The sequence below is a fragment of the Streptomyces musisoli genome (assembly GCF_016741855.1).
Lineage (GTDB): Bacteria > Actinomycetota > Actinomycetes > Streptomycetales > Streptomycetaceae > Streptomyces > Streptomyces musisoli.
This window is the reverse complement of sequence record NZ_JAERRH010000009.1, coordinates 114096-315802: the sequence shown is the minus strand read 5'-3', so window position 1 is coordinate 315802 and position 201707 is coordinate 114096. Positions and strand designations below refer to the sequence as shown.

The 201707-nt window shown below is 72.3% G+C and carries 179 protein-coding genes, 1 tRNA gene, 1 rRNA gene and 2 pseudogenes (1 of these 183 only partly in view); 116 read left to right on the top strand and 67 right to left on the bottom strand.

The window, feature by feature from the left end; translation table 11 throughout:
- The first annotated feature begins 83 nt into the window (after nucleotides 1–83).
- Together rrf and JK361_RS24645 are read left to right on the top strand one after the other, a co-directional pair.
- Nucleotides 84–200: ribosomal RNA gene (gene rrf, locus JK361_RS24650) — 5S ribosomal RNA — on the top strand.
- A 1331-nt stretch (nucleotides 201–1531) separates the two neighbouring features.
- Entirely contained in the window at nucleotides 1532–2398 is an 867-nt protein-coding gene (locus JK361_RS24645; RefSeq protein ID WP_201821845.1) for a tetratricopeptide repeat protein, read from the top strand.
- A gap of 82 nt (nucleotides 2399–2480) precedes the next feature.
- Here the strand turns inward: JK361_RS24645 and JK361_RS24640 are convergent, their stop codons facing one another.
- Nucleotides 2481–3764 carry a DUF1015 domain-containing protein gene (locus JK361_RS24640; RefSeq protein WP_201821815.1) on the bottom strand — a complete coding sequence of 428 codons (1284 nt, stop codon included), beginning with the start codon at nucleotides 3762–3764 and terminating at the stop codon, nucleotides 2481–2483.
- A 74-nt stretch (nucleotides 3765–3838) separates the two neighbouring features.
- Between JK361_RS24640 and JK361_RS24635 the strand changes: the two genes are divergently transcribed.
- The 4 genes from JK361_RS24635 to JK361_RS24620 all read left to right on the top strand — a co-directional run bounded on the left by JK361_RS24635 (nucleotide 3839) and on the right by JK361_RS24620 (nucleotide 8080).
- Nucleotides 3839–4867: an HAD-IIA family hydrolase gene (locus tag JK361_RS24635; RefSeq protein WP_201821814.1), complete on the top strand. Its 1029-nt coding sequence runs from the start codon at nucleotides 3839–3841 to the stop codon at nucleotides 4865–4867.
- A gap of 281 nt (nucleotides 4868–5148) precedes the next feature.
- A complete protein-coding gene (locus JK361_RS24630) occupies nucleotides 5149–6192 on the top strand; it encodes a FecCD family ABC transporter permease (protein ID WP_201821808.1) in 1044 nt (347 codons plus the stop codon).
- Nucleotides 6189–7235 carry a FecCD family ABC transporter permease gene (locus JK361_RS24625; RefSeq protein ID WP_201821806.1) on the top strand — a complete coding sequence of 349 codons (1047 nt, stop codon included), beginning with the start codon at nucleotides 6189–6191 and terminating at the stop codon, nucleotides 7233–7235. Before JK361_RS24630 ends, JK361_RS24625 begins: the two co-directional genes overlap by 4 nt.
- Nucleotides 7232–8080: an ABC transporter ATP-binding protein gene (locus JK361_RS24620; RefSeq protein ID WP_201821804.1), complete on the top strand. Its 849-nt coding sequence runs from the start codon at nucleotides 7232–7234 to the stop codon at nucleotides 8078–8080. Before JK361_RS24625 ends, JK361_RS24620 begins: the two co-directional genes overlap by 4 nt.
- Before the next feature lie 239 nt (nucleotides 8081–8319).
- Here JK361_RS24620 and JK361_RS24615 read toward each other — a convergent pair whose 3' ends face one another.
- Nucleotides 8320–8667: a sterol-binding protein gene (locus tag JK361_RS24615; RefSeq protein WP_201821802.1), complete on the bottom strand. Its 348-nt coding sequence runs from the start codon at nucleotides 8665–8667 to the stop codon at nucleotides 8320–8322.
- Nucleotides 8668–8709: 42 nt separating this feature from the next.
- On the opposite strand from JK361_RS24615, the gene JK361_RS24610 reads away from it, so the two are divergent.
- From JK361_RS24610 to JK361_RS24585, 6 genes are all read left to right on the top strand, one after another.
- Nucleotides 8710–8994 carry a hypothetical protein gene (locus JK361_RS24610; RefSeq protein WP_201821800.1) on the top strand — a complete coding sequence of 95 codons (285 nt, stop codon included), beginning with the start codon at nucleotides 8710–8712 and terminating at the stop codon, nucleotides 8992–8994.
- Between the two features lie 76 nt (nucleotides 8995–9070).
- Nucleotides 9071–9886, top strand: coding sequence for a TlyA family RNA methyltransferase (locus JK361_RS24605; RefSeq protein WP_201821798.1), 816 nt, complete (start codon nucleotides 9071–9073; stop codon nucleotides 9884–9886).
- On the top strand, nucleotides 9883–10788 hold the full coding sequence (locus JK361_RS24600) for an NAD kinase (protein WP_201821796.1): 906 nt from the start codon (nucleotides 9883–9885) through the stop codon (nucleotides 10786–10788). The genes JK361_RS24605 and JK361_RS24600 overlap by 4 nt, the downstream gene beginning before the upstream one ends.
- Nucleotides 10789–10929: 141 nt before the next feature.
- Nucleotides 10930–12672 carry a DNA repair protein RecN gene (gene recN, locus JK361_RS24595; RefSeq protein WP_201821794.1) on the top strand — a complete coding sequence of 581 codons (1743 nt, stop codon included), beginning with the start codon at nucleotides 10930–10932 and terminating at the stop codon, nucleotides 12670–12672.
- A gap of 274 nt (nucleotides 12673–12946) precedes the next feature.
- Nucleotides 12947–13762, top strand: coding sequence for a hypothetical protein (locus JK361_RS24590; protein ID WP_201821792.1), 816 nt, complete (start codon nucleotides 12947–12949; stop codon nucleotides 13760–13762).
- A gap of 197 nt (nucleotides 13763–13959) precedes the next feature.
- Nucleotides 13960–15096 carry a glycosyltransferase family 4 protein gene (locus JK361_RS24585; RefSeq protein ID WP_201821790.1) on the top strand — a complete coding sequence of 379 codons (1137 nt, stop codon included), beginning with the start codon at nucleotides 13960–13962 and terminating at the stop codon, nucleotides 15094–15096.
- A 71-nt stretch (nucleotides 15097–15167) separates the two neighbouring features.
- On the opposite strand, the gene JK361_RS24580 is transcribed toward JK361_RS24585, so the two are convergent.
- The 3 genes from JK361_RS24580 to JK361_RS24570 all read right to left on the bottom strand — a co-directional run bounded on the left by JK361_RS24580 (nucleotide 15168) and on the right by JK361_RS24570 (nucleotide 20470).
- Entirely contained in the window at nucleotides 15168–16814 is a 1647-nt protein-coding gene (locus tag JK361_RS24580; protein ID WP_201821788.1) for a PucR family transcriptional regulator, read from the bottom strand.
- A gap of 403 nt (nucleotides 16815–17217) precedes the next feature.
- Nucleotides 17218–18600, bottom strand: a complete 1383-nt coding sequence (locus JK361_RS24575) for an FAD-binding oxidoreductase (RefSeq protein WP_201821786.1) — start codon at nucleotides 18598–18600, stop codon at nucleotides 17218–17220.
- Nucleotides 18601–18667: 67 nt separating this feature from the next.
- Nucleotides 18668–20470, bottom strand: coding sequence for a glycoside hydrolase family 15 protein (locus JK361_RS24570; protein ID WP_201821844.1), 1803 nt, complete (start codon nucleotides 20468–20470; stop codon nucleotides 18668–18670).
- A 541-nt stretch (nucleotides 20471–21011) separates the two neighbouring features.
- Here JK361_RS24570 and pyrG point away from each other — a divergent pair.
- From pyrG to JK361_RS24515, 11 genes are all read left to right on the top strand, one after another.
- The gene (gene pyrG / locus JK361_RS24565; RefSeq protein WP_201821784.1) at nucleotides 21012–22679 is read left to right on the top strand and encodes a CTP synthase; all 1668 of its coding nucleotides are present in this window, start codon (nucleotides 21012–21014) and stop codon (nucleotides 22677–22679) included.
- A 100-nt stretch (nucleotides 22680–22779) separates the two neighbouring features.
- Nucleotides 22780–23406 carry an NUDIX domain-containing protein gene (locus JK361_RS24560; RefSeq protein WP_201821782.1) on the top strand — a complete coding sequence of 209 codons (627 nt, stop codon included), beginning with the start codon at nucleotides 22780–22782 and terminating at the stop codon, nucleotides 23404–23406.
- A gap of 163 nt (nucleotides 23407–23569) precedes the next feature.
- A complete protein-coding gene (locus tag JK361_RS24555) occupies nucleotides 23570–25636 on the top strand; it encodes a tetratricopeptide repeat protein (protein ID WP_201821781.1) in 2067 nt (688 codons plus the stop codon).
- A 136-nt stretch (nucleotides 25637–25772) separates the two neighbouring features.
- Entirely contained in the window at nucleotides 25773–26897 is a 1125-nt protein-coding gene (gene ald, locus JK361_RS24550; RefSeq protein WP_201821779.1) for an alanine dehydrogenase, read from the top strand.
- Nucleotides 26898–27324: 427 nt separating this feature from the next.
- Nucleotides 27325–28458 carry a ParA family protein gene (locus JK361_RS24545; protein WP_201821777.1) on the top strand — a complete coding sequence of 378 codons (1134 nt, stop codon included), beginning with the start codon at nucleotides 27325–27327 and terminating at the stop codon, nucleotides 28456–28458.
- Entirely contained in the window at nucleotides 28443–28991 is a 549-nt protein-coding gene (locus tag JK361_RS24540; RefSeq protein ID WP_201821775.1) for a hypothetical protein, read from the top strand. Before JK361_RS24545 ends, JK361_RS24540 begins: the two co-directional genes overlap by 16 nt.
- Nucleotides 28992–29009: 18 nt before the next feature.
- A complete protein-coding gene (locus tag JK361_RS24535) occupies nucleotides 29010–30167 on the top strand; it encodes a segregation and condensation protein A (protein ID WP_201821773.1) in 1158 nt (385 codons plus the stop codon).
- The gene (scpB, locus tag JK361_RS24530; protein WP_201821771.1) at nucleotides 30164–30817 is read left to right on the top strand and encodes an SMC-Scp complex subunit ScpB; all 654 of its coding nucleotides are present in this window, start codon (nucleotides 30164–30166) and stop codon (nucleotides 30815–30817) included. The genes JK361_RS24535 and scpB overlap by 4 nt, the downstream gene beginning before the upstream one ends.
- Nucleotides 30817–31938, top strand: coding sequence for a pseudouridine synthase (locus JK361_RS24525; RefSeq protein WP_201821769.1), 1122 nt, complete (start codon nucleotides 30817–30819; stop codon nucleotides 31936–31938). Before scpB ends, JK361_RS24525 begins: the two co-directional genes overlap by 1 nt.
- A 54-nt stretch (nucleotides 31939–31992) precedes the next feature.
- On the top strand, nucleotides 31993–33012 hold the full coding sequence (locus tag JK361_RS24520) for an ADP-ribosylglycohydrolase family protein (protein WP_201821767.1): 1020 nt from the start codon (nucleotides 31993–31995) through the stop codon (nucleotides 33010–33012).
- 4 nt (nucleotides 33013–33016) lie between these two features.
- Nucleotides 33017–33766: a nucleotidyltransferase domain-containing protein gene (locus tag JK361_RS24515; RefSeq protein WP_201821766.1), complete on the top strand. Its 750-nt coding sequence runs from the start codon at nucleotides 33017–33019 to the stop codon at nucleotides 33764–33766.
- Here the strand turns inward: JK361_RS24515 and JK361_RS24510 are convergent.
- Both JK361_RS24510 and JK361_RS24505 read right to left on the bottom strand, forming a co-directional pair.
- Nucleotides 33692–34435, bottom strand: a complete 744-nt coding sequence (locus JK361_RS24510; protein ID WP_201821765.1) for a nucleotidyltransferase domain-containing protein — start codon at nucleotides 34433–34435, stop codon at nucleotides 33692–33694. The two genes, JK361_RS24515 and JK361_RS24510, sit on opposite strands and share 75 nt — an antisense overlap.
- 22 nt (nucleotides 34436–34457) lie before the next feature.
- Nucleotides 34458–34934, bottom strand: a complete 477-nt coding sequence (locus JK361_RS24505; RefSeq protein WP_201821764.1) for a Rieske (2Fe-2S) protein — start codon at nucleotides 34932–34934, stop codon at nucleotides 34458–34460.
- Nucleotides 34935–35080: 146 nt separating this feature from the next.
- Between JK361_RS24505 and aroH the strand changes: the two genes are divergently transcribed.
- The 5 genes from aroH (at nucleotide 35081) to der (ending at nucleotide 39524) form a co-directional block, all read left to right on the top strand.
- Nucleotides 35081–35440 (top strand): chorismate mutase, encoded by a 360-nt coding sequence (gene aroH, locus JK361_RS24500; RefSeq protein WP_201821763.1) that lies wholly within the window; start codon nucleotides 35081–35083, stop codon nucleotides 35438–35440.
- Nucleotides 35437–36522, top strand: a complete 1086-nt coding sequence (locus tag JK361_RS24495; protein ID WP_201821762.1) for a prephenate dehydrogenase — start codon at nucleotides 35437–35439, stop codon at nucleotides 36520–36522. Before aroH ends, JK361_RS24495 begins: the two co-directional genes overlap by 4 nt.
- Before the next feature lie 97 nt (nucleotides 36523–36619).
- Nucleotides 36620–37312 (top strand): (d)CMP kinase, encoded by a 693-nt coding sequence (gene cmk / locus JK361_RS24490; RefSeq protein ID WP_201821761.1) that lies wholly within the window; start codon nucleotides 36620–36622, stop codon nucleotides 37310–37312.
- Nucleotides 37313–37365: 53 nt separating this feature from the next.
- On the top strand, nucleotides 37366–37953 hold the full coding sequence (locus JK361_RS24485; RefSeq protein ID WP_236053528.1) for a lysophospholipid acyltransferase family protein: 588 nt from the start codon (nucleotides 37366–37368) through the stop codon (nucleotides 37951–37953).
- A 77-nt stretch (nucleotides 37954–38030) separates the two neighbouring features.
- A complete protein-coding gene (gene der / locus JK361_RS24480; RefSeq protein ID WP_201821759.1) occupies nucleotides 38031–39524 on the top strand; it encodes a ribosome biogenesis GTPase Der in 1494 nt (497 codons plus the stop codon).
- A gap of 77 nt (nucleotides 39525–39601) precedes the next feature.
- On the opposite strand, the gene JK361_RS24475 is transcribed toward der, so the two are convergent.
- Together JK361_RS24475 and JK361_RS24470 are read right to left on the bottom strand one after the other, a co-directional pair.
- Nucleotides 39602–40000, bottom strand: coding sequence for a hypothetical protein (locus JK361_RS24475; protein WP_201821757.1), 399 nt, complete (start codon nucleotides 39998–40000; stop codon nucleotides 39602–39604).
- Nucleotides 40001–40055: 55 nt separating this feature from the next.
- Nucleotides 40056–40847: a DUF8842 C-terminal domain-containing protein gene (locus JK361_RS24470; RefSeq protein WP_201821755.1), complete on the bottom strand. Its 792-nt coding sequence runs from the start codon at nucleotides 40845–40847 to the stop codon at nucleotides 40056–40058.
- 544 nt (nucleotides 40848–41391) lie between these two features.
- Between JK361_RS24470 and JK361_RS24465 the strand changes: the two genes are divergently transcribed.
- Nucleotides 41392–42102 (top strand): LysM peptidoglycan-binding domain-containing protein, encoded by a 711-nt coding sequence (locus tag JK361_RS24465; protein WP_201821753.1) that lies wholly within the window; start codon nucleotides 41392–41394, stop codon nucleotides 42100–42102.
- 558 nt (nucleotides 42103–42660) lie between these two features.
- The gene (locus JK361_RS24460; protein ID WP_201821751.1) at nucleotides 42661–42876 is read left to right on the top strand and encodes an I78 family peptidase inhibitor; all 216 of its coding nucleotides are present in this window, start codon (nucleotides 42661–42663) and stop codon (nucleotides 42874–42876) included.
- 114 nt (nucleotides 42877–42990) lie between these two features.
- Here the strand turns inward: JK361_RS24460 and JK361_RS24455 are convergent, their stop codons facing one another.
- Nucleotides 42991–44013, bottom strand: coding sequence for a phosphatase PAP2 family protein (locus JK361_RS24455; RefSeq protein WP_201821749.1), 1023 nt, complete (start codon nucleotides 44011–44013; stop codon nucleotides 42991–42993).
- A gap of 237 nt (nucleotides 44014–44250) precedes the next feature.
- The gene (locus JK361_RS24450; protein WP_201821747.1) at nucleotides 44251–45435 is read right to left on the bottom strand and encodes a glycosyltransferase family 39 protein; all 1185 of its coding nucleotides are present in this window, start codon (nucleotides 45433–45435) and stop codon (nucleotides 44251–44253) included.
- A gap of 259 nt (nucleotides 45436–45694) precedes the next feature.
- Between JK361_RS24450 and JK361_RS24445 the strand changes: the two genes are divergently transcribed.
- Nucleotides 45695–47470, top strand: a complete 1776-nt coding sequence (locus JK361_RS24445; protein WP_236053470.1) for an MFS transporter — start codon at nucleotides 45695–45697, stop codon at nucleotides 47468–47470.
- 99 nt (nucleotides 47471–47569) lie between these two features.
- The gene (locus JK361_RS24440; protein WP_201821745.1) at nucleotides 47570–48760 is read left to right on the top strand and encodes an acyl-CoA dehydrogenase family protein; all 1191 of its coding nucleotides are present in this window, start codon (nucleotides 47570–47572) and stop codon (nucleotides 48758–48760) included.
- 36 nt (nucleotides 48761–48796) lie between these two features.
- On the opposite strand, the gene JK361_RS24435 is transcribed toward JK361_RS24440, so the two are convergent.
- A complete protein-coding gene (locus JK361_RS24435; protein ID WP_059248508.1) occupies nucleotides 48797–49234 on the bottom strand; it encodes a cell division protein SepF in 438 nt (145 codons plus the stop codon).
- 266 nt (nucleotides 49235–49500) lie between these two features.
- Between JK361_RS24435 and JK361_RS24430 the strand changes: the two genes are divergently transcribed.
- The 6 genes from JK361_RS24430 (at nucleotide 49501) to JK361_RS24405 (ending at nucleotide 60795) form a co-directional block, all read left to right on the top strand.
- Nucleotides 49501–50802 (top strand): DUF5685 family protein, encoded by a 1302-nt coding sequence (locus JK361_RS24430; protein ID WP_201821742.1) that lies wholly within the window; start codon nucleotides 49501–49503, stop codon nucleotides 50800–50802.
- A gap of 794 nt (nucleotides 50803–51596) precedes the next feature.
- A complete protein-coding gene (locus JK361_RS24425) occupies nucleotides 51597–53357 on the top strand; it encodes an FAD/NAD(P)-binding protein (protein ID WP_201821741.1) in 1761 nt (586 codons plus the stop codon).
- A 28-nt stretch (nucleotides 53358–53385) separates the two neighbouring features.
- Nucleotides 53386–54492, top strand: coding sequence for an LLM class flavin-dependent oxidoreductase (locus JK361_RS24420; protein WP_201821739.1), 1107 nt, complete (start codon nucleotides 53386–53388; stop codon nucleotides 54490–54492).
- A gap of 714 nt (nucleotides 54493–55206) precedes the next feature.
- Entirely contained in the window at nucleotides 55207–56106 is a 900-nt protein-coding gene (locus tag JK361_RS24415) for a S1 family peptidase (protein WP_201821737.1), read from the top strand.
- Between the two features lie 202 nt (nucleotides 56107–56308).
- Complete coding sequence (locus JK361_RS24410; RefSeq protein ID WP_201821735.1) at nucleotides 56309–59824, top strand: DNA polymerase III subunit alpha; 3516 nt, start codon at nucleotides 56309–56311, stop codon at nucleotides 59822–59824.
- Nucleotides 59821–60795 carry a DNA polymerase Y family protein gene (locus tag JK361_RS24405; RefSeq protein ID WP_201821732.1) on the top strand — a complete coding sequence of 325 codons (975 nt, stop codon included), beginning with the start codon at nucleotides 59821–59823 and terminating at the stop codon, nucleotides 60793–60795. Before JK361_RS24410 ends, JK361_RS24405 begins: the two co-directional genes overlap by 4 nt.
- Nucleotides 60796–60813: 18 nt before the next feature.
- Here JK361_RS24405 and JK361_RS24400 read toward each other — a convergent pair whose 3' ends face one another.
- Nucleotides 60814–61188, bottom strand: a complete 375-nt coding sequence (locus JK361_RS24400; protein WP_201821730.1) for a cupin domain-containing protein — start codon at nucleotides 61186–61188, stop codon at nucleotides 60814–60816.
- 107 nt (nucleotides 61189–61295) lie between these two features.
- On the opposite strand from JK361_RS24400, the gene JK361_RS24395 reads away from it, so the two are divergent.
- Together JK361_RS24395 and JK361_RS24390 are read left to right on the top strand one after the other, a co-directional pair.
- Nucleotides 61296–61742: a MarR family winged helix-turn-helix transcriptional regulator gene (locus JK361_RS24395; RefSeq protein WP_201821728.1), complete on the top strand. Its 447-nt coding sequence runs from the start codon at nucleotides 61296–61298 to the stop codon at nucleotides 61740–61742.
- 168 nt (nucleotides 61743–61910) lie between these two features.
- Nucleotides 61911–62771, top strand: coding sequence for an esterase/lipase family protein (locus JK361_RS24390; RefSeq protein WP_201821726.1), 861 nt, complete (start codon nucleotides 61911–61913; stop codon nucleotides 62769–62771).
- Nucleotides 62772–62899: 128 nt separating this feature from the next.
- Here the strand turns inward: JK361_RS24390 and JK361_RS24385 are convergent, their stop codons facing one another.
- Together JK361_RS24385 and JK361_RS42115 are read right to left on the bottom strand one after the other, a co-directional pair.
- Nucleotides 62900–63955: a lytic polysaccharide monooxygenase auxiliary activity family 9 protein gene (locus JK361_RS24385; protein ID WP_201821723.1), complete on the bottom strand. Its 1056-nt coding sequence runs from the start codon at nucleotides 63953–63955 to the stop codon at nucleotides 62900–62902.
- A 378-nt stretch (nucleotides 63956–64333) separates the two neighbouring features.
- Nucleotides 64334–64468 (bottom strand): hypothetical protein, encoded by a 135-nt coding sequence (locus tag JK361_RS42115; RefSeq protein ID WP_262418849.1) that lies wholly within the window; start codon nucleotides 64466–64468, stop codon nucleotides 64334–64336.
- Nucleotides 64469–64606: 138 nt separating this feature from the next.
- Here JK361_RS42115 and JK361_RS24380 point away from each other — a divergent pair, with 138 nt between their 5' ends.
- Nucleotides 64607–65224 (top strand): class I SAM-dependent methyltransferase, encoded by a 618-nt coding sequence (locus tag JK361_RS24380; RefSeq protein ID WP_201821721.1) that lies wholly within the window; start codon nucleotides 64607–64609, stop codon nucleotides 65222–65224.
- 20 nt (nucleotides 65225–65244) lie between these two features.
- On the opposite strand, the gene JK361_RS24375 is transcribed toward JK361_RS24380, so the two are convergent.
- Nucleotides 65245–65784 (bottom strand): ribonuclease FAU-1 family protein, encoded by a 540-nt coding sequence (locus JK361_RS24375; protein WP_201821720.1) that lies wholly within the window; start codon nucleotides 65782–65784, stop codon nucleotides 65245–65247.
- Entirely contained in the window at nucleotides 65765–66694 is a 930-nt protein-coding gene (locus tag JK361_RS24370; RefSeq protein WP_201821719.1) for a GNAT family N-acetyltransferase, read from the bottom strand. The genes JK361_RS24375 and JK361_RS24370 overlap by 20 nt, the downstream gene beginning before the upstream one ends.
- Nucleotides 66695–66766: 72 nt before the next feature.
- Between JK361_RS24370 and JK361_RS24365 the strand changes: the two genes are divergently transcribed.
- Nucleotides 66767–67135 (top strand): GntR family transcriptional regulator, encoded by a 369-nt coding sequence (locus JK361_RS24365; protein ID WP_201821718.1) that lies wholly within the window; start codon nucleotides 66767–66769, stop codon nucleotides 67133–67135.
- A gap of 20 nt (nucleotides 67136–67155) precedes the next feature.
- On the opposite strand, the pseudogene JK361_RS24360 reads toward JK361_RS24365, so the two are convergent.
- Nucleotides 67156–67926 (bottom strand): annotated as a pseudogene (locus tag JK361_RS24360) (DUF72 domain-containing protein).
- A gap of 15 nt (nucleotides 67927–67941) precedes the next feature.
- On the bottom strand, nucleotides 67942–69036 hold the full coding sequence (locus JK361_RS24355; RefSeq protein ID WP_201821716.1) for a DUF5925 domain-containing protein: 1095 nt from the start codon (nucleotides 69034–69036) through the stop codon (nucleotides 67942–67944).
- 345 nt (nucleotides 69037–69381) lie between these two features.
- Between JK361_RS24355 and JK361_RS24350 the strand changes: the two genes are divergently transcribed.
- Nucleotides 69382–70188, top strand: coding sequence for an SGNH/GDSL hydrolase family protein (locus tag JK361_RS24350; RefSeq protein WP_201821715.1), 807 nt, complete (start codon nucleotides 69382–69384; stop codon nucleotides 70186–70188).
- Between the two features lie 105 nt (nucleotides 70189–70293).
- On the opposite strand, the gene JK361_RS24345 is transcribed toward JK361_RS24350, so the two are convergent.
- The 4 genes from JK361_RS24345 to JK361_RS24330 all read right to left on the bottom strand — a co-directional run bounded on the left by JK361_RS24345 (nucleotide 70294) and on the right by JK361_RS24330 (nucleotide 76978).
- A complete protein-coding gene (locus JK361_RS24345) occupies nucleotides 70294–71934 on the bottom strand; it encodes a serine/threonine-protein kinase (protein ID WP_201821843.1) in 1641 nt (546 codons plus the stop codon).
- A 27-nt stretch (nucleotides 71935–71961) separates the two neighbouring features.
- Nucleotides 71962–73662: a sulfite exporter TauE/SafE family protein gene (locus JK361_RS24340; protein ID WP_201821713.1), complete on the bottom strand. Its 1701-nt coding sequence runs from the start codon at nucleotides 73660–73662 to the stop codon at nucleotides 71962–71964.
- A complete protein-coding gene (locus JK361_RS24335) occupies nucleotides 73659–75347 on the bottom strand; it encodes a tetratricopeptide repeat protein (RefSeq protein ID WP_236053468.1) in 1689 nt (562 codons plus the stop codon). Before JK361_RS24335 ends, JK361_RS24340 begins: the two co-directional genes overlap by 4 nt.
- An 89-nt stretch (nucleotides 75348–75436) precedes the next feature.
- Entirely contained in the window at nucleotides 75437–76978 is a 1542-nt protein-coding gene (locus JK361_RS24330) for a DUF4331 domain-containing protein (protein ID WP_201821711.1), read from the bottom strand.
- Between the two features lie 158 nt (nucleotides 76979–77136).
- Here JK361_RS24330 and JK361_RS24325 point away from each other — a divergent pair, with 158 nt between their 5' ends.
- From JK361_RS24325 to JK361_RS24315, 3 genes are all read left to right on the top strand, one after another.
- A complete protein-coding gene (locus tag JK361_RS24325; protein WP_201821840.1) occupies nucleotides 77137–77730 on the top strand; it encodes a sigma-70 family RNA polymerase sigma factor in 594 nt (197 codons plus the stop codon).
- Nucleotides 77727–78572: an anti-sigma factor gene (locus JK361_RS24320; protein ID WP_201821709.1), complete on the top strand. Its 846-nt coding sequence runs from the start codon at nucleotides 77727–77729 to the stop codon at nucleotides 78570–78572. Before JK361_RS24325 ends, JK361_RS24320 begins: the two co-directional genes overlap by 4 nt.
- Before the next feature lie 125 nt (nucleotides 78573–78697).
- The gene (locus tag JK361_RS24315; RefSeq protein WP_201821707.1) at nucleotides 78698–78967 is read left to right on the top strand and encodes a hypothetical protein; all 270 of its coding nucleotides are present in this window, start codon (nucleotides 78698–78700) and stop codon (nucleotides 78965–78967) included.
- A gap of 64 nt (nucleotides 78968–79031) precedes the next feature.
- Here the strand turns inward: JK361_RS24315 and JK361_RS24310 are convergent, their stop codons facing one another.
- From JK361_RS24310 to JK361_RS24300, 3 genes are read right to left on the bottom strand one after another with little or no spacing between them, the layout of a single operon-like run.
- Nucleotides 79032–80276 carry a CaiB/BaiF CoA transferase family protein gene (locus JK361_RS24310; protein WP_372448737.1) on the bottom strand — a complete coding sequence of 415 codons (1245 nt, stop codon included), beginning with the start codon at nucleotides 80274–80276 and terminating at the stop codon, nucleotides 79032–79034.
- A gap of 57 nt (nucleotides 80277–80333) precedes the next feature.
- Nucleotides 80334–81113 carry an ABC transporter permease gene (locus JK361_RS24305; RefSeq protein WP_201821705.1) on the bottom strand — a complete coding sequence of 260 codons (780 nt, stop codon included), beginning with the start codon at nucleotides 81111–81113 and terminating at the stop codon, nucleotides 80334–80336.
- Nucleotides 81110–82066, bottom strand: coding sequence for an ATP-binding cassette domain-containing protein (locus tag JK361_RS24300; RefSeq protein WP_201821703.1), 957 nt, complete (start codon nucleotides 82064–82066; stop codon nucleotides 81110–81112). The genes JK361_RS24305 and JK361_RS24300 overlap by 4 nt, the downstream gene beginning before the upstream one ends.
- Nucleotides 82067–82129: 63 nt before the next feature.
- On the opposite strand from JK361_RS24300, the gene JK361_RS24295 reads away from it, so the two are divergent.
- Nucleotides 82130–82840 carry a TetR/AcrR family transcriptional regulator gene (locus JK361_RS24295; RefSeq protein ID WP_201821701.1) on the top strand — a complete coding sequence of 237 codons (711 nt, stop codon included), beginning with the start codon at nucleotides 82130–82132 and terminating at the stop codon, nucleotides 82838–82840.
- A 157-nt stretch (nucleotides 82841–82997) separates the two neighbouring features.
- Nucleotides 82998–83534 (top strand): nucleotidyltransferase domain-containing protein, encoded by a 537-nt coding sequence (locus JK361_RS24290; RefSeq protein WP_201821700.1) that lies wholly within the window; start codon nucleotides 82998–83000, stop codon nucleotides 83532–83534.
- On the opposite strand, the gene JK361_RS24285 is transcribed toward JK361_RS24290, so the two are convergent.
- From JK361_RS24285 to hmgA, 3 genes are read right to left on the bottom strand one after another with little or no spacing between them, the layout of a single operon-like run.
- Nucleotides 83531–84685, bottom strand: coding sequence for a type ISP restriction/modification enzyme (locus JK361_RS24285; RefSeq protein WP_201821699.1), 1155 nt, complete (start codon nucleotides 84683–84685; stop codon nucleotides 83531–83533). The two genes, JK361_RS24290 and JK361_RS24285, sit on opposite strands and share 4 nt — an antisense overlap.
- A 25-nt stretch (nucleotides 84686–84710) precedes the next feature.
- Nucleotides 84711–85460 carry a GntR family transcriptional regulator gene (locus tag JK361_RS24280; protein ID WP_201821698.1) on the bottom strand — a complete coding sequence of 250 codons (750 nt, stop codon included), beginning with the start codon at nucleotides 85458–85460 and terminating at the stop codon, nucleotides 84711–84713.
- A 46-nt stretch (nucleotides 85461–85506) separates the two neighbouring features.
- The gene (gene hmgA / locus JK361_RS24275; protein ID WP_201821697.1) at nucleotides 85507–86841 is read right to left on the bottom strand and encodes a homogentisate 1,2-dioxygenase; all 1335 of its coding nucleotides are present in this window, start codon (nucleotides 86839–86841) and stop codon (nucleotides 85507–85509) included.
- 151 nt (nucleotides 86842–86992) lie between these two features.
- Between hmgA and JK361_RS24270 the strand changes: the two genes are divergently transcribed.
- The 9 genes from JK361_RS24270 to JK361_RS24230 all read left to right on the top strand — a co-directional run bounded on the left by JK361_RS24270 (nucleotide 86993) and on the right by JK361_RS24230 (nucleotide 97679).
- Nucleotides 86993–87550, top strand: coding sequence for a hypothetical protein (locus tag JK361_RS24270; RefSeq protein ID WP_201821696.1), 558 nt, complete (start codon nucleotides 86993–86995; stop codon nucleotides 87548–87550).
- Nucleotides 87551–87794: 244 nt separating this feature from the next.
- Nucleotides 87795–88412 (top strand): TetR/AcrR family transcriptional regulator, encoded by a 618-nt coding sequence (locus JK361_RS24265; protein WP_201821695.1) that lies wholly within the window; start codon nucleotides 87795–87797, stop codon nucleotides 88410–88412.
- A gap of 103 nt (nucleotides 88413–88515) precedes the next feature.
- Complete coding sequence (locus JK361_RS24260; protein ID WP_201821693.1) at nucleotides 88516–90756, top strand: molybdopterin oxidoreductase family protein; 2241 nt, start codon at nucleotides 88516–88518, stop codon at nucleotides 90754–90756.
- 124 nt (nucleotides 90757–90880) lie between these two features.
- Entirely contained in the window at nucleotides 90881–92287 is a 1407-nt protein-coding gene (locus JK361_RS24255) for a CitMHS family transporter (RefSeq protein WP_201821691.1), read from the top strand.
- A gap of 23 nt (nucleotides 92288–92310) precedes the next feature.
- The gene (locus tag JK361_RS24250) at nucleotides 92311–93549 is read left to right on the top strand and encodes an MFS transporter (protein WP_201821689.1); all 1239 of its coding nucleotides are present in this window, start codon (nucleotides 92311–92313) and stop codon (nucleotides 93547–93549) included.
- 103 nt (nucleotides 93550–93652) lie between these two features.
- A complete protein-coding gene (locus JK361_RS24245) occupies nucleotides 93653–94357 on the top strand; it encodes a hypothetical protein (RefSeq protein WP_201821687.1) in 705 nt (234 codons plus the stop codon).
- The gene (locus tag JK361_RS24240; RefSeq protein ID WP_201821685.1) at nucleotides 94344–95036 is read left to right on the top strand and encodes a class F sortase; all 693 of its coding nucleotides are present in this window, start codon (nucleotides 94344–94346) and stop codon (nucleotides 95034–95036) included. Before JK361_RS24245 ends, JK361_RS24240 begins: the two co-directional genes overlap by 14 nt.
- Before the next feature lie 156 nt (nucleotides 95037–95192).
- A complete protein-coding gene (locus tag JK361_RS24235) occupies nucleotides 95193–96581 on the top strand; it encodes an aldehyde dehydrogenase family protein (protein ID WP_201821683.1) in 1389 nt (462 codons plus the stop codon).
- A 15-nt stretch (nucleotides 96582–96596) separates the two neighbouring features.
- A complete protein-coding gene (locus tag JK361_RS24230; RefSeq protein ID WP_201821681.1) occupies nucleotides 96597–97679 on the top strand; it encodes a Zn-dependent alcohol dehydrogenase in 1083 nt (360 codons plus the stop codon).
- Nucleotides 97680–97682: 3 nt separating this feature from the next.
- Here the strand turns inward: JK361_RS24230 and JK361_RS24225 are convergent, their stop codons facing one another.
- From JK361_RS24225 to JK361_RS24215, 3 genes are all read right to left on the bottom strand, one after another.
- Entirely contained in the window at nucleotides 97683–98618 is a 936-nt protein-coding gene (locus tag JK361_RS24225) for a DMT family transporter (protein WP_372448738.1), read from the bottom strand.
- 415 nt (nucleotides 98619–99033) lie between these two features.
- Nucleotides 99034–99747, bottom strand: coding sequence for an ArsR/SmtB family transcription factor (locus JK361_RS24220; protein WP_201821677.1), 714 nt, complete (start codon nucleotides 99745–99747; stop codon nucleotides 99034–99036).
- Nucleotides 99748–99793: 46 nt separating this feature from the next.
- The gene (locus JK361_RS24215; protein WP_201821675.1) at nucleotides 99794–100429 is read right to left on the bottom strand and encodes a TetR/AcrR family transcriptional regulator; all 636 of its coding nucleotides are present in this window, start codon (nucleotides 100427–100429) and stop codon (nucleotides 99794–99796) included.
- Nucleotides 100430–100532: 103 nt separating this feature from the next.
- Here JK361_RS24215 and JK361_RS24210 point away from each other — a divergent pair, with 103 nt between their 5' ends.
- From JK361_RS24210 to JK361_RS24200, 3 genes are all read left to right on the top strand, one after another.
- The gene (locus tag JK361_RS24210) at nucleotides 100533–101684 is read left to right on the top strand and encodes an acyl-CoA dehydrogenase family protein (protein WP_201821835.1); all 1152 of its coding nucleotides are present in this window, start codon (nucleotides 100533–100535) and stop codon (nucleotides 101682–101684) included.
- A 60-nt stretch (nucleotides 101685–101744) separates the two neighbouring features.
- Complete coding sequence (locus tag JK361_RS24205) at nucleotides 101745–102032, top strand: YiaA/YiaB family inner membrane protein (RefSeq protein WP_059196614.1); 288 nt, start codon at nucleotides 101745–101747, stop codon at nucleotides 102030–102032.
- A gap of 149 nt (nucleotides 102033–102181) precedes the next feature.
- The gene (locus JK361_RS24200; protein WP_201821833.1) at nucleotides 102182–102805 is read left to right on the top strand and encodes a TetR/AcrR family transcriptional regulator; all 624 of its coding nucleotides are present in this window, start codon (nucleotides 102182–102184) and stop codon (nucleotides 102803–102805) included.
- Between the two features lie 21 nt (nucleotides 102806–102826).
- Here the strand turns inward: JK361_RS24200 and JK361_RS24195 are convergent, their stop codons facing one another.
- Nucleotides 102827–103288, bottom strand: coding sequence for a MaoC family dehydratase (locus tag JK361_RS24195; RefSeq protein ID WP_201821674.1), 462 nt, complete (start codon nucleotides 103286–103288; stop codon nucleotides 102827–102829).
- Between the two features lie 114 nt (nucleotides 103289–103402).
- Here JK361_RS24195 and soxR point away from each other — a divergent pair, with 114 nt between their 5' ends.
- Nucleotides 103403–103861: a redox-sensitive transcriptional activator SoxR gene (gene soxR / locus JK361_RS24190; RefSeq protein ID WP_201821671.1), complete on the top strand. Its 459-nt coding sequence runs from the start codon at nucleotides 103403–103405 to the stop codon at nucleotides 103859–103861.
- Nucleotides 103862–104196: 335 nt separating this feature from the next.
- Here the strand turns inward: soxR and JK361_RS24185 are convergent, their stop codons facing one another.
- Both JK361_RS24185 and JK361_RS24180 read right to left on the bottom strand, forming a co-directional pair.
- Nucleotides 104197–105264 (bottom strand): RNA ligase (ATP), encoded by a 1068-nt coding sequence (locus JK361_RS24185; RefSeq protein WP_201821669.1) that lies wholly within the window; start codon nucleotides 105262–105264, stop codon nucleotides 104197–104199.
- 193 nt (nucleotides 105265–105457) lie between these two features.
- Entirely contained in the window at nucleotides 105458–106060 is a 603-nt protein-coding gene (locus JK361_RS24180) for a hypothetical protein (RefSeq protein ID WP_201821667.1), read from the bottom strand.
- A gap of 207 nt (nucleotides 106061–106267) precedes the next feature.
- On the opposite strand from JK361_RS24180, the gene JK361_RS24175 reads away from it, so the two are divergent.
- Nucleotides 106268–109057, top strand: a complete 2790-nt coding sequence (locus JK361_RS24175) for a penicillin acylase family protein (protein WP_201821665.1) — start codon at nucleotides 106268–106270, stop codon at nucleotides 109055–109057.
- A 79-nt stretch (nucleotides 109058–109136) separates the two neighbouring features.
- On the opposite strand, the gene JK361_RS24170 is transcribed toward JK361_RS24175, so the two are convergent.
- Both JK361_RS24170 and JK361_RS24165 read right to left on the bottom strand, forming a co-directional pair.
- Nucleotides 109137–110432 (bottom strand): serine-threonine protein kinase, encoded by a 1296-nt coding sequence (locus JK361_RS24170; protein WP_201821663.1) that lies wholly within the window; start codon nucleotides 110430–110432, stop codon nucleotides 109137–109139.
- 83 nt (nucleotides 110433–110515) lie between these two features.
- Nucleotides 110516–111736 (bottom strand): exo-beta-N-acetylmuramidase NamZ family protein, encoded by a 1221-nt coding sequence (locus JK361_RS24165; protein WP_201821661.1) that lies wholly within the window; start codon nucleotides 111734–111736, stop codon nucleotides 110516–110518.
- Between the two features lie 263 nt (nucleotides 111737–111999).
- Between JK361_RS24165 and JK361_RS24160 the strand changes: the two genes are divergently transcribed.
- From JK361_RS24160 to JK361_RS24150, 3 genes are read left to right on the top strand one after another with little or no spacing between them, the layout of a single operon-like run.
- Nucleotides 112000–112773 carry an SDR family oxidoreductase gene (locus JK361_RS24160; RefSeq protein ID WP_201821659.1) on the top strand — a complete coding sequence of 258 codons (774 nt, stop codon included), beginning with the start codon at nucleotides 112000–112002 and terminating at the stop codon, nucleotides 112771–112773.
- On the top strand, nucleotides 112770–114434 hold the full coding sequence (locus JK361_RS24155; protein WP_201821657.1) for a class I adenylate-forming enzyme family protein: 1665 nt from the start codon (nucleotides 112770–112772) through the stop codon (nucleotides 114432–114434). Before JK361_RS24160 ends, JK361_RS24155 begins: the two co-directional genes overlap by 4 nt.
- A gap of 28 nt (nucleotides 114435–114462) precedes the next feature.
- Nucleotides 114463–115056, top strand: a complete 594-nt coding sequence (locus tag JK361_RS24150; protein ID WP_201821656.1) for a TetR/AcrR family transcriptional regulator — start codon at nucleotides 114463–114465, stop codon at nucleotides 115054–115056.
- Here the strand turns inward: JK361_RS24150 and JK361_RS24145 are convergent.
- The 4 genes from JK361_RS24145 to JK361_RS24130 form a co-directional block, all read right to left on the bottom strand.
- Nucleotides 114995–115420: a hypothetical protein gene (locus JK361_RS24145; protein WP_201821653.1), complete on the bottom strand. Its 426-nt coding sequence runs from the start codon at nucleotides 115418–115420 to the stop codon at nucleotides 114995–114997. The genes JK361_RS24150 and JK361_RS24145 overlap by 62 nt on opposite strands.
- Before the next feature lie 136 nt (nucleotides 115421–115556).
- Entirely contained in the window at nucleotides 115557–116771 is a 1215-nt protein-coding gene (locus tag JK361_RS24140) for an acyl-CoA dehydrogenase family protein (RefSeq protein WP_201821651.1), read from the bottom strand.
- A 5-nt stretch (nucleotides 116772–116776) separates the two neighbouring features.
- Entirely contained in the window at nucleotides 116777–117799 is a 1023-nt protein-coding gene (locus JK361_RS24135) for a phosphotransferase family protein (RefSeq protein WP_201821649.1), read from the bottom strand.
- Nucleotides 117800–117967: 168 nt separating this feature from the next.
- A complete protein-coding gene (locus JK361_RS24130; protein ID WP_201821647.1) occupies nucleotides 117968–118267 on the bottom strand; it encodes a hypothetical protein in 300 nt (99 codons plus the stop codon).
- Nucleotides 118268–118381: 114 nt separating this feature from the next.
- On the opposite strand from JK361_RS24130, the gene JK361_RS24125 reads away from it, so the two are divergent.
- A complete protein-coding gene (locus JK361_RS24125; RefSeq protein WP_201821645.1) occupies nucleotides 118382–119386 on the top strand; it encodes an NADP-dependent oxidoreductase in 1005 nt (334 codons plus the stop codon).
- Between the two features lie 221 nt (nucleotides 119387–119607).
- Here the strand turns inward: JK361_RS24125 and JK361_RS24120 are convergent, their stop codons facing one another.
- The 4 genes from JK361_RS24120 to JK361_RS24105 form a co-directional block, all read right to left on the bottom strand.
- Complete coding sequence (locus tag JK361_RS24120; protein ID WP_201821641.1) at nucleotides 119608–119934, bottom strand: DUF202 domain-containing protein; 327 nt, start codon at nucleotides 119932–119934, stop codon at nucleotides 119608–119610.
- Nucleotides 119931–120323 (bottom strand): YidH family protein, encoded by a 393-nt coding sequence (locus JK361_RS24115; RefSeq protein WP_201821640.1) that lies wholly within the window; start codon nucleotides 120321–120323, stop codon nucleotides 119931–119933. The genes JK361_RS24120 and JK361_RS24115 overlap by 4 nt, the downstream gene beginning before the upstream one ends.
- Before the next feature lie 21 nt (nucleotides 120324–120344).
- Nucleotides 120345–120860, bottom strand: a complete 516-nt coding sequence (locus JK361_RS24110) for an NUDIX domain-containing protein (protein ID WP_201821639.1) — start codon at nucleotides 120858–120860, stop codon at nucleotides 120345–120347.
- A gap of 259 nt (nucleotides 120861–121119) precedes the next feature.
- Nucleotides 121120–122016, bottom strand: a complete 897-nt coding sequence (locus JK361_RS24105; RefSeq protein ID WP_201821638.1) for a DMT family transporter — start codon at nucleotides 122014–122016, stop codon at nucleotides 121120–121122.
- Nucleotides 122017–122541: 525 nt separating this feature from the next.
- Here JK361_RS24105 and JK361_RS24100 point away from each other — a divergent pair.
- From JK361_RS24100 to JK361_RS24090, 3 genes are all read left to right on the top strand, one after another.
- Complete coding sequence (locus JK361_RS24100; protein ID WP_201821637.1) at nucleotides 122542–123516, top strand: hypothetical protein; 975 nt, start codon at nucleotides 122542–122544, stop codon at nucleotides 123514–123516.
- A gap of 159 nt (nucleotides 123517–123675) precedes the next feature.
- Nucleotides 123676–124404, top strand: a complete 729-nt coding sequence (locus JK361_RS24095; protein ID WP_201821636.1) for a molybdopterin-dependent oxidoreductase — start codon at nucleotides 123676–123678, stop codon at nucleotides 124402–124404.
- Nucleotides 124388–125014, top strand: coding sequence for a cytochrome b/b6 domain-containing protein (locus tag JK361_RS24090; protein ID WP_201821634.1), 627 nt, complete (start codon nucleotides 124388–124390; stop codon nucleotides 125012–125014). Before JK361_RS24095 ends, JK361_RS24090 begins: the two co-directional genes overlap by 17 nt.
- Before the next feature lie 178 nt (nucleotides 125015–125192).
- Here the strand turns inward: JK361_RS24090 and JK361_RS24085 are convergent, their stop codons facing one another.
- A complete protein-coding gene (locus JK361_RS24085; protein WP_201821632.1) occupies nucleotides 125193–126590 on the bottom strand; it encodes a GntP family permease in 1398 nt (465 codons plus the stop codon).
- Nucleotides 126591–126630: 40 nt separating this feature from the next.
- Nucleotides 126631–127158: a gluconokinase gene (locus JK361_RS24080; RefSeq protein ID WP_201821631.1), complete on the bottom strand. Its 528-nt coding sequence runs from the start codon at nucleotides 127156–127158 to the stop codon at nucleotides 126631–126633.
- A 140-nt stretch (nucleotides 127159–127298) separates the two neighbouring features.
- Here JK361_RS24080 and JK361_RS24075 point away from each other — a divergent pair, with 140 nt between their 5' ends.
- Nucleotides 127299–128000 carry a FadR/GntR family transcriptional regulator gene (locus JK361_RS24075; RefSeq protein WP_201821630.1) on the top strand — a complete coding sequence of 234 codons (702 nt, stop codon included), beginning with the start codon at nucleotides 127299–127301 and terminating at the stop codon, nucleotides 127998–128000.
- Nucleotides 128001–128065: 65 nt separating this feature from the next.
- Here the strand turns inward: JK361_RS24075 and JK361_RS24070 are convergent, their stop codons facing one another.
- Nucleotides 128066–128440: a YchJ family protein gene (locus JK361_RS24070; RefSeq protein ID WP_201821629.1), complete on the bottom strand. Its 375-nt coding sequence runs from the start codon at nucleotides 128438–128440 to the stop codon at nucleotides 128066–128068.
- Between the two features lie 114 nt (nucleotides 128441–128554).
- On the opposite strand from JK361_RS24070, the gene JK361_RS24065 reads away from it, so the two are divergent.
- The 3 genes from JK361_RS24065 to JK361_RS24055 are packed head-to-tail and all read left to right on the top strand — an operon-like array spanning nucleotide 128555 to nucleotide 131307.
- Nucleotides 128555–128851, top strand: a complete 297-nt coding sequence (locus tag JK361_RS24065; protein ID WP_201821628.1) for a dsRBD fold-containing protein — start codon at nucleotides 128555–128557, stop codon at nucleotides 128849–128851.
- 12 nt (nucleotides 128852–128863) lie between these two features.
- A complete protein-coding gene (locus tag JK361_RS24060) occupies nucleotides 128864–130168 on the top strand; it encodes a phosphoribosyltransferase (RefSeq protein WP_201821627.1) in 1305 nt (434 codons plus the stop codon).
- Between the two features lie 8 nt (nucleotides 130169–130176).
- Nucleotides 130177–131307 (top strand): CapA family protein, encoded by a 1131-nt coding sequence (locus tag JK361_RS24055; RefSeq protein ID WP_201821626.1) that lies wholly within the window; start codon nucleotides 130177–130179, stop codon nucleotides 131305–131307.
- A gap of 9 nt (nucleotides 131308–131316) precedes the next feature.
- Here the strand turns inward: JK361_RS24055 and polX are convergent, their stop codons facing one another.
- Both polX and JK361_RS24045 read right to left on the bottom strand, forming a co-directional pair.
- Nucleotides 131317–133044 (bottom strand): DNA polymerase/3'-5' exonuclease PolX, encoded by a 1728-nt coding sequence (gene polX, locus JK361_RS24050; RefSeq protein WP_201821625.1) that lies wholly within the window; start codon nucleotides 133042–133044, stop codon nucleotides 131317–131319.
- A gap of 62 nt (nucleotides 133045–133106) precedes the next feature.
- Nucleotides 133107–133194 (bottom strand) — tRNA-Leu (locus JK361_RS24045).
- A gap of 213 nt (nucleotides 133195–133407) precedes the next feature.
- Here JK361_RS24045 and JK361_RS24040 point away from each other — a divergent pair.
- The 3 genes from JK361_RS24040 (at nucleotide 133408) to JK361_RS42415 (ending at nucleotide 136089) form a co-directional block, all read left to right on the top strand.
- Complete coding sequence (locus tag JK361_RS24040; RefSeq protein WP_201821623.1) at nucleotides 133408–134733, top strand: M20/M25/M40 family metallo-hydrolase; 1326 nt, start codon at nucleotides 133408–133410, stop codon at nucleotides 134731–134733.
- 158 nt (nucleotides 134734–134891) lie between these two features.
- Nucleotides 134892–135125: a chaplin ChpH gene (gene chpH, locus JK361_RS24035; RefSeq protein WP_201821621.1), complete on the top strand. Its 234-nt coding sequence runs from the start codon at nucleotides 134892–134894 to the stop codon at nucleotides 135123–135125.
- Between the two features lie 118 nt (nucleotides 135126–135243).
- Nucleotides 135244–136089 (top strand): chaplin family protein, encoded by an 846-nt coding sequence (locus tag JK361_RS42415; protein ID WP_201821620.1) that lies wholly within the window; start codon nucleotides 135244–135246, stop codon nucleotides 136087–136089.
- Between the two features lie 110 nt (nucleotides 136090–136199).
- On the opposite strand, the gene JK361_RS24025 is transcribed toward JK361_RS42415, so the two are convergent.
- On the bottom strand, nucleotides 136200–136388 hold the full coding sequence (locus JK361_RS24025; RefSeq protein WP_043407302.1) for a DUF5703 family protein: 189 nt from the start codon (nucleotides 136386–136388) through the stop codon (nucleotides 136200–136202).
- A 47-nt stretch (nucleotides 136389–136435) separates the two neighbouring features.
- Between JK361_RS24025 and JK361_RS24020 the strand changes: the two genes are divergently transcribed.
- Nucleotides 136436–137101 (top strand): hypothetical protein, encoded by a 666-nt coding sequence (locus tag JK361_RS24020; RefSeq protein ID WP_201821618.1) that lies wholly within the window; start codon nucleotides 136436–136438, stop codon nucleotides 137099–137101.
- Nucleotides 137102–137191: 90 nt separating this feature from the next.
- On the opposite strand, the gene JK361_RS24015 is transcribed toward JK361_RS24020, so the two are convergent.
- Nucleotides 137192–139714 (bottom strand): helix-hairpin-helix domain-containing protein, encoded by a 2523-nt coding sequence (locus JK361_RS24015; RefSeq protein WP_201821616.1) that lies wholly within the window; start codon nucleotides 139712–139714, stop codon nucleotides 137192–137194.
- Complete coding sequence (locus JK361_RS24010; protein WP_201821614.1) at nucleotides 139711–140694, bottom strand: aldo/keto reductase; 984 nt, start codon at nucleotides 140692–140694, stop codon at nucleotides 139711–139713. The genes JK361_RS24015 and JK361_RS24010 overlap by 4 nt, the downstream gene beginning before the upstream one ends.
- 542 nt (nucleotides 140695–141236) lie before the next feature.
- Here JK361_RS24010 and JK361_RS24005 point away from each other — a divergent pair.
- Together JK361_RS24005 and JK361_RS24000 are read left to right on the top strand one after the other, a co-directional pair.
- A complete protein-coding gene (locus JK361_RS24005) occupies nucleotides 141237–142292 on the top strand; it encodes an LLM class F420-dependent oxidoreductase (protein WP_201821612.1) in 1056 nt (351 codons plus the stop codon).
- Nucleotides 142293–142519: 227 nt separating this feature from the next.
- Nucleotides 142520–143308, top strand: coding sequence for a ferritin-like domain-containing protein (locus JK361_RS24000; protein ID WP_201821610.1), 789 nt, complete (start codon nucleotides 142520–142522; stop codon nucleotides 143306–143308).
- 7 nt (nucleotides 143309–143315) lie between these two features.
- Here the strand turns inward: JK361_RS24000 and corA are convergent, their stop codons facing one another.
- On the bottom strand, nucleotides 143316–144311 hold the full coding sequence (gene corA, locus JK361_RS23995) for a magnesium/cobalt transporter CorA (RefSeq protein WP_201821607.1): 996 nt from the start codon (nucleotides 144309–144311) through the stop codon (nucleotides 143316–143318).
- 61 nt (nucleotides 144312–144372) lie between these two features.
- Between corA and JK361_RS23990 the strand changes: the two genes are divergently transcribed.
- The 4 genes from JK361_RS23990 (at nucleotide 144373) to mshC (ending at nucleotide 147882) form a co-directional block, all read left to right on the top strand.
- Entirely contained in the window at nucleotides 144373–145059 is a 687-nt protein-coding gene (locus JK361_RS23990; protein ID WP_201821605.1) for a histidine phosphatase family protein, read from the top strand.
- A gap of 97 nt (nucleotides 145060–145156) precedes the next feature.
- Entirely contained in the window at nucleotides 145157–145747 is a 591-nt protein-coding gene (locus JK361_RS23985; RefSeq protein ID WP_201821603.1) for a DUF3090 domain-containing protein, read from the top strand.
- Entirely contained in the window at nucleotides 145711–146535 is an 825-nt protein-coding gene (locus JK361_RS23980) for an SCO1664 family protein (RefSeq protein ID WP_201821601.1), read from the top strand. The genes JK361_RS23985 and JK361_RS23980 overlap by 37 nt, the downstream gene beginning before the upstream one ends.
- Before the next feature lie 117 nt (nucleotides 146536–146652).
- Nucleotides 146653–147882 (top strand): cysteine--1-D-myo-inosityl 2-amino-2-deoxy-alpha-D-glucopyranoside ligase, encoded by a 1230-nt coding sequence (gene mshC / locus JK361_RS23975; RefSeq protein ID WP_201821599.1) that lies wholly within the window; start codon nucleotides 146653–146655, stop codon nucleotides 147880–147882.
- Between the two features lie 158 nt (nucleotides 147883–148040).
- Here the strand turns inward: mshC and JK361_RS23970 are convergent, their stop codons facing one another.
- From JK361_RS23970 to JK361_RS23950, 5 genes are all read right to left on the bottom strand, one after another.
- Nucleotides 148041–148961 (bottom strand): PAC2 family protein, encoded by a 921-nt coding sequence (locus JK361_RS23970; protein ID WP_201821597.1) that lies wholly within the window; start codon nucleotides 148959–148961, stop codon nucleotides 148041–148043.
- Between the two features lie 553 nt (nucleotides 148962–149514).
- A complete protein-coding gene (locus tag JK361_RS23965; protein WP_201821595.1) occupies nucleotides 149515–151128 on the bottom strand; it encodes a glycerol-3-phosphate dehydrogenase/oxidase in 1614 nt (537 codons plus the stop codon).
- A gap of 48 nt (nucleotides 151129–151176) precedes the next feature.
- On the bottom strand, nucleotides 151177–152715 hold the full coding sequence (gene glpK / locus JK361_RS23960; RefSeq protein WP_201821594.1) for a glycerol kinase GlpK: 1539 nt from the start codon (nucleotides 152713–152715) through the stop codon (nucleotides 151177–151179).
- Nucleotides 152716–152791: 76 nt separating this feature from the next.
- Nucleotides 152792–153586, bottom strand: coding sequence for an MIP/aquaporin family protein (locus tag JK361_RS23955; RefSeq protein ID WP_201821592.1), 795 nt, complete (start codon nucleotides 153584–153586; stop codon nucleotides 152792–152794).
- 355 nt (nucleotides 153587–153941) lie between these two features.
- A complete protein-coding gene (locus JK361_RS23950; protein WP_201821590.1) occupies nucleotides 153942–154706 on the bottom strand; it encodes an IclR family transcriptional regulator in 765 nt (254 codons plus the stop codon).
- A gap of 274 nt (nucleotides 154707–154980) precedes the next feature.
- On the opposite strand from JK361_RS23950, the gene metH reads away from it, so the two are divergent.
- From metH to JK361_RS23930, 4 genes are all read left to right on the top strand, one after another.
- Nucleotides 154981–158496, top strand: coding sequence for a methionine synthase (gene metH / locus JK361_RS23945; protein ID WP_201821588.1), 3516 nt, complete (start codon nucleotides 154981–154983; stop codon nucleotides 158494–158496).
- Nucleotides 158497–158608: 112 nt separating this feature from the next.
- Nucleotides 158609–159310 (top strand): HAD family hydrolase, encoded by a 702-nt coding sequence (locus JK361_RS23940; RefSeq protein ID WP_201821586.1) that lies wholly within the window; start codon nucleotides 158609–158611, stop codon nucleotides 159308–159310.
- 458 nt (nucleotides 159311–159768) lie between these two features.
- Nucleotides 159769–161373, top strand: coding sequence for an ABC transporter substrate-binding protein (locus tag JK361_RS23935; protein WP_201821584.1), 1605 nt, complete (start codon nucleotides 159769–159771; stop codon nucleotides 161371–161373).
- Between the two features lie 97 nt (nucleotides 161374–161470).
- A complete protein-coding gene (locus JK361_RS23930; RefSeq protein WP_201821582.1) occupies nucleotides 161471–163051 on the top strand; it encodes an ABC transporter substrate-binding protein in 1581 nt (526 codons plus the stop codon).
- 80 nt (nucleotides 163052–163131) lie between these two features.
- Here JK361_RS23930 and JK361_RS23925 read toward each other — a convergent pair whose 3' ends face one another.
- Both JK361_RS23925 and JK361_RS23920 read right to left on the bottom strand, forming a co-directional pair.
- A complete protein-coding gene (locus JK361_RS23925) occupies nucleotides 163132–163803 on the bottom strand; it encodes a response regulator (protein ID WP_010045368.1) in 672 nt (223 codons plus the stop codon).
- Between the two features lie 53 nt (nucleotides 163804–163856).
- On the bottom strand, nucleotides 163857–165017 hold the full coding sequence (locus JK361_RS23920; protein WP_307787316.1) for a RecB family exonuclease: 1161 nt from the start codon (nucleotides 165015–165017) through the stop codon (nucleotides 163857–163859).
- A gap of 179 nt (nucleotides 165018–165196) precedes the next feature.
- Here JK361_RS23920 and JK361_RS23915 point away from each other — a divergent pair, with 179 nt between their 5' ends.
- From JK361_RS23915 to JK361_RS23905, 3 genes are all read left to right on the top strand, one after another.
- Nucleotides 165197–166924, top strand: a complete 1728-nt coding sequence (locus tag JK361_RS23915) for a site-2 protease family protein (protein ID WP_201821580.1) — start codon at nucleotides 165197–165199, stop codon at nucleotides 166922–166924.
- A 125-nt stretch (nucleotides 166925–167049) separates the two neighbouring features.
- Nucleotides 167050–167952 carry a tRNA (adenine-N1)-methyltransferase gene (locus JK361_RS23910; RefSeq protein ID WP_030608343.1) on the top strand — a complete coding sequence of 301 codons (903 nt, stop codon included), beginning with the start codon at nucleotides 167050–167052 and terminating at the stop codon, nucleotides 167950–167952.
- 242 nt (nucleotides 167953–168194) lie between these two features.
- Complete coding sequence (locus JK361_RS23905) at nucleotides 168195–168776, top strand: hypothetical protein (RefSeq protein ID WP_201821578.1); 582 nt, start codon at nucleotides 168195–168197, stop codon at nucleotides 168774–168776.
- A 7-nt stretch (nucleotides 168777–168783) separates the two neighbouring features.
- On the opposite strand, the gene JK361_RS23900 is transcribed toward JK361_RS23905, so the two are convergent.
- Nucleotides 168784–169086 carry a ferredoxin gene (locus tag JK361_RS23900; protein ID WP_201821576.1) on the bottom strand — a complete coding sequence of 101 codons (303 nt, stop codon included), beginning with the start codon at nucleotides 169084–169086 and terminating at the stop codon, nucleotides 168784–168786.
- Between the two features lie 522 nt (nucleotides 169087–169608).
- Between JK361_RS23900 and arc the strand changes: the two genes are divergently transcribed.
- From arc to prcA, 6 genes and pseudogenes are all read left to right on the top strand, one after another.
- Nucleotides 169609–171375, top strand: a complete 1767-nt coding sequence (gene arc, locus JK361_RS23895; RefSeq protein ID WP_201821567.1) for a proteasome ATPase — start codon at nucleotides 169609–169611, stop codon at nucleotides 171373–171375.
- A 232-nt stretch (nucleotides 171376–171607) separates the two neighbouring features.
- Nucleotides 171608–173119 carry a depupylase/deamidase Dop gene (dop, locus tag JK361_RS23890; protein WP_353051235.1) on the top strand — a complete coding sequence of 504 codons (1512 nt, stop codon included), beginning with the start codon at nucleotides 171608–171610 and terminating at the stop codon, nucleotides 173117–173119.
- A gap of 181 nt (nucleotides 173120–173300) precedes the next feature.
- Nucleotides 173301–173519 (top strand): ubiquitin-like protein Pup, encoded by a 219-nt coding sequence (locus JK361_RS23885; RefSeq protein WP_201821565.1) that lies wholly within the window; start codon nucleotides 173301–173303, stop codon nucleotides 173517–173519.
- Between the two features lie 32 nt (nucleotides 173520–173551).
- Nucleotides 173552–174156, top strand: a pseudogene (locus JK361_RS23880) (endonuclease VII domain-containing protein).
- Nucleotides 174108–174953 (top strand): proteasome subunit beta, encoded by an 846-nt coding sequence (gene prcB, locus JK361_RS23875; protein ID WP_201821564.1) that lies wholly within the window; start codon nucleotides 174108–174110, stop codon nucleotides 174951–174953. The pseudogene JK361_RS23880 and the gene prcB overlap by 49 nt, the downstream one beginning before the upstream one ends.
- Before the next feature lie 61 nt (nucleotides 174954–175014).
- The gene (prcA, locus tag JK361_RS23870) at nucleotides 175015–175752 is read left to right on the top strand and encodes a proteasome subunit alpha (protein WP_201821562.1); all 738 of its coding nucleotides are present in this window, start codon (nucleotides 175015–175017) and stop codon (nucleotides 175750–175752) included.
- Nucleotides 175753–175804: 52 nt separating this feature from the next.
- Here prcA and JK361_RS23865 read toward each other — a convergent pair whose 3' ends face one another.
- Nucleotides 175805–176824, bottom strand: a complete 1020-nt coding sequence (locus JK361_RS23865; RefSeq protein WP_201821560.1) for a LacI family DNA-binding transcriptional regulator — start codon at nucleotides 176822–176824, stop codon at nucleotides 175805–175807.
- 138 nt (nucleotides 176825–176962) lie between these two features.
- Between JK361_RS23865 and JK361_RS23860 the strand changes: the two genes are divergently transcribed.
- The 16 genes from JK361_RS23860 to JK361_RS23785 all read left to right on the top strand — a co-directional run bounded on the left by JK361_RS23860 (nucleotide 176963) and on the right by JK361_RS23785 (nucleotide 193764).
- Nucleotides 176963–178222 carry an MFS transporter gene (locus JK361_RS23860; protein WP_201821558.1) on the top strand — a complete coding sequence of 420 codons (1260 nt, stop codon included), beginning with the start codon at nucleotides 176963–176965 and terminating at the stop codon, nucleotides 178220–178222.
- A 9-nt stretch (nucleotides 178223–178231) separates the two neighbouring features.
- Nucleotides 178232–179593: a Pup--protein ligase gene (pafA, locus tag JK361_RS23855; RefSeq protein ID WP_201821556.1), complete on the top strand. Its 1362-nt coding sequence runs from the start codon at nucleotides 178232–178234 to the stop codon at nucleotides 179591–179593.
- A gap of 141 nt (nucleotides 179594–179734) precedes the next feature.
- Nucleotides 179735–180736, top strand: a complete 1002-nt coding sequence (locus JK361_RS23850) for an FKBP-type peptidyl-prolyl cis-trans isomerase (protein ID WP_201821555.1) — start codon at nucleotides 179735–179737, stop codon at nucleotides 180734–180736.
- An 85-nt stretch (nucleotides 180737–180821) separates the two neighbouring features.
- The gene (locus tag JK361_RS23845) at nucleotides 180822–181193 is read left to right on the top strand and encodes an FKBP-type peptidyl-prolyl cis-trans isomerase (RefSeq protein WP_201821554.1); all 372 of its coding nucleotides are present in this window, start codon (nucleotides 180822–180824) and stop codon (nucleotides 181191–181193) included.
- 136 nt (nucleotides 181194–181329) lie between these two features.
- On the top strand, nucleotides 181330–182307 hold the full coding sequence (locus JK361_RS23840; protein WP_201821553.1) for a helix-turn-helix transcriptional regulator: 978 nt from the start codon (nucleotides 181330–181332) through the stop codon (nucleotides 182305–182307).
- Between the two features lie 14 nt (nucleotides 182308–182321).
- On the top strand, nucleotides 182322–183350 hold the full coding sequence (locus JK361_RS23835) for a helix-turn-helix transcriptional regulator (RefSeq protein WP_201821552.1): 1029 nt from the start codon (nucleotides 182322–182324) through the stop codon (nucleotides 183348–183350).
- A 95-nt stretch (nucleotides 183351–183445) separates the two neighbouring features.
- On the top strand, nucleotides 183446–183706 hold the full coding sequence (locus tag JK361_RS23830) for a hypothetical protein (RefSeq protein ID WP_201821827.1): 261 nt from the start codon (nucleotides 183446–183448) through the stop codon (nucleotides 183704–183706).
- A 299-nt stretch (nucleotides 183707–184005) separates the two neighbouring features.
- Nucleotides 184006–184200 carry a hypothetical protein gene (locus JK361_RS23825; RefSeq protein ID WP_201821551.1) on the top strand — a complete coding sequence of 65 codons (195 nt, stop codon included), beginning with the start codon at nucleotides 184006–184008 and terminating at the stop codon, nucleotides 184198–184200.
- Between the two features lie 249 nt (nucleotides 184201–184449).
- The gene (gene tatA / locus JK361_RS23820) at nucleotides 184450–184734 is read left to right on the top strand and encodes a Sec-independent protein translocase subunit TatA (protein WP_201821549.1); all 285 of its coding nucleotides are present in this window, start codon (nucleotides 184450–184452) and stop codon (nucleotides 184732–184734) included.
- A 47-nt stretch (nucleotides 184735–184781) separates the two neighbouring features.
- Nucleotides 184782–185726: a twin-arginine translocase subunit TatC gene (tatC, locus tag JK361_RS23815; protein WP_201821547.1), complete on the top strand. Its 945-nt coding sequence runs from the start codon at nucleotides 184782–184784 to the stop codon at nucleotides 185724–185726.
- Between the two features lie 95 nt (nucleotides 185727–185821).
- Entirely contained in the window at nucleotides 185822–188674 is a 2853-nt protein-coding gene (locus JK361_RS23810; RefSeq protein ID WP_201821545.1) for a DEAD/DEAH box helicase, read from the top strand.
- 471 nt (nucleotides 188675–189145) lie between these two features.
- Nucleotides 189146–190816 (top strand): sensor histidine kinase, encoded by a 1671-nt coding sequence (locus JK361_RS23805; protein WP_201821543.1) that lies wholly within the window; start codon nucleotides 189146–189148, stop codon nucleotides 190814–190816.
- Nucleotides 190813–191217, top strand: coding sequence for a roadblock/LC7 domain-containing protein (locus tag JK361_RS23800; protein WP_201821540.1), 405 nt, complete (start codon nucleotides 190813–190815; stop codon nucleotides 191215–191217). The genes JK361_RS23805 and JK361_RS23800 overlap by 4 nt, the downstream gene beginning before the upstream one ends.
- Nucleotides 191214–191630, top strand: a complete 417-nt coding sequence (locus JK361_RS23795) for a DUF742 domain-containing protein (protein WP_201821538.1) — start codon at nucleotides 191214–191216, stop codon at nucleotides 191628–191630. The genes JK361_RS23800 and JK361_RS23795 overlap by 4 nt, the downstream gene beginning before the upstream one ends.
- Nucleotides 191611–192231 carry a GTP-binding protein gene (locus tag JK361_RS23790; protein WP_201821537.1) on the top strand — a complete coding sequence of 207 codons (621 nt, stop codon included), beginning with the start codon at nucleotides 191611–191613 and terminating at the stop codon, nucleotides 192229–192231. Before JK361_RS23795 ends, JK361_RS23790 begins: the two co-directional genes overlap by 20 nt.
- Before the next feature lie 42 nt (nucleotides 192232–192273).
- Nucleotides 192274–193764, top strand: a complete 1491-nt coding sequence (locus tag JK361_RS23785; protein WP_201821536.1) for a cytochrome P450 — start codon at nucleotides 192274–192276, stop codon at nucleotides 193762–193764.
- A gap of 119 nt (nucleotides 193765–193883) precedes the next feature.
- Here the strand turns inward: JK361_RS23785 and JK361_RS23780 are convergent, their stop codons facing one another.
- The 3 genes from JK361_RS23780 to JK361_RS23770 form a co-directional block, all read right to left on the bottom strand.
- Nucleotides 193884–194846 carry a pseudouridine synthase gene (locus tag JK361_RS23780; protein WP_201821535.1) on the bottom strand — a complete coding sequence of 321 codons (963 nt, stop codon included), beginning with the start codon at nucleotides 194844–194846 and terminating at the stop codon, nucleotides 193884–193886.
- Nucleotides 194847–195027: 181 nt separating this feature from the next.
- A complete protein-coding gene (locus JK361_RS23775) occupies nucleotides 195028–195879 on the bottom strand; it encodes a siderophore-interacting protein (protein ID WP_201821534.1) in 852 nt (283 codons plus the stop codon).
- A 118-nt stretch (nucleotides 195880–195997) separates the two neighbouring features.
- Complete coding sequence (locus JK361_RS23770) at nucleotides 195998–196918, bottom strand: 5'-3' exonuclease (RefSeq protein ID WP_307787315.1); 921 nt, start codon at nucleotides 196916–196918, stop codon at nucleotides 195998–196000.
- A gap of 202 nt (nucleotides 196919–197120) precedes the next feature.
- Here JK361_RS23770 and JK361_RS23765 point away from each other — a divergent pair, with 202 nt between their 5' ends.
- The 4 genes from JK361_RS23765 to JK361_RS23750 all read left to right on the top strand — a co-directional run bounded on the left by JK361_RS23765 (nucleotide 197121) and on the right by JK361_RS23750 (nucleotide 201704).
- Nucleotides 197121–198197, top strand: coding sequence for a quaternary amine ABC transporter ATP-binding protein (locus JK361_RS23765; RefSeq protein ID WP_201821533.1), 1077 nt, complete (start codon nucleotides 197121–197123; stop codon nucleotides 198195–198197).
- Entirely contained in the window at nucleotides 198190–200004 is a 1815-nt protein-coding gene (locus JK361_RS23760) for an ABC transporter permease/substrate binding protein (protein ID WP_201821532.1), read from the top strand. Before JK361_RS23765 ends, JK361_RS23760 begins: the two co-directional genes overlap by 8 nt.
- Before the next feature lie 381 nt (nucleotides 200005–200385).
- Entirely contained in the window at nucleotides 200386–200958 is a 573-nt protein-coding gene (locus tag JK361_RS23755) for a helix-turn-helix domain-containing protein (protein ID WP_201821531.1), read from the top strand.
- 26 nt (nucleotides 200959–200984) lie between these two features.
- Nucleotides 200985–201704, top strand: coding sequence for a helical backbone metal receptor (locus tag JK361_RS23750; protein ID WP_201821529.1), 720 nt, complete (start codon nucleotides 200985–200987; stop codon nucleotides 201702–201704).
- On the opposite strand, the gene JK361_RS23745 is transcribed toward JK361_RS23750, so the two are convergent.
- Nucleotides 201616–201707: the 3' end of a TDT family transporter gene (locus JK361_RS23745; protein ID WP_201821528.1), read on the bottom strand. It continues 1072 nt past the right edge of the window; the window shows 92 of its 1164 coding nt (coding positions 1073–1164); its start codon lies beyond the right edge, outside the window — the gene reads right to left on this strand; the stop codon is at nucleotides 201616–201618. The two genes, JK361_RS23750 and JK361_RS23745, sit on opposite strands and share 89 nt — an antisense overlap.

The following is a 201707-nucleotide window of genomic DNA, read 5'->3' as shown; positions in this document are numbered from 1 at the left end:
AGTTCTGAGGCAACGACTGTTGCCGGCTTCAGAGCAGAACGCATAACTACAAAGTGTGCTTGTTCGCTCGAAACCATTAGGGTTTCGGTGGTCATAGCGTGAGGGAAACGCCCGGTTACATTCCGAACCCGGAAGCTAAGCCTCACAGCGCCGATGGTACTGCAGGGGGGACCCTGTGGGAGAGTAGGACGCCGCCGAACAATCTTTGGAGGACCCCTGGTCCCAGCGTTCAGCTGGGACCAGGGGTCCTTTCGTTTTTACAATGCTTGCGGTACCGAAGACAGGAGTCACCATGTCCACCAACTCTCCCGACGACCGACCGGAGCGCGACCAGCGGCGACGGGACAGTGGTGACCGTGGTGAACGCGGCGGCTACCGCAGTGACCGTGGCGACCGCGGCGGCTTCCGCCGGGACAACGACCGCCGCGACGACCGCGGTTACGGCCGGCGTGACGACCGCGGTGGTTACGGCGCCCGCCGTGACGACCGCCGGGACGACCGGCGTGATGACCGGGACCGTGGTGAGCGTGGCGGCTTCCGCCGTGACGACCGCCGCGATGACCGCCGGGACGACCGGCGGGACGACAGCCGTGGCGGTGGCTACCGTCGCGAGGGCGAGCGGGGTTCGCGTCCGTCGTACCAGCGTGATGACCGTGACCGTGGCGACCGCGGCGGCTTCCGCCGTGACGACCGTGGTGGCGAGCGCCGTGACGACCGCGGCGGCGATCGTCCCTCCTACCGTCGTGACGACCGCGGTGGCGACCGTCCCTCGTACCGTCGCGACGACGACCGGGGCGGCTACGGCCGGCGTGACGACCGCGGTGGTTACGGCGCCCGTCGCGACGACCGCCGGGACGACCGGCGTGACGACCGGCGTGACGATCGGGACCGTGGTGAGCGTGGCGGCTTCCGCCGTGACGACCGCCGCGATGACCGGCGTGACGACCGGCGGGACGACAGCCGTGGCGGTGGCTACCGTCGCGAGGGCGAGCGGGGTTCGCGTCCGTCGTACCAGCGTGATGACCGTGACCGTGGCGACCGCGGCGGCTTCCGCCGCGACGACCGTGGTGGCGAGCGCCGTGACGACCGCGGCGGCGACCGTCCCTCCTACCGTCGTGACGACCGCGGTGGCGACCGTCCCTCGTACCGTCGCGACGACCGCGGCGGTGACCGTCCCTCGTACCGTCGCGACGACGACCGGGGCGGCTACGGCCGTCGCGACGACGACCGCGCAGACCGCGGGTTCCGGCGTGACGATCGCCGTGACGACCGCGGTGGTGACCGCCGTGGTGAGGACCGTGGTGGCTTCCGTGGCCGGGACGACCGGGGCGACCGGGGCGAGCGCGGTGGCTTCCGCGGACGTGACGACCGCGGCGCCCGCGGCCCCCGCAGGGACGACCGTGGCGGTCGCCCCGGTGGCTTCCGGGGCCGTGACGGACGGGACGACCGCCGTGACGACCGGCGCGACGACCGCCGCGGCGGTGGCCGCTTCCGCGATGAGCGGGACCGGGACCGGGAGCCCATCAAGCGGCTGCCGATCCCGGAGGACGTCACCGGCGACGAGATCGACAAGGACGTCCGGCAGGAGCTCCAGAGCCTGCCCAAGACGCTCGCGGAAGACGTCGCCAGGAACCTGGTGATGGTCGCCCGGCTCATCGACGAGGACCCCGAGGGCGCCTACGGCTACTCGAGGGTGGCCCTGCGCCTGGCGTCCCGTGTGGCCGCCGTACGCGAGGCCGCCGGCTTCGCCGCGTACGCCAACCAGAAGTACAGCGAGGCCCTCGCCGAGTTCCGGGCCGCCCGGCGGATGACCGGCACCGTGGAGCTGTGGCCCGTGATGGCCGACTGCGAGCGCGGGCTCGGCCGGCCGGAGAAGGCGCTGGACATGGCCGGCGCCCCGGAGGTGCACAAGCTGGACAAGGCCGGCCAGGTCGAGATGCGGCTCGTCGCCGCCGGTGCCCGGCGTGACATGGGACAGCTGGACGCGGCCATCGTGACCCTCCAGAGCCCGGAGCTGGCCTCCAACTCAGTGCAGCCGTGGACCGCGCGCCTGCGCTACGCCTACGCCGACGCCCTGCTGGCCGCCGGCCGGGAGCGCGAGGCGCGGGAGTGGTTCGCGAAGGCCGTCGAGGCCGACCGGGACGGCAGCACGGACGCCTCCGACCGGCTCGCCGAGCTGGACGGCGTCGAGTTCGTCGACGCGCTGGCCGAGGACGAGACCGACGAGTCCAGCGAAGCCGACGAGTCCGCCGAAGCCGTAGAGGCCAGCGAGGCCACCGAGGCGGCGGAGTCCACCGAGGCGGCGACTCCGGAGGCCACCGAGGCCGCGGAGGCCACCGAGGTCACCGAGGCCGCGGAGTCCACGGACGCCTCCCCGGAGGACGGCGACAAGGACTGACGCACGTCAGCGAGAAGAGGGCAGGCCCCCTGCGGGGTCTGCCCTCTTTCGTGTGTCTGTCCGCCCCCCGTACGGTGCCGGCTCAGATCTCCAGCGCCCGCAGCACCAGCCCCGAAGCCGGTTTCGGGCCGAACGACGTCGACTTCCTGGGCATGGTCACGCCCTGCCGGGCCAGGTCGCGCACGACCTCCTCACGGACCGGGTGCATCAGGACCGCCGTCCCGCCGTCCCGTTCCGCCTTCTCGACCGTCGCCGCCGTGTCGTGGATGTAGGCGATGTGGGCCGGGGAGTCCTCGGGAATGTGCCAGACGTGCTCCAGCAGCGTGGCGTGCAGGACGGTGGCGTCCAGGGAGCGCCAGGCGGCCGGGCGGTCCGCCGGGACCGTGCGGGCCAGCAGGTCCGGATCGGGGCGGTCGAGCAGGTGGAAGGCACCGTCGCCGGCCAGCAGGAAGGCGTTGCCGGCGCAGGACGCGTCCGCCAGGGTCGTCAGGGCGTCCGCCAGCGGCACGTCGAGACGCCGCACCCGGAACAGGTCCTCCACGGCCCGCAGCGCGTCCGCGACCGGCAGGCCGTGGAGCAGGCGGTGGATGGCGCGCACCCGCAGCGGATAGCGGGCGGTGTCGACCAGCAGGACCAGACCGTAGTCCCAGGGGCTGGGGGAGGGGTGCTCCGCGCGCAGCCGCCGGTAGGTGGCCCAGCGGTGGTGGCCGTCGGCGATCAGGGCCTGGCGGCCGGCGAGGTCGGTCTGGATGCGGGCCAGGTCGTCGGCGTCGGTGACGGACCACAGGCGGTGCCGGAAGCCGTCCTCGGTGGTCGTTGCCAGCAACGGAGGCTTTTCCGCCGTGCGCTCGACGACCTCCGCCGCCGAGCCGTCGCCCCGGTACGTCAGCAGCAGCGGTTCCAGGTTCGCGCGCGTGGCGCGCATCAGGGCGGCACGGTCGGCGACCACGGGCGGCATCACGTCCTCGTGCGGCAGCACCACGCCCTCCGCGGGCTCCGAGACCCGCAGGGTCCCGATGACTCCGCGCTGGAGCATGCCGTCGCCGTCCCGCTGCTCGTACACGTACAGGCCGGGCTCGGGGTCGGCGGCGAGGATGCCCTCGTCCAGCCAGCGGCGGAGCGTGTCGGCGGCCTGCTCGGTGCGGGCGCTGGGGGTGCCGGCCTGGGGCAGGATCAGCCGGACGATGTTGTGCGGGTCGGCCGACTGGAGGTGGTGCAGGCCGTCGGGCCGTACGACGACGTCGTAAGGAGGAGAAGTGACGGAGGCGAGGCTGCCGACCCGGTCCGGGTCGTAACGGAGGCCTCGGAACGGGGTGAGTTCCAGGCCGCGGCGCTGCGTTGCCTCCGGGTGACCTGCTGTGTTCATCTCGGCATCGTACGTGTGTCAGTGGCATGGGGGATGATCGGGGGAAAGGCGAGTGAACGAGGAGCGATGTGGACATGAGCCAGAGCGTCAGGACGAGGCCCGAGGCCAGTGGGCAGCCCCTGAACGAGGCGTACGACACGGCGCTGCTCGATCTGGACGGGGTGGTGTACGCGGGCGGCAGCGCCATCGCGCACGCGGTCGACTCGCTGGCGGTGGCCCGAGCGGGCGGCATGCACCTCGCGTACGTCACCAACAACGCCCTGCGGACCCCGGACACGGTGGCCGAACACCTGACGGAGCTGGGCATACCCACGGGCGCGGACGACGTCATCACCTCGGCGCAGGCCGTCGCCCGGCTGATCAGCGAGCAGGTGCCGGCCGGGGCGCGGGTGCTGGTCATCGGCGGGGAGGGGCTGCGGGTGGCGCTGCGCGAGCGCGGTCTCACGCCGGTGGAGTCGGCCGACGACGACCCGGCGGCGGTCGTCCAGGGCTACGGCGGGCCCGAGCTGCGCTGGGCACGGTTCGCGGAGGCTTCGTACGCCGTCCGGCGGGGGGTGCCGTGGTTCGCGTCCAACACCGATCTGACGATCCCGAGCGGGCGGGGCATCGCGCCGGGCAACGGGGCGGCCGTGGAGGTCGTACGGATCGCCACCGGCGCCGAGCCGCAGGTCGCGGGCAAGCCGCTGCCCCCGATGCACCGCGAGACGATCATCCGGACGGGTGCCGAGCGTCCGCTGGTGGTCGGGGACCGGCTGGACACGGACATCGAGGGCGCGTTCAACGGCGGGGTGGACTCGCTGCTGGTGCTGACCGGTGTCACCGACGGGGCGCAGCTGCTCGCCGCGCCGCCGCAGCACCGGCCGACCTATGTGGACGCCGATCTGCGGGGGATGCTCACCGGGCAGCCGGAAATCACCCGGGAGGGTGAGGGGTTCAGCTGCGGCGGATGGACGGCGACGGCCGGGACGGACCGGCTGGAGCTGACGGGCGACGGCGAGGCGCTGGACGGGCTGCGAGCGCTGTCCGCGGCGGCCTGGACGGCGGCGGGCGAGGGCTCCTGCGCGCTGGACGGCGAAAAGGCGCTGGCCCGGCTGGGGTTGTGACGCTCCGGAGGCGGCACCCGCAGGGAACGACGCCCCGAGGTGGCACCCGCGGCCGACACCACCCGCGGCGAACACGCCCGCAGCGGTACGCGCAGTGCGGCGACCCACAGCGGCACCCGTAGGGAACACGCCCGCAGTGTCATCCGCAGGGAACGCGATCCGCAGTGGCGACCGTGGACACGACACGCGGCCCGCCGCGGTGTTCACCGGAGCGCGGTCCCGCGGTCGCGCGCACGACACCGGGGATCGAGATCAGTGCGAGGGTAGGCTAACCTAACCTCGTGTTGGTCGACAGTCCTCCGGAACAGCGCGCGGAGACCGCCCCCGCGCCCCCAACCCGCCGGGTGGTCAGGGCCCTTGGGCTCCTGCTCTCGGTCGTGCTCCTGCTGCTCGTCGCTCTGGCGAGCATCGCGATCGGTGCGAAAGGGCTGTCGCTGGACCAGGTCTGGCACGGCCTGTTCCACGACACGGGCACGTACGGAGACGTGGTCGTGGACGAGCGGCTCTCGCGTACGCTCCTCGGCCTGCTGGTCGGAGCCGCGCTCGGGCTCTCGGGCGCGGTGCTTCAGGCACTGACCCGAAACCCGCTGGCCGACCCCGGTCTGCTCGGCATCAACGCGGGCGCCTCCGCCGCCGTCGTCACGGCCATCACCTACTTCGGCGTCACCAGCCTCACCGGTTATGTGTGGTTCGCGTTCCTGGGCGCCTCGGCGGTCGGCGCACTGGTGTGGTTCCTCGGCGGCAGCCGGGGCGCCACCCCGGTGCGGCTCGCGCTCGCCGGTACGGCCATCAGCGCGGCCCTGTACGGCTACCTCCAGGCCGTGATGATCACGAACGGCGCGGCCCTGGGCAAGATGCGCTTCTGGACCGTGGGTTCGCTGGTCTCGGCCGGCTACTCGACCATCACGCAGGTGCTGCCGTTCCTCGCGGTCGGCACGGTCCTCGCGCTCGCGCTGGCCCGGCCGCTCAACGCCGTGGAGATGGGCGACGACACCGCCCGCGCCCTCGGCGCCAACCTCGACCGCACCCGGGCGCTGGCCATGCTGGCCGCCGTGGTGCTGAGCGGTGCCGCGACCGCCGCCTGCGGCCCGATCGTCTTCGTCGGCCTGATGGTGCCGCACGTCGTGCGCTCCTTCACCGGCCCCGACCTGCGCTGGATCCTGCCGTACGCCACGGTCCTGGCGCCCGTGCTGCTGCTCGGCGCCGACGTCGTCGGCCGGGTCGTGGCCCGCCCCGCAGAGCTCCAGGTCGGCATCGTCACCGCGATCATCGGCGGACCGGTCTTCATCTTTCTCGTACGACGGCGGAGGACGGCCCAGCTGTGAAGACCCACTCCAGGAGCCGTGCCGTACGCACCCCCGGCGGGCTCTCCCTGCACGTCGACCTGCGCGCCCTGACCGTCGTCGTGCTGCTGCTGGCCGCGGCGGGCGCCGCCGGGATCGCCCTGATCGGCACCGGCGACGCGAAGATACCGGCGGCCGACGTGCTGCGGACGCTCGCCGGGAACGGCACTGCCTACCAGGACTTCATCGTCAACGAACTGCGGCTGCCCCGGGTCCTCGTCGGCCTTTTGGTCGGCGCCTCGCTCGGCCTCGGGGGCGCGCTGTTCCAGTCGATCTCCCGCAACCCGCTCGGCAGCCCGGACGTGCTCGGCCTCTCCCAGGGGTCCACGGCCGGCGCCCTGGTGGTGATCGTGCTCATGTCCGGCAGCGCCGCCCAGGTGACCGTGGGCGCGCTGGTCGGCGGACTGGCGACCGGTCTCGCCATCTACGTGCTCGCCTGGAAGCAGGGGGTGCACGGCTACCGGCTGGTGCTGGTCGGCATCGGCGTCAACGCGATCATGACGGCGGTCAACGGCTATCTGCTCACCAAGGCCGACCTGGTCGACGCGACCCGTGCGGTGGTGTGGATGACCGGCTCGCTGGGCGGCCGGGACTGGGAGCAGGTCTGGCCGCTGCTCGGGCTGTGCGCCGTGCTGCTCCCGCTGGTCCTCGCCAACGCCCGCGGCCTGCGGATGATGGAGATGGGCGACGACATCTCGAACGCGCTCGGTGTCCGTGTGCAGCGGGTGCGGCTGCTGCTGATGGTCTCCGCCGTGCTGCTCACCGCCGCCGCCACGGCCGCCGCGGGCCCCGTCAGCTTCGTCGCGCTCACCGCGCCGCAGCTCGCCCGCCGCCTGACCCGCTCGCCGGGACCCAACCTCGTGCCCTCCCTGTGCATGGGCGCGGCCCTGCTGGTCGCCGCCGACTGGGCCTCGCAGCGTGCCTTCGGCGCCGACCAGCTGCCCGTCGGCGTGGTCACCGGCGTCCTCGGCGGCGCCTACCTGCTGTGGCTGCTGGTCGCCGAGCGCCGGGCGGGCCGGATATGAGCGGCACGAACCCGAACAACCCTAGGAGCACCGCTGTGAACCGCCTCTCCGCCGAGAACGTCACCCTCGCCTACGACCAGCGCGTCATCGCCGAGGAGTTGTCGGTGGAGATCCCCGACAACTCCTTCACGGTGATCGTCGGGCCGAACGCCTGTGGCAAGTCGACGCTGCTGCGGGCGCTGTCGCGGATGCTCAAGCCCCACCAGGGCCGGGTACTGCTCGACGGGCAGGCCATCCAGTCGATGCCCGCCAAGAAGGTCGCGCGGACCCTCGGCCTGCTGCCGCAGTCGTCCATCGCGCCCGACGGCATCACGGTCGCCGACCTCGTCGGCCGGGGCCGCTACCCGCACCAGGGCCTGCTGCGCCAGTGGTCCGCGGAGGACGAGCGCGTCGTCCAGGAGTCGATGCGGCAGACCGGGGTCGCGGAGCTGGCCGAACGGTACGTGGACGAGCTGTCCGGCGGGCAGCGGCAGCGCGTGTGGATCGCCATGGCGCTCGCCCAGCAGACCCCGCTGCTGCTCCTGGACGAGCCGACCACCTACCTGGACATCCAGCACCAGATCGACGTCCTCGACCTGTGCGCCGAGCTGCACGAGACCCAGGGCCGCACCCTGGTCGCCGTCCTGCACGACCTCAACCACGCGGCCCGCTACGCCACCCACCTCATCGCCCTGCGCGGCGGCACGGTGATCGCCGAGGGCGCCCCGAACGACATCGTCACGGCCGAGCTGGTCGAGGAGGTCTTCGGACTGCGCTGCCAGGTCATCGACGACCCGGAGACCGGGACTCCGCTGGTGGTGCCGGCCGCGCGCAAGGTCCGTGCGGAGCGGGCCACGGCCGCCTGACGGCCAGGCCGGCCAAGACACCGGGCGCCCGGCCGCGGCCCCCCGCAACGACGTCCGGCGAACGGGCTCACGGCGGCGCCCGGCGAACGGGCTCACCGCGGCTTCCCGTGGCCGTGCCCGCAGCGGCTTGCCGTGGGCGGGTCCACGGCGGCTTCCCGCGAACGAGCCCCAGCGGCTCCCCGTGAAGGAGCCCCAACGGCTTCCCGCGAACGAGCCCCCAACGGCTTCCCCCTGCGGGCTTACAGCAGCTTTCTCAGCCGGAACAGATCCAGCAGGCTCGCGTCCAGCTTCACCCGGCCCGAACCCCAGGCGGTCGCGAAGTTCAGCTCACCGCCCACCAGGGCCACCAGATCGTCCCCCGCCATGGCGAGCCGGATCCGTGCCTTCTCGCGGGGCGGGCCGGGGATGGTCTCGTCGACCTCCAGCCGGCCGCCGGTCATCCGGCCGACGAAGGTGACGTCCAGATCCGTGATGTGACAGCTCACCGAGCGGTCCAGGGCGGCAGCAGCGCCGACCTCGCCCTCGGCGCCCTGCATGTTGTCCGAAAGCTTCCCCAGTGCGGCGCGGCACTCCTCGATCGTGGCCATCGTCCACGACGGTACCCCAGGGGTTCGGGGTAGCGTCTGGGCATGAGCGAGTCCGTGTCCGAGGCCCCCGCGGAAGCCGTGGCCGAGTCCGAGCCCGAGTACGACCCCGCCGCCCCGGCCCCCCTGGACGTCCCGCGCACCCCTACCGGCAACGCCGAGGTCGACGCGCAGCTGGAACGGCTGGCCGACACCGACCACCTCGCCACCGACGGCCATGTCGAGGTGTACGAGGATGTACACAGGGGGCTGCGTGACGCGCTCACCGCGCTCGACGCCCGCCCGGGACCTCCGGTTCCCGGCGGTCACCCGACCGCCGCCCCTCGGTGAGATCCTTCGGGTCCCGCCTTTCGATCGTCGCATCCGGCGTCACCGACGCCGTACCAGAGCAGGAGCTGAACCGAACGTGGCAGGAGTCGCACGCCGCCGTCTCGACGCGGAGCTGGTCCGCCGGAAGCTCGCCCGCTCGCGCGAGCACGCCAGCCAGCTGATCGCCGCCGGGCGGGTCACCGTCGGCAAGACCGTCGCGACCAAGCCGGCCACCCAGGTGGAGACCGCGGCGGCGATCGTCGTCCGGAGCGACGACAGCGACCCCGACTACGTCTCCCGGGGCGGGCACAAGCTGGCCGGCGCGCTTGCGGCCTTCGTGCCGCAGGGGCTCGTGGTCGAGGGCCGGCGCGCGCTGGACGCCGGCGCGTCCACCGGCGGCTTCACCGACGTGCTGCTGCGCGCGGGCGCCGGCCATGTCGTCGCGGTGGACGTCGGCTACGGACAGCTCGCCTGGTCTCTCCAGAACGATGAACGCGTCACCGTCAAGGACCGTACGAACGTACGCGAGTTGACGCTTGAGGCGATCGATGGGGAACCTGTGGATCTTGTCGTGGGCGATCTGTCCTTCATTCCGCTCGGGCTGGTGCTGCCTGCCCTGAAGCGGTGCGTGACAGCGGACGCCGACTTGGTGATGATGGTCAAGCCGCAGTTCGAGGTGGGGAAGGAGCGGCTCGGCAGCGGGGGTGTCGTACGGAGTCCGCAGCTGCGGGCGGAGGCCGTGCGGGGAGTGGCCGAGAAGGCGTGGGAGCTTGGGCTCGGGGTGCGAGGGGTCACCGCCAGTCCGCTGCCCGGGCCCTCGGGGAACGTCGAGTACTTTCTCTGGCTGCGGGCGGGGGCACCCCAGGTGGACCCGGCCGACGTCGAACGTGCAGTGGCGGAGGGGCCGCGTTGACACAGAACCTGGCGCGTACTGTTTTCCTGCTCGCCCACACCGGGCGGCCCGCGGCGATCCGCAGTGCGGAACTCGTCGTCAAGGGCCTGCTGCGGCATGGCATCGGGGTGCGGGTGCTGGAGGAGGAGGCGCGCGACCTGCCGCTTCCGGACGAGGTGGGCCTCGTCAAGGAGGCGACGCCGCAGTGCCTGGACGGGTGCGAGCTGCTGATCGTGCTGGGCGGCGACGGCACGCTGCTGCGGGGGGCCGAGTTCGCGCGGGCCTCCGGGGTGCCGATGCTCGGCGTCAACCTCGGCCGCGTCGGATTCCTCGCGGAGGCCGAGCGTGACGACCTCGACCGGGTGGTGGACCGGGTGGTGGCGCGGTCGTACGAGGTCGAGGAACGGATGACCGTCGACGTCGTCGTGCACCGCAACGGCGACATCGTGCACACGGACTGGGCGCTGAACGAGGCGGCCGTGCAGAAGGCGGGCGCCGAGAAGCTGCTGGAAGTCGTGCTGGAGATCGACGGGCGGCCGGTGACGGGGTTCGGCTGCGACGGTGTCGTGCTGTCCACGCCGACCGGGTCCACGGCGTACGCGTTCTCCGCCGGCGGGCCGGTGGTGTGGCCCGAGGTGGAGGCGCTGCTGATGGTGCCGATCAGTGCGCACGCGCTGTTCGCCAAGCCGTTGGTCACCTCGCCGGACTCGGTGCTCGCGGTGGAGGTCCTGCCGCACATCCCGCCGGGTGTGCTGTGGTGCGACGGGCGGCGGACCGTCGAGTTGCCGCCCGGGGCCCGGGTGGAGGTGCGGCGGGGGGCGGTGCCGGTCCGGCTCGCGCGGCTGCATCACTCTTCGTTCACGGATCGGCTCGTCGCGAAGTTCGCGCTGCCGACCACCGGGTGGCGAGGGGCACCCCACTAGCGGTTTGTGGGGGGTGGTCACGCTTCGTCGGCGGCCGTGGGTGCGTGGGGCCGGTCGCACGGTGCCCCGCGCCCCTCGGCGGGGGACCACTCGGCGGAGTGACATGGGCGGGCCATGTGCGTTCCGTGCCCCGGACCTCGTATGGTCTGTTCCGTGTTGGAGGAGATGCGGATACGGTCGCTCGGGGTCATCGACGATGCCGTCGTCGAGCTGTCGCCGGGGTTCACCGCCGTCACCGGTGAGACGGGTGCGGGCAAGACCATGGTGGTCACGAGCCTCGGGCTGCTGCTCGGCGGCCGGGCGGACCCGGCGCTCGTGCGGGTCGGGGCCGAGAAGGCGGTCGTGGAGGGACGGGTCGCCGTACCCTCCGGCGCCGCCGCCGTCGTACGCGCCGAGGAGGCCGGGGCGGAGCTGGACGACGGAGCCCTGCTGATCAGCCGCACCATCTCCGCCGAGGGCCGCTCCCGGGCGCATCTGGGCGGGCGCAGCGTGCCCGTCGGGCTGCTCGCCGAGCTGGCCGACGACCTGGCGGCCGTGCACGGGCAGACCGACCAGCAGGGGCTGCTGAAGCAGTCCCGGCAGCGGCAGGCGCTCGACCGGTACGCGGGCGACACCGTCGCCGTGCCGCTCGCCAAGTACACGGAGGCGTACAAGCGGCTGCGGGCCGTCTCCACCGAGCTGGAGGAGATCACCACGCGCGCGCGTGAGCGGGCGCAGGAAGCCGACATGCTGCGGTACGGGCTCGACGAGATCGCCGCCGTGGAGCCCCGGCCCGGCGAGGACGCGGAGCTGGCCGAGGAGGCCGAGCGGCTGGGGCACGCCGAGGCGCTGTCCTCCGCCGCGACGGCCGGGCACGCCGCTCTCGCGGGCAATCCGGAGGACCCCGAGGGGATCGACGCCTCGACCCTGGTCGCGGGCGCCCACCGCGCCCTGGAGGCCGTGCGGTCGCACGATCCGGCGCTGGCCGCGCTCGCCGACCGGATCGGGGAGATCGGCATCCTGCTCGGCGATGTGGCGGGTGAGCTGGCGGGATACGCCGACGATCTCGACGCCGACCCGCTGCGGCTGGCCGCCGTGGAGGAGCGCCGGGCCGCGCTGACCGCGTTGACGCGCAAGTACGGCGAGGACGTGAACGCCGTCCTCGCGTGGTCCGAGCAGAGCGCCGCCCGGCTCGGCGAGCTGGACGGCGACGACGAGCGGATCGGGGAGCTGACCGCCGAGCGGGACGCGCTCCGCACCGAACTGGGCGGTCTCGCGCAGGCGTTGACGGACGCGCGGACCGAGGCCGCCGAGCGGTTCGCCGCGGCGGTGACCGCCGAGCTGGCCTCGCTGGCGATGCCCCACGCGCGCGTGTCGTTCGACCTCCGGCAGACCGAGGACCCGGAGGGCGTCGAGGTCGGCGGGCGGACGGTCGCCTACGGCCCGTCGGGCGTGGACGAGGTCGAACTGCTGCTCGCCCCGCACCCGGGCGCCCCGCCGCGGCCCATCGCCAAGGGCGCCTCCGGTGGTGAGCTGTCCCGGGTGATGCTCGCCGTCGAGGTCGTGTTCGCGGGGACGGACCCCGTGCCGACGTATCTCTTCGACGAGGTCGACGCCGGTGTCGGCGGCAAGGCGGCGGTCGAGATCGGCCGGCGCCTGGCGAAGCTCGCCAGGACCGCGCAGGTCGTCGTGGTCACCCACCTGCCGCAGGTCGCCGCGTTCGCCGACCGGCAGCTGCTGGTGGAGAAGACCAACGACGGGTCGGTCACCCGGTCCGGTGTGAAGGTGCTGGAGGGCGAGGAGCGGATCCGCGAGCTGTCCCGCATGCTGGCCGGCCAGGAGGACTCCGAGACGGCCCGCGCGCACGCGGAGGAGCTGCTGGCGACGGCCCGGGCGGATCTCTAGCGAAACCGAGCGGATCTTTGGCAGAACCGGGGATCTCTGGCGAAACCAGGCGGGTCTCTGGCGGAACCAGGCGGGCCGTCCTCCACCGGAACGTGGGGCCGGATCTCCGCGAGAACCGGGCGGGCCGATCTCCGCGGGAACGTGCGGCCGGAGCTGCACCGAAAACGTGCGGCCGGGTCTGCGGCGGAACCTGCGGGCGGATCCCTCGGGGAGCGTGCGGGCGGATCCCTCGCGGAACGGGCGGCCGGAGTTCGGTGGGACTTAGGGTGGTCGGATGATCGTCGCCCGGAGGTCCCGGTCCCTTCTGCTGTCCGCCGCGCTCACCCGGGCCGGCTTCGTCCTCCTGCGGGCCAACCCGCCCGGGGGCCCCGCACGCTGGGAGCGGAGGAACCACGCCGGGCGGAGCGTCGAGCTGTACGCGGCGCCCGCCTCGGCGCTGGGCACGGCGGTCGCCGCCGGCCGGGTGCACCCCGGTGCGGGGCTCGCCGTGCTGGCCGCCGGAGCCTGCGGGGCGTACGACGACGTCGCCGGGGATCACCGGCGTGGCTTCCGGGCGCATCTCGGGGCGCTGCGCAACGGTGAGATCACCAGCGGCGCCGTCAAGCTGTTCGGGGTGTCCGCGGCCGGACTCCTCGCGGGCGCGCTGCTGAAGGAACGGCCCCTGGACAAGCTGCTCGCCGGCGTCGTGATCGCGGGAACCGCCCACTTCGTCAACCTGGTCGACGTACGGCCGGGCAGGGCGCTCGGCGCGGTACTCGCGCTCGGGGCACCGGGGCTGCTGCGGAAGGGACCGGGCGGCGAACTCGCCGCCGTCGCGGTGGGCGGCGCGGCGGCCGTGCTGCGCGAGGATGTCGGTGGGCGCGCCATGATCGGGGACATGGGGGCGCACGCCCTCGGTGCCGCTCTGGGGGCGGCCGTGGCGGCGGGCAACCGGCGCGCGGGGCTGCTCGCGCACGCCGTCGCCGTCGTGGCCGCCGCCGTGCACGGGGACCGCGTCACCGCGTGGGCGCGCTCACCGCGATGGTCTGACCTCGTCGGACGCGAACGCACGGGGTCCGGTGCGGCAGGCGTTCCTCACCCTTGTGGGTGACGTGCTCCGGCGCATTGCCCCGGCCCGCCGCACTGTGCGCCCTCCGGATTTCCCGCAACCGCCGCTCCCCCTGGCATGCTTGAGGGAACACGGTCCGCGCGGGAGGCGCGCGGGGTACGTCCTTCCGCCCCATTGAGCCCGCTACCTTCTGTACGTTTCCTCGTGACCGCCCACGCAGAACCAGGAGCGCCGGCCCCGTGAGCCCCCTGAGCAGCAACGCACCGCACGGCCAGTCGCCGCTGCGCACCGTGCAGGTGCTGGGCGGAGGCAACGCCTGCAGCAGCGCGCATGTGCGTTCGCTGGCGGACGGGCTCGTGGCCAGGGGCGTGCGGGTCACGGTGTGCGCCCCCGTCGAGGCCGACCGCGCCTACGACTTCTCCGGAGTCGGGGCCGACCATGTGCACGTGCCCCGCAGCAGTGACCCCGTCTCCGTGGCCGCGCTCCGGACGGCCTGCGCCAACGCCGACCTGGTGCACGCGCACGGGCTGCACGCCTCCTTCCGGGCCGTGCTCGCGCTCAGCGGGCGCAGCACTCCGCTGGTCGTCACCTGGCACAACCGGGCGCAGGCGGAGGGACCGCGGGGGCAGTTGCTGCGGCTGCTGGAGCGGCGGGTGGTGCGGACGGCGGCCGTCGTCCTCGGCACCAGCTCCGACCTGGTGGACCGCGCCCGGCGGACGGGGGCACGCGACGCCCGGCTCGCGGCCGTCGGCCTGCCGGGGCAGCGACGGCCCGTCGTCCTCGACGACCCCGACCGGCTGCGCCCCAAGGTCCGGGCCGAACTCGGCGCCACCGGACGCCCGGTGCTCATCGCGGTCGGCTCCCTGGACCGCCACCGCGGCTACGACGTCCTGCTCGACGCGGCACGCGCCTGGCGGGACCTGGACCCGGCGCCGCTGGTGGTGATCGCGGGGGAGGGGCCGCTGCGACCCGTGCTCCAGCAGCGGATCGAGGCCGAGGGACTGCCGGTGCGGCTCATCGGGCGCCGGGACGACGTGCCCGAACTGCTCGCCGCCGCCGACCTGGCGCTCCTCACGAGCAGTTGGGAGTCGCGGTCCGTCCTCGCGCAGGAGGCGCTGCACGCGCGCGTGCCGCTCGTCGCGACCCGGGTCGGCGGTGTCCCGGACCTCGTCGGCGACGCGGCCGAACTCGTACCGTACGGCGACCCGGCGGCCCTCGCCGCCACGGTCCTGCGGCTCCTCGCGGACCCCGAGCGGTGCGCACTGCTGCGGGAGCGCGGGCTGCGGCAGGCGGCGACCTGGCCGACGGAGGACGAGACCGTCGCCCAGGTGCTCAGCGTGTACGACGAGTTGACCCAGCCCCGGCCGCTGGCCTAGGTCTTCCGCCCTGGTCGGGCCGGGGCACCGTGCCGGCGCCCGCGAGCCCGGCATGATCCGGAAGAGAGGCTCTAAGGGACGTGGCGGCGGGCGCGGAGGGCCAGGCTCAGGGCCAGGACCGTCTGCGGGTCGTCGAGGTCCGTGCCGAGCAACTCGCCGATGCGGGCGAGCCGGTTGTACAGCGTCTGCCGGTTGAGGTGCAGTTCGCGGGCCGTCTCCGCCTTGCGGCCGGCGTGCGCGAGATAGGTCTCCAGGGTCGGCAGCAGCGGCGGCCTGGAGCGGTGGTCGTGGTCGCGCAGCGGGCCGATCGCGCGGTCCACGAAGGCCGCCAGGTCCGGGTGGTCACGCAGCCGCCACAGCAGCAGGTCGATGTCGAGGCGCCGGGCGTCGTACCAGGGCCGGTCGGTCAGGCCCTGGGCCGCCGTCGCCGTCTCCGCCGCGTGCCGCAGCCCCGCCGAGGCCGCCGCCCAGCCGCCGGCCACCCCGACGACCACCACCGGTGGCGGTGAGCCCGGCCGCCGCATCCCGGCCCGGTCCACCCCCGCCCGCAGCGCAGCGGCCACCCGGTCCGCGACCGCCGCCCGTTCCGACTCCGAGCGCAGTCCCAGCAGCACCAGGACCCGGCCCTCCACCGGCCGCACTCCCAGCAGCACCGGCACGCCCACCGCGGCCAGCTCCTCCGACACCGCCCGGGCCAGCACCGCCCAGCCCCCGCCGGGGGAGAGGGTGTCCCCGATCCGCATCACCACCGGCAGCAGCGGGCTGTCGCCGGGCTTGAAGCCGAGGACCCGGGCCTGCGCCGGGGCGTCCTCCGCCGTGATGCGGCCCTCGGCGAGATCGGTGAGGAAGTCGCCGCGCCCGCGTGCCGCCAGTTCCTCCTCCTGCCGGGCCTGCATCAGCACCACGGCCAGGATGCCCGCGGCCCGCTCCGCGGCGATCCGGTGCACCGGGGCCAGCGGGGCGCGGACCGGCAGCAGGACCAGACGGGCGCGCACCGAGCCCGCCGTGCCGGGGCCGCCACCGGGCACGTCCACCAGTACCGAACCGGCGGGCGGCGGAGCCTCCTTGTGCGGGCCGCGCAGCCCCTCCCACACCTGGAGCGGGTCGGCGCCCTCGGGGCCTTCCCCGGCGGCGTAGAGCAGCCGGCCGTCCGCCGTCTCCAGGAACACCGGGTTGCCGCTGAAGCCGGCGAGGATGCCCAGCACCTGCGGCACGCCGCCGCCGCCCAGCAAGGCCTCGGTGCAGCGCCGGTGCACCTCCTCCGCGCGCTGGAGCAGGGCGTAGTGGCCGTTGACGATCTCGGTGTGGACCTCCTCGGTGACCGTCACGAACGGCACCTCGCGGTGCAGCTGGACCAGGGGCAGACCGGCCGCCCGGGCCGTGTCCACCAGGGCCGCGGGCAGCCGGGCGAAGCGCGGGCCCAGCTCCACCACCAGGGCCGCGATCCCCCGCTCGGCCAGGGTCCGGACGAACGCCCGCTGCTCGGCCGGACGGGTACCGAGGCCGTAGCCGGTGGTGAGCAGCAGCTCGCCGCCCTTGAGCAGCGAGGCGATGTTCGGCACCTCGCCCGCATGCACCCAGCGGACGGTGCGGCCGAGCCGGTCGGCGCCCGCCAGGATCTCCGGCAGCCCGCTGCGCAGGCCGGGCAGCTCCAGCGCCCGCTGCACGGTGATGCCGGCGCCCTGGGTGTCGAGTCGGTGGTCCGTACGGCTGTCCATGCAGCGGACGCTACCTGCGCAAACGCCCGCAGGACAGCTCCGCGCCACACCGGCCGGTACCGCGGACGGGAGAACCCGGTGCCACACCGGCCTGACGGTGTGGGCTCCGTGCCGCACCGACCGATGCCGTGGCGTCGCGCCGCACCGGACCGGATGGTGTGGGTTGAGGACCCGTATCTCACCGGCCCGATGCCGTGGCTGCGTGCCACACCGGACCGGATGGTGTGGGTTGAGGACCCGTATCTCACCGGCCCGATGCCGTGGCTGCGTGCCACACCGGACCGGATGGTGTGGGTTGAGGACCCATATCTCACCGGCCCGATGCCATGGCTCCACGCCGCACCGGACCCGATGGCGTGGGTCGAGGACTTACACCTCACCGGTCCGATGCCGTGGCTGCGCGCTACACCGGGCGGATGTTGTGGTTGAAGCGGAACACGTTGTCGGGGTCGTAGGCCCGCTTCACCTTCTCCAGCCGCAGCAGGTTCCCCTCGCCCAGGCCCGCCCGCACCCGCTCGGAGCCCTCCTCGCCGATGAAGTTCAGGTTCACGGCGCCCGTGCTCCACGGCCGGGCGTCGGCGCGCACCTCCCGCACCCAGGCGATGGCCCGCTCGTCGTCGGCCGGGTCCTGCCAGACGGCGAAGGGGTGCAACGCCCAGGGTGCGTCCCGGTAGGGCACCGGGTACTCGTGCGGTCCGGCGGCGATCGCACCGCCCTGCGGGAACAGCAGGTGCTGGGTGCTGGTCGGCACGGGCATGTTCTCCGCGCGGGTGCAGTAGACCTCCACCAGCTCGTCGGGCAGACCGGTCACGTACTCCGCGGACCAGTGGTTCCGCCGGCCGGGAGGATCGTCCAGCATGCACTGGACGTCGGCGTACGGCATCGGGCCGACGATCTCCGCCTCGTGCGGCAGCGCCAGCAGCGGCTCGGCGAGCCCGCGCAGTCCGTCCTCGCCGCCCGCGTAGGTCAGCAGCCCGGCGCACACCAGCTTGCCCACCAGTTCCGGCGGTACGAACTCCTCGGGCGGCCCGGTCAGGTACAGCACGGCGCCGCCCACCTCGTCCGGGCCGCCCCCGACCACCTCGCGGAAGACACGGACCACGTCCGGGCCCAGGTGCGGCAGGTACAGCAGCAGGGCGATGGAGAACTCCGGCAGCTCGTGCAGCCGCAGGGTGAGCGCGGTGGCGATGCCGAAGTTGCCGCCCCCGCCGTGCAGCGCCCAGAACAGCTCGGGGTTCTCGTCGGCGTTCGCGTGCACCCGCTCCGCGTCGGCGGTCACCAGTTCGATGCCGAGGAGGTTGTCGACGGCCAGGCCGAAGGCGCGGGCCAGCCAGCCGGTGCCGCCGCCGAGGACGAAGCCGCCGACCCCGGTGGTGGAGGCCCGCCCGCCGGTGGTCGCGAGGCCGTACGGCTGGGCGGCCCGGTCGAGATGGCTCATCGTGGCGCCGCCCTCGACCCGGACCGCCTCGGCGGCCGGGGCGACCGTCACGTCGTGCATCCGGCGCAGGTCCACGACGAGCGCGCCGTCCCCCAGCGCCGCACCCGCCACGCTGTGGCCGCCGCCGCGCACCGCGATGTGGAGGTCCAGGTCCCGGCCGAAGCGCACGGCCCGCACCACGTCGGCCACGTTCGCGCACTGGGCGATCACCGCCGGCCGCCGGTCGATCATCGCGTTGAAGACCGTACGAGCCTCGTCGTAGCCGGGGTCCCCCGGGGCGAACACATCGCCCACCAGGTCCTCGCGCAGCGCGGTGAGGGCCGCGCCCGCCTTCGAGAGGGAAGCCATGGCCGCCCCCTTCCGGAAAAGGGGCCGTTGTCGTCCAGCCTAGGCGGGCGCGGCCGGGCGGTCGTGCTCAGCCGCCGTAGGCACCCGAGGCGGTCAGCCGCAGCGCGGTGTCGATCAGGGGCACGTGGCTGAACGCCTGCGGGAAGTTGCCCACCTGCCGCTGGAGGCGCGGGTCCCACTCCTCGGCGAGCAGGCCGAGGTCGTTGCGCAGCGCGAGCAGCTTCTCGAACAGCTTGCGGGCCTCGTCCACCCGGCCGATCATCGCCAGGTCGTCCGCCATCCAGAACGAGCAGGCCAGGAAGGCGCCCTCGTCGCCCGGCAGGCCGTCGACGCCCGCGTGGTCGCCCTCCGTCGGGTAGCGCAGGATGAACCCGTCCGAGGTGGACAGCTCGCGCTGGATCGCCTCGATCGTGCCGATCACCCGCTTGTCGTCCGGGGGGAGGAAACCCATCTGCGGGATGAGCAGCAGGGAGGCGTCCAGCTCCTGGGAGCCGTACGACTGGGTGAAGGTGTTGCGCTCCTTGTCGTAGCCCTTCTCGCACACGTCCCGGTGGATGTCGTCGCGCAGTTCCTTCCAGCGCTCCAGCGGGCCGTCCGCGTCCCCGGACTCGATCAGCTTGATCGTGCGGTCCACCGCGACCCAGGCCATCACCTTGGAGTGCACGAAGTGGCGGCGCGGGCCGCGCACCTCCCAGATGCCCTCGTCCGGCTCCTGCCAGTGGTCCTCCAGGTACCGGATCAGCTTCAGCTGGAGCAGGGAGGCGTAGTCGTGGCGGGCCAGGCCGGTCATGTGGGCCAGGTGCAGGGCCTCGGTGACCTCGCCGTACACGTCCAGCTGGAGCTGGTGCGCGGCGCCGTTGCCGACCCGGACCGGCGCGGAGTGCTCGTAGCCCGGCAGCCAGTCCAGCTCCGCCTCGCCCAGCTCGCGCTCGCCCGCGAGGCCGTACATGATCTGGAGGTTCTCCGGGTCGCCCGCGACCGCCCGCAGCAGCCACTCGCGCCAGGCACGGGCCTCCTCGCGGTAGCCCGTGCGCAGCAGCGAGGACAGGGTGATCGCCGCGTCCCGCAGCCAGGTGTAGCGGTAGTCCCAGTTGCGCACGCCCCCGATGTCCTCCGGCAGGGAGGTGGTGGGGGCCGCGACGATGCCGCCGGTCGGGGCGTACGTCAGCGCCTTCAGCGTGATCAGCGAACGGATCACCGCCTCGCGGTACGGCCCGTGGTACGTGCAGTGCTCGACCCACTCGCGCCAGAAGTCCTCCGTCGCATCCAGCGAGGCCTCCGGCTCCGGCAGCGGCGGCGGCTCCTTGTGCGAGGGCTGCCACGAGATGGTGAACGCGATCCGGTCACCCGGGGCGACGGTGAAGTCCGCGTACGTCGTCAGCGACTTTCCGTAGGTCTCGGCCTCCGTGTCGAACCACACCGAGTCCGGGCCGGCGACGGCCACCGTGCGGCCCTCGTGCCGGTGCACCCACGGCACCACCCTGCCGTAGGAGAACCGCATCCGCAGCGCGGAGCGCATCGGCACCCGTCCGGTGACGCCCTCCACGATCCGGATCAGCTGCGGGGCGCCGTCGCGCGGGGGCATGAAATCGGTCACGCGCACCGTGCCGCGCGGGGTGTCCCACTCCGACTCCAGGATCAGCGAGTCGCCGCGGTAGCTGCGCCGGGCGGCCGTGGGCGGCTTGGCGTCGGCGGCGTGCGCCGGGCCGAGCCGCCAGAAGCCGTGCTCCTCGGTGCCCAGCAGGCCGGCGAAGATGGCATGCGAGTCGAAGCGGGGCAGGCACAGCCAGTCCACCGTGCCGTCCCGGCAGACCAGTGCCGCGGTCTGCATGTCTCCGATGAGTGCGTAGTCTTCGATGCGCCCGGCCACGTGCAACTCCAGTCGAACGGCCACGTCACACCCCCGCGCAGGGGGCTGTCGCTGATGCGGTCAAGGGGTCGTTGTTGTGCGTCGTTGAGCGGTGAAGCAAAGCAGCCCGCCGAGCCCTGAGGCAACACGACAGTCTTAGCTCAACGAACTGCCGCGCTCTCGTTGTTCCGGGTGGTGCAGGCGGGGGTGTGCCGTCGTTCCGGTCGGGCCCGGCAGTGAGTGTCCGAGCAGGATACGACGCACGTAGATGATCTGCGTGCCGCTCCGGGCAACCGGTGTGGGCCGAACGGGTGAGCGCCGGGTGAGGACCGTGTGTCCGGATGGTCGCCGAAGTGACATGAGTGACCCCTGTGAGTCCGTCCCGTGGCCGGTCGGGCGCGGAGCGTGGCCGGAAGCCATCCCGTCCAGGCGCTGATACGCTGGTAGCCCGTGGACCGGTGGGAGACAAACCCCCGAACCGCAGCGACGGCACCTCCGGAAGCCTCCGGATCGTCAGCCGGCCCGCATCACAGACAGCGACCACGGGAGCCCCCTCTTGGCCATGCCGCCCAGTGCTTTTCGATCGAGCACAGCCACGACGACCAAGCACATCTTCGTCACCGGGGGCGTCGCCTCCTCGCTCGGCAAGGGTCTGACCGCCTCCAGCCTGGGCATGCTGCTCAAGGCCCGCGGCCTGCGTGTCGTGATGCAGAAGCTGGACCCGTACCTGAACGTCGACCCGGGCACCATGAACCCCTTCCAGCACGGTGAGGTGTTCGTCACCAACGACGGCGCCGAGACCGACCTGGACATCGGCCACTACGAGCGCTTCCTCGACCGCAACCTGGACGGCAGCGCCAACGTGACCACCGGCCAGGTGTACTCCACGGTGATCGCCAAGGAGCGCCGCGGCGAGTACCTCGGTGACACGGTGCAGGTCATCCCGCACATCACCAACGAGATCAAGCACCGCATCCGCCGCATGGCGACGGACGAGGTCGACGTCGTCATCACCGAGGTCGGCGGCACGGTCGGCGACATCGAGTCGCTGCCGTTCCTGGAGACCGTCCGCCAGGTCCGCCACGAGGTCGGCCGGGACAACGTCTTCGTCGTGCACATCTCCCTGCTGCCGTACATCGGCCCCTCCGGTGAGCTGAAGACCAAGCCCACCCAGCACTCGGTGGCCGCCCTGCGCAACATCGGTATCCAGCCGGACGCGATCGTGCTGCGCTGCGACCGGGAGGTGCCCACCGCGATCAAGCGGAAGATCTCCCTGATGTGCGACGTCGACGAGGCGGCCGTGGTGGCCTGCCCCGACGCCCGCTCCATCTACGACATCCCCAAGGTCGTGCACTCCGAGGGCCTGGACGCCTACGTCGTGCGCAAGCTCGACCTGCCCTTCCGCGACGTCGACTGGACGACCTGGGACGACCTGCTCGACCGCGTCCACAACCCCGACCACGAGGTCACCCTCGCGCTGGTCGGCAAGTACATCGACCTGCCCGACGCCTACCTGTCGGTCACCGAGGCGCTGCGGGCCGGCGGGTTCGCCAACCGCGCCCGCGTGAAGATCAAGTGGGTCACCTCGGACGACTGCAAGACCCCGGCCGGCGCCAAGGCCCAGCTCGCCGACGTCGACGGGATCTGCATCCCGGGCGGCTTCGGCGACCGGGGCGTGCTGGGCAAGGTGGGCGCGATCCGCTACGCCCGCGAGAACAAGATCCCGCTGCTGGGCCTGTGCCTGGGCCTCCAGTGCATCGTGATCGAGGCCGCCCGCAACCTGGCCGACATCCCGGACGCCAACTCCACCGAGTTCGACCCGGCGACCGCCCACCCGGTGATCTCCACCATGGCCGAGCAGCTCGACATCGTCGCCGGTGAGGGCGACATGGGCGGCACGATGCGGCTGGGCATGTACCCGGCCAAGCTCGCCGAGGGCTCCATCGTCCGCGAGGTCTACGACGGCAAGGAGTACGTCGAGGAGCGCCACCGGCACCGCTACGAGGTCAACAACGCCTACCGCGCGGAGCTGGAGAAGAAGGCCGGCATCGTCTTCTCCGGCACCTCGCCGGACGGCAAGCTCGTGGAGTACGTGGAGTACCCGCGCGACGTCCATCCGTACCTGGTCGCCACCCAGGCGCACCCCGAGCTGCGCTCGCGGCCGACCCGTGCGAACCCGCTCTTCGCCGGCCTCGTGAAGGCCTCGGTCGAGCGGAAGAATTCGAAGTAACACACCAGTTGTACGGTGGCCGGGGTGCATACCTTCAAAAGGTGGGCACCCCGGTTTTCTTTTCGCCGGTCTCTTGTGAAAGCACGTGGGAGGACAGGGCATGACGATCAAGGACACGCCGCAGGAGTGGGAGATCCGGGCGACGGAGACCCCCTTCGTGGGCAACAAGACCTCCGTCCGCACGGACGACGTGGTCATGCCCGACGGCTCGGTCGTCCACCGTGACTACCAGGTCCACCCCGGCTCCGTGGCCGTCCTCGCCCTGGACGAGGAGGACCGGGTCCTGCTGATCAACCAGTACCGCCACCCCGTGCGGCAGAAGCTGTGGGAGATCCCGGCCGGGCTGCTGGACGTGCCCGGCGAGAACCCGCTGCACGCCGCCCAGCGGGAGCTGTACGAGGAGGCGCACGTCAAGGCCGAGGACTGGCGGGTGCTGACCGACATCTACACCACCCCCGGCGGCTGTGACGAGGCCATCCGGATCTTCCTCGCCCGGGACCTGTCCGAGGCCGAGGGCGAGCGTTTCGAGGCGGAGCACGAGGAGACCGACATGGAGCACGCGCGCGTGCCGGTCGGGGAACTCGTGCGCCGGATCCTGGCCGGAGACCTGCACAACAACTGCCTGGTCGTCGGGGTGCTCTCCCTGGTGGCCGCGCGGGGCGGGGACGGCCTGGACGCACTGCGCCCCGCCGCCGCCCCCTGGCCCGCGCGTCCCTTCGCGTCCTGAGCGGACCCGTCCGGCCCACCGGTGTGACGATCGCCTGATCCGATCGGGCGATCTGTCCGCCGCGCTCCTCCGAGTACGTCGCAGAGCGTGAACTAGGCTCTTGAACGCCCGTACCGGAAGACACCGGCGGGCTTGCGCGTGCGGTGGGACGGGAGTGTGGCCCGTGACGGATCAGGCGGTGGACCCGGACGGCGCGGAGGTGTCCGCGCACCCGGTCGCGAAGGGCCGTTTCCTGGGCCGCACACGGGAGTTGAAGGAACTGCGCGCCGACATCGAGCGCGCGGGCCTGGACACCCTGTCCGGCCGCAAGGCGCCCCGCGCGCGCGTGCTCCTGATCGCGGGCCGCCCCGGCTCCGGCCGCACCAGACTCGCCGAGGAACTCGTCCGGCGGGTCGCCGGCCGTTACCCCGACGGAGTGCTGCGGGCCCGGCTCAGCGAGCCCGGCGGCACGCCAGTGCCCGTGGAGCAGGTGGCCCGCGACCTGCTCGCCGCGCTGAAGCTGCCCGCCCCCGCCGGAGCCGCCGAGGACGACCTCACCGCGGCCCTGCGGACCGCCCTCGCCGACCGGCGGACGCTGCTCCTGCTGGACGACGCGGCCGGCGCCGACCAGGTCGACGCGCTGCTTCCGGAGGCCCCGGAGTGCCTGGTGGTGGCCGTCTCCGGCGGCCCGCTCACCGGCATCGCGGACGTCCGCCCGTGCACGCTCGGCGGTCTCGACACCAAGTCCGCCGTGGAGCTGCTCACCGGCCACACCGGCGCGGTCCGGGTCACCGTCGACCCGCGCTCCGCGGAGAGCCTGGTGGAGGCCTGCCAGGGCCACCCGGCCGCGCTGGTGCTGGCCGGCGGCTGGCTCGCCGCCCGTCCCAAGGCCGCCGTCTCCGACCTCGCCAAGCGGCTGCACGCGGACGTCGAGGAGGGCGCCGACGGCACCCCGCTGGCCCGCGTCTTCCGGCTCGTGTACGACCAGCTGCCCGGCCCGGCCGCCCGCATACTGCGGCTGCTCTGCCTCGCCCCGGCCGGCCTGGCCGACCCGCACACCGCCTCGGCCCTGGCCGGCTGCTCGGTCGACGCCGCCCACACCACGCTGGACGACCTCGTCGCCGTCGGCCTGCTGCGCGCGGTGGACTCCCCGCTGCCCCAGTACCAGGTCCCCGGCTGTCTGCACCCGCTGCTGCGCGCCGTGGCGGAGAGTCACGAGCGGCCGGCCGAGCTCCAGCTGGCCCGGGCCCGGATGCTGGAGCGGACGGTACGGCTGCTCCAGTCCTGCCGGGCGATCACCGAGACGGACAGCCCGCAGGCGCGGGAGAAGCTGATCGGCATGCCCCGGGCGCTGCGCTTCCCCAACCCGCGGGCCGCCGCGGACTGGCTGCGCATCCGGCGTCCGGCCCTGCTGGCGTCGGTGCGCCTCGCGGTGGCCGACGGAGAGCTGGACACCCTGGCCCGCCGGCTGATGTCCCAGCTGGTCAGGGCCCTGGCCGCGCATGTCGGCACCCAGGCCGCCGCACCCGACCTGTACAGCGTGCACGGCCTCGTCCTGGACGTCGCCGAGCGGCGCGGGCTGCCCCGGGAGAAGGCCGCGGCCCTGCTGAACCTGGGCGATCTGGACGCGCAGACCGGCCGCACCCGGGAGGCGCTGGCCCGGTACCGGGCCGCGCTGGACGCCGGACGCGAGGCGAACGACCCCTATGCGACCGGCCGCGCGATGGAATCCGTAGGCGGTGCCCACCAGGAGCTGGGGGACCACGACCGGGCCGCCGACTGGTTCGGCCGGGCCCTGGCCGAGCGGCTGGCCCGGGGAGAGATCCCGGACGCCGCCCGGCTGTACGGCCGGATCGCCACGGCCCACACCTACGCGGGCCGCTACGGCGAGGCGCTCAGGAACTGGCGGGCCGCCCTCGCCGGCTACCGCAGGGGCGGCGACATCGCCGCCAGCGCACGGGCGTTGAGCGAGATCGCCCGGGTGCAGGAGTACGCGGGGCGGCCCGAGGAGTCGCTGCGCACCTGCCAGGAGGCCGTGGAGTGGGCCCGGCGCGCCGAGGACGCCCGGCTCCAGGCCGCGCTTCAGCTGCGGCTCGCCGACACCCTGGACCGCCTCGGCGACCCGGCGGCCGCCCGCCTGCACCGGGCCGCGGCCGAGCGCATGCTGGGTGAGGAGGCGCCGGAGGACGTCGAAAGTCCAGATGACGACGCTAACGCCTGCGAAATCCGTACTGCATCCAGCGAAGATTGATGCAATGAAAGGCTAGACAGCCGGAACGCCTTCATTAGACTGGCTCTGCCGCACGTTCCCAGCGGTGTCTCCCGGTATGCCCCCGCATGTCTGGGTACGTCTGTAATGCACCCCCATACCCTCTGAGCCAAGGACCGTGATCGACGTGAAGGTCGGCATCCCCCGCGAGGTCAAGAACAACGAGTTCCGGGTGGCCATCACCCCCGCCGGTGTGCACGAGCTGGTGCGCAACGGCCACCAGGTCGTCGTCGAGCGCGGCGCCGGCATCGGCTCCTCGATCACGGACGTCGAGTACGTGGCCGCCGGTGCCGAGATCCTGGCCACCGCCGACGAGGTGTGGGCCGCCGCCGACCTGCTGCTGAAGGTCAAGGAGCCCATCGCGGAGGAGTACCACCGCCTCCGCAAGGACCAGATCCTCTTCACCTACCTGCATCTGGCCGCCTCCAAGGAGTGCACGGACGCCCTCGTCGAGTCCGGCACCACGGCCATCGCCTACGAGACCGTCGAGCTGCCGAACCGCGCCCTGCCGCTGCTCGCCCCGATGTCCGAGGTCGCGGGCCGGCTGGCCCCGCAGGTCGGCGCCTACCACCTGATGCGCGCGGCCGGCGGCCGTGGCGTGCTGCCGGGCGGCGTCCCGGGCGTGACCCCCGCCAAGGCCGTGGTCATCGGCGGCGGCGTCTCCGGCTGGAACGCCACCCAGGTCGCCGTCGGCATGGGCTTCGAGGTGACCCTGCTCGACCGCGACATCAACAAGCTGCGCGAGGCCGACAAGATCTTCGGCACCAAGGTCAAGGCGATCATGTCCAACGCCTTCGAGCTGGAGAAGGCGGTCCTGGACGCCGACCTCGTCATCGGCGCGGTGCTCATCCCGGGCGCCAAGGCCCCGAAGCTGGTCACCAACGAGCTGGTGTCCCGCATGAAGCCCGGAAGTGTCCTTGTCGACATCGCGATCGACCAGGGCGGCTGCTTCGAGGACTCCCGTCCCACCACGCACGCCGAGCCGACCTTCGAGGTCCACAACTCGGTCTTCTACTGCGTCGCCAACATGCCCGGCGGTGTGCCGAACACCTCCACCAACGCCCTCACCAACGCCACGCTGCCGTACATCGTCTCGCTGGCCAACAACGGCTGGGTGGAGGCGCTGCGCCGCGACGCCGCGCTCGCCAAGGGTCTCAACACCCATGACGGCAAGGTCGTTTACAAGGAGGTCGCCGAGGCGCACGGCCTGGACCACGTCGAGCTGGAGGCCCTGCTCGGCTGACGCGCCCGACCGACCCCTGTGACCTGGTGAGTCGCTAAGTCGCCTGCGGGTAAAAGGCGATTCGTCAACACACCTCGTCAACAGCACACACCCGGCCGGACCTTGCCCGACAAGGTCCGGCCGGATGTGTGTATGGTCACTTTGCGGCTCTCGGTCAACTCGCCTCGAACGTAACCCTTCGACCGATTCGCACACCGGTGAAACCTGCTGTGCGACGGCCGCACGCCCTTGACAGTGAGATGTTTCATTGCCGACACATCCTGCCGGGTCCGGCGGATTGTGTTGCTGCGGACCGCCGACACGCCATAGAGTCGCCAACCGTCGGCATGGTGCCACGCTGACCTTGTCTAGAAGTTTCCTGGTCACCAAGGAGGTAAGACGACTTGTGAATGAGTCGACATTTTCTCCCGGGGGTGGTCAACCAGGAATGCCGGTCCGGGGCCAGGGTCCCGCGGGATTCGAGGCTGTCGGCTCCGTAGCTGTGCGCACCTTCGCAGCCCACCAGAGTTCCGGTCCGCAGGCGGCCGGGACAGCACACCAGAGCATGGATGGCCATCACGTGAACGCCATGGCCGGCGACGGAAGTGGCGCGCCCCACAACCAATTCGCCGACTACGACGAACTGCCCGAGGGGCACTTCTACGACCCCGACGCCGAGTACGAGCCCGATCCGGAGTACGCGGCCACGCTCGCGCCCGACGCGGCCCGCCAGCGCCGTGAGCGCGTCGGTCCGACCGGACGCCCGCTGCCGTACTTCCCGATCCCGGGCCCGCTGACCGACCACGGCCCCGCGAAGATCATCGCGATGTGCAACCAGAAGGGCGGCGTCGGCAAGACGACGTCGACCATCAACCTGGGTGCCGCGCTCGCGGAGTACGGCCGGCGCGTGCTGCTCGTGGACTTCGACCCGCAGGGCGCGCTGTCGGTGGGTCTCGGCGTCAATCCCATGGAACTGGACCTCACCGTCTACAACCTGCTCATGGAGCGGGGCATGTCCGCGGACGAGGTCCTGCTGAAGACGGCGGTCCCCAACATGGACCTGCTGCCCAGCAACATCGACCTGTCGGCCGCCGAGGTCCAGTTGGTCTCCGAGGTCGCGCGCGAGTCGACGCTTCAGCGCGCCCTGAAGCCGCTGCTGCCCGACTACGACTACATCGTGATCGACTGTCAGCCCTCGCTCGGCCTGCTCACGGTCAACGCGCTGACGGCCGCTCACAAGGTGATAGTGCCGCTGGAGTGCGAGTTCTTCGCGCTGCGCGGTGTGGCCCTGCTGACCGAGACCATCGAGAAGGTCCAGGAGCGGCTCAACCCCGAGCTGGAACTGGACGGCATCCTCGCCACGATGTACGACTCGCGCACCGTGCACAGCCGTGAGGTGCTCGCGCGTGTCGTCGAGGCGTTCGACGACCACGTCTACCACACGGTCATCGGGCGCACGGTCCGCTTCCCGGAGACCACGGTCGCCGGTGAGCCGATCACCACGTACGCCTCCAACTCCGTCGGTGCCGCCGCCTACCGCCAGCTCGCCAGGGAGGTGCTCGCCCGGTGTCACGCCGAGTGAGTCTGCCGGGGGCCGACGAACTCTTCCGTACGACAGGGGGGATGGCGCTCCAGCCGTCGACTCCCCGGCGCGCGGCCAACGGTGAGGCCCGGGTGCCGGCTCCCGCAGGGGAGAGCGACGAGGCGGCCGCGGCCGAGGACGCGCCGCAGTCGGTGCCCGTGCGGGGCGGCGACGGCGAGGGCGCGGAGCACGTGGCGGCGGAGGCCGAGCCGGCCGATTCGGCCGAGGCCCGCACCCGCCCGGCGCGCCGGCAGTCGGCGCAGGAAGGTTCTGCCGCCGCGCAGCCGCGCAAGCGCGGGCGGGCGGCGGCCCGGCGGCCCAGCGGGCGCGAGCGGCACGACGAGAAGATCACCGTGTACGTCTCGGCCGAGGAGCTGATGGACCTGGAGCACGCGCGTCTGGTGCTCCGCGGCGAGCACGGGCTCGCGGTGGACCGCGGACGGATCGTCCGCGAGGCGGTGGCCGTGGTCCTGGCCGACCTGGAGTCCCGCGGGGACGCGAGCATCCTGGTACGGCGGCTGCGCGGGCGGTAGGGGTAGCCTGCGGGGGCCATGACCTCGAACGACGTTCCCGCCCCCGGCCCAGGAGCCGGCCGTCGGCGTGCGCTGGGGCGGGGGCCGGGGGCTTCGCCGGCCGAGCCGGGGAACGGGTCCGTGGCGGCGACCGAGTTCCCGTCCCAGCCCGCGGCGGCCGAGCCGGAGCCCGCGGTATCCACGGCGGCCGAGCCCGAGCCCGCCGAACCCCGGCCTACGGAACCGGAGCCTGCCGAGCCGGAGCCTGCCGTATCCGTGGCTGCCGAGCCGGAGCCCGCCGAACCCCGGCCTGCCGACCCCGAGCCCGCCGTGTCCACGGCTGCCGAGCCGGAGCCCGCTGAGGCCGGGGTCGTTCCCGACGGTGTCTTCAAGGTCCGGCTCGCCAACTTCGAGGGGCCCTTCGACCTCCTCCTCCAGCTGATCTCCAAGCACAAGCTGGACGTCACCGAGGTCGCCCTGTCGAAGGTCACCGACGAGTTCATGGCGCACATCCGGGCCATGGGACCGGACTGGGACCTGGACCAGACCACGGAGTTCCTCGTCGTCGCGGCCACCCTGCTCGACCTCAAGGCCGCCCGCCTGCTGCCCGCCGCCGAGGTGGAGGACGAGGCCGACCTCGCGCTGCTGGAGGCCCGGGACCTGCTGTTCGCGCGGCTGCTCCAGTACCGCGCGTACAAGCAGATCGCCGACATCTTCAACCAGCGGCTCGACGACGAGGCCCGCTGCCGGCCCCGTACCGTCGGCCTCGAACCGCACCACGCCGAGCTGCTGCCCGAGGTCGTCATCAGCATCGGCCCCGAGGGCTTCGCCCGGCTCGCGGTCAAGGCGATGCAGCCCAAGCCCAAGCCGCGGGTCTACGTCGACCACATCCACGCCCCGCTGGTCAGCGTGCGGGAACAGGCGGGGATCGTGGTGGCGCGGCTCAGGGAGCTGGGCGAGGCGAGCTTCCGGGCGCTCGTCGAGGACACCGACGACACGCTCACCGTCGTGGCCCGCTTCCTCGCCCTGCTGGAGCTGTACCGGGAGAAGGCCGTCGCGCTGGAGCAGGAGGCCGCGCTCGGGGAGCTGACCGTGCGCTGGACCGGCGGGGACGCGGGCACGGCCCCCGTGGTCACGGACGAGTTCGACCGGCCGCCCGAGGAGGCCGGGCCGGCCAGGGAGGAGAAGAAGGCATGAGCGAGGAGACCGCCGAGACCCCGGCCGGGCCGCATGCCGTCGCCGCCCTCGACCTCAAGCCCGCCCTGGAGGCGATGCTCATGGTCGTGGACGAGCCCGCGACCGAGGAGCACCTGGCCAGACTGCTGGAGCGGCCGAGACGGCAGATCGCGGACGCGCTGCGCGAGCTGGCCGACGAGTACACCGTGCAGGGCCGCGGCTTCGAGCTGCGCTTCGTCGCCGGCGGCTGGCGCTTCTACACCCGCGCCGCGTACGCGCCCGCCGTCGAGCGGCTGGTGCTGGACGGCCAGACGGCCCGGCTCACGCAGGCCGCGCTGGAGACCCTCGCGGTGGTCGCCTACCGCCAGCCGGTCAGCCGCAGCCGCGTCTCCGCGGTGCGCGGGGTCAACTGCGACGGTGTCATGCGGACCCTCCTTCAGCGCGGTCTGGTCGAGGAGGCGGGCGCGGAACCCGAAACAGGTGCGATCCTGTACAGGACGACGAACTACTTCCTGGAGCGGATGGGCCTGCGCGGCCTGGACGAGCTCCCGGAGCTGGCGCCCTTCCTCCCGGAGGCGGAGGCGATCGAGGCCGAGACCCAGGAGGGCGTGCCGTCGTTCGATCCGGACGCCCCGGATTCCGAGGACGCAGACGACAAGACGGAACTTTGATGCGAAGCAGCAGCGGCAGGAACAGCAGCGGAAACAACGGCGGGAGCCGTGGTGGCAACAGCGGCGGCCGCGGCGGGAGCGGCGGGGGCCGCGGTGATTACCGCGGCGCCGGCAATGCCCGTGACGACAAGCAGGGCGGCCGGCCGAAGAAGCCGCGCCCGGAGGAGCGGCGCTACGACGTGGGTCCCGGCGCCACCAAGGACGGTCCGAAGTCGGGCCGGGGCGCCTCGGCGCGCGGCGGCGCCAAGGGCGGCCCCAGGCAGAGCCAGGCCACCGGACGCGGCCGTACGGCTCCGGCGAGCTCCCGCGAGTACGACGCGCGGGCCGAGGAGCGCAACCGCGAGCGCTACGCGGGCAAGAAGGACGTCAAGCTCCCGAAGACCTTCCCCGGCGCCGAGCAGGAGGGCGAGCGGCTCCAGAAGGTCCTCGCGCGCGCGGGCTACGGCTCCCGGCGCGCCTGCGAGGAGCTGATCGAGCAGGCCCGGGTCGAGATCAACGGCGAGATCGTGCTGGAGCAGGGCCGCCGGGTCGACCCGGAGAAGGACGAGGTCAAGGTCGACGGCCTGACGGTCGCGACGCAGTCGTACCAGTTCTTCTCGCTGAACAAGCCCGCCGGTGTCGTGTCCACCATGGAGGACCCGGAGGGCCGGCAGTGCCTCGGTGACTACGTCACCAACCGTGAGACGAGGCTCTTCCACGTCGGCCGGCTGGACACCGAGACCGAGGGTGTCATCCTGCTCACCAACCACGGCGAGCTGGCGCACCGCCTCACGCACCCGAAGTACGGCGTGAAGAAGACCTACCTCGCGGCCATCGTGGGCCCGATCCCGCGTGACCTCGGCAAGCGCCTGAAGGACGGCATCCAGCTGGAGGACGGCTACGCGCGCGCGGACCACTTCCGGGTGGTGGAGCAGACCGGCAAGAACTACCTGGTCGAGGTGACCCTGCACGAGGGCCGCAAGCACATCGTGCGGCGCATGCTCGCCGAGGCCGGCTTCCCGGTCGAGAAGCTGGTGCGCACCTCCTTCGGGCCGATCACCCTCGGCGACCAGAAGTCGGGCTGGCTGCGCCGCCTGTCGAACACCGAGGTCGGCATGCTGATGAAGGAAGTCGACCTCTAGAGCGCCTTGCCGTGATCACCATTCCCCTTTATTGTCAGTGTGACGATAAAGGGGATGGTGAACCGCGTGTCCAAACGAGCCGCAACCGGAACTCTCGTCGGCCTCGCCCTCGGGGACGCCCTCGGCTACCCGACCGAGTTCGACGACGTGCCGTCGATCCTCGCCAAGTGCGGGCCCTGGCGGGAGATGGAGCTGCCGCAGCGGGCCTTCGTGTCCGACGACACCCAGATGACCCTCGCCCTCGGGCGCGGACTGCGCACGGCCATGGAGCGCGGGTACCTCGCGCCGAAGCGGCTGGAGCGGCCGCTGCGCGAGGAGTTCGCGGACTGGTACCACTCGCCGGAGAACAACCGCGCCCCCGGCCGCACCTGCCTGACCGCGTGCGCCCTGCTGGACGACGAGGGCCGGCGCTGGCAGGACGCCAGCCAGATCGGTTCCAAGGGCTGCGGCGCCAACATGCGGGTCGCCCCGATCGGCCTCGCGCCCGGCCTCGACGAGGAACAGCGCGCCGGCGCCGCCCAGTTGCAGTCCGCGCTCACCCACGGCCACCCCACCGCGCTGGCCGCCTCCGACCTCACCGCCCACGCCGTCCACCTGCTCGCCCAGGGCATCGACCCGGCCGGACTCGTCGGACGGCTGCGCTCCTACGCCCTGCACCACCGCACCCGCTACGACCACACCTGGCTCGGCGACCTGTGGACCCGCTCCCAGGACCCGAGTCCGGAGCACTTCATCGCGCGCGGCTGGGACGAGTGCCTGGCGATCCTCGGCCGGCTCCAGGAGGCCGTGCGGACCGTCTCCCCGGAGACCGACCCCTGTCTGGCCACCGGCGAGGGCTGGATAGCCGAGGAGGCGTTCGCCACCGGCCTGCTGTGCTTCCTGCTCTTCCCGGACGAGCCCGTCACCGCCCTGCGCCGGGCCGCCTGCACCGCCGGCGACTCCGACTCCATCGCCTGCCTCACCGGCGCCTTCGCGGGCGCCTGGCTGGGCGCCGACGCCTGGCCCGCCGACTGGGCCGGGCGCATCGAGTACCGAGAGGATCTTTTGGCCCTGGGTTCACTCTGGGATGCTTAGGTCCATGATCGACGATCTCGGCATGGACCTGGCCCCCGTGGTGGCGGAACAGCCCGACCCGCTGCTGTTAGCGACCGTCTCCGGAGCCCATCTGTACGGCTTCCCCTCGCAGGACTCCGACGTGGACCTGCGGGGGGTCCATCTGCTGCCCGCGGCCGAACTCCTCGGTCTGCGCGAGCCGGAGGAGACCCGCTCGCGGACCTGGGTCCGCGACGGCGTCGAACTGGACCTCGTCACCCACGACCTGCGCAAGTTCGTACGGCTGATGCTCCGCCGCAACGGCTATGTGCTGGAACAGCTGCTCTCGCCCCTGGTGGTGCACACCTCCGACGCCCACCGGGAGCTGGCCGCGCTGGCCCCCCGCGTCCTCACCCGCCACCACGCCCACCACTACCGCGGGTTCGCGGCGACCCAGTGGCGGCTGTTCGCGAAGACCGATGAGCTGAAGCCGCTGCTGTACACCTTCCGGGTGCTGCTCACCGGCATCCACCTCATGCGCACCGGCGAGGTCCAGGCCCATCTGCCCACGCTCCTGGACCAGGACGGCGCGCCCGACTACCTGCCCGAACTGATAGCCGCCAAGGCGGAACAGGAGCACGGCAGGGCCGTCGTCGACCACGCGCGCGTGGAGGTCGACGTGAAGCGGCTGCACACCCTGCTCGACGAGGCGCAGGCCGGCTCAGCCCTGCCCGACGCGACCGATGCCCACGACGCCCTGAACGATCTGGTGGTCCGCCTCCGACTGGAGTGCTGAGGCCCGGCGCACCCGGTACAGGAAGCCGGCCACGCGCGCGTGGTCCGGCTCCGCGGGCAGCGGGCTGCCCCGCAGGGCCTCCTCGGTCTCGGCGGCCAGCCGGACCATCCACTCCTCCGCCCGCGCCCACGGCACCTCGCCGCGCTTCACCGCCAGCAGGGGCTCGCGCTGCTCGCCGACGTCGATCCGCAGCTGACCGGAGCGCAGCAGGTCCCGCGCGGACATCAGCAGCCGCAGCAGGTGCATGGCGTGCTTCCAGCGCGGGGCGCCGGTCGTACGGACGTCGGCGTCGAGCTTCTTGCGCTGGCCGAGGGCGTAACGGGTGAACGTGTCGTACGTCTGCCGGGACAGGAAGGCGCCGCGCAGGTCCAGCAGCTCGCGGCCGGTGTCGTCCACGTGCTCCACCAGCGGCGAGTGCAGGCACTCCAGGATGTTCGGGTTGCCGCGCAGCGCCAGCTCGCAGAACCGCTCCAGCTCCCAGGAGAACTGCTCCTCGCCGGGTCCCTCCACATGCGTGGGCGGCTTCTCGAACCGCCAGTACAGCGGGGTGGGGGCGAGGAACACCCCGCGCCGGTCGGTGTCGCTGGCGTCCGTGGCCAGACCGAAGGCGCGGGAGCCCATCACACAGGAGTAGACGGTGTGGTCGCGTACGAGGTCCTGCGGCTGCATCCCCGGAGCGTACGCGGCCCGCTCAGGCCAGGTGGATCGAATTTCCCGACACCGTGATCGACTCCTTCCCGAGCGGCCTGGTCGCGGGGCCGTGAGCCACCGAGCCGTCGGCGATGCGGTACTTGCTGCCGTGGCAGGGGCAGTCGATGGTGCCGTCCGCCACCCGGTTCACCGTGCAGCCCTGGTGCGTGCAGATCGCCGAGAACGCCTTGAAGTCACCCTTCTTCGGCTGGGTGACCACGATCTTCTCCTCCTTGAAGACCTTGCCGCCGCCCTCCGGGATGTCGCTGGTCATCGCCAGCCGCCTCCCGGTGGAAGACGCCTCCTGGGCGGCGGGGGACGCCGCCATGCCGGAGGGGGGCGCCGACGATCCGGACGCCGTCGGCGACGCCGGTGCGGCACCGCCTTCGTTCCTGTCGGCGCCGCATCCCACGCATCCCAGGGCGAGCGCGCCGGCGCCCGTGGCGAGAACGGTGCGCCGTGTCGCGGGCTGGGTCATGTCAGACCTCCGTACAGCCTTCCAGAACGGTCAATAACGGATCTTTCGCATCGTCTCAGCGAGCGGGCGGCGTGCGCCCGTACCGCGCGGGCTGACTACGCTGGACGGACCAAGAACAGACACGTACGTCAGCGAGGAGCAGCGCCGTGGCGGTACGAGCGGTCCGGGGGGCCGTCCAACCGGAGCCGGACGAGGCCGGTCACATGGAGGAGCAGGTCGGAGCGCTGCTCACCGCCGTCCTCGAGCGGAACGGGCTGACCGCCGACGACCTGATCAGCATCTGGTTCACGGCCACCCCCGACCCGCACGGCGACTTCCCGGCCGCCGCCGCCCGCGAGCCGGGCATCGGCGTACCCCTCGGCTGCGCCCAGGAGCCGGACGTCGCGGGCGCCATGCCCCGCCTCGTGCGGATCCTCGCGCACAGCGAGTGGGACCGCCCCCGCGCCGACATCAGCCACGTCTACCCCGGCGCCGCCGCGGCGCTGCGCAAGGACATCGCCCAGTGAGAACCGCACTCGTCATCGGAACCGGCCTGATCGGCACCTCCGCCGCCCTCGCGCTCGCCCAGCGCGGCGTCACCGTCCACCTCGACGACCACGACCCCGAGCAGGCCCGTACGGCCGCCGCGCTGGGCGCCGGCACCGACGAGGCACCCGAGGGCCCGGTGGACGTCGCGATCGTGGCCGCCCCGCCCGCCCACGTGGCCCGGGTGCTCGCCGACGCGATGCGCCGGGGCGTGGCCCGCGGCTACCTGGACGTGGCCAGCGTCAAGGGCGGCCCCCGCCGTGAGCTGGAGTCGCTCGGCCTGGACCTGTCGGCCTACCTCGGCACGCACCCCATGTCCGGCCGGGAGAAGTCCGGCCCGCTGGCCGCCACCGGCGACCTCTTCGAGGGCCGCCCCTGGGTGCTCACCCCCACCCGGGACACCGACACCGAGGTGCTGAACCTCGCCCTGGAGCTGGTCTCGCACTGCCGGGCCGTCCCGGTCGTCATGGACGCCGACGCGCACGACCGCGCCGTCGCCCTCGTCTCCCACATGCCCCACCTGGTCTCCAGCCTGGTCGCCGCCCGCCTGGAGCACGCCGAGGAGGCCGCCGTACGGCTGTGCGGCCAGGGGATCCGGGACGTGACCCGGATCGCCGCCTCCGATCCGCGCATGTGGATCGACATCCTGTCCGCGAACCCGGGCCCGGTCGCCGACCTGCTCTCCGACGTCGCCGCCGACCTGGACGAGACGGTCCAGGCGCTGCGCGCCCTGCAGTCCTCCGACGACGCCAAGCGCGGCGAGGGCACCGCCGGTGTCGAGGCCGTGCTGCGCCGTGGGAACGCCGGCCAGGTGCGGGTACCCGGCAAGCACGGCAGCGCCCCGCGCGTGTACGAGACCGTCGTCGTCCTCATCGACGACCAGCCCGGCCAGCTGGCCCGCATCTTCGCGGACGCCGACCGGGCCGGCGTCAACATCGAGGACGTCCGGATCGAGCACGCAACGGGGCAGCAGGCCGGTCTGGTGCAGCTCATGGTCGAGCCGAGGGCGGCGGCGGCCCTGAAGGAGGCACTGCGCCAGCGGGGCTGGGCGCTGCGCGGGTAACGCCCGGTGAGGACGCCTCCCGCGAGCCAGTAACCTTGTCCGGGGCGCCCTCGCGCCCGGACCCCGCTCACCACCCTTCACCAGGAAGGTGTCCCCCGTGGAAAACGGCGCCCCGACCGCCAAGCCCGTGATCGTCGCGATCGACGGTCCCTCCGGCACGGGCAAGTCGAGCACGTCGAGGGCCGTGGCCGCCCAGCTCGGCCTGAGCTATCTGGACACCGGCGCCCAGTACCGGGCGATCACCTGGTGGATGGTGACCAACGGCATCGACCTGGAGGACCCGACCGCCATCGCCGCCGTCGCCGGCAAGCCGGAGATCATCTCCGGCACCGACCCGGCCGGCCCGACGATCACGGTCGACGGTGTGGACGTGGCCGGCCCGATCCGCACCCAGGAGGTCACCTCCAGCGTCAGCGCGGTCAGCGCGGTGCCCGAGGTGCGCACCCGGATCACCGAGCTTCAGCGTTCGCTGGCCGTCGCCGCGGAGCGGGGCATCGTGGTCGAGGGCCGGGACATCGGTACCACCGTCCTCCCGGACGCCGACCTGAAGATCTTCCTCACCGCGTCCCCGGAGGCCCGCGCGGCCCGCCGCAGCGGCGAGCTGAAGGGCGCCGACGTCAACGCCACCCGCGAGGCCCTGATCAAGCGGGACGCGGCCGACTCCAGCCGCAAGACCTCGCCGCTCGCCAAGGCCGGCGACGCCGTCGAGGTGGACACCACCGAACTCACCCTCGCCCAGGTCATCGAGTGCGTCGTCACCCTGGTCGAGGAGAAGCGGGCCGGGAAGTGAGCGTTCCGTCCGAGCGGGGCGCCGAGGTGGGCCGGCGCATCGGCGTCGGCCTGATGTACGGGCTGTGGAGACCGCGGGTGCTCGGCGCCTGGCGGGTGCCCGCGAGCGGCCCGGCGATCCTCGCGGTGAACCACTCCCACAACATCGACGGCCCCATGGTCATGGGTGTGTCGCCCCGGCCGACGCACTTCCTGATCAAGAAGGAGGCGTTCGTCGGTCCGCTGGGCACGTTCCTGACGGGCATCGGCCAGCTGAAGGTGGACCGCACGTCCGCCGACCGCACGGCGATCACCGACGCGCTCGGCGTCCTGGGCAACGGGGGAGTGCTCGGCATCTTTCCGGAGGGCACCCGGGGCGAGGGCGACTTCGCCTCCCTGCGCGCCGGGCTCGCCTACTTCGCGGTCCGCAGCGGGGCACCGATCGTGCCCGTGGCGGTACTGGGAAGCTCCGAGAAGCCGGGGCGGTTGATAGAGGGGCTGCCTCCGCTGCGCTCCCGTGTCGACGTCGTCTTCGGCGACCCGTTCGAGGCCGGGGACGGCAGCGGACGGCGCACGCGCGCGGCGCTGGACGAGGCGACCGAGCGCATCCAGAAGCAGCTCAGCAGCCACCTGGAAAACGCCAGGCGCCTGACCGGGCGCTAGGCGACACTTGAGTAGTGGATCAGCCCAGCTGGGGTGCTCCACCGATCACCACGAATGAACGACGAGGTACGGACTTCATGAACGACGACATCCAGCCCGACGGCTCGGACGCGCACGAGGACGCGCACGAGTACGACCACGGGGCTCTCGGCGAGGCCGAGTACGCGGAGTTCATGGAGCTCGCCGCGGAAGAGGGCTTCGACATCGAGGACGTCGAGGGCGCCATCGAGGCGGCGGGTCACGGCCCGCTGCCCGTGCTCGCCGTCGTCGGCCGCCCCAATGTCGGCAAGTCGACCCTGGTGAACCGGATGATCGGCCGCCGTGAGGCGGTCGTCGAGGACCGGCCGGGCGTCACCCGCGACCGTGTCACCTACGAGGCCGAGTGGGCCGGCCGCCGCTTCAAGGTCGTCGACACCGGCGGCTGGGAGCAGGACGTCCTCGGTATCGACGCCTCCGTGGCCGCGCAGGCCGAGTACGCGATCGAGGCCGCCGACGCGGTCGTCTTCGTCGTCGACGCCAAGGTCGGCGCGACCGACACCGACGAGGCGGTCGTACGGCTGCTGCGCAAGGCCGGCAAGCCGGTCGTGCTCTGCGCCAACAAGGTCGACGGCCCGAGCGGTGAGGCCGACGCGTCCTACCTGTGGAACCTGGGCCTCGGCGAGCCCCACCCCGTCTCGGCCCTGCACGGCCGTGGGACGGGCGACATGCTCGACGCCGTCCTGGAGGTCCTGCCGAGCGCGCCCGAGCAGTCGTTCGGCACGGCCGTCGGCGGGCCCCGCCGCATCGCCCTGATCGGCCGCCCGAACGTCGGCAAGTCCTCGCTGCTGAACAAGGTGGCCGGCGAGGAGCGCGTCGTCGTCAACGAGCTGGCGGGCACCACCCGCGACCCGGTCGACGAGATCATCGAACTCGGCGGCAAGACCTGGAAGTTCGTGGACACCGCCGGCATCCGCAAGCGCGTCCACCTCCAGCAGGGCGCCGACTACTACGCCTCGCTGCGCACGGCCGCCGCCGTGGAGAAGGCGGAGGTCGCGGTCATCCTGATCGACGCCTCCGAGAACATCTCCGTGCAGGACCAGCGGATCGTCACCATGGCGGTCGAGGCGGGCCGCGCGTTGGTCATCGCCTACAACAAGTGGGACACCCTCGACGAGGAGCGCCGCTACTACCTGGAGCGGGAGATCGAGACCGAGCTGGGCCAGATCGCGTGGGCCCCGCGGGTGAACGTCTCGGCGCGCACCGGCCGTCACATGGAGAAGCTGGTCCCGGCGATCGAGACCGCCCTCGCCGGCTGGGAGACCCGTGTCCCCACCGGCCGGCTGAACGCCTTCCTGGGCGAGCTGGTCTCGGCCCACCCGCACCCCGTCCGGGGCGGCAAGCAGCCGCGCATCCTGTTCGGCACCCAGGCCGGCACCAAGCCCCCGCGGTTCGTGCTCTTCGCCTCCGGCTTCATCGAGGCGGGCTACCGGCGTTTCATCGAGCGCCGGCTGCGCGAGGAGTTCGCCTTCGAGGGCACCCCGATCCACATCTCGGTCCGGGTGCGCGAGAAGCGCGGCGGGAAGAAGAAGTAGCCGCTGCAGCGACGGCGGCACGTCGTGAAGGGCGGTCCCTGGGAAACCAGGGGCCGCCCTTCACGTGCGTGCGCCCGTCACGCGCCACGGCGCGGTGCCGGCGGCAGCGCGGCGGCCGGGACGTACTGCATCCCGGTGTCGTGCTGCCGTCCGAGCGTGCCGACCCGCTGCCACTGCGACTGCTGCCGGGCGCTGTAGGCCCCCGCGCTGTAGGCGCTGTACGAGCTGCTGAACGACCCCGCCCGGTGGCCGCCGTACGCGCCCGTGCCGTCCGGGAAGTCCCCGAAGGCGCTGAACCTCAGCTCCTCCTCGCCGCTGCGGTCTCCCGGCAGCGTACGGAAGGCCTTGACCCACTCCGCGTAGAGCGAGTCGTAGATCGGTGTGGCCGACGGTCCGCCGGATGGCTCCTGCGCAGCCCTCGCGGAGGGGACGGCGGAGAAGGACGACCGGCGGGGAGGAGTGTCGTATGCGTGCACGTATGTCCAAACGACCGGGATCGCAAAGGGATGCGGTCGGACGGGCGCGCGGGGCTCAGGTGCCGGCGAGCGGCAGCGCCGCGGCGACCAGCCTGCCGCCTGCCGCGGCCTTGTCCAGGGCGTCCCGCAGCAGGTCCTCCCGAGGCTGCCGGCCGATGGACCCGACCGGCGCCGCGAACAGCAGCACCTGCTGGTGCTTGTTCGCCGCCGCCCGCCAGCTGTCCGTGACCTGGAGCGGCTGGTGCGCCTGCCACCAGGCGACCGGCTGCCCGCCGTTGCTCGACGGCTGGAGCACCGCGTGCAGCCGGCCCATGGCCAGCAGGACGGACCAGCCGTGCAGCACCGCGGGGACGGAGGCCAGCTCGGTGACCGGCATGAAGCCCTGCTCGATGAGGAGCGGAAGGAAGTCGTCGCCGGCACCGATCGTGCCCGGGCGGACGATCGGGGAGGTCGGCTCGACGACGAGCGCGGGGTGCAGCTCGCCGTCGACCAGGACGAGCCCGCTGGTCACGCCGAGCACCGCCTGCTCGGGCACGGCCGTGTGCGGCTCGATGCCGGCCATGTCGCCACCGGCGGTGCCGATGGACCGGACGGCGCCCTGGAGCTGCTCCTCGGTGACCTGGACGACCTGCGAGGGCAGGCAGCTGGCGTGGGCGAAGGCGAGGACGGCGGTCTCGTCACCGACGAACAGGACGGTGCTGGTGCGCTCCTGCTCGGAGTCGCCCGGGGTGCGACAGGACGTGCAGTCGTAACTGCCCGGGGCGTTCTCTCCGGCGAGCAGCCGGTCGGCTTCTTCGTCGCCGATCTCGGCGCGTACGGCGTCGCTGACGTCGAGCATGCGCGGCACGGGTGGCTCCCTCGGGATGCGGTGCTGGGGTCGGCCGGGTGGCTCCCGGCCGATGAGCCCCCGGGGTTGCGGGCTCATGAAGAAGACAACGGGCGTCCTGTGGTGGGGGTCACGCCCCGGGACCGACCGGTTCGAACCTTCCGGCGCACAGGGTCACCTTTGGTGCGGAATCGGCCACACACCGTCAACTTCGCGCGGGGTCAAGGAACTTGAACGGGTGAAGTGGGTCACAGATCGCTTCAGGGGGTGGTCGAAAAATCAGTAAATCAAAGGATGTAGTGGGTGTCTGAAAATCGCCGATACTCGCGGTAACGGGGAACTGGCCTGGAACGACGGTGAGTTGGTTGATTCCGGCTGCCCGCCCTCCTTACATTCCTCCGCCGTGTGCAACGAGCACCGCTCGGGTACGTCCGCCAGCCGGCACCAGGCAGAGCACGATCGCCGGAACCGGTCACGGCGGACGGGGCGGGTGCGCGGAACCGCGGCCATACGCGGCGAGGCGCGCTCCGCCTGGGGGAGCCCGGGTTCGTGGAGAGGGAACTACATGTCCGAGTGTGCCGATACCACCCGCAACACCGCCCGTCCCGACAGCGCCCGCAAGGGCCGTACGGCGGCCGCGCTCGCCGGAGCCGCCCTGCTGGCCCCGCTGGGACTGCTGGCCGCGACCGGCAACGCCGCCGCGGCGGACAACGGAGTGTGGGACCGCATCGCCCAGTGCGAGAGCGGTGGCAACTGGCACATCAACACCGGCAACGGCTACTACGGCGGGCTCCAGTTCTCCGCCTCGACCTGGCGCGCGTACGGCGGCACCGCCTACGCCCCGACGGCCGACCAGGCCTCCAGGAGCGCGCAGGTCGCCGTCGCCACCAAGGTCCAGCAGGCCCAGGGCTGGGGTGCCTGGCCGGTCTGCTCGGCCCGGGCCGGGGCCTCGGGCGCCGCTCCCGCGGCGTCCCACACCGGTTCCTCCGGTACGTCGGCCTCGACCGGCGGCGCGACGACGAAGTCCGCACCGGCGAAGTCCGCCCCGTCCGGGTCCACCCCGTCCAGGTCCGCGCCGGCGAGGACGCCGGAACGCCCGGCGGCCGCCACCGGCCGCAGCGCCTCCCGCGGTGACTACACCGTCCGCGAGGGCGACACCCTGAGCACCATCGCCGCCCGCCACGGGACCACCTGGCAGCGGGTCTACGCCGCCAACAAGGCCGTCATCGGCGACGACCCCGATCTGATCGTGCCCGGCCAGCGCCTCGCGCTCTGAGCGCCGCCGCGACGACACCCGACAGCCGCCGTCCCCACCGGGACGGCGGCTGTCCGCGCCGGGACGGCGGATCCGGCCCCCGAGCCGCCGCACCGGCCGTGCCGCCGCCCTCGCCGTCCCGGTCCCCATGGCTCGCCCCTTCGCCTCGCCGCGCCCGGGCCCGCCCTCGAGGGGCCGCCCGCGGCCCGCGGCTCGGACCGGGGGCGCTCGGCGGCACATGTGATGGATCCGTGAAATTCCTATGTGGTGTCAGCTGTTGCGGCAGTCCACCGGATTGCGTGGGGAATCACGCTCCGGAGCCGCCCCCGATCCCCGCCCCGGCGCTTTCCCCGGGGAATTCGAAGAGGCTCCTCCGGCACGCATGAATTCCGTTCGATTACCCCGGCAAGCGGAACGGAAACCCTCGTACGTGTGACGCCCCCCGCAGCCGGGACCGAAGTCGCGGTGGCCGAAACGGCATCGGGGGAGCTGTGACAGAAGTGTGACGGGGTCCGGATACGGGCCTTACCCAGCCGTGCCCGGCTTCCGTCACCGCCGGTCGCGGCCTAGCGTGGCCGCATGGCACCGATTCCCACTCCGCCAGCGGAGCCCCAGGACAGCCCGGACGGGTACGTCGGTCTCGACGCCGCGGAAGCCGAGCGGCTCGCCCGGCAGCGCGGCTGGTCGACGGTACGGTCGCTGCCGCCGGGCGCGATCATCACCATGGAATACCGGGCCGGACGGCTGAACTTCGAGGTACGGGACGGCCGGGTGGACCGCGCCTGGAAGGGGTGAGGCCCCCTCGTCCCGACGCGGGTACGGCGAAGGCCCCGTCTCCCTCTCCGGGAGCGGGGCCTTCGCCGTGGCGCGGGGCGGTGGTGCGTACCGGACCCCGCCGCCGTCGTGCCGTCAGCCGCCTGTCAAGGGGCGGGCGGGCTGGGTCGTGCCGCGCGGGACACGGTCGGCGTGCGGCGGGCGGCGGCTGCCCGCCGGGGTGACCGGGCGCTCCGACCGCGCCGCGTGCGCTCCGGGCGCCAGGTGTGCCAGACCCCGGGAGGACCGGGTCGAGGAGACCGGTTCACGGGCCGGCGCCGGCTGCTCGGCGGACGTGGTGCGCGGCATGAGCACGACCGGCGTGACCGGGACGGCGGGCTCGGGCGCGGGCCGGCCGAGCCGGTCGCGCAACCGGTCGCGCAGGTCGAAGAGCGTGGTCTCGGCCTTGGTGACCAGCGGCTCGAACCAGGGCAGGGCGAGCATGATGAGCAGGCCGGCGGCCCAGCCCAGCAGGACGTCGCTCAGCCAGTGCGTACCGAGGTAGACGGTGGTGAGGCCGACGCCGAGCGAGGTGACCGCGGACAGGGCCGACAGCCAGCGGCGGGCCCTCGGGCTGGAGGCCAGGTACGCCAGGATCCCCCAGGTCACCACCGCGTTGGCGGTGTGGCCGCTGGGAAATATATCGCCGCCGAGACCCATCTCGCTCGAGCCGATCACGGTCGCGTAGTGCGGACCGAGGCGTCCCATCCCGAGCTTGGCGGCGCCGACCGTGATGTTCAGGACCAGCAGGGAGGTGGCAAGGGTCAGCAGGGGGCGGAGGGTGTGCTGCCGCCAGGAGCGCCAGCCCAGCCAGGACGCGACCATCACGGCGGTGGGGCCGCGCTGGCCGAGCACCACGTAGTAGTCGAGGAACGCGTGGATCTGCGGCCACTGCTGGTACGGCCGGAAGAACATGACCTGCCAGTCCAGCCGGACGAGCCAGGAGGTGGTCACCACGGCCCACACGATCGCCAGGTAGAAAGCCAGGGTCGCCGAGAACAGGACGACCCGGTGCCGGCTCATCCTCGGCACATCGATGTGGGCCGGTCGTTCCGGCTCACGGTCCAGTCTGGCGAACACCCGGTCCAGACGCCGGGTGAGGTTTCGTTCGGTACGCACCCAATCGACGTTACAGCGAGTGAGCTGTGTTCCCGGTCGAAACAGCGGCTTTGTGATGACGATGTGATGTGGGAAAGGTCTCAAGGGCGGCCCGAATTCATTGGATTCCGCAATCCGGCGAGAGCAGACGGGTCAATTCCTCTGACCGTGCGGGGCGTTGTTTATATGGCACTTATGAATGCGTTAACCCGGCCCTCGTGCGGAATTCTCCCGGGTGTCATCGGCGGGCCGAGTCGATCACGGGGGCCCGGAGCCGTTCAGCCAGAAAGCCCCATAGACCGCCGCCACGACCGCCAATCCGGCCGTGACCAGGGCTGATCGGAACGCGCGCGGCCCGGCCAGGGTGCGGGCGAGCGGCAGCAGCACCGGGAAGGCCGGCATCAGCAGCCGCGGCTTGGAGCCGAAGTAGCTCGACGCGCACAGGGCGAGGGCGAGCACGACACCCGTGTACACCAGTAGTTCGATCGGCTGACGCTCGCGCACTCCGGTGACGTACAGCCAGATCAGCAGGGCGACGCCGACGATCAGGCCGAGGCCGGCCAGGGCGGACGGGAATGACGTGAACTTGTCGGCCACGAAGCGGGCGAAGGCGTAGCCGCCGTCGAAGCCGTTGCGCCACCCGGCCTGGACGTCCAGGTACCCGAGCGGACCCTTGCCGGTGCGGTGGCCGACCCAGAGCACGTACGCGGCGGCACCGAGCGGAGCCAGCAGCATGCCGAGCGCGCGGCGCCGGCGTGGGGCGTACAGAGAAGGGAGTGCGCCCGGCGTGCGCTCCGCACCGTGCTCTCGCACGAACGAGACCACCCCCGCCGTCCACACCGCGGCGACCACCGCCACCCCCACCGGCCGGGTCAGCCCCGCCAGGGCCGCCAGCACGCCCGCGCTCACCCACCGCCCGGTCAGCAGCGCGTACAGCGACCAGGCCGCCAGCGCCGTGAACAGCGACTCGCTGTACGCCATCGACTGCACGACCCCGACCGGCAGCACGGCCCACAGCAGTACGGCGCAGATCCCGGCCCGGGCCCCGTACACCCGCTCCGCGACCGCGTAGATCCCGGCCGCCGCGGCGAGCGAGCCCAGCAGGCTCACCACGAACCCGGCGTCCGCGTACGACAGCGGGGTGACCGCGTGCAGCAGCCGCTCCAGCCACGGCAGCAGCGGGAAGAACGCCAGGTTGGAGTGGACGTCCCCGTTCGGCAGCCGCACCTCGTAGCCGTAGCCCAGCTCGGCGACCCGCGTGTACCAGAGCGAGTCCCAGCGCGCGGTCAGCAAGGTGTACGCGCTCTTGCCGCGCGCGGCGCTCCACACGGCGAGCACGGCCAGCCCCAGGGCGCGGACCGCCGCGTAGCCCAGGAGGGCCGCAACCGCCCGGCGCAGGAGAGGGGCGTGGGGTGGGGCCACGCGCGTTTCAAGATCGGTCACGGGCTCGATTATCGACCGGGCGGTGGACCGGACCGGTCACGGGGTCATGGTCAAGAGGGAGTGACGTGGTGTACGCCACATGGGTTCCGTCGTGCGTGTGAGAGGTCCGCCACGTGACCGCGCGGTGAACTCGCGTACGCTGACGAGTCACCCGCGAGGGTTTGCGCGGGCCGGAGACACCGCTCTCTCCGGCCGTACGACAGGGAGTCCCCACCCCGTCGGTCCGCCCCACGCGAGGGATCATCTGGGAGGTACGTACATGTCCGGGACGACCACGGCTGCCGTACGGCCGCGCCGTCGGGCGGCCCAGGCCGGTGCCAACCGCTGGGTCGTCCTCGTCGTCCTCTGCGTCAGCCTGCTGCTCGTCGCCCTCGACGCCACCGTGCTGCACGTGGCGGTCCCCGCCGTCACCGAGGACCTCCGGCCCGGAGCCATCGAACTGCTCTGGATCGTCGACGTCTATCCGCTGGTCTGCGCCTCGCTGCTGATCCTCTTCGGCACGCTCGGGGACCGGATCGGCCGCAGACGCGTCCTGCTGCTCGGCTACGGCCTCTTCGGGGTCGCCTCCGCCGTGGCGGCGTTCGCGCCGAGCGCCCAGACGCTCATCCTCGCCCGCGCGCTGCTCGGCGTCGGCGGCGCGATGATCATGCCGGCGACCCTGTCGATCCTCCGCCAGGTCTTCCCCGACCGGCGTGAGCGCGCCCTCGCCATAGGCATCTGGAGTGCGGTGGCGGCGGTCGGCGCGGCGGTCGGGCCGCTGCTCGGCGGCTTCCTGCTGGAGCACTTCTGGTGGGGCGCGGTCTTCCTGGTGAACATCCCGCTGATGCTGGTCAGCCTCCCGGTGGGCCGGATGCTGCTGCCCGAGTCGAAGGGCGACCGCCACGGCCCCTGGGACGTGACCGGCGCGCTGATGGCGGCGGGCGGGCTCTTCGGTGTCGTCCTCGGGGTGAAGCGGCTCGGCGGCGGGGAGGCGGTGGCGAGCCCCTTCACCGTGCTGCCGCTGCTGATCGGCGCGGCCCTCCTCGTCCTCTTCGTACGGCGCCAGCGGCGGCACCCGTATGCGCTGGTGGACCTGCGGATGTTCGGCCGGCCCGCGTTCAGCACCTCGGTGGGCTGCATCGTGCTGGCCATGCTGGCGCTGGTCGGCCTGGAGCTGATCGCCGCCCAGTACCTGCAACTGGTGCTCGGCCTGTCCCCGCTGGAGACCGGCCTCAGGCTGCTGCCCCTGACCGTCGCGGCCATGGCGGCCGGCCTGGCGGGCGCGCGCATGCTGCGCCGCTTCGGACCGCGCCGGATGGTGTGCTTCGGCTTCTGCCTGACGGCGGCCGCGGTGCTGACCCTGACGGCGATGGGCGGCGCCGACAACCCGACGCTGCTCCTGGCCGGCTTCGTGCTGCTGGGCTTCGGCCTGGAGACCACGCTCTTCGGCGCGTACGAGTCGATGCTCAGCGAGGCCCCAGCCGACCAGGCCGGCGGCGCGGCGGCGATCGGCGAGACCTCCTACCAGCTCGGCGCCGGCATCGGCATCGCCCTGCTGGGCAGCGTGATGAACGCGGCCTACACACCGGGCCTGCGGTCGGTGCCGGGCGTTCCGCGGCACGCGTCACAGGCGGCGGGCCACTCGCTCGGCGAGGCCTACGAGATCGCCGGCCGGCTCGGCGGAACCGCGGGGGCCGCGCTGCGCCAGGCGGCCCGGGACTCCTTCGTGCACGGGCTGCACCTGGCGCTGCTGGTGAGCGCCGGACTGTTGCTGCTGGGCGCGGTGATGGCACTGCGGCTGCCGTGGATCATGCAGTGCGGCGAGGAGCCGGCCGCGGGCGAGGGGAAGCTGCCGGCGCCGCGCGAGGCGGAGGCGAAGACGGCGGCCGGGACGCCGCGGACGCACGAGGCGGAGGCGGAGACGGCGGCCAAGACGGTGGCCGGGACGCCGCGGCCGCGCGAGGCGGAGGCGGCGGCCAAGACGGTGGCCGGGACATCGCGTCCACACGAGGCGGAGGCGGGAGCGGCGGCCGGGAAGTCGCGGGTCACCGCCTGATCACCCCTGGACGTGCGGGACACTGCACCGTAACGTCGGCCGGAGAGTCGTAACTAGCGCTGCTAGTTTTGCCGAGTCCCGTGTTCCGGAGGGTGCCCCATGTCCGCGTCCGCGAAGCTGCCCCCGTTCGATGCCGCCGACCCGCTCGGCATCGACGACCTGCTGGAGCCGGAGGACCTGGCCATCCGGGACACCGTCCGGGGCTGGGCGGCCGACCGTGTGCTGCCGTTCGTCGCCGACTGGTACGAGAAGGGCGAGCTGCCCGGGATCCGCGACCTCGCGCGGGAACTCGGCTCCCTCGGCGCCCTCGGGATGTCCCTCACCGGGTACGGCTGCGCGGGCGCGACGGCCGTGCAGTACGGCCTGGCCTGTCTCGAGCTGGAGGCCGCCGACTCGGGCATCCGGTCGCTGGTCTCCGTGCAGGGGTCCCTCGCGATGTATGCCATCCACCGGTTCGGCAGCGAGGAGCAGAAGCAGGAGTGGCTGCCGCGCATGGCCGCCGGCGAGGTGATCGGCTGCTTCGGGCTGACCGAGCCCGACCACGGCTCCGACCCCGCATCCATGCGCACCCACGCCAAGCGCGACGGCGACGACTGGGTGCTGAACGGCCGCAAGATGTGGATCACCAACGGCTCGGTCGCCGGGGTGGCCGTCGTCTGGGCGCAGACCGAGGAGGGCATCCGCGGGTTCGTCGTACCCGCCGGCAGCCCCGGCTTCTCGGCTCCGGAGATCAAGCACAAGTGGTCCCTGCGCGCCTCGGTCACCAGCGAACTCGTCCTGGACGACGTGCGGCTGCCCGGCACGGCCGTCCTGCCGGAGGTCACCGGGCTGCGCGGTCCGCTCGGCTGCCTCTCGCACGCCCGCTACGGCATCGTCTGGGGCGCGATGGGCGCCGCGCGCAGCAGTTTCGAGGCGGCCCTCGACTACGCGAAGTCGCGCGAGCAGTTCGGGCGGCCCATCGGCGGCTTCCAGCTCACCCAGGCCAAGCTCGCCGACATGGCGGTGGAACTGCACAAGGGCATCCTGCTCGCCCACCACCTGGGACGGCGCATGGATGCCGGCCGCCTGCGTCCCGAACAGATCAGCTTCGGCAAGCTCAACAACGTCCGCGAGGCCATCGAGATCTGCCGTACGGCGCGGACGATCCTCGGTGCCAACGGGATCTCCCTCGAATACCCGGTGATGCGGCACGCGACCAACCTGGAATCGGTGCTCACCTACGAGGGCACCGTCGAGATGCACCAGCTCGTGCTGGGCAAGGCGCTCACCGGGCTCGACGCCTTCCGGTGAGCCCCGTCGGGGGCAGGGCCGGTGAGCGGCCCTGCCTCAGCTCTGGTTGAAGAAACCGTCCGAGCGGTGCGCGGACGCCTCGCCGCTGATGATCTCGGTGTCGGCGGGGGTCAGCAGGAACACGCGGTTGGACACGCGGTCGATCGAACCGCGCAGGCCGAAGATGAGCCCCGCCGCGAAGTCGACGACCCGCTTGGCGTCGCCGGGCTCCATGTTGGTGAGGTTCATGATGACCGGGACTCCGTCCCGGAAGAGCTCGCCGATGGCGCGGGCGTCCCGGAAGCTGTCCGGGGTGACCGTGCCGATCCGGCGGCCCTTCTCCTCGGCCGTGTCCGTGGCCACCTTCACCCTCGGGTCGGTGACCCAGGCGTCCCCGGACTCGGTGCCCTCGGAGTAGTCGTCGTCGTAGTAGCGCTCGTCATCGTTGTCGTCGACGAGGCCGAGCCATGCACTCGCCTTGCGTACCGATCCCATGGACGCCTCCTCTCACAGCGGTCTTTCTTGCTTTCCGCATCCCTATGGTCATCCATGATGCGGACGGCGCGCCAAGTGGATAGACGCCGCGCGGGGGGTTTGTGACGGTACTGGTGCACAGTCGATCCGTCGAGAGTCCTTGTGCCCCAAGGGCCGAGACTCATACGGCTGCTGACTGAGAGTGAAATATGATTGTACGCGGCGGACGGGTGACGCCCGGGGCGTACGGGTGAATGCCAACGTCGTATGACAGTACGGGGGATGTTGTGTTCGGAATCGTCAGGCCCTGCTCCCATCGCCTCGGCGAGAGACTCAAGGCCGACTGGATGGCGCACTTGTGCGGGCTCTGCCTGGCGCTTCGCCGGGACCACGGTCAGTTCGCACGGGTCGTGACGAACTACGACGGGCTTCTGGTCTCGGTTCTGACAGAGGCTCAGACCGGCCCGGTGGGCGGCGCGCGCCGTACGGCGGGGCCATGCGCGCTGCGCGGCATGCGGACCGCGTCGGTCGCACAGGGTGAGGGGGCGCGGCTCGCCGCGGCCGTCTCGCTGGTGCTCGCCTCGGCGAAGGTCCGCGACCACGTCGCCGACCGGGACGGACTGCTGGCCCGCCGGCCGGCCGCCGCCGCGGCGCGCCGGGTGGCCGCGAGCTGGGGCCGGGCGGGGGAGCGCGGCGGGGCGGCGGTCGGGTTCGACACCGGCGTCCTGGTCGACGCCGTCGACCGGCAGCTCGGCATCGAGACCCTGGCCGGGCCGGGCACCCCGATCCTGACGGTCACCGAGCCGACCGAGACCGCGACCGCCGCGGCCTTCGCGCACACCGCGGTACTGGCCGGCCGGCCGGACAACGCCGAGCCCCTCGCGGAGGCCGGGCGGCTCTTCGGGCGGCTCGCGCACCTCCTGGACGCCGTGGAGGACCGGCAGACCGACGCCCTGTCGGGTGCCTGGAACCCGCTCACCGTCACCGGCACCTCCCTCGCCGAGGCGCGCCGGCTCGCCGACGACGCCCTGCACGGCATCCGGCTCGCCCTCCGCGAGGCCGAGTTCCGCGACGGCGGGCTCGTCCATCTGCTCCTCGTCCACGAACTGCGGCGTTCGGTGGACCGGGCGTTCGGCACGGCACCGGTGTGCGCGGCGCATCAGCCGGGCGTGCCGCAGGGGCCGTACGGTGCCGGGGTGCCGCAAGGACCGTACGGCGGCGATCCGTACGGCGCCGGTGCTCCGCATGCGGGCGGCGGCCCCCAGGCCGGCGGCAATCCCTACGCGGGCGGCAATCCCTATGCGGGGGGCGGTCATCCCGGTGGAGGGGACGGCTTCGGCGGGGGCGGTGGTGGCTTCGGGGGCGGGTTCGGTCCCGAACCCGCCAAGGGCAGGCGTGGGTTCTGGGCGGGCTGCGGGATGTTCTTCGCGCTGTTCTGCTCCTGCAAGATGTGCTGCGCCGAGGAGTACGAGGGCCCCTGGTCCCGGAAGAAGCGCAACGGCTGCTGCCAGTGGTGCGACTGCTCCTGCCCCGGTGGCTGTGGTGGATGCGACGGCTGCGACTGCTGCTGCCCGTGCGACGGTTGCTAGGGCCTCACGTTCGGACCTGGACGCCGCGCCGGGGTCCTGCCCGCCGCCGGCCAGGGCGGGCAGGGCCGCCCTCGAAGCCCGCCTGACCGGCCCTCAGGTGGCGGCGGGGCGCGCGGCGGACGACGTAACGGTGGCAAAGGCCGGGAAATGACGACAAAAGGTCGTGGGCATCGGGCGGCGGTCTCCTGAAGCGGAAGGGTGTGCGAGAACGCGAGGGGAGGGGAGCGCGTGTGAAGGCGGAGAACGGCGAGGGAACGCGAGGAGGCCCGCCGCGAGGGCGGGCGCGCGCAGGGGGTCAGCTCAACAGGACGAGGACCACACGCGACCGAAGTCGATGTGGGAGCGGGTGACCAGCCACTGCTGCGGATGCATGGGCCAAGTGGAACAGGCGTCCGATGCCACGTCAACCGACTTGAGATGTACGGCTCACAGTCCGGACAGCCTTGACAGCGAACGGAAACGCACCCGTACTCTCGTTGCGCGGCCCTGCTGAGGGGCTCGGCCGCATCCGCGCCGTGCGGCGCGCCCGTGTGAAGGCATCACCCCGTTCTGGCCTCCTCCACCGTCGACTTCGCTCGACCGGGGGGACCCCCAGCGTCACGGAGCCTTCGCATGTCATCCGACACCCTCGCCCAAGTCGCCACCGCACCGGGGATTCCCGGGCCCGCGGACATCCGCCGGACCGTCTCGCCGCGCCGCCGCGGCCGGTGGACGGCGGCCGTCGTCGTCCGCATCCCGCGCCGGGCCGCCCGTGCCGCAGACAGACGCCGCGCACGCGGTACGGGGAGCCCCCGATGAGGCAGCAACTGGTGATCGTGGGAGCCGGACCGCGCGGCACCGGCCTGCTCGAACGCCTCGCCGCCAACGCGCCCGAGCTGTACGCCGGTCCGGGCCTCGACATCCATCTCGTCGACCCCCATCCGCCGGGCGGCGGCCGCATCTGGCGTCAGGAGCAGTCGTCGCTGCTGTGGATGAACTCGCACGCCGAGGACGTCACCATGTTCACCGACGAGACGGTGGCGATGGCGGGCCCGGTGCGCGAGGGCCCCACCCTGCACGAGTGGGCCGAGCTGCACGGCCGCACCTTCGCCGGCCGGCAGCTCCAGGGCCGCTATCTGCGCTGGGTGTACGAACGGGCCCTGGCCGAGCTGCCCCCCACCGTCACCGTCCACCACCACCCGCGGCGCGCCCTCCGGATCGGCGGCCCGCGGGAGGGCCGTCAGCAGGTGTGGCTGGAGGGCCGCCCGCGTCCGCTCCTCGCCGACCTGGTGATCCTCGCCGTAGGCCACCTGGACGCCGAACTCGACGCGGACCAGGCCCGGCTGGCCGCCTATGCCCGGGAGCACGGCCTGGTCCACCTGCCGCCGGACTTCACCGCCGACAGCGACCTCTCCGCGCTGAGGGCCGGCGAACCCGTCCTCGTCCGGGGCTTCGGACTGGCCTTCGTCGACCTGATGGTGCTGCTCACGGAGGGACGCGGCGGGCGGTACGCGGGGGAGGCGTACCTCCCCTCGGGGCGGGAACCGGTGCTGTACGTCGGTTCCCGGCGCGGAGTGCCGTACCACTCGAAGATCGGCTACGACTGGACCGGCGACCGCCCGCCGCTGCCCCGCTTCCTCGGCCCCGCCGAGGTGGACGCGCTGCTGGCCCGGCCCGGCGGCTTCGACTTCCGGCGCGATGTGTGGCCCCTGGTCGAGAAGGAGCTGGGCTTCGCCCACTACCACCGGCTGTTCACCGCCCACCCCGGGCGTACGACGATGGCCTGGGCCGACTTCGAGGAGAAGTACGCCGCGGCCGGCGACCCGGCCGAGACCCGGGCGCTGGTCGCCGGCGCCGTGCCGGATCCGGCCGACCGGCTCGACCTCGCCGCCCTCGACCGCCCCCTGGACGGAGTGCGGTACGCCGCGCACGACGACCTCCAGGAAGCGCTCAGGGACTACATCGAGGCGGACCTGAACCGCCGTCACGATCCGTCCCACAGCCCCGACCTGGCCGTCTTCCTCGGCCTGCTCTCCGTCTACGGGCAGCTGGTGCGGCTCGGCGACATCGGGCCCCGCTGGCACGGGTTCTTCAGCTACCTGGCGTCCGGACCGCCCGGCCCCCGGCTGCGGCAGATGCTCGCGCTGTCCCGGGCCGGTGTGCTCCGGTTCGTCGGGGCCGGCATGTCCGTCACCGCCGCGGACGGGGTGTTCCGGGCCGGCAGTCCCACCGTGCCGGGCTTCAGCGTCGAGTCCCGCGCGCTGGTGGAGGCCCGGCTGCCGGATCCCACCCTCGGGCGCGCCCGCGACAGCCTGCTGCGCGAACTGCACGCCGACGGCGCCGCCGAGACCGCCGACGGGCTGCTCCGGGTCGACCCCGGTGACGGCCGGATCCTCGACCGCGGCGGGCGCCCGCACCCCCGGCGCTTCGCCCTCGGCCCCTACACCGACGCCCGGACCCCAGGCGCGTTCACCCGCCCGCGCACCGGCGGCCCCGCGTTCCGGCAGAACGACACGACCGCCCGGACGGTGCTGTCTCTGCTGGGCGCCGCACAGGGAAAGGAACTCGCGCGATGAGCGTCATGCGAGCCGTGCGAGGTGCGGGGTGAGCGGGCGGTACGGCCGTGGGCTGGTGCACCTTGCCGCCGCTCTCGACCAGCCGGGGGTCCTCGACGGCGCGGCGTACGCCGAACTGGCCCGGCTCGCCGAACGGGGCGGGCTGGACTTCGTGACGCTGGACGACGCCTTCGCCCGGCCCGGGCCCGACGCGCTCGGCGTGCTGTGCCGGGTGGCGCCCGCGACCCGGCGGATCGGGCTGGTGCCGACGGTCACCACCGCCCACACCGAGCCCTTCCGGGTACAGGCCGCCGTGGCCACCCTGGACTGGATCAGCCGGGGGCGGGCCGGCTGGCGGATCGACGTGTCCACCACCGAGGAGGCCCGTCTCTTCGGCCGCCGGCCCGTGGCCCCCGCCGAGACGCCGTGGCAGGAGGCGGGCGAATGCGACGACGTGGCCGCGAGGTCGTGGGACAGCCGGGCGGACGGCGCCGAGATCCGGGACGCGGCCACCGGCCGGTTCCTCGACCGGGACGCGGCCACCGGCCGGTTCCTCGACCGGGACCGGCTGCACCGCGTCGACTTCACCGGCACCGCCTCCTCGGTCCGTGGCCCGTCGACCGTGCCCCGGCCGCCGCAGGGCCACCCCGTGCGCGTGGTCGACGCCACCGACGGCCGCGCCCGGACGGTCGCCGCCCGGTACGCGGACGTGGCCCTGGTGCGCGCCGCCGCTCCCGCGCAGGCCGCCGGCGTCCGGGACGAACTGCGCGAGCAGGCCCGCTCGTACGGGAGGCACCCCGACTCGCTGCGGGTCCTGGTGAGCCTGCGGGTGGATCTCGGCGCCGGTGAGCACGCGGCCGAGCCGGGACACGGGGGCGGTGGCCCGCGGCCCACCGCCCGGGGCCCCCTGTACCGGGGCGGCCCGGTCGACCTCGCGGAGCTGGTGGCCGCCTGGCACGCCGACGGTGTCACCGACGGGTTCCACCTCGTCCCCGTCGAACCCCGCCGCGATCTGGAACGGCTGGTCAACGGCACGGTGGTGCTGCTCCAGCACCGCGGTCTGTTCCGCACCTTCTATCCCGGCAGCACCCTGCGCGAGCACCTGGGCCTCGCCCGGCCCGCCAACCGGTACGCCCCGACCGGGGGAACGCCATGACGCCCGACAGCTGGGAGCAGTGGCACGAGCAGCGCGTGGAGACGGTCTCGGCGCCCTGCGGGCCGCTCGCGCTGACCGCGACGCACTGGATCGAGGACTACCCGGAGGGTCGACTTCCGGACATTTCCGGGGTCTGGATGGCCGAAGAGGACCGGGTGGTGCTCACCGCCACCGAGGCGGACGGCCTGAGCGTCGACGGCCGGCCCTTCCCGGGTGCGGCCGCACTGGCCGCGGACACCGGTCCGCAGGCCGGGGCGCGGGTCGCACCGGGCGGGAAGCGGCTGGTCGTGCTGGTACGCGAAGGTGTCCGGGGAACGCCGACCCGTCCGGCTCACACCGAGCCCGGCGACCCGTGCCGACCACGCCGAGCCCGGCGACCCGTGCGACCCGCGCCGAGCCCGCCGAGCCCGGCGACCCGTGTGACCCGCGCCGGCCGCGCCGAGCCCGGCGACCCGTGCCGACCGCGCCGGGCCCGGCGATCCTTCCGGCCCGCGCCGACCCCGTTCCGGTCCGGCGGCGTGGCGGGCTCCGGTGCGCTCCGGTGTCTGCGGGCGACGGCCGAAAGGCACCCTTGTGCCGACCGGCCGTTCGGCCGAATACTCCCCCCAGCGCTTGTCAGGGGCATGCGCATTTCGAATCCGGTCGGTCCCCTGGCTGCGCCTCACGGGCCCCGACCCCACGCGGGCCCCCGACTTCCCTTGGAGGGAACGACAAGTGAGGATCAGGCGCACCACTCCCCGCCCCGGCACTGCGAGACGGACCCGGCTCCTCGCAGTGGCCACCGGCTTCCTGGCCGCAGCCGCGTTCGCCGCCCCCACCGCGAACGCCGGCGAAGTCCACACGTTCAGCGCCACCCAGCTCGCCGAGGCGAGCGACTCCGTCCTCAAGGCCGACATCCCCGGTACGGCCTGGGTCGTGGACAGCAAGAGCAACCGCGTCGTGGTCACCGTCGACAGCACGGTGTCCAAGGCCGAGATCGCCAGGATCAAGCAGCGGGCCGGCGCCGGCGCGAGCGCGCTGACCATCAAGCACACCCCCGGCAAGTTCAACAAGCTGATCACCGGCGGCGACGCCATCTACGGCGGTCAGTACCGCTGCTCGCTCGGCTTCAACGTGCACAGCGGCAGCACGTACTACTTCCTGACCGCCGGCCACTGCGGCGAGGTCGCCTCGACCTGGTACAGCAACTCCGGCAAGACCACGGTGCTCGGCACCAACGTCGGCTACAGCTTCCCGGGCAACGACTTCGCGCTGGTCCGCTACACCAACTCCTCGATCGCGCATCCGAGCGCGGTCGGCAGCCAGACCATCAGCCGCGCGGCCACCCCGTCCGTGGGGACGACCGTCTACCGGCGCGGCTCCACCACCGGTACCCACAGCGGCCGGGTCACCGGGCTGAACGCCACCGTCAACTACGGCGGCGGTGACATCGTCTACGGCCTGATCCAGACCACGGTCTGCGCCGAGGGCGGCGACAGCGGCGGTCCGCTCTACGCCGGATCCACCGCCTACGGTCTGACCTCCGGCGGCAGCGGCAACTGCTCGTCCGGCGGCACGACCTTCTTCCAGCCGGTGACCGAGGCGCTGAGCTACTACGGCGTCACCCTGCCCTGACGGGTTCACGGCAATCCTTTCGAAGCCCCGTCCCGGGTCGTCCCGGGGCGGGGCTTCACCGTGCGGCCGTGATGGCGTTTGCGCAGGTCGGAGGCGCCCGAGTGGATGTCGTACACACGTTCGAGAATGGAGGTATGGTGGGAGCGGGATTGGGAACTGATGTTCGAGAGTCGTTCGGGACTCACGAGTGCGGGAGGTGTGTGTGCCGGGCTTCGCGCATCTGCACACCGTCTCCGGGTTCTCCCTGAGGTACGGGGCGTCCCACCCGGAGCGGCTGGCCGGGCGCGCCTCGGAGCGGGGCATGGACGCCCTCGCCCTGACCGACCGCGACACCCTCGCCGGCACGGTGCGCTTCGCCAAGGCCTGTGCCGGTGCGGGGGTCCGTCCGCTGTTCGGGGTGAACCTGGCGGTGGCGGCGGAGGAGACCGTACGGCGTGAGAGGCGCCGTACCCCGGTGCGCGGCGGCGCCTTCGTGGACGAGTCGGCCCCCCGGGTGACCTTCCTCGCCCGGGACGGCGCCCGTGGGTGGGCCGACCTGTGCCGGCTCGTCACGGCGGCGCATGCGGCCGGGGCGGCCCCGCTGCTTCCCTGGGCCGCCAACCACGGCGACGGCCTGGTGGTCCTGCTCGGCCCGGAGTCGGACGTGGGGCGTGCGCTCGCCGCCGGACGGCCCGACCGGGCGGCACGGCTGCTCGCCCCGTGGCGCGAGGTCTACGGCGACGCGCTGCGGCTGGAGGCCGTCTGGCACGGCCGTACGGGCACGGGGCCCGGCTCGCTGCGGCCGGCCGCCCGTACCGTCGGATTCGCCGCCGAGCAGGGGGTGCGCCCGGTGCTCAGCAACGCCGTCCGGTACGCCGATCCCGGTCAGGGGCCGGTCGCCGACGTGCTGGACGCCGCGCGCCGCCTGGTGCCCATCGACCCCCGCGGGGAGCTGGACTCCGGCGAGGCCTGGCTGAAGGACGCGCCGGCCATGCTCCAGGTCGCCGAGCGGGTGGTGGAGGCCGCCGGGTACCGGCGGGACACCGCCCACCGGCTGCTGGAGCAGACCCGGGCCACCGCCGCCGAGTGCCGGGTCGACCCCGAGGGCGACCTCGGTATCGGCACCGTCCACTTTCCCGAGCCGCACCTCGTCGGCGCCGGCCGGCGCACCGCGCAGCGGGCGCTCGCCTCGCGGGCGGCCGCCGGGATGCTGCGGCTCGGGTACGGCGACCGGCGTGCGTACTGGGAGCGGATGCACCACGAGCTGGACGTCATCGGTCATCACGGCTTCGCCTCCTATTTCCTGACGGTCGCCCAGGTGGTGGACGACGTACGGGACATGGGGATCCGGGTGGCCGCGCGCGGCTCCGGCGCCGGGTCGCTCGTCAACCATCTGCTCGGGATCGCGCATGCCGATCCGGTCGAGCACGGGCTGCTGATGGAGCGCTTCCTGTCCAAGGAGCGCGTCGTGCTGCCCGACATCGACATCGACGTGGAGTCCGCGCGCCGGCTGGAGGTGTACCGGGCGATCATCGGCCGGTTCGGCGAGGAGCGGGTGGCGACCGTCTCCATGCCGGAGACCTATCGGGTGCGGCACGCGATCCGTGATGTGGGTGCCGCCCTGTCCATGGATCCCGCCGAGATCGACCGGGTGGCCAAGTCCTTTCCGCACATCCGGGCACGTGATGCCCGTGCGGCGCTGGAGGAACTGCCCGAGCTGAAGCGGCTCGCGGGGGAGAGGGAACGGTACGGCAGGCTGTGGGAGCTGGTGGAGGCCCTCGACGCCCTGCCGCGCGGGGTCGCCATGCACCCGTGCGGGGTGCTCCTGTCCGACGCCTCCCTGCTCGCCCGTACACCGGTGGTGCCGACCAGTGGTGAGGGGCTGCCCATGGCGCAGTTCGACAAGGAGGACGTGGAGGACCTCGGGCTGCTCAAACTGGACGTGCTGGGCGTGCGGATGCAGTCGGCGATGGCGCACGCGGTCGCCGAGGTGGAGCGGGCGACCGGGGAGCGGATCGACCTGGACGCGGTGCCGCCGGGGGATCCGCAGACGTACCGGCTGATCCGGTCCACCGAGACGCTGGGCTGCTTCCAGATCGAGTCGCCGGGCCAGCGGGACCTGGTCGGACGCCTTCAGCCGGCCACTTTCCACGATCTGGTCGTCGACATCTCCCTCTTCCGGCCCGGGCCGGTCGCCGCCGACATGGTGCGGCCCTTCATCGAGGCGCGGCACGGGCGGGCGCCGGTGCGCTACCCGCACCAGGACCTGGAGGAGGCGCTGCGGGGGACGTACGGGGTCGTCGTCTTCCACGAACAGGTCATCGACATCGTCGCCGTCATGACCGGCTGCGGCCGGGGCGAGGCCGACCGGGTGCGGCGGGGGCTGTCCGACGCGGAGTCGCAGGGGCGGATCCGGGTGTGGTTCGCCCAGCAGGCGGCTGCCAGGGGATACGACGCGGAGACGATCCGGCGGACCTGGGAGATCGTCGAGGCCTTCGGGTCGTACGGCTTCTGCAAGGCGCACGCCGTCGCCTTCGCCGTGCCCACCTACCAGTCGGCGTGGCTGAAGGCGCATCACCCGGCGGCCTTCTACGCCGGGCTGCTCACGCACGACCCCGGGATGTATCCCAAGCGGCTGCTGCTGGCCGACGCCCGGCGGCGCGGGGTGCCGGTCCTGCCGCTGGACGTCAACGTGTCCGGGGTCGCCCACAGGATCGAACTGGTGTCTGAATCTCCGGCGGTGTGGGGGCTGCGGCTCGCCCTCTCCGACGTGCACGGCATCAGCGAGGCCGAGGCGAAGCGGATCGCGGACGGACAGCCGTACGCCTCCCTGCTGGACTTCTGGGAGCGGGCCCGGCCCAGCAGACCGCTGGCGGGACGGCTCGCCCAGGTGGGCGCGCTGGACGCCTTCGGCGCCAACCGGCGTGATCTGCAACTGCACCTGACCGAGCTGCACCGGGGTGGCCGGGGCGGTGGCGGAGGCCAGCTTCCCCTGTCGGGAGGCCGGAAGACGGCACCGGCCGGCCTGCCGGACCTGACGTCGGCGGAGCGGCTCAGCGCCGAGCTGGGCGTGCTGTCCATGGACGCCTCGCGCAATCTGATGGACGACCACCGGGAGTTCCTCCAGGAGCTGGGCGTGGTCTCCGCGCGCCGGCTGCGGGAGGCCCGGCACGGGGAGACCGTGCTGGTCGCGGGCGCCAAGGCGGCCACCCAGACCCCGCCGATCCGTTCCGGCAAGCGGGTCATCTTCTCCACCCTGGACGACGGCACGGGACTGGTCGACCTCGCGTTCTTCGACGACTCGCACGAGGCCTGCGCCCACACCGTCTTCCACTCCTGGCTGCTGCTGGTGCGCGGAGTGGTGCAGCGGCGCGGCCCGCGCAGCCTCAGCGTGGTGGGCTCCGCCGCCTGGAACCTCGCCGAACTGGTCGACGTGCGGCACGAGGAGGGCCTCGACGGGGTCGCGGCCCGGCTGGCCGGAGCCCCCGGCCCGGCCGGGGACGGATCCCCGGCGGATGACGGCGGCGGTCCGTCCCGGGCCCGGCTCGCCGGCTCCGACGGGCTGCCCGCGCCGGCCGGCTCCGCGGCCCGTGACCCGATGGAGGGCCGGACGATCCGCATGCCCACGGGGTACGAGATGCACCCCTGGGCCGACCTGCGGCCCGCGGGCGAGGACGCCGCGCGAGGACCGGCGGCGATACAGAAGTTGTGGCACCAGAGCCCGGGGAGTGCGGGATGACCATCCTCTGCGTACGTTTCCAGCTGCCGCCGATGGACGAGGCCGCGTTTCCCGGGCTGCTCGGCCTCCTCGAGGAGTTCACCCCGGTCGTGGAGGCGCTGCCGCCGGACGGGGCGCTGGCCGATCTGCGCGGCGCCGAACGGTACTTCGGGCGCAGCGCGGTGGAGCTGGCCTCGGTGATCCGGGTGCGGGCCCTCGCGCGGTACGGCGTCGACTGCGTGATCGGCGCCGGACCGGGCCCGATGCTGGCCCGCGTGGCGCTGCGCGAGGCCCGGCCGGGGGTGACCTGCGCGGTGCCCGGGGACCCGGACGCCATCGCGGAGTTCCTCGCCGGGCGGCCGGTGTCCGCGTTGCCCGGCGTCGGCGCGGCGACCGCCCGCACCCTGGGCGAGTACGGCCTGGACACCCTGGGCCGGGTCGCCGCCGCGCCGCTCTCCACGCTCCAGCGGCTGATCGGCGCGAAGGCGGGCCGGGAGCTGCGCGAGAAGGCGTGCGGCGTCGACCGCGGACGGGTCGTGCCGAACGCCGCCTCGCGGTCGCTGGTGACGGAACAGGCCTTCGGCCTCGACGAACTGGACCCCGGCCGGCACCGCAGGGCGCTGCTGTCGGCCGCCGAGGAGATCGGCGCCCGGCTGCGCGCGGTGGAGCAGGTCTGCCGCACCCTGACCCTCACCGTGCGCTACGCCGACCGCTCCTCGACCACCCGCAGCCGCACCCTGAAGGAGCCGACCGCCCACTCGGCGGCCCTGACCAGTGCCGCCTACGGCATGTACGAGGCGCTCGGCCTGCAACGGGCCCGGGTCCGCGCGCTCGCCCTGCGTGCCGAGGGCCTGATCCCCGCCGACCGGGCCGCTCATCAGCTCACCTTCGACCCCGTGGACGAGAAGGTCCGCCGCATCGAGGAGGTCGCGGACCGTGCGCGGGCCAAGTTCGGGCCGCGGGCGGTGATGCCGGGCTCCCTGGCGGCGTGAACGCGGGGCCGCCGGAGGTCAGTTGGCCCAGGGCGGCGTGATGCGCGTGCCGTCGGCCAGCTGTGCCTCCAGGCCGATGGACGTGGTGACCCAGGAGATCGCGGTGTGGTCGGTGGGGTTCTCGACGGCCAGGGTCGAGCCGGGGTTGACGATCACCGTGTCGCCGGCGGAGATCCGCTCGGTCCGGCCGTCGAGCGTCATCAGCAGCTCGCCGACGAGCAGCAGGAAGATCTCCTCCCGGCTGACGGTGTGGGCGGGCGCCTCGGTGCCGGCCGGGATCTCGCCGCGCCAGGCGCACAGCTCCTTGCTGCCGGTGAGCGGGGTGGCGTAGGAGACGAAGCGGGCGCCGTGGATCTCATGGGTGACGGCTTCCGAGGAGCGGACTACGGGCATGGCGGTGATCTCCGTTCGGAGGACTGATGACCAAGTCACTTGGTCAAGTTGCTTGACTACATGGTCAAGCTGCTTGACCAAATCGTCAAGGGTGTTTCAATGCCTCCGTGCAGAACTCCGACGCCATGGCCCTGTTCGCCGCCCTGCTCGCCGCGGCGGGTGACCTCACCCAGCGCATCCATGACGGGGTGACCGCCCGTGGCTTCACGGATCTGCGGCCCGCCCACGGTTTCGCCTTCGCGCGGCTCGCCCCGGACGGGGCCACCGTCACCGACCTGGCCGTGCACCTGGGGGTCACCAAGCAGGCGGCGAGCCAACTGGTCGACGAGATCGTACGCAAGGGGTACGCCGAGCGCAGGCCCCATCCCGAGGACGCCCGGGCCCGGCTGATCGTGCTGACCGGGCGCGGCTGGGCCTGTACCCGGGCGGCGGAGGAGGCGGCCGCCGAGGTGGTGGGGGGATGGGCCGAACTGCTGGGCGAGGGGGAAGTGCACGCGTTGCGGGAGCGTTTGGCGAGGATCGCGCCTTACGGTCCGATCAGGCCCGCCTGGTGATGGTCCGTCAGCGTCCCGTGAACCACTGGTTATCACTGGAAGTTTTTACTGACGCGTAACTTCACACTTGCACTACTCGTCCGTAACTTGACGAGTGAACCAGCATCCCGTGATCCGGATCACAGGGTCAGGCCGTGCACCTCCCGTGAGCCGCAAGGAGATCACACGATGCTGCCCTGGAAACGAGTGCTCAGACCCCTCGCCGCGCTGTTCCTCACCGCCGCGGTCGCCGTCGTGCCCGCCGCCACCGCCAGCGCCGACAGCGCGCCCAGCAGCGGCTGGAACGACTACTCCTGCAAGCCCTCCGCCGCCCATCCCCGCCCCGTCGTCCTCGTCCACGGCACGCTGGGCAACTCCGTGGACAACTGGCTCGGCCTCGCCCCCTACCTGACGAGCCGCGGATACTGCGTCTACTCCCTCGACTACGGCCAGCTCACCGGCGTCCCCTTCTTCCACGGCCTCGGCCCCATCGACAAGTCGGCCGAACAGCTGTCCGCCTTCGTCGACAAGGTGCTCGCCTCGACCGGAGCCGCCGAGGCCGACCTGGTCGGTCACTCCCAGGGCGGCATGATGCCCCGCTACTACCTGAGGTTCCTCGGCGGAGCCGGCAAGGTGAACGCCCTCGTCGGCCTCGCCCCCGACAACCACGGCGCCACCCTGAGCGGTCTCACCAACCTGCTGCCGTACTTCCCGGGCGCCGAGGACCTGGTCAAGGCCACCACCCCCGGCCTCGCCGACCAGATCCCCGGCTCCGCCTTCCTCACCAAACTCAACGCGGGCGGCGACACCGTCCCCGGAGTGCACTACACGGTCATCGCCACCAAGTACGACGAGGTGGCCACCCCCTGGCGCAGCCAGTACCTGAGCGGCTCCGACGTCCGCAACGTCCTGCTCCAGGACCTGTGCCCGCTCGACCTCTCCGAACACGTCGCGATCGGCCTGCTCGACCGGATCGCCTTCCACGAGGTGGCCAACGCGCTCGACCCGGCCCGCGCCACCGCCACCACCTGCGCGTCGGTGTTCAGCTGACCCGCTGCCGCTGCCGCTGCCGCTGACGCTGCCTGTCCGGCCTGAGCCGCCGGACGGGCGTGTCGGTGTGCGGCCGACCCGCTGCCGGGACCTGTCCGGCCTGAGCCGCCGGGCAGGTCCCGGAAACCTCACCGGCGGTGGGTGCCGCCCGCCGCCCGCCGCCGCACCGACAGGAACAGCGCCGCCGAGCCCAGCGCCAGCGCCGCCGCACCACCGATCGCGAGGTACGACGTGCCGGTGGACGCACCCGTCTCCGCGAGGTCCGCCGAAGCCCCGGCCGCCTTCGGCCGGTTGGCCGGGGCGGCGGTGGACGGTGCCGGGGCGGCGGTGGGCTTGGCCGAGGTGCTCGCGTCGTCGTCCCCGTGCCCGTGGTGCTCGATCGTCGACCTGCCGGCGCCGGCCTCGATCTGCTCGTCGGAGGGCGCGGAGGCGGCCGGAGCCGGCGTCGTCCCGCCGTTGCCGCTCTCCGTCCGGCCGCTGCCGCTTCCCGTCCGGCCGTTGCCGTTCCCCGTGCCGCCGCTGCCGCTCCCCGTATCGCCGTTGCCGCCGAAGTCGACGTCCGAGCAGGAGTAGAACGCCTCCGGGCTGTCCGAGCGCTGCCAGACCGCGTACAGCAGATGCCTGCCGGACCGCTCGGGCAGGGTCCCGGAGAAGGTGTAGAAGCCGCCCGACGCGACCGGGTCGGTGGCCGTCGCCACCGGGTGCTCCAGATCCAGGTCGGACCAGGCCGGCGGCCGCGCCGGGTCGTAACCGGGCTTGGTGAGATAGACGTTGAAGGTGCCCTTGTGCGGGGCGGTCACGCGGTACTTGAAGGTGTACGACCCACCGCGCACACGGGTCGCCGGCCAGTCGGCCCGGGCCAGGTCGAGCCCCTTGAACTCCTCGTTGCCCGCGCTGCACAGCTTGCCGTCCGGGATCAACTGCCGGTGCCGCCCCGCCGCGTCGCCGATCCGGATGCCGTTCCAGTCGTACAGCGCCTGCGTGCCGCCCGCCGCCACGGCCGCCTTGCACGCGGCCGACCGCGGACTCTCCGGCCCCTCCGCGTAGCACTGCGAGACGCGGCTGACCGGGTCGCCCATCGAGCCGTGCGCGGACGCGGGGGCGGCGGCGAGCGCGGTCAGGGCGAGCGGCACCAGACCGAGCACACCGACGGCGGACGCCTTGGCCTTGCAGCTGGTGGGCATGCGGAACTCCTCGAAACGGTCCGTGGGGTGGGCTGGATCCCGTGGGGGGTGATCCGAAGCTAGCCCGAGGAGACCGTGAAATGGCCTGCTGAGAGCGGGTGGAGGAGATCCTTATGGTTCGCTTAAGGAGGTGCTCAGGCTGCGCTCAGGTACTGGTGCGCCCATGACCGACAGCACAGAACCGGGACGGTCCCGGCCCGCCGTCGCGGCGGACGTACCGGCCGTGCGCGCGGTGACGTACGCGGCCCGCCAACCCCGCGATGACGTGGGAGGACTGGGAGATCTGCCCGAAGTACGGGTACGAATCGGGAAGCGCCGGATCGGCAACCCCTATGACCGCATCCACCACCCAAGCGGCTGGACCGAGGCGTCACGGCGTCAGCCGTCGGGCCACCAGGTGCGTGCGATGTCCTTGCGCACCTCCGGACGTCCCGCCGGGCGCTCCTCCGCGTCCTCACGGGGCCGGCGGCTGTCCGTCCGCTTCAGGGGCTTCTGCACGGTCATACGGCGCATGGCTGCCTCCTTCAGTGCCTACCGAGTTCCGCGTTGTCACGGAGATAGACGCTTTTGGGGAGAGTTCCTCATCGGTGCCGGGATGTCAGTGGCGGCTGTCACGTCCGCGCTGTCAGTGGTGTGTGTCACTCTCAGGGCATGACGAGCGAGGACACGAACACGGTTGCGACTGCCCCGGAACCGGACTGGGATGCGCAGGCCGCCGCCTTCGACGACGAACCGGACCACGGCCTGCGCGACCCCGAGGTCCGCGCCGCCTGGTCGGACCGGCTCGGCGCCTGGCTCCCCGAGCACCCCGCCGACGTCCTCGACCTCGGTTGCGGCACCGGCAGCCTGTCACTCCTCGCCGTCGAACAGGGGCACCGGGTGACGGCCGTCGACCGGTCCCCGGTGATGACCGAGCGGGCCCGGACCAAACTCGCCGGGCGCGCCGCGGTCCTGTGCGGCGACGCCGTGAACCCGCCGGTGGGGGAGCGCCGCTTCGACGTGGTCCTGGTCCGGCATGTGCTGTGGACCCTGCCGGACCCTGCCGGGGTGCTGCGGCGCTGGCGGGAGCTGCTGCGGCCCGGTGGCCGCTTCGTGCTGGTCGAAGGCGTCTGGGGGACCCTGTCCCCGGTCGGCATACCCGCCGGGGAGCTGACCGCCTTCCTGGCACCGCTGGCACGCGAAGTGCGCGTGGAGCGACTGTCCGGCCACACCCTGCTGTGGGGGAAGGAAGTGGACGACGAGCGGTACGCGGTGGTGGCGACCGTGTGACACCGCGCCGCCCGGGCCGGTCAGGCAAGCAACTGCGCGAAGCCGCCCTCCCGGAGCGCCAGCGCCTCCAGCGCGTCGAGGGCGGCGAGCGCGGCGGACGCGGCCTCGGGGTCGGTCTCCGCGAGCCCGCTCTCGGCGAACTCGTCCTCGTCCAGGCGCCGTACGTCCCGCCCGTCCGCGGAGCGCCACAGGTCCAGGTCGAGGTCCTCCACGACCAGCTCCGCACCGGCGGGACCCTCCCCGCTCGAGCGCGTCCCGGAGCGGGTGAGGACCGCGGGGCGCGTGATGTCGCAGTACCAGCCCTTGACGGAGCCGTCCGCGGCGCGCACCTCCTTCACCGAGTACCACCGGTCCCGCCAGTAGTACTCGGTGAACACGTCCCCCGGCTCGAAGCGCACGAAGCCGAAGTCGCGCACCCCCGAGCCCGCCCACGGAGCGCGCACGGCGATCCGGGTGCCGTCGTCCCCGAGCAGCTCCGCCGGATAACGGATCTTCGTACGGCCCGCCTTGACCAGGACGACCTCCAGCCGGCCCGCCGGCTCAGCCGAGTTCACGGACATAGCGCACCTCCGTCCCGCAGATCTCGTACCCGAGCCAGGTGTTGATCGCGATCATGGCGTCGTTGCCGGTGTCGTTGCCCGTGAACGCCTCGGTGAGGCCCGCCGCCCGGGCCCGGTGCAGGGAGTGGAGCTTGGCGAGCTTGGCCAGGCCACGGCCGCGGTGGGCACGGGCGGTGCCGGTCATCGCGGTGGAGTAGCGGCCGGCGCCGTCGGTGTAGGCCGCGGTGAAGGCGACCGGACGGCCGTCGACACAGGCGGCCGTGGTCAGCTCCCGGTCCAGCAGGGGGTGGTTCCAGGTCTCCGCGAGCCAGGCGTCGTAGTTGGTGAACTCGTGGGCCACGTCGCTCGGTTCGTCGAGCAGCGTCTCCGCGTCCAGTTCGAACAGCGGCCGTGGATCGTCCGCGAAGGCGGCGGCCGTACGCAGTTCGACGCCGGCCGGGGCCTCCTGGAGCGGCGGGAGGGTGCCGTGCGCCAGGTCGAGCCGCAGGAAGTGGGCGGAGCGGCCCAGGCGGTAGCCGCGGCGCTCGGCGAAGGCCCGGTTGGCCGGCTCGTCCACGGCCCAGGCGAACAGCTTGCTCGCGCCGAGGGACGTCAGGTACTCCTCGGCGGCCGCCACCAGGAGGCGGCCGGCGCCGCGACCGGTACGGTCCGGGCGGACGTAGATGTTCAGGCAGGCCTGGCCGGGTTCGGAGCCGTCGGGGACCAGGTGGACCTGCGCCGTGCCGATCACCTCGCCGTCCTCCTCCGCGACGAGCGGCCGGAACCGCGCGTCCGGGTGCATGTGGGCGGCGGTGTGCCGGACCGAGTCCGGGGTGAACAGGATGTACGGCAGGGCGAGCCGGCGGACACGGGCGAAGCCCTCGGCGTCCGCGGGGACGTCGGGGTGGAGAGCACGTACGAGGACCGTCATGATCAGGCACCGTACGGGGCGGTGTCGCCCCGCTGCCTCTCATTTTCCGGCGGGTGGGCGACAATCGGCCCTGTGAGCCTGAAGATCCGCATCGATGACAGCGCGCCCCCGTACGAGCAGGTGCGGGCGCAGATCTCCGAGCAGGCACGGTCCGGGGTGCTCCCGGTGGGGTACCGGCTGCCGACCGTGCGGGGACTGGCCGAGTCCCTGGGGCTGGCGGTGAACACGGTGGCCAAGGCGTACCGGGCGCTGGAGAGCGACGGGGTGATCGAGACGTGCGGGCGCAACGGCACGTTCGTGGCTGCCGCCGGCTCGGCCGCGGAGCGGGAGGCGTCGTCGGCCGCGCAGGCGTACGTGGAGCGGGTGCGCCGGCTGGGGCTGGGGGAGCCGGAGGCGCTGGCCGCCGTGCGGGACGCCCTGCGGGCGGCCTACGGGGAGTGACGGAGCCGTGGGCGGAGGGATCACCCCGGCTTCAGTGGTTCCGGGATGCGTGTCGTCGTCAGGCCTGCCCTCCGCGCCGTCCGTCCGAACGCCACCGCGTCCTGCACCGCCGCGCCCCCCGGGTCGTTGTTGAAGTACGCCTAGACGTCGTCGGCGTCGGACCACGTCGTGGCGATGCGGTCCACCCATGTCTCCAGCGAACGCCTGCCGTAGCGCGGCCAGGGCCGGGCGCGGCCCTGGTGGAAGCGGACGTAGCCCCAGTCGGTGGTGCGCCACAACGGGGCGACCGGGCGGGCCAGGACGTCCGCCCAGCACAGGGCCGCGCCCCGGGACTCCAGGACGCGCCGCAGCTCCGGGGCCCACCAGGAGTCGTGGCGGGGTTCCACGGCGACCCTCGTACCGGCCGGGAAACAGGCCAGGCAGGCGTCCAGCAGGGGCGGGTCGGCGCGCAGGGTGGGCGGCAGCTGGAGCAGGACCGGCCCCAGGCGGTCGCCGAGGCCCGCCGCGTGGGTCAGCAGACGCCGCACAGGCTCCTCGGGGTCCTTCAGGCGCTTGATGTGGGTGAGATACCGGCTGGCCTTGACCGCGACCACGAAGTCCGGCGGGACCCGGTCGCGCCAGGCGGCGAAGGTGTCGTACGACGGCAGCCGGTAGAACGCGTTGTTGATCTCGACGGTCGCGAACAGCCGGGTGTACTCCTCCAGCCACAGCCGCGTCGGCACCCCGACCGGATAGACGAGGTCCCGCCAGTCCTTGTACTGCCACCCCGAGGTGCCGACATGCAGGGCCATACCCTCATGAAAGCACTACAGGTACAGCCCCGCGTCCGCTCCCTCCCGGGCTCCCGGCACGGACGTCGGCGTCGTGCCCCGGCGCAGCGCGTACAGCTCGGCCAGGGTCGCGCCCTCCCGGCCGACGCCCTGCTCGGTGCCGAGCCAGTCCACCGCCTCCTTGCGGGTCAGCGGGCCCACCTCGATGCGGGCGAGGCAACGGCCGGGGCGCACCACGGCCGGGTGCAGCCGCTCCAGGTCCTCGTTGGTGGTGACGCCGACCAGGACGTTGCGGCCCTGGCCGAGCAGGCCGTCGGTGAGATTCAGCAGCCGGGACAGGGCCTGGCCCGCCGTGTGCCGGGCCTCGCCGCGGATCAGCTCGTCGCAGTCCTCCAGCAGCAGGAGGCGCCAGCGGCCCTTGCCCGCGCCGTCGTCCTCGCCGATCGCGATGTCCATCAGATAGCCGACGTCGGAGAAGAGCCGCTCGGGGTCCAGGACGCAGTCCACCTGGCACCAGTCCCGCCAGGAACGGGCCAGCGTGCGCAGGGCGGAGGTCTTGCCGGTGCCCGGCGGACCGTGCAGCAGGAGCAGCCGGCCCGCGATGTCGTCGGGGGTCGTGCCCATCAGCTCGTCCATGGCGTCGGCCACCGGCGCCGTGTAGTTGGGCCGGACCTCGTCCCAGGTGCCCGCGGAGATCTGCCGGGTGGTGCGGTGCGGACCGCGCCGCGGGGAGACGTACCAGAACCCCATCGTCACGTTCTCCGGCTGGGGTTCCGGCTCGTCGGCCGCACCGTCCGTGGCCTGGCCGAGGACCTGCTCGGCCAGTTCGGCGGTGGTCGCGGTGACCGTCACGTCCGCGCCCCGGTTCCAGCGGGAGATCAGCAGGGTCCAGCCGTCCCCCTCGGCGAGGGTCGCGCTGCGGTCTTCGTCGCGGGCGACCCGCAGCACCCGGGCGCCCTCCGGCAGCAGCGACGCGCCCGAGCGCACGCGGTCGATGTTCGCGGCGTGCGAGTAGGGCTGCTCGCCCGTCGCGAAGCGGCCGAGGAACAGCGCGTCGACGACGTCGGACGGCGAGTCGGAGTCGTCGACGTGGAGCCGGATCGGCAGAGCGTCGTGTGGGTTCGCGGACATGCCGCCATGATCCGGCACGGATGCCCTCCGCGCACGGCTTTTCCGCCGCCGAACGCTCCGCTGGAAGAGCGGTTCTTCCACCGTGGACCGTGTGCGGCCGGCCGCGCATCCCCGGCGGGTCGCGGGGATCCCGACTCGGTCCGCCACGCGGCGTGACCCGTCCCGCCGTGTCCGTCATGGAGTTGACGGCGGGTCAACAGACAAGGCATGCACGCGCAATAGATGAGCAGTGAACGTCTCGGGCCGATCCTGTTGAGAGAACAAAAGTTTTGGCATGAACACTTCCCGTCAACACGCGTAGTTGCTACGAAAGTTGAGGCAGAGATCCTGCTAAAGGGAGGTTCCATGAGACGTTCCCGACTTACCGGATTCGTTACCTCGCTCCTCCTCGCCACCGGCCTCGGTCTCACCGGGGCCGCTTCGGCGCAGGCGTCCTCGACGGCCGCGACCGGCGGCTACGTGGCTCTCGGCGACTCCTACTCCTCCGGGGTGGGCTCCGGCAGCTACATCAGCTCCAGCGGCGACTGCAAGCGGAGCACGAAGGCCTACCCCTACCTGTGGAACGCCGCCCACAGCCCCTCCTCGTTCGCCTTCAACGCCTGCTCGGGCGCGACGACGGACGACGTGCTCTCGGGTCAGCTCGGCTCGCTGAACTCCTCCACCTCACTGGTGTCCATCAGCATCGGCGGCAACGACGCCGGCTTCGCCGACGTCATGACGACCTGTGTGCTCCAGTCCGACAGCGCCTGCATCTCCCGGATCAACACCGCCAAGGCGTACGTCGCCAACACGCTCCCCGGCAAGCTGGACACCGTCTACAACGCGATCAGCGCCAAAGCCCCGTCCGCCCGGGTGGTCGTCATCGGCTACCCCCGCTTCTACCTGCTCGGCCAGTCGTGCCTCGGACTCTCGGAGGCCAAGCGGTCCGCGATCAACGGCGCCGCCGACTACATGGACGCCGCCATCAAGACCCGTGCCGGCGCCCACGACTTCGTCTTCGGCGACGTCCGCACCACGTTCTCCGGCCACGAGATCTGCTCCGCCGACTCCTGGCTGCACAGCGTCAACTGGCTCAACATCGGCGAGTCGTACCACCCGACCGCCTCCGGCCAGTCCGGCGGCTACCTGCCGGTGCTCACGAACGCCGCATGACCCGCACGGGCTCGCTCCACCGGGTGAACCTCCCGGCCCGTCCTCCGGTCGGCCCTGCGGGCCGCCTTCCGGGGCGGCCCGCCGGGTGGTTCCCCGGACGGTCGCTCAGGGCGAGCCCGAGGGAGAGGCGGAGGCCCCGTCCGTCGGGGTCTCCGTCGGCGTCGTACAGGTCACCGAGAACGGCACCGGGTCCGACGTGGCCCGCACCGGGCCACGGACCTCCACGCCGATCTCGTTCTCGACCGTCCCGCCGGTCGCGTACGTCGTCACCGTCACCTGCTGCTGCCGGGTGCGCGGGCCGTCCGCCGGGAACGGCAGCGTCTTCCAGCCGGGGTCCGACACCGATCCGTGCGCCAGCACCCACCGGTACTCGACCTGCGCGGGCAGCCGCCCCACCGTGAACTCCGCCGTGAACGCCGGCGTCCGACCGGCCGGCGGCGGACAGCTGCCGGAGTACTCCGTGTGCACCCCGGTGAGCGTGACGTGCACCGTCTGGACCGGCTGACCGCTCGCCGACGCGCTGCTGTGCGTGGGCGACCGCGGCGCACTGCCGGTGCTCGTGCCGGCGCCCGGTGTCGGGGAGTGCGCCGGGGAGTGCGCGCCGCCGTCGGTGCGGCCGGTGCTCGCGGTGCCGTCCGCCCGCTCCTTCCCGCCGTCATGGTTCAGCAGCGCGTACGTGAGGCCCGCCAGGGCCAGCAGGACGGCCAGTACGCCCGCGATCAGCACGACGGCACCGCGGCGGTCGCGCCGGGGCTCCCGGTCGGGCCCGGCGGCCGTGGTGCCGGGGTCCGGATACCCGGCGGGCAGGGGCGCCGGCGGGGTGCGGGACGGCTCCGGGTGCCGGGCCACCACCGTCGGCGGGTACGGCGTCACGGGCGGCGCGGTGTCCTCCCGTACCGTCCCGCCCGCCGCGACCAGCCGCAGCTCCCGCTCGGCCCGCTCCGCCGGCAGCCGCTCGGCGGGGTCCTTGCGCAGCAGACCCCTGATGACGGGCGCCAGCGGCCCGGCCCACCGCGGCGGCGGCAACTCCTCGTCCACCACGGCCCGCAGCGTGCTGAGCGGCGTGTCCTGCCGGAACGGGGAGATGCCCTCGACGGTCGCGTAGAGCAGCACCCCCAGCGACCACAGATCCGACTCGGGACCCGGTGTCCGGCCCAACGCCCGTTCCGGGGCGAGGAACTCCGGGGAACCGACCACCTCGCCGGTCATGGTCAGCGCCGAGCTGCCCTCCACCGTGGCGATCCCGAAGTCCGTGAGGACCACCCGGCCGTCATCGGCCAGCAGCACGTTCGCCGGCTTCACGTCCCGGTGCAGCACCCCGACGGAGTGCGCGGCGCGCAGCGCGGACAGCACCTCCGCGCCGACGCGCGCGGCGCGCTGCGGTGGCAGGGGCCCCTCCGCCTCCAGCTGATCGGCGAGGGACGGCCCGCGCGCCAGCTCCATCACGATCCACGGCCGCCCGCCCTCCCTCGCCACGTCGTACACCGTGACCACGTTGCGGTTCGCGACCCGGGCCGCCGCCCACGCCTCGCGCTCCAGACGCGCGTACATCCGCTCGATCTCGGCGCCGGGCAGCCCCGTCGGCGCCCGGACCTCCTTGACGGCCACCTCGCGGTGCAGCACCTCGTCCAGGGCGCGCCACACGGTCCCCATGCCGCCCTCGCCCAGCGGGGACAGCAGACGGTAGCGGCCCGCGATCACACGTTCACGGCCCGGCTCTTCGGACACGGGCGCCCCCCACGGCATCTCGCGCGAATTCTCCACAAAAGTAGCTCAGCCCAGCGCGGATGCGGCCCCCTTGAGTACCAATCCCGTGCCCAGCGCCAGCACGACCAGCGCCGAGACGAGCGGCAGGGTCCGGCGGACCAGGCCGGCCAGCGGATGCGCGGCCCAGCGCGGGCTGCGCTCCAGCACCCGGGCCGCCCCCGCGCCCAGCCGTACGACGGCGAAGCCGGCGGCGGTGAGGGTCAGCGCGAGACCCGCCCCGTACGCCACGACGAGCAGCAGCCCGAACCACGCCTTGCCGAGCGCGGCGGCGCCGACCAGCACGACGACGGCGGAGGGACTGGGCACGAGTCCGCCGGCGAACCCGAGCAGGATCGTGCCGCGGAGGGTCGGCGCGGTGGCATGGGTGTGGGTGCGACCGCCGTGGGTGTGGGTGTGACCGCCGTGAGAATGGGCGTGGCCGCCGTGGGTGTGGGTGTGGTCCCCGTGGGAGTGGCTTTCGTGGACGTGGTGGTCCCCATGGGCGTGGTCCCCGTGGTTGTGCTGGACGTGGTGGTCCCCATGGACGTCGTCTCCATGGGTGTGCGGGTGGGTATGGGTGTGGCCCCCATGGGCGTGTGCGACGGTGCTGTGGTGGTGAGGGTGGTGGGCGGCGCCGTGGTCGGCACCCACCGCCGCCAACTCCCGCCGTGCCGGCTCGGTCCGGGGCGCGGGCGCCGCGTGCGCGCGGTTGTGCCAGGCCCGGCGCACGAGCGTCACGCCCGCCGCCAGTACCAGGACGCCGCCGGCGATGCCCAGCCAGGAGATCACCGCGGGCGTGGCGGCGGAGCCGGCCGTGACGAGGAGGCCGAGGGCGACCACGCCCAGGGTGTGGGTCACGGTGACCGAGGCGGCCAGCGGCAACACGTCCCGCGGCCGGGCCCGGCCGCCGCGCGCCGCCGCCGTCGCGGCCATCAGCGTCTTGCCGTGGCCCGGGGCGAGGGCGTGCATCGCGCCCAGGGCGACCGCGATGAGCAGGGCCAGCGCGGCGAAGCCGACGGTGAGGTCCTGCCGGGCCACGAGGTCGTCCAGGGCCCGGGTCCAGCGGTCGGCGCCCCGGGGGAGCACGCCGGCGCCCGGGGCGTCCTGACGCTCCGCGTCCGCGGCGAGCGCCGGGCCGCCGGGCCGCACCCGCAGGGCGGCCGTACCGGTGTCGGCGGGGGAGGACAGCAGGTCCTTGGGATAGGCGGTCAGCTCCCGGGAGACCGACGTCTTCGGCACGTTGGTCGAGGTCAGTGTCATCCGGTCGCCGCGCGCCGTGATCTCCCGCCAGCCGGGCCCGCCGGTGGCGCCGGCGCTGTGGAAGGCGAGGGTGACGGTGGCGGCGCGGGGCAGCGGCGCGGTCAGCCGGCACTCCACGCGCAGGGTGTGGAGACCTGCCTGGCCGGGCCGCAGGCGCGCGCCGCTGCGGGCGGCCGTCAGGGCGGCCGTACGCCCGTCCACGTCGAGCCTGCTGCCGGCGGCGGCCCGTGCGCACCGCTGCCGGGCCCACGCGCTCAGTCCGAGCCGGTCGATGTCGGGCTTGGCCTGTGTCGCCGGGATCTCGGCGAGGTCCTCGACATGGTCGACGCGGAGCTGTCCGGGAGCGGCGACCAGGCCGTCGTAGCGGTTGACGGTGAAGTTGCCGAGGGGGTGCGCGCTCGCGGTGCCGGCCGGCAGGAGCGCCAGGGCGCACACGGCGAGGAGGACGCACAGCAGACGGGGCTTCACTCGGCTCCCTCCAGTGCCTTGCGGGCCCGTGCGGCGCCGAGCGGGGAGAAGCCGGGGTTCAGCTTCAGGGCGGAGGCGAGCGAGGCGCGGCCGGCCGCCCGGTGCCCCGTGGCCAGTTCGATCACGCCGCGGTGGTAGCGGAAGGCGGCGTTGCGGTAGCCGGTGGCCGTGGCCCGGCGGGCATAGGGGAGGGCCTCCCGGTCACGGCCGTTGACGTGCAGCGCCCAGGCGAGGGCGTCCGCCGTGTGCACGGTGTGCCGGCGGGCCCACTCGGCGCGGGCCGCGCGCAGGGCGGCCGCCTTGTCGCCGTGCTCGGCGGCGGCCAGTGCGGTGTCCAGGTCGGCGTTGACGCCGTTGGCGCGGGCCAGGGCGGTCCAGGCGTCGACCAGGGCGTACTGCTGCCGGGCCCGCGCCCGGTCGCCCGCGGCCCCCCGCGCCTCGTACAGCTCGCCCAGCTCGACCAGCGGTCCGGGCAGCGGAGAACGGGCCACCACCGCCTCCATGTCCTTGATCGCCGCGGCCCGGTCGCCGTCGGCCGCCCGCGCGCGGGCCCGGCCCTCCAGCGCCGGGAGGTATCCGTCGTCGGCGGCCAGGGCACGGGCGTAGCAGGTGAGTGCGGTCCGGTAGTCGCCCTGGTTCCAGGCGAGCTGGCCGAGCTGTGTGGCCACGTACGCGGTGTCGCCCGGGGAGGTGGCGGCGCCCAGCGCCTGCTCCAGGACGCGGCGTGCCGTGCTCACGTCACCGGTCAGTTCGTGCACGTAGGCGTACCGGGTGAACACCGGCACGCCCGGCCTGCGTGCGTCGGCGGTTCTGGCGGCCGCCGCCGCGTCGGCGTACCGGCCGAGTTCGACCAGGGCGTCGACCCGGGAGGACAGCGCCCGCTCGCTGTACGGGTTCCGCCGCAGGGCCGCGTCCGCGAAGGTCAGGGCGTTTTGGAAGTCGTGCCGGGCGGCGGCCAGGGCGGCGCGGCCGGCCAGGGCCTGGTCGCTGTCCGGCGCCAGCGAGGCGGACCGCCGCAACGCCTGCTCCGCCTGCGGGTATCGGGACGGGTCACCCTTGGTGCGCGCCTGCTCGACATAGGCCAGGCCGAGGGTGGCCCAGCCGCCGGCATCCTTCGGCTGGGTCCGCAGATGCGTCTGGAGCGCGGTGATGCTCGCGTCCAGGTCCCCGCCGCCCAGGACCCCGGGGTCGACGGCGGCGGCGGCGACCGGCTGGGACGCCGGCGCCCGGCCGGCGCCGAGCGCGATGGCACCGCCGGTCATGGCGACCGCCAGCAGGGCCGCGCAGGCGACGAGTTGCGCCCCGCGCAGGCGCCGTCCGGCAGCGCCGACCCGCCGGACGGCGGCGACGCGTTCCGCCTCACCGGCGCGTCCGATTGCGCCGTCGGCGTCATCGCCGCGGCCGGCGCGGGCGGCACTCTCGTTCCCGTCGGCGTCACCCTCGTTCCCGTGGGCCTCGCTCCCGTCGGCGGACGGGCGTTCCCGGGCGGTGTCGCGTCCGTCGCCGCACTGTTCCCCGGCACCCGGCTCGCCGCCGTCCACGGCGGTTTCCGTCCCCGGAGCCGAAAGCGGCGCCGGGCGATCGTGCCCAGTTGCGGGTGCCGTCCGACCGTCCTGCTCGTCGTCGTGCCCGGACGCGGGTGCCGTCCGCCCATCCTGCTCGTCGTCCTGCCCGCGCGGGCCCATGCCTCGTCCTCCGTCGGTCGTGTGGAAGGCGCGGCCCGCCGTGGGGGAGGGGGAACACGGGCCGCGCCGGTCTCGGTGGGGTGCGGGGGTCAGTACGCGCGCTGCATGCGCCGGCGCCACCACGCGAAGGCGGTCACGATCAGCAGGATCCCGGCCGCGCCGGAGGCCGCGGAGGCGGCGATCAGCATGGTGTCGCCGGAACCGCCGGAGGACGACCCGGCCGGCTGGAGGGCGTCCCCGAGCTGGCTGCGCACGTCCGTGCCCGCCGTCGTGCCCTTGGCGAGCCGGCCTCGGGAACCGGCCGTGGGCTCGGCGACGTACGGGAAGTACTTCTCGAACTTCTTGTCGTTCTTGTCGACCGCGTCACCCAAGTCGTTCTTGGAGCCGACCAGTTCACCCTCGACGACCTGAAGCGCCTCGTCGATCACGTCGTCGGTGAGCCGACGGCCGTTCGGGAAGCCCGCGTTGTCGCCGTCCAGCACACCCAGCCGCTTGGGGTGCATGCTCGGCTTGACCGACGTGTTCAGCCGCAGCTGCTCCGAAGCCTTCACGTTCGGCGGCTGGTTGAGACCCTTGACGCCCTTGAGGAAGACGTCGACCAGGTCGTTGCGCGGCTCCGCGGGCGCCTTGATCTTGTAGATGGACTCGATGAGCTTCGGCAGCTCGGGGTTGGTGACGTTCTTCAGGAACTGCGCGTCGTACGCGGGCTGCGAGGCGTTGAACCGGTCCTTGTCCTTCTGCGGGTTGACGACCTCGTTCACCAGTGGGTTGCCCAGCCGCGAGACCTGGCTGTAGTAGCCCTGCGCGTTCCGCCGCTGGGTGGTCGACCAGATGCCGACGATCGGCTGGTGCGAGGACTCGCGGATCAGGGAGTTCGGCACCTGGAGCGCGATGGTGTTGACGTTGTAGCCCTTGAGGGTGTCCCGGCCGACCTCGCTGAGGTTCCCGCCGTACAGCAGGTCGAAGACCCGCAGGTCCAGGAAGAACGGGTCGTCCGCCTGCCCGGCGAAGGACGTCGTGCCGCCCGCCGTCTTGTAGATGGCCTGCGAGCGCAGCTTGCCGTAGTCCGGCATGGACGCCTTGCCGACGTTCGACGGCGCGGCCGGCGCGTCGTCGGCGAGCTTCGTCCTCGACATCTCGTGCCCGTTCTTCATACGGATGAGTTCGAGGTCGTAGGTCTGCGTGATGTTGAGGTCGGGGTCGGCCAGATTGGTGACCGGGCCCGTGTTGTACAGGAACGTGTTGCCGTTCTTGGTGTGGGTCTTGAAGGTGTAGCGGAACACCAGATCGCCCCGCGCGTCACCGTTGTTGTCGATGTTCAGGTCGTACTGGGCGTCGTCGGCGAACGTGTAGAAGTTCGGTCCGCCGGCCGGTTCCTCGAAGGGGATCCAGTTCGCCACCAGCGTCGTCGTGTCGGGCTTGTCCGGGCTGACGAACGCGTACAGGTCGGTGTTGTCGTACTGCGGGGTGCCCGAGATCAGCGGGGCCTCCCGGTGGGAGGAGGCGGAGGCCGCCCCGGGTGCCAGCGTGGCGACGCCGGCGGCCGTGAGCCCTCCGGCGGCCAGCGCGCCGCAGATGAGCGTGACCAGGCCCGCGCGTCCCGTGCCGCTCCTGGAGAAAACAGGTGTCATGCCGTCCGTCCTCAGTGCCGACTTGCCTTTGACGGACGGGTATACGGAGCGAACCCGCCGATCGGTTTGGTCGGACGGGGAAAAACTTTTTCTCGGTCCGGGACCCGCGTTTTCGGCCCGCTCATACGTAGTACCTCGGGGAGGTGTGTGCGGTGCGGATGCGCGGTGCGCGGGGAAGAGCCGGCTGCGGCCACGGGCAGGGGGCCGGCGGACACGCGGACGAGCTGCTGGTGCTCGTGGCCGGCGGCGACCAGAGGGCGTTCGAGGAACTGTACGGACTGGTGTCCGGGCCGGTGTACGGGCTGGTGCGCCGGGTGGTGCGCGACCCCGCCCAGTCCGAGGAGGTCGCCCAGGAGGTGTTGCTCGAACTGTGGCGCTCCGCCGCCCGGTTCGACCCCGGCCGGGGCAGCGCCCTGTCCTGGATCCTCACCCTCGCCCACCGCCGGGCCGTCGACCGGGTGCGCAGCGCCCGCGCGGCCGGGGAACGCGAGCAGCGCGAGGCCCTGCGGGCCGGGGAACCCGCTTTCGACCAGGTCGCCGAGGAGGTCGAGGCCGGTCTGGAACGCGAGTGGGTACGCCGCTGTCTGAACCGGCTCACGGCCCTCCAGCGCCAGTCGGTGACCCTGGCCTACTACGACGGCTACACCTACCGTGAGGTGGCCGAACGGCTCTCCCTGCCGCTCGGCACGGTCAAGACGCGGATGCGCGACGGTCTCACCCGGCTGCGCCAGTGCCTGGGAGGCGCCGCATGAGCATCCTCGGCAAGCTGCTGCGCGGCGAGGATCCGCACTCCCTCGCCGCGCCCTACGCGCTCGACGCGCTGGAACCGGCCGAGCGGCGCCGCTTCGAGAAGCACCTGGCGGGCTGCGACCGCTGTGCCGCCGAGGTGCGGGACCTGGCCGAGGACGCGGTCCGGCTGGCCTATTCCGCGGCTGCCCCCGCGCCCGCCGCCCTGCGCGACCGGGTGCTGGCCGCCGTACGCGCCACCCCGCAGGAGCCGGCACGGTCCGGGAACCGCGCCGCCGCGCAGGAGCAGGCGCCGGCCCGGGAGCGCGCGCGCCGGCTGCCGCCGCACGTCTGGGGCACCCAGCCCCCGCCGGGACGCGCCCGCACCCGAGGTCGCCCCCTCTTCGCGCCGTTCGCCACGGCCACCGCCGCCGCGGCCCTCGTCGTCGCCTCCCTCTTCGCGGTCCAGGCGCACCGCACCGAGGACCGGCTCACCGCCGAGCAGGCCCGGGCACGTGAGATCGCCCACGTTCTGGCCGCTCCGGACGCCCGCGCGGCGAGCAGCGAGGACGGACGCGGCCGAAGTATCGGAGTGATCGCTTCCGCCTCTGAGCGGGTGGCCGTCGTCACCCTGAGCGGATACGGCACCCCGCCCGGCGGGCGCGTGCACCAGCTCTGGCTCATGCGCCCCCGGGTGCAACCGCGCTCCCTCGGCCTCCTGGCGGGCGACACGCCCTTGGTCGCGAAGGGTCTCGACACCTCCTCGACGTCACTCGCCGTAACCGTCGAGCCTGACGGAGGGTCAGCAACACCCAGCGGTCAGCCGATTGTCCAACTCACCCTGAAATCGGTTGGATTCGGAGAGTAGTCGAACGTGGATGGTCAACCCCCTTATGGGGAAGGTGAATCCTGTGGCCGAGATACACGCGTGCCGCCCTGGGGCGATAGGGTTACCCTGCCCGGGCCGGGTGACTCGTACGGGTGGGGAGTGACATGGAGCAGATAACAGTGCGCAGCAGGGCCAGGGTCCCTGCGATCACCTGCGGAAGCAGCGCGACCAGTTCGCGTCTGGACCGCCATCTGTCGGTGCTGGCGGGTCCCGCCATACCGCAGCGTGAGACGGTCGAGGCGACCTCGCTGATGCGTGAGCTGACGGCACGTGACTCCGCGCACAAGCGCAGCGACCGGGGCGCGCGGGTCCGCCGCGTCTCCCTCTTCGCGCCGCTGCGCCGGCTGCGCCGTTCGCTGTTCGGCGGTCACTGACCGGCCGCCGGACCGGCCTCACCGGCCGGCCGCCGGCGCGGCCACCGCGCGGGGATGCCCGCGCTCAGGCCGCCACACCGTCCCGGCGCAGCGCTGCGATCTCGGCGTCCGTCATCCCCACGGCACGCAGCAGCGCTCCGGTGTGCTGCCCGAGCGCGGGCACGTCACCCATCCGTGCCTCGTCCCCGCCCGGCAGCGTGATGGGAGGCAGCAGCGCCTTCAGCGGCCCGGCCGGCGATCCCACCCGGCGCCAGCGCTCCCGGGCCGCCAGCTGCGGATGCTCCGCCAGTTCGTGCACGTCCCGCAGCCGGGCGCAGGCGATGCCCGCCCGCTCCAGCCGGGCCAGCGCCTCCTCGGTGTCCAGCACCCGCAGCGCCTCCGCGACCAGGGCGTCGGTCCGCTCCCGGTGTGCCACCCGCGCGGCATTGGTCGCGTACGCCGGGTCCGTCGCCAGCGCCGGGCGGCCTATGACCTGTTCGGCCAGCCGTCGCCACTCCCGGTCGTTCTGCACCGAGAGCAGCACCCGCCCGCCGTCCGCGGTCGGATAGGCGTCGTACGGCGCGATCACGGCGTGCGCGAGCCCGGTCCTGGCCGGCGGCTCACCCCCGTGCATCGCGTGGTGCAGCGGATGCCCCAGCCACTCGGCGAGCGCCTCCAGCATGGACACCTCCACCGGTCCGCCCCGCCCGGTCGTCCCGCGCCGCACGAGCGCCGCCAGCACCCCGGAGAACGCGTACATGGCCGCCGCGATGTCCGCCGCCGGGATGCCCGCCTTCACCGGCTGCTCCGGCGTCCCGGTGACCGACACCAGCCCCGCCTCGCACTGCACGAGCATGTCGTACGCCCGCTTGTCCGCATACGGCCCCGAACCGCCGTAGCCCGAGATGTCCACCGCGATCAGCCGCGGGTGCGCGGCGCACAGCGTGGCCGCGTCCAGGCCGAGCCGGGCCGCCGCCCCGTGCGCGAGGTTCTGCACGAACACGTCCGCGTCCGCGACCAGCCGCCGTACGACGTCCAGTCCGCGCGGGTCCTTCAGGTCCAGCGCGAGGGACTCCTTGCCGCGGTTGCACCACACGAAGTGCGAGGCGAGACCGCGGGCCGCGGTGTCGTATCCGCGCGCGAAGTCGCCGCCGTCGACCCGCTCCACCTTGATGACCCGGGCGCCCAGGTCGGCGAGCTGCCGGGTCGCGAAGGGCGCGGACACCGCCTGTTCGACGGCGACGACGGTGATGCCCTCCAGGGGCAGGGGCTGCCGGTGCACGGGCTGATCCATCGGCTGGTCCATCGGGTGGTCCATCGGCTGTTCCATGACCGGATCATGGCCCCTGAGCGGCGGCTTTGTCAGTAGTGCGCCGGCAGCGCGGGCTCACTCGGCCCGTGCGTAGCGGCTCACCGCGAGCGGCAGGAACACCGCGGTCAGGACGAGGCACCAGCCGAGCGACCCGGCGACGGGGTGGGCCACCGGCCAGGCGGCGTCCCGCGGGACGGGCGCGTTGCCGAAGAGGTCGCGCAGGGCCGTCGTCACCGCGCTGATCGGGTTCCACTCGGCGAGCGCGCGCAGCCAGCCCGGCAGGTTGTCCGTCGGGATGTACGCATCGGACAGCAGCGGCAGCACGAAGGAAGAGGCGCCGAGCTGCCCGGCGGCTTCCTCGCTGCGGGTCAGCAGGCCCAGGAGGATCCCGGCGCAGGTGCAGCCGAACCGGAAGAACAGCAGCAGTCCGACCGCGCCGGCCGCACCGGCCGCGGACCCCTCGATGCGCCAGCCCACCGCGAGCCCGACGAGCAGCAGCGGAACGGTACCGGCGGCCGTGACGACGAGGTCCGCCACCGCCTGCCCGAGGGGTACGGCGGCCCGGCTCACCGGCATGGTGCGGAACCTGTCCGCCACCCCGCGGTGGGTGTCCTGCGCGGCCTGGAACATGCCGGTCATCAGCCCGCCGGCCGCCGTCGCGACGAGCAGCCCCGGCACCAGGAAGGAGCGGTACTCGCGGCCGGGCACGGCCAGGGCGCTGCCGAACACGTAGCCGAAGAACAGCAGCATGTTGACCGGCATCATCTGGGTCAGGATCGCCAGGCCCGGGTTGTTGCGGACCCGCCGCAACTGCCGTCCCGTCATCGCCAGTCCGTCGTGCGCCAACGCGTTCATGCCACGGGCTCCTTGCTGTCGGTGGTCTCCCCGGTGAGCCGCAGGAAGACGTCGTCGAGGGTGGCCGGCCGGATGCCCGCGTCCAGCAGGGGAACCCCGGACGCGTCCAGCTCCCGTACCAGCCGGGGCAGGGTCAGGGTCGGGTCGGTGGTGACCGCGCCGACGGCGTTCCGCTCGTGGTCGAGCACGGGCTCCCGGCCGGTCAGCCGGTCGAGCACGGCGGCCGCCCGGGGCAGCGCGCCGGCCTCCGCGACCACCGCCTCCACGTGCGAGCCGACGAGGGCCTTGAGTTCGGCGGGCGAACCGGTGTGGGCGACGCGGCCCCGGTCCAGCAGGGCGATGTCGTCGGCGAGCTGGTCGGCCTCCTCCAGGTACTGGGTGGTCAGCAGCACGGTCGTGCCCTCCGACTTCAGTTCGCGCACGGCCTGCCAGATGCGGGCGCGGCTGGCCGGGTCGAGTCCGGTGGTCGGCTCGTCCAGGAAGAGCACGCCGGGACGGCGGATCAGGCTCGCGGCGAGGTCCAGCCGGCGCCGCATGCCGCCCGAGTACGTCGACGCCCTCCGGTCCGCGGCCTCGCCGAGGCCGAAGCGCTCCAGCAGTTCGCCGGCGCGGGCGGCCGGTCCGCGCACCCGGTGCAGCCGGGCGAACAGCCGCAGGTTCTCGCGCCCGGTGAGGTCCCCGTCGACCGAGGCGTACTGCCCGGTCACCCCGATCCGGCGCCGCACGTCCGCCGCCTCCCGGAGGAGGTCGTGCCCGGCGACCCGCGCCGAACCCCCGTCCGGGCGCAGCAGCGTGGTCAGCAGCCGCACCGCCGTCGTCTTCCCCGCCCCGTTCGGGCCCAGCAGCCCGCAGACCGTGCCCTCCGCGACCGCCAGATCCAGCCCGCGCAGGGCGTGCACAGCGCCGAAGCGCTTCTCCAGACCCTCACTAAGTACGGCGTACGTAGTAGTCATGCCGGGACCATACCGCACTACGTACGGTGTACGTAACTACGATGGTGGCCGAGGTGATGAGCGATGGCAGTCCGAGGGGCGGTCCCCGAGGTGATCTGGGCGCGCCCCGAGCGCACCGGCCGGGGCCCGAGGCCCGCGTACACCCGCGACGACATCGCGGCCGCCGCGGTCCGGATCGCCGACGCGCAGGGGCTCGACGCGGTGTCGATGCGGCATGTCGCGGCCGAACTGGGCTGCGGCACCATGTCGCTGTACAACTACGTCCCCCGCAAGGAGGACCTGTACGAGCTGATGGTCGACGCGGCCGGTGCGGAGCACGAGCTGTGGGAGCCCGGCGGCGACTGGCGGGCAGACATGCGCCGAGTGGCCCGGCAGACACGTGAGCTGATGCGCCGGCACCCCTGGCTGCCCCGCCTGATGTCCCCCGTGTACGGCTTCAGCCCGCACGCCCTGCGCTATCTGGAGCACTGCCTGGCCTGCCTGGACCCGCTGGAGGCGGCGTACGGCACCAAGCTGGAGCTGATCGCCATGCTGAACGGCATGGTCACGACCTATGTCCGCAACGAACTCGACACCGCCGAGCGGGTCCGTGCCCTGCCGTGGTCGGAGGACGAGGAGAACGCGGTCCGCATGGCCTACCTGGGCGGCCGCATCGCCTCCGGCGGGTACCCGCGCATGGCGGCCGCGTTCATGGAGGACGCCGGGCCGATCGATCTGGAGGCGGTGTTCGAGCGGGCGGTGGAACGGGTCATCGACGCATTCGCGCCCCGCTAGTCCGGGCACGGCGGGTGCGGGTGCGGTGCGGCTCAGGGGGGCCAGGGGCGACTCCGGTCCGGATTCGGGGTGCGCGTGGTGGTGGGCCGGTCGCGTGGTTCCTCCCGCCCCTGGTTAGGCTGCCGCCGCAATCGCTCGACCGAATGGGGGGACAGCAGTGGACCAGGAACGTGCCGGGCGTCAACTCGGGCTGATCGCAGGGGTTCTGGAGGCCGCCCGGGACCGTGGTGTCCCGCTCTGGCTGCGCGGCGGCTGGGCCATGGACTTCTTCCTCGGCGAGGTCACCCGGGACCACGGGGACATCGACTGGTTCGCCCGGGCCGGGGACGCCCGGGTCCTCGCGGACGTCCTCGCCCGGCTCGGCCACACGCCGGTGCCCGGGCCGCCGGCCGACCTCCAGCTCGACTTCGTTAAGGACGCCCTGGACAGCAGCTTCACCCTGGTGGACACGGACGCGGCGGGGCGGGTGACCGTTGCGGGCGGGCCCTGGGCCGGTACCCCCTGGCCCGACGGGATGCTCGGGACCGAGCCCGGCCGGATCGGCGCGCTGGAGGCGCCGATCGTCGATCCGCGCGTCCAGATCGAGATCAAGCGCATGATGCCCGTCTGGGACCCCTCCCGGCCCCGCCGGGCCAAGGACGCCGAGGACATCGCCCGCCTGGAGGCCGCCCTGCGCCTCCGGAAGGCGGGCTAGAGCAGCGCGAACTGCCCTTCCGGGCCCTCCTCGTGATGGTCCAGGACCGAGGCCGGCCGGCGGGCAGGGTCCGGTGCCGGCAGGACGCCCGCCTGCCGCAGCTCGCCCGCCGTGACCGGTGACGTCACCGTCAGGGCGGCCCGCGCCGGGCGCAGTTCGGCCAGCAGGGCGAGGACCGTGATCAGCTCCAGCAGCTCCGAGGTCCAGGCCTGCGGCCAGGCCGCCGGGCGGATCGCGGCGAGCGTGCCCGGTTCGCCCGGCGCGGTGCGGGCCGCGAACCAGGCCTCCAGCACCCGGACTCCGGCCACCTCGTAGTCCCAGGCCTCGGGCGGCACGGGGGAGATGCGGCCCTCTCCCAGATGCAGGGTCTCCTCTTCCCGGTCGTAGTGGGCACCGGGCGGACGGCTCGGCAGGGGGGCGCGGACGTACGGGCGGCGACCGCCCGGCAGTCTGGGGCGTTCCCCGTCGCGGCGCATCAGCCACAGCGCACGGCGGCCCAGCTCCACGCCGGACGCCCAAAGGCCGGGGTCGTCGGTGAGCGGGACGGTGAGGTCGGGGCGGGCCGCCGCCAGGATCCAGGCCAGCGTGTCGGGTGCCGTGGGGCGGGCGCCCAGGCGGGCCGACAGATGGTCCAGCAGGCCGGGCGCCAGGTTCGGTTCCGTGCCGCCGGGGCGGCGGTAGAGGGGGCGGACGCGACCGGTGCGCAGGGTGGGCAGGAGCGCGGTCGCCAGCAGCGGGGTGCCCGCGTCGCCCGTCTCGACCGTGAAGACCTGACTGGCGTCCGCCACCCGCCACAGCTCCGGGCGGGCCGTGTCGATCAGCCGGTGGTCCGGGAGCAGCCACTGCTCGTCGAACGGGGCGGCCAGGACCCGGACCGGCTCCGCGCAGGGACCCGCGGCGCGCACGAGCCGCTGCGTGCCGGTGGACTGGCCGGGCAGCTGGCCCACGGCCGAGTGGAGCGTGCGGGCGCGGGTCGGCTCGAACAGGGCCTCCCGGTCCGGGCCCTCGGCCTTCAGCAGGGTGTCCCAGCGGGCCTTCGGCGAGGCCGGGTCCGGTGCCGCGGGCCAGGCGCGGCCCAGCCGCAGGGGGGCGACGGACCACGGCATGAGGTCCGCCAGCAGCGGAGCGTCGTCGTGCGTCACGCTGGGCATCGTACGGCCTGATCCGCCTCCCGGATCAGGTGGCGTCCAGCGTCACGGTGAACGAGAAGCGGTCGCCCCGGTAGTGGATGACCGCCACGTCCAGCACCCGGCCCTCGGAGTCGTACGTCACGCCGGTGTAGTGCAGGATCGGGCTGAGCAGCGGGACTTCCAGCAGCCGGGCCGTCTCCGGGTCGGCGAGCCGGGCCCCCACGGTGTCCGTGATCCGGCTGATGTCCGCCTTCACCACGTCCCGCAGCACCTTGGTCATCGGCCAGCGGACCAGGTCCTCGGGATCGATGCGCTCGGCCAGGTCGGGGCGGATGTGGTTGACGGCGTGGTTGGTCGGCTCGCCGGTCTTCTCGTCACTGCGCAGACGGTGGTACGCCGCCACCTCGGTGAGGTCCGGGAAGTACTCGGCGAGTGCGGCCGGCACCGGCACCCGGCCGTGGTCCAGCAGCTCGGTCGTCATCCCGGACTGCTGGGCCACGATGGCGTCCACCGAGCCCAGCAGCCGTACCGGCGCCCCGCGCCGGGCGTCGGGCTCGATGAACGTGCCGCGCCGCCGGTGCCGGCTGATCAGCCCCTCGTCCTCCAGTTCCTTCAGCGCCTGCCGCATGGTCAGCACGCTGACGCCGTAGTGCTCGGCCAGCCGCTCCTCGGTGGGCAGCCGCAGCGGGTCCTCGGGAGAGCGGCCCAGTATCGAGGCGCGCAGCGACTGCGACACCTGGTACCACAGCGGCAGCTTGCGGTTCAGGACGATCGAATCCGGAGCGAAGGAGGTCACGCGGCTATCCGTACCTGGCGAGGAACACTCGGCGCAACGGTGTCCGTCACCCCCGGAAGTGGCGTTCCATCCCCCGCCACACATCGTCGTAGCGCTTCTGGAGGTGCTCGGCCCCGGCCGCGTGCGGGGTGAGGGTGACCGGCCAGCGGGTCTCGAACATGAAGGCCAGGCCGTCGTCGATCTTCTGCGGCTTCAGCTCGGCCGCGCTCGCCCGGTCGAAGGTCTCCCGGTCCGGGCCGTGCGCCGACATCATGTTGTGCAGCGACCCGCCGCCGGGCACGAAGCCCTCCGCCTTCGCGTCGTACGCGCCCTCGATCAGGCCCATGTACTCGCTCATCACGTTCCGGTGGAAGTACGGCGGCCGGAAGGTGTCCTCGCCCACCAGCCAGCGCGGCGCGAAGACGACGAAGTCCACGCCGGCCAGGCCCGGGGTGTCCGACGGAGAGGTCAGCACCGTGAAGATCGACGGGTCCGGGTGGTCGTAGGAGATGCTGCCGATCACATTGAAACGGCGCAGGTCATAGACGTACGGCACATGGTTGCCGTGCCAGGCCACCACATCCAGGGGGCTGTGGTCGTAGGTCGCCGTCCAGAGGTTGCCGCAGAACTTGTTCACCACCTCCACCGGGCCCTCGACGTCCTCGTACGCGGCGACCGGCGCCCGGAAGTCCCGGGCGTTCGCGAGCCCGTTGGCGCCGATGGGCCCGAGGTCGGGGAGCTGGAACGGCGCTCCGTAGTTCTCGCACACATAGCCGCGCGCCGTCGGGCCCTGCCCGCCGTCCGGCGCGGTGTCCAGCAGCTCCACGCGGAAACGCACCCCGCGCGGGATCAGCGCCACATGGGCGGGTTCCACGTGCAGCCGGCCGAACTCGGTGTGCAGCAGCAGCCCGCCGCGCTCGGGCACGATCAGCAGCTCACCGTCGGCGTCGGAGAAGACCCGCTCCATCGAGGCGTTGGCGTGGTACAGGTGCACGGCCATGCCGGTGCGCTGGGTCGCGTCGCCGTTGCCGCCCAGCGTCCACAGGCCGTCGAGGAAGTCGGTGCCGGCCGGCGGCTCCGGCAGCGGGTTCCAGCGCAGGCGGTTGGGGTCGGGCACCGTCTCGCCGAACGGGGCCGTGCGCAGCGCGCCGTTGCCGGTGCGGGTGAACGCCGGGTGCGCGGCCGAGGGGCGGATGCGGTAGAGCCACGAGCGCCGGTTGTGTGCCCGCGGCTCGGTGAACGCCGAACCGCTCAGCTGCTCGGCGTACAGGCCGAGCGGCGCGCGCTGCGGCGAGTTGCGGCCCTCGGGCAGGGCGCCCGGCACCGCCTCCGAGGCGTGCTCGTTGCCGAACCCGGTCAGATACGACAGCCCCTCGGCGGTCTTCCGTGCGTCCCCGCTCATGCTCGCTCCTCGCTTCCCGATTCCTATGCCATACCGTAGGAATGAGTGCCTGCCCGCGCAAGAGGGTCTTGCCGTCCTCCCTCCGGGGTAGGACGCGAACCCGACTTCAGGGGGATCCGGGGCGGCGGGGCGCTGTTCTACGCTCCCGGTCATGTCATGGAACAAGTGGACGCGTGGACCTGTCGCCGCACTCGCGGTGTGCGTCCTGCTGCCGTTCGCAGCGGTGGCCTGTACGACCGGCGAGGCGCACGGGGGCACGGTCTCGCCCTCGCCCGTGGGAAAGGTCCTGGACAACACCGACGAGACCGGCCGGAACCTGCGCGAGGTGCCCGGGGAGAACGCTCCCGAGGTCGCGGTCGAGGTCATCCCGGACTCGGCCGACGGCTGGGACGTCCGGCTGTCCTTCCGTCACTTCCGCTGCTCCGCGCCCGGCACCCGGCCGGCGGCGGCCATCGGCCGCGGGCTGGCCCACCTCTTCGTGGACGGCCGCCGGGTCGCCCGGCTGCACGGCCCCGCCTACCACCTGGCCGCGGGACGCGTCCCGCAGGGCACCCACCAGATCACCGCCCGGCTGTACGCCGACGACGGCACGGTGTGGGCCGTCCGCGGCAAGCCGGTCGAGACCACCGTCGACATCACGGTGTCCGACGCGGAGGCGGACGCGACGCGACAGCCGGCCAAGACCGCGTCCTCAGGTGCCGGCGGGTGAGCGCGACGGTGACCGCGACGGCGCCTTCCGGTGCGGGCGAGCGCGTGCGGCCGTGACGGTGACCGTGTCCTCAGGCGCCGGCGGGTGAGCGCGACCGCGTCCTCAGACGCCGGCGGGTGAGCGCGGCCGGTGACCGCGGCCGTCCGTGCGGGGCGGTCGCCGGGGCCCGCCGGCGCATGAGTGCAATGGCCACCCTTCTCCGTACTGTGGGGCGAGGTTCACCAGGCCCCGGCGGAAAGGCATCATGAAGCCCGTGCCCCACGCGACATCGCTTCGTCGCGCGCCCGTCCAGCGGCGCAGCGCCGAACGGCTGACCAGGATCCTCGACGCCTGTGCCGACCTCCTCGACGAGGTCGGCTACGACGCCCTGAGCACGCGCGCGGTCGCCCAGCGCGCCGGTGTCCCCATCGGCTCGGTCTACCGTTTCTTCGGCAACAAGCGGGAGATGGCCGACGCCCTCGCCCAGCGCAACCTGGAGCGGTACGTCGAGCGTGTCACCGAGCGGCTGAAGGGGGCCCGCAAGGGGGACTGGCGGGCCGCGATGGACGCCGTCCTGGACGAGTACCTCGCCATGAAGCGCACCGCACCCGGCTTCTCCCTGGTGGACTTCGGCAACCAGATCCCCGTCGGCTCCCGCCACGGCGAGCCCAACACCCGGGTCGCCGACCGGCTCACCGAACTGCTCACCGACTACCTCGTCCGCACCCCCGACGCGGACCTGCGGCGGGTCATCCTGGTCGCCGTGGAGAGCGCCGACACCCTCGTCCAGCTGGCCTTCCGGGTCGATCCGCAGGGCGACGAGGCGATCATCACCGAGACCCGGGAACTGCTGCGGGCCTACCTGGGCCGCGTGCTGGACTGAACGGTCCCGCGTCAGGGGCTCCCCAGCATCCGTACCGGTCGGTATGCTCGCCTCCGTTCCGTCCGTGCTCGGGCGAGCCCGCCGCCGACCTCCGGGAGGACCCGTGTCCCGCACCGCCCTGCGAATCTGCCCCCTGTGCGAGGCCACCTGCGGGCTGACCCTCACCGTCGAGGGCACCCGCGTCACCGGCGCCCGCGGCGACCGGGAGGACGTCTTCAGCAAGGGGTTCATCTGCCCCAAGGGGGCCTCCTTCGGTGCCGTCGACGGCGACCCCGACCGGCTGCGCGCCCCGCTCGTCCGCACCGACGGCGAGCTGCGCGAGGCCACCTGGGAGGAGGCCTTCGACGCGGTCGCGGCGGGACTGCGCCCGGTCGTGGAGCGGTACGGCCCGGACGCCGTCGGTGTGGTCCTCGGCAACCCCAACGTGCACACCGTGGCCGGCGCCCTCTACCCGCCCGTCCTGCTCGGCGCCCTGCGCACCCGCAGCCTGTTCACCGCCTCCACGGTCGACCAGATGCCCAAGCACGTCTCCAGCGGACTGCTGTTCGGCGACGCGAACGCCATCCCCGTGCCGGACCTGGACCACACCGACCACCTGCTCCTCATCGGAGCCAACCCCCTGGAGTCCAACGGCAGTCTGTGCACCGCCCCCGACTTCCCCGGCAAGCTCAAGGCCCTCAAGGCCCGCGGCGGCCGGCTCACCGTCGTGGACCCGCGCCGCACCCGCACCGCCCGGCTCGCCGACCGGCACCTGGCGATCCGCCCCGGCACCGACGCCCTGCTGCTCGCCGCGATGGCCCACACCCTCTTCGCGGAAGACCTGGCCGACCCCGGGGACCTGGCCCGGCACATCCAGGGGCTCGACGAACTCCGCGCGGCCCTCGACGAGTTCACCCCCGAAGCCGTGGCCCCCGCCTGCGACCTGGACGCCGGGGTCATCCGCACGCTCGCCCGGGACCTCGCCACCGCGCCCACCGCCGCCGTCTACGCCCGCATCGGCAGCTGCACCGTCCCGCACGGCACCCTGGCCAGCTGGCTGGTCGACGTCCTCAACATCCTCACCGGCAACCTGGACCGCCCCGGCGGCGCCCTCTTCCCGCAGGCCGCCACCGACCGGACGCCCCGGCCCGCAGGCCCCGGCCGCGGCTTCGCGCTCGGCCGCTGGCGCTCCCGCGTCGGCGGACACCCCGAGGCGAAGGGGGAGTTGCCGCTCTCCGCGCTCGCCGAGGAGATCGACACCGCGACCGACGAGGGAACGCCGGTCCGCGCGCTGATCGCCGTCGCCGCCAACCCCGTGCTCTCCGCGCCCGACGGCGACCGGCTCGACAAGGCCCTGAACTCGCTGGACTTCATGGTCAGCGTCGACCCGTACCTGAACGAGACCTCGCGCCACGCCCACGTCGTGCTGCCGCCGCCCCCGCCCGCCCAGAGCCCGCACCACGACTTCGCCTTCAACACCCTCGCCGTCCGCAACCAGGTCCGCTACTCCCGGCCCGCGGTCCCGCTGGAGCCCGGCCGCATGGCCGAGAGCGAGATCCTCGCCCGGCTGACCCTGGCCGCCACCGGCATGCACGGAGCCGACCCGGCGGTCGTCGACACGATGGTCGTCGACCAGACCCTCGGCAAGGCCGTGCGGGACGAGCACTCGCCGGTGTACGGCCGCGACCCGCGCGATCTCGCCGCCCTGCTGACCGGCGACACCGGCCCCGAGCGGCGGCTCGACCTGATGCTGCGCCTCGGCCCGTACGGCGACGGCTTCGGCGCCCGGCCCGACGGGCTGACCCTGGCCAGGCTGCTCGACCACCCCCACGGCATCGACCTCGGCCCGCTGCGGCCCCGCCTGCCGCAGCCGCTGAAGACCCGCAGCGGCAAGGTCGAGCTGCTGCCCGAGCCGATCGCCGGGGACCTGCCCCGGCTCCGGGCCGCCCTGCGCGAACGCCCCACGGGCCTCGTCCTCGTCGGCCGCCGCCATCTGCGCTCCAACAACAGCTGGATGCACAACGTGCCCGCCCTCACCGGCGGCAGCAACCGCTGCACCGTGCACATCCACCCCGAGGACGCAGCCCGGCTCGGCATCCGGGACGGCGCCGACGTGCGCGTCAAGGGCGCCGGGGGAGAGGTGGTGGCCCCGGCCGAGGTCACCGACGCCATCCGGCCCGGGGTGGTGAGCCTGCCGCACGGCTGGGGACACGACCGGCCCGGCACCCGGCTGAGCCATGCCACGACCGACCCCGGCGTCAACGTCAACCAGCTGCTCGACGGCAGTCTGCTCGACCCGCTCTCGGGCAACGCGGTGCTCAACGGCGTCCCCGTCGAGCTGGCCGCCCTCGTCGCACAGCCGTGACCTGGACTTTTGCGCTTATTGCTCGCGCGTCAACCACTTGTTAACGCCGTTTGAACGGACCTAACGTCATCGCACCGCCGACCCCCAGGTGGGATGTTCAAGGGCGAACGTTAGGTATCCACTCATGCTGACCATCCTCGGCTTCGCCATGATCGCGACCTTCCTGGTCCTGATCATGCTGAAGAAGATGTCGCCGATCGCGGCGCTCGTGCTCATCCCCGCGCTGTTCTGCGTGTTCGTGGGCAAGGGCGCCAAGCTCGGCGACTACGTCATCGACGGCGTCACCGGCCTCGCCCCCACCGCGGCGATGCTCATGTTCGCGATCGTCTACTTCGGTGTGATGATCGACGTCGGCCTCTTCGACCCGGTCGTGCGGGGCATCCTGAAATTCTGCAAGGCCGACCCGCTGCGGATCGTGGTCGGTACGGCGCTGCTCGCGGCGATCGTCTCCCTCGACGGCGACGGCTCCACCACCTTCATGATCACCGTCTCGGCGATGTACCCGCTGTACAAGCGGCTGAAGATGTCCCTGGTCGTGATGACCGGCGTCGCCGCCATGGCCAACGGCGTGATGAACACGCTGCCCTGGGGCGGCCCCACCGCCCGGGCCGCCACCGCGCTGAAGGTGGACGCGAGCGATGTCTTCGTCCCGATGATCCCGGCCCTCGCCGTGGGCCTGGTGTTCGTCCTCGCCCTCGCCTACGTCCTCGGCCGCCGCGAACGGGGGCGGCTCGGCGTGCTCACGCTGGACGAGGCGCTGGTGACCGAGACCGAGACCGAGACCGAGACGGTGCTGGTCGGCGCCGGCGCCGGGGCCGGCAAGGGGACGAAGAGGGCCGGCGGTCGCGGCCCGGGCGCGGACCTGCCCGACGAACCCGAGGACGAGGACTTCCAGGGCCTGGACCCCAACCGTCCCACGCTGCGCCCCGGGCTGTACTGGTTCAACGCGCTGCTCACGGTGGCCCTGCTCACCGCCATGATCATGGAGTGGCTGCCGATCCCGGTGCTGTTCCTGCTCGGTGCCGCGCTCGCCCTGACCGTCAACTTCCCGCACATGCCGGACCAGAAGGCCCGCATCGCCGCCCACGCGGAGAACGTCCTCAACGTCTCCGGCATGGTGTTCGCCGCCGCCGTCTTCACCGGCGTCCTCCAGGGCACCGGTATGGTCGACCACATGGCGGAGTGGCTGGTGGACAACATCCCCGCCGGCATGGGCCCGCACATGGCCTTCGTCACCGGCGTGCTGAGCATCCCGCTCACGTACTTCATGTCCAACGACGGCTTCTACTTCGGCATCCTGCCGGTGCTCGCCGAGGCGGGCCAGGCGCACGGCGTCTCCTCCCTCGAGATCGCCCGCGCCTCGATCGTCGGCCAGCCGCTGCACATGTCCAGCCCGCTCGTCCCGGCCGTCTACGTCCTGGTCGGCATGGCCAAGGTCGAGTTCGGCGACCACACCCGGTTCGTGGTCAAGTGGGCCGCGCTCACCTCACTGTTGGTGCTCGGCGCGGGAATCCTGTTCGGCATCGTCTGAGCACGTCGGAAAGGACTTCACCCATGGCGCCCGGTGGGAACCGCGGCTGGCTGCTCCGTCTCGTCATCGCCTTCGGCTGCGCGCAGGGGGCGGTGTCGATGGCCCGGCCCGCCGTCTCCTACCGGGCCCTCGCGCTGGGCGCCGACGAACGGGCGGTCGGTGTCATCGCCGGTGTGTACGCCCTGCTGCCGCTGTTCGCCGCCGTACCGCTCGGCCGCCGCACCGACCACGGCCGCTGTGCGCCGCTGCTGCCGGCGGGCGTCGTCCTCATCGCCGGCGGCTGCGCGCTCAGCGGCCTCGCCGGCTCCCTGTGGGCGATGGCCCTGTGGAGCGGGATGATGGGACTCGGTCACCTGTGCTTCGTGATCGGTGCCCAGTCGCTGGTGGCCCGCCAGTCCGCGCCGCACGAACAGGACCGCAACTTCGGGCACTTCACCATCGGCGCGTCCCTCGGCCAGCTCGTCGGCCCGGTGGCCGCGGGCGCCCTCATCGGCGGCCCCGACATGGCGCACAGCAGCGCGCTCGCCCTGATCACGGCGGGCGCGGGCGCGGCGTTCGCGTTCACCTCGCTGTGGCGCATCGAGGACCCGGCGGCCGCCGGCCCCCGGACGGCGGACGGCGGACGCGTGCCGGTCGCGGGCATCCTGCGCGCCCGGGGCGTGCCCGCGGGCATGCTGATCAGCCTGTCGGTGCTGTCCGCGACCGACATCCTCACCGCCTATCTGCCGGTGGTCGGCGAGCACCGGGGCATCGCCCCCTCGGTGATCGGTGTCCTGCTCAGTCTCCGGGCCGGCGCCACCATCGCCTGCCGGCTCGTCCTCACCCCGCTGCTGCGGCTGCTCGGCCGGCCCGCGCTGCTCGCCGTGGCCTGCCTGGCCGGGGCCCTGCTGTGCGCGGGACTCGCGCTGCCGGTGCCGGTGTGGGCGCTCGGCGCGATGCTCACGGTGCTCGGCTTCTGCCTGGGTGTGGGGCAGCCGTTGACGATGACGACGGTGGTGCAGGCCGCGCCCGCCGCGGCCCGCTCCACCGCGCTCGCCCTGCGGCTGACCGGCAACCGGCTCGGGCAGGTCGCCGCTCCGGCCGCCGCGGGTCTGGTCGCCGGTCTGGCGGGGGTGGCGGCGCCGTTCGTGATGCTCGGAGCCCTGCTGCTGGTGTCGTCGGGCGTCGCGCTGCGGTCCCCGGGGCGGCCCGGGGAGGCGTCCGAGCGGGTGACGCGGGAGCGGTCCCGGCGCCCGGGATTGCGCCGCACGAGCGATATCTGACGGCGCGCCGGGCGTCGATGCCGGGGGCTGCGCGGCCCATGAAGCAGAGTCCAGGCGAAAGAGCGATTTGTATGAAAATCGTCTGAACTCCGGAGGATTGCGCATGCCCACCCTGACACCCCCACGTGCAGCCGGCTCCCGCGCGGGCGCCACCGTCGTCCTCACCGCCCTCGCCGCCGCGGGTGCGTCATGGGTGGCGGCGCCGAGCGCGGTGGCCCAGGGGGAGAACGGCGACATCAGGATCCACAACTCGCGTTCGACCAACCCGCCGTCGTTCACCGGCTCGGCCAAGGACGACCCGGTGGTCTGCAAGTTCTTCCTCGAGGCCGTCAACTTCGACGACCTGGCCACCGTCGCCTACACCATCACGCCGCAGCCCCCGCTGCCCACCCAGGCCACCGTGACGGGCATCATCCAGCTCGCCGGCGGTGCGGGGCACACCGATCCGCTGGGTCTGGCGGACGGACAGTACAAGATCAGCTGGACCGTGGGGACACCGGCCGCCGTGAAGGAGAAGGTCTTCCGCGTCAACTGCCGCGAAGCCCAGCACGACGGCGCACAGGGTCCGGGCGGGCAGATCGAGGACCACCAGCAGGACCATCAGCAGGACCACCAGCAGGAGAACGGAAGCTGGGGCCAGAACGACCAGCAGCCTCCCAAGGGCGGCGTGCACGCGGGCGGCGGCGGTCTCATCGACACGGCGGCCGCGTACTCGCCGGTGGCCGCGGCGGCGGCCGTGGGTCTGGTCGCCGTCTGCGGTGCCGTGTACTTCCGGCTGATCCGCCGGCGGCCCCATGGTGCAGCGTAGGTATCGACGCAGGGCCTGGTACCGGACCCGCGCCTACCGCCTCGCCAGGACGGCCGTGCTCGTCGTCGTCCTGGTGACCATGTGGTCCCGGTGCGGGCCGGCCGGGCCCGGCGGGGCGGCCGGCCGGCATGCCGTCGCGTCCGCCGGCTCGCACTCCGGGGAAGGGGCCGGCGCCGCCGGTCCCGCGTCCACCGCCCCTCCGGCACCGCCGCCCCGCCCGCTGCCCCGGTCCCGGCCGGTGTCCTTCCGGGTGCCCTCCCTCGGGATCGACGCCCCGGTCACCCCCCTCCGGCTCGACGCGAGCCGGCAGCTGGAGACGCCGCCCGTGGACCGGCCCAAGCTGGTCGGCTGGTACGAGGGCGGCCCCACACCGGGCGAGGCCGGTACCGCGATCGCCGTCGGCCACCGCGACACCAGGACCGGGCCCGCCGTGTTCGCCGGGCTCGCCCAGGCCAAGCCCGGCAAGACGGTCGAGGTCAGGCGCGTCGACGGACGTACCGCCGTCTACTCCGTGGACCGGGTGAAGGTCTTCGACAAGGTCGGCTTCCCCGACGAGGAGGTCTACGGCTCGACCGGACGCCCGGAGCTGAGGGTCATCACCTGCGGCGGCCTCTTCAGCCGGCGGACCGGTTACACCAGCAACGTGGTGGTATTCGCCCATCTGACCGCCACGAAATGACCCGGTGGACCGGCCGGTGCGAACTCCGTGCGCGCATCGGCCGGTCCATTCGGCATGATGTCCCGGCACGTCCGCGACCCGGGAATGCCTGGCGCAGCAAAACTATCACCGCTAGTTTGTGTGCCGGAGGACGCGGATCCGCCGGGAGGAAACAGCATGAAGGCACACGACGGTCTGTACATCGACGGAGCCTGGCGCCCCGCCGGGAGCAGGGACGTGATCGAGGTCGTCAACCCCGCCGACGAGCAGGTCATCGGCCGGGTCCCGGCGGGCGGGGCGCCGGACGTCGACACCGCCGTACGGGCCGCGCGCGCCGCGCTGCCCGCCTGGGCCGCCACGCCCCCGGCCGAGCGCGCCGCCCGCCTCGCCGCCCTCCGGGACGCCCTCGTGGCCCGCAAGGACGAGGTCGCCGAGACGGTCACCGCCGAGCTGGGCTCGCCCCCGCAGTTCGCCCAGGCCGTGCACGCGGCCGTGCCGATCGCGGTCGCGGGCTCCTACGCCGAGCTGGCCGCGGCCCACCCCTTCGAGGAGAAGGTCGGCAACTCCACCGTCCTGCACGAGCCGATCGGCGTGGTCGGCGCCATCACCCCCTGGAACTACCCCCTCCACCAGATCGTCGCCAAGGTCGCCCCGGCGCTCGCCGCCGGCTGCACGATCGTCCTCAAGCCCGCCGAGGACACCCCGCTGACCGCCCAGCTGTTCGCCGAGGCGGTGCACGAGGCGGGCGTACCCGCGGGCGTGTTCAACCTGGTCACCGGCCTCGGTCCGGTCGCCGGACAGGCCCTCGCCGAGCACCCGGACGTGGACCTAGTCTCCTTCACGGGCTCCACGGCGGTCGGCCGGCAGATCGGCGCGGTGGCCGGCGCGGCCGTGAAGAAGGTGGCCCTGGAACTGGGCGGCAAGTCCGCCAACGTCGTCCTGCCGAGCGCCGACCTCGCCAAGGCGGTCAACGTCGGCGTCGCCAACGTGATGTCCAACTCCGGCCAGACGTGCAGCGCCTGGACCCGCATGCTGGTCCACCGCGACCGCTACGACGAGGCCGTCGAGCTGGCCCGGGCCGCCGCCGCCAAGTACGGCGACCGCATCGGCCCGGTGGTCAGCGCCAAGCAGCAGGCCCGCGTGCGCGGTTACATCGAGAAGGGCATCGCCGAGGGCGCCCGGCTGGTCGCCGGCGGCCCCGAGTCCCCGCGCGAACAGGGCTACTACGTCAGCCCGACCGTCTTCGCCGACGTCACCCCGGAGATGACGATCGCCCAGGAGGAGATCTTCGGCCCGGTGCTGTCGATCCTGAGGTACGACGACGAGGACGACGCCCTGCGCATCGCCAACGGCACGGTGTACGGCCTCGCGGGCGCCGTCTGGGCCGCCGACGAGGCCGAGGCGGTGGCCTTCGCCCGCCGCATGGACACCGGCCAGGTCGACATCAACGGCGGCCGGTTCAACCCCCTTGCGCCCTTCGGCGGTTACAAGCAGTCCGGCGTCGGCCGGGAACTCGGCGCGCACGGACTCGCCGAGTACCTTCAGACCAAGTCCCTCCAGTTCTAAGGAAGTCCGAGACCCATGGCCGTACGAGCCGCCGTCCTGCCCGCCATCGGCGCGCCCCTGGAGATCACCGGCATCGACCTTCCGGACCCGGGTCCCGGCCAGGTCCGGGTCCGACTCGCCGCCGCCGGTGTGTGCCACTCCGACCTGTCCCTGTCCAACGGCACCATGCGGGTGCCGGTGCCGGCCGTCCTCGGCCACGAGGGCGCCGGCACGGTCGTCGCCGTGGGCGAGGGCGTCACCCACGTCTCGCCCGGCACCCCCGTCGTCCTCAACTGGGCTCCGTCCTGCGGCGACTGCCACGCCTGCGGGCTGGGCGAGGTGTGGCTGTGCGCCAACGCGATGAACGGCGCCGCCGACGTGTATGCCCGCACCGTCGACGGCACCGAGCTGCATCCCGGTCTGAACGTCGCCGCGTTCGCCGAGGAGACGGTGGTCTCCGCGTCCTGCGTGCTGCCCCTGCCCGAGGGGGTGCCGCTGGTGGACGCCGCCCTCCTGGGCTGTGCGGTGCTCACCGGCTACGGCGCCGTCCACCACTCGGCGAACGTCCGGCCCGGCGAGACGGTCGCCGTGTTCGGCGTCGGCGGGGTCGGCCTGGCGACCCTCCAGGCCGCCCGTATCGCGGGCGCGTCCCGGATCGTCGCGGTCGACGTCTCGCCGGGGAAGGAGGAGCTGGCCCGGGCGGCCGGCGCCACCGACTACGTCCTGGCCCGCGACGACACCGCCCGTGAGATCCGCGCCCTCACCGGGAAGCAGGGCGTCGACGTCTCCGTGGAGTGCGTGGGCCGCGCGGTGTCGATCCGCGCCGCCTGGGACTCCACCCGCCGGGGCGGCCGTACCACGGTCGTCGGCATCGGCGGCAAGGATGAGCAGGTCACCTTCAACGCCCTGGAGATCTTCCACTGGGGACGCACGCTGTCCGGCTGCGTCTACGGCAACAGCGATCCGGCCCGCGACCTGCCGGTCCTCGCCGCGCACGTACGCGAAGGACGCCTGGACCTGTCCGTGCTGGTCACGGAGCGGATCGGTCTGGAGGGCATCCCGGCCGCCTTCGAGAACATGCTCGCGGGCAAGGGCGGCCGCGCGCTGGTGGTCTTCTGACGCTCAGGGCACCTTCTCGGGTCGCGGCTCCCCGGCCGCGGCCCGGGCCGTCCGGCCGGCCCGGGCCCGGGACCGCGACACGGCCACGCCCGCGAGGCACAGCACACCGCCCGCCAGCGTGAGCACCCCCGGCACCTCGCCGAGCGCGACCCACGACATCAGCACCACCAGTGCGGGCACGGCGTACGTCGTCGCGCCCATCCGGCTGGCGGTGGTGCGGGAGAGCGCGTAGGCCCAGGTGGTGAAGGCGAGCGCGGTCGGAAAGACGCCCAGGTAGACCATGTTCAAGGTGGCCGACGCGGGTGCCCGCGCGGCCTCGTGCACCAGCTGCCCGGCGAACGGCAGACAGGCCACGGCACCGGTCAGGCATCCGAACGTCGTCACCTGCAACGGGCTCGCCCGGCCCAGCGCGGGCTTCTGCGCGACGACCCCGAAGGCGTACGCGACGGCCGCGAGCAGACACAGCAGTACCCCGAGCACGGAGGACCCGCCTCCGCCGGACATCGAGAGCCCCACGGTCACCGCACCCGCGAACGACACCGCCATCCCGGCCAGCAGTCTCGGCGGCATCGGATCCCCGAGCAGCCGGGCCCCCAGCAGGGCGATCAGCAGCGGGCCGACGTTCACTACCAGCGCCGCCGTTCCCGCGTCCACCTGCTGCTCGCCCCAGTTGAGGGCGACCATGTAGAAACCGAACCACAGCACCCCGGAGAGCAGGATCCCGCGCCAGGCGGACCGGGGCGGCAGCCCTTCCCGCCGCACGGTCCAGATGATCAACAGGGCGAGGGCGCCCGCCGCCAGCCGGCCGAGGGCCAGCGCGCCGGGGGAGTAGGCGCTTCCCGCACTCCGGATCGACACGAAGGCGGAGGCCCACAGCAGCACGGTGACGGCGGCGGCGCCGGCGGCGAGTATGTGGGGGCGGTTCCGGGTGGTACTCATCATGCTCCCGAGGCTAGGTACGGACGCGTTTGCCCTGCCGGCGGATATCGGACGGAACATCCGGCGCCGAGACCGGCCGCGAAGAACGCTCCGGGTAGGCGCGGGACGGGTAGCGGGCGGCGAAGAGTCCCGAACGGGCACGGAGAACCGCGCGACGGCCCCACGCGGCCGCACCCGGCACCACCGCCGAACCCCTCCGGCAGCCGACCGGTCCCACGCAGCCGCACCCGGCACCGCACCGCCGAACCCTTCCCTGGTGGTCGCCCGGTCCCGCGCAGCCGCACCCGGAACCCCACCGCCGAACGCCTCCGGCGGCCGCCCGGTCCCACGCAGCCGCACCCGGAATCCCACCGCCGAACCATTCCCTGGTGGCCATCCGGAACCCCACCGCCGAACCCCTCCCCGGTGGCCCGGTTCACCGTAGGTCGTCCCCGGAGACGCCGAGCAGGTCGGACAGCACCCGCTCGCCGTCCGCCGTCACCTTCACCGCCCGGCCGCTCCCCACCCGCACGCACCAGCCCGCGTCCAGCGCGTGCCGGCACAGCGCCGCCCCCGCCGTGCCCGCGAGATGGGGCCGCCGCTCGGTCCAGTCCAGGCACGCCCGGGCCAGGGGGCGCCGGCCCGAAAGGTCCAGCGCGATGCCCGCCGTGCCGAACCACTCCACCCCGGCGTCCGTGAGCGCGAAGCCCGTGTCCTGCCGGAGGAGACCCCGCAGGGTCAACGCGTCCGTGACGGCGATGCCCAGCCGCCCGGCGAGATGGTCGTAGCAGGTGCGGCCCCGGGCCATGGCGGCCCCGGCACTCGACTCCCGCAGGGTGCGCGGAGCCTGCCGTACCGCCGCCGCGGGCACCTGCGCGGCGAGGTCCTCGACCAGCTGCGCCACCCGCGCGCCGGCCAGCCGGACGTACCGGTGCCGGCCCTGCCGTTCCTCGGCGAGCAGGCCGCCGGCCACCAGTTTGCCCAGGTGCTCGCTCAGCGTGGACGCGGCGACGCCGGCGTGCCGGGCCAGCTCACCCGCCGTCCACGCCCGGCCGTCCAGCAGCGCCAGCAGGCACGCGGCCCGGGTCCGGTCGGCGATCAGCCCGGCCAGCGCGGCAAGGGCCGCCGCCTGGGTGTCCTCGGTGCTCATGCACCCAGCATGGAGCAGAGACGCTTCGGTGCCGGCCGAAGCGTCCTCACGCCCGTGCCTGCTCGTACTGCTGCGCCAGCCCGTCCAGCAGCGCGCTGAGCCCCGCCTCGAAGGCCCGCTCGTCGATCTTCTCCTGCTGCTCGGCGAGCAGGTGGGCCTGGCCGAGGTGGGGGTAGTCGGCGGGGTCGTACGCGCTCGCGTCGTCCACGAAGCCGCCGGCGAACGAGCCGAGCGCCGAGCCCATGATGAAGTACCGCATCAGCGCGCCGATGGAGGTGGCCTGGGCGGGCGGCCAGCCGGCGTCGACCATCGCGCCGTAGACCGCGTCGGCCAGCCGCAGCGCGGCCGGGCGGCGGCCCGGGCCGCGGGCGAGGACCGGGACGATGTTCGGGTGGTCGCGCAGGGCGGCCCGGTAGGAGACGGCCCAGTCGTGCAGCGCGGTCCGCCAGTCCCGGCCGTCCTCGAACATCGCCAGGTCCACCAGCCCGCTGACCGAGTCCGCGACCGCCTCCAGGATCTCGTCCTTGGTGCGGAAGTGGTTGTAGAGCGAGGGCCCGCTCACCCCCAGCTCGGCCGCGAGCCGGCGCGTGGAGACGGCCGCGAGGCCCTCCCGGTCCACGAGGTCCCGGGCCGTTTCGACGATCCGGTCGGTGCTGAGGAGGGGCTTGCGCGGTCGGGCCATGGCGCACATAGTAGGGCTGCGGCCGGAAACTAGCAGTGCTAATTTAAATGTACGGCTTTCAAGATCCATCGATGTATCCGTTCTGGTGTGGGGTGATCTCGTGGTGAACCTGGGGCTCAGCGAGGAGCAGACGGCCGTGCGCCGGCTCGCCCGGGACTTCGTGGAGCGCGAGATCGCGCCGCACGTGATCGCCTGGGACCGCGCCGAGGAGGTCGACCGGGGCATCGTGAAGAAGCTCGGCGAGGTCGGTTTCCTCGGGCTGACCGTCGACGAGGAGTACGGCGGCTCGGGCGGAGACCATCTCGCGTACTGCCTGGTCACCGAGGAGCTGGGCCGCGGGGACTCCTCCGTCCGGGGGATCGTCTCCGTCTCCCTCGGGCTCGTCGCCAAGACGATCGCCGCCTGGGGGAGCGAGGAGCAGAAGCGGCGCTGGCTGCCCGGCCTCACCGCCGGCGACCTCGTCGGCTGCTTCGGGCTCACCGAGCCCGGCACCGGCTCCGACGCGGGCAACCTCACCACCCGCGCCGTACGCGAGGGTGACGAGTTCGTCGTCAACGGCAGCAAGATGTTCATCACCAACGGCACCTGGGCCGATGTCGTCCTGCTCTTCGCCCGCTCCACCGACGCCCCCGGCCACAAGGGCGTCAGCGCCTTCCTCGTGCCCACCGACACCCCCGGCCTGACCCGCCGTACCGTCCACGGCAAGCTCGGCCTGCGCGGCCAGGCCACCGCCGAACTGGTCCTGGAGGACGTGCGGGTGCCCGCCTCGGCGATGCTCGGCGAGGAGGGCAAGGGGTTCTCCGTCGCCATGTCCGCGCTGGCCAAGGGGCGGATGTCGGTGGCCGCCGGCTGCGTCGGCATAGCCCAGGCCTCGCTGGACGCCGCCGTGCGGTACGCGGGCGAGCGCGAGCAGTTCGGCAAGCCCATCGCCCGGCACCAGCTGGTGCAGGAACTGATCAGCGACATCGCCGTCGACGTGGACGCGGCCCGGCTGCTGACCTGGCGGGTCGCCGACCTGATCGACCGCGGCGAGCCGTTCGCCGTCGAGTCCTCCAAGGCCAAGCTGTTCGCATCCGAGGCCGCGGTCCGCGCCGCGAACAACGCCCTCCAGGTCTTCGGCGGCTACGGCTACATCGACGAGTACCCGGCCGGCAAACTCCTGCGCGACGCCCGCGTGATGACCCTGTACGAGGGCACCAGCCAGATCCAGAAGCTGCTCATCGGCCGTTCCCTGACCGGGGTTTCGGCGTTCTGAGTACCTTCCTGAGTATTCCGGCGGATGTGGCGCGGGCCACGTCCGCCGATCCTGTGGGACATGAGTGACACACCGGTCAAGCAGCAGAGCACGGCCGCCTTCTACGGCCAGGCCGTGGCCTCCTTCGCGGTCGCCATGGCGGCCACCGCCATCGGCATCTTCCGGCTGGACGCGAACGCCTGGGTGCGCGGCTTTCTGGCCATCGCCGTCCTCTACCTCGTCACCTCCGCCTTCACCCTCGCCAAGGTGATCCGGGACCGGCAGGAGGCCGGGCAGATCGTCAGCCGCGTCGACCAGGCCCGCCTGGAGAAACTCCTCGCCGAGCACGACCCCTTCGAGAAGCTCTGAACGGCGGCTCTGAACGGCGGCTCCGAACGGCGGCTCCGAACGGCGGCTCCGGACGGCGGCTACGGACGGCGGCTACGGACGGCGCCGCTAAGCGCCCGCTCATCGTCGGCGGTATGGTGGTGCTCCTGACCGAGAGGGGCGAACGAGCGATGAGTGCGGCGGCGGAGACGACCGGCGGCGAAGTGGAGCCGTGGGAAGAGGTCACCCCTGACGCGGCCCGGCGACTGCTCGTCGCCGCCGTGGAGGCATTCGCCGAGCGTGGCTACCACGCGACGACGACGCGGGACATCGCAGGCCGCGCCGGCATGAGCCCGGCCGCGCTCTACATCCACTACAAGACCAAGGAAGAGCTGCTCCACCGGATCAGCCGGATCGGGCACGACAAGGCCCTCGACATCCTGCGCACCGCGGCGCGCCGCGAGGGCAGCGCCGCGGAGCGGCTGGCCGACGCGGTCGGCTCCTTCGTCCGCTGGCACGCCGGCCGGCGCACCACCGCGCGGGTCGTGCAGTACGAACTCGACGCCCTCGGGCCCGAGGCCCGCGCGGAGATCGTCGCGCTGCGCCGCCAGGTGGATGCCGAGGTGCGCGGGATCATCGAGGACGGCGTGGCCTCCGGCGAGTTCGACGTGCCGGACGTGCAGGGGACCACGCTCGCCGTGCTGTCGCTGTGCATCGACGTCGCCCGCTGGTTCACCGTGAACGGCCCGCGCACCCCCGAGCAGGTCGGCGCGCTCTACGCCGACCTCGTGCTGCGCATGGTCGGGGCCGAATAGGCCGGCCCCGGCCCGCTGCCGCTACAGATAGTAACGGGCCACCGACTCCGCGACGCACGCCGGCTTGTCGCCGCCCTCGCGCTCCACGGTGAACACGACCGCCACCTGCACACCACCGGTGACGTCCTCGACGCCACTGATCTTCGCGGTGGCCCGCAGCCGGGAGCCGACGGGGACGGGTGAGGGGAAACGGACCTTGTTCGTCCCGTAGTTGACGCCCATCTTCACGCCCTCGACCCGGATGAGCTGGGGCCCGAAGAGCGGGAGCAGGGACAGGGTGAGGTAGCCGTGGGCGATGGTGGTCTTGAACGGACCGGCGGCCGCCTTCTCCGGGTCCACGTGGATCCACTGGTGGTCCCCGGTCGCCTCGGCGAACAGGTCGATCCGCTTCTGGTCGATCTCCAGCCACTCGGTGGGGCCCAGCTGCTCGCCCACGGCCGCCCTCAGCTCGTCGGGGGAGGTGAAGGTCCTCGGTTCTGCCATGTTCCCGGCCTCTCGCTCGCGTCTCTAAGCAACTGCTTAGCATGGTCGGGTGGGCGGTCGATGTCAACGGATGACGGGCGGGACCGGCCGGGTGATCTCTGTAGGCTCTGCGGGGTGCCCCAGATTCCCGAGAAGATCCACGAGCTGACCGTCGGCCAGCTGGCCGCGCGCAGCGGAGCCGCGGTGTCCGCCCTGCACTTCTACGAGTCCAAAGGGCTGATCTCCAGTCGGCGCACCTCCGGCAACCAGCGGCGGTACAGCCGCGACACCCTGCGCCGGGTCGCCTTCGTCCGCGCGGCCCAGCGGGTCGGCATCCCGCTGGCCACGATCCGGGACGCCCTGGCCGAACTGCCCGAGGAGCGGACGCCGACCAGGGAGGACTGGGCGCGGCTGTCGGAGAAGTGGCGCTCGGAACTGGACGAGCGGATCCAGCAGCTGAACCGCCTGCGCGACCATCTGACCGACTGCATCGGGTGCGGGTGCCTGTCGCTGGAGACATGTGTGCTGTCCAACCCGGACGATGTGTTCGGCGAGCGGCTGACGGGGTCCCGCCTCATGGCGGAGCGCCGCTGAGCCCGGCCGCCGATGAGGGTGGTCCGGTCGCACGCAAGGCGTGCGGCCGGGTGCTGTCCCAGCGGCACGACTGCCCGCAGGCCACGACGGCGGGGCGCCCCGAAGGGGCGCGGGGAACTGCGCGACCAGCCACGACGGCGCCGCACCCGGCCGACGACAGGCACCCTCCGCCGCAGCTCACGGGTGTCCCTGACCAGCACCTGAGGGCGCCGGTCAGCTCACGGTGTGCCTGACCAGCACCTGAGGGCGCCGGTCAGCTCACGGGTGTCCCTGACCAGCACCTGAGGGCGCCGGTCACGGACACCCACCCCGGGCCGGCCGCAACAGGCGGGGCCCTACTCGAACTCCGTGCCGCCCTTGCGCGTCAGGTACGCCGGGCTGACGGCCTTCGCGATGGCCCGGCCCCCCGTCACGGCGCTGTACCGCTCCACCGCGGGCCGTATCACCACGCCCTCCCGCAGGTGCAGCTCCCGCCCGGACACGGTCTCCCGCCCGCTCGCGAACTCCAGCACCCGCTCGATGTCGTACGGGCCGGAGAAGAGCCGCGGCACCACCGGCAGCTCCCCCTCCAGCACCTCGGCCGGGTCGAGCCACCGCACGGTCCCGTCCACCTCCGCCGAGACGTCGAACGCCGCGTACCCCAGCGTCTCCCGCCGCCCGTCGGCGCCGTAGGTCAGGTCCTGCACCCCCGCGCCGTACACCTCCCCGAAGACGCCGACCCGCGTGGCGCCCAGCCGCTCGCAGAGCCGCGCCGCCGCCTCGGCGACCCCGTGCCCGCGCACCGCCCGCCAGTACAGGTTCCGCGGGTCCTCGCACAGCGCCAGGGACTTGGCGCCGAAGCCCTTGGAGGACACGAACACCCGCCCCTCCTCGGCGACATACGTCAGCAGGCACGCCGAACCGTGCAGCTTCTCGGTCAGGACGACCGGCTCGCCCGGCGCGAAGATGTCCGGATAGCGCTGGATGTTCTCGATGTCGACCCAGGAGAGCAGATCGGGCGCGGACTTGACGTCCCCGTTCATGGTGGGCGGGACCGGCGGCACCCACTTGGTGATGCCCAGCCGCTCCGCGAAGTCGGTCCCCTCGGCCGCCGCCCGCGCCAGGTCGAGGTCCGCGAGCGCCTTCGGCCGGCACACGATGCCCTGTGACAGTTCGCCGCGCAGCCGCACCGCCTTGACGCGGTCGGCCTCCCCGCCCGCCAGCCGCCCGGTCAGCCCCAGCTCCTCGATCAGCCCGGCCGGAAGGACGGCCTGCTCGGGGATGTAGACGGCGGCCTCACCGGTGCGGTACGCGCCCTTGGCGACGACGGCCCGGTACAGGCCCACCTGGGCCAGCTCCAGTGCGTCGGCGTTCGGATGCTCGTGGACGGTCAGCACTTCGGCGGTGACGCGCAGCGTGGACATGGAGGTTCCCCGTTCATGGGTTCGGCTTCATCGCCTCCCACTGTCCACACGGGAAAACCGTGGAGCGACCGGTTTCGGGGCTGGTAGCGTCCCGGTCCCAGGGGCATTCCGCGGAAGGGGTGCGGCATCCCCTGCGCACCCCGCACCGGTGCCGGCCCACCGCTCGGGCCGCACCCGGTGACGCCCCGGCCGCTCAGGCCGACATCAACAGGCGTTCCCGCCTCGCGTACTGGAGGACCCGCGGGCTGAGGACGGGCCGCGGCACCAGGATTCCGCAGTCCGCGCAGACCGGGCCGGACGACGGCTCGTGGTCCAGGCCGTACCTCCAGACCAGCCGCTCCCCGTCACAGACCGGGCAGGACGAACCAGGCTCCCGCTCCAGCGCGGCGATCAGCCGGCGCAGCACCTCCGCGAGCGGCTCCTCGGGGTGGACCCGCGGGTCGTCGCACCAGGCGACCCCGAACCCGCCCCAGGTCAGCCGGTGCCAGTCGTCCACGCTGCCCGGCCGGCGCAGCCCGTCGTGCTTCTCCTTCCTCCTCCGCTCCGTGAAGTCGGTCTCGTAGGCGAGCCAGACGTCACGCGCCTCCTCCAACTCCTCCAGCGCGGCCACGAGCCGCGCCGGATCGGGGGACCGGTCCTCCGGGCCGAAACCCGCCCGGGAGCACAGATGGTCCCAGGTCGCCCGATGCCCGTAAGGGGCGAACTTCTCCAGGCACTTGCGCAGCGAGTACCGCCGTAGCGCCAGATCACAGCCCGGGTCGCGTACCTGTCTCGCCAGACTCCGGAAACCTGCCATCGCCCTGCACCTCCGTCACACCTGCACCTGTACTTCGGTCACTTCGGCGTCGTCGCACGGCCGTCGCCGAATAGACGTGTCGACAGGCGATTCGGCTCCATCTCTTCTCCGGTTCTCCTTGCGGACTCCAGAAAGTGACGCATGTTCATCTTTAAACCGGGGGATACCGGCGGTAACGTTCGGCCACCCCAGTCGCTAGGAGCTGCCATGCCACGGCGAACCCCACGTACCGCCCTCGACAGACTGAGAACGTCTCGCTCTCCTCTCGGGTTCCTGAAGACCGCGTCGGTATGCGTCCTCATCGCCGGTCTTCTCTCCCCCCTCACCCAGACCGCGGCGGCGGCAACCGGCACGACGGCCGCCAACGACTACTGCGGGGGCCGGTGTTCGGACATCCTGCCGCCCGGCGAGAACGGCAACGCGACCCTCGCGCAGATCCTGCTCAACCAGGCCTTCGGCACCCAGCCGTCACACGCCGAGGACCAGCTCGGCCCGTACGCCGGCCTGGCCACCGGCTATTCGGGCCTCACCGACGCGAAGATCAACACCTTCTTCGACGACGCCTCGTTCGGCGTCCCTTCCGACCAGGTCGCCTCCACCGAGAAACCGGCCGGCCGCGGCGACGTGGCCATCGTCCGCGACAAGAAGACGGGTGTGCCGCACATCACGGGCACCACCCGGTACGGCACCGAGTTCGGCGCCGGATACGCGGCGGCCGAGGACCGGCTCTGGCTGATGGACGTCTTCCGGCACGTGGGCCGCGGCCAGGTGACCGGCTTCGCGGGCGGCGCACCCGCCAACCAGGGCCTGGAGCAGCAGTTCTACCGCAACGCGCCCTACAGCGAGGCCGACCTCCAGGCGCAGATCGACAACGCCGTGGCGAACAACGGCGCCCGCGGCCGGCAGGCCCTCGCCGACGTCGTGGCCTACATCGACGGCATCAACGCCTACATCGACGCCTCCGACAGCGGCCGCTACTTCCCCGGCGAGTACGTCCTGACCGGTCACAAGGACGCCATCACCAACGCCGGCACCATAGAACACTTCAAGGTCACCGACCTCGTGGCGCTGGCCTCCGTGATCGGCTCGCTGTTCGGCTCCGGCGGGGGCGGCGAGGTCAACAACGCCATGTCCCTGCTCGCCGCCCAGCAGAAGTACGGCGTCGAGGAGGGCACCAAGGTCTGGGAGTCGTTCCGCGAACGCAACGACCCCGAGGCCGTGCTCACCGTCCACGACGGGCAGAGCTTCCCGTACGGCGCCAAGCCCGCCGACGCCCAGGGCGCGGCGATGCCCGACACCGGCTCGGTGACCGAGGAGCCGCTCGTCTACGACCGCACGGGCAGCGCGGCCACGGCCACCGCCAAGGGCACCTCCGCCTCCGCGGCCAGGAGCGCGCTGAGTTCCGCCCGGCGCGGTATGTCGAACGCCCTGGTGGTCGGCGGCAAGTACACCGCCAGTGGGCACCCGATCGCCGTCTTCGGCCCGCAGACCGGCTACTTCGCCCCGCAGCTGCTCCTGCTCCAGGAGATCCAGGGACCGGGCATCAGCGCCCGCGGCGCCTCCTTCGCGGGTCTGAGCATGTACGTCGAACTCGGCCGCGGCCAGGACTACTCCTGGAGCGCCACCACCTCCGGCCAGGACATCATCGACACCTACGCGGTCGAGCTGTGCCAGGACGACTACCACTACCTGTTCCACGGCACCTGCACCGCCATGGAGAAGATGGAGCAGAAGAACGCCTGGAAACCGACGGTGGCCGACGGCACGGCCGCGGGGTCGTACACCATGCGCGTGTGGCGTACGAAGTACGGGCCGGTGGCGTACCGGGCGACCGTCGGCGGCAAGAAGGTCGCCTACACCACCCTGCGCTCCTCCTACCTGCACGAGGCCGACTCGATCATCGGCTTCCAGATGCTCAACGACCCGGACTACGTCAAGGGACCGAAGGACTTCCAGAGCGCGGCCCAGCACATCAACTACACCTTCAACTGGTTCTACGCCGACTCGCAGCACACCGCGTACTACAACAGCGGTGACAACCCCGTCCGGGCCGGCGGCGTCGACACCGAGTTCCCGGTGTGGGCGCAGCCCGCGTACGAGTGGCGGAACTGGGACGCGGCCACCAACACGGCCGACTACACCCCGGCGTCCGCCCACCCCAACTCCGTCGACCAGGACTACTACGTCTCCTGGAACAACAAGCAGGCCGAGGACTACACGACCGCGCCCTGGGCCGACGGCTCCGTGCACCGCGGCAACCTGCTGGACGACCGGGTGAAGAAGCTGGTCGCGGCCGGCGGGGTGACGCGTACGAAGCTGGTGCAGGCCATGGCCGACGCTGGCCTCGCCGACCTGCGCGCGGAGGACGTGCTGCCGAAGCTGCTGAAGGTGGTCGACTCCTCGGCGGTGACGGACCCCACGGTCGCCGGCGCGGTGAACAAGCTCCGGGCGTGGCTGAACTCCGGTGCCAAGCGCACCGAGACGTCCGCCGGTTCCAAGATTTACGCCGACGCCGACGCGATCCGCATCCTGGACGCCTGGTGGCCGCTGCTGGTCAAGGCGGAGTTCGAACCCGGCCTGGGCAGCGAGCTGTACACGGCCTTCACCGCCAACGCGCCGATCGACGAGGCCCCGTCCGCCGGACACGGCCCGACCGGGTCGCACGCCGGCAGCGCCTTCCAGTACGGCTGGTGGAGCTATGTCGACAAGGATATCCGGGCGGTCCTCGGTGAGCCCGTGCAGGGCGGGCTGGCGCGGAAGTACTGCGGCGGCGGCAGCCTGGGCTCCTGCCGGGACATCCTGATCAGCACCCTGAAGCAGGCGGCCGGGCTGACCGCCGCGCAGGTTTACCCGGGTGACGACCAGTGCTCGGCCGGCGACCAGTGGTGCGCCGACTCGATCGCCCAGCGCACCCTGGGCGGCATCAAGCACGGCAAGATCAGCTGGCAGAACCGGCCGACCTACCAGCAGGTCGTGGAGTACACCTCACACCGGTGAGCCCATGAGACCAACGGGTGTTGGTCACGGGCGTCTACTCAACGCCCGTTGGCCGACATCCGTTGGCCGACAGGCGTGGTCAGGTGATGCGGCCCGCCGCCAGCACCACCCGCGCCAGTTCGGGGTGCACGATGTCGCTGTGCGCCCCGGACGGCGCGCCCCCGCGCCGGACCACGGCCGCCACGTCCACGCTCACGCAGCCCGACGCGGGCAGCGGACCGCGCAGGGCCGCCGCCAGGTCCAGGCGGGTGGTGCCCGGCACCGCCTGCACCCCGTCGTGTCCCATCGCCCCCCACTCAGGCCCCAGCACGGCCGCGATCTCGCTGCCCGTGCACGCGCGGTCGTCCCCGGCGAGCCGGGACGCCAGCGGGTAGAACGTGCCGAGGGCCCCGTCGAAATGCGAGTAGCAGCACACCAGGGGGCCGTCGATGTGCTCCTGCAGGTCCTTGAGCGCCCCCGACCGGTCGGGCGCGTGCGGCAGCCGGGCCGCGAACGCGTAGTGCGAGAACGCGCCCTGGAGCAGGGTCACCGACTTCACCGTGCGCACCGAAGCGGGCAGCCCGCGCAGCGCGAACGCCACCAGCCGGCCCCCGAAACTGTGCCCGACCAGATGCACCCGCACCCCGGGTGCCGCGCCGGCCAGCCGCCCGAGCAGCGGACCGAGTCCGTGCTCGCCGACCGTCCCGGCCCGCCGCTTCATCCGGTAGTACGTCGCCTGCCGCAGCAGTTCCTTCGCGCCGTCCCACGGATTCGGCAGGCTGAACCTGGGATCGTCGCCCGCGGGGCCGAGCGCGGCCAGTGCGTCGGCGAACTGCTCGCACACGGCCGCCGGGTCCGCGGCGAACACGGCCGGTTCACCGGGTTCGTCCGTGTCGGCGGGGCCGCTGCTCCCGTCCAGCAGCAGCCGCACCAGCCGCCCGAACTCGGTCAGCCCCTCCGGGCCGTCCGGCCGTTCGTCCAGCATCCGGGCCAGCTGGTCCACCACGGCCGCCCGGTCCGGAAAGGTCCTCAGCAGTGCGCGCCGGGTGTCCTTGTCCAGTGCCCGGCTCGGCGCCGCCTCCGCCTCCACGGCCGCGACGGACCTCGGGAAGTCCGGGATCGGCTCGTCACTGAACCGCATCGACGGCCAGATCACGCCGACGTACCCGAGCCGGGCCCGCGGCGCCAGCTGCGGCACGGGGGCGAAGAAGCGCCGGTACAGCGCGGTCGCGCCCGAGCGGTCGTTGTTCCAGCCGTGCGAGAAGACGATCAGGTCACGGACACCGCGCTCCGTGACCTGCGTCAGCAGCCGGTCGCGTTCGGGTCCGTCCACGTCCCCGTCCGCGTCGAAGGTCAGCTCCCAGTAGGGAGTCACACTCATCGCAGGATCCGACATGCCAGGCTCCCTCGTCCCCCGGAACACGGTGCGCTGCGCGCGTATCGTCCTGCGGGAAGCCGGGGATGGCCAGACACCGCGCCCTACTTGTAGAGGAGATACTCCTTTCGGATCCGCCGGAACGCGGCCAGCTCCTCCTGCCAGGCACCGGTCACCTCGTCGGTGCCGGCGCCCGCGTCGATCATCGTGCGCACCCGGGCGGAACCGGTGAGCTTGTCGATCCAGTCGTCCGACCGCCAGGCGAAGCCGTCCCACGCCTTCCTGGCGGTCACCAGCAACGCGATCCCGGTGCGCACGGGGTCGTAGGCGGCCCGGTCGGTCACATGGATCTGCACCCCGCCGACGGTCTTGCCCTGGAACTTGGAGAACGTGGGCGTGAAGTACGCCTCCCGGAACCGCACGCCGGGCAGCCCGAGTTCGTTCGCCGCGGCGGCCCAGCGCCCGTCGACGCCTTCGGCGCCGAGGAGTTCGAAGGGCCGGGTCGTGCCGCGCCCCTCGGAGAGGTTGGTGCCCTCGAACATGCAGGTGCCCGAGTACACCAGCGCCGTGTCCGCCGTGGGCATGTTGGGGCTCGGCGGCACCCAGGGCAGTCCGGAGTCGTCGTAGAACCGGTCGCGCTTCCAGCCCGACATCGCGACCGTCTCCAGCGGCACGGGCGCGCTCAGGAACTCGCCGTTGAACAGCCGGGCCAGCTCGGCGACGGTCATGCCGTGCGCCTGTGCGATCGGCTGCCTGCCGACGAAGGTGGCGAACTCCTTGTGCAGCACCGGGCCCAGGGCCGTGCGGCCGGTCACCGGGTTCGGGCGGTCCAGGACGACGAAGCGCTTGCCGGCGAGCCCGGCCGCCTCCATGCAGTCGTACAGGGTCCAGATGTACGTGTAGAAGCGGGCGCCCACGTCCTGGATGTCGAAGACGACGGTGTCGACGCCGGAGGCCGTGAAGACGTCGGCGAGCGGCCGGCCGCTCTTCAGGTACGTGTCGTACACCGGCAGACCGGTCGCCGGGTCGTCGTAGCGGCCCTCGGAGCCGCCCGCCTGCGCGGTGCCGCGGAAGCCGTGCTCGGGGCCGAAGACCGCCGTCAGCTTCACCCGGGGGTCCCCGTGCATCACGTCGACGATGTGCGCGGTGTCCCGGGTGATGCCGGTGGGGTTGGTGACGATGCCGACGCGCCGGCCGTCCAGCACCGAGTAGCCGTCGGCCTCGAGCCTTTCGAAGCCGGTGCGCAGGTGCTCGTGGTGCCGGGGCGCCGCCGGCAGGGCTGCCGTCGTGGCCGAGGCGAGAAGGGTCCGTCGGGACAGGTCCATGGGGTCCTCCGGTGAGTGGGCACGTGCGGACCGTTCGTGGTGCTCGCGCGGGCGCGGCGGAGCCGCACACCGGCTCCGCCCCGCGCACGCGCGGCGGAGCCGGAGCACCGGCGCCGCCCCGCGCTCTCGCGCACGCGCGGCGGAGCCGCTCGCCGGCGCCGCCCCGCGCCTCTTGAGGTTGGCGCAGTCACCCTTCCTTTTACACATACCGACCGGTTAGTCTGACGGCGCTGAGCCGAGTCGCGCCGTGTCGAAGGAGACCGATGATGGAAGCCGTGCGGGATGCGGGAGTGGTCGTCACGGGAGCGGGCGGTGGGATCGGGGCCGCGCTGGCCCGGCGGTTCGCCGCCGAGGGAGCGCGGGTCGTGGTGAACGACCTCGACGCCGCGAAGGCCGAGGCGGTGGCCGCGGAGATCGGCGGGACCGCCGTGCCCGGCGACGCCTCCGCGATCGTCGCCGACGCCCGTGAGGCACTCGGCGGCACCGTGGACGTCTACTGCGCCAACGCGGGGGTCGCCTTCGAGGACGGCGGCCTCGGCGCAACGCTGGACGAGAAGTCGTGGGCGACCTCCTGGGACGTCAACCTGATGGCCCACGTCCGCGCGGCCCACGCGCTGCTGCCCGGCTGGCTGGAGCGGGGCCGCGGCCGCTTCGTCTCCACCGTCTCCGCCGCCGGTCTGCTGACGATGATCGGCGCGCCCTCCTACAGCGTGACCAAGCACGGCGCCTACGCCTTCGCCGAGTGGCTGTCCCTGACGTACCGCCACCGGGGCGTCAAGGTCCACGCCATCTGTCCGCAGGGCGTCCGCACCGACATGCTGTCCGCCACCGGCAGCGCGGGCGACCTGGTGCTCCAGCCGACCGCGATCGAGCCGGAGGCCGTGGCCGACGCGCTGCTGAAGGGCATCGAGGAGGACCGCTTCCTGATCCTGCCCCACCCCGAGGTCGCCGGCTTCTACCAGGCGCGGGCCGGTGAGCCCGAGCGCTGGCTCGCCACCATGAACCACATCCAGCAGAAGTGGGAGGCCGGCCGTTGACCGTCTCGCACTACGCCGAAAGGCCCTGGCTCGCGCTGCTCGACGACGCCCAGCGCGCCCCGCTCGACCCCGCCGACTCCCTCGTGCACGCCCTGCGCGACGCCGTCGCCGAGGCCCCCGACCGCACGTTCCTCGCCTACTTCGACGCCCGCCTGAGCTACCGCGAGGCCGACGAGCTGAGCGACTCCGTCGCCGCGCACCTCGCCGCGCGCGGCCTGGAGCGCGGCGACCGGGTGGCCGTCCTGCTCCAGAACTCCCCGCACTTCGTGCTGGCCGTCCTCGGCGCGTGGAAGGCGGGCGCGACCGTCGTCCCGGTCAACCCCATGTACAAGTCGGCCGAGGTGGCGCACGTCCTGCGGGACGCCGACGTGACCGCGCTGATCTGCGCCGACCGGGCCTGGGAGTCGTATCTGCGGGACACGGCCGCAGGCTCGCCGGTACGGATCGCGCTCACCGCCTGCGAACGGGACTTCCAGACCCGCGACGACCCGCGCGTGCTCGGCTTCGAGCGGCTGCCCCAGGCCCCGGACGCCGACGACCTGGTGGCGGTCGCCCGGCAGGGGGGCCGGGCCCCCGACGGCCGCGCGCCGCGCCCGGACGACATCGCGCTGATCAGTTACACCTCGGGCACCAGCGGCACACCCAAGGGCGCCACCAACCTCCACGCCAACATCATGCACAACGCCGAGCGGCAGGCCACCGGGCTCGGCCTGCCCGAGGCGCCCGTGTACTACGCCCTCGCGCCGCTGTTCCACATCACCGGCATGGTGTGCCAGTTCGGCGCCTGCCTGAACAGCGCGGGCACCCTGGTGCTCGGCTACCGCTTCGAACCCGGCGTCGTCCTGGAGGCCTTCGCCGAACACCGCCCGCACTACACCGTCGGCCCCGCCACCGCCTACATGGCGCTCGCCGCCCACCCGGACGTCACCCGCGAGCACTTCGCCTCCTTCGTGAACATGTCGTCGGGCGGCGCCCCCGTGCCGCCGGCCCTGGTGGAGAGGTTCCGCGAGCGCTTCGGGCCGTACATCCGCGTCGGCTACGGCCTCACCGAGTGCACCGGCCCCTCCGCCACCGTCCCGCCCGGCCTGGCCGCGCCCGTGGACCCGGTCTCCGGGACCCTGTCCGTCGGCCTGCCCGGCGCCGACACGCTCGTGCGCATCCTGGACGACCGGGGCGCCGAGGTGCCCTTCGGGGAACAGGGCGAGATCGTCGTACGCGGCCCGCAGGTGGTGCCCGGCTACTGGCGGCGCCCGGACGCCACCGCGGAGACCTTCCCGGACGGCGAGCTGCGCACCGGCGACATCGGGTTCATGGACGAGCGGGGCTGGCTGTACGTCGTGGACCGCAAGAAGGACATGATCAACGCCTCCGGCTTCAAGGTGTGGCCGCGCGAGGTCGAGGACGTGCTCTACACCCACCCGGCGGTGCGCGAGGCGGCCGTCGTCGGGGTGCCCGACGGGTACCGTGGCGAGACCGTCAAGGCCTACATCAGCCTGCGGCCGGGCGCCGAGGCGGCCCCGGATGAACTCTCCGGATACTGCAAGGAGAGACTGGCCGCCTACAAGTACCCGCGTCAGGTGGAGATCCTGGCCGACTTGCCCAAGACGGCAAGTGGGAAGATCCTCCGTCGGGAACTGCGTTCCCGGACCGACCACGACTAGCAGCGACACGGAAAGGCGGGTGGCGGCAGTGCCCAGGACGACGGACGGAGAAGGGACCCCCGTCCCGCAGCGGCTGCTGGCCGCCGCCACCCGGCTCTTCGCCGAGCAGGGCTACGACCGGACCTCCGTACAGGAGATCGTGGAGGCGGCCGGCGTCACCAAGGGTGCGCTGTACCACTACTTCGGCTCCAAGGACGACCTGCTGCACGAGGTGTACGCGCGTGTGCTGCGCCTCCAGCAGGAGCGGCTGGACACGTACGCGAACGCCGACGAGCCCGTGGACAAGCGGCTCAGGGCCGCGGCGGCGGACGTCGTCGTCACCACGATCGAGAACCTCGACGACGCGATGATCTTCTTCCGCTCCATGCACCACCTGAGCCCGGAGAAGAACAAGCAGGTCCGCGCCGAGCGCCGGCGCTACCACGAGCAGTTCCGCGCGCTCATCGAGGAAGGCCAGCGGGAGGGCGTCTTCTCCACGGCGACCCCGGCCGACCTGGTCGTGGACTACCACTTCGGCTCCGTCCACCACCTGTCGACGTGGTACCGGCCCGACGGCCCCCTCACTCCCCAGCAGGTCGCCGACCACCTCGCCGACCTGCTGCTGCGCGCACTGCGGCCGTGACACCGGCGCCCGCGGCCGGCGCCTGGTCGATGATCTCCTTGAGGAACAGGACCGCCGTGGCGGCGGTGCCGCCGCCCACGCTCACCGCCACCGGCCACACACTGCCGGACAGCTCCGCGAGGACGGCGGCCCCGAGGCCGGCCGGTGCGGCCGGCAGGAACACGATCGCGGCGCGCTGGGCGAGGAGCGGCCCGTCCCGCTCGTGCTCGGACCGCTCCCGCTCGGACCGCTCCCGGTCGTCCCGCTCGTGCTCGGGCCGCTCGTGCTCGTCCCGCTCCCGCTCGGGCCGCTCCCGCTCGGGCCGCTCCCGGTCGGGCCCCGCGTCGGGGCCGGGCTCGTCGGCAGGTCTTGACCGGCGGCGCACCGGAGGCCGTTGACGGTGAGCGGGCCCGCTCGTGTGTCCGTACCGGTGCCCGGATCACGGGCTGGGCTTCAACTCACTCCGCATCGACGGCCGTCGACGGAAGCGGCCCAGCCCGTTTCTCCGAACCGGTGTCGGCTCACAGGTAGCGCTTCAGCTCCCGGCGGGCCAGCGACCGCTGGTGCACCTCGTCCGGGCCGTCGGCGAGCATCAGCGTGCGGGCGCTCGCGTACAGCTCGGCCAGCGGGAAGTCCTGGCTCACCCCGCCCGCGCCGTGCAGCTGGATCGCGCGGTCCAGGATGCCGACCACCGCGCGCGGGGTGGCGATCTTGATGGCCTGGATCTCCGTGTGCGCGCCCTTGTTGCCGACGGTGTCCATCAGCCAGGCCGTCTTCAGCACCAGCAGCCGCAGCTGCTCGACGGTGACCCGGGCGTCGGCGATCCAGTTCTGGACGACGCCCTGCTGGGCCAGCGCCTTGCCGAACGCGGTGCGCGAGACGGCCCGCCGGCACATCAGCTCGATCGCCCGTTCCGCCATGCCGATCAGCCGCATGCAGTGGTGGATCCGGCCGGGGCCGAGCCGGGCCTGGGCGATGGCGAAGCCGCCGCCCTCCTCGCCGATGAGGTTCGCCACCGGCACGCGCGCGTGGTCGAAGACCACCTCGGCGTGGCCGCCGTGCGAGTGGTCCTCGTAGCCGAAGACCTGCATCGCCCGCTCGACCGTGACGCCCGGGGTGTCCCGCGGGACCAGCACCATGGACTGCTGGCGGCGGATGTCCGCGCCCTCCGGGTCCGTCTTGCCCATCACGATGAAGATCTTGCAGTCCGGATTCATCGCGCCGGAGATGTACCACTTGCGGCCGGTGATGACGTACTCGTCGCCGTCCCGCTCGATGAGCGTGGTGATGTTCGTGGCGTCGGAGGAGGCCACGTCCGGCTCGGTCATCGCGAACGCCGAGCGGATCTCACCGGCCAGCAGCGGCTCCAGCCACTGCTTCTTCTGCTGCTCGTCGCCGAACTGCGCCAGCACCTCCATGTTCCCGGTGTCGGGTGCCGCGCAGTTGGTCGCGGTGGGCGCCAGGTGGGGGGAGCGGCCGGTGATCTCGGCGAGGGGTGCGTACTGAAGGTTGGTCAGCCCCGCGCCGTACTCGGTGTCGGGCAGGAAGAGGTTCCACAGGCCCTGCCTGCGGGCCTCGGCCTTCAGTTCCCCGACCACGGCCGGGGTGTCCCACGGGGAGGCCAGCCGGGCCCGCTGCTCCTCGGCCACGGCCTCGGCCGGATAGACGTACTCGTCCATGAAGGCGAGCAGTTTGGCCCGGAGTTCCTCGGTGCGCGCGTCGAACGCGAAGTCCATGCCGGTCAGCCTTCCTGGAGAGTGGTGAGTCCGTGGTCGATGAAGACGGGCACGAGGTCGCCGATGCGGTCGAAGCCGCGGCCGACCGTCTGGCCGAGTGTGTACCGGTAGTGGATGCCCTCAAGGATCACGGCGAGCTTGAACCAGGCGAACGCCGTGTACCAGGAGACGGCCGAGACGTCCCGGCCGGAGCGGGCCGCGTACCGCTCGATCAGCTCGCGCGGGGCGGGGTGCCCCGGGGCCTCGGCGGTGGTGGAGACGGGCGACGCGGCCATGCCGAGCGGCTGGCTGTACATCACCAGCAGACCGAGGTCGGTCAGCGGGTCGCCGAGCGTGGACATCTCCCAGTCGAGGATCGCCTTGATCCGGTCGTCGTCGCCGATCAGGACGTTGTCCAGCCGGTAGTCGCCGTGCACGACCGCGGGGGCGGGGGAGGTGGGCAGGGAGCGGCCCAGCGCCGCGTGCAGTTCGTCGACGCCCGCCAGTTCGCGGTTGCGCGAGGCGTCCAGCTGCTTGCCCCACCGGCGCAGCTGCCGGTCCAGGAAGCCCTCCGGCCGGCCGAAGTCGGCGAGGCCCACCTCGGCCGGGTCCACGGAGTGCAGCTCGACCAGTGTGTCGACCAGGGACAGGACCGCGTCCCGGGTGCGCTCGGCGCCGAGCGGGGCGAGCTGCTGAGCCGTGCGGTACGGGGTGCCCTCGACGAACTCCATGACGTAGAACGGCGCTCCGAGCACCTCCTCGTCCTCGCACAGCAGCACCGGGCGGGGGACCGGCACCCGGGTCGGGTGCAGAGCGCTGATGACCCGGTGTTCGCGCTTCATGTCGTGCGCGGTGGCCAGCACGTGGCCGAGCGGGGGCCGGCGGACGACCCACTTCGAGGTGCCGTCGGAGAGCGCGTAGGTGAGGTTCGACCGTCCGCCCTCGATCAGCCGTCCGGTCAGCGGGCCGTGCACCAGACCGGGACGCTCGCGGTCGAGCACGGCGCGCAGCCGGTCCAGGTCGAGCCCGGGCGGGTGGTCGGCGCTCATACATCACTCCTATGGACGGGTGTACAGGACCCGTCTCATGATGCCGACCGGTCGGTATGCCGTCCAGTGCGGGGAGCGAAGATCGGACCGAACGTGACGGGAGCCACGATAGGCCGACGGCTCCCCGGCGTGCCGTCCGGGGAGCCGTCGGCCCTGGCTCCCGGCAGGTCAGTGATCGTCCCAGTGGTCCCCGTGCTCGGCGTGCCGGTGCCCGTCGTGCAGGTAGTCGACGTGGTCGCCGTGCGGCACCTGCGCGTGGCCGCACTCGTCGTGGTGCGCGTGTTCGTGGTTCTCGTGGACGGAGTGCCCGGCCGGCTCGCACTCGTCCCAGTGACCTTCGTGCTCACGGTGCAGATGGCCGTCGTGCGCGTAGTCCAGGTGGTCGCCGTGCGGCACGGCGCTGTGCCCGCAGCCCGGCCCGTGGCTGTGCGTCCCGTGTTCGGTGTGTGCCTGGTGGGCGGTGGTCATGGTGCTCGCCTTCGAGGGGTACGGGAAGCCGACGACTGACAGGCTCCCATGCGAAAGGTGCATACCGGGGCATCCCGGTTGCGTGGCGTACGAGTACCCCGGAGGGTCGAGGACATGAAGGGCATCAGCTACAGCCGCTACGGCGGCCCCGAGGTGCTGGAGTACGGCGAGCTGCGCGACCCCAAGGTCGGTCCCGACCAGGTCCTGGTCAAGGTGCGCGCGGCGGCCGTCAACCCCGTCGACTGGAAGTGCCGCGAGGGCCATCTGGACCCGCTGCTGGACCCCGTCTTCCCGGTGATCCCCGGCTGGGACGTCAGCGGTGTGGTCGTGCAGCCCGGTGTCGCGGTGACGGAGTTCGGCGTCGGTGACGAGGTCGTCGGCTACGTCCGCGAGGACTTCCTCTCCCGGGGCACCTTCGCCGAGTACGTCGCCGCGCCCGTGCGCACCCTCGCCCGCAAGCCGCGCAACCTGTCCTTCGAGGAGGCCGCCGGACTTCCGCTCGCCGGGCTCACCGCCTACCAGGTGCTGGTCAGGTCACTGGACGTGCAGCGGGGCGAGACCGTCCTGGTGCACGCGGCGGCCGGCGGGGTCGGCTCGCTCGCCGTCCAGATCGCCGCCCATCTCGGCGCCCGGGTCATCGGCACCGCGGGCCCGTCCAACCACGACTACGTCCGCAGGCTGGGCGCGGAGCCGGTGGCCTACGGCGAGGGCCTGGCCGAACGGGTGCGTGGACTCGCCCCCGAGGGGGTGGACGCGGTCTTCGACACCGTCGGCGGGGAGACGCTCAAGGCCTCGGCCAACCTGCTCGCCCCGGAGGGCCGGCTGGCCTCGATCGCCGACCCGGAGGTGGTGGGCTACGGCGGCCGGTACGCCTTCGTCCGCCCGGACGCCGAGGACCTGCGGCGGCTGTCGGAACTGGCGGAGCGGGGCGCCGTGACCGTGCACGTCCAGGAGACCTTCCCGCTGGAGCGGGCGGCGGACGCCCAGCGGCTGAGCCAGGAGGGCCACACCCGCGGGAAGCTCGTCGTGACGGTGGACTGGGACGCCGAGGAGGACAACGTCTGGGCCGCGGACGACGAGGGCGCCCTCTACACGACCAGCCAGGAGGGGACCTTCTAGACAACCGGCGGGAGGGGAACCTTCGGGGGGACCGGCCGGGAGGGGAACCTTCGGGAGGACCGGCCGGGAGGGGAACCTTCGGGAGGACCGGCCGGGAGGGGAACCTTCGGGAGGACCGGCCGGGAGGGGAACCTTCTGGCGGACCGGCCGGGAGACGACCTTCTGGCGGACCGGCCGGAGGGCGCCACCTTCTGGACTACGAGGTTCCGGAACGCGAGCCGCTAGACCACGAGCACGGCCGCGCACAGCGCCAGCGCCATCGCGCACAGCACCGCCGCCGTCGCGAGGCGGGGGGCGAGCGCGGGCGGCGGGCCGCCGGCGGCCAGGGCGCGGATGCGGTGGTGGGCCACCCGCAGGAAGCCCAGCCACAGGCCGCAGCACAGTGCGCAGGCGATGATCCCGGCGGCCGACAGACCCCCGTGCAGCGCCGTCTTCACGGCCAGGACGGCGGCCACGGAGGCCGACAGCGTCGTACGCCGCCAGGCCAGCCGGGTCCGCTCGGGCTGGAGCCCGGGATCGCGGACCGCCGGGCCCGGCCCGTCGGTCACCCCTCCCACCCGACCAGCACCACCACGACCATCACGACGGCCACCACCGCCACGACCAGGCTCAGCAGCGCCGGGAACCGGGACGCGGGCAGATCCTCGCCGCGCCGGATCGCCCGCTCGCAGCGCACCCAGTGGTTCACCGCGCGCAGGGAACACAGCACACCGGCCCCGAGCAGGGCGAGTGCGAGACCGACCCGCCACGCCCAGCGCAGGTCCGGCAGGAACTGGTCCACCGCGAATCCGCCGCCGATCAGCGCCAGCGCGGTGCGCAGCCAGGCGAGGAAGGTCCGCTCGTTGGCCAGCGAGAACCGGTAGTCGGGAGTACCGCCCTCGTCCCGCACCTGCTCCGGCGCGAACCACAGCCGGATGTTCCGTACGAATTCGCTCACACGGGCGACCCTACCGGCCGGTCAGCGGCCCGCCCGGAACACCCGCAGCCGCTCGTACGCCGCCAGCCCGTCCGGCACCCACTCCCACTCGCCGAGCCGCCGTTCGACCTCCTCGTCGGGCAGGAAGGCGTGCCACTGGACCTCCTCCGCCTGCGGATGGACGGGCAGCTCGCAGCGCACCTCGTACACCGCCGACCACCAGCTCTTCCCGGCGCCGTCGTCGTACAGGAACTTGAACAGGTACGCCGGCCGGGGCAGCCCGGTCACGCCCAGTTCCTCCTCGGCCTCCCGCAGCGCCGCCTCGTCGTAGGACTCGCCCGCGCCGACGACCCCGCCGACGAACATGTCGTACAGGGCGGGGAACACCAGCTTGGTCGCCGTGCGCCGGTGCACGAAGAGCCGGCCGGCCGCGTCCCGGGCCTGGACGAACACGCAGCGGTGGCGCAGCCCGCGGGCGTACACCTCGCCGCGCGGATATCGGGCGACGACCCGGTCGTGCTCGTCGACGACGTCGAGGATCTCGTCAGCAGGGTTCATGGCCCTCATCCAAGCAAAGCCACGGCGTCCTCATGCGGGCAGCGCCACGGCGCCTTCATGCGGGCCGCCCCCACGGCGTCCTCATGTGGGCAGCGTCACGGCGTCCTCATGCGGGCAGCCGCACGGCGCCGTCATGCGGGCAGCCGCACGGCGCCGTCATGCGGGCAGCCGCACGGCGCCGTCATGCGGGCAAAGCCACGGCGTCCTCATGCGGGCAGCGCCACGGCGCCCCCGGCCGGGCAGGACCAGGGCCGTGGGCTCAGCGCCGTTGCAGGGCCCCGGCCGGCCGCCGCGCCTCACCCGCGCCGCACGGCATGGCGGGATGCAGCCCGAGCAGCACGATGCCCCCCACCACGGCCGCGAGTCCGGCCGCCTCCCAGGCCAGCGCCCCCGTGTCGGTGCGCAGCCGGTCACCGAGGAAGCCCACCCCGCACAGGATCCCGGCGAGCGGCTCGGCCGCGGTGAGCGCGGGCAGCGACATGCGCAGCGGGGCCGTCTCGAACGCGCTCTGCACCAGGACCAGCCCGGTGACCCCGCAGGCCACCACGCCGTACGGCTGCCAGCCCGTGAACAGTTCCGGGAGACCGCCGTCGGAGAAGCGGGTGCCGCTCACCCGGGTCAGCGCGTCCTGGACGCCGTACAGCAGCCCGGCCGCGAGGGCCAGCAGCACCGGGCCCCCGCTCAGCCGGGAGCGCTTGGCGTACGTCGTGAGGAGGAGGGCCGAGCCCACCACGGCCCCGATGATCAGCCAGTGCCGCAGCGGGTCGCTGACGGCCGTGCCGCCGCGCGGCTCGCCCGCCATGATGAACGCGCTCACCCCGCCCGCGAGCAGCAGCAGACCGGCCCAGCCCTGACGGCCCAGGGGCTGTCCGGTCTGGTGCCGGGAGAGGGCGAGGGCGAACAGCAGGTTGGTCGCGAGCAGCGGCTCGACCAGGGAGATCTCGCCCTTGCCGAGGGCGGCGGCGCCCAGCACCATGCCGGCCACCATCAGGCCGAGGCCGCCGAGCCAGCGCGGCATCCGCATCAGGTCGAGCAGCAGCCGGAAGGAGAGGAAGTCGCTGAGCGGTGCCTTCTGCGCCGCGTTCTGCTGGAGCACGAAGCCGAAGCCCAGACAGCAGGCCGCGCTCACGGCGAGGAGGAGAACCAGAACGGACACGCTGCGTACCTCGATCATCCGGCCGGACCACGGGCGCGTAGTCGCCGACTGTAGCGCTCCCGGAACGGCATTGCCCCGGAAGTACCCGGAACCGGGCGGTGGACTCGCCATGCTCCGCAACCGCGCCGCGGGACGCCATGGCGTACGCCACAGAAAGCCGGCGCGCACGGCCGGGGACGGCATGGCGTGCGCCACAGAAGGCCGGGGCGCACGGCCGGGGTGCACGGCCAGGGACGGCATGCGCCACAGAAGGCCGGGGTGCACGGCCAAGGACGGCATGGCGTGCGCCACAGAAAGTCGGGCGCACGGTCCGGGCGCACGGCCTGGGACGGCATGGCGTACGCCACAGGAACTTCCCGGAGTGTGCGGCCGGCGCGCGGCCCACCTGGGCAGGGAGACACAAGTGCCGCCGCCGTAAAGGAGGTTGAAGCCGGCATCGCCGCCGTTCCGCTTGACGCCATCCGTGGCTGGGGGTTTGCTGTGCGTGATCGGCCGATGGCAGCCCGAGAAACAGGAAGCCCCGCGGTGCCCCCTCTCCCGCCTCTGCTCGGCGCTCGCCGGGCCCCGACGGACCCGTCCGGCGAGACCGCCCAGGACGACTCCGGCGCCTTCGACGCCGCGCTGGACGACGCGGAGCTGCGCACCGCCCGGACCGCGCTGGCCCAGGGCCGGCGGCAGGCCGCACGCTCCCTGCTGGTGCACACCGGCGACGACTGGGACCGCCGCGGCCACCGCCTCACCGTGCTCGCCCGGGATCCCTACGCCGCCGCCTGGGCCGCCGACTGGCTGGCCGCCGAGCCCGGTTCCGCCGACGCCGCAACGCTGCTCGCGCTGGCCCTGGTCCGGCGCGCCCTGCGCGGCAAGGAGGAACCCGGCCGGGCCCGGGACGCCTGCGGCACGGCCGCCGCGCTCGCCCCGGCCGACCCCACGCCCTGGCTCGGCCTGCTGCTGCTCGCCCGTGCCTTCGGCTCCGAGAAGGCGCTGCTCGGCACGTTCGCCGAGCTGTGCCGCCGCCACCCCGAGCACCACCACGCCCACCACCTGCTCATCGCGGGCCTCGCCGAACGCCCCGGCGGCGGCAGGAGCGAGGCCCACGAGGTGTACGACGTCGCCGAGCTGGCCGCCGCCGAGGCCCCCGCCGACTCCCCGCTGGCCGTCCTGCCGGTCGTGGCGTACGCCGAGCGGTACCGGGTCCTCGCCGCCACCGGCCTGGCCCCCGACGACCCGGCGGCCTCCCGGCACTGGTCCGGCCCGCGGGCCCGGCGCATCCTGCGCGCCTCCTTCGACTGGTGGCTGGAGTGGGAGCACGACGAGCACCCGCGCCGCCACATCGACCTCAACCACCTCGCGTTCGCCCTGTCCTGCGCCGGCCGCCCGGCCGAGGCGGCGGCCCTGTTCCAGCGCATCGGCGAGCACGCCACCCCGGCCCCCTGGTCCTACACGCGCCGCGACCCCCTGGCCGCCTTCCGCGCGGCCCGCGCCCGCGCCCTCGGGCAGTGAGAAACACGGCCCTCCGCGACGTACGGAGGGAAGACGTACGCGGAAGACGACGTACGGCGGGCGGGACGAGCAGGAGACGTGCGTGGGAAGTGATTACGGAACTCTGACCGGCGATCCGGTTCCCTGGCCCCCGGCGGCCCCGAGTGCTCGAATGAATTCGTGAACTCCGAACACCCCGAGGAGCAGGACGGCCGCCCCGTCGGCCGCCGCGTCTTCCTCGGCACCCTGGGCCTCGGCGCGCTCGGCGTGCTCGCCGCGCCGACGCTGCAACGCGGCCTCGAAGACTTCCTGGGCGACGTGGCCGGCAAGGACCCCACCGGCCTGACCGGCCTGCTGCCCAACGGCGGCGGCTTCCGCTACTACTCCGTCGCCGCCTCCGTCCCGCACCGGACGGCCGCGGACTACCGCCTCACCATCGACGGCCTGGTCGACCGCCCGCGCGGCTACACCCTCGCCGAGCTGCGCTCCCTGCCGCAGACCCGGCTGGTCAAGGACGTCCAGTGCGTCACCGGCTGGCGGGTCCCGGGCACCCCCTTCGAGGGCGTACGCCTGTCCGAGCTGCTCGACGCGGCGGGCGTCCGCTCCTCCGCGAAGGCGCTCCGCTTCACCTGCTTCGACGGCACCTACACCGAGAGCCTCACCCTCGACCAGGCCCGCCGGCCGGACGTCCTGGTCGCCCTGCGCATGCAGGACAAGGACATCGGCCACGACCACGGCGGTCCGGTCCGCCTCTACGTCGCCCCCATGTACTTCTACAAGTCGGCCAAGTGGCTCTCCGGCATCACGGTCACCGACCGGGTGAAGCCCGGCTACTGGGAGAACCTCGGCTACGAGGTCGACGCCTGGGTCGGCCGCTCGAACGGACGGACGGATGAGCCTACGAGCTGAGACCGAGGCCCCGCCGAGCGCCCGCGTCCACCGCTTCACCCGGGCCGAACGGTGGGTGCACCGCGGGACGGCCGCGCTGATGGGGGTGTGCGTGGTGACCGCGGCCTTCCTCTACATCCCGCAGCTCGCGGTCATGGTGGGCCGCCGGGAACTGGTCGTCCGGATCCACGAGTGCGCGGGCGTCGCCCTGCCGGTGCCGGTGCTGCTGGGGCTGGCCTCCCGGGCCTTCCGCGGCGACCTGCGCTTCCTCAACCGCTTCGGCCCGCACGACCGGGTCTGGCTGCGTGCCGCCCTGCGCCGCGACAAACGGCGCGCCTCGCGCCCGGCCGGCAAGTTCAACGCCGGCCAGAAGATCTACGCCGCCTGGATCGCCGGCGCGACCCTGGTCATGTTCGGCACGGGCCTGATGATGTGGTTCACCCACGTCACCCCGCTGATGTGGCGCACCTCGGCGACCTTCGTGCACGACTGGCTGGCCCTGACGATCGGCGTGGTCCTGGCGGGCCACATCGGCATGGCCCTGGGCGACCCGGAGGCGAGACGGGGCATGCGGACGGGCTCGGTGAGCGAGGAGTGGGCACGGAACGAACACCCCCTGTGGCGCCCCTGACCCCCGGCCGCCGCGTCCGCACGGTGCCCGGCCACGACGGCGTCGGGTCCGCGGTGCGCGACGGCGGCAGGCAGGTCCGCGGTGCGGAAAACCACCGGGGCCACCGCGGCCCTCCCGGCCACGACGACGGCAGGTCCGCGGTGCGGAAAAGCGGGCCCGCCCGCACGCCGTGGCGCTCCTAGATCACGAGGGACAGCAGCAGGATCAGACCGCCGGAGACCACGGAGATGATCGTCTCCATCACCGACCACGTCTTCACCGTCTGCCCCACGGTCAGCCCGAAGTACTCCTTCACCAGCCAGAAACCGGCGTCGTTGACATGGCTGAAGAAGAGCGAGCCCGCGCCGATGGCCAGCACCAGCAGGGCCGTGTGGGTGGTCGACATGTCGGCCGCGAGCGGCGCGACCAGGCCGGCCGCCGAGACCGTCGCCACCGTCGCCGAGCCGGTCGCCAGCCGGATCGCCACCGCGATCAGCCAGGCCAGCAGCAGCGCCGGGATCGACCAGTCCCTGGAGACGTCCAGGATCATCTGGCCCACGCCGGAGTCGATCAGCGTCTGCTTGAAGCCGCCGCCCGCGCCCACGATCAGCAGGATGCCGGCGATGGGCATCAGGCCCTTCTCGACGGTCTGCTGGAGGCGGTCCCTGCCGAACCCGGCGGGCCGGCCCAGCGTGAAGAAGCCGACGAGCACGGCGGCGAGCAGCGCGATCAGCGGGGAGCCCACGACATCGAAGATCCGCTGCGTGGTGTTCTCCGGATCGTCGATGACGATGTCCACCAGCGCCTTCACCAGCATCAGCACGACGGGCAGCAGCATGGTGGCGAGCGTCGCCACGAAGCCGGGGCGGCGCTCCAGCTCGTCGGAGGCGCGCTGGGGCAGCATCCGGTCGGGCACCGGGACGTCCACCCAGCGGGCCGCGACCTTCGAGAAGAGCGGACCGGCGATGATCACGGTGGGGACGGCGACCAGGAGGCCGAGCGCCAGCGTCACCCCCAGGTTGGCCTTGACCGCGTCGATCGCGACCAGCGGGCCGGGGTGGGGCGGGATGAGGCCGTGCATCACGGACAGACCCGCGAGGGCCGGGATGCCGATGCGCATGACGGAGTAGTTGCCGCGCTTGGCGACCATCAGCACGACCGGGATCAGCAGCACGATGCCGACCTCGAAGAACAGCGGCAGGCCGATCACGGAGGCGATGAGGACCATCGCCCACGGCATGGCCCGGCCCCCCGCCTTGGCGAGGATCGTGTCCACGATCTGGTCGGCGCCACCGGAGTCGGCGAGGAGCTTGCCCAGGATCGCCCCGAGCGCGATCAGGACGCCCACGCCGGCCACGGTGCTGCCGAGCCCGGTGGTGAAGCTGGTGATGGCCTTGTCCAGCGGCGCTCCGGCCACCGCCGCGAGCGTGAGTGAGCCGATGGTCAGTGCCAGGAAGGCATGGAGCTTGTACTTGGTGATGAGCAGGACGATCACGGCGATGCCCACCAGGACGGCGATGCCCAGCTGGGCGTGTCCTGCGGAGGTGATCGGCGGAGGCGCGTCCGCTGCCAGCATCTCGACGCTGAGTCTGGTCACGGGGTTTCCTTGCGGTTACGGGGGACTTTTCCGGCAGGCGCTACTGGGAGCTGCCCGCGGTGTCGGGAAGGGTCGCGAGGGCGTGGGCGGCACGCTCGGTGATCTCCTGGGGGCTGCCGCTGACGTCCACGGCGACTCCCGCCTCGTCCGGCTCGAGCGGCTGGAGGGTGGCGAACTGGGAGTCCAGCAGCGCGGTCGGCATGAAGTGGCCCTTGCGCCGGGACATCCGCTCCTCGATCAGCCGCCGGTCGCCCGCGAGGTGAAGGAACACGATCCCGGGGGCCACGGACCTGAGCCGGTCGCGGTACGACCGCTTCAGCGCCGAGCTGCTGACCACCCCGCCCAGTCCGGCCCGGCCGTGCGCCCAGTGCCCGATGGCCTCCAGCCACGGCCACCGGTCGGCGTCGTCGAGCGGGATCCCGGCCGACATCTTGTCGATGTTGGCCTGCGGGTGGAAGTCGTCGCCCTCGGCGTACGGGACGCCCAGCCGCGCGGCGAGCAAGGGACCGATCGTCGTCTTGCCCGTCCCCGCGACGCCCATCACGACGACGACCTGGGGGGTTCGCATTGTTGCCTCGCTGTCTTCCTCGACATCCGACGCCGCTGCGGCGTCGCCACACTGAAACCCATTAGGTACGACGAATTCAAGAGTCTGTGACTTATAAGTCTGACTTTTTGAGTCTGTGACGCAGGCCGTACGCTGAGTGCATGAGCACACCGGGCCGGGGTCTGCACGGCCATGTACTGGACACCCTCGGCCCCGCGATCACGGCGGGCGAGTACCCGCCGGGCAGCGTTCTGCGGACGGACGAACTCGCACACCACTTCGAGGTGTCACGCTCGGTGATGCGCGAGGCGGTGCGTGTGCTCGAATCCATGCACCTGGTCGAGTCCCGCCGCCGGGTGGGTGTCACGGTCCGCCCCAAGGCCGAATGGAACGTCTACGACCCGCAGGTCATCCGCTGGCGCCTGGCGGGCGCCGACCGCCCGCACCAGCTGCGCTCGCTCACCGTGCTGCGCTCCGCGGTCGAACCCGTCGCGGCGGGCCTGGCCGCGCAGCACGCCACGGCCGAACAGTGCGCCGAACTCACCGAGTGCGCCCTCGGCATGGTCGCCAACTCACGCGGCCACCGGCTCGAGGAGTACCTCGTCCACGACGTCGCCTTCCACCGGGTCGTCCTGAACGCCTCCGGCAACGAGATGTTCGCCCGCCTCGGCGACGTCGTCGCCGAGGTCCTGACCGGCCGCACCCACCACGAGGTCATGTTCGAGGACCCCGACCCGGCCGCCGTCACCCTGCACGTGCGGGTGGCCGAGGCGGTCCGCGCCCGCGACGCGGCCCGCGCCGAGGAACTGACCCGGCAGATCACCGCGGGCGCCCTCCAGGAACTGGACATCCTGGCCCCCTGAACCCACCCGCCGGCAACGCCCCGCCGCCCGGCTGCTCCAGCCCGGCCTTCAGGCCGGGGAGGATGTCAATCCAGGAACTCCCCGTCCACGTACACCCACGCCCCGTCCACCCGCTCGAAGCGGCTCCGCTCGTGCAGTGAACCGCCGCGATACGAGGCACGGAAGGTGACCGTGCCCGTCACGTGGAACGCCGACCCGTCCGTACTGCCCAGGACCTCCAGCCCCGTCCACCTCGTCCGCGGGTCCAGGTCCAGCCGCTCCGGCCGCGTCCGCGGATGCCAGGTGCGCAGCAGATACCCCGCGTCCCCCGCGACGAACGCGCTGTACCGCGAGCGCATGAGCAGCTCGGCGGTCGGCGCGCTCGCGGAACCCGCGTGGAAACGCCCGCAGCAGGCGTCGTAGGGCCGGGGGAGTCCACAAGGGCAGGTACGCGAGGTCATGGCCCACATTCTGCCCCCACCAGAGGAGGCGTCCGGCACGGCACGGGTGCACAGTGGAAGGGCCCGAACGGGTGTGCCCCGACGGGTTCACGACGCTGGGAGGCGAGAGGGACGATGACCCGACCCGTGAGCGTCAAGGAGTGGCGGCTCAACCTGTACCTGTCCGAGCACGATCCGGACACCACGGCCCGGATCATCCTGGACACCGGCGACAACGTCCTGGAGAGCCACGCGGAGGCCCGCAGGAACCCCTACGACCAGGCGATGCCCGAGATCGGCGACGAACTCGCCGCCGGACGCGCGCTCATCGCGATGGGCCGGCTGCTGCTGCGCGCCGCCGACGGCGACATGAAGGCGACGGGAGCCGCCGACACGGACGGCCCGGCGCCGCTCTGGCTGCCGCGCGAGTGAAGGAGCCCCGCCGTGCACTTCAGGAACCGCCTCGAAGCGGGCCGGCGGCTGGGCGCCCGCCTCGAGTACCTCAGGGGCCAGGACGTGGTCGTGCTCGGGCTGCCCAGGGGAGGAGTGCCGGTCGCCGCCGAGGTCGCCGAGGCACTCGACGCACCCCTCGACGTGTGCCTGGTACGGAAACTGGGCGTGCCGTACCAGCCCGAACTCGGCATGGGAGCCATCGGCGAGGACGGCGTACGCGTCATCAACCAGGAAGTGCTGCGCGGCACCGGCGTCGGCGAGGTCGACCTCGCCCGGGTCGAGGAACGCGAACGCCACGTCCTGCTCGAACGCGCCGCACGCTACCGGGGCGAGACGTCCCCCCTCTCCGTCGCCGGCCGGACCGCCCTGGTCGTGGACGACGGAGTGGCCACCGGCTCCACCGCCCGGGTCGCCTGCCGCATCGCCCGGGCCCGGGGCGCGGCCCGCATCGTGCTGGCCGTCCCCGTGGCCCCCCGCGACTTCGCCCGCCGGCTGGGCGGGGACGCCGACGAACTGGTCTGCCTGGACACCCCCTGGGACTTCGCCGCGGTCGGCCAGTTCTACGCCGACTTCACCCAGGTCGACGACGAGGAGGTCACCGCCTGTCTGCACCGGGCCGCCGGCCGCCACCGGCACACGGCCGGCGCCGGAGCCACCGACCGGGAGGTGACGGTGACCGCCGGCGCCGTACGGCTGGCCGGACGGCTCACCCTGCCCGACGACGCCACCGGCGTCGTGGCCTTCGCCCACGGCAGCGGCAGCAGCCGGCACAGCCCGCGCAACCGGTTCGTGGCCGAGGGACTGCACCGCGCCGGGCTCGGCACCCTGCTGTTCGACCTGCTCACCGACGAGGAGGAAGCCGACCGCGCCAACGTCTTCGACATCGCGCTGCTGGCCGGCCGGCTGCTGGACGCCACCCGCTGGCTGCGCGAGGAACCCGACGTCGAAGGGCTCGCCATCGGATACTTCGGCGCCAGCACCGGCGCCGCCGCCGCCCTGTGGGCCGCCGCCGACCCCGCCGCACGCCCCGCCGCGGTCGTCTCCCGCGGCGGCCGGCCCGACCTCGCCGGCCCCCGGCTGCCCGCGGTGACGGCGCCCACCCTGCTCATCGTCGGCGGCGCGGACGCCCTGGTGATCGACCTCAACCGGGACGCACAGGCACGACTCCGCTGCGAGAACCGGCTGGAGGTCGTCCCGCACGCCACCCACCTCTTCGGGGAGCCCGGCACGCTGGAGAGGGTGACCGAGGCGGCACGCGACTGGTTCACGGACCACATGGCACCCGCGCACGTGTAGGCGAGGACATGCCCGAGGGGACCGTCACCCTGTTCCTCGCCGGAGACGTCATGCTCGGCCGGGGCGTCGACCAGATCCTCCCGCACCCCGGCGACCCGGTGCTGCGCGAGGACTACGTGCACGACGCCCGGGACTACGTCGCCCTGGCGGAGGCCGCGAACGGACCGGTGCCCCGGCCCGTCGACCCCGCCTGGCCGTGGGGCGAGGCACTGGCCGTGCTGGAGCGGGCCGCGCCCGACGTACGGGTGATCAACCTGGAGACCGCCGTCACCGGGGACGGCGACTTCGCACCGGGCAAGGGCGTCCACTACCGGATGCACCCGGCCAACCTGCCCTGCCTCGCCGCCGCCCGCCCCGACGTCTGCGTCCTCGCCAACAACCACGTCCTCGACTTCGGGCCGGCCGGCCTCCGGGAGACGCTGCACACCCTCGCCGCGGCCGGGCTGCGCACCGCCGGAGCGGGCCGGGACGCGGCCACGGCGTGGCGGCCGGCGACCGTACCGCTGCGCACCGGCGGACGCGTCCTGGTCCTCTCCTTCGGCATGCCGTCCAGCGGGATCCCGCACAGCTGGGCCGCCACCGCCGAACGGCCCGGCGTGGCCTTCGTCAGCGCGCCGACCCCGGCCGCCGCGACGGACCTCGCCGACCGCCTGCGCCGCCTGCGGCGGCCCGGCGACATCGTCGTCGCGTCCGTCCACTGGGGACCCAACTGGGGTTACGGCGTCCCACGCGCCGAGGTCCGCTTCGCCCACGCACTCGTCGACGCCGGCGCCGACGTCGTCCACGGGCACTCCTCGCACCACCCGCGGCCACCGGAGGTCTACCGGGACCGGCTCGTCCTGTACGGCTGCGGCGACCTCGTCGACGACTACGAGGGCATCGGCGGTTACGAGCGCTACCGCGACGACCTGCGGCTGCTCTACCTGGTGTCGGTGGAGCCCGGCACCGGCCGGCTGACCGGACTGCGCATGGTGCCGCTCAGGGCCCGCCGGCTGCGCCTGGAACACGCCTCGGACGACGACACCGCCTGGCTGCGCACCGTCCTCGACACCCATGCCCGCGGCCACGGCACCCGGGTCGAGCACCGCGACGACGGCACGCTCACGGTACGGGCCCTGCGCGCGGGCGCACCGCTGTGACACCGCGGCTCAGCTCCGCCCGCCCTTGCGCAGGAACCGGCGCAGCCGGGTCAGCGGCCAGGTGTTGATCACGTCGTCGCGGGTGAGCCAGCCGCGCTGCGCGGTACCGACGCCGTAACGCAGCTGCCCGAGGTGCGGCACGGAGTGCGCGTCGGAGTTCACGGCGAACCTCACCCCGTGCTCCCGCGCCCGCAGGATGTCCGCGTCGCCCAGGTCCAGCCGGTCCGGCTGGGCGTTGACCTCCAGCGCGGTCCCGGTGCGCGCGCAGGCGGCGAACACCTCGTCCCAGTCGGCGTCCACGCCCGGCCGCCTGCCGATCAGCCGGGTCGTCGGATGCCCGATCACATGGACATACGGGTTCTCGCAGGCCCGCACCAGCCGGCGCGTCATCGCCCTGCGCCCCAGGCCGAAGTGGGAGTGCAGCGAGGCCACGCACAGATCGAAACCGGCGAGGAACTCGTCCGGCCAGTCCACCTCGCCCTCCGGACCGATGTTCAGCTCGGTGCCGTGCAGCAGCCGCATCCGGCGGCGGCTGCCGTCCAGCTCCCGCAGCCGCTCCCGCTGGGCGAGGACCTTCTCGTCCGTCATCCGCTGCATGTACAGATCGGGCGCGTGGTCGGTGACCGCGTAGTACGCGTAGCCCCGCTCGGCGGCGGCCTCCACCATCGTCTCCAGCGAGGCCAGACCGTCCGTGAGATCGGTGTGCGTGTGCAGGTCACCGCGGATGTCCCGCTCGGTCACCACCTCGGGCAGCTCCCCGTGCAGCGCCGCCTCGATCTCCCCGCGGTCCTCGCGCAGCGTCGGCGGGATCCACGGCAGGCCGAGCCGCGCGTACACGTCCTCCTCCGTGCGGGAGGCGACCGGCTCGCCGCTCCCGGTGTCGAACAGGCCGTACTCGGAGAGCTTCAGCCCCTGGTGCACGGCGATCGTCCGGGTACGGATGTTGTGCGCCCTGGAACCGGTGAAGTACTGCATCGCCGCACCCCACGACTCCGGCGGCACCACCCGCAGATCGACCTGGAGCCCCTTGCCGGTGCGCACCGACGTCTTCTTCGTGCCCCGCGCCACGACCTCGACGGTCACCGGCAGCTCGCACAACGCGTCCATGAACGGCGCCGACCGCTCCGCCGCGACCAGCACGTCCAGATCCCCGACGGTCTCCCGCATCCGGCGCAGCGAACCGGCGTACGCACAGCGCCGGCAGCCCGTCACCCCGGACAGCTCGGCGACGATCCCCTCGGCGGTGTCCGTCGCCGGCGCCAGCGGCACCCGCGCACCCGCCCGCCGGAGCAGCTCGATGCCGTGCCGGATGTTGTCCTGTGTCTTCTCGCCGAAGCCCTTCAGATCGGCCAGCGCGTCCGCCTCGACGGCCGCGGCCAGCTCGCTCACCGACGAGATGTGCAGATCCTCGTAGAGCCGCAGCGCCTTCTTCGGCCCCAGCGTCGGAATCGTGATCAGCTCGCGTACCCCGGCCGGGATCCTCGCCCGGCGCTCCTCGACCAGGGCGATACGTCCCGTGCGCAGATACTCGGTCACCTTCTCGGCGATGGACCGGCCCACGTTCGGGATCTCCCGCAGCCCGTCGGCGTCCAGCGTGGAGATGTCGGCCGGATACCCGCCGATCGCCCGCGCCGCCTTCTCGTAGGCGCGTGCCTTGAAGGCGTCGCCTCCGGTGATCGCGATGAGATCGGCGTACTCCTGGAGGAGCGCCTCGACCTCGGCGTTGGGCCGGGCCACCCCTCAAGTCTAGGAAGCCGCACCGGCGCATGCGAAAGGCCCCCGCAGAGCAGGGGCCTCGCTGGTGTCCGAGGGGGGACTTGAACCCCCACGCCCGATAAAGGGCACTAGCACCTCAAGCTAGCGCGTCTGCCATTCCGCCACCCGGACAAGGTGTCTGTCGTGCGAGTGCTGCCTTTCGGCGTTTCCCTCGCGGCGACGAAGGAAACATTACCAGGCTTTCGGGGGTGCCTGATCACCCCCCGCTCCCGGGGCGGCTCGCGCGTGAACGGTGTGTGACGGGCCGGGACCGGTCTTGGGCCCCGGACGGCGCCGGAGAGAGGATGGGGGACCACCAGCAGTGACAGCGCGGGAGGAAGCACCGTGAGCGAGACGGACACGGCCAGGAACGTCACCGGCGAGGACGAGGTCGTGGACCTCTGCCGCGAGCTGATCCGGTTCGACACCAGCAACTACGGCGACCACTCCGGGCCGGGCGAGCGCAAGGCCGCCGAGTGGGTCGCCGAGAAGCTCGCCGAGGTCGGGCTGGAGCCGGAGATCTACGAGTCGCACCCGGGCCGCGCCTCCACGGTGGCCCGCATCGAGGGCGAGGACCCGTCCCGGCCCGCGCTGCTGATCCACGGCCACCTGGACGTCGTGCCCGCCAACGCCGTCGACTGGACCCACGACCCGTTCTCCGGCGAGATCGCCGACGGCTGTGTGTGGGGGCGCGGGGCCGTCGACATGAAGGACATGGACGCGATGACCCTCGCGGTCGTCCGCGACCGGCTGCGCAGCGGGCGCAGGCCCCCTCGGGACATCGTGGTCGCCTTCCTCGCCGACGAGGAGGCGGGCGGCACCTACGGCGCCCGCCACCTGGTCGACCACCACCCCGACCTGTTCGAGGGCGTCACCGAGGCGATCAGCGAGGTCGGCGGTTTCTCCTTCACCGTGAACGAGCAGCGGCGGCTGTATCTGATCCAGACGGCCGAGAAGGGCATGCACTGGATGAAGCTGACCGTGGCCGGCACCGCAGGGCACGGGTCGATGATCCACCGCGACAACGCCATCACCGAGCTGTCGGAGGCCGTCGCCCGGGTCGGCCGGCACACGTTCCCGGTGCGGGTCACCAAGACCACCCGGGCCTTCCTCGACGAGCTGGGCGACGCGCTCGGCACCGAGCTGGACCCGGAGGACATGGAGGCCACCATCGCCAAGCTCGGCGGCATCGCCAAGCTGATCGGCGCCAGCCTGCGCAACACCGCCAACCCGACCCAGGTGAACGCCGGGTACAAGGTCAACGTGATCCCGGGCGAGGCCACCGCGCACATCGACGGACGGTTCCTGCCGGGCCATGAGGAGGAGTTCCTGAGCGACCTCGACCGGCTGCTCGGACCGCACGTCCGCCGCGAGGACGTGCACGCAGACAAGGCCGTCGAGACCACCTTCGACGGCGCCCTGGTGGACGCCATGCGGTCCGCGCTGCTCGCCGAGGACCCGGCCGCCAAGGCGATCCCCTTCATGCTCTCCGCCGGTACGGACGCCAAGTCCTTCGACGACCTCGGCATCCGCGGTTTCGGCTTCGTGCCGCTGAAGCTGCCGCCGGAGCTGGACTTCGCCGGCATGTTCCACGGCGTGGACGAGCGGGTGCCGGTGGACGGGCTGAAGTTCGGCGTGCGGGTGCTCGACCGCTTCATCGACGCCTCGTGACGCCCGCCCCCACCAGGGGTGCCGTGCTAATCGGGCAGTCGTACGAGCCGGACTGAGAAGGGTGAATGCGACGATAGGCTCGTAGCTTGATTACTCCTTCCTCGTTGCAGGTGATGTGATCCCGCGCCTTGGGGTCGCATTGCCTACTAGGAGGAATAATGATCAAGCAGGTCGTCGCTGCTGCGGCCGCCACCGGTGGTCTGGTTCTCGCGGGCGCGGGCCTCGCCGTCGCCGACGCCGGCGCCCAGGGTGCCGCCGTGCACTCCCCGGGCGTCCTGTCCGGCAACGTCGTCCAGGTGCCCGTGCACGTCCCGGTGAACGTGTGCGGCAACACGATCAACGTGATCGGGCTCCTGAACCCCGCCTTCGGCAACGCCTGCGTCAACAAGTGACGCCGGCTCCCTGAGGGGCGTCCTTTTACGAGCCGTCGGCCTCGGAGCGCGCGCCAAGCGCTCCGGGGCCGACCGGTCTTCCGAGAACCAGAGCAGGGAAGGCAGGGGGGATTTCAGCATGCGACAGGGCACGCGCAAGGGCCTGATGACCATGGCCGCCGCGACCGGCGTGATCGCCGCCGCGAGCGGCTACGCACACGCCGACTCGACGGCGGCGGGCGCCGCCGGGGGCTCACCCGGCGTACTGTCCGGCAACACGGTGCAGGCACCGGTGCATGTGCCGGTGAACGTCTGCGGCAACACCGTGAACGTCGTCGGGCTCCTCAACCCGTCGGTGGGCAACTCGTGCGCCAACCACGGCGGCGGTTCGGGGGGTCACGACGGCGGCACCGGCGGTTCGCACGCGGACGGCCACACCGGCGGCTCGCCGGGCGTAGGCTCCGGCAACACCGTGCAGGTGCCGGTCGACGTCCCGGTGAACGTGTGCGGCAACAGCGTCGACGTCGTCGGGGTCGGCAACCCGGCCGTGGGCAACGACTGCGCCAACGACGGTGGCGACGGCGGGTACGGAAACCCGCCCGGAAAGCCGGGCCACCCGGGCCAGCCGGGGGAGCCGGGCCACCCGGGACAGCCCGGCCATCCGGGCCAGCCGGGCCACCCCGGGACGCCTGGCAAGCCGGGCAATCCCGGTAACCCCGGCACGCCTGGCAAGCCCGGTACTCCGCACCAGCCGGGCGGGCAGGGCCACCACGGCACGGGCACCCAGACCGGCACGGGCGGGCACGACGCGGCCCACGGCACGTCCCAGGTCGGTGCCCGGACGGGCAGCTCCACCCAGCCCCTGGGCAGCGCCGAACTCGCGCACACGGGCAGTGAGGTGCCGCTGGGTATCGCGCTGCCGGCCGGAGCGGGCGCGCTGCTCGCGGGCGCGGTCCTCTACCGCAAGGCCCGGGCCTCGGCGTAACGACAGCGCCGGGTGACGACGGCGGTACGGCCCGGCGACGAGGCCGTACGCCCGGAACACGGAGCGGGTCCCGCCTGCCGGCGGGGCCCGCTCCGTTCACATGTCCGCACTCACCATGTGGCGCGTACCTGGCGGATGATCCGCCGGCGCAGCCGCACCTTGCGGCTTCCGTCGCGCAACAGGCTCAGTCGGTCCAACTCCCAGTGTCCGTACTCGGCATGGTCCGTCAGCAGACGCGTGGCCTCCTTGCGGGAGACCCCGCGAGGCACGTACACGTCGACAAATTCGTATTCCGGCATCGCATCTATTGTGCGGGCTGGTGCCCGGTACGGATAGCGTCTGCACTATGTCTGATGCTGCGCAGCCCACCGCTGCCGAGGTACGCGCCGCCGCAGAGGCGGTCAAGACCGCGCTCGACCGTCATCTGGCTGCGATCGAACGCAGGTCGGGGGAGGACGATCCGGCCGTCTCCGAGGCGTTCAACCAGCTGGCCGCGGCCGCGGAGGCGTACGACGAACTGCTCTACGACCGCTACGACGAGGTCACGCCCTTCGAGATCCCCAGTGCGGAGGAGGCGCTGCCGCCCTACGCGGGACCCGAGGAACCGAACGCGATCAGCGTGCTGATCCGCCGGGACTACACCGTGGCCGAACCCCAGCGGCTGCTGGCCCAGGCCCAGCGGGTCGAGGCGGCGGAGTACGACGACGGCGTGGACGCCGACGATGCCGCCGGGACCGTCCCCGGGGCGCTGGGCGTCCTCTTCGGCGAGTTCGAGCCGGACGAGATCGCCTCCCGGCACAAGGAGTTCGGTCTGGAGGAGGGCGACTCCACGCTCTGGGTCACGGCGGCGGAGGAGCCGCCCGAGGCCGGGGAGTGGCTGGAGTCACCGTTCGAGCACATCGATCCGCAGACGGTGGTGTGCCGGTTCGACGTGAGCGCCGTGTTCGACGACGAGGAGGACTCCGACGGCGAGGACGACGAGGAGCTGGAAACGCTCGACGCCGAGAAGTGAGGCGTACCCGGCGGTGCCGCGGGCGCGAGGCCGGTACGGCACCGCCGGGTCCCGCCGTCCCGGCGGTTAGCCGTCGCGGAGGGGGAACGCTCAGGTCGCCTGGGGGCGCAGCAGGGTCCGCAGGCGGGTCGTGCGGGGCTTGGGCGCGATCTCCGCGACCGCCCTCGGCAGAGCCTGCTCCACCCCGTGGACCACGGACAGGTGCCGCTCCGCCCGGCCGAACGCCGTGTACACCCAGGACCGGCTGAGGGTCGCCGCGGCATCGCCGGGCAGGACCACGACCGCCGCGGGCCAGCGGGCGCCCACCGCCTGGTGCGCGGTGATCGCCCAGCCGTGCCGGACGCCGCCCTCCACCCGCTCCCGCGGTACGACGACGGGGACGCCCGCGCACGACAGGTGCAGCCCGTCGGCGTCGGCCTTCAGCACCACGCCCGGCACCGTGCGCCCCGGCGCGGGGGAGTAGGCGACCCGGTCACCGGGGTCGAATCCGCCGAACCGGCCCGGGCCGGGGTTGAGGCGCTCCTTCAGGGCGGAGTTGAGGGCGCGGGTGCCCGCGGCGCCGCCGTGGCCCGGAGTGATCACCACGGTCTGGTCCGCCGGCACGCCGATCGCCCGCGGCACCGAGTCCACGACCAGCTGCACCGTCCGGTGCACGGCCTCGGCCGCGTCGCGCACCGGCACGATGACGATCTCCTTTCCGGGCGCGGCGACCTGGTTCAGCTCGCCGATGCCGATGCCGGAGACCAGCTCGCCGATGGGGCCGGGGTCCGGGACACGGGAGACGGCCTGCGGGCAGACCCGGGCCGCGACCAGGTCGGCGAAGACCCGGCCCGGACCGGCCGACCACAGCACGCCGGGGTCGCCGCTGAGCACCAGCCGCGCCCCGTCGGGCAGCGACTCCACCAGCATCGCGGCGCCCTCCACGTCGAGCTGGGGTGCGTCGAGCACGATCAGCAGGTCGAGTTCCAGCGCGCCGTCCGCGTCCCGGCCCGGCCCCTCGGCGCCGGACAGCAGCCCGGCGACCGTGCCCACGCCCTGTTCCGCGAGGTCTCCGCCCAGCTGCGCGGCCAGCCGCCGGCGCCCGTCCGGCGTGTGGCAGACGGCGAAGGCCCGCAGGCCCGCGGCGCGGGCGGCCCCGAGCAGCGCGGCCGGTTCGGCACGGGCCGCCTCCCCGCCGGTGTGCAGCACCAGGCCGTGCCCGGCCACGGCCCGGGCCAGCTCCGCCGCACCGCCGGACACCCCGGCGGCGGCCGCCTCCCACGCCTGCCCGGCCTCCTGGGGCACGGAGTTGACCAGCCGGGCCAGGCCGTCGGCGAGGCTCTCCTCGGCCAGCGCGTACCGCTCCAGGCCGACGAGGACCCGGACCGGCCGCTCCTGCTCCTCCTCGGTGTCCCCGGTGTCCTCGGTGTCCCCGGGTACGGGGGCGCCGGGCTCCTCCAGGGCGTCCTGGAACACCAGCGCCTCGGCCTCGGCGAGGGTGCCCTGCACCGCGGCGTCCGGATCCGGCACGCCCTGCCGGCCCAGCGCCGCGGTCAGCGTGGGCAGTTCCAGTGCGGTGTGCCCGGCCACGGCCGCCTGCTCCAGCAGCCAGACGGTCATCGCGCGGCCCCGCCGTTCGTCGTCAGGGCCGCAGGCGGCACCGAGCAGCGCCCGCGCGAAGCCGTCGGCCTGCTCCGGCCGGACGCCGCCGACCCGGAGCAACTGCCAGGGGTCCTCCCGCAACGCGGTGTCGGCGCCCTCGCCGAGGACCGCCGCGACCTGGGGGGCCAGGGCGTCGGGCGCGCCGCCCTCGGTCAGCACGCGGCCAACGGCCTCCACCGTCCGCGGCGCGGGGCCGCCGGCCGCCACCGGGGCGGGCGCGGGCCTGCGCACGGGCTCCGGGGCGGGGCGACGCGGTGCGGGCGCGGGCTCGGCGAACACCGTGGCCACCGGCTTCTCGCCGCTCTCCACGGCCCGGACCGCCGCGAGCAGGTCGGCGGCCGTGCCGCTGAGCTTGGCGCCGCTGTCGATCGGGCCCTTCCGCTCGGCCTTGCGCCGCTCGATCCGCTCCCGCTCGACCCGCTGCGCGGCCAACTCGGCCTCCGCCTCGGACACCTCGGCCCCTCCGCCCCCCTCCGGGCTGGCGGACACCTCGGCCCCTCCGCCCGCCTCGGCCCCCTCCGGGCTCGCGGACACCTCGGGCTCTACGGCTGCCTCGGCTCCCTGCGGGCTTGCGGTCACCTCGGGCTCTACGCCCGCCCCGTCCCCCTGCGGGCTTGCGGTCACTTCGGACCGTTCGGCTGCCTCCGTCCCCTCCGGGCTCCCGGCCGTGGCGCTCCGCGCGCTCTCCGCGCGGTCGGCGCCGTCCGCGTCCCGCTCGCCGTCGGTGCCGTCGGCCCCCTCCGTCCCCTCGGTGCCGTCGGCCGCCTCCGTCCCCTCGGTGCCCTCGGTCTCCACCGTCTTCCCGGCCGCCGCCTCGCTCGCCCCGGCCGCCACCGGGCCCTCCGCCGTGTCACCGTCGGCCGCGCGGCCCTGCGCACGGTCTTCCCCGGGCGCCGTCTCCCGCCCCGCGGCCCGAGGTGTGTCCGGCGTCCCCGGCCCGGCTTCCTCCGTGGTCTCCGGCTCCGTGCTCACAGCGTGCTCCAGTCGTGATCGGGATAGCGGTGCACGGGCGCCGACACATCGTCCAGCGCCCGGCAGATCTCGTCAGGAAGACTAAGGGTCTCCACTGACAATGCCGCCGTGAGCTGCTGCGCGTTGCGCGCGCCGACGATCGGCGAAGCCACCCCGGGCCGGTCCCGCACCCACGCGAGGGCCACCTGGAGCGGGGTGACCGCGAGCCCGTCCGCCGCCGTCGTCACCGCGTCCACGATGCGGGTCGCCATGTCGTCCAGGTACGGCTCGACGAACGGCGCGAGGTGCTCCGAGGCACCGCGCGAGTCCGGGGGAGTGGTGTGCCGGTACTTGCCGGTCAGCACGCCACGGCCGAGCGGCGAGGAGGGCAGCAGGCCCACACCGAGGTCGAGCGCGGCCGGCAGCACCTCGCGCTCCACGCCCCGCTGAAGCAGCGAGTACTCCAGCTGCGTGGCGGCCAGCCGGGTGCGGGTGCCCGGCGCGGCGAGCTGCCAGGTGGCCGCCTTCGCCAGCTGCCAGCCGCAGAAGTTGGAGACGCCGGCGTACCGGGCCCGGCCGCTGCTCACCGCGAGGTCGAGGGCCTGGAGCGTCTCCTCCAACGGGGTGTCGGGGTCGTAGGCGTGGATGTGCCACAGGTCGACGTACTCCGTGCCGAGGCGGGCGAGGGAGGCGTCGAGCGCGGCGAGCAGATGGCCGCGCGAGCCGTCGAAGCGGCGGTCGGGGTCGGGCACGCTGCCGGCCTTCGTGGAGATGACCAGGTCCCGGCGCGGCACCAGGCCGTCCATGAGCCGCCCGAGCAGATACTCCGCCTCCCCGTCGCCGTACACGTCCGCGGTGTCGACCAGGGTGCCGCCGGCTTCCCAGAACGCCTTCAGCATGTCAGCGGCGTCGTGCTCGTCGGTGTCCCGGCCCCAGGTGAGGGTGCCGAGCCCGATCCTGGACACACGCAGGCCGGTACGGCCGAGATGCCTCTGCTCCATGCGGGCGAGATTACTGGCCAGAACCGGTGCGGTGGGTTGCCTGTGGACAACCGGGCCGATCACCGGGCGCCCGGTGCCCGGCGCCCCGAAGAGGCACGGGGAACCGCGCGCCCAACCACGGACACCCCGCGCCCCGAAACCGCCCCGCACCCCACCCCCGAGCCCGCACCCGGAATCCGCCCCGCGCCCCTCCGCACCCCACCCCCGAAGCCCGCGCCCGGAATCCGCCCCGCGCCCCTCCGCACCCCACCCCCGAAGCCCGCGCCCGGCAAACCGCCCCGCGCCCCTCCGCACCCCACCCCCGAGCCCGCGCCCGGGAACCGCCCCGTATCCGGAACCATCCGAACCACGGTTCCCGGCCCCCGTCCGAACCCGCGGTTCCCCCATCCCCGGCCGGTCCCACGGTTGCCGACCCCCCAGCCGGCCCCGCGTATCCCCTGCCCACTCGGCCGAGCGTTCGCCTTCGGCCCCTGCCCCCGGCACCCGCCTCACGCTAAGGTCGCCCCGACAAAGACGTTACTCATGGGTAAGGGGAATCGGCCATGCAGCTCGGGATCAACCTCGGCTACTGGGGTGCCGGAATGGACGGCGACAACCTGGCCGTGGCGCAGGAGGCCGACCGGCTGGGCTACGCGGTGTGCTGGGCCGCCGAGGCCTACGGCTCGGACGCGGCCACCGTGCTCAGCTGGGTCGCCGCGCAGACCGAGCGCATCGAGGTGGGATCGGCCATCTTCCAGATCCCGGCCCGGCAGCCCGCGATGACGGCGATGACCGCGGCCACCCTCGACTCGCTCTCCGGCGGCCGGTTCCGGCTCGGCCTCGGCGTCTCGGGCCCGCAGGTCTCCGAGGGCTGGTACGGCGTCAAGTTCGACAAGCCGCTGGCCCGCACCCGCGAGTACGTGGAGATCGTCCGCAGGGCGATGACCCGGGAGCGGCTGACGTACGAGGGCGAGCACTGGACGCTGCCGCTGCCCGGCGGCCCGGGCAAGCCGATCAAGCTGACCGTGCACCCGCAGCGCGAGCACATCCCGCTGTACATCGCCGCGATCGGCCCGAAGAACCTGGAGCAGACCGGCGAGATCGCCGACGGCGCGCTGCTCATCTTCCCCTCCGCCGAGCACCTGGAGGAGACGACGGTCAAGTACCTGCGCGCGGGCCGGGAGAAGGCGGGCCTGACGCTCGACGGGTTCGACGTGTGCCCGACGCTGCCGCTCGCCCTCGGCGACGACAAGGACGTGGCCCGGCTCGCCGACACCTTCCGCCCCTACACCGCGCTGTACGTCGGCGGCATGGGCAGCGCCAAGCAGAACTTCTACAACCAGCTCGCCCAGCGCATGGGATACGAGAAGGAGGCCGCCGAGATCCAGCGGATGTATCTGTCCGGGGACAAGCAGGGGGCCGCCGCCGCGGTCCCGCAGGACCTCATCGACAAGACCGCGCTGCTGGGCTCCGTCGACCGGATCGCCGACCGGATGAAGGCCTACGCCGCCGCCGGGGTCACCACCCTCAACCTGGCCCCGGCCGGTTTCACGCTGGACGAGCGGATCGCCTCGCTGCGGGCCGGTAGCGAGGCGCTGGAGCGGGCCGGGCTCGCCTAAGAAAGGTTTCCGCGGCCGTGGTGGGGGCTCGGGGGTCTTCCCCGCCACGGCCGTCACCGGGAACAACGCGCCCGGCGCCGCGCGGTTACGACCCCCGCGGCTCTTCTTTCGCGCCCGCGTGGTCCTTCGTTCGGCCGAGCCGGCCCGCACCCCTGTTGCGTCTCCGTTCCGTCCCCATTTGACTCTTTCTCTGCGGGATCCTGCGGAGCTGCGGAGAGGTGACTGCCATGGTGTCGGCGAAAAGTCTGTTCCGGGAGATCCTCGACGACGACGAGTCCTTCCGGCTCTTCTGCTCCATCGCCGCCGGCGGAGAGGCCCAGGGCGGCTGGGAGAACGGACGGATCGCCGCGCTGGTCCCGCAGAGCGAACGCGCGCTCGCGCCCAAGATCGCCCGGCACGGCGCCGACGAGGACAAGCACGGACGCATCTTCACCGCCCTGCTGAGGAAACGCGGACTCACCCCCGTCCCGGTTCCGCCCGAGACCGACTACACGATGCTCCTGGAACGGCAGGGCATCGGTCTCGCCCACGACCGGCTCCGCCGGGACGAGCCGCTCACCGTGCGGGACATCATCGTCTACCTCGCGCACAGCCGGGTCACTGAACAGCGCGCCGCCGACCAGATGGCGATGCTCCGCCGGCACCTCGGCGACCACCCGGACATCGGCAGGGCCGTCCGCCTGATCGCCGACGACGAGGACAGGCACCTCGCCTACACCCACGAGGAACTGCTGCGCTTCGCCGCGGCCGGACACGGCCGGCTGATCCAGCGCACCCTGCGCGCGTACGCGCTCGCCGAGATCCGCGTCCACCGGGACGTCAGCCTCGCCGTCATGGCCCGCATGGGCCGCATCCTCGGCTGGTCCGGGGCCAGGTCGGCGCTCCTCACGGCCGGCATCCACGCCGCCTACGCCTACGAACGCCTCGCCGGCTGGCACCGCATGGCCTGCCTCGCCATGCCCGCGCACCGCGACGCCCTCGGCGACCCGGCCGCACCCGCCCCCGAGTACGTCTGAGCCGCGCTCACAGCCAGCCGCGCCGCTTGAACAGCCGGTGCAGCAGCACCTCCAGCGCGACCATCACCAGGATCACCGTGGGGTACGACCACACCCAGTGCAGCTCGGGCATGTGGTCGAAGTTCATGCCGTAGATCCCCGCGATCATCGTGGGGACCGCCGCCATCGCCGCCCACGCGGAGATCTTCCGCATGTCGTCGTTCTGCCGCACGCTCATCTGCGCCAGGTGGGCCGACAGGATGTCCGACACCAGGCGGTCCAGGGCCTCCACGGATTCGTTCACGCGCGTGAGGTGGTCGTTCACGTCCCGGAAGAAGGGCCGCGCCTTGTCGTGCACGAAGGGCACCGCGGTGCCGAGCGGGCCGCTGCCGGCCAGGCGGGTCAGCGGCAGCGCCAGCGGCCCGGTGGCCCGCCGGAACTCCAGCACCTGCCGCTTGAAGGTGTAGATCCGGGACGCGATGTTGCGCGAACCGCCGAGTTCCGGCTGGAAGACCTCCGCCTCCAGCTCGTCCAGGTCGGTCTGGAGCTCCGTCGCCACCTCCAGATAGTGGTCCACGGTGGCGTCCGCGATGGCGTACAGCACCGAGGTGGGCCCCTTGTCGAGCATCTCCGGATCCTCCTCCAGCCGGTGCCGCAGCGCCGCCAGCGGCGAACCCTCGCCGTGACGGACGGTCACCACGAAATTCTCACCGACGAAGACCATCACCTCACCGGCCGAGACGGCGTCGCTCTCGGGCTCGTACACGACCGGTTTCAGCACCATGAACAGCGAGTCGTCGTACACCTCCAGCTTGGGCCGCTGATGCGCCTTGAGCGCGTCCTCCACGGCCAGCGGGTGCAGCTCGAACTCCTGCGTGACCAGGTCGAACTCCCGCTCCGACGGCTCGTGCAGCCCGATCCACACGAACCCGCCCGCCGCTCGCGCCTCGGCGAGTGCGTCGGACAGGTCCTCCGGCCCCTCGGCACGCTGTCCGTGCCGGTAGATGGCGCAGTCAACGATCACGCCGCGCATTCTCCCTTCGCCCGCCCACCGTCGCACGGTGGTGTACGCCTACCCTTGCCGCATGCCCACGCTGATCCTCGTAAGGCACGGACGTTCCACCGCCAACACCTCGGGGCTGCTCGCCGGACGGACGCCCGGCGTCGCCCTGGACGAGCGGGGCGCCGCGCAGGCCGCCGCGCTGCCCGCACGGCTCGCCGGACTGCCGCTCTCCGAGGTCGTCACCAGCCCGCTCCAGCGCTGCCGGGAAACCGTACGCCCGCTGCTGGAGGCCCGCCCCGGTCTGCGCTCCCACACCGAGGAGCGGATCGGCGAGTGCGACTACGGCGACTGGTCCGGCCGCAAGCTCGCCGAACTGACGGACGAGCCGCTGATGGAGATCGTGCAGACCCATCCGTCCGCGGCCGCCTTCCCGGGCGGCGAGTCCATGCGCGCCATGCAGACCCGCGCCGCCGAAGCCGTACGCGAGTGGAACGCGCGCGTGGAGCGCGATCACGGCGCCGACGCCCTCTACCTCATGTGCTCCCACGGCGACATCATCAAGTCCCTCGTCGCCGACGCCCTCGGGCTGCATCTCGACCTCTTCCAGCGGATCTCCGTGGAGCCGTGTTCCATCACCGCGATCCGCTACACCCGCCTCCGGCCGTTCCTCGTCCGTCTCGGCGACACCGGGGATTTCGCTTCGCTGGCCCCGCGCGAGGAACCCAGTGAGGGCGACGCACCGGTCGGAGGCGGTGCGGGCGCACCGTGATCGTCGGCCGCAGTAGGGTGAACAGACCCACCCAGTCGTTTTCCCCCATGGCCCGCACCGTTGAGACCCCCGAAATCACGACCAATGGAGACAGGACGTGTCCCGTCAGGTGTTCCTCTACGACCAGCCGGACCGCTTCGTGGCCGGCACGGTCGGACTGCCCGGGCGCCGTACGTTCTTCCTCCAGGCCACCGCAGGCCCCCGGGTGACCAGCGTGGTCCTGGAGAAGACCCAGGTCGCCGCGCTCGCCGAGCGCATGGACGAGCTGCTGGACGAGGTCGTACGGCGTAGTGGCGGCAGCGCCGCCGTCCCCGCCGTGACGCCCACCGAGATCGCCGACACCGCCCCGCTCGAAACCCCCGTCGAGGAGGAGTTCCGCGTCGGCACCATGGCCCTGGCCTGGGACGGCGAGGACCAGCGCATGATCGTCGAGGCACAGGCGCTGGTCGAGCTGGACGCCGACACCGAGGAGGACCTCGCCGAGGCCGAGGAGCGCCTGCTCCAGGACGAGGAGAACGGGCCCCCGATGCTGCGGGTCCGGCTGACCGGCGCGCAGGCCCGGGCCTTCGCCAAGCGCGCCCTCGACGTCGTCAACGCCGGGCGGCCACCGTGTCCGCTGTGCAGCCTCCCGCTCGACCCGGAAGGACACGTATGTCCGCGCCAGAACGGATACCGCCGCGGAGCGTGACGGCCGATCCGAACCCCGCCGAGCTGCTCGCGCGGGGCGAGCTGACCGTACGCGGCCGGATCCGTGAGGCGTCCAACGCGGCGCTGTTCTGCACGGTCGCCCTCGACGGCCGGAAGGCCTCCTGCGTGTACAAGCCGGTGGCCGGCGAGCGCCCCCTGTGGGACTTCCCCGACGGCACGCTCGCGGGCCGCGAGGTGGCCGCCTACGAGGTCTCCGAGGCCACCGGCTGGGGCCTCGTGCCACCGACCGTGCTGCGCGAGGGCCCGTACGGCGAGGGCATGTGCCAGCTCTGGATCGACGTCCAAGCCGAGGCGGAGCTGCTCGCCCTGGTCGATGCCGAGGAGCCGGAGCCGGGGTGGAAGGCGATCGGGTTCGCCGAGGTCGGGGAGGGCCGCACCGCACTGCTGGTGCACGCCGACGACGAGCGGCTGCGCCGGCTCGCCGTCCTGGACGCCGTGATCAACAACGCCGACCGCAAGGGCGGCCATCTGCTGCCCACGGCCGACGGCCGGCTCTACGGCATAGACCACGGCGTCACCTTCAACGTCGAGAACAAGCTGCGCACCCTGCTGTGGGGCTGGGCCGGGGAAGCCCTCCCCCCGGAGGCCGTCGACGCCCTCAAGGGGCTGCGGGAAGCCCTGGACGGGCAGCTGGGCGAGCGGCTGGCCGGGCTGATCACGCCGGCCGAGACCGACGCCACGCGCGCGCGTGTCGACGCGCTGCTCGGCTCGGGCCGGTACCCCGAGCCCAGCGGAGAGTGGCCGGCCATCCCCTGGCCGCCCGTGTGAGCACGGCCGGCGCCAGCCGTGTGAGCACGGCCGGCGCCGGCGCGCAAGAACGCCGAACCGGTCACTCGGCCCGATCCCGTTCGTATACGCGGCTCGGCGCCGGTTAGGCTCATGTACATGCATGCCTGGCCCGCTTCCGAGGTCCCCGCCCTGCCTGGTCAGGGCCGCGACCTGAGGATCCACGACACCGCGACCGGCGGCCTGGTCACCCTCGACCCCGGTCCCGTCGCCCGCATCTACGTCTGCGGCATCACCCCGTACGACGCGACCCACATGGGTCATGCGGCGACCTACAACGCGTTCGACCTCGTTCAGCGCGTGTGGCTCGACACCAAGCGGCAGGTCCACTACGTCCAGAACGTCACCGACGTCGACGATCCGCTGCTGGAGCGCGCGGACCGGGACGGCGTCGACTGGGTCGCCCTCGCCGAGAAGGAGACCGCCCTCTTCCGTGAGGACATGACCGCCCTGCGGATGCTCCCCCCGCAGCACTACATAGGTGCCGTGGAGGCCATACCCGGCATCGTCCCGCTCGTGGAGCGGCTGCGTGAACTCGGCGCGGCGTACGAGCTGGACGGCGACATCTACTTCTCCGTCGAGTCCGACCCGGACTTCGGCAAGGTGTCGAACCTCGACGCCGCCGCCATGCGGCTGCTGTCCGCCGAGCGCGGCGGCGACCCGGACCGTCCGGGCAAGAAGAACCCGGTGGACCCGATGCTGTGGATGGCGGCCCGCGAGGGCGAGCCCAGCTGGGACGGCGGCTCGCTCGGCCGGGGCCGTCCCGGCTGGCACATCGAGTGCGTGGCCATCGCCCTCGACCACCTCGGCATGGGCTTCGACGTCCAGGGCGGCGGCTCCGACCTCGCCTTCCCGCACCATGAGATGGGCGCCTCGCACGCGCAGGTGCTCACCGGCGAGTTCCCCATGGCCAAGGCCTACGTCCACGCCGGCATGGTCGCCCTCGGCGGCGAGAAGATGTCCAAGTCCAAGGGCAACCTCGTCTTCGTCTCGCGGCTGCGCCGCGACGGCGTCGACCCGGCCGCCATCCGCCTGACCCTGCTGGCCCACCACTACCGGGCCGACTGGGAGTGGACCGACGGGATCCTCCAGGACGCCGTGGCCCGCCTCGGCCGCTGGCGCGCGGCCGTCTCCCGGCCCGACGGCCCGTCCGCCGACGCCCTGGTGGAGGAGATCCGCGAGGCCCTGACGAACGACCTGGACGCCCCCGCCGCACTCGCCGCCGTCGACCGCTGGGCGGCCCGCCAGGAGCAGGAGGGCGGTACGGACACCGGCGCACCGGGCCTGGTCTCGCGGGCCGTGGACGCGCTGCTCGGGGTGGCCCTCTAGACACCGGGAGGGTGAGCGCCCCGCGAGCCGCGGGGCGCTCCCCGGCCGGGGCGGGCCCGCGGCCACGCTACGGCCCGAACCGGCACCCCCTCGGGTGCCCGACGAGCAGGCGAAGGGGCGCTTCCCGGATGCGGGAAGCGCCCCTTCGCCGTCGTGCCTCAGTCCTCCGAGCCGTCCTCGTCGTCCTCCCTGGCCCCGCCACCGGCGGCCGGAGGCCTCTGCTTCCCGCCCGGCGGACCGACGTCCCGGCGCCGCAGGTACCGCTCGAACTCGCGGGCGATCGCCTCACCGGACGCCTCCGGCAGCTCGGCGGTGTCCCGGGCCTCCTCCAGCGTCTGGACGTACTCGGCGACCTCGCTGTCCTCCGCGGCCAGCTGGTCCACGCCCACCTGCCAGGCACGCGCGTCCTCGGGCAGCTCGCCCTGCGGGATGCGCAGGTCCAGCAGGTCCTCCAGGCGGTTGAGCAGCGCCAGGGTGGCCTTCGGGTTGGGCGGCTGGGACACGTAGTGCGGCACGGCCGCCCACAGCGACACCGCGGGGACGCCCGCGTGCGTGCACGCCTCCTGGAGGACGCCGACGATGCCCGTCGGGCCCTCGTACTTGGTCTCCTCCAGGTCCATCCGCTGGGCCAGGTCCGGGTCGGACGTGACCCCGCTGACCGGGACCGGACGCGTGTGCGGCGTGTCACCGAGCAGGGCGCCCAGGACGACCACCAGCTCCACGCCCAGCTCGTGGGCGAAGCCGAGCAGCTCGTTGCAGAACGAGCGCCAGCGCATGGACGGTTCGATGCCGCGGACCAGCACCAGGTCGCGCGGCTTCTCGCCGCCGACGCGGACCACCGACAGCCGGGTCGTCGGCCAAGTGATCTTGCGCACACCGCCGTCCATGAAGACCGTGGGCCGGTTCACCTGGAAGTCGTAGTAGTCCTCGGCGTCCAGCGCCGCGAACACCTCGCCCTTCCACTCGCGTTCCAGGTGCGCGACCGCCGTGGAGGCGGCGTCGCCGGCATCGTTCCAGCCCTCGAACGCGGCCACCATGACTGGGTCGATCAGCTCGGGAACCCCCTCCAGCTCGATCACCCAGTGCCTCCTTCCGACGTGCCCTCGCTTGACTCACCAACCTTACGGCGTCCGGCGGGGGCGCCCGCAGCCCCCTTGCGTGGGGGAGTGAACGGATCACTGCCCCGTTCACGGGCCGGGAACACCACCGGTCGGCGGGGAGGCCCGGCGGCCCGGTACGGCGTCGTCACGGCGTGCCGCGCAGCCACCGCTTGACCGACGGCCCCGCAGCAGGCGCGTCCAACCGGGCCGCGAGCACGCCCAGTTGCCCCTCGCCACCCCTGCGGCCGCCGGTGCGGTCGCGGCGGGCTACGGCATCCGGCACACCGCCGGGAACTCCAGCACCGTGCCGGCGCGGTGGAAGTCCACGACGAAGCCCGCCGCCCCGGGACGGGACACGAGCGGAGGAAACGGGCCGGCATGCGGGAGGGGCGGCCGGGAAGCGGGCCGGCATGCGAGAGGGGCGGCTCCATCGGCGTGGAGCCGCCCTTCCCGTGTTCTCCGGCCCCTCGTGCGGGAGGAGCCGCCCCTCATCCGTTCCGGCCCCGGTCAGGGGGAAGGGGCCGGCCGGGACCTACTTCTTGTCGAGCAGGTCCTGGACCTTGGTGCGGACCTCGTCCGTGGCCAGGCCGCGGATGGTCAGCGTGGTGCGGCGACGCAGCACGTCGTCCGGCGTCTCGGCCCACTCGTGGTCACGGGCCCAGACGACCTGCGCCCAGATCTCGGGGGCGTCGGGGTGGACGCGCTCGGCCAGCTCCGGGCTCTCGTTCGCCATGCGGGCGATGTCGAACGCCAGCGAGCCGTAGTGGGTGGCCAGGTGCTTGGCCGTGTCGGCGGCCATGCGCGGACCGGGCGCGGGGTTGTCCACCAGCAGGCGGTGCGCGACCGCGCGCGGGTTGGCGACGCCGGGCAGCGGCAGCTTCTTCGGCAGCGAGGAGATCGGCTCGAAGTCGTCGCCGAGCGGGTGGCCCGGCAGCGCCTCAAGCTTCTGCATGATCGTCCGGCCGATGTGGCGGAACGTCGTCCACTTGCCGCCGGCGACGGACAGCATGCCGCCCTTGCCCTCGGTCACCACCGTCTCGCGCTTGGCCTTGGCCGTGTCGCCGGGGCCGCCCGGCAGCACCCGCAGGCCGGCGAACGCATAGGTGATCAGGTCGCGCTGGAGCTGCTGGTCCCGGACGGAGAACGCGGCCTCGTCCAGGATCTGGGCTATGTCCTTGTCGTTGACCGCGACGTCCGCCGGGTCGCCCTCGAACTCCTCGTCGGTGGTGCCGAGGAGCAGCATGTCCTCCCAGGGGAGGGCGAAGGTGATGCGGTACTTGTCGATGGGGGTCGCGAGCGCGGCCTTCCAGGGGGAGGTGCGCTTCAGGACCAGGTGCGCGCCCTTGGACAGGCGGATGGACGGCGCCGCGTTCGGGTCCTCCATCCTGCGCAGGTGATCGACCCAGGGGCCGGTCGCGTTCAGCACCAGGCGGGCGCTGACGCCGAACTCCTCGCCGGAAAGCCGGTCCTTGAGGTCGGCGCCGGTGATCCGGCCCTTGGTGAAGCGCAGCCCGGTGACCTCGGCGTGGTTCAGCACGACCGCGCCCGCCTCGACGGCCGCACGGACCGTCATCAGCGCCATGCGCGCGTCGTTCATCTGGTCGTCGCCGTACACGGCCACGGCCTTGAGGTTCTCGGTGCGCAGCTCGGGCACGTCCTGCGCCGCCTTGGCGGGGGAGAGCAGGTGGCCGACGCCGTCGCCGAACGCGGAGAGCGCGGAGTAGGCGAAGACGCCCGCGCCGAGCTTCGCCGCGCCGTGCGGCCCGCCCTTGTACACGGGGAGGTAGAAGGTGAGCGGGTTCGCCAGGTGGGGAGCCACCTGGCGGGAGACCGCACGGCGCTCGAAGTGGTTCTCCGCCACCAGCTTCACCGCGCCGGTCTGCAGGTAGCGCAGACCGCCGTGGAGCAGCTTGGAGGAGGCGGAGGAGGTGGCGCCGGCGAAGTCGCCGGCGTCGACCAGCGCCACCCTGAGCCCGGACTGCGCGGCGTGCCAGGCGGTGGAGATGCCCAGGATGCCGCCGCCGATCACAAGAAGGTCGTACGACGCCTTGGCGAGCTGCTCCCTGGTCTCGGCGCGGCTCGGATTCGAGCCGGAGGCCGGGTGGGTACCCAGGGCAGGCACGGACTGCAGGGTGGGACTGGTCATGTCGGGTACTTACTCCTCGTCAGAACTGAACCGAGCCGGGGGAACCGCTCAGTCCTCGTCTTCGAGCCAGCCCATGGTCCGGTCGACGGCCTTGAGCCAGTTCTTGTACTCACGGTCGCGGGTCTCCGCGTCCATGCGGGGGGTCCACTCGGCGGCCCGGCGCCAGTTGGCGCGCAGGTCGTCGGTGCTGGACCAGAAGCCGACGGCGAGACCGGCGGCGTAGGCGGCGCCGAGGCAGGTCGTCTCGGCGACCATCGGGCGCACCACCGGTGCGTCCAGGACGTCGGACAGGGTCTGCATCAGCAGGTTGTTCGCGGTCATGCCGCCGTCGACCTTGAGGGTCACCAGCTCGTCGCCGGAGTCCTTGACCATGGCGTCGGCGATCTCCCGCGTCTGCCAGGCGGTGGCTTCGAGGACGGCACGCGCGAGGTGCGCCTTGGTCACGTACCGGGTCAGACCGGCGATCACACCGCGGGCGTCGGAACGCCAGTGCGGGGCGAAGAGTCCGGAGAAGGCCGGCACGAAGTAGGCGCCGCCGTTGTCCTCGACCGAGAGCGCGAGCGTCTCGATCTCGGCGGCGGTGGAGATCAGGCCCATCTGGTCGCGCATCCACTGCACCAGCGAGCCGGTGACGGCGATCGAGCCCTCCAGGGCGTACACGGTCGGCTGGTCGCCGATCTTGTAGCCGACGGTGGTGAGCAGACCGGCGTAAGAGTTGATGATCTTGGAGCCGGTGTTCATCACCATGAAGGTGCCGGTGCCGTAGGTCGACTTGGTCTCGCCCTCGGAGAAACAGGTCTGGCCGAACAGGGCCGCCTGCTGGTCGCCGAGCGCGGAGGCGACCGGGATGCCGCCGAGCACGTCGCCGAGCTTGCCGCCGGTGACCTCGCCGTAGACCTCGGCGGAGGACCGGATCTCGGGGAGGATCTGCAGCGGCACGCCGATGGACTCGGCGATCTTGTCGTCCCACTCCATGGTGTGCAGGTTCATCAGCATGGTGCGGGAGGCGTTGGTGACGTCGGTGACGTGCTTGCCGCCGTTGACACCGCCGGTCAGGTTCCAGATGACCCAGGTGTCCATGGTGCCGAAGAGGATGTCGCCCGCCTCGGCGCGCTCCTTCAGTCCCTCGACGTTGTCCAGCAGCCAGCGGGCCTTGGGTCCGGCGAAGTAGGAGGCGAGCGGCAGACCGGTCTCGCGGCGGAAGCGGTCCTGGCCGACGTTGCGGCCCAGCTCCCGGCAGAGGGCGTCGGTGCGGGTGTCCTGCCAGACGATGGCGTTGTGGACGGGCTCACCGGTGTTCTTGTCCCACAGCACGGTGGTCTCGCGCTGGTTGGTGATGCCGATGGCCTTGATGTCGTCGCGGGTGATGCCGGCCTTCTCGATGGCTCCGGCGACGACCTCCTGGACGTTGGTCCAGATCTCGTTGGCGTTGTGCTCGACCCAGCCCGGCTTGGGGAAGATCTGCTCGTGCTCCTTCTGGTCGACGGAGACGATCCGGCCGTCCCGGTCGAAGACGATGCAGCGCGAGGAGGTCGTGCCCTGGTCGATCGCCGCGATGAAGGGTCCTGCGGTGTGGGCGTCGGTCACTGTGTGCTCCTGAAAGGTCCGTGGTGATGGGGCTGTACGGCGCGTGCTCGAAGACTCGGTGCTTTCCGCGTGCTTCTTAAGCGAAGGCGACGTTGTAGATGCCTGCGGCGATCGCGGCGCCGATCAGCGGACCGACCACCGGGATCCAGGCGTAGCTCCAGTCGGAACCGCCCTTGTTGGGCAGCGGCAGCAGGGCGTGCACGATGCGCGGGCCCAGGTCACGGGCCGGGTTGATCGCGTAGCCCGTCGGGCCGCCGAGCGACAGGCCGATCGACACCACCACGAACGCGGTGATCAGACCGCCGAGGATGCCGAGGCCGTTGCCCTTGTCGTTCAGGCCCTGGGTCAGGACCGCGAGGATCAGCACCACGGTGCCGATGATCTCCGTGGCGAGGTTCTGCACGGCGTTCCGGATCTCCGGACCGGTGGAGAAGACACCGAGGACCGGGCCGGCGCCCTTCTCCTGGGCCTCGACCGCCTTGGCCGTGGTGGCCTGCGCACCCGGACCGCCGACGATCTCCTTGTCGGTCAGGTGGGCGTGGAACTGGCCGTAGTAGGCGACCCACACCAGAGCCGCGCCGATCATCGCGCCGAGCAGCTGGCCGGCGAAGTAGACCGGAACGTTGCCCCAGTCGCTGTCCTTGATGGCCAGGGCGACGGTGACGGCCGGGTTGAGGTGCGCCCCGGACAGCGGTCCGGAGATGTACACGGCCGTCAGGACGGCGAAGCCCCACCCGAAGGTGATGGCGAGCCAACCGGCGTTACGGGCCTTGGAGGCCTTGAGTGTGACGGCGGCGCAGACGCCGCCACCGAGCAGGATGAGTATGGCGGTACCGATGGTCTCGCCGATGAAGATGTCGGAGCTGGACACCCGCGACTCCTTTGTCCTTCGTCCAGGGTTAGCCGAACCCCGGTCCCGCCGGAGGTTCTGGCGCCCTCGGGGGTGAGAGCGATGCCGGCCCTTGGCGTTGTCACACTCTAGCGCGTATTGCCGGTAGGTGTTCGACAATGCCGACCGATGGACGGGAGTCTTGTTCGGCGTTACGCGTGCGTCAAGAGTTCTGTTATCGAAAACAGGATCGTTATTGATCGCTGCGGGTTATCGACCCTTCGTACGCGGACGTACGATCTACCCCAATTTGTCCATTTCAGGGTAGATCAACAGCCGGAACGCCGCCTGGCGTCCCGGTCGTTCCGGTCGTGATGCCGCGCGGCCGCCGGCCGCCTCAGAACCGCCCGCCGCCCAGGTCGCGGGAGACCGCGCGGGCGCAGTCGCGCACCGCCGCGATCAGCTCGGGGCGCAGCTCGCCCTCCCGGCACAGCCGCTCCACGGCCCCGGTGATACCGACCGCGCCCACGGGCATCCGGCGCCGGTTGTGGATGGGGGCGGCGATCGACGCCACGCCCTCCCAGGTCTCCTCCACGTCGGCCGCGTACCCACGCGCGCGTGTGAGGTCCAGGAGGCGCTCGAAAGCGTCCGGATCGCACACCGTGCGGTCCGTGAAGGGCTTGCGGTCGGCCTCCACCGCCTCGCTGTGCGCCACCGGGTCGTACGCGGAGAGCACCTTGCCCAGCGCCGTCGAGTGCAGCGGCTGCATGGCCCCGATCTCCAGGACCTGCCGGCTGTCGTCGGGCCGGAAGACGTGGTGCACGATCAGGACGCCCTGCTGGTGCAGGACGCCCAGGTACACGCTCTCCCCACTGGACCGGGCCAGGTCGTCGGCCCACACCAGGGCCCGCGCGCGCAGTTCGTGCACGTCGAGATAGGTGGTGCCCAGGCGCAGCAGCTCCGCGCCCAGCTGGTAGCGGCCGGAGGCGTCGTCCTGCTCCACGAAGCCCTCCTGCTGGAGGGTGCGCAGGATTCCGTGGGCGGTGCCCTTGGCGAGGCCCAGCGACGAGGCGATGTCGGAGAGGCCCAGCCGCCGTTCGCCGCCCGCGAGCAGCCGCAGCATCGCCGCCGCCCGTTCGAGCGACTGGATGTTCCGTGACATCGCCGTCCTGCCTCCGTCCCCTTTGACTGCCCGCGGCACAGTCGCCGTTCGGCAATGCCGAACACTACCGGTCCATGCCGACTCCTCGCTAATGCTCGGTCGTCACCTGTTACATCACACGTGGCCCGAGCGTGGCATCCGGGCCACCCTGTCCGTCTCGTGGACGCCGGTGCCCATCCAAGCCGACTCCCGGTTACGCTGGCGCCGTGCGGCAACCCCGTCCTGTCAGGGAAGCCGCATAGCCGACAGCCGTCGCATCCCAGGGAGCCCCTACATGGCCTCGTCGCCGACGTCCCCTTCCGCCGACAGCCGGACCCGTGTGTCCGCGCTCCGTGAGGCACTCGCCACCCGTGTGGTGGTCGCCGACGGAGCCATGGGCACGATGCTCCAGGCCCAGGATCCGACCCTCGAGGACTTCCAGGACCTCGAGGGCTGCAACGAGATCCTCAACCTCACCCGCCCCGACATCGTCCGCTCCGTCCACGAGGCGTACTTCGCCGTGGGCGTCGACTGCGTCGAGACCAACACCTTCGGAGCCAACCACTCCGCCCTCGGCGAGTACGACATCCCCGAGCGCGTGCACGAGCTGTCCGAGGCGGGCGCCCGGGTGGCCCGCGAGGTCGCCGACGAGTTCACCGCGAAGGACGGCCGCCCGCGCTGGGTGCTCGGCTCGATGGGCCCCGGCACCAAACTCCCCACCCTCGGCCACGCCCCCTACACCACCCTCCGCGACGCCTACCAGCGCAACGCCGAGGGCCTCGTCACCGGCGGCGCCGACGCCCTGCTGGTGGAGACCACCCAGGACCTCCTGCAGACCAAGGCCGCCGTCCTCGGCGCCCGGCGCGGCCTGGAGGCCCTCGGCCTGGACCTGCCGGTCATCGTGTCCGTGACCGTCGAGACCACCGGCACCATGCTGCTCGGCTCCGAGATCGGCGCGGCCCTGACCGCGCTGGAGCCGCTGGGCATCGACATGATCGGCCTGAACTGCGCCACCGGCCCGGCCGAGATGAGCGAGCACCTGCGCTACCTCGCCCGCACCGCACGCATCCCCCTGGCCTGCATGCCCAACGCGGGCCTGCCCGTCCTCGGCAAGGACGGCGCGCACTACCCGCTGACCGCACCGGAGCTGGCCGACGCGCAGGAGACCTTCGTCCGCGAGTACGGCCTCTCCCTCGTCGGCGGCTGCTGCGGCACCACCCCCGAACACCTGCGCCAGGTCGTCGAACGCGTCCGGAACCTGACCCCGTCCCCGCGGCAGCCGCGCCCCGAGCCCGGCGCCGCCTCCCTCTACCAGTCGGTCCCGTTCCGGCAGGACACCTCCTACCTGGCCATCGGCGAGCGCACCAACGCCAACGGCTCCAAGAAGTTCCGCGAGGCCATGCTGGAGGCCCGCTGGGACGACTGCGTGGAGATGGCCCGGGAGCAGATCCGCGAGGGCGCGCACATGCTCGACCTGTGCGTGGACTACGTCGGCCGCGACGGCGTGGCCGACATGGAGGAACTGGCCGGACGGTTCGCCACCGCCTCCACCCTGCCGATCGTGCTGGACTCCACCGAGGTCGACGTCATCCAGGCCGGCCTGGAGAAGCTGGGCGGCCGCGCGGTGATCAACTCGGTGAACTACGAGGACGGCGACGGCCCCGACTCCCGCTTCGCCAAGGTCACCCGGCTCGCCCGCGAGCACGGTGCCGCACTGATCGCGCTCACGATCGACGAGGTCGGCCAGGCCCGCACCCCGGAGAAGAAGGTCGAGATCGCCGAACGGCTGATCGACGACCTGACCGGGAACTGGGGCATCCGCGAGGAGGACATCCTCATCGACACCCTGACCTTCACCATCTGCACCGGTCAGGAGGAGTCCCGCGGCGACGGCATCGCCACCATCGAGGCGATCCGCGAGCTGAAGAGGCGCCACCCGGCGGTACAGACCACCCTGGGCCTGTCGAACATCTCCTTCGGCCTGAACCCCGCCGCCCGGATCCTGCTGAACTCCGTCTTCCTGGACGAATGCGTCAAGGCGGGCCTGGACTCGGCGATCGTGCACGCCTCGAAGATCCTGCCGATCGCCCGCTTCGACGAGGAGCAGGTGCAGACCGCACTGGACCTGATCTACGACCGGCGGTCCGAGGGATACGACCCCCTCCAGAAGCTGATGGAACTCTTCGAGGGCGCCACGGCGAAGTCGCTGAAGGCCGGCAAGGCGGAGGAACTGGCGGCGCTGCCGCTGGAGGAGCGGCTGAAGCGGCGGATCATCGACGGCGAGCGCAACGGCCTGGAGGCCGACCTGGACGCCGCCCTCACCGACCGGCCGGCGCTCGACATCGTCAACGAAACCCTGCTGGACGGCATGAAGGTCGTCGGCGAGCTGTTCGGGTCCGGGCAGATGCAGCTGCCGTTCGTGCTCCAGTCCGCCGAGGTGATGAAGGCCGCGGTCGCCTACCTCGAACCGCACATGGAGAAGTCGGACGCCGAGGGCAAGGGCACCATCGTGCTGGCGACCGTGCGCGGGGACGTGCACGACATCGGCAAGAACCTCGTCGACATCATCCTGTCCAACAACGGCTACAACGTCGTCAACCTGGGCATCAAGCAGCCGGTCTCGGCGATCCTGGAGGCCGCCGAGGAACACCGGGCCGACGTCATCGGCATGTCCGGGCTCCTGGTGAAGTCCACGGTCATCATGAAGGAGAACCTGGAGGAGCTGAACCAGCGCGGCCTGGCCGTCCGCTTCCCCGTCATCCTCGGCGGCGCCGCCCTCACCCGCGCCTACGTCGAGCAGGACCTGCACGAGATCTACGAGGGCGAGGTCCGCTACGCCCGGGACGCCTTCGAGGGCCTGCGCCTGATGGACGCCCTCATCGGCGTCAAGCGGGGCGTGCCGGGCGCCAAACTGCCCGAGCTGCGCCAGCGCCGGGTCCGCGCCACCGCCGCCCCGGAAGCCGACGAACGCCCGCAGGAAGGCCACGTCCGCTCCGACGTCGCCACCGACAACCCCGTGCCCGCCCCGCCCTTCTGGGAGACCCGGGTGATCAAGGGGATCCAGCTCAAGGAGTACGCGAGCTGGCTGGACGAGGGCGCGCTGTTCAAGGGCCAGTGGGGACTGAAGCAGGCCCGCACCGGCGAGGGACCCACCTACGAGGAACTCGTGGAGAGCGAGGGCCGGCCCCGGCTGCGCGGCCTGCTCGACCGGCTCCAGACCGAGAACCTGCTGGAGGCGGCCGTCGTCTACGGCTACTTCCCGTGCGTGTCCAAGGACGACGACCTCATCATCCTGGACGAGCGGGGCAACGAGCGCACCCGCTTCACCTTCCCGCGCCAGCGCCGCGGCCGGCGCCTGTGCCTCGCCGACTTCTTCCGCCCGGAGGAGTCGGGCGAGACGGACGTGGTCGGCTTCCAGGTCGTCACCGTCGGCTCCCGCATCGGCGAGGAGACCGCCAAACTGTTCGAGGCCAACGCCTACCGCGACTACCTCGAACTGCACGGCCTGTCGGTACAGCTGGCAGAGGCACTGGCCGAGTACTGGCACGCCCGGGTCCGCGCGGAACTCGGCTTCGCCGGCGAGGACCCCGCCGACATCGAGGACATGTTCGCCCTGAAGTACCGCGGCGCCCGCTTCTCCCTCGGCTACGGCGCCTGCCCCGACCTGGAGGACCGCGCCAAGATCGCCGACCTGCTCCAGCCCGAGCGGATCGGGGTCCACCTGTCCGAGGAGTTCCAGCTCCACCCCGAACAGTCCACGGACGCGATCGTGATCCACCACCCCGAGGCGAAGTACTTCAACGCACGGTGACGCGTGTCTCACCCAGCACACTGATCGGATAAGACGTACACTGGTCGGTCCACTGCAGGCCGGTTCCCAGCCCGGGAACCGGCCTGGTCGTCCCTCGAGGAGGTGCGCCCGGATGACCAGTACGGTCCCCGCGCTAGGAACCCGCACGGCCGAAGGCTCCGCCCTGCAAGCGGTGCTCCTCGACATGGACGGCACCCTGGTGGACACCGAAGGGTTCTGGTGGGACGTCGAGGTGGAGGTCTTCGCCTCCCTCGGGCACACCCTGGACGACACCTGGCGCCATGTCGTGGTCGGCGGTCCCATGACCCGCAGCGCCGGCTTCCTCATCGAGGCCACCGGCGCCGACATCACCCTCGCCGAACTCAGCGTGCTGCTCAACGAGGGCTTCGAGGACCGGATCGGCCGGAGCCTGCCGCTGATGCCGGGCGCCGCCCGCCTTCTCGCCGAGCTGTACGAGTACGAGATCCCGACCGCCCTGGTCTCCGCCTCCCACCGGCGCATCATCGACCGCGTACTGACCGTGCTGGGCCCCCACCACTTCGCCCTCTCCATCGCCGGCGACGAGGTCTCCCGCACCAAGCCCTTCCCGGACCCCTATCTGCTCGCCGCCGCCGGGCTCGGCGCCGATCCGGCCAGATGCGCCGTGGTCGAGGACACCGCCACCGGCGTCGCCGCCGCCGAGGCGGCGGGCTGCCGCGTCGTCGCCGTCCCCTCCGTCGCATCCATCGGGCCGGCCGCGGGGCGCACCGTCGTCTCCTCCCTGGAACAGGTCGACCTGGCATTCCTCCGGGACATGATGACGCAACTGCGCTAGCCCGTCACAGGCGGTATCCCCGCCGAACAGCATGATCGAGTGCAATGTGCACCGATCACGCCGGACGTATTTACGGGGAAGTGCACCCCAGTGGAATTCACCGTGCACCCGGGGCCGAATTCCGCTGACCGGCCACACAGTTGGAACTGTGAGGTTCCCCACGCGGGCGGGCCTCGACAACGTTGGCCAAGTGTGCTGAACGCCCCCGAACGAGGAGTTTCGGCGGGACCTTGTGTCCCGATTGGGGGGATGCTGCACGAATCCTGCCGCTGTCGGGTTTTCGGTGTGTCCGCGACCGGTTCCACTGCGTGATGGGGGGTCAACTCACGCGGCTGTGAGCCCCCCTGCAGGCGCGGACTAATCTCATCGCGAGAACATCGCCGAGAACCCCCACGGTCCGCCGCACCACCCATGCATGCCGGATACAGGGACCCGAACAGCTCTGGAGAAACTCCCGCATGAACCGCAAGACTTTGGTGCTGCCGGCGGTGGCCGGCCTGCTCACCCCGGTTCTCGCCGCATGCGGCGGATCCGACAGCGGGAGCAAGAGCGGTGACGCCATCGTCGTCGGTACGACGGACCAGTTCACGGCCACCACGGACGTCCCCGCGCCCCTCGACCCGGCCTACGCCTACGACGTCGGCACCTGGAACATCCTGCGCCAGTCCGTGCAGACCCTGATGGCGCAGCCCAAGGGTGAGGGCGAGCCCGTCCCGGACGCCGCCGAGAGCTGCTCCTTCACCGACAGCGGCAGCGAGCGCTACGCCTGCAAGCTCCGCGAGGGCCTGACCTTCGCGAGCGGCGACCCGGTGACCGCCGCGGACGTCAAGTACTCCATCGAGCGGGCCCTGCGCATCAACGCGGACAGCGGTGTCTCCGCCCTGCTGAACACCATCGACACCATCGAGACGCAGGGCGACCGCGAGGTCGTCTTCCACCTGAAGACGGCCGACGCCACCTTCCCCTACAAGCTGTCCACTCCGGTCGCGGGCATCGTCAACCCCGAGGACTACGCGAAGGACAAGCTCCGCGACGGCTTCGACGTCGACGGATCCGGCCCCTACACCTTCAAGGCCGACGTCGAGAACGACGCCATCGTCAGCGCCACCTTCACCAAGAACCCTTCCTACAAGGGCAGCGTGACGGTGAACAACGACAAGGTCGAGCTGCGCGCCTTCGCCGACGCCGACGCCATGGGCAACGCCATCGACAAGGGCGACATCGACGTCATGACCCGCACCATGTCGCCCGCCCAGATCCAGAAGCTGGACGCCGGCAGCGGCGACAAGGTCGACCTGGTCGACATGCCGGGCCTGGAGATCCGCTACCTGGCCTTCAACACCGACGCGCCCACCGTCAAGTCCAAGGCCGTGCGCCAGGCCATGGCCCAGCTCATCAACCGCGGCGAAGTGGTCTCCAAGGTCTACGGCACCGAGGCCGAGCCGCTGTACTCGCTGGTCCCGGCCACCATCACCGGCCACTCCAACTCGTTCTTCAACAAGTACGGCAACCCCAGCGTCGCGAAGGCCAAGTCCCTGCTCGACAAGGCCGGCATCACCACCCCGGTGAAGCTGACCCTGCACTACACCACCGACCACTACGGCTCGGCCACCAAGCAGGAGTTCGAGATCCTGCAGAAGCAGCTCAACGACAGCGGCCTGTTCGACGCCTCCATCGAGGGCCACCCCTGGAAGACGTTCCGGCCCACCGAGCAGAAGGGCCAGTACGACGTCTACGGAATGGGCTGGTTCCCCGACTTCCCGGACGCCGACAACTTCATCGCGCCCTTCCTCGACAAGAACAACTTCCTCGGCTCGCCGTACGACAACAGCACCATCCAGCACACGCTGATCCCGCAGTCCCGCCGCGAGGCGGACCGGCTCAGCGCCTCCAAGAGCCTGACCGAGATCCAGGACACCGTCGCCGAGGACGTCCCCGTCCTCCCGCTGTGGCAGGGCAAGCAGTACGTCGCCGCACGGGACGACATCACGGGCGTGGCCTACGCCCTCAACTCCTCCTCGACGCTCCAGCTGTGGGAGCTCGGCCGCGGTGTGAGCGGCTGACGGCTCTCCTCACCCGGGGCCGAGCACAGCACGGCCCCGGGGCCCGGGACCAGGGACGGTTGACCCGGGCTGACGAACCGACGACAAGGCACTGCAAGTGAACATGCGCAACCAGTGGCCAGTCCTGCCCATCGTGGCGGGACTGGCCTCCGGCCTGCTGACCGGCTGCGGATCCGAGACCGGTGACTCCGGGGGCACCGGCTCCTCCGTGGTGATGGGGATGTCCGACGACGTCCTCGCCACGGACCCCGCATCCGGCTACGACCCCGGCTCCTGGCTGTTGTTCAACAACGTCTTCCAGTCACTGCTCAGCTTCCCCAAGGGCGCGACCGAACCCCAGCCCGAACTGGCGAAGCAGTGCGGCTTCACCGACACCCGGGCCATGGTCTACAAGTGCGTGCTGAAGGACGGGTTGAAGTTCAGCAACGGTGACGCCCTCACCTCCGAGGACGTGAAGTTCTCCTTCGACCGCATGCTGAAGATCGACGACCCCGCCGGTCCAGCGATCATGTTCCCGATGCTCGACAAGGTCGAGACACCGGACGAGAAGACGGCCGTCTTCCACCTGAAGGTGCCCGACGCCACCTTCCCCAGCAAGATCGCCTCCGGCGCCGGCTCCATCGTGGACCACGCCCAGTACGACGCGAACGGCCTGCGCACCGACCACAAGGCCGTCGGCTCGGGCCCCTACCAGCTGGACTCCTTCGACAAGGACCAGGCGGTCTTCTCCGTCAACGGCAACTACCAGGGCACCGCCAAGACCAAGAACAACGGCGTCACCCTGAAGTTCTTCCACGGCGACCGCACCGCCCTGAAGCAGGCGCTCCTCGACGGCGACATCGACATCGCCTACCGCGGCCTGACCGCCTCCGACGTCGCCCAGCTCGACCAGCAGGACGACAGCAAGGGCGTCGACGTCATCGAGGGCAGCAGCGCCGAGGTCCAGCACCTGGTCTTCAACATGAAGGACCCGGTCGCCGGCAAGCTCGGCGTCCGCAAGGCCCTCGCCTACCTCATCGACCGCGACGCCCTCATCAAGGACGTCTACGAGGGCACCGCCACCCCGCTGTACTCGATCATCCCGGCGGGCATCGCGGGCCACAACACCGCCTTCTTCGACACCTACGGCGCCCGCCCCTCCAAGACCAAGGCCGCCGCCGCACTCCACGCCGACGGCATCACCGCCAAGGTCAAGCTCACCCTGTGGTCCACGCCGTCCCGCTACGGCCCCGCCACCGACGAGGAACTGAAGGCCATCGCCGGCCAGCTCAACGCCAGCGGCCTGTTCGACGCCGACGTCAAGTCCATCGCCTTCGACCAGTACGAGAAGGACATCGCCGCCGGCAAGTACGGCGTCTACGTGAAGGGCTGGGTGCCCGACTACCCGGACGCCGACAACTTCACGGCCCCCTTCTTCGGCAAGGGCAACGTGCTGGACAACAACTACAGCAACCGCGACATCACCGGAACCCTCATCCCCGGCACCGCCGCACAGAGCGACCGCGCCGCGACCGACAAGGAGTTCGGCAAGCTTCAGGACATCGTCGCCGACGAACTGCCCGTCCTGCCGGTCTGGCAGGCCAAGCAGTACGCGGTCGTCCGTGACGGCGTGTACGGCCTGGAGTACTGCCTGGACGCCTCCACGGTGTTCCGGTTCTGGGAACTCAGCAAGAGCTGACGCCGACACGGCAAGGGCGCCCTCCCCCCTCGGGGGAAGGGCGCCCTTCGCCGTCGTACGGACCCGCCCCGCCCTGCCGGCTACTGCGCGCCGGGACGCACCAGACCGCTCTCGTACGCGTACACGGCCGCCTGCACCCGGTCCCTGAGCCCCAGCTTGGTCAGCACATGCCCCACATGCGTCTTCACCGTCGTCTCACTCACGAACAGATCGGCCGCGATCTCCGCGTTGGACAGTCCCCGCGCCACCAGCTTCAGCACCTCCACCTCACGGTCGGTGAGGGTGTGCAGGGTGTCCGGCACCGGCTCCTCACCCGACGGCAGATGCGTGGCGTACTTGTCCAGCAGCCGCCGCGTGATGCTCGGCGCCAGCATGGCCTCACCGGCCGCCACCACCCGGATCGCCTGCACCAGCTCGTTGGCGGGCGCGTCCTTGAGCAGAAAACCGCTGGCCCCGGCGCGCAGCGCCTCCACCACGTACTCGTCCAGGTCGAACGTGGTCAGCACCAGCACCTTGGCCGGACCGTCCCGCCCGGGCCCGGTGATCTGCCGGGTGGCCTCCACACCGTCCATCCGCGGCATCCGGATGTCCATGAGCACGACATCCGGCTGAAGCGCTCGTACCTGATCGAGGGCCTGAAGGCCGTCACCGGCCTCGCCCACGACCGCGAGGTCCTGCTCGGCCTCCAGGATCATCCGGAAACCCGTACGCAGCAGGGGCTGGTCGTCGACCAGTAGGACGCGGATGGCCACGTGACACTCCTTCGCTAGTCCGGCCCCATTCTGCCCTGCGCCGGACCACCGCCTCACACCGTCCCGGACCCGGGCGTCCCGACCGGCAGCGGGTAGGGCGGGGGAGTACCGCCGAACTCCGGGCAGCGCGCCTGATGGTCGCACCAGCCGCACAGCTTCGTCGGCCGCGGCCGCCAGTTCCCGGTCTCCGTGGCCTGCCTGATCGCCTCCCACAACGCGTGCAGCTTGCGCTCCACCCGCTCCAGATCGGCGGGGACCGGGTCGTACGTCAGCACATCCCCGCTGCCCAGATAGACCAGCTGCAGCCGGCGCGGCACCACCCGCTTCAGCCGCCACACGACCAGGGCGTAGAACTTCATCTGGAACAGCGCGCCCTCGGCGTACTCCGGGCGCGGCGCCTTGCCCGTCTTGTAGTCGACGATCCGCACCTCGCCGGTCGGCGCCACGTCCACCCGGTCGATGATCCCGCGCAGCCGCAGCCCCGACTCCAGCTCCGCCTCCACGAACAACTCCCGCTCGGCCGGCTCCAGCCGCGTCGGGTCCTCCAGCGTGAACCAGCGCTCCACGAGCCGCTCCGCCTCGGCCAGCCACCCGGCCAGCCGCTCCCCCTCCGGGTCGTCGGCGAACAGCTCCGTCACCTCCGGGCGGCTCTCCCGCAGCCGGTCCCACTGCCCCGGGATCAGCGACTTCGCCCGCGGCGCGGTCCGCTCCCCGGCCGGCGCGTCGAACAGCCGCTCCAGCACGGCGTGCACCAGCGTGCCCCGCGTCGCCGCCGCGCTCGGCTTCTCCGGCAGCCGGTCGATCACCCGGAACCGGTACAGCAGCGGACACTGCATGAAGTCACTGGCCCGGGAGGGCGACAGCGAGGTCGGAGCGACAGCCTTCCGCTCCCCGGCCATCCCGACAGCACCCCCGCCCCCCACATCACCACTCACCACCGCGTCGCCGCCCGCCTCCGCGCCGCCGGCCGTCTCCTGGGTGGTGCCGTTCGTCTCCGGGGTGCCGGCCGTCTCCTGGGTGATGCCGTTCGTCTCCAGGGTGCCAGCCGTCTCCGCGCCGCCGCCGCTCACGACGGGGCCGCCGCCCGGGACCGGGCCTGCCGCCTCCCGGCCGTCCTCCCGGTCACCGCTTCCGACGGTGCCGCTCGCCGGATCGGCCGCCGCCCCGTCCGCGCCGCCCGGCAGGGCCGCCGCCTCGTCGATGCTGCTGTCCATGCCCACAGACCTTACGGCCCAGCACTGACAGTGACCCAGTCGCCGCCCGCGTCACCCGTGCGTCATCGGGGCAAACCCAGGGGGTGCCGGGGCGGAACGTGCCACCACGGCCGCATACCATCGACCAGAGACCCTTCCGTCCGGCAGGTGCGGAAGGACGCTTCGAACGAGGGGACACCGTGGACGCGAGCGGCGGGAGCGGGCAGCCGCGGTCCGGCAACGACGAGCCGGCCGAGCACCCCGCGGACCCTACGGCCCCGGCGACCGGACCCACCGACCGCTCCGGCCCCGAGCCCGAACCCACGACGCCCCGGCAGCCCGTCCCTCCCGCACCCCGGGAGCAGAGCAGGGCGCAGAACGAGACCGAGGACAGGACCCAGCCCGAGCCCGAGGCCGAGCCCGACACTGAGGCCGAGCCCGACACTGAGGCCGAGCCCGAGACTGAGGCCGAGGCCGAGGACAGGGAACCGGACACGAAGACCCCGCCCCGTACACCGGCCGGCGACACGACACCCCCCGCCCCGGCCCCCGCGGAGCCCGACCACCGGGCCCCCGGTACCGCCGAAGGCCACCGACCCACGGGCGACCACCGGGCCCCCGGCGCCACCGGCGACCACCGGGCCCCCGGCGCCACCGGCGACCACGGGTCCCCCGGCCCCACGGGCGATCACCGGGCCCCCGGCGCCGCCCACGACCACCGGTCCCTCGCGCACACCGGGATCGCCAAAGGCCGGCCGCCCGAGCCGCGCCCCAAGGAACCCGGCGGCGGCATCCTCATGGGCCGCCCCTTCGGCGTACCCGTCTACGTCGCCCCGAGCTGGTTCCTCGTCGCCGCCCTCATCACGTGGGTCTTCGGCGGACAGCTCGACCGCGTGCTGCCCGAGCTGGGCGCCGCCCGCTACCTGGTCTCCCTCTTCTTCGCCGTCGCCTTCTACGCCTCCGTCCTGATCCACGAACTGGCCCACACGGTCGCCGCCATACGTTTCAAACTCCCCGTCCGCCGCATCCAGCTGCAGTTCTTCGGCGGCGTCTCGGAGATCGAGAAAGAGGCCGAATCCCCCGGCCGCGAGTTCGTCCTGGCCTTCGTCGGCCCCCTGCTCTCCCTCGTCCTGGCCGGCCTGTTCTACCTCGCCATGAAACCCGTCGAACCCGGCACCGTACCGGGCGTCCTGCTCGCCGGCCTGATGGTCTCCAACCTCATCGTGGCGATCTTCAACCTCCTCCCCGGCCTCCCCCTCGACGGCGGCCGCATGCTCCGCGCCGTCGTCTGGAAGATCACCGGCAAACCGATGAGCGGCACCGTCGCCGCCGCCTGGGTCGGCCGCGCCCTCGCCATCTCCGTCCTCATCGGCCTGCCCCTGCTCAACTCCTCCGGCGCCCTCGGCGGCGGCAGCGAGGACAGAGGCGGCATGGACACCGTCACCGACGCCCTGCTCGCCGCCATCCTCGCCGCGATCATCTGGACCGGCGCCGGCAACAGCCTGCGCATGGCCCGACTGCGCGAACACCTCCCCGAACTGCGCGCCCGCGCCCTCACCCGGCGAGCCGTCCCCGTCGAGAACGACACCCCCCTCTCCGAGGCCCTGCGCCGCGCCAACGCCGCCGGAGCCCGCGCCCTGGTCGTGGTCGACGCCGACGGACACCCCCTCTCACTCGTCCGCGAGGCCGCCATCGTCGGCGTACCCGAGCACCGCCGCCCCTGGGTCGCCGTCAGCGGCCTGGCCCAGGACCTCACCGACGGCATGCGGGTCTCCGCCGAACTGGCCGGAGAAGAACTCCTCGACGTCCTGCGCGCCACCCCGGCCACCGAATACCTCGTCGTCGAGGAGACCGGCGAGATCTACGGCGTCCTGTCCGCGGCCGACGTCGAACGCGCCTTCGTCAAGGCGATGGCACGACCGGCCTGAGACACCCCCGGACACCCGGAAACCCACCCGACCGAACACGACGGCCCCCACACCCCCCACCCACCCGCTGCCCCCCCACCCCACGGATGGCCGAGCCCCCGCCGGGGAACCGGTAGTCTGTTCACATGTCCGAACCGACCGGTGCCGCCCGCAGGCGCGGGCCCTTCAAGGTCGGGGACCAGGTACAGCTGACCGACCCCAAGGGCCGCCACTACACGTTCACGCTCGAAGCCGGGAAGAACTTCCACACCCACAAGGGCTCCTTCCCGCACGACGAACTGATCGGCGCTCCCGAGGGCAGCGTTGTCCGCACCACCGGCAACGTCGCCTACCTCGCGCTGCGCCCCCTGCTCCCCGACTACGTCCTGTCCATGCCCCGCGGGGCAGCCGTCGTCTACCCCAAGGACGCGGGGCAGATCCTCGCCTTCGCCGACATCTTCCCCGGCGCCCGCGTCGTCGAAGCCGGCGTCGGCTCCGGATCGCTCAGCAGCTTCCTGCTGCGCGCCATCGGCGACCAGGGCATGCTGCACTCCTACGAGCGCCGCGAGGACTTCGCCGAGATCGCCAAGCAGAACGTGGAACGCTACTTCGGCGGCCCCCACCCCGCCTGGCAGCTCACCGTCGGCGACCTCCAGGACAACCTGTCCGACACCGACGTCGACCGCGTCATCCTCGACATGCTCGCCCCCTGGGAATGCCTCGAGGCCGTCTCCAAGGCACTCGTCCCCGGCGGCATCCTCTGCTGCTACGTGGCCACCACCACCCAGCTCGCCCGGACCGTCGAGTCCATCCGCGAGATCGGCTGCTTCAACGAGCCGACCGCCTGGGAGACCATGATCCGCAACTGGCACATCGAGGGCCTGGCCGTCCGCCCCGACCACCGCATGATCGGCCACACCGGCTTCCTGCTCACCGCCCGCCGCCTCGCCGACGGCGTCGAGCCCCCCATGCGCCGCCGCCGCCCCGCCAAGGGCGCCTACGGCGAGGACTACGCCGGCCCCAACGCCGACGGCGGCGCCGGCCGCTGACCCGCCGCACACGCGCACAACACCAGGGCGCCGTGGTCGAGTTCCCCCCACCCACGGGAACTCGACCACGGCGCCCCCGCGTTGACACGACACCAGCACCCCCACGCCCCCGAGCCCCGGACCCCCACACGCCGAGCCACACCGCCCACGGCAATCCCGGACCCCGCCGTTCCCCCCCGACTGTGACGTGTGGCACCATGCAGGCCACCCCACCGGCACAGCCCTCACAGGAGACACTCCTCGTGCAGCAATCCGCCGTTCCGGAGCTCGCCCACACCCAGACCCGGCCCATCCACTGGGTCGCCACCGCCACAGCCGTCGCCGGCGTCGTGGCCCTCTCCGCCCTCGTCCAGCCCGGATCGGCCACCGCCGCCCAGACCACCACCGACATCCGGACCCGGTCCGCCCCCGCCGCCCTCGCACCCCCCAGCACGACCGGCGTGGACTTCCCCCTGCAATGCGGACCCGTCAAAGCGGTCGTCACCAAGAAAGCCACCGCAGACCTCGACGGCGACGGCCAACCGGAAACAGTCGCCGTCGTGCACTGCGACGCCCCCATGGGCACCCCACCCGACGGGATCTACGTCCTCACCCGCTCCACCCACAGCAACAAGCCACGCGTGATCGCCACCCTCGTCCAACCCAAGGAACGGCTCACCGTCACCGACTTCGCCATACACGAGCGCGCCGTCTCCGCCACCCTCCTCGGCTACTCCTCGGACACCGTGCCCAGTTGCTGCCCCGACACGAAGACCCCGGCCACCTGGCAGTGGAACGGCAACGCCTTCCTCCGCTCCACCCCGGCCGGGGCCCACAGCGTCTGAACCCGGCTCACTCCGCCCCGGGCCCGTACACCTCCACCTGATCCACAACCCGGCGCACGTGGATGCACTCGCCCGGACACTCCCTCGCCGAGTCCACCACATCCGTCAGCAACGGCAACGGCACCGGCACGGTCGCCCCAGGAGCCTGGAGCAGCTCCTCGTCCCCGCCCTTCACATACGCCAGCCCGTCGATGTCCAGCTCGAACACCTCCGGAGCGTACTGAGCACAGATCCCGTCGCCGGTACACAGATCCTGGTCGATCCAGACCTCCAGCGCCTCGCCGCCCGGGGCCTCCTGCTGCACGGTCATCTCTCCTGCCGTCGGTTCGCCGGAACCGACCGGACGCCGAGACGGCCAGCCCGGTCCGCTCCAGCGGCTGTTGAACACCCCCGACCCTACCTCCGCCCCCAACACCACCGACCGGGACCGGCCCCGGGTTTCCCACCCCACCCCCTCGGGTACCAGCGCCGGACCGGGACACAGCTGCCACCGCGGCCGGATCGCACACCCCAGGCCGCCACAGCAGTCACACCACCCGACTGAACCGTCGCTCTGCGTGATGAACGCCCGAGCGCCCTCCGTGCTGCCCGCACACCCCACGGCACAACCCGCAGCGGACAACTCCGGCCAGTCACGAAGGGTTTTGACCACGCCATGCATGGAACAAGCTGCTTTCCCCTCACGTTCAGTGGGTATCCCCTCCGTGCGAGGGAGTGTGCACCGGGTGACCGACGACACACCTTGACAGTCTTTGTGATCTAGGGGTTTCAATCGACACCCACCCAGGTAGGGTCTGGAAGCGTCCAGCTCCCCTTGGAGGAGGTGAGGACCGTGGCAGCCCACGACGACGACATGAACCGCGGCATCCGCCCGGGACGCGGGTCCGACGACCCGGCCGGGCAGATCGCCTACCTTGAGCAGGAGATCGCCGTCCTGCGCCGCAAGCTCGCCGACTCTCCGCGCCACACGAGGATTCTCGAAGAGCGGATCGTCGAGCTGCAGACCAATCTGGCCGGCGTCTCCGCCCAGAACGAGCGACTGGCCAACACCCTCCGCGAGGCCCGCGACCAGATCGTGGCCCTCAAAGAGGAAGTCGACCGGCTCGCCCAGCCACCGGCCGGCTTCGGTGTCTTCCTGCAAGCCAACGAGGACGGCACCGCCGACATCTTCACCGGCGGCCGCAAACTGCGGGTGAACGTCAGCCCCAGCGTCGAACTCGACGACCTGCGGCGCGGCCAGGAAGTCATGCTCAACGAAGCGCTCAACGTGGTCGAGGCCATGGAATACGAGCGCGTCGGCGACATCGTCACCCTCAAGGAAATCCTCGAGGACGGCGAGCGCGCCCTCGTACTGGGGCACACCGACGAGGAACGGGTGGTACGGCTCGCCGAGCCGCTGCTGGACGTCACCATCCGCCCCGGCGACGCCCTCCTCCTCGAACCCCGCTCCGGCTACGTCTACGAAGTCGTACCCAAGAGCGAGGTCGAGGAACTCGTCCTCGAAGAGGTACCCGACATCGGCTACGAGCAGATCGGAGGCCTCGGCAACCAGATCGAGGCCATCCGCGACGCCGTCGAGCTGCCGTACCTCTACCCCGACCTGTTCCGCGAGCACGAGCTCCGCCCGCCCAAGGGCGTCCTGCTCTACGGCCCCCCCGGCTGCGGCAAGACACTCATCGCCAAGGCCGTCGCGAACTCACTCGCCAAAAAGGTCGCCGAGGTCACCGGCCAAGCCGCCGGCAAGAGCTTCTTCCTCAACATCAAGGGACCCGAGCTCCTCAACAAGTACGTCGGCGAAACCGAGCGACAGATCCGCCTCGTCTTCCAGCGAGCCCGCGAGAAAGCCAGCGAGGGCACCCCCGTCATCGTCTTCTTCGACGAGATGGAATCCCTCTTCCGCACCCGCGGCTCCGGCGTCAGCTCGGACGTGGAGAACACCATCGTCCCCCAGTTGCTCGCCGAGATCGACGGCGTCGAAGGCCTCCAGAACGTGGTCGTCATCGGCGCCTCCAACCGCGAAGACATGATCGACCCCGCCATCCTGCGCCCCGGCCGACTCGACGTGAAGATCAAGATCGAGCGCCCGGACGCCGAAGCCGCCAAGGACATCTTCGGCAAGTACCTCACCGAACGCCTCCCCCTGCACGCCGACGACCTCGGCGAACACGGCGGAGACAAGGCCACCACCGTCCAGAGCATGATCCAGACGGCGGTCGAGCAGATGTACGCCGAATCCGAGGAAAACCGCTTCCTGGAAGTCACCTACGCCAACGGCGACAAGGAAGTCCTCTACTTCAAGGACTTCAACTCCGGCGCCATGATCGAAAACATCGTCGGACGCGCCAAGAAAATGGCGATCAAGGACTTCCTCGAAAAGACCCAGAAGGGCCTCCGCGTCTCCCACCTGCTCCAAGCCTGCGTGGACGAGTTCAAGGAGAACGAGGACCTGCCCAACACCACCAACCCGGACGACTGGGCCCGCATCTCCGGAAAGAAGGGCGAGCGGATCGTCTACATCCGCACCCTCATCACCGGAAAGCAGGGCGCGGACACCGGACGCTCCATCGACACGGTGGCGAACACCGGTCAATACCTGTAAAAGCAGGGCGGCTGCGGGTGCCCTCACCGGGTACCCGCAGCCGACTGTTTTTCCGGCCACGACCGGAGCAGCCAATGACGCAAATGATCTCCCCACCAGCGCAAAGCCGTTCTAGGCTCGTTCCTACCGCCGAGTCGCGCAGTGTGGGGACGGGCACCGCACACGCACCGGAGCGCCAGCGGTACTTGAGCGGCACCCACGACCGAGGGCGCCGCCGGGCAAGGAGGGCCGCATGACCGTACGGCGAGTAATGGGCATCGAGACGGAGTACGGGATCTCCGTCCCCGGCCACCCCAACGCCAATGCCATGCTCACCTCATCCCAGATCGTCAACGCCTACGCAGCGGCGATGCACCGGGCCCGCCGGGCCCGCTGGGACTTCGAGGAGGAGAACCCGCTCCGGGACGCGCGAGGCTTCGACCTCGCCCGGGAAGCCGCCGACGCCAGCCAGCTCACCGACGAGGACATCGGCCTCGCCAACGTGATCCTGACCAACGGCGCCCGCCTCTACGTCGACCATGCCCACCCCGAATACAGCGCCCCCGAGGTCACCAACCCCCGCGACGCCGTCCTCTGGGACAAGGCCGGCGAACGCATCATGGCCGAGGCCGCCGAACGGGCCGCCCAGCTCCCCGGCGCCCAGCCCATCCACCTCTACAAGAACAACACCGACAACAAGGGCGCCAGCTACGGCACGCACGAGAACTACCTGATGAAGCGGGAGACCCCCTTCTCGGACATCGTCCGCCACCTCACGCCCTTCTTCGTCTCCCGCCAGGTCTTCGCCGGAGCCGGCCGCGTCGGCATCGGCCAGGACGGCCACGAACACGGCTTCCAGCTCAGCCAGCGCGCCGACTACTTCGAAGTCGAGGTCGGCCTCGAAACCACCCTCAAACGCCCCATCATCAACACCCGCGACGAGCCGCACGCCGACGCCGAGAAGTACCGCCGCCTCCACGTGATCATCGGCGACGCCAACCTCTCCGAGATCTCCACCTACCTCAAACTCGGCACCACCGCCCTGGTGCTCTCCATGATCGAAGACGGCTTCATCGCCGTCGACCTGGCCGTCGACCAGCCCGTCCGCACCCTCCACCAGGTCTCCCACGACCCCTCCCTCCAGCGCCTCATCACCCTGCGCAGCGGACGCACACTCACCGCGGTCCAGCTCCAGATGGAGTACTTCGAACTGGCCCGCAAGTACGTCGAGGAACGCCACGGCGCCGACGCCGACGACCAGACCAAGGACGTCCTCAGCCGCTGGGAGGACACCCTCACCCGGCTCGAGAACGACCCCATGAGCCTGGCCGGCGAACTCGACTGGGTCGCCAAACGAGAACTCATGGAGGGCTACCGCCGCCGCGACAGCCTCGACTGGGACGCCGCCAAGCTCCACCTCCTGGACCTCCAGTACGCCGACGTACGCGCCGAGAAGGGCCTCTACAACCGCCTCGTGGCCCGCGGACGCATCAAACGCCTCCTGGACGAGTCCGAGGTCGACACGGCCCGCACCAAGCCCCCGGAGGACACCCGGGCCTACTTCCGCGGCCGCTGCCTGGAGCAGTACGCCGACGACGTCGCCGCGGCCAGCTGGGACTCGGTCATCTTCGACCTCCCCGGCCGGGACAGCCTCCAGCGCGTTCCAACCCTGGAACCCCTACGCGGAACGCGAAATCACGTCAAGGAACTGCTCGACCGCTGCCGCACCGCGGAAGACCTGGTCAGGGTCCTGTCAGGCGGCTGAGCGCGAGCGACGGCTGGATCAGCGGGTACTCGTACCGTCCCGGACGGCGGGTGGAAATCCCCCCGTCCGGGAATCATCGAGATGGCCCCCGCACGTTGTGGAAACTGCGGGGCCGATGTCGGACCCGGACTATAGGGTCTGATCATCACCGATCGGCAGCGAACTGAGCGGGGTGAGGGACATGGCAACCAAGGACACCGGCGGCGGCCAGCAGAAGGCGACGCACTCGACGGAAGAGGTCGAGGAGCAGACCCAGGACGCACAGGCCTCCGAGGACCTGAAGGAACGGCACGAGAAGCTGTCGGACGACGTGGACTCGGTGCTGGACGAAATTGACGATGTCCTCGAGGAGAATGCCGAGGACTTCGTGCGCTCATTCGTTCAGAAAGGCGGCCAGTAGCCTTCGAATCGAAGGCTATGAGGGCGGGGGGCATGGCAAGCGAAGAGGGCATGAAGTGCTGCGTGCGGTGCGGCGAATCGAAGCCGCACGCAGCCTTCGCCAAGCGTCGATCGAATCTTGACGGTCTGCAGCGACATTGCCGGGAGTGCGCATCGGACTATCACCGGGCGCGCCAGGAAAGCCTCGGCAAGAAGGCCAGGCCGAAGGTCGAGGTGCCTGAGGGCTCCAAGTTCTGCCTGAAGTGCGGTGAGATCAAGCCGTGGAGCGAGTGGCATCGAAACGCGACCGCATCGGACGGCTTGTCCACGCGCTGCAAGGCGTGCCGCGCGGCCGATGGGCGAGCCCGTCACCTGAAGCGCAGCTACGGCCTCACCGAAGCCGAGCGAGATGCGATGGTCGTCTCTCAGCGCGGGCTCTGTGCCATCTGTCTGGACGCCCCGCCCGAGCATGTGGATCACTGCCACAAGACGGGTAGGGTCCGTGGCGTACTGTGCTTCAACTGCAATTCGGCCATCGGCAAATTGAGGGACGATCCCGACGTTGGCCGTCGTGCTGTTGCCTAGCTGTTGCCTATCTGGAAGGAAACCTGTGGAAGCCAACACTCGTGGCACCGGGCGTCTACCAGCTGCCTTCCTGACGCCGGGGTCCTCCTCCTTCATGGACTTCCTGTCCGAGCACCAGCCGGAGCTGCTGCCGGGCAAGCGGCAGCTGCCGCCCGCGCAGGGTGTGCTCGAGGCGCCGCACGGGACGACCATCGTGGCCGTGACGTTCCCGGGTGGTGTCGTGCTGGCCGGTGACCGCCGGGCCACGATGGGCAATGTGATCGCCCAGCGGGACATCGAGAAGGTCTTCCCGGCCGACGAGTACTCGGCGGTGGGTATCGCCGGCACCGCCGGTCTGGCCGTGGAGATGGTGAAGCTCTTCCAGCTGGAGCTGGAGCACTTCGAGAAGGTCGAGGGCGCTCAGCTGTCGCTGGAGGGCAAGGCGAACCGGCTGTCGACCATGATCCGGTCCAATCTGGGCATGGCCATGCAGGGTCTGGCGGTGGTGCCGCTGTTCGCGGGGTACGACGTGGACCGGGAGCGGGGGCGCATCTTCTCGTACGACGTCACGGGTGGCCGTTCGGAGGAGCACAACTTCGCGGCGACGGGATCGGGCTCGATCTTCGCCCGGGGTGCGATGAAGAAGCTGTTCCGTGACGACCTGACCGAGGAGCAGGCGACCACACTGGTGGTGCAGGCTCTCTATGACGCGGCTGACGACGACTCGGCGACCGGTGGTCCCGATGTCGCCCGCCGGATCTACCCGATCATCACCGTGATCACCGAGGACGGCTTCCGCAGGCTCACCGAGGAGGAGTCGTCGCAGTTGGCTCGCGCGGTGCTCCAGAAGCGCCTGGAGGAGCCGGACGGCCCCAAGGCCGCCCTGCTCTGAGCGTGGGCCCGGTTCTTATCTAGGTGATCCAGTGACCATGACAGAAAGGGACGGATAACCGGTGTCGACGCCGTTCTATGTCTCACCCCAGCAGGCGATGGCCGACCGGGCGGAGTACGCCCGCAAGGGCATCGCCCGCGGTCGCAGCCTGGTCGTGCTGCAGTATGCCGACGGCATCGTGTTCGTCGGTGAGAACCCGTCCCGTGCGCTGCACAAGTTCAGCGAGATCTACGACCGGATCGGCTTCGCGGCCGCCGGCAAGTACAACGAGTACGAGAATCTGCGGATCGGTGGTGTGCGCTACGCGGATCTGCGGGGTTACACGTACGACCGTGACGATGTGACGGCGCGCGGTCTGGCGAACGTGTATGCGCAGACGCTGGGCACGATCTTCTCTTCGGCGGCGGAGAAGCCGTACGAGGTGGAGCTGGTGGTGGCCGAGGTGGGGGAGACCCCTGATGGTGACCAGATCTACCGGCTGCCGCATGACGGTTCGATCGTGGATGAGCACGGTTCGGTCGCGGTGGGTGGTAACGCGGAGCAGATCAGCGGTTTCCTTGATCAGCGGCATCGTGACGGTATGTCGTTGGCGGAGGCGTTGAAGCTGGCGGTGCAGGCTCTGTCGCGGGACACCAACGGCAGTGAGCGGGAGATTCCCGCGGAGCGTCTGGAGGTGGCCGTGCTGGACCGTACGCGTCCGCAGAAGCGTAAGTTCAAGCGGATCGTCGGTCGTCAGCTGGGGCGTCTGCTGGAGGCGGACGGTGCGGGTACGGAAGCGGAGACTTCCGAGGACGAGTGATCCGTCGTTGTGCTGTGGTGCCCCGGCCGGGTTTCCGGCCGGGGCACCTGGCTTATGCGGGGGTGGGTGGCGGGGCTGTGGAGCCGCGGACGACGAGTTCGACGGGGATGTCTCCGCTGTCGGGTTCGCGGCCTTCCAGGACGGCCAGCAGGGCGCGCATGCCGTGTTCTCCGAAGAGTTCGGCGTCCAGTCGTACGGTGGTCAGTTCGGGGTCGATGGCGGTGGCCAGGGCGAGGTCGTCGAGGCCGGTGACGGAGATGTCGTCGGGGATGCGCAGGCCGAGGCGGCGTAGTGCTTTGTAGGCGCCCGCGGCGAGTTTGTCGTCGTCGCAGACGACGGCTGTGGGGCGGGGGCCGGGGGTGGTGAGTGCGGCTTCGGTGGCGGCCTGTGCTCCGTCGATGGAGATGGGGGCGCGGGCGGTGCGGATGTCGGTGCCGGGGGTGGTGGCCATGCGGGCGGCGAGTTCTTTGGCGCGGACTTCGAAGGTCCAGGAGGGTACGTCGGCGGCGAGGTGCAGGATGCGGCGGTGGCCGAGGTCGAGCAGGTGGGTGGTGACCTGGCGGACGCCGTCGGCGATGTCGAGGTTGACGGTTGCGGCGCCGAGGCTGCCGGCGGGGTCGCTGTCGAGCATGACGAGGGGTAGTTGGTCGCCGCGGATGGCGGTGAGGGCGTCGGCGGCCATGGAGGAGGCGATGACGCCGTCGAGGGCGGCCTGGGCGGAGGCGAAGGGGTCGCGGGCGGGGCCGATGCCTTCGGGGGAGGGGTAGAGGACGACGCCGAAGCCGTGTTCGGCGGCGACGCGGGCCGCGCCGGTGTAGACGCCGGCGAAGAATTCGGTGGTGAGGGCGGGGACGACGAGCAGGACGGTGCGGGTGTGGCCGAGGCGGAGGTTGCGGGCGGCGAGGTTGGGGCGGTAGCCGAGGTCGCGGGCGGCTTCGCGGACGCGTTGGGCGGTGGTCTCCGACACTCGGCCGCGCCATTTGTCGCCGAGGACGAGGGAGACGGCTGCCTGGGAGACCCCGGCCGCCTGGGCGACGTCCCGGCTGGTCGGGCGCGTGCTGCTGCGTGCCACCGTGGGGCTGCTCCTGTTCGTCTGGTGGTCGGCCGGTGGGTGTGGGGGTGCTTCGGCCGGTGTGGGTCGTCTGGACGTGTGAACAGCGGACATGGTACGTATGAGAAGCGACGTTATACGTAACACTTGGAGGCGGGCATGGCCACGGGATACCTGGAGATCCTGAAGGCGAGGCACGCGCTCCGGCTGCTCACCGGCACCCTGGTGGGGCGGCTGCCCAACGCGACCGCGGCCATCGCCCTGGTGCTGTTCGTGCGCGCCGGGGGCGGCACCTACAGTCTCGCCGGCGCGCTCGCGGCGGTGTACGGCGTCGCCAACGCGGTCGGCCAGCCGGTGCTGGGCCGGCTCGTGGACCTGTACGGGCAGCCGCGCGTCCAGCTGCCGGCGGCCGTCCTCGCGGCCCTCGCCATGTCGGTGTTCGCGTTCTGCGGGACGGATCCGCTGCCGCTGGCTTACGCGGCGGTCGCGGCGGCCGGCCTGTTCGCGCCGCCCCTGGAGGGCGGTCTGCGGGCCCTGTGGCCGTCCGTGCTGAGCCGTGAGGAGCAGGTGCACACCGCGTACGCCATGGACGCGATCGCCCAGGAGATCATGTTCACCGTCGGGCCGCTGCTGGTGACCCTGTGCGTGTCCCTGTGGGACGAGCGGGCCGCGCTGCTGGTGCTGAGCCTCCTGGGGGTGCTCGGTGCGCTCTCGGTGGTCGTCTCGCCGCCGTCGCGGGCGTGGCGCTCGGCGCCGCGTGAGGCGCACTGGCTGGGTGCGCTGCGCTCGCCCGGTCTGCTCGCGCTGCTCGCCGCGTTCCTGTTCATCGGTATCGCGCTGGGGTCCATCACGGTGGCGGCGGTGTCGTACGCCGACGGTCACGGTGGTGACGCGGTGTACGGCTGGCTGATGGCGGGGCTGGGGCTGGGGGCGCTGGCGGGCGGCACCGTGTACGGGGCCCGTCGGTGGGCGGGTGCGCCGGAGGGGCGACTGCGGGTGCTGGTGGCGCTTCTGGCGGTGTGTTACCTGCCGCTGGTGCTGACGCCGGGTGTGGTGGCGATGGTGCTGCTCAGTGTGGTCTCGGGGGTGTTCCTGGCGCCCTGTATCGCCTGTGCGTTCATCATCGTCGACCGGCACGCGCCGAGCGGCACCGTCACCGAGGCGTTCTCCTGGCTTGTGACGACGTTCACCGTGGGTGCGTCGGTGGGAACGGGCCTGGCGGGGCCGGTGGTCCAGGCCGGTGGCACGGTGTGGGGTTTCGCGCTGCCGAGTGTGGCGGGGGTGGTGTCGTTGCTGGTCCTGGTCGCCACCGGAGGGGTCCTCGCAGCTCCCGCGCGGGGAGGGGTTGTTGCGGCTTCATCGGAAAATGATCCAAATCGTGGCGCCGAACCCCGTTTCAGCTCGGGGGATCGGGCGTAATGTTCCCTCATGGACCGCCGCATTTTCGGGCTGGAGAACGAGTACGGCGTCACGTGCACGTTCAGGGGACAGCGGCGCCTGTCTCCTGACGAGGTGGCGCGGTACCTCTTCCGCCGTGTCGTGTCATGGGGCCGCAGCAGCAATGTCTTTCTGCGAAACGGCGCCCGGCTGTATCTCGACGTGGGCTCACATCCGGAATACGCGACACCCGAATGTGACAACGTGATCGAACTGGTCACCCACGACAAGGCCGGCGAGCGCATTCTCGAGGGACTCCTGGTGGACGCGGAACGACGCCTGCACGAGGAGGGAATCGCAGGCGACGTCTACCTCTTCAAGAACAACACCGACTCGGCGGGCAACTCCTACGGGTGCCACGAGAACTACCTGGTGGCGCGGCACGGGGAGTTCTCCCGGCTTGCGGACATCCTCATCCCGTTCCTGGTGACCCGGCAGCTGTTGTGCGGTGCCGGGAAGGTGCTGCAGACGCCGCGTGGTGCGGTGTACTGCGTGAGTCAGCGGGCCGAGCACATCTGGGAGGGCGTCTCCTCGGCGACGACCCGGTCGAGGCCCATCATCAACACCCGCGACGAGCCGCACGCGGATGCCGAGCGTTACCGTCGGCTGCATGTCATCGTCGGTGACTCGAACATGTCCGAGACGACGATGCTGCTGAAGGTCGGTGCCACCGATCTGGTGCTGCGGATGATCGAGGCGGGCACGGTGATGCGTGACCTCACGCTGGAGAACCCGATCCGGGCGATCCGGGAGGTCAGCCACGACATCACCGGCCGGCGCAAGGTGCGTCTGGCCAGCGGGCGGGAGGCGTCCGCGCTGGAGGTGCAGCGCGAGTACTTCGACAAGGCGCTGGACTTCTGTGACCGGCGGGGCATCCGTACGGGGACGGTCGCGCAGGTGCTGGAGCTGTGGGGCCGCACGCTCGAGGCGATCGAGAACGAGGAACTGGACCGCATCGAGACCGAGATCGACTGGGTCATGAAGTACAAGCTCATCGAGCGGTACCGGGCCAAGCACAACATGACGATGTCGCATCCGCGGGTCGCTCAGATAGACCTCGCGTACCACGACATCCATCGTCGTCGTGGCCTGTACTACCTGCTGGAGAAGAAGGGTCAAGCGGCCCGGGTCTGCAACGACTTGAAGATCTTCGAGGGTAAGTCGGTGCCTCCGCAGACCACTCGGGCGCGGCTGCGCGGGGACTTCATCCGGCGGGCGCAGGAGCAGCGCAGGGACTTCACGGTCGACTGGGTGCATCTCAAGCTCAACGACCAGGCGCAGCGCACCGTGCTGTGCAAGGATCCGTTCCGTTCGGTGGACGACCGGGTGGAGAAGCTGATCGCCGGAATGTAGCGAAATGCGGGCGAGTCAAGCGTTTGGGCGTTGAAATGCCGGAGCGCCACACGGGCGCCGTACGTTTCCCGTACGGCGCCCGTGTCAGGTCGTAGAGTTGCGCACGCCATCCGCAAGATCGACCGATTACGAGGCTCTTCCGTGCGCCGACGCTCACTTCTCCTCGCCGCCGTTCCCGCAGGACTGGTCACGCTCGCCGGTTGCGGTGACGGCAAGTCCGAATCCGGCAAGACCGGCTCGCCGTCGCCGTCGGTGTCCTCGGCGCCGCCGCCCAAGATCGTGGACGGGCCGTTGCCGGCGATCACGGCGGGTACGAAGTTCGGTGAGAAGCCGACCGTCGCCAAGGGGTCGGGTGAGCCGTCGAAGAATCTGGCCGTGCGGACGGTGATCGCGGGCAGTGGCCGGACGGTCGCGGAGAACGACTTCATCCGGGCCGACTATCTCGGCCAGATCTGGGACACGGGCAAGGTCTTCGACAACTCCTTCGACCGCAAGCGCCCGCTGGTCATGCAGCTCGCCCAGGGCAGCATCATCGACGGCTGGCGGTATGCCCTTCAGGGCAAGAAGACGGGCAGCCGGATCGAGATCGCCGTGCCGCCGGACCTGGGGTACGGCAAGGGGGGCAATGCGCAGGCGGGGATCAAGGGCACCGACACGCTGGTGTTCGTCATCGATCTGATCGAGTCGTTCAACTCCAAGAGTTCCGCCAAGGGCACGCCGGTGCCGCAGACCGATGCCGCGCTGCCGAAGGTGGGGACGAACACCGACGGGCAGGTGCCCAAGGTGACGATTCCGCGGACGGACCCGCCGAAGAAGCTGGTGTCGGCGTACGTCCTGGAGGGTGACGGTCCGGAGCTGAAGGCCGACCAGACGGTTCTGTGCCAGTTCCAGGGTCTGGTCTGGGACGGTGGCAAGACGTTTCAGCGGACGTACGGTTCGGGCCGGCTCAGCCAGTTCTCGCTGGAGCAGATGCAGGAGGCGGTGAAGGGGCTCGCCCAGGGGCTGACCGGCAAGAAGGTGGGCAGCAGGGTTCTGATCGTGATCCCGCCGGAGCTGGGTTACGGGGACAATCCGCCGAGCGGCGGGGCCGTCGAGAAGGGTTCCACGCTCGTGTTCACGGTGGACATCCTCGCCGCGATGTGACCAGGTGCGCCCGTGTCGGGCGGGAGGGTCGTGGAGATGAAAGACTGTTCGCGTTTCGTCTCGTACACATGCAGGAGCTTTTGACGTGAGCATCGAGAAGCCCGAGATCGACTTCCCGGAGGGCAACCCCCCGGCGGACCTTGAGATCAAGGACATCTGGGAGGGTGACGGGCCGGTCGCCGAGGCGGGCCAGACGGTCACCGTGCACTACGTGGGCGTCGCTTTCAGCACCGGTGAGGAGTTCGACGCCAGCTGGAACCGTGGCACTCCGTTCCGCTTCCCGCTGGGTGGCGGCCGGGTCATCGCGGGCTGGGACCGGGGTGTGCAGGGCATGAAGGTCGGTGGCCGCCGTCAGCTGACGATCCCCGCCCACCTCGCCTACGGGAACCAGAGCCCGACCCCGGCGATCAAGGCCGGCGAGACCCTCATCTTCGTGGTGGACCTTCTCGCCGTCTGATCCGTGATCCGGTCCGACCGGATCCGATCAGCTGGGGCCCATGCCTGCTCGGGCGTGGGCCCTCGGCTTTTGCCACCGCGTGCCGGAGCGGTACGGTCGTCGATCGTAAGCACCATAGGGAAGGCGAAGGGCGTCGATGGCCATTGCCAAGGCCGAGCGGCTGATGAACCTCGCGCTGTGTCTGCTCGGCACTCGCCGGCCGCTCAGCAAGCGCGAGCTGCGCGATTCCATTGAGGCATACGTCGAGGCCGCCAGGCCGGAGAGCGGTGCGGCGGGTTCCGACGACTCCTTCAACCGGATGTTCGAGCGGGACAAGGACGACCTGCGCGAGCTGGGCCTGGTCATCGAGACCGTGGAGAACATCGAGGGCGAGGTCGGTTACCTCGCCCGCCGTGACAGCAACCGCCTGCCTCCCATCACGCTGGACGCCGAGGAGGCCGCCGCGCTGGGCCTCGCCGCCAAGGTCTGGCAGCAGGCGCGGCTGGCGGGGGCGGCCAGCGGCGCGTTGCAGAAGCTGCGCGCGGCCGGGCTGCCCGAGGACGTCGACCCGTACGAGGCGCACGGGGCGCTGGAGCCGCGCATCCCGGTGCACGAGGCCGCCTTCGAACCGCTGATGCTGGCCTGCCGTGACCGTCGCCCGGTGGTCTTCGAGTACCGCAAGGCGTCCGCCGTCCATCCGGAGCCGCGGCATGTCGAGCCGTGGGCGCTGGAGTGCTGGCGTGGCCACTGGTACCTGGCCGGTTTCGACCGTGACCGGGGCGCCGAGCGTGTCTTCCGGCTCTCCCGGATCACGGGCAGGGTCAGGTCGCGCGGCACGGGCTTCAGCGTGCCCGTGCCGGACGTGGTGACCGTGCGGGAGACCGTCGCGAGCTGGGCCGGTGAGATCGCCGACCGTTCGGCGCTGATCCGGCTGCGTTCGGGCGCCGGTTACCCCCTTCGGGCGAAAGCCACCGGGGTCCGGGAACTCGGTGACGGCTGGGACGAGTTGGAGATCCCGTACGGGCACGGTCTGGACGCGTGGCTGGTGGAGTTCGGGCCGGACGTGGTGGTCGTGGAGCCGGCCGAGCTGCGGGCCGACGTGGTGGACCGGCTGCGTGCCGTGGCCAAGGGCTGAAGGGGAGCAGGACTGTGGCAGGCAAACCGGCCAGGACGGTCAACGCCATCGACCAGACCCGGCGGATGCTCTCCCTGGTGACGTATCTGCGGGAGCGTCCCGGCGCCCGGATCGCCGATGTCGCGCGTGCCTTCGGCATCAGCGAGGACGAGCTGGTCGCCGACCTGGATCTGCTGCCCATGTGCGGTACCAGCTTCCGCGGCGGGGATCTGCTGGACATCGACACCGACGGCGAGCGGATCTGGTGGCACAACCCGGCGGCGCTCGGTGAGGAGGCGGCCGAACCGCTGCGGCTCGCCGCCGACGAGGCCACCGCTCTGCTGGTGGCCGCCCGTGCGGTGGCCACTCTGCCGGGCCTGCGGGAGGGGGACCGGCAGGCTCTGCTGCGGGCCACCGCCAAGGTGGAGACGGCGGCCGGTGAGGCGGCCGGCGCGAGTTCCCGGCTGTCGGTGACGTTCGAGTCCGAGGGCGGGGTCTTCGCCGACGTGGACCGGGCGATCTCCGAGCGGCGCCGGCTGTGGATCCGCTACTACTCCCCGGCCCGTGACGAGGTCACCGAGCGCGAGATCGACCCGATCCGGCTGGTCAGTGTCGGCCACACCTATGTGGAGGCCTGGTGCCGCCGCTCCGAGGCCCGGCGCACCTTCCGGCTCGACCGGGTGGCCGAGATCCGGATCCTGGACGCGCCGTCGGCTCCGCCCGAGGTGGAGCTGCGCGATCTCTCCGAGGGGCTGGTGCAGCCGGCCGCCGAGGACCCGGAGGTCGTGGTCGAGGTCGGCCCCGGCGGTCGCTGGGTCGCCGAGTACTACCCGCACGACAGCGCCGATGAGCTTCCCGACGGCGGGCTGCGTATCTCTCTGCGCACCCCCGATCCGGCTTCCCTGCGCCGGCTGGCGCTGCGGCTGGGCCGCGACGGACGGATCGTCTCGCCGCCGGAGCTGGCCGAGAGCGCCCGGCGGGCGGCCCGCGAGGCCCTGGCGGCGTACGACGGTCCGGGCGCGGTGTCCGGCGCCGCCGGCGTCCGGGACGAGAAGTCTGTGTGAGCCGAGGCCGTGGTGCCACGACGGCGGACGACCGAGGCGAGCCGACGAAGAGGAGCGAGGCTGTGAGCGAGTCTCCGGAGTGCGGTGCGGGTGAGATGACGGTGGCGACCGCCTTCGCCGGGATGAGGAGAGTGGTCCCGGTGGTGTTCCGGGCCGGCTGCCCGGACTGCCGGGGCCGCTTCGAACTCGCCGCGAGCGCGCTGCGCCTCGCCATCGGCGCCACCAGCCGGACGACGTTCTACTCCTTCACCTGCCCCGACTGCGGCACCGCGGTGCGCAAGCCGGCCGGCGAGCGGATCGTGGAGTTGCTCACCGGTGGCGGGGTCAGGACCCTGCGGCTGCACTCCACGGTGTAGCGGCTGCTCGACAGGATGTGGCGGCGCCACGGTGCAGGGGGTGCCAGCCACGGTGCAGAGGGTGCCTGCCACGGTGCAGCGGCCGCGGCCGCTGACCACGGTATGGCCGGCTGCCCGGCCACGGTCCCGCCGGTCGCCCGCGACGAGGCCGCGGGATCGCCCGGCACAGGGCTGGGGCAGGTCGGTCGCCCGGCACAGGGCGGCGAGAGTTCCACCGGTGGCCCGCCGTGGTCCGGCCGGTTGCCGCTACGGTGCGGCCGGCTGCGGGGCGCGCCGTCGGACGCACTACTCTCGACGTCATGTTCTGGCCGATGTTCGCGGTAGCCGTGGGTTTCCTGGGTCTCGCCGTCCTGGGGGTGCTCGCCGTCCGGGTGTTCCTGGAGGCACGGCGCCTCGGGCAGCAGGTCGCGGACTCGGCGCGGCGCATCAGCAGGGCGGCCGAGGACCTGGAGCGGGCGGCCGTGAGCGCGGCCCGTGCCGTGGACACGCTGTGAACCGGGTCCCGGAGGGCCCGCCCGTCCGGGGCGCGGGTGCGCCGTGGGTCACTTCGGCCTGTCACCTTGCCCGTACGGCCAGGTACGCTGCTGGTCGCGGCCCGAGAACGAGGCGCGGTCCGCAGAGCAGGAGTACGTCCGGGGATTGTTCCGCGTTCACCCCCAGGCGTTACGATCGCAGCCAGGATGACGTTCGGACGAGTGTCCGACCTGTCGGACATACCCGCCTCGGTGAGAAGGTGAAGATTTATGTTCCGCAACGGACTTGAGCCGTGGCACCTGCTGATCCTCGTTGTGGTGATCCTCCTCGTGTTCGGCTCGAAGAAGCTGCCGGACATGGCGCGCTCGCTCGGCAAGTCCGCCCGCATCCTGAAGAGCGAGGCGAAGGCGATGAAGGAGGACGGCAAGCAGTCCGCCGACACCGCCCCGTCCGCCGAGGAGCCCGCTCCCGCTCAGCGTACGATCCAGGCCGCGCCCGGCGACGTGACCAGCTCCCGCCCGGTCAACGAGCCGACGGACACGACCAAGCGCTGACGCGAGGACCGGGGCATCCGGTCCGCTGCACGAGATGAGGATGTGGGTTGCTCAAGTCTGCCCGCAAAAAGGAGAGGGATCCCGAGGGGCGGATGCCTCTCGCGGATCACTTGCGTGAGCTGCGCAACCGGCTCGCGAAGGGTGTCCTGGCGATCCTCGCCGTCACGATCATCGCGGCCTTCTTCTACCGGGACATCATCGATGTCATCACCCGGCCGATGCTGGACGAGATCGGCTGCCACCAGTCGTTCGGGGAACTGGCCGGTGCCAAGAACGCCCGCTGCGCGCACATCACCGTCAGCGGTCTGCTGGCGCCGTTCACCCTGGCGCTGAAGGTCGCCCTGATGACCGGTGTCGTGCTCGCGTCGCCGGTGTGGCTCTACCAGCTGTGGGCGTTCGTCGCGCCGGGCCTGCACCGGAAAGAGAAGAAGTACGCCTACGCGTTCGTCGGCTTCGGCTTCCCGCTCTTCCTCGGTGGCGGCTACCTCGCGTTCCACGTGCTGCCCACCACGGCCAGGGTGATGATCGACCTCACACCCGACGGTGCCGAGAACCTGCTGCCGCTGGACGACCTGCTGGACCTGGTCACCCGCATGATCGTCGTCTTCGGCCTCGCCTTCGAGATGCCGTTGCTGCTGGTCATGCTCAACCTGACCGGTGTGCTGTCCGGGCGGCGCATGCTGGGCTGGTGGCGCGGCATGGTCATCGGCATCACGGTCTTCGCGGCCGTGGCCACGCCCAGCCCGGACCCGATGACGATGCTGGCGCTGGCGGCGCCGATCTGGGCGCTGTACTTCGTCGCCGTGGCCATCGCGATGCTCAACGACCGGCGCCGGGCCCGCCGCGAGGCGGACGGCCCCGGCGACGACGAGGCCTCCGAGCTGGACCTGACTCCCGAGGACATCGGCGAGGTCGAGTCCGTCCCGGCCGCCCGCGCCCTGCCCGAGCAGGCGAGCACCGAGCGCGTCAACGGCTACGACGACGTGACCTGATCCCGCACCGAGCCGTCGCGCGATGCCCCCGTCCTCCCGAGGACGGGGGCATCCGTCTTTTCGCGGGGCCGGGCCGCGGGACGGCGATCCCGATAATGATCGTCCTGTTGTCAGTGGGGCCCGGTACGCTCGAAAGTACGATGACAGAGGATCTCTCACCGGCCGAGCGGTATGCGGCGGCCCGCAGGCGGGCAGCCGAGCAGGCCACCGCGCTCGCCTCCTTCCGCGAGATGTACGACTTCGGCCTCGACCCCTTCCAGATCGAGGCCTGCCAGGCACTCGAAGCGGGGAAGGGTGTGCTGGTGGCCGCCCCCACCGGCTCGGGCAAGACGATCGTGGGCGAGTTCGCCGTCCACCTCGCCCTCCGGCAGGGCAAGAAGTGCTTCTACACGACGCCCATCAAGGCGCTGTCGAACCAGAAGTACGCCGACCTGTGCCGCAGATACGGCGCGTCGAAGGTCGGCCTGCTCACCGGCGACAACAGCGTGAACTCCGACGCGCCCGTGGTCGTGATGACCACCGAGGTGCTGCGGAACATGCTGTACGCCGGGTCGCAGACCCTCCTCGGCCTCGGCTACGTGGTCATGGACGAGGTGCACTACCTCTCCGACCGCTTCCGCGGCGCCGTCTGGGAGGAGGTGATCATCCACCTGCCCGAGTCGGTGACGCTGGTCTCGCTGTCCGCCACCGTGTCCAACGCCGAGGAGTTCGGTGACTGGCTGGACACCGTCCGGGGCGACACCGAGGTGATCGTCTCCGAGCACCGGCCCGTGCCGCTGTTCCAGCACGTGCTCGCCGGGCGCCGGATGTACGACCTGTTCGAGGAGGGCGAGGGCCACAAGAAGGCCGTCAATCCCGACCTGGCCCGGCTGGCCCGCATGGAGGCCACCAGGCCGTCGTACCAGGACCGCAGGCGCGGCCGGTCGATGCGCGAGGCCGACCGGGAGCGCGAGCGCAGACAGCGCTCGCGCGTGTGGACACCGGGCCGTCCCGAGGTCATCGAGCGCTTGGACTCCGAGGGCCTGCTGCCCGCCATCACCTTCATCTTCAGCCGTGCCGCCTGCGAGGCCGCCGTCCAGCAGTGCCTGTACGCGGGCCTCAGGCTCAACGACGAGGAGGCCCGGGAACAGGTCCGGGCCCTGGTCGAGGAGCGCACCGCCGCCATCCCGCCGGAGGACCTGCACGTCCTCGGCTACTACGAATGGCTGGAGGGCCTGGAGCGGGGCATCGCCGCCCACCACGCGGGCATGCTGCCCACCTTCAAGGAGGTCGTCGAGGAGCTGTTCGTGCGCGGCCTGGTCAAGGCCGTGTTCGCCACCGAGACCCTCGCGCTCGGCATCAACATGCCGGCCCGCTCGGTGGTGCTGGAGAAGCTCGTCAAGTGGAACGGCGAGCAGCACGCCGACATCACGCCCGGCGAGTACACCCAGCTGACCGGCCGCGCCGGCCGCCGGGGCATCGACGTCGAGGGCCACGCCGTGGTGCTGTGGCAGCGCGGCATGAGCCCCGAGCACCTGGCCGGTCTCGCGGGCACGCGCACGTACCCGCTGCGCTCCAGCTTCAAGCCGTCGTACAACATGGCGGTCAACCTGGTCGAGCAGTTCGGCCGGCACCGCTCGCGCGAGCTGCTGGAGACGTCTTTCGCCCAGTTCCAGGCCGACAAGTCGGTCGTCGGGATCTCGCGGCAGGTGCAGCGCAACGAGGAGGGCCTGTCCGGCTACAAGGCGTCGATGACCTGCCACCTCGGCGACTTCGAGGAGTACGCGCGGCTGCGCCGCGAGCTGAAGGACCGGGAGACCGAGCTGGCCCGGCAGGGCGCGAACCAGCGGCGGGCCGAGGCCGCCGTCGCCCTGGAGAAGCTCAAGCCGGGCGACGTCATCCACGTGCCCACGGGCAAGTACGCCGGTCTGGCCCTGGTGCTGGACCCGGGGCTGCCCGCGGGCCGGTCGAACGGCCACCGCGGCTTCGACCACCACGACGGTCCGCGCCCGCTGGTGCTGACGGCCGAACGGCAGGTGAAGCGGCTGGCGTCGATGGACTTCCCGGTGCCGGTCGAACCGCTGGACCGGATGCGGATCCCGAAGTCCTTCAACCCGCGCTCGCCGCAGTCCCGGCGGGACCTCGCCTCCGCGCTGCGCACCAAGGCCGGGCACATCCCGCCGGAGCGGGCCCGCAAGAAGCGCGCGCAGGCCGCCGACGACCGTGAGATCGCGCGGCTGCGCACGGCGATCCGGGCCCACCCCTGCCACGGCTGCGACGACCGGGAGGACCATGCCCGCTGGGCGGAGCGCTACCACCGGCTGATGCGTGACACCTCGCAGCTGGAACGGCGCATCGAGGGCCGTACGAACACGATCGCGCGCACCTTCGACCGGATCGTGGCGCTGCTGACCGAACTGGACTATCTGCGCGGTGACGAGGTCACCGAGCACGGCAGGCGGCTCGCTCGGCTGTACGGCGAACTGGACCTGCTGGCCAGCGAGTGCCTGCGGGAACGCGTCTGGGAGGGGCTCTCGCCCGCCGAACTCGCCGCCTGCGTCTCGGCGCTGGTGTACGAGGCGCGGGTCGGCGACGACGCGATGGCGCCGAAGCTGCCGTCCGGCAAGGCCAAGGCCGCGCTCGGGGAGATGGTCCGGATCTGGGGCCGGCTCGACGGCCTGGAGGAGGACTTCCGGATCAGCCAGACCGAGGGTGTCGGCCAGCGCGAGCCCGACCTGGGCTTCGCCTGGGCCGCCTACATGTGGGCCTCGGACAAGGGCCTGGACGAGGTGCTGCGCGAGGCGGAGATGCCGGCCGGCGACTTCGTGCGGTGGTGCAAGCAGGTCATCGACGTGCTCGGGCAGATCTCCGCGGCCGCTCCCGTGGAGGGCTCGACGGTCGCCAAGGCGGCGCGCAAGGCGGTCGATCAGCTGCTGCGGGGTGTGGTCGCCTACTCGTCGGTGGGCTGACGGCCGGTCCGGCGGGCGCGGGAGCCCCGTGGCCCGTCGCGTGGTTCCCGCGCCCTCGAAGCCGGCCGTCGTCGGCCCGCTTCGCAAGACCCCGGACCGTCTTCTTCAGGCGGTCCGGGGCGAACTGCCGCCGGGGGAACGGCGGTTGTGGTCACCGAGGTGCGGCCTCGGACTCTTTTTCACTCTTCGCGGTGAGTGACTTTCGCACGCCCGTGTGCTGTTACCGAATGTGTGCGAACAACAGCTCTGCGTGTAAAAGGAGTTGAGCGTACTCCTGGTGCGGGGGCGTTTTCAGGTGCTTGCCGAATATGACACGGCGATGATCCGGTCGGACTAAGCTCGCCCGCGGCGCACCGAGTTGAGGTAATTCGTGCGTCTGTTCCCAAACGTGAAGCAGATCCCCTTTGGTTCCATGAACCTTCCCCCCGCAAGCTCCCCCGACACCCAGCCGACTCATCTCAGAAGGCATCCATGGTGAGTGTTCAGAAGCCTCCCGGTGGCCGTGAACGTCCCTATGCGCGTGTGCTGTTGCCGCCGGCCATAGTGATGGCCGGCGCGGCCGGAGCCGCCGTCGCCCTGGTACCGCCCTCGGCCCGGCTCGCCGTCGGCGTGTGCGGAGCGCTGGCCCTGCTGCTGGTCCTCGGCACGGCCGGGGAGGCCGCCCGGCGCGGCCGCCGGCTCCGTGAAGCGCAGGCCGAACACGCCCGTCACACCGCGTATTTGGAACAGCGGATCGCCGCGCACAACGAGCTGATGGAGCGCTTCGCCACCGACGTCCTGCCTCTCGGCTTCCTCAGGCTGCGCCGCGGCGAGGCGCTCCGGGACACGGTACGCAACGTCTTCGACGCCGACCCCGAACTGCGCGGCCTGCCCGAGGGATACCGCGAACTGGTGCGCATCGCGCTGCGCGGTGCCGACCACGAGATCTCCATGCGCGACGCCTCCGAGCGCTCCTTCGTGAGCATCGCCCGCCGCGTCCAGGCCATCGTCCACCAGCAGGCCAAGGAACTCCGCGAGATGGAGGAGGACCACGGGCGCAACCCGGAGGTCTTCGACGACCTGCTGCGCATCGACCACGGCACCTCGCTGATCGGCCGCCTCGCCGACACCATCTCCGTCCTCGGCGGCGGCCGCCCCGGCCGTCAGTGGCCCCTGCCGGTCTCCCTGTACAGCGTGCTGCGCGGCGCCATGTCCCGCATCCTGGAGTACCGCCGCATCGACCTCAGCTCCATCGTCAACATCAACATCAAGGGCACCGCGGTCGAACCCGTCATCCACGCGGCCGCCGAACTCCTCGACAACGCCACCCGCTACTCGCCGCCCTCGACGCAGGTGCACGTCACCGCCGCGGAGGTGCAGGCGGGCATCGCCATCGAGATCGAGGACGCCGGCGTCAGCCTCACCGAGGAGTCCCGCGCCCGCATCGAGCAGATGATCGAGGACGCCAAGAACGGCGACGACGCGCAGAACCTCGGCGAGAACCCGCGCCTCGGCCTCGCCGTCGTCGGCCGGCTCTGCAAGCAGTTCGACATGGAGGTCTCGCTGCGCGCCTCCGCCTACGGCGGCGTCCGCGCGATCCTCATCGTGCCGCGCGTCATGACGACCACCGAGCCCGGTGTGGGCGCCGCGCACGGCATCGGCGCCACCGGCATCCCCAAGCCCGAACTCGGCGCCGTCGAGGGCCCCAAGCGCCCGCCCAAGAAGCGCCGCCCCACCAGCCCCAAGATCCCCGCCGGGATCTCCATGGAGGACGACGTCCCGGAGGTCACCGAGTGGACCGCGGGCGGTCTGCCGCAGCGCCGCAGCCGGGTGAAGACCCCGCTCAGCCAGCGGATCGCGGAACAGGCCGCCATCGAACGCGCGGAGCGCGAGGGCCGGCCCACCATCTGGTCCCGGACCAGGGCCGAACCGGAACCCGAGCCCGAGATCGACCCCGAGCGCAAGAAGCTCATCGACCGGCCCCCGGGCATGTGGATGGAGGCGTTCTGGGACGGCCTGCGCAAGGGCATGCCCGAGGACGCCACCGCGGCCGAACTGACCGACTTCACGCTCCACCCGACCAAGTACCTGCATCTGATCGACGATTCGGCCGATCACGCCGAGGGCGCCACCGAGGCCGACGACGAGAGGGACCTCAAGTGATCCAGCAGCGAGCGAACCTGGACTGGATGCTCAAGCAGCTGAACGACGGCGTACCGGGCATCGAGATGATCGTCGTCCTCTCCTCCGACGGGCTGCGCATCGCCCGCTACGGCGGCGACCCCGACGCGGCCGACCGTGTGGCCGCCGCCTGCGCGGGCGTGCAGAGCCTGGCCGGCGCCATCATCCAGGAGATCCCCGGCGCCGGTGAGATGAAGGTCGTCGTCATCGAGATCGAGGGCGGTTACTTCTACCTCATGAACGCCGGCGCCAACGCCTACCTCGCCGTGCTCGCCGACGTGACCTGCGAACCGGGCCGGATGAGCGGCATGATGCGCGATCTCGTCGTCCGGATCGGTGCCCATCTCACCAGTCCGCCCCGGCGGAACGGGCAGACCGTATGACACCTCCACGACGCAAACGGCGCCGGCCGCAACCGGCCGCGCCCCCGCCGCCACCGCCCCATGAACCGGCGAACGGCCCCGAGAAGCCCGGGAACCCCGAACGGCTCTACACCATCGCGGGATCCGCCGACGGCGCCCGCGCCGAACTCGACCTGGTGACCCTGATCGTGGCGCGGTCCGCGCCACCGCCGTCCGCCTCGCCGGAGGAGGCGGCAGTGCTGAGACTCTGTCTCGCCCCGCTGTCCGTGGCCGAACTCTCGGCCTATCTGCAACTGCCCTTCAGCGCCATGACCGTGCTCATCACCAAGCTGATCGAGGCGGAGCTGGTGCAGGCGCGCGCGCCGATCGTCCGCCAGGCGGTTGCCGACCGTTCACTCCTCGAAGCGGTGATGCATGGACTTCAAAAGCTCTGACACGATCCCCGGCCCGCGCACCGAGGACCACCTGCCGCACACGGCCCAGGCCGCGGTGAAGATCGTGATCGTGGGCGGCTTCGGTGTCGGCAAGACCACCATGGTCGGCTCCGTCAGCGAGATCAGGCCGCTGACCACCGAGGAGACCATGACCCAGGCCGGCATCGGCGTGGACGACAACTACGGCTCCGACACCAAGACGGCCACCACCGTGGCCATGGACTTCGGCCGCATCAGCATCACCGACCAACTGGTGCTCTACCTCTTCGGCACCCCCGGCCAGGAGCGCTTCTGGTTCCTGTGGAACGGCCTGTTCGAAGGCGCGCTCGGCGCGGTCGTCCTGGTCGACACCCGGCGCCTGGAGGTCAGCTTCGACGTCATGGGCCGGCTGGAGGAACGCGGCGTGCCCTTCGTCGTGGCCGTCAACTCCTTCCCGGACGCGCCCCGCTACCCGGTCGAGGAGCTGCGCACCGCGCTGGACCTGGCCCCCGAGATCCCGATCCTCGAGTGCGACGTGCGCCGCCGGGCCTCCAGCAAGGACGTCCTGATGACCCTCATGCGCTTCCTGCACTCGCTCGCCCTGTCCGGCGCCCTCACCTGACCTGTCGACACGCCCCCACACCATCCGTTCCGGAGCGATCCCGTGACGTCTGAATCCTCATCCCTGACCGGCACAGACCCCATGCCCGGCCCGCCGCCGGGCTGCCCCGCGCACGGCCTCGGCCCCGGCGCGGTGCACCGGCTCTACGGCCCCGACACCGAGGACCTCGGCGGCCTCTACGACCGCCTGCGCGAGCAGCACGGCACCGTGGCCCCCGTACTCCTGCACGACGACGTACCGATGTGGGTGGTGCTCGGGCACGCCGAGAACCTCCAGCTGGTGCGCAGCCCCTCGCAGTACACGCGGGACAGCCGGATCTGGACCCCGCTGAAGGAAGGCATGGTCAAACCCGACCACCCCCTCATGCCGCACATCGCCTGGCAGCCGATCTGCTCCCACGCCGAGGGCGACGAGCACCAGCGGCTGCGCGCCGCGGTCACCGCGGCCATGGCCACCATCGACCACCGCAGCGTCCGCCGCCACATCGGCCGCTACACCCAGGGCCTGGTCAACGGGTTCTGCGAGCGGGGCCGGGCCGACCTGGTCTCCCAGTTCGCCGAGCACCTGCCGATGGCCGTGATGTGCGAGATCCTCGGCATGCCCGAGGAGTACAACGACCGGATGGTGCAGGCCGCGCGGGACGCCCTCAAGGGCACCGAGACCGCCATCCAGAGCCACACCTACGTCATGGACGCGCTCAGCCGGCTCACCACCCGCCGGCGCGCCCGGCCCGAGGACGACTTCACCAGTCACCTCGTCGGCCACCCGGCCGGACTCACCGACGACGAGGTCCGCGAACACCTGCGGCTCGTCCTCTTCGCGGCCTACGAGGCCACCGCGAACCTCCTCGCCAACGCGCTGCGCATGGTCCTCACCGAGCCGGGCTTCCGCGCCCAGCTCAACGGCGGCCAGATGACCGTGCCGGAGGCGATCGAGCAGTCCCTGTGGGACGAGCCGCCGTTCAGCACGGTCTTCGGCTACTTCGCCAAGCAGGACACCGAGCTGGGCGGCCGGCGCATCCGCAAGGGCGACGGGCTGCTCTTCGCGCCCGCCCCGGGCAACGTCGACCCACGGGTGCGGCCCGACCTGTCCGCGAACATGCAGGGCAACCGCTCGCACCTCGCCTTCGGCGGCGGCCCGCACGAGTGCCCCGGCCAGGACATCGGCCGCGCCATCGCCGACGTCGGCGTCGACGCGCTGCTGACACGGCTGTCCGACATCCAGCTCGACTGTGCCGAGGAGGACCTGCGCTGGCGGTCGTCCATCGCCTCCCGGCACCTGGTGGCGCTGCCGGTGCGCTTCGAACCGAAGCCGCAGCAGGACGTCGATCTGCCGCCGCGGGCCATGCCCGTTGTGCCGCAGCGCTCCACCTGGCAGGTCGGCACCCTCGGCGGCGATGCCGCCCCGGCCGTCGAACCGCAGGCGGCGGCCCCCCGCCCGGCTCCCGCCGCGGCCACGGCCCCGCCGGCCCCGCTCCCGTCCCGGCCACGCGGCCTGTGGCGGCGCCTGCTGCGCTGGTGGCGAGGCGACTGACGGGTGGCCGGCGCCTGCTGCGCTGGTGGCGTGGCGACCGGCGGGTGGCCGGTGCCTGGTGCGCTGGTGGCGTGGCGACCCGCGGGTGGCCGGTGCCTGCGTCCCGGCGGGGCCGGGCGTCAGTCGTGCGGTCCCTCGGGACCGGCCCAGTCGGCGTAGGACGTCCAGGCCCGCAGCCGGCGTCCGCTGCGGAACGAATGGTCCGCGCCGGTGACCGGGTCGGTGAACTCCAGGCGCCGCGCGAGCAGTTGCAGCGGGCGCCGGAAGTCGCCGGCCGGCACCGGGTCGGTCACCTCGGGATACAGCGGATCGCCGAGGATGGGCACGCCCAGCGAGGTCAGATGGACCCGCAGCTGGTGGGTCTGCCCGGTCGCCGGGAGGAGCCGGTACCGGCCGAGGCCGGACCGGTGCTCCGCCAGCTCGACGCGGGTCTCGGCGTTCGGCTCGCCCTCGACCTCGCGGGCGGCCTGCACCCCGCGTTCCTTCACGATCCTGCTCCGCACGGTCCTGGGCAGGGCGAGCGCAGGGTCGTACGGCGCGACCGCCTCGTACTCCTTGCGCACCCGCCGGTCCCGGAACAGCGTCTGGTACGCGCCGCGCTCCTCGGGCCGCACCGTGAACAGCACCAGTCCGGCGGTGAGCCGGTCCAGGCGGTGGGCCGCCGTCAGTGCGGGGATGTCCAGCTCGTGCCGGAGCCGGGCCAGTGCGGTCTGGGCGACATGTGTGCCGCGCGGGGTCGTGGCCAGGAAGTGCGGCTTGTCGGCCACCACGATGTGCTCGTCCCGGTACACCACCTCCACCGGGAACGGCACCGGCACCTCGGCGGGCAGTTCGCGGTGGAACCACACGAACATCCCCGGCCGGAACGGCGCGTCCGGCGCCACGGCCCGCCCGTCGGCCCCGACCACCAGCCCCTCGTCGAACATCGACTCGATCATCCCGGGACCGGCCCCCGTGAGCCGCTCCACCAGATGCTCGCGCACGGTGGCCCACGGCCCGCCCACGGGCAGCCGCACCCGTACGGGGTCCACCCCGTCACGTTGGGGGAGCGGGGCGGGCGGGGGCGGGGTACGGCGTCTCATCGGGGTCAAGGGTACGGGGGTGCGGTCACCCCGGTGACCGGCGAAAAGGGGCGGGCCGGCCGGTCACGCACCCGGCAGGATGCGGATCATGCCGTATCCCACCAGCCCAGCCCAGCCCAGCCCGTCGCCCGGCACCCTCGCCCTGTCCCGCAGCCGACCCTCACCGCCGACGGCGGGCCGGTCAGGCGGCGGCCGCCGCCGGGTCGCTCTCCTGCTCGGCCTCGATCCGGGCGTTCCACTCCCGCTTGGACGCCTGCCAGCCGTCCTCGTTGTGGCCGAGACGCCAGTAGCCGGAGATCGACAGGTCCTCGCGCGGGACCTCCCGCTCCACCCGCAGCAGCCGGCGCAGCTCCTTCACGAAGCCCGCCTCGCCGTGCACGAAGGCGTGCATCCGGCCGTCCGGGAACTCCAGCGCGCGGACGGCCTCCAGCAAAGCCTCGCCGACCGGCCGCTCCCCGCGGTGCAGCCAGACGACCTGCACCTCGGTGCCGATCTTCTGCTCCTCCTCGGGGCCGGACACCTCGACGAAGGCGTGCGCACGGGCGCCGGGGGGCAGGGCCTCCAGGGCGCGGGCGATGGCGGGCAGCGCGCTCTCGTCACCGGCGAGCAGATGCCAGTCCGCCTGCGGGTCGGGCGCGTACGCCCCGCCGGGGCCCATGAAGCGCACGGTCTCGCCGGGCCGCGCCCGCAGGGCCCAGGGGCCGGCCAGCCCCTCGTCGCCGTGGATCACGAAGTCCAAGGTCAGCTCGTGCTGTTCGGGGTTCCAGTCGCGCACGGTGTAGGTCCGGGTCACCGGCCACTGCTCACGCGGGAACTCGGCGCGGATCCGCTCCAGGTCGAAGGGCTCCGGGTAGGTGACGCCCGGGGCGCCGAACAGCAGCTTCACATAGTGGTCGGTGCAGGTGTCCGCGGCGAAGTGGGCCAGCCCCTCACCACCGAGCACCACCCGCTGCATGTGCGGCGTCAGCCGCTCGGTGCGAACCACTTGGGCGGTATGGGGCTTGCGCGGCTTTCGTCCCGGGCGCTCTGCCATCACGGCCTCCTGCAGACTTGGTTAGGTTTACCTAAGTTAGCACCTCGGCCGATTCAACACCGCTTTCCTGAGAGCTCGGTGAGAGCGTTTTGCCGGAACGTTCCACTCCGGGCCGGGGTCAGTGCGTCAGCGTGGCCAGCAGCCGCTCCAGCGAGCCGCCCAGCCCCCACCGGTGCGCCAGCTCCCGCACGGCCGCCGGGTCGCGCGGGGCGTGCGGCAGGACGGTGTCGACGTCCGGCAGCGGCACGTCGCCCGCCACCCGCACCACCTTCGGCGCGACCGCGACATACGGCCGGGCCTCGGTGAGCCGCTTGCGCTGCGACGGCGTGAGCTTCGCCCGCGGGTCGTCGACCGCCGCCATGATCCCGGCCAGGTCGCCGAACTCGGCGAGCAGCTTGGCGGCCGTCTTCTCGCCGATGCCGGCCACGCCCGGCAGGCCGTCGCTCGGGTCGCCGCGCAGCAGCGCCAGATCCGCGTACCCGCGTCCGTCGACGCCATACTTCTCGCGCAGCACCGCCTCGTCGGTCAGCTGGAGCGTGCCGACGCCCTTCAGCGGATACAGCACGCGGATCCCGCGCTCGTCGTCCACCAGCTGATACAGGTCGCGGTCGCCGGTGACGATGTCGACCGGCCCCTCGGCCCGGCCGGTGAACGTGCCGATCACGTCGTCCGCCTCGTACCCCGCGACGCCGACGCGGGCGATGCCGATCGCGTCCAGCACCTCCTCGATGACCGGCACCTGCGGGGCGAGGGTGTCCGGCACCTCCTCCTCGTCAGGTGCGCCCTCGTGCTCCTCGGCGACCCGGTGGGCCTTGTAGGTGGGGATGAGGTCCACCCGCCACTGCGGACGCCAGTCGGCGTCCATGCAGGCCACCAGCCGGTCCGGCCGGTGGTCACGGACCAGCCGGTCGATGAAGTCGAGCAGGCCGCGAACCGCGTTGACGGGAGTGCCGTCCGGCGCCTTCACGGAGTCCGGGACGCCGAAATAGGCGCGGAAGTACAGCGAGGCGGTGTCGAGGAGCATCAGTCGTCCGGTCACGCTCGCATCATGCCGTACGGCACCGACAGCGGCCGTCCGCCCCGGAACGCGTTGCGTGCTGCGCATCCCCGTGAGCCCGGCCACTTGTGGGTTTGCCCCCGCTTTACCCGGGGAGGCGCCGCCCCGGAGCGAGGGTGGTTGCTCTTTCCAGCCGTCGGCGACTCTTCGTCTCCTGTCCCTGTCCCCGAGACGAGAGGTACGCGTGCATCCCAGACTTGAGGCGGAGCACCTGTTCAAGGTGTTCGGCAGACGACCGGACGCAGCAGTGGAACGCCTGCGGGAGGGCGCCGACCGGGAGGAACTGCGCGCCGACGGCACGACGGCCGCCGTGATCGACGCCTCCCTGCGCGTGGAGGCCGGCGAGATCTTCGTCGTCATGGGGCTCTCGGGCTCCGGCAAGTCCACCCTGCTGCGCATGCTCAACGGTCTGCTGGAGCCGACCGCGGGCCGTGTGCGCTTCGACGGCCAGGACCTGACCGCCCTCTCCGACCGGGCCCTGCGCGAGCTGCGCTCGCAGCGGATCAGCATGGTCTTCCAGCACTTCGCGCTGTTCCCGCACCGCAGTGTCCGCGACAACGCCGCCTACGGCCTGGAAGTGCAGGGCGTGCCCCGCGCCGAGCGCGCGCGCCGCGCCGACGAGGCGCTCGCCCTGTGCGGCCTGGCCGGCTGGGAGAAGTCCTGGCCCGACGAGCTGTCCGGCGGCATGCAGCAGCGCGTGGGCCTCGCCCGCGCCCTCGCCACCGACGCCGACCTGCTCCTCATGGACGAGTCCTTCAGCGCGCTGGACCCCCTGATCCGCCGCGACATGCAGGACCAGCTGCTGGAACTCCAGAAGACGCTGAAGAAGACCATCGTCTTCATCACCCACGACCTCAACGAGGCCATGCGGCTCGGCGACCGCATCGCCGTCATGCGCGACGGACGCGTCGTCCAGACCGGCACCGCCGAGGACATCCTGCTGCGCCCGGAGAACGACTACGTGGCCTCCTTCATCCAGGACGTCGACCGTTCCCGCGTGCTGACGGCGGGCGCCCTCATGGACACCTCGGTCACCGGCGACGCCCCGCTGTGCGACTGCGAGACCGCGACCCCTCGGACGCCGTTCACCGAACTGTGCGCGATCAGTGCCCGGCTGTCGCACCGCGTCTCGGTCGTGGACGAGGCGAACCGCGTCGTCGGTGTCGTGCCCAGGCAGCGGCTGGTCGGCTTCCTCGGCGACGAGACGGCAGGCCCCGTGCCCTGCGACAACCCGGAGGGAAAGGTGATCGGCCGTGCCTAGGATCCACCTCGGCGACTGGGTCGACTCCGGCGTCGACTGGCTGGTCGACCACCTCTCCTGGCTCTTCGACGCCATCAAGGCGGTCATGGAGGGCATGTACGACGGCATCGACTCCGTCCTCGCCGCGCCCGAGCCGCTGCTGATGGCGGGCATCCTCGCCGTCGCCGCCTGGTGGCTGCGCGGACTGCTCGCCGGCGTCCTCGCCTTCGCCGGGTTCGCCCTCGTGGACTCGCTCGCCCTGTGGGACCAGGCCATGTCCACGCTCGCCCTGGTCCTCGTGGCGACGGTGCTGGCGCTGGTGATCGCGATCCCGCTGGGCATCTGGGCGGCCCGCTCCCAGACGGTCAGCGCGGTCGTACGGCCCGTCCTGGACCTGCTCCAGACGATGCCGTCGATGGTCCTGCTGATCCCGGCCATGCTGTTCTTCGGCCTCGGCACCGCCCCCGGTGTCGTCGCCACCCTGATCTTCGCGCTCGCCCCCGGCGTCCGCATGACCGAGCTGGGGATCCGCCAGGTCGACGCCGAACTGGTCGAGGCCGCCGAGGCGTTCGGCACCACCCCGCGCAACGTCCTGTGGCGCGTCCAGCTGCCGCTCGCCCTGCCGACCATCATGGCCGGCGTCAACCAGGTGATCATGCTGGGCCTGTCGATGGTCGTCATCGCCGGCATGGTCGGCACCGGCGGCCTCGGCGGCGCCGTGAACCAGGCCATCGGCCAGGTCGACATCGGCTACGGCTTCGAGGCGGGCGTCGGCATCGTCGTCCTCGCCATCTACCTGGACCGCGTCACCGGCGCGCTCGGCACCCGGCTCTCCCCGCTGGGCCGCAGGGCCGCCGCGCAGAGCCGCACGCGCGCGTGGTCGTACCGTCCGCGCCCGGCCGTCGCCCTGGCCGGTGCCGTCGTCCTCGCCCTCGTCGCGGCCGGACTCGGCGTCTTCGGCCCCTCCGCCGGCACCTCCGAGGCCTCCGGCACGGACGTCGGCAAGGGCAAGGAGATCCGGATCGGCTACATCCCCTGGGACGAGGGCATCGCCTCCACCTTCCTGTGGAAGGAGATCCTCCAGGAGCGCGGCTTCAAGGTGACCACGAGCCAGTACGCGGCCGGACCGCTCTACACCGGCCTCGCCACCGGCCAGCTGGACTTCGAGACGGACTCCTGGCTGCCCACCACCCACGCGGAGTACTGGGCGAAGTACGGCGAGCAGCTGGACGACCTCGGCAAGTGGTACGGCCCCACCTCCCTGGAGCTGACCGTTCCGTCCTATGTGAAGGACGTGAACTCCCTGGAGGACCTGAAGGACCACGCCTCCGAGTTCCACGGGAAGATCATCGGCATCGAGCCCAGCGCGGGCATGATGGGCCTGCTGAAGGACAAGGTGCTGAAGGAGTACGGCCTGGACGGCACGTACGAGGTGGTCGACGGCTCCACGCCGGCCATGCTCGCCGAGCTGAAGCGCGCCTACGGCCGCAAGCAGCCGGTCGTCGTCACCCTGTGGTCGCCGCACTGGGCGTACAGCGACTACGGCCTGAAGAAGCTCAAGGACCCCAGGGGCGCCTGGGGCAAGGGCGACGGCGTGCACACCCTCGCCCGCAAGGGCTTCGCCGCCGACAATCCGCAGGTCGGCCGGTGGCTGAAGGACTTCTCGATGACCGAGGAGCAGCTGACGGGCCTGGAGGCGCAGATCCAGAAGTCCGGCAAGGGCGGGGAGCAGGACGCCGTGCGCACCTGGCTGCGACAGCACCCCGGCCTGGTCGACAAGTGGGCGCCCGTGGCCAAGGACGACGCCCGGAGCCGGGCGGCCGGGTGACCTGACGACCCCGACCGCCTCCCGGGGGCGGGTGCCGCCGGACGCCGACCCGCGTCCGGCGCCGCCCGCCCCCGCGGCGTTCCCTCACGGCACAGATCAGGCCAATCACCCTACGTGACGAACAGTGGCCTGAGCAGGGGCTCCACACCCGGCTGATCGGCACGTTCATCCTGCCGGGGGACCCCCTCCCCGGGCGCTGATCGGCCCCGGGACACTGGCGCGAACAGTGAGGGTGGGAGAGCAGGGACAAGTCGGGGATGTGACAGGCACGTGAAACGGTTTGCCGAACATGCGTAGGGTGCAGAGAAGTCATCAGAAGAGGGATGCCCGCGGGCGGGCACCCGGGTGTCGGCACGACGAGCGAGGGAGGGAGCCGGAGCGATGGGCGACCACAAAGAGCAGCAGCCCGTACGGGTGGGCGCGGCCGTCCGGCGGCGCCGCCGTGCGCTGGAACTGACCCTCGCCGTCGTGGCCGAGCGCAGCGGCCTCTCCGTGCCCTTCCTCAGCCAGGTCGAGAACGACCGGGCCCGCCCGAGCCGTACGTCCCTGGAGAAGCTGGCCGACGCCCTGCGCACCACGGCCGTCGAACTCCTCGCCGCCGCCGACCCGGCCGCCAGCGTGGACGTCGTCCGCGCCGAGCCCGGCGCCGAGGGCGGCTTCGACCCGCGCACCCGCTCCCTGGTGCGCGGCCACCACCAGCTGCACGCCTCCGAGTACACCGGCGACCACGACGCCGGCCGTGAGTTCCAGCACCGCAACGACGAGCTGATGTACGTCGCCGACGGCGCGGTGGAGATAGAGGCCGAGGGGCGCGCCTACCGCCTCGGCCGCGGCGACACCCTCTACCTGACCGGCGGGGTCCGGCACCGCTGGCGGGCCACGGTCCCCGACACGCGGGTCATCGTGGTGGCGGTGGCCGAGCACATCGAGGCGGTCCAGGACCGGTCGCGCTAGACGGCGCGGGAAAGGGGCGGTGCGTAGTGCGGATCGTCTCGCTGGTGCCCTCCCTCACCGAGGCCGTCGCGGTGACGCTGCCCGGGGCTCTCGTCGGCGTCACCGACTGGTGCAGCCACCCGGCGGACCTGTCGGCCGCCCGGATCGGCGGCACGAAGAACCCGAAGGTGGACCGGATCGTCTCCCTCGCACCCGACCTCGTGCTCGCCAACGAGGAGGAGAACCGCGCCGCCGACCTCGACGCACTGCGCGCGGCGGGCCTCGACGTGCTGGTCACCGAGGTGCGGAGCGTGCCGCAGGCCCTGGCCGAGCTGGCACGGGTGCTCACCGCCTGCGGTGCCCCGGCCCGGCCCGCCTGGCTGGCGCGGGCGGAGGCGGCCTGGGCGTCCCTGCCCGCCCCCGCGGAGCGTGCGACGGCGGTCGTACCGATCTGGCGCCGGCCCTGGATGGTCCTCGGCCGGGACACCTTCGCGGGCGACGTCCTGGCCCGCCTCGGAGTGGACCACCTCCACGCCGGCCACCCCGAGCGCTACCCCCGCGTCCCGCTGGAGGAGCTGCGCGCGGCCGCCCCGGATCTGGTCGTCCTGCCCGACGAGCCCTACCGCTTCACCGCGGACGACGGCCCGGAGGCGTTCTGGGACCTGCCCTGCGCCCTGGTCAGCGGACGGCACCTGACCTGGTACGGGCCGTCCCTGACCCAGGCGCCACGGGTGCTGGCCGGGGCGCTGCGAGCAGCTCGCCGCTGAGCA

Bases quoted from the DNA above. Each gene is read 5' to 3' on its own strand.
- JK361_RS24640 (WP_201821815.1), bottom strand. From the start codon at position 3,764: ATGAACACAGCAGGTCACCCGGAGGCAACGCAGCGCCGCGGCCTGGAA.
- JK361_RS24635 (WP_201821814.1), top strand. From the start codon at position 3,839: ATGAGCCAGAGCGTCAGGACGAGGCCCGAGGCCAGTGGGCAGCCCCTG.
- JK361_RS24620 (WP_201821804.1), top strand. From the start codon at position 7,232: ATGAGCGGCACGAACCCGAACAACCCTAGGAGCACCGCTGTGAACCGC.
- JK361_RS24615 (WP_201821802.1), bottom strand. From the start codon at position 8,667: ATGGCCACGATCGAGGAGTGCCGCGCCGCACTGGGGAAGCTTTCGGAC.
- JK361_RS24610 (WP_201821800.1), top strand. From the start codon at position 8,710: ATGAGCGAGTCCGTGTCCGAGGCCCCCGCGGAAGCCGTGGCCGAGTCC.
- recN (WP_201821794.1), top strand. From the start codon at position 10,930: ATGGTCTGTTCCGTGTTGGAGGAGATGCGGATACGGTCGCTCGGGGTC.
- JK361_RS24590 (WP_201821792.1), top strand. From the start codon at position 12,947: ATGATCGTCGCCCGGAGGTCCCGGTCCCTTCTGCTGTCCGCCGCGCTC.
- JK361_RS24580 (WP_201821788.1), bottom strand. From the start codon at position 16,814: ATGGACAGCCGTACGGACCACCGACTCGACACCCAGGGCGCCGGCATC.
- JK361_RS24575 (WP_201821786.1), bottom strand. From the start codon at position 18,600: ATGGCTTCCCTCTCGAAGGCGGGCGCGGCCCTCACCGCGCTGCGCGAG.
- pyrG (WP_201821784.1), top strand. From the start codon at position 21,012: ATGCCGCCCAGTGCTTTTCGATCGAGCACAGCCACGACGACCAAGCAC.
- JK361_RS24560 (WP_201821782.1), top strand. From the start codon at position 22,780: ATGACGATCAAGGACACGCCGCAGGAGTGGGAGATCCGGGCGACGGAG.
- JK361_RS24545 (WP_201821777.1), top strand. From the start codon at position 27,325: ATGCCGGTCCGGGGCCAGGGTCCCGCGGGATTCGAGGCTGTCGGCTCC.
- JK361_RS24535 (WP_201821773.1), top strand. From the start codon at position 29,010: ATGACCTCGAACGACGTTCCCGCCCCCGGCCCAGGAGCCGGCCGTCGG.
- scpB (WP_201821771.1), top strand. From the start codon at position 30,164: ATGAGCGAGGAGACCGCCGAGACCCCGGCCGGGCCGCATGCCGTCGCC.
- JK361_RS24525 (WP_201821769.1), top strand. From the start codon at position 30,817: ATGCGAAGCAGCAGCGGCAGGAACAGCAGCGGAAACAACGGCGGGAGC.
- JK361_RS24520 (WP_201821767.1), top strand. From the start codon at position 31,993: ATGGTGAACCGCGTGTCCAAACGAGCCGCAACCGGAACTCTCGTCGGC.
- JK361_RS24515 (WP_201821766.1), top strand. From the start codon at position 33,017: ATGATCGACGATCTCGGCATGGACCTGGCCCCCGTGGTGGCGGAACAG.
- JK361_RS24510 (WP_201821765.1), bottom strand. From the start codon at position 34,435: ATGCAGCCGCAGGACCTCGTACGCGACCACACCGTCTACTCCTGTGTG.
- JK361_RS24505 (WP_201821764.1), bottom strand. From the start codon at position 34,934: ATGACCCAGCCCGCGACACGGCGCACCGTTCTCGCCACGGGCGCCGGC.
- JK361_RS24485 (WP_236053528.1), top strand. From the start codon at position 37,366: ATGTACGGGCTGTGGAGACCGCGGGTGCTCGGCGCCTGGCGGGTGCCC.
- der (WP_201821759.1), top strand. From the start codon at position 38,031: ATGAACGACGACATCCAGCCCGACGGCTCGGACGCGCACGAGGACGCG.
- JK361_RS24465 (WP_201821753.1), top strand. From the start codon at position 41,392: ATGTCCGAGTGTGCCGATACCACCCGCAACACCGCCCGTCCCGACAGC.
- JK361_RS24460 (WP_201821751.1), top strand. From the start codon at position 42,661: ATGGCACCGATTCCCACTCCGCCAGCGGAGCCCCAGGACAGCCCGGAC.
- JK361_RS24445 (WP_236053470.1), top strand. From the start codon at position 45,695: ATGTCCGGGACGACCACGGCTGCCGTACGGCCGCGCCGTCGGGCGGCC.
- JK361_RS24440 (WP_201821745.1), top strand. From the start codon at position 47,570: ATGTCCGCGTCCGCGAAGCTGCCCCCGTTCGATGCCGCCGACCCGCTC.
- JK361_RS24435 (WP_059248508.1), bottom strand. From the start codon at position 49,234: ATGGGATCGGTACGCAAGGCGAGTGCATGGCTCGGCCTCGTCGACGAC.
- JK361_RS24425 (WP_201821741.1), top strand. From the start codon at position 51,597: ATGAGGCAGCAACTGGTGATCGTGGGAGCCGGACCGCGCGGCACCGGC.
- JK361_RS24405 (WP_201821732.1), top strand. From the start codon at position 59,821: ATGACCATCCTCTGCGTACGTTTCCAGCTGCCGCCGATGGACGAGGCC.
- JK361_RS24400 (WP_201821730.1), bottom strand. From the start codon at position 61,188: ATGCCCGTAGTCCGCTCCTCGGAAGCCGTCACCCATGAGATCCACGGC.
- JK361_RS24390 (WP_201821726.1), top strand. From the start codon at position 61,911: ATGCTGCCCTGGAAACGAGTGCTCAGACCCCTCGCCGCGCTGTTCCTC.
- JK361_RS24385 (WP_201821723.1), bottom strand. From the start codon at position 63,955: ATGCCCACCAGCTGCAAGGCCAAGGCGTCCGCCGTCGGTGTGCTCGGT.
- JK361_RS42115 (WP_262418849.1), bottom strand. From the start codon at position 64,468: ATGCGCCGTATGACCGTGCAGAAGCCCCTGAAGCGGACGGACAGCCGC.
- JK361_RS24380 (WP_201821721.1), top strand. From the start codon at position 64,607: ATGACGAGCGAGGACACGAACACGGTTGCGACTGCCCCGGAACCGGAC.
- JK361_RS24375 (WP_201821720.1), bottom strand. From the start codon at position 65,784: ATGTCCGTGAACTCGGCTGAGCCGGCGGGCCGGCTGGAGGTCGTCCTG.
- JK361_RS24370 (WP_201821719.1), bottom strand. From the start codon at position 66,694: ATGACGGTCCTCGTACGTGCTCTCCACCCCGACGTCCCCGCGGACGCC.
- JK361_RS24355 (WP_201821716.1), bottom strand. From the start codon at position 69,036: ATGTCCGCGAACCCACACGACGCTCTGCCGATCCGGCTCCACGTCGAC.
- JK361_RS24350 (WP_201821715.1), top strand. From the start codon at position 69,382: ATGAGACGTTCCCGACTTACCGGATTCGTTACCTCGCTCCTCCTCGCC.
- JK361_RS24345 (WP_201821843.1), bottom strand. From the start codon at position 71,934: ATGCCGTGGGGGGCGCCCGTGTCCGAAGAGCCGGGCCGTGAACGTGTG.
- JK361_RS24335 (WP_236053468.1), bottom strand. From the start codon at position 75,347: ATGGGCCCGCGCGGGCAGGACGACGAGCAGGATGGGCGGACGGCACCC.
- JK361_RS24330 (WP_201821711.1), bottom strand. From the start codon at position 76,978: ATGACACCTGTTTTCTCCAGGAGCGGCACGGGACGCGCGGGCCTGGTC.
- JK361_RS24325 (WP_201821840.1), top strand. From the start codon at position 77,137: ATGCGCGGTGCGCGGGGAAGAGCCGGCTGCGGCCACGGGCAGGGGGCC.
- JK361_RS24320 (WP_201821709.1), top strand. From the start codon at position 77,727: ATGAGCATCCTCGGCAAGCTGCTGCGCGGCGAGGATCCGCACTCCCTC.
- JK361_RS24315 (WP_201821707.1), top strand. From the start codon at position 78,698: ATGGAGCAGATAACAGTGCGCAGCAGGGCCAGGGTCCCTGCGATCACC.
- JK361_RS24310 (WP_372448737.1), bottom strand. From the start codon at position 80,276: ATGGAACAGCCGATGGACCACCCGATGGACCAGCCGATGGATCAGCCC.
- JK361_RS24305 (WP_201821705.1), bottom strand. From the start codon at position 81,113: ATGAACGCGTTGGCGCACGACGGACTGGCGATGACGGGACGGCAGTTG.
- JK361_RS24300 (WP_201821703.1), bottom strand. From the start codon at position 82,066: ATGACTACTACGTACGCCGTACTTAGTGAGGGTCTGGAGAAGCGCTTC.
- JK361_RS24295 (WP_201821701.1), top strand. From the start codon at position 82,130: ATGGCAGTCCGAGGGGCGGTCCCCGAGGTGATCTGGGCGCGCCCCGAG.
- JK361_RS24285 (WP_201821699.1), bottom strand. From the start codon at position 84,685: ATGCCCAGCGTGACGCACGACGACGCTCCGCTGCTGGCGGACCTCATG.
- hmgA (WP_201821697.1), bottom strand. From the start codon at position 86,841: ATGAGCGGGGACGCACGGAAGACCGCCGAGGGGCTGTCGTATCTGACC.
- JK361_RS24270 (WP_201821696.1), top strand. From the start codon at position 86,993: ATGTCATGGAACAAGTGGACGCGTGGACCTGTCGCCGCACTCGCGGTG.
- JK361_RS24265 (WP_201821695.1), top strand. From the start codon at position 87,795: ATGAAGCCCGTGCCCCACGCGACATCGCTTCGTCGCGCGCCCGTCCAG.
- JK361_RS24255 (WP_201821691.1), top strand. From the start codon at position 90,881: ATGCTGACCATCCTCGGCTTCGCCATGATCGCGACCTTCCTGGTCCTG.
- JK361_RS24250 (WP_201821689.1), top strand. From the start codon at position 92,311: ATGGCGCCCGGTGGGAACCGCGGCTGGCTGCTCCGTCTCGTCATCGCC.
- JK361_RS24245 (WP_201821687.1), top strand. From the start codon at position 93,653: ATGCCCACCCTGACACCCCCACGTGCAGCCGGCTCCCGCGCGGGCGCC.
- JK361_RS24240 (WP_201821685.1), top strand. From the start codon at position 94,344: ATGGTGCAGCGTAGGTATCGACGCAGGGCCTGGTACCGGACCCGCGCC.
- JK361_RS24235 (WP_201821683.1), top strand. From the start codon at position 95,193: ATGAAGGCACACGACGGTCTGTACATCGACGGAGCCTGGCGCCCCGCC.
- JK361_RS24230 (WP_201821681.1), top strand. From the start codon at position 96,597: ATGGCCGTACGAGCCGCCGTCCTGCCCGCCATCGGCGCGCCCCTGGAG.
- JK361_RS24225 (WP_372448738.1), bottom strand. From the start codon at position 98,618: ATGAGTACCACCCGGAACCGCCCCCACATACTCGCCGCCGGCGCCGCC.
- JK361_RS24220 (WP_201821677.1), bottom strand. From the start codon at position 99,747: ATGAGCACCGAGGACACCCAGGCGGCGGCCCTTGCCGCGCTGGCCGGG.
- JK361_RS24215 (WP_201821675.1), bottom strand. From the start codon at position 100,429: ATGGCCCGACCGCGCAAGCCCCTCCTCAGCACCGACCGGATCGTCGAA.
- JK361_RS24205 (WP_059196614.1), top strand. From the start codon at position 101,745: ATGAGTGACACACCGGTCAAGCAGCAGAGCACGGCCGCCTTCTACGGC.
- JK361_RS24200 (WP_201821833.1), top strand. From the start codon at position 102,182: ATGAGTGCGGCGGCGGAGACGACCGGCGGCGAAGTGGAGCCGTGGGAA.
- JK361_RS24195 (WP_201821674.1), bottom strand. From the start codon at position 103,288: ATGGCAGAACCGAGGACCTTCACCTCCCCCGACGAGCTGAGGGCGGCC.
- JK361_RS24185 (WP_201821669.1), bottom strand. From the start codon at position 105,264: ATGTCCACGCTGCGCGTCACCGCCGAAGTGCTGACCGTCCACGAGCAT.
- JK361_RS24180 (WP_201821667.1), bottom strand. From the start codon at position 106,060: ATGGCAGGTTTCCGGAGTCTGGCGAGACAGGTACGCGACCCGGGCTGT.
- JK361_RS24175 (WP_201821665.1), top strand. From the start codon at position 106,268: ATGCCACGGCGAACCCCACGTACCGCCCTCGACAGACTGAGAACGTCT.
- JK361_RS24170 (WP_201821663.1), bottom strand. From the start codon at position 110,432: ATGTCGGATCCTGCGATGAGTGTGACTCCCTACTGGGAGCTGACCTTC.
- JK361_RS24165 (WP_201821661.1), bottom strand. From the start codon at position 111,736: ATGGACCTGTCCCGACGGACCCTTCTCGCCTCGGCCACGACGGCAGCC.
- JK361_RS24160 (WP_201821659.1), top strand. From the start codon at position 112,000: ATGATGGAAGCCGTGCGGGATGCGGGAGTGGTCGTCACGGGAGCGGGC.
- JK361_RS24140 (WP_201821651.1), bottom strand. From the start codon at position 116,771: ATGGACTTCGCGTTCGACGCGCGCACCGAGGAACTCCGGGCCAAACTG.
- JK361_RS24135 (WP_201821649.1), bottom strand. From the start codon at position 117,799: ATGAGCGCCGACCACCCGCCCGGGCTCGACCTGGACCGGCTGCGCGCC.
- JK361_RS24130 (WP_201821647.1), bottom strand. From the start codon at position 118,267: ATGACCACCGCCCACCAGGCACACACCGAACACGGGACGCACAGCCAC.
- JK361_RS24125 (WP_201821645.1), top strand. From the start codon at position 118,382: ATGAAGGGCATCAGCTACAGCCGCTACGGCGGCCCCGAGGTGCTGGAG.
- JK361_RS24110 (WP_201821639.1), bottom strand. From the start codon at position 120,860: ATGAACCCTGCTGACGAGATCCTCGACGTCGTCGACGAGCACGACCGG.
- JK361_RS24090 (WP_201821634.1), top strand. From the start codon at position 124,388: ATGAGCCTACGAGCTGAGACCGAGGCCCCGCCGAGCGCCCGCGTCCAC.
- JK361_RS24080 (WP_201821631.1), bottom strand. From the start codon at position 127,158: ATGCGAACCCCCCAGGTCGTCGTCGTGATGGGCGTCGCGGGGACGGGC.
- JK361_RS24075 (WP_201821630.1), top strand. From the start codon at position 127,299: ATGAGCACACCGGGCCGGGGTCTGCACGGCCATGTACTGGACACCCTC.
- JK361_RS24070 (WP_201821629.1), bottom strand. From the start codon at position 128,440: ATGACCTCGCGTACCTGCCCTTGTGGACTCCCCCGGCCCTACGACGCC.
- JK361_RS24065 (WP_201821628.1), top strand. From the start codon at position 128,555: ATGACCCGACCCGTGAGCGTCAAGGAGTGGCGGCTCAACCTGTACCTG.
- JK361_RS24055 (WP_201821626.1), top strand. From the start codon at position 130,177: ATGCCCGAGGGGACCGTCACCCTGTTCCTCGCCGGAGACGTCATGCTC.
- chpH (WP_201821621.1), top strand. From the start codon at position 134,892: ATGATCAAGCAGGTCGTCGCTGCTGCGGCCGCCACCGGTGGTCTGGTT.
- JK361_RS42415 (WP_201821620.1), top strand. From the start codon at position 135,244: ATGCGACAGGGCACGCGCAAGGGCCTGATGACCATGGCCGCCGCGACC.
- JK361_RS24025 (WP_043407302.1), bottom strand. From the start codon at position 136,388: ATGCCGGAATACGAATTTGTCGACGTGTACGTGCCTCGCGGGGTCTCC.
- JK361_RS24020 (WP_201821618.1), top strand. From the start codon at position 136,436: ATGTCTGATGCTGCGCAGCCCACCGCTGCCGAGGTACGCGCCGCCGCA.
- JK361_RS24010 (WP_201821614.1), bottom strand. From the start codon at position 140,694: ATGGAGCAGAGGCATCTCGGCCGTACCGGCCTGCGTGTGTCCAGGATC.
- JK361_RS24005 (WP_201821612.1), top strand. From the start codon at position 141,237: ATGCAGCTCGGGATCAACCTCGGCTACTGGGGTGCCGGAATGGACGGC.
- JK361_RS24000 (WP_201821610.1), top strand. From the start codon at position 142,520: ATGGTGTCGGCGAAAAGTCTGTTCCGGGAGATCCTCGACGACGACGAG.
- JK361_RS23990 (WP_201821605.1), top strand. From the start codon at position 144,373: ATGCCCACGCTGATCCTCGTAAGGCACGGACGTTCCACCGCCAACACC.
- JK361_RS23980 (WP_201821601.1), top strand. From the start codon at position 145,711: ATGTCCGCGCCAGAACGGATACCGCCGCGGAGCGTGACGGCCGATCCG.
- mshC (WP_201821599.1), top strand. From the start codon at position 146,653: ATGCATGCCTGGCCCGCTTCCGAGGTCCCCGCCCTGCCTGGTCAGGGC.
- JK361_RS23965 (WP_201821595.1), bottom strand. From the start codon at position 151,128: ATGACCAGTCCCACCCTGCAGTCCGTGCCTGCCCTGGGTACCCACCCG.
- JK361_RS23950 (WP_201821590.1), bottom strand. From the start codon at position 154,706: ATGTCACGGAACATCCAGTCGCTCGAACGGGCGGCGGCGATGCTGCGG.
- metH (WP_201821588.1), top strand. From the start codon at position 154,981: ATGGCCTCGTCGCCGACGTCCCCTTCCGCCGACAGCCGGACCCGTGTG.
- JK361_RS23940 (WP_201821586.1), top strand. From the start codon at position 158,609: ATGACCAGTACGGTCCCCGCGCTAGGAACCCGCACGGCCGAAGGCTCC.
- JK361_RS23935 (WP_201821584.1), top strand. From the start codon at position 159,769: ATGAACCGCAAGACTTTGGTGCTGCCGGCGGTGGCCGGCCTGCTCACC.
- JK361_RS23920 (WP_307787316.1), bottom strand. From the start codon at position 165,017: ATGGACAGCAGCATCGACGAGGCGGCGGCCCTGCCGGGCGGCGCGGAC.
- JK361_RS23910 (WP_030608343.1), top strand. From the start codon at position 167,050: ATGTCCGAACCGACCGGTGCCGCCCGCAGGCGCGGGCCCTTCAAGGTC.
- JK361_RS23900 (WP_201821576.1), bottom strand. From the start codon at position 169,086: ATGACCGTGCAGCAGGAGGCCCCGGGCGGCGAGGCGCTGGAGGTCTGG.
- dop (WP_353051235.1), top strand. From the start codon at position 171,608: ATGACCGTACGGCGAGTAATGGGCATCGAGACGGAGTACGGGATCTCC.
- JK361_RS23885 (WP_201821565.1), top strand. From the start codon at position 173,301: ATGGCAACCAAGGACACCGGCGGCGGCCAGCAGAAGGCGACGCACTCG.
- JK361_RS23860 (WP_201821558.1), top strand. From the start codon at position 176,963: ATGGCCACGGGATACCTGGAGATCCTGAAGGCGAGGCACGCGCTCCGG.
- pafA (WP_201821556.1), top strand. From the start codon at position 178,232: ATGGACCGCCGCATTTTCGGGCTGGAGAACGAGTACGGCGTCACGTGC.
- JK361_RS23840 (WP_201821553.1), top strand. From the start codon at position 181,330: ATGGCCATTGCCAAGGCCGAGCGGCTGATGAACCTCGCGCTGTGTCTG.
- JK361_RS23830 (WP_201821827.1), top strand. From the start codon at position 183,446: ATGACGGTGGCGACCGCCTTCGCCGGGATGAGGAGAGTGGTCCCGGTG.
- JK361_RS23825 (WP_201821551.1), top strand. From the start codon at position 184,006: ATGTTCTGGCCGATGTTCGCGGTAGCCGTGGGTTTCCTGGGTCTCGCC.
- tatA (WP_201821549.1), top strand. From the start codon at position 184,450: ATGTTCCGCAACGGACTTGAGCCGTGGCACCTGCTGATCCTCGTTGTG.
- JK361_RS23810 (WP_201821545.1), top strand. From the start codon at position 185,822: ATGATCGTCCTGTTGTCAGTGGGGCCCGGTACGCTCGAAAGTACGATG.
- JK361_RS23805 (WP_201821543.1), top strand. From the start codon at position 189,146: ATGGTGAGTGTTCAGAAGCCTCCCGGTGGCCGTGAACGTCCCTATGCG.
- JK361_RS23795 (WP_201821538.1), top strand. From the start codon at position 191,214: ATGACACCTCCACGACGCAAACGGCGCCGGCCGCAACCGGCCGCGCCC.
- JK361_RS23790 (WP_201821537.1), top strand. From the start codon at position 191,611: ATGGACTTCAAAAGCTCTGACACGATCCCCGGCCCGCGCACCGAGGAC.
- JK361_RS23780 (WP_201821535.1), bottom strand. From the start codon at position 194,846: ATGAGACGCCGTACCCCGCCCCCGCCCGCCCCGCTCCCCCAACGTGAC.
- JK361_RS23775 (WP_201821534.1), bottom strand. From the start codon at position 195,879: ATGGCAGAGCGCCCGGGACGAAAGCCGCGCAAGCCCCATACCGCCCAA.
- JK361_RS23755 (WP_201821531.1), top strand. From the start codon at position 200,386: ATGGGCGACCACAAAGAGCAGCAGCCCGTACGGGTGGGCGCGGCCGTC.